Raw genomic sequence first — 222661 nt, forward strand, 5'->3', positions numbered from 1 at the left:
CGTTCAAACTGCGCGTCGCTTAACCAGAACTCCGAAGCCATGTCCGTCCTCCTGCTTCAAACCGCAGGGAATCACACTTCGGCCCAGCGGGGAATCCCGTTTATGGGTCCAGATCCTAGGCCTCCAGCAGCTTGCGATACAGGTTTTCCAGGAACCGCTCGGCCTCGTCGAAGGCATCGTGACCGGGGCCAAGCACGGCGCGGATCTGCACGTCGAAATCGGCGTAATGCTGGGTCAATGCCCAGATGGAAAAGATCAGGTGCCGCGGGTCCATGGGCGTCAGCCGTCCTTGGTCCATCCAGCCTTGCAGCGTTGCGGCGGCGGTATCCACAATGCCGCGCAGGCTGCCCCCCAGGATTTCGGTCAGATGTGGCGCGCCTTGCAGAATCTCATAGGCAAACAGGCGGCTTTCGCGGGGGAAACGGCGCGACATCTCCAGCTTGGCGCGGACATAGCCCAGCACCTCGTCCAGGGGCTCGCCCGCCGGGTCGATCCGCACCATCGGCGCCAGCCACATGTCCAGCAGCGTCGTCAGCAAGGTCTTGTGAATGTCATCCTTGGAGCCGAAGTAGTACAGCACATTGGGCTTGGACAGGCCTGCGGCCCTGGCGATCTGGTCCACCGTGGCGCCGCGAAAACCGCTTTCCGAAAACACCGTCAAGGCGCCTTCCAGGATCAGGTCACGGTTTTTCTGCTGAATACGCGTCAGGATGGGCTGCGCCTGATCTGCCATTGCCGGTTACGCCTTGATCTGATGCAAATTCGGGCAGTTGGGAACAGGGCACCCGTCGCAGCGCTTGACTGGCCCATGCCCCGTGCTAGCCTGATCCTGACCGTTTGGTCAACAACCGAAGGGGCCTGTCGCTGCCCAGCCGATCCAGTCGATCCTGCGCCAGAACAGGACGGCCAGACAGGAAGGATGACCGATGACCGATGATCCAAGGGGGCCATCCCTTGCACCCAACATGCGGGTCGATGGCGAACGGCTGTGGGACAGCCTGATGCAGATGGCCCGCATCGGTCCCGGAATCGCAGGCGGCAATAACCGCCAGACCCTGACCGACGCCGACGCCCAAGGCCGCGCCCTGTTCCGGGAATGGTGCAAGGATGCGGGCATGACCATGGGCCTGGACCGCATGGGCAGCATGTTCATGCGCCACGAAGGGGCGGAACCCGATCTGGACCCCGTCTATATCGGCAGCCATCTGGACACCCAGCCAACGGGCGGCAAATACGACGGCGTCCTGGGCGTGCTGGCCGGGCTGGAGGTGGTCCGGTCGATCCGCGACATGGGCATCGTGACGCGCCGGCCCATCGTGGTCGTGAACTGGACGAACGAGGAAGGCGCCCGCTTTGCCCCCGCGATGCTGGCCTCCGGCGTCTTTACGGGGGTTCATGACGAGGATTACGCCAACAGCCGCACCGATGCCGAGGGCAGGCGCTTCGGCGACGAGTTGGACCGCATCGGCTGGCGCGGCACCGAGGCGCCGGGGGCCCGCCGAATTCATGCCATGTTCGAGTACCATATCGAACAAGGCCCGATCCTCGAGGCCGAAGGCAGGCAGATCGGCGTCGTCACCCATGGGCAGGGCCTGTGGTGGCTGCAGGTCACGCTGACCGGCAAGGACGCGCATACCGGATCGACGCCCATGTCCATGCGCGTGAACGCGGGCCTGGGCATGGCCCGCATCATCGAGGCCGTGCACCGCATCGCCATGGACCATCAGCCCGACGCGGTGGGCGCGGTGGGCCAGGCCAATGTCTTTCCCAACAGCCGCAACGTGATCCCCGGCAAGGCCGTGTTCACCATCGACTTCCGGTCGCCCGATCTGGCGAAGCTGACCTCGATGCGCACCCGGCTGGAGGAGGAAGCCTTCCGCATCGCAGCCGATCTGGGCTTGGGCATCGACATCGAGCCGGTCGGCCATTTCGATCCGGTGGCCTTCGATCCCGGCCTGGTCGAGACGGTGCGCAATGCGGCGCAACGGCTGGGTTACAGCCATATGAACATCGTCTCGGGCGCGGGCCACGACGCCTGCTGGATCAACCGCGTGGCGCCCACGGTGATGATCATGTGCCCCTGCGTGGGCGGGCTGTCGCATAACGAGGCCGAGGAGATCAGCCCCGAATGGGCGGCGGCGGGGGCGGACGTGCTGCTGCACGCGGTGCTGGATGCGGCGGAGGTGGTGCGCTGAACGGACCTCCGGGACTTCGCGTCCCGGACCAACAGGATATTCTTGTGAAAAAGAGGGACCAGGCGATGGGCACGGTTATTCGAGGGGGAACGGTTGTCACCGCCGACCTCACCTACAAAGCCGACATCCTGATCGAACACGGCCGCATCGCCGCCATCGGCCAGGGGCTGACCGGCGACACCGTGCTGGACGCCAGCGGCTGCCTTGTCATGCCCGGCGGGATCGACCCGCACACGCATCTGGAGATGCCCTTCATGGGTACCTATTCCGCCGACGACTTCGACAGCGGCACGCGCGCGGCGCTGGCGGGCGGGACGACCATGGTGGTGGATTTCGCCCTGCCCTCGCCCGGCCAAGGGCTGCTGGACGCCTTGCAGATGTGGGACAACAAGTCGGGCCGGGCGCATTGCGATTATTCGTTCCACATGGCGGTGACGTGGTGGGACCAGCAGGTCTTCGACGAAATGGCGCAGGTGGTGGATCGCGGTATCACCAGCTTCAAGCACTTCATGGCCTACAAGGGCGCGCTGATGGTGAATGACGACGAGTTGTTCAGCAGCTTCCGCCGGGTGGGCGACCTGGGCGGCGTGGCCCTGGTCCATGCCGAGAACGGCGACGTGGTGGCCGAACTGCAGGCCCGCCTGCTGGCCCAAGGCAACACCGGACCCGAGGCCCATGCCTATTCCCGCCCCCCGCAGGTCGAGGGCGAGGCCACCAACCGCGCCATCATGGTGGCCGACATGGCGGGGGTGCCGCTGTATGTGGTCCATGTGTCCTGCGAGGACAGCCACGAGGCGATCCGCCGGGCGCGTTCCCAAGGCAAGCGCGTCTGGGGCGAGCCGCTGATCCAGCACCTGACGCTGGACGAAAGCGAATACTTCAACGCCGACTGGGACCACGCCGCCCGCCGCGTCATGTCGCCGCCCTTCCGCGACAAGCGGCATCAGGACAGCCTGTGGGCCGGGCTGCAGTCGGGCAGCCTGTCGGTGGTGGCGACGGATCATTGCGCCTTCACCACCGATCAGAAACGCACCGGCATCGGTGATTTCACCAAGATCCCGAACGGCACCGGCGGGTTGGAGGATCGGATGCCGATGCTGTGGACGCACGGCGTCGGCACCGGACGCCTGACGCCCAATGAATTCGTGGCCGTCACCTCGACCAACATCGCCAAGATCCTGGGGATGTATCCCCGCAAGGGCGCGGTGCTGGTGGGGTCGGATGCCGATCTGGTCATCTGGGATCCCGAGGCGGAAAAGACCATCACGGCAGACAGCCAGCAATCGGCCATCGACTACAACGTGTTCGAGGGCCAGCGCGTCAAGGGCCTGCCCCGCTATGTGTTGACGCGGGGGCATCTGGCGGTGACAGAGGGCGCGCTGGATAGCCGCGAGGGCCACGGGGAATTCGTTGCCCGAGAGCCGCGCGGCACGGTGAACCGGGCGCTGTCGGCCTGGAAGGAACTGACCGCGCCGCGCCCGGTGGAGCGGTCGGGCATTCCGGCAAGCGGGGTGTGAGTTGACGGCGATCCAAGCCCGCGACGTATCGCTGACCTTCCCCACCGCCGACGGCCCCGTCCATGCGCTCAAGGACGTCAGCCTGACCATCGAGCGCGGCGATTTCGTCAGCTTCATCGGCCCCTCGGGCTGCGGCAAGACCACCCTCCTGCGGGCCATCGCCGCCCTGGAGACCCCGACGGGCGGAACGCTGACCGTCAACGGCATGACGCCCGACGCGGCGCGCAAGGCGCGGGCCTATGGCTATGTCTTCCAGGCGCCGGGGCTTTATCCCTGGCGCACCATCGCCGGCAACATCAGCCTGCCGCTGGAGATCATGGGTTTTTCCCGCGCCGAGCGGGCGCAGCGGATCACACGCGTGCTGGACCTCGTGGATCTGACCGGCTTCGGCGGCAAGTTTCCATGGCAGTTGTCGGGCGGGATGCAGCAGCGCGCCAGCATCGCCCGCGCCTTGGCCTTTGATGCCGACATCCTGCTGATGGACGAACCCTTTGGTGCCCTGGACGAGATCGTCCGCGACCGCCTGAACGAGGCGCTGCTGGATCTGTGGAAGAAGACCGGCAAGACCATCGGTTTCGTCACCCATTCCATCCCCGAGGCGGTGTACCTGTCCACCCGGATCGTCGTGATGTCGCCGCGACCGGGCCGGATCACGCGGGTGATCGACAGCCCCCTGCCCCGCGACCGTCCGCTGGACATCCGCGACACGCCCGAATTCATCGCGCTTGCCCAGCAGGTCCGCGAGGGGCTGCGCGAGGGGCACAGCTATGACTGAAAAGACCGCGCCCTGGAGGCCCGGCGGGATCAGCCTCAGCTTCGGGTGCGTCCTTCCCATCCTGAGCGTGCTGCTGGCGATCATCGTGATCTGGTATCTTGCCGCGGTCTGGATGAACGCCACCTGGGTCCGCGATCAGGCCGCGCGGGCCGATGCGGTCCTGACGGCCGGCGACCTGATCCGGCAGACGCTGACGCTGGACCGGCCCGTCCTGCCCGCGCCGCATCAGGTGGCCGCAGGACTGTGGGACGGGGTTGCGGGCCAGGCCGTCACCTCGCGCCGCAGCCTGGTCTGGCATGGCTGGGTCACGCTGTCGGCGACCCTGGCGGGGTTCGCCATCGGCACGGCGGCGGGTATCCTGCTGGCGGTCGGGATCGTCCATAACCGCGCCATGGACCAGTCGGTGATGCCCTGGGCCGTGGCCAGCCAGACGGTGCCGATCCTGGCCATCGCGCCCATGGTGATCGTGGTCATGGCCAGCGCGGGCATCACCGGGCTGCTGCCCAAGGCCGTCATCGCCGCCTGGCTGTCGTTCTTTCCGGTGCTGGTCGGCATGGTCAAGGGGCTGCGGACGCCCGATGCCCTGCAACTGGACCAGATGCGCAGTTGGAGCGCCAGCCCGGCGCAGGTCTTTTGGCGGCTGCGGCTGCCCAGTTCGCTGCCCTATCTGTTCGCCAGCCTCAAGGTCGCCATCGCCGCCGCCCTTGTCGGCACCATCGTGGGAGAGCTTCCGGCGGGCGCCACGGCGGGCCTTGGCGCGCGGCTGCTGTCGGGCAGCTATTACGGGCAGACCGTGCAGATCTGGGCGGCGCTGTTCGCGGCGGCGATTCTGGCCGCGTGCCTGGTCATGCTGATCGGCTGGATCGAACGTCTGACGCTGACCCGCATGGGGCTGGCGCGATGAGCGCGCTGCCCATCATCGGTGTCTGGCTGGGCGCCCTGGCGCTCAACACCTGGCTGTCGCGTTTCGGCACGCGCGTCACGCGGCTGGCGGTGGCGCTGATCTTTGGCGCGACGATCCTGATCCTGTGGGAAATGATCGTGCGCATCTATGCCGTGCCCCCGGTGATCCTGCCCGCCCCCAGCCAGATCGGCGCCAGCTTTGCGGCAAACACCGCGATCCTGTGGACGGACTTCGTGCAGACCATCATCAAGGGCGCGCTGACCGGCTGGCTGATCGGCGCGGCGGCAGCCATCGCCACGGCCATCGCCATCGACCGCAGCCCCTTTCTGCAACGGGGGCTGCTGCCCATCGGCAACTTCGTGGCCGCCCTGCCCATCGTCGGCATCGCGCCGATCCTGGTGATGTGGTTCGGCTTCGACTGGCAGTCCAAGGCCGCTGTCGTCGTGGTGATGGTGTTCTTTCCGATCCTGGTGAACATGGTGGCTGGACTTGCCGCGACCGATCCGATGCAGCGCGACCTGATGGCCACCTGGGCCGCGCCCTATGGCGCAAGCCTGTGGAAACTGCGCCTGCCCACCGCGATGCCCTTTCTGTTCAACGGGCTGAAGATCACCACCACGCTGGCCCTGATCGGCGCCATCGTCGCGGAATTCTTCGGCAGCCCGACGCGGGGCATGGGATTTCGCATCTCGACCGCCGTGGGGCGGCTGGACCTGCCGCTGGTCTGGGCCGAGATCCTTGTGGCGGCCGTCGCGGGATCGCTGTTCTATGGCATCGTGGCGCTGATCGAAAAGAAGGTGACGTTCTGGCACCCGTCGCAGCGCCCTCAACGGGGATGACACCCCACACACAGGAGAGGGAAGATGAAAAAATTGATGCTGGGCGCCGCCCTGACGCTGGCAGGCGGCGCGGTGCAGGCACAGGAACTGACCCTGCAACTGAAATGGGTCACCCAGGCGCAGTTCGCGGGATATTATGTCGCCAAGGACAAGGGTTTCTACGAGGAGGAAGGCCTGGACGTGACCATCCTGCCCGGCGGCCCTGACATCGCGCCGACGCAGGTGCTGGCGGGCGGCGGGGCCGATGTGATCGTCGAATGGATGCCCGCCGCCCTGGCCGCGCGGGAAAAGGGGCTGCCGCTGGTCAACATCGCCCAGCCCTTCAAGGCGTCGGGGATGATGCTGACCTGCCTCAAGGAAAGCGGCATCACCGACCCCGCCACGGATTTCAGGGGCAAGACCCTGGGCGTCTGGTTCTCGGGCAACGAATATCCGTTCCTGTCTTGGATGAGCCAGCTTGGCCTGTCCACCGAAGGCGGCCCGGACGGCGTGACGGTCCTGAAACAGGGCTTCAACGTCGATCCCCTGCTGCAAAAGCAGGCGGCCTGCATCAGCACCATGACCTATAACGAATACGGTCAGGTTCTGGACGCCGGCATCGCCGAGGATGACCTGGTCACCTTCAAATACGAGGATCAGGGCGTCGCCACGCTGGAGGACGGGCTTTACGTCCTGGAAAGCACGCTTCAGGATCAGGCAAAGGTCGCCGATCTGGTGAAATTCGTGCGCGCCAGCATGAAAGGCTGGAAATACGCCGAGGAAAACCCCCAGGAAGCCGCTGAGATCGTGCTGGAAAACGACGAGACCGGCGCCCAGACCCTGGATCACCAGGTCCGCATGATGACCGAGATCGCCAAGCTGACCGCCGGCAGCAACGGCGCCCTGGACGAGGCCGACTATCAGCGCACGGTGGACACGCTGATGGCGGGCGGGTCGGATCCGGTGATCTCGCAGGCGCCCGAGGGCGCGTTCAGCCACGTCATTACCGAACAGGCCGTGAACTAGGTTTTTTTCTTCCCGATAGTCTTGGGGCAATCGCGCAAAGGATGGGGGGCGGAAAGCCCCCCTTTCCCCTTGCGCGGGCATACGGACATCGGCCTTGGCCCGAGATCAGGCGCCCCCTCAGGCTTTGGGCAGGCTGACAGTCTTTGTGAAACCGCTTGCCTGAAATATGCACAAATCGCCCCTGACAAAGTTTTACCATTTGATAAAAAATCTGTCGTGTGCCAGCCTGATTTCACCAACAGGTGAGCCAGGAGACGCAAATGTCCCAAGCAAGACTGGCGCCGGGGGTCATGCCCGGCCGCCTCACGCCGCAGGAGATCGCGGCGAACTTTGTCGATGTCGCCCCGCCCCTGACCGATCACGAAGCCCGCGTGGCGGCCGACCGCTGCTATTTCTGCCATGATGCGCCCTGCATCGCGGCCTGCCCGACCGGCATCGACATTCCGCTGTTCATCCGCCAGATCGCGACCGGCACGCCCGATGCGGCGGCGATGACCATCTTTCACGCCAATATCTTCGGTGGCATGTGTGCCCGCGTCTGCCCGACCGAGACCCTGTGCGAGGGCGCCTGCGTCCGCATGGAGGCCGAGGGCGACCCGGTAGAGATCGGCGCGTTGCAGCGCTATGCCACCGACGGGCTGATGGCGCAGGGGGACCACCCCTTTCGCCGTGCGGCGCCGACCGGACGGCGCATCGCCGTGGTGGGCGCGGGGCCTGCGGGCCTGTCCTGCGCGCACAGGCTGGCCGCCAAGGGGCATGACGTCGTGATCTATGAGGCGCGCCCCAAGCCCGGCGGGCTGAACGAATACGGTATCGCCAGCTACAAGGCCGTGGACGGGTTCGCCCAGGCCGAGGTGGACTGGCTGCTGGGCATCGGCGGGATCGAGTTGCGCCATGACCACCGCCTTGGCCGCGACATCACACTGGACGCGCTGCGGGCCGAATACGACGCGGTGTTCCTGGGCATGGGCTTGGGCGGAGTCAACGCCCTGCGGACCGAAGGCGAGGATCGCGGCAACGTGCTGGATGCCGTCAGCTTCATCCGCGACCTGCGGCAGGCCAGCGATCTGACGACCCTGCCCGTGGGCCGGGATGTGGTGGTGATCGGCGGCGGCATGACGGCGGTGGACGCCGCCGTGCAGGCGCGTCTGCTGGGCGCGGAAAACGTCACCATCGTCTATCGCCGCGACCGTTCGCAGATGGGAGCGAGCCTTCACGAACAGGATCATGCCACCAGCAGCGGCGTGCGGATCGTCTGCAATGCCGCGCCCGTCGGCCTGCATGGCAACGGCAGCGTGGCCGAGGTCGAATTCGCCTATACCGCCACGGACCCTGACGGTGGCCTGCACCTGACCGGGGACCGTTTCCGCCTCAGGGCCGACCAGGTGTTCCGTGCCATCGGCCAGCGGCTGGACGGGGTGCCCGAAGCCCTTGCGCTCGACGGCGGCAAGATCGGCGTGGCCGGCCCCGGACGCACCAGCATCCCCGGCGTCTGGGCCGGGGGCGACTGCGCCGCGGGGGGCGACGATCTGACCGTGACGGCGGTTGCACAGGGCCGCGACGCGGCAGAGGATATTCATCTGAGATTGTCAAACGACAGAAAGTGATTCGGATGAGCGCCGACCCCATCGTTGTCTATGGTCCCCTTCGGGGCGGGACCACCATGATCCGTCTTATGCTGGACGGACACCCCGACCTTACGGTGCCAGGTGAAACGGACTTTCTTTTCGACCACCTGCATCGTGACGGGGATGGCTGGCGCTATGAAGTCGATGACTTGAAGTCGTCCCGAATCTTTCAGGACAGCGGATTGGCTGTGCCTCATGGCCCCAACGGTCAGGCGGCGTTATTGGATTTGGTCGGACAGATTGCCGAAAGCGGCGGCGGTCGGCCGGTCCTCATGCTGCACCGTCACCTGTCAGAGGCCGCCACGCTTTTGCCCGGGGTTCGGATCATTCGACTGCTGCGCGATCCCCGTGACGTTGCACGATCCGCGATTGGGATGGGATGGGCCGGCAATGTCTATTACGGTTTGGACACATGGCTTGAAACCGAAAAGAACTGGCGCGATTTTATCGCAGCCTCTCCCGATACCCCGGTCCATGTCCTGCGATATGAGGATCTGGTCAGAAATCCCGAGGCGGAACTCAGACGCATATGTGCGTTTCTTGGAATAGGATTCACCGAGGATCTTCTGGCCTATCCGGCCCGGACGACATACGCCGCTCCCGATCCGAAACTTGCCTCTCAATGGAAGCGCAAGCTGAGCGATCGCGAGGTCCGGCTGATCGAGTCGCGACTGGATCCGTTCTGGCAGGACAGCGGGTATGAGCCAAGCGGCCTGCCCGTCCACAGGCCTGACGTCTCGGAACTGATGATGCTGCGGATGCAAAATCGCGCCGCTGTCTGGAAACACATGGTCGGACGCTATGGTCCCATGCTGCCGGTCATTCGCGGCCTTGGCCGGCGGCTGCGGCTGTCCGGGTTGAAGCAGGCAGCCGACAAGAGGATCGCCGACATCGACCGGAGCTATCTGAAGTAACCCGAAGGCCGGCCGGTTGGGCCCGTATTGATAAGGAAAAAGCAATCATGGCCAATTTGCTCAGCACCTTCATCGGGATCAAGTCCCCCAACCCGTTCTGGCTGGCCTCGGCACCGCCCACCGACAAGGAATACAACGTCCGCCGCGCCTTCCAGGCCGGCTGGGGCGGCGTCGTGTGGAAGACGCTGGGGTCCGAAGGCCCGCCCGTGGTCAACGTCAACGGCCCCCGTTACGGCGTGATCCACGGTCCCGACCGGCGCGTGCTGGGCATCAACAACATCGAACTGATCACCGACCGCCCGCTGGAGGTGAACCTGCGGGAAATCAAGTCGGTCAAGCGCGACTATCCCGACCGCGCCATGGTCATTTCCCTGATGGTCCCCTGCGACGAGGATTCGTGGCGCGACATCCTGGCCCGGATCGAGGACACCGGGGCCGACGGGGTCGAACTGAACTTCGGCTGTCCCCACGGCATGTCCGAACGCGGCATGGGGTCCGCCGTGGGCCAGGTGCCCGAATACATCGAGATGGTGACGCGGTGGGTCAAGCAATACTCGCGCATGCCCTGCATCGTGAAGCTGACACCCAACATCGCCGACATCCGCAAGCCCGCCGAGGCCGCGATGAGGGGCGGCGCCGACGCGGTCAGTCTGATCAACACGATCAATTCCATCACCAGCGTCGATCTGGACCTGTTCGCCCCCCAGCCCACCATCGACGGCAAGGGCGCCCATGGCGGATATTGCGGCCCGGCGGTCAAGCCCATCGCCCTGAATATGGTGGCGGAGATCGCCCGCAATCCCGCCACCCGCGGCCTGCCGATCAGTGGCATCGGCGGGGTCACCACTTGGCGCGACGCTGCCGAATTCATGGCGCTTGGCGCGGGCACGGTGCAGGTCTGCACGGCGGCCATGACCTATGGCTTCAAGGTGGTGCAGGAAATGATCACCGGCCTGCATGACTATCTGGACAGCCATGACATGGAAATGTCCGACCTGATCGGGCGCGCGGTGCCCAACGTGACCGACTGGAACCAGTTGAACCTGAACTATGTCACCAAGGCCCGCATCGACCCCGATCTGTGCATCAAGTGCGGCCGCTGCTATGCCGCCTGCGAGGATACATCGCATCAGGCCATCGCCATGAAGCCCGGCCGCGTCTTCGAGGTGATCGAGGAGGAATGCGTCGCCTGCAACCTCTGCGTCGATGTCTGCCCGGTCGAGAACTGCATCGACATGCGCGAGCTGGCGGTGGGCGAGACGGACCTGCGCACCGGCATCCGCCGCGGCCTTTATGCGAACTGGACCACGCATCCAAACAATCCGATGGCGGCCAAGGCGGCGGAATAATCCTGAGCACCGCACCGCCCGCCGCCATGAGAGCGGCGGGCGGAGCCTGTCGTCGTCCCCTGCATTATCCACATTTCGGTCGCAGGGCGTCTGTGACATAGCTACGGGTCATGGCATCCTTCAGGGCGGCGGCATGATTTCAAAGGTCGGTTTCTTCATCATTGGCACCCAGAAAGGCGGCACTACCGCCCTGGATTTCTACTTGCGGCAGCATCCCCGGTTGCAGATGGCGCGCGTTAAGGAGGTGCATCACTTCGACAACGAATCCATTTCATGGTCGCTGCCCGATCACGGGCGGCTGCATGATCAGTTCGACTGGACGGTGGCCGATGTCCTGCGGGGAGAAGCCACGCCGATCTATCTTTAACTGGCCGGATTCCCTTGCGCGGCTGCGGGCCTACAATCCCCATGCCCGGCTGATCGTCAGCCTCCGCCACCCTGTAAGCCGTGCCTATTCGCATTGGCGGATGGAAACACGGCGCAGTCACGAGACACTGTCGTTTGAAGAGGCGGTGTCTGCCAAAGGACGCCGCCGGGTGCAGGACGCACCCGGGGGCGTCCATCGGATCTTTTCCTATATCGAACGCGGCTTTTATGCCGCGCAGATCCGGGTGCTGCTAAGTATGTTTCCCCGTAATCAGATCCTGTTCCTGCAGGTAGACGACCTGTGGTCGGAGCCTGCCCAGACGTTGGCCCGGATCGAACGCTTTCTGGGTGTTCCGGAAATCGTAAGCCGCGGCCCAGAGCGCGACTATATCGAGGCCGTTCCCGGGGCATCGGGTGACGGCAGGATTCTTTCCGCCATCATGCAGAACCGTCTGCAGAAACTGTTTGCGCCGGACATTTGCGAAACCGCCCGACTGACTGGACTGGATCTGGGAAACTGGCTGGCGGAGGACTACGAGGAGGACATAAGGCCAAGCCCGGCCCCTGGAGCGGACTGATAGGACGATCTGCTTCTGGGGTGGCGAAGGTAGATACGGCAGGCTGGTCGGGGCGAGAGGATTCGAACCCCTGGAGCGGACGGATAGGACGATCTGCTTCTGGGGTAGCGAAGGTAGATACGGCAGGCTGGTCGGGGCGAGAGGATTCGAACCTCCGGCCTACGGTACCCAAAACCGTCGCGCTACCAGGCTGCGCCACGCCCCGACGCGATCCCTTTAGCGGATCGAAACGGCGGGGGAAAGCCCTAGCCGCAGGGCAGCGCGGCCCGATCCTGCGGCAGGCGGGGATGGGCCATCGGCTGGCCGACGGCAAGGCCCAGCCGGTCGGCCTCGCCCGCCGCGACCTCGACAACCATCAGCCGTTCAGGCCGGGGGTCGCCTATCGCAGAGCCGGGAATGGGGGTTTCATCCAGCGGACGGGCGTTGCGGTGGATGTAGCGCACGGTGCCGGTGTCGTCCAGAAACACCAGATCCAGCGGGATCAGCGTGTTGCGCATCCAGAAACTGACCGTACGGGGCTGGTCATAGATGAACAGCATTCCCCGATTTTCGGCCAGTTCGCGGCGGAACATCAGGCCCTGCGCACGCTCGGCCTCGTCATCGGCGATTTCGACGGATACGCCGACCGGGCCAGAGGGGGTCTGGAAAACGACACGGTCGGACATGCAGGAAACCGGCTCGGCCCCTGCCGTCCCTGCCAGAAGCCATACCAGCAGGGCCGCGACCGCCTTATTCGGCAACATGTGTTATGAAGTCCTTGATGTCCTGGACCTGCGCGCCCACGCCGGTTTCCACAAGACTGGGCGCCCCCTGTTCGGTACCGCGGTCCCAGCTTGTGATCTGGGCTGCCATCAGGCCACGCGGCCCCTCGACCACGCGGATGCCGATCGCCTCGCCGATGGTCAGGTCGGCAAAGCCGGAATGGCGCAATACCTCGACATGCAGGAAAACGTCGTCGGGATGACCGAAGATATTGGCAAATCCAAATCCCTTGGCCTTGTCGAACCACTTGACCCGCGCAGGCCGCAGCGGCAGTGCGTCAAGATGTTCGATGACGCCGTTGTCCAGATCCGCGATCGGCGCACCCTCTGACAGGGGGGGTTCGATGGACACCACCTCGGTCGCCTGCAAGCCGCGCTGGGTGGGCTGAATCCAGACCGTCACGCGCGACTGGTCGGCGACCGAACTGCGGCCGAAATTGCGCAGGACATTGGCATGCAACAGGATGTCGGGGCCGCCTTCCTCGTTCAGGATGAAGCCATAGCCCTTGGCCGGATCAAACCATTTGACCAGCCCCGATACCAGCTTCAGCCCCTTGTCGTCCGTCATCTTACCACCACATGCGCATCCGCGCCTTTCATTCCAGGTATAACCCAATGCGACCGTTCAATATTCCGTCGTGCAGCGGCAGTCATCCTGAAGGGCAAAGAGCACTAAATCAACTCGGCAAACCAGCAACATGGTCAGCTACTCGGACCGTTCCGTCAAGTCCTAGGGTGATAACCTTGTCACAATCCAGTCACGGCTAGCGTCTTTGTCCCACCGGAACCGATCGTGCAACCGAAAAGCGCCGTCCGCCCAGAATTCGATCTGCATGGGCGCGATCCTGAATCCGCCCCAGAACGGCGGCCTTGGGGGTCGTGTGCCATAGCGCAATCCCAGCCGCGCCACCTCGGCCACCAGTTCGGCGCGGCTGGCCAGCGGCTGGGACTGGCGCGAAGCCCAGGCCCCCAGCCGGCTTTGCAGGGCGCGGCTGTCGTAATAGGCATCGGCCTGCGGCCCTTCGACGCGGGCCACCTCGCCACGGACGCGGATCTGGCGGCGCAGGGATTTCCAGTGCATCACGAAGGCGGCCTTGCCGGTCACCGCGATCTGGCGGCCCTTGGCGCTGTCATAGTTCGTATAGAACACGAATCCCCCCCCGGCGCCATGACCTTCGATCTCTTTCAACAACACCATGCGGACATCCGGCAGGCCGGTTTCGTCCACAGTGGCCAGGGCGATGGCATTGGGATCGTTCGGCTCGCTCGCCTCGGCCTCGGCCAGCCAGCGGCGGGCGATGTCGAAGGGGTCGTCGCCCGCAAACAATCCGTCTTGGTCGGACATGATGGCTTCCTTGCGCTTGATGCTTGCGGACCTTTGGCCTAAGCACCTTTCACAAACGGTTGAAAGCGCGAGAGGCAGCACATGTCAAGCGAGCAGAAGCAGGGCCTGATGGCCGGAAAGCGCGGCCTCGTGATGGGACTGGCCAACGACAAGTCGATTGCCTGGGGCATCGCCCGCGCCCTTGCCGCCGAGGGGGCGGAACTGGCCTTCTCCTATCAGGGCGAGGCACTGAAAAAGCGGGTCGAACCGCTTGCGGCCTCGCTGGGATCGTCCCTGGTGCTGCCTTGCGATGTCGGCGACGAGACGACGATCGACACCCTGTTCCAGTCGCTGCAGGACGAATGGGGCAGCCTGGATTTTGTTGTCCATGCCATCGGCTTTTCCGACAAGGACCAGCTTCGCGGCCGCTATGCCGACACGACGCGCGACAACTTTCTGATGACCATGGACATTTCCGTCTATTCATTCACCGCCGTGGCCCGCCGGGCGGCGGCGATGATGCCCCAGGGCGGCAGCCTGCTGACGCTGACCTATTACGGCGCCGAACGGGTGATGCCCCATTACAACGTCATGGGCGTTGCCAAGGCCGCGCTCGAGGCGTCGGTCCGGTATCTGGCCGAGGATCTGGGTAAGGACAAGATCCGCGTCAATGCGATCAGCGCCGGGCCGATCAAGACGCTGGCCGCCAGCGGCATCGGCGATTTCCGCTATATCATGAAATGGAACGAACTGAACTCGCCCCTGCGACGCAATGTCACCCAGGAAGATGTGGGCAATTCCGCCCTGTATCTGCTGTCGCGTCTGGGTGCGGGCGTGACGGGCGAGACGCATCACGTCGATGCGGGATACCATGTGGTCGGCATGAAGGCCGTGGACGCCCCCGACATCGCGACCGTCAAGAAGGACTGACCGTCGGCGATGACGATCACCGCCGACCAGCTTGTGCTGTTCGTGGCCGCCCTGTCGGCGGCGATCCTGTCGCCCGGCCCAGGGGTCATCGCTGTCAGCCAGGGCGCCTTTGCCTTGGGACGCCGGCGCGCGCTGCCCTATGCCCTGGGTCTGGCGCTTGGCGCATCCGTGTGGTGCCTGTTCGCGCTTCTGGGCATGACGGTGGTCTTTCGCGCGCTGCCCTGGACCTATGTCGCCCTGAAGATCGCGGGCGGGGCCTATCTGGTCTGGATCGCATGGATGATGTGGCGCCACGCGGCCGATCCCCTGCCCGACCCGGCGGAAAGCCCCCGAGGCATGGGATTTGGCAGCGGCATGATGTTGAACCTGTCCAATCCCAAGCCCGCCTTGTTCTATTCGGCGGTGCTGCTGTCGATCTTTCCGGTCGCGCTGACGGTTGCCGACAAGCTGACGATCTATGCGACCGCGGCCACGGTCGAGGTGGCGTTTTATGTGGCGCTTGCGTCGCTGATGGCTTTGCCTTGGCTGCGGGCCGGGTATTATGCCGCGAAATTCTGGATCGACCGCGCGGCGGGGCTGGCCATCGGCCTGCTGGGCCTGTCCCTGATCCTGCGTCATTAACGGAGACGACCATGATCGACCGCCTGCCCCATGAAAAAGGCTTCCACGTAAGCTGGGACCAGTTGCACCGCGACGCCCGTGCCCTTGCCTGGCGCCTGGACGGTACCGAATGGCGGGCCGTCGTGGCCGTGACACGCGGCGGGCTGGTCCCCGCGATGATCGTCGCGCGCGAACTGGACATCCGCACGATCGACACGATCTCCATCCGCTCCTACAAGGGCGTCGGGGCCGAGGCGGGCCAGGGCCAGCTCGAGGTGCTGAACAAGCCCGATCCCGTCCTGATGGGCGATGGCCAAGGCATTCTGGTGATCGACGATCTGGTCGATTCGGGGCGCACCCTTGAACTGATCCGCGAGATGTATCCCAAGGCCCATTTCGGCACCGTCTATGCCAAGCCCAAGGGCAAGCCGATGGTCCAGACCTATGTGACCGAGGTCAGCCAGGACACCTGGATCTTCTTTCCCTGGGACATGGCGCTGCAATATGTCCAGCCCTATCGCGGCGAGGACTGATCCGGGCCTGGCCGATCTTGACGTTGCCTGCGGAACCGGCAGTCCAGTAAGGCATTGTATCCCCAATGGCGCGTCCCGGACGATGCCTGCTAACCATGGAGGATACGACATGCGCAACCTGATGTTGTCCACGGCAATCATGCTGCCCCTGATGATGGTTCCCGCCTTGGGACAGGATACCACAACTCCGCCCGCGGCGGATGCGACCACGGCCCCGGCGGGCACGACAACCGATACGATGGAAACGCCGATGGGGACGGACACGGCCCCCGCAGCCGATCCGGCCATGAATGCCGAAGCCGACATGGATGCGGACGCCGAAGACGCGGAGGCGGCCGCTGTCGCCGCCAGCGGCAAGGTGGAACAGCAGCAGGCCGAGGATGAACAGCGGATCGACTGGATCACCGGAACGACCGTGATGTCCCCCGATGGCGAAACGATCGGCGACATCAATGATGTCATCATTGATATGGACGAAGGAACGCTCAAGGCAGCGGTCATCGGGGTGGGCGGTTTCCTGGGTATTGGTGAAAAGCGGATCGCCGTGCCGTGGGATCAACTCACCTTCGACTATGACGCGCAGCAGATCACCAGCGACCTGTCCCGCGAAGAAGCGGACGCCGCCCCGGAATACGTGTTCCGCGCACAGGCTGACGCCCCTGCCGTGACCGACGGCGCCGCAGGCACCGCGCCCATGGACTCGACCACCACGGCCCCCGGCGCGATGCCCGCCGACACGGCTGCGCCCGCGACGACCACCGATCCGGCCGTGACCCCGGACGCGGCGGCGGCAACCAACGGAGATGCCGCCATGACCGGCGCCCCGACCCCGGCCGAGACGACCGACATGCCGGAAGCCGAGGCGGAAGCAGGGGCTGATGTCGAGGCCGAAGTCGGCACCGACATGGAAATGGGCACTGAAGGCACCGAGATGGAAGCCGGGACAGAAATGGAAACCGACGCCGAGACGGAAACCGAAGCGCCGGAAGGCATCGCCCCCGCGAACTGATCGGTTCGATATCAGCAGAATGGCGGCCCCGGGAACGGGGCCGTTTTCAGTTGCCGCGCACGAAGCGGGCCGCGCCTTCGGCCGCGCGCTGCAAGGCGCGGCTTTTATTCACGGTTTCCATGAATTCGGATTCCGGATCGCTGTCATAGACGACGCCGCCGCCTGCCTGGATGTAAAGGGCGCCGTCCTTCAGAACGCCGGTGCGCAGGGCGATGCACATGTCCATTTCGCCATTGGCCGCGAAATAGCCGACCGCGCCGCCATAGACACCCCGTTTCTCGGGTTCCAGCTCGTCGATGATCTCCATGGCCCGGACCTTGGGGGCACCGGACACGGTGCCTGCGGGCAGGCCCGCCAGCAGTGCGGACAGCGCATCCTCGTCGTCGCGCAACTGGCCCACGACATTGCTGACGATATGCATGACATGGCTGTAGCGTTCGATCACGAACTGTTCGGTCGGATGCACGGTTCCGGGTTTGGCCACCCGGCCCACGTCGTTGCGGCCCAGATCCAGCAGCATCAGGTGTTCGGCCAATTCCTTGTGATCGCCAAGAAGATCGGCCTCGAGCGCCCTGTCCTCGGCCTCGTCCGCGCCACGCGGACGGGTGCCGGCAATCGGACGGATCGTGACCTCGCCGTCGCGCAGGCGCACAAGAATTTCGGGCGACGCGCCGACGATCTGAAAGCCGCCCAGGTTCAGAAAGAACATGAAGGGCGACGGATTGGTGCGTCGCAGGCTGCGATACAGCGCAAAGGGCGGCAGCGGAAAATCCATCCGCCAGCGCTGGCTGGGCACGACCTGAAAGATGTCGCCCGCGCGGATGTAATCCTTGGCCTTTTCGACCGCGGCCAGATAACCGGCCTTGGAAAAGTTCGACACCGGCTCGCCGATGCGGGCGTCGTGGCCCAGGGCCCGCGGCTCGGACGGCTGCCGGTCCAGTGACCGCAGCGCGTCCATGACCCGTTCCGCCGCGCGGGCATAGGCCGCGCGGGCATTGTCGGTCCCGTCGTGCCAGGCGGGCGCGCACAGCGTCACCTCGCCCTTGACCCCATCCAGGACGGCCACAACCGAGGGGCGCATCAGCATGGCGTCGGGCAGGTCCAGCGGGTCGGGGTTCACGTCCGGCAGATGTTCGACCAGCCGGATCATGTCATAGCCAAGATAACCGAACAGGCCTGCCGCGACCGGGGGCACGCTTTCGGGCATGGCCTCGATCCGGCTTTCCGCGATCAGCGCGCGAAGGCTATCCAGCGCGGGACGCTTGTCCGGCTGGAACTCGTCAGAAAACCGCGCCTGCCGGTTGATCCGCGCCTGGCCGTCGCGACAGTCCCAGATCAGGTCGGGCTTCATGCCGACGATGGAATAGCGGCCCCGAACCTCGCCGCCCGTCACCGATTCCAGCATGAATGACATGGGCGCGGCATCGGTCAGCTTCAGCATCAGGCTGACGGGCGTGTCCAGATCGGCGGCCAGCCGAATTGTCACAAGCTGATTCTGTCCAGCCTTCCAGGCGGCCTCGAAGGCGGCGAAGTCGGGTGTCAGATCCATCACTGGACCTGTGCGTTGATGGCATTGACCGCCGACTGGTCCAGGGTGATACCGGCCTCGGCCTGAACCGCGCGGGCATAGAAGTCGAAGATGTCGGATTGCAGCGACCCGCCGATCCGGTCGCGGACGGCATCGACGATGCGTTGCGCATCCGCGTCGGTCAGATCGGCTTCGTTCACCGCAACCAGACGCAGCAGGATCACGCGGTTGTCGGCATCCACCACCTCGATCCCCCCCGGCTCGGGAATGGCAAAACCGCGGGCGACGGTGCCGTCGGGGGTGCCCTCGATCCAGCCGTCGCGGGTCACGTCAGCCGCCTGGGTCCATTCCGGGGCCGGCTGCCCCTCGGGCGCGTCGGGGTTCGACCGCTGGTCCTCGGCCAGGGCAAGCAGTTGGCGCTGCACCTCGGCGCGGCGCCAGTCGGCCTCGACCTCGTCGCGAACCTCCTCGAAGGGGCGCAGGGTCGGGGGCACGATCTCGTCCAGGCGCAAGGCAAAGACGCCGCCGTCGTCAAGCCGGGTCAGTTCCGGGAAATCGGCCTCGGTGATCTCGGCCGCGCGGTCGCGGAATGCCTGATAGCCGGCGATGCTGCCCTCGGCCGGGGCCATGTCGGCCGACCAGTAGATGCTGCCCGGTTCCAGATCGGTTTCTTCGGCCACCTGTTCCAGCGTCGCCCCGCCCGCCAGCAGATCCTCGTAATCCGAGATCCGGTCCTCGATAATGCGGGCGGCCCGGTCCACGGCGGCCTCGGCCCGCAGGTCGGCCTGGGCCTGCTCAAAGGGCACGTTCAGCGGCTCGAGGATGGCATGGACATTGAACAGCGCCGGTCCCAGGTCGGTCTGGACCGGGCCCGCGACGCCCGGCTGCGGCAGGGCAAAAACCGCCTCGCCCGCGGCGCCCAGGTCGGCCTGCGACACCTCGCCAAGTTCGGCATCCTCGGGCTGCAGCCCGCGTTGCAGGACAAAGGCCTCGAACGGGGCCGTGCCCGCGTCGATCTGCGCCCTGGCGGCCGCCGCCTCCTCGGCCGAGGGAAAGACCAGGCGGCTGACCAGACGGCGTTCGGGGCGCTGATAGTCGCCGATATTGGCGTCATAGGCGGCACGCAATGCCGCCTCGTCCAGTTCGACGGTCGGGGCCAGCATCTCGGGGGTGATCCAGGCATAGGTGATGCGCCGGATCTCGGGCGCGGTGAACCGCTCGGCATTGGCGCTGTGCCAGGCACGCAGCGTGTCCTCGTCCGGGGCGGCGATGGGGGCGGGCAGCATGTCTTCGGTCAGTTCGCGCCAGGACAGGTCGCGGCGTTCCAGAATCCAGCGCGCGGTGGCCTGCACCGCCGGATCGGGTGCCGTCACGCCCCCTGCCACGGCACGCTGGATCAGCAGCCGCGCCTCGTCCGTGCGGACCTCGCGCTCGAACTCGGCCTCGGACAGGCCCTCGCGGCGCAGCACGTCGGCATAGGCGGCGCGGTCGAAGCTGCCGGTCGGTCCCTGAAAGGCGGGGGCCTCGGCAATGGTCTGGCGCACGCGGTCGTCGCCCACCGACACGCCGATGCGGCGGGCCTGTTCCTCAAGTGCGGCGGCGGCGATCAGTTGGGATTGCACGGCCTGCGGCAGGCCCATCGCCTGCGCCTGGGCCATGTCGATCGGCTGGCCGGTCTGCTGCTGAAAGGCGGTGATCTGGTTGCGCAGCGCGCGAACATAGTCGTCGGTGGTGATGGTGGTCCCCCCCACCGATCCGATTGCGGTGGACCCGCCCGAAAAGCTGGTCACGCCAAATCCGCCCAGGCCCAGAACCATCAGGCCCATCAGCACCCAGACGATCGTGGACTTGCCATGTGTCCGCAGGTTCTTCATCGCCGGCCTTCCCTTCTGGTCGCATCGCGTTTCCTTAAGCCGCGCGCGGCCCCGCGACAAGCCTGTCGGACCGGCGGTTCAGGCGGACAGGCGGCGCAGCCTGTCGGCCAGCACGGCGATCCGGTTCCGGTCGATATTGGCGAACGCGATCCGCATGTGGCGTTCGCCACCGGGATCGCCCGGCGGCGTGAACATGGTTCCCGGCAGCGCCAGCACGCCGACCTGCCCCACCATGCGCCGCGCCAGATCGGCCGAGGATTCGGCAAAGGGATGTTCGACCCAGGCGAAATAGGCACCGGCGCTTTTCACCTGCCAGCCCGGCAGCGTTGACAGCGCCGCCACCGTCGCCGCGCGCCGGGCGAGGATCTCGGCCCGTTCGCCAGCCAGCCAGTCGCCAAGGTTCTCCATCCCCCATAGCGCGCCGATCTGGCCCAGTTGCGAGGTCGAGATGGCGACCGTGTCCAGAAACTTCTCGATCTGGACCATCAGGCTTTCTGCGGCGACCAGGGCGCCGACCCGGTGGCCGGTCAGCCGATAAGCCTTGGAAAAGCTGTAAAGCTGGATCACCGTGTCGCCCCAGCCGGGCTGCGCCAGCAGGCCGTGGGGCGCCCCCGCGCGGCTGTCGAAATCGCGATAGGTTTCGTCCAGGATCAGCGCTAGCCCATGCGCCCGCGCCAGGTCGAAGAACCGCGCCACAAGGTCCGCCGGATATTCCGCGCCCGTCGGATTGTTCGGCGTCACCAGCACGATGGCCCGGCAACGCGGCCCGATCAGCCGGGCCGCCATGTCGGGGTCGGGCAGCATGTCGCCGCCGCAAGGCAGGGGCACCGTGCCGATGCCCTGCATGTCCAGCCACATCTTGTGGTTGAAATACCAGGGCGTCGGCAGAATGATCTGATCCCCCGCCGTTGCAATGGCCGAAACGGCGGCGCAAAAGGCCTGGTTGCAGCCCTGGGTGATCGCCACCTGCGCAGGCGCCACCCCTCCGCGATAACGGGCCGACACCTCGGACGCGACCGCTGCGCGCAAATCGGCATTGCCCAGGACGGGACCATAGAGATGCGCCTCGGCCCGGTGCAGCGCGGCATCGGCCATGGCCTGCCGCAGGGCCACCGGCGGCGGATCGACCGGCGCGGCCTGGCTGACATTGATCAGCGGCATGTCCAGCGGCAGCAGGACACCCTCCAGCCAGCGCCGTGCCTCCATCACCGGGGGCGACACGGTGGCGGCAATGGCCGGGTTCGGCAAGAATGGTTCAGTCATTCGACAAGCCTTGCAGGTCGGAAAGATCGGGCGGCAGCGACAGGTCGGGCGCAGGCGCAGCCGTCGGGGTTTCTGGCTCGGGCGGGGACGGGTCGCGCGGCGCGGGCAGCAGGTCGGCCGGCAAGGCAGGGGCCGCGTCGGGGGCCTCGGGGGCGGCGCGGCCCGGTGCCGTCAGGGCCGAGGGCCGGGATGGCGCTGCACTGGCGGCAGGCCGTATCTGCGGCAGATCCTCGGCCAGATCGGGGGCGACCTGCACGGGGCCGTTCCCATTCGGGGCGGGGTCGGGGCGGCGGTCAGAGGGGGTTGCGGCCACGGGGGCGGGTTCCGATTCCGGAGCGATCACGGCCGGAGGCTGGGCCGGGTCGGGACGCCCCGAAACCAGGGGCTCCGGCACGACCGGAACCGCGTCCCCGCCCCGCCCGAACTCCGACCCGACCGGCAGGTCCACCGCAGCCGCTGCCGGGGGTTCGGGTTCGGGGCGGGAGGGTGCCGAATCGGAAGGCTGGCGGGCCTCAGCGGCGGGCCGATTCTGGGCAGGGGGAATGGCCTCCCCCCGTGCGGCCCCCCGTGCGGCGGGCCGATCCTCGTCCGGCACGGCGGGCGGCAGGGCCGCCGCCGCGGGGGTGTCCTGTGCCGGCCCTGCCTCGCGGGGCAACGGCACGGCCAGCGACAGCGCCGCCACCGCCAGGACGCTGACGATGCCGCCATGCACAAGACCTGTCCAGAAACCGCGTGCCATCTGTCCCTTCGTGCCCCTGCCGGACTTGCCCCCCGGCGCGCTTTGGCCCATCTATAGCCGACCCGTTCCGGCGGGGAAACCGCCCCCTGCCGGCCCCCCCCGCCGGCCCCAAGTCAAGGCGTGCCCGATGATCCTTTTGATCGACAACTATGACAGCTTCACCTGGAACCTGGTTCATTACCTTGCCGAAGCAGGGGCCGAGGTCATGGTGCGCCGCAACGATGCGATAAGCGTGGACGAGGCCCTGGCCATGGCCCCCGACGGGATCGTGATTTCCCCCGGCCCCTGCGATCCGGCGCAGGCGGGCATCTGCCTGGACCTGATCCGGGCTGCATCGGACCGTGCCATCCCGCTGTTCGGCGTCTGCCTGGGCCATCAGGCGATCGGCGAGGCGTTCGGCGGCAAGGTGGTGCGCGCCAACCGCATCATGCACGGCAAGACCGACGCGATCACCCATGACGGCACCGGGGTGTTTGCCGGGCTGCAATCGCCCCTGACCGCGACGCGCTATCATTCGCTGACGGTGGAACCCGAAAGCCTGCCCAATTGCCTGCGCGTCACCGCAACCTCGGACGACGGCACCATCATGGGCCTGATCCACGAGGCCCTGCCCATCGAGGGCGTGCAGTTCCACCCCGAATCCATCGCCTCGGAATACGGGCACGAGATGATCCGGAATTTCCTGGCCCGCTGCACCCCGCGCGAGGCCGCGGCATGACGGCGGGCGACATCCGCCCGCTGATCGGCATCGCCGCCACCCGCCCCCTAACGGGCTCCGAGGCGGAGGCCGCGTTTTCCGCCCTGTTCGACGGCGCGGCGACGCCGGCGCAGATCGGCGGGCTGTTGATGGCGCTGCGCGTGCGGGGTGAAACGGTGGACGAAATCGCCGCCGCCGCCCGCGCCATGCGTGCGCGCATGAACCGCATTCACGCCCCCGAAGGCGCCATGGACATCGTCGGTACGGGGGGCGACGGCAAGGGCACACTGAACATCTCGACCGCGACGGCCTTCGTGGTGGCGGGCGCGGGCGTGCCGGTCGCCAAGCACGGCAATCGCAACCTGTCGTCCAGATCGGGCGCCGCCGACGCGTTGACTCACATGGGCATCAACGTCATGGCCGGGCCTGCCTTGGCGCAGCGGGCGATCAACGAGGCGGGCATCTGCTTCATGATGGCCCCCATGCATCACCCGGCCATGCGCCATGTCGGCCCGCCGCGCGCGGAACTGGGCACAAGAACGGTTTTCAACCTGCTGGGGCCGATGACGAATCCAGCCTCGGTCCGGCGTCAGTTGACCGGGGCCTTCAGCGCGGCCTGGATCAGGCCCATGGCCGAGGTGCTGCGCGACCTGGGCAGCGATGCCGCCTGGCTGGTGCATGGCGCCGACGGCACGGACGAGATCAGCATCGCGGGCGAAACCCGTGTCGCCGCCCTGAAGGACGGTGCCATCAGCGAATTCACCGTGACGCCCGAGGATGCCGGCCTGCCCCGCCACCCGTTCGAGGCGATCATCGGCGGAGAGCCGCAGGAAAATGCGGCTGCCTTTCGCGCCCTGCTGGACGGTGAACGCGGCGCCTATCGCGATGCGGTGCTGCTGAATGCCGCCGCCGCGCTGCTGATCGCGGGCAAGGTCGCCGATCTGCGCCAAGGCGCGGCGATGGCCGTGGAATCCATCGACAGTGGCGCGGCCAGGGCGCGGCTGGACCGGCTTGCCGTCGTAACCGGGGCGCCCGAGGCATGAAGCCTCCCAAGGCCTGGGACCACCTTGCGTTTTTCCGCCACGATTGGCCCGCGATCCGCAACCGGCTGGAGGGGCTGGACGATTGGCTTCCCGGTCCCGCACTGGTTTTCGCCGCGCTTGACGCGACGCCGCCAGATCGGGTGCGGGTGATCATCCTGGGGCAAGACCCCTATCCGACGCCGGGACATGCCAACGGTCTGGCTTTTTCCGTCGCGCCCGACATCGCCCTGCCCCGGTCGTTGAAAAACATCTTCGCCGAACTTCGGGATGACACAGGCGCAGCCCCCGCCACGGGCGACCTGTCCGGCTGGGCCAAGCAGGGGGTGCTGCTGCTGAACACCTCGCTGTCGGTGCCGCCGGGGGACGCCGGGCGACACGCCGCATGGGGATGGGACCGCTTGGCCCGCGACGCGGTGGCCGAGGCACAGAAGCACGGGCCATTGGCGTTTCTGCTGTGGGGCGCTCAGGCGCAAAAGGCGGTGACGGGACTGCCGCGCCCGCAGGACCTGGTGATCGCCACGGCGCATCCGTCGCCTTTGTCGGCGAAGCGGGGGTTCTTTGGCAGCCGGCCGTTTTCGCGCATCAACGACTGGCTGGTGGCACAGGGGCGACAGCCAGTGGATTGGGCGGCGTAAGGATGGCAGGAAGCCTCAGCCTTATTCAAGCGCCTCGAACCCCGCCTTCTGCCGATCGGTCCATAGCAGATGCAGGGTCAACCCGGCCTCGCCCGATTCCTCGCGCTGCACCACGCCAGCCTCGTGCAGCCAGGCGCGGCGGCGGCCATCGGAAAAGGGCAGCGTCACGATGCCCTCGGACTTCGGTTCGTCCAGAACCTCGGACAGGTGGTCGTCGATGGCGGCGACCAGATCGTCCAGCCCCTCGCCCGTCAGGGCGCTGACGGCCTGGATGCCCTGGGTGCGCGCATCGGTGCGGCGCAGGGCATCGCGGGTGTCCTGCGACAAGGCGTCGATCTTGTTCCACACCTCGATCAGGGCCACATCCTCGTCGACCCCCAGCGATTCCAGGATCTCGGCCACGTCGGCGGCCTGTTCCTCGGTTTCGGGGTGGCTGATGTCGCGGACATGCAGGATCAGGTCGGCCTCCAGCACCTCCTCCAGGGTGGCGCGGAAGGCGGCGACCAATTCGGTGGGCAGGTCGCTGATAAAGCCCACCGTGTCGGACAGGATGATCTTGCGCCCCTGCCCCCCATTCGCACCGGGCAGGCGAACCCCGCGCATGGTCGGATCCAGCGTGGCGAACAGCATGTCCTTGGCCAGCACATCAGCCCCGGTCAGCCGGTTGAACAGCGTGGATTTCCCGGCATTGGTGTAGCCCACAAGCGCCACGATCGGATAGGGCACCTTGGCCCGCGCGGCGCGATGCAGCGTGCGGGTTTTCACGACCCGTTCAAGCTGGCGGCGCAGACGGGTCATCTGTTCGTCGATGGCGCGCCTGTCGGCCTCGATCTGCGTCTCGCCGGGGCCGCCGACAAAGCCAAGCCCGCCCCGCTGCCGTTCCAGGTGGGTCCAGGCGCGAACCAGACGCGTGCGTTGATAGGACAGCGCCGCCAGTTCGACCTGCAACACGCCCTCGCGCGTGCGGGCGCGGTCGGCAAAGATTTCCAGGATCAGCCCGGTCCGGTCCAGAAGCTTTACCCCCCAGTCCTTTTCCATGTTGCGCTGCTGGACAGGGCTGACCGGACCGTCGATCAGCACAAGATCGACCTCGGCATTCTCCAGCCGTTCACCGATTTCGGCCAGCTTGCCCTTGCCGAACAACCGGCCTGGATCGGGCTTGCGCAGGCGCGCGACCTCGTTGCCGACGATCTCGATCCCCGGCAGGGCATGGGCCAGGGCCACGGCCTCGGCCAGGGCATGTTCGGGTTGGCGCCGCTGGGTGCGGCTGTCCAGGTCGGGATGGATCACATAGGCGCGGGTGGGCCGTGCCTCGGTCGCGGTGGGTTCCGCCAATCAGTCCTCGCCTTCGTAAAGCGAAATGGGCTGGCCCGGCATGATGGTGCTGATCGCATGCTTGTAGACCAGTTGCGACTGGCCGTCGCGGCGCAACAGAACGCAGAAATTGTCGAACCAGGTGATGACGCCCTGCAGCTTGACGCCGTTGATCAGGAAAATCGTGACCGGCACCTTGGCCTTGCGGACGTGATTGAGGAACGCGTCCTGCAGGTTCTGCTTGTCGCCAGCCATTCTTTTTTCCGTTGTTGAACTGTCCCGGTCGGAGTTCACATCTAAGCGGTTGCCAAAGCCCTTGCAAGCATCCGCGATTCGTCGTCCCTAACGCTGCCAGAACTGCGGCGAAAACAGCGCAAGCACCGCCAGCGTTTCCATGCGTCCCACGATCATCGCGCCGGCCAGCACCGTCTTGGTGAAGACAGGCAGGCCCGACCATCCCTCCCACGGGGCCGAGGCGATGCCTGCGCTGGCCTCGAAGGTCGGGGTCAGGGAAATGGCGCTGGCCAAGGGTCCGGTGTTGGTCAGCGCGGAAACGGCCAGGATCGTCGCCGTCTCGATCTCGATCTGCTGGATCGAGACAAGCGCCACCGTTGCCGCGATCGAGACGGCGAAGAGCATGAAGAAGATGAAGGCCAGATAGGCGCCCTCGCGGCGCAGACGCCGGGCGATCCGGCCCCCGCCCGCGACCGAGCTGGGGTGGACGATCCGCTCCATCTCGCGCTGGCCGTGTCGGGCCAGGGCATAGATCCGCAACAGCTTGACGCCCCCTGCGGTGGTGGCGACGCCGCCGCCCATGATCGCCAGTCCCGCCAGGATCAGGCCGGGCGAACTGATCCCCGACCAGGCCCGCGCGCCCTGCCAGTCGTTCGAATTCCACCCGGTCGTGGTCAGAAAGCTGAGCGCATTGAACAGTCCGCCCCAAAAGGCCGCTAGCCCGCTGCGCAGGTCGACAAGCAATTCGATGGATCCCTCGGGGGCCTGTTCGACCTCGATGGCGGCGATGAAGTGGCGGGCAAACAGCGACAAGGCGACCAGGGCGACGAACGCTGCCGCCATGCCCAGTTCGGGATCGTCCATCAGTCGGTCGCTGGCGCGCAACTGCCCGCCCCCCGGCCAGAAGCGGCGCGACAGGGCGGGCAGCAGGAACAGGAACACCGCGAATTCCCCGGCAAAGCCCGAATGGCCGCCGGGCGGGCCCACCACGGGGGATACGCCGCTGGTGGAGAGCGTGCCCATCGCCCGGCACAGCGCGACCAGCCCCGGATCCCCCAGCACCAGCAGCACCAGCCACAACGCCAGTGTCAGTCCGGCATAGACCGGAAAGACCAGTTGGACCGACCGCAAAAGACGGTAATGGGGATGGGCCAGCACGGTCAGGAAACTGGGGGCCGACAGGTGCGGATTGCGGTCCAGGGCGTCGGCCGAGCGGGGCAGATGCTCGTATTCCTCGCGGCGGCTGTCAGGCGGGGCCATGATCTCGAACCCGCCAAGGTGCAGGGGGGCCAGGATGGCGGTGGCGGCAGCCAGGACGAACAGCCCACCCATCCAGCCCGCCATGGCCCGCCACAGATGCAGCGGCGCGGGCAGAAGATCGGCCGAGTAGAGCGAGGCCCCCGTGGTCGTCAGCGCCGAGGTCATTTCCCACCAGGCGTTGTACAGACCCGTGTCCGGCAGGCTTTGCGCGAATGGCAGGGCCATCAGCAGGGGCATTCCTGCGAATACCGACAGCATTGCCAGCAGGGTATCGCGCGGGCGCGGCGAACGCGGATCGGCGGCGGTCGCAAGGCCGACCATGCCTGCCCCCACCAGCACCAGAAGCCCCGAATACAGAAAGTTGCGGGCCATCGCGTCGTGATCCGTGACCGAGGCATAGGCCGCGGGCAGCATCATGGACAGCCCCGTCAGGGCGGCCAGCGTGACGAACAGGGGCAGGCGCAGCAGGGCTTGCATGGCGCCTCAGAAGAAGTCGATCGAGACCTGCAGCAGGCGCTCGACTTCGGGAACGTCCTTGGACAGGGCAAAGATCAGAACGATGTCGCCTTCCTCGATCCGGGTGTCGGGGTCGGGCATCACGATCCGGTCGCCCTTCTGCACGGCGCCGATCAGCACGCCCTCGGGAAACTCGATGTCGCGGATCGCCCGCCCCGTGATGGGCGAGGTGGACAGGGCCTGCGCCTCGATCACCTCGGCCTCGGCGTCGCCGATGGAATAGATGTCGCGCACCCGGCCGTGGCGGATGTGGCGCAGGATGGTGGACACGGTGGTGGCGCGCGGGTTGATATAGGCGTCGATGTCCAGGGCATCCATCAGCGGCACCAGGGTGGGGTCGTTGATCAGCGTGATGGCCAGCTTGGCCCCCGCCTGCTTGGCCCGGACCGAGGCCAGAATGTTGGTCTTGTCGTCATCCGTAACGGCCAGCACGGCATCGGCGGTGGGGACCGCCGCTTCCTCCAGCAGTTCGGCGGACAGACCGTCGCCATTCAGCACGATGGTCCGTTCCAGGCGGTCGGCGGCGTATTCGGCCCGTGCCCGATTGCGTTCGATCAGCTTGGCGCGGACCCGCTCGGGCCGCGCTTCCAGCGCCTGCGCCACGGCCAGGCCCACGTTTCCCGCGCCGATGATGGCGATGCGTTCCTGTTTCAGCGGCGGCTTGCCAAAGATCTGCATGGTGCGCGCCACATCGTCGCGATGGGCAAAGACATAGATCTGGTCGCGGGCAAAAAGCTGGTCGCCCGGTTCCGGCGCGAACAGCCGGTCTTGCCGGCGCACGCCCACGACGATGGCGCGCAGGGTGGAAAACAGCTCGCTCAACTGCCGCAAAGGGGTGTTCAGCGCCGGGCAGTCGTTTTCCAGAACGATGCCCAGAAGCTGCACCTTGCCGCCCATGAAGGTTTCCACGTCAAAGGTCGAGGGCGCCGACAACCGTTGCAGGGCGGCATTCGCCACCTCTCGTTCGGGGCTGATGACCACATCGATGGGCAGGTTCGACGTGGTGTAAAGGTCCGAATAGATCGCATCCAGATAGGCGCTGCTGCGCAGCCTTGCGATCTTGCGGGGAACCTGGAAAACCGAATGGGCGACCTGGCAGGTGACCATGTTCACCTCGTCCGAATGGGTGGCGGCGATGATCAGGTCGGCGTCCCGCGCGCCCGCGGCGTCCAGCACATCGGGATGGCTGGCGAAACCGGTGATGCCCTGGACATCAAGCGCCTCGGTCGCGCGGCGAACCAGTTCGGCGTTGTTGTCGATCACGGTCACGTCGTTGCGTTCGCCCGACAGGTGACGCGCGATCTGCCAGCCGACCTGCCCCGCACCGCAGATGATGATCTTCATGGCATGATCCCCTTGCCGCGCCGCATCGCGGACGCATGGCCATGCCTATGCCTGCGGGCAGCGCGGCGCAACCGTGCCGGTGCGTCCCCCGCCCCAGACCCTATTTACCCATCATCATCTCGTCCTCGGACCGCATCCCGCTCATCACGCCCAGGGATTTCAGCTTTCGGTGCAGGGCGCTGCGCTCCATGCCCACGAACTGGGCGGTGCGGCTAATGTTGCCACCAAAGCGGTTGATCTGGGCCACCAGGTATTCGCGCTCGAACATCTCGCGCGCCTCGCGCAGGGCCATGGCGGTGATCTGGGGACCAAGGGCAAGGGCGTCGCTGTTGTCGGGGGTGGCGCCCTGGGGTTCCAGTTCGGCGGGCTGGATCGGGCCGGACCCCTCGGCCAGGATCAGCACGCGTTCGATCACGTTGCGCAACTGGCGGATGTTGCCCGGCCAGCGCATGGACTGCAGCGCGGCCACCGTTTCATCGGGCAGGTCGCGCGGGGTCAGGCCCTGGGTGCGGTGGCAGACCTCGATGAAATGCCGCGCCAGGGGGGCGATGTCGTCGCGCCGGTCGATCAGCGAGGGCACCGCCACGGGCACCACGTTCAGACGGTCGTACAGCTCCTGCCGGAACCGGCCTGCCGCGATTTCCGCCGGCAGGTCGCGATTGGTCGAGGAAATGACCCGCAAATCCACGCGCACGCGGTCCGCGCCGCCTGCGCGCACGAACTGCTGTTCGGTCAGCACGCGCAGGATTTTCGGCTGCGTGCCCAACGGCATGTCGCCCACCTCGTCGAAATAGATCACGCCGCCATGGGCCTGCTCCAGCAGGCCGGGTTCGATCCCCCGTTCGGGGGTTTCCCGGCCGAACAGGACCTCCTCCATCCGCTCGGGCTCGATGGTGGCGCAGGGCACGGTGACGAAGGGCGCCTGCGCGCGCGGGCTGTGGGCGTGGATATAGCGGGCGGCCATTTCCTTGCCGGTGCCCGGCTCGCCAGACAGCATGACGCGGCCGTTCGATTTCGCCACCTTGTCCAGGGCGTCGCGCAGCCGCTTGAAGGCGGCGGAATGGCCCAGCATCTCGGGGGCCTTGTCGCCGCCGCGCCGCAGGGTGCTGTTTTCGCGCCGCAGGCGGCTGGTTTCCATCGCGCGGTTCACCACCACCATCAACTGGTCGATGTTGAAGGGCTTTTCGATAAAGTCATAGGCCCCCTGCTTGATCGCGGCCACCGCGATCTCGATGTTGCCGTGGCCGGAAATGATGATGACCGGCACGTCGGGGTTGTTGCGCTTGACCTGTTTCAGGATGTCGATCCCGTCCATGCGGCTGTCCTTGAGCCAGATGTCCAGAACCATCAGCGCGGGCTGCTGCCGGTTCAGCGCCGCGATGGCTTCGTCCGAATTCGCGGCAAGCCGCGTCTCGAACCCTTCGTCCTTCAAGATATCCGCGACCAGTTCGCGGATATCGCGTTCATCGTCAACGATCAGGATATCGCTCATGTCGGTGCTGCCTCGTCTTCTTTTGTTTTGATTTTTCGTTGGGTGCCGCGCACGGGATGCCTTTCCCGCGGAAGGCGGATTTCGGCGACCGCCCCCTGTCCGTCGGGCCTGTCCGAAAGGGACAGACTGCCGCCGTGTTCCTCGACGATCTTCTTGACAATGGGCAGGCCCAGGCCGGTGCCGCCCGTCTTCATGGTCACATAGGGCTCGAACAGCCGCGACCGGTCGGCGGGCAGGCCGGGGCCGTTGTCGGCGATGCGGATCGTGACCGCATCATGGTCGGCACGAAGGGCGACCGCGATCTGGGGATTCCAGCCGTCGGGCGGGCTTTCTGCCTTTTCCTCGACCGCCTCGCCCGCGTTCTTGACAAGATTTGTCAGGGCCTGGCGCAGCATCCCCCCGTCGCAATCGACGATCACCGGCTGATCCGGGATGTCGGACACCAGGGCACCCTTCAGCGCGTCCTGTTGCAGCAGCACGACCTCGCGCAGCAGGGCGGCAAGATCGGTTTCCGCCCGGTCGGGTTCGGGCATCCGGGCAAAGCGGCTGAATTCGTCCACGATCCGGCGCAGATCGCCGGTCTGGCGGATGATCACATCGGTGTATTGTTCCAGGGACGCCTTGTCCTCGGCACTGGCCAGCTTGCCGAACTTGCGCCGCAGGCGTTCGGCGGACAACTGGATGGGCGTCAACGGATTCTTGATCTCGTGCGCCACGCGGCGCGCCACGTCGCCCCAAGCGGCCATGCGCTGCGCGCTGACCAGTTCGGTCACGTCGTCAAAGGCCACCACATAACCTTCCAGCTCGCCATCGGTGCCGCGCCGGACGGCCATCCGCACCAGCAGGCTTTCCACCCGGCCGTCGCGCATCAGCCGCGCCTCGTCCTGCACGGTCTCGGCCACCGACGCAGACAGGCGATCGAACAGGGGCGCGAATTCGGGCACGGCTTCGGACAGCAGCGCGTCGATGTCGCCTTTCGGATCCAGCCCGAGGAGGCGGCTGGCCGAGCGGTTGACGAAATCGATTTCCCCCGCCGCATCCAGCCCGATCACCCCCGACGTGACCGATGACAGCACATTGTCGAACAACCGCCGCTGATCGTCGCCGATGCGATAGCTGTCGATCAGTTCGGCCCGTTGCGCCTTGAGCTGTCGGGTCATGCGGTTGAAGGACCGGCCCAGCGTCTGGATCTCGTCGCCCGTGTCGGGTTCGGGTACCTGGACGTCCAGATCGCCCCGCCCCACCTGTTCGCTGGCCTTGGCAAGCAGACCGATGGGCCTGGACAGCCGCGAGGCGAACCACAGCCCCAGCAGCACGGCGGCGGCGACCAGCAGCAACGCGAAGGCCAGATAGACCAGCGAGAATTCGAACAGCACCTGGCTGCGGGTCTGTTCCAACTGGCGATAGCTGCCGGCAGTGGCGCGGGTATCGTCCAGAAGGCCCAGAAGCTCGCCGTCGACATCGCGCGTCACGTACAGATAGCGGTCGGCCAGCGGCGGCAGGGCGACAAGGGCGCGGAACTCGTTGTTGCGCCAATCCTCGATCAGAACCACGCTTTCCGTCCGGGCACGGTCCAGATCGGCGCCTTGCGGCGCCTCGTACCAGAACAGATAGGACCGTTCGCCCCGCGCGCGAATCTGGGCATTGCCGTTGATGACATAGGCTTCGCGCAGCCCGCGCTGGATCTGGGCCTGCCCCTGCCCCAGAAGCACCCGCAATTCCCCGTCAGAAATGAGGGGGTTGGCTCTGCCCGCCTGGGTCAGCACGGCGGCAAGCGCCATTGCGTCCTGGGTCAGGTCGCGGCGATGTTCTTCGTGATAGGCTTCGGCCGCCGCCTGCGAGGCGGTGACGACCTGCTGCACCCGCCCGGAAAACCAGCCTTCAAGGCCGATATTGACCAGAAAGCCGGCGAACAGCGCGACCAGCACGGCGGGGACCAGGGCAAGACCGGCAAAGATCAGCACCAGCCGCGCATGCAGCCGCGATCCGGCGGCGGTCTTGCGCCGGGCCGTGATCAGACGCGCCATCCGCAGCACGATGACGCCGATCAGGACGATCAGATAGGCCAGATCCAGAAGCAGGATCATCCGCAGCAGACGGCTTTCGGCGCCTTGGGCCAGGGGGCCCAGCACCATTGTGGTGGCCACCGCAAGGACGATGCCCACCAGAAGTATCCCGGCCATCGTCGCCCCGCGCCAGTGACGCGGCAACCTGACCCCTGCCAGCCTGTCCCAGCTCAGCCCTGATGCGGCCTCTGCCATAGCCCCCACTTGCCGTCTGACGCGGCTTCCTGTGGCATGGCCGATACTATAGCCATGCCCCCTGTGGCGCTTTTACATCAGTTTGCGGCGTCGTGTCACCTCGATATTCAGTTCGGTCAGCTTTTTGCGCAGGGTATTGCGGTTTATTCCCAGCAGGTCGGCACAGCGAAGCTGATTGCCGCCGGTGGCATCCAGGGCGACCTGCAACAGCGGGCGTTCGATCTCGTGCAGGATGCGGTCATAGAGGCCCGGCGGCGGCAGGCTGTCGCCGTGCAGGTCGAAGTAGCGTTGCAGATGCGCCTCGACCGAATCCGACAAGGGACCGGTGCCGCCGCCCAGCGGATAGCCGGCCCCTGGCGCCGCCCTCTGCATGTCGGGTGCCACCGGCAGCGGCAAGGCAGCGACGGGGGCCGGGCGGGCGCTGTTCTGCTGGCTCAGCGCCTCGCGCATCTCCAGGGCGGTGATTGCCGTGCCGCTGGCGGTCAGCGCCAGGCGGCGCATCATGTTTTCCAGTTCGCGCACGTTTCCGGGAAAGGCATGGGCGCGCAAAAGGCCCGCCGCGTCGTCGCCCAGCGTTCGGTCGGGCAGGCCCTGTGCCGCCGCGCGGGCCAGCAGATGGCCCGCCAAGGGCAGGATGTCATCGACCCGCGCGCGCAGGGGCGGCACCGTGACCGTGACGCCCGCCAGCCGGTAATACAGGTCCGACCGCAGCCGTCCGGCGGCCACATCCGCCTGGGGGTCTGGGCCTGTGGTGGCGACGATGCGCGGGGCCATGGCCCGGTCGGGGCCGTTTTCCAGCGATTCGATCAGTCCGATCAGCCGGGCCTGGGCCGCGGGGTCGAAGCCGGCCGGGTTTTCGATGACCACCGTGCCCCCCCGCGCCCTGTCGGCCGCGCGGGTGATTGCCTCCTCGCCCGCATCGGCCGAAGTCAGGATGGCCAGCCCCTGGTCGCGCCGGTCCGACAGGTCGTGGAACGACCGGGCGATGGTGGTCTTGCCCACGCCGGGTTCGCCCGCGATCAGGACCGGCAGGTCGGCGTTCAGCACGCGGGCCACCATGCGGAACAGCGCCTGCATGGCGGGTGCGTGACCGATGAGGGGCATGGCGGGATCGGCGGCGGGACGCGGCGCGGGGATCGGTTCCGGCAGAAGGTCGGATTTCCGCGGGCGGCGCGACAGCGCCTGGTTCGCCTTGGTCATCAGGTCGGGCAGGTCGAAGGGCTTGGGCAGGTATTCAAAGGCCTCGGCTTCGGTCGCGCGGATCGCGGTGACAATGGTGTTCTGGGCCGAGATCACGATCACCGGCAGGTCGGGCCGCGCCTCGCGGATGGCGGGGATGCGGTCGATGCCGTTGCCATCGGGCATCATCACGTCGGTGATGACCAGATCGCCGCGCCCCTCCTCGACCCATTTCGACAGTTGCGCCAGGCTGCCGGTGGCATGGACGCGGCAGCCCGCGCGGGTCAGCGCCTGGGTCAGCACCGTGCGGATGGTGCGGTCGTCGTCGGCGATCAGAACGGTTCCGTCCATGGCGTTCGGTCCTTATGCCTTGGGCAATGATATGCGGAAAACGGTGCGGCCGGGGCGGGAATCCACACGGATCAGCGCCCCGTGGTCGGTGATGATCTTGCTGACCAGGGCCAGCCCCAGGCCGGTGCCGTTCTCGCGCCCCGATACGAAGGGCTCAAAGACCTGGTCGGCAATGGCGGGGGGCAGGCCGGGGCCGTTGTCCTCGATCTCGATCTGCAAGGGCAGCGGGCGGCCGGCGGGATCGGCCTCGTCGGGGGGCAGGCGCAAGGCATGGTCGTAAAAGCTGCGCAACCGGATGGCGGGATGGTCGGTTTCCGTCAGCGCCTGGGCCGCGTTCTTGACCAGGTTCAGGCAGACCTGGGTCAACTGGTCGGCATCGGCCAGGGCATCCGGCAGGGACGGATCGTATTCCGCAACGATGCCGATTTTCTGAGCAAAGCCCACGGCGGCGGACCGGCGGACCTTTTCCAGGACGTCGTGGACATTGATGGGCCGCAGGTTCGGGGCCGAGGTGTCGCCGAACCGTTCCACCTGTTCCAGCAGCGACACGATGCGTTTCGATTCGCTGACGATCATCTCGGCCATCTCGCGGTCCTCGGGGGATGCATTCATGCCGATCAGTTGCGCGGCGCCCCGGATGCCTGCCAGGGGGTTCTTAATTTCGTGCGCCAGCATCTCGGCCATGCCGATGGCGCTGCGGGCGGCGCTGCGCACGGCGCGGTTCTGCGATTGCATCGACCCCTCGTCCAGGGGCACCAGCAGCAGCGTCACCGCCCCGCCGATCGGGCCTGCCGGACCGGCGTGGACCAGGGCGCGGCGATCCTGGTGGCCGCCCGCGCGGTCGCCGATCTCGAACCGGACATTGGGTTGATACAGCGCCTCGTCGCTGTTGATCACGCGCGCGATCAACGGGCACAAGGGCGGCTGGATGCGCAGGCGGGTTATCATCTCGTCGCCGTCCAGGGCCCGGCCCAGGGTGGAATTGCGCGACAGGTTCAGCCACACCTCGGCCGCGTCGTTCATCGCCGCGACCCGGCCCTGCGCGTCCAGCACCAGGGCGGGCAGCGGCAGGGCCTCCCAGCCCGGACCGGGATCAACCTCCTGGAATCCCGCCGGGCTGCGCCGTGTCATGCGGCCACCCGCGCGTCGCCAAAGGCCTGGCGGATCAGGGCCAGCGTGGCGGCGGGGCTGTCCGCGCGCAGCATCAGGTCGCGCAGGGGGGCGTTGTTCGCGTCGGCATACCAGCCCAGATGCTTGCGGGCGACCCGCAGGCCCAGGTCGATGCCATAGAAATCAAGAACATCCTCGTAATGTTGGGCCACGGCATCGGCCAGGGCCTGGCCCTGCGGAACATCCGGCGCCGGGGCGCCCGTCAGATCGTGCGCGATCTGCGCCAGCCGCCAGGGCGCGCCCTGCGCCCCCCGTCCCACCATCACCGCATCCGCCCCCGAAGCGGCCAGCGCCGCACGGGCCGAGACCGCGTCCACCACATCGCCATTGGCGACCAGCGGCGGACGGCCCGGCAGGGTCACGACATCGCGGATGCGCGTCCAGTCGGCACTGCCCTTGTAGAATTGCGCCCGCGTCCGGCCGTGCACGGTCAGCATCCGCACGCCCGCATCCGTGGCACGGCGGGCCAGATCGGCCGCGTTCAGGCAGTCGTCGTCCCAGCCCAGCCGCATCTTCAGCGTCACCGGCACGGCGACCGCACCCACCACGGCGTCGATCAGGCTCAGCGCGTGGTCCAGGTCGCGCATCAGCGCCGCGCCCGACAGACCGCCCGTGACCTTTTTCGCGGGGCAGCCCATGTTGATGTCGATGATCCGGGCGCCCATGGCTTCGACGATGCGGGCGGTTTCGGCCATGGCCCCCGCCTCGCGTCCCGCAATCTGCACGCTGACGGGCAGCGCGCCTTCGGTCAGGGCCTTGGCGCGGACGGCGGCGCGGGTGGACGGGCGCGGCGTCACCATTTCGGTCGAGGCGACCATTTCGCTGACCATCAATCCCGCGCCGTATCGCGCAACGGCGCGGCGAAACGGCAGATCGGTGATTCCCGCCATGGGCGCAAGAAATACCGGCGGTCCAAGCCGCGTGTCGCCAAGGATGATCGGTTCGCCGAACTGCATATGTTGTTCCTTTACCCCGCCTGCTGCTGTCGCAAGATCGCTTTGGCCGGGGTCGCTGCCAGGTCTTTCGTCATGCCGTCCAATGCCCTTAAAACAGGCAATACGCCTTTTTATAGGGCAGCGCACGTGTCTGCGGACATGTCGCGAAGATCCGATGGCCTTGCCGCAATCCCGGTGGCGGTCCCGCCGACAGACGCGTAGACAAGACCAAGTCACAAGGGGGACGGCATGTTCCTGTCGGTTTTCGATCTGTTCAAGGTGGGCGTCGGCCCCTCGTCGTCGCACACGATGGGTCCGATGGTCGCGGGCGCACGCTTTCTGGAGGACCTGCGCCAGCAGCCCTTCCGCGCGCAGGGGTTGAAGGCCAGCCTGCACGGCAGTCTTGCCTTTACCGGCAGGGGCCATGCGACCGACCGGGCGACCATCCTGGGCCTTGCGGGCTTTGTTCCCGCCACCCTGGACAGGGAGGCGGCCGAGGCCGCCTTGGCGAAGAACCGCGAAACCTGTGTGCTGTCGCCCGAGGGGCTGGGCGATCTGGCGTTTGATCCCGACCGCGACCTGCGCTTCGACTTTGACCACGCCCTGCCCGGCCATGCGAACGCCATGACGCTGTCGGCCACCGACGCGCAGGGCGATGTGATCTTTCACCGCATCTATTATTCCATCGGCGGCGGCTTCGTGCTGACGGATGCGGAACTGGCCCGCAAGGGCCATGAGGGGCGCAGCGACGATGCGCCTGCCGTGCCGTTCCCCTTTGCCAGCGCCGCCGAGATGCTGGCCATGGCCGCGTCGTCGGGCAAGTCCATCGCCCAAATGAAGCACGACAACGAACGCGTCTATCGCACCGACGCCGAAATCCGCGACGGGCTGATGCGCCTGTGGCAGGTGATGCGCGACTGCATGGACCGGGGCCTTTCGACCGACGGCATCCTGCCCGGCGGATTGTCGGTCAAGCGCCGCGCCAAGGCAATCCACGAAAAGCTTCTGGCCGAACGCGGCATGAACCTGACCGCGCCCCATGTCATCAACGACTGGATGTCCACCTATGCCATGGCCGTGAACGAGGAGAACGCGGCAGGCGGACAGGTGGTGACGGCGCCCACCAACGGCGCGGCGGGGACCGTGCCTGCGGTCATCCGATACTGGCTGGACCATGTGCCCGGCGCGTCCGAACGCGACATTCCCGAATTCCTGCTGACGGCGGCGGCCATTGGCGGGCTGGTCAAGCACAATGCCAGCATTTCCGGGGCCGAGGCCGGATGCCAGGCCGAGGTCGGCAGCGCATCCGCCATGGCGGCGGCGGGATTGGCCGCGGTCCTGGGCGGCACCCCGGAGCAGGTGGAAAATGCGGCGGAAATCGCCTTGGAACATCACCTTGGCATGACCTGCGACCCGGTGCGTGGGCTGGTGCAGGTGCCCTGCATCGAACGCAATGGCCTGGGCGCGATCAAGGCCGTCAGCGCGGCAAGCCTGTCGCTGCGCGGTGACGGCACCCATTTCGTGCCGCTGGACGCCGCCATCGAGACGATGCGCCAGACCGGCCGCGACATGTCGGACAAGTACAAGGAAACCTCGCTGGGCGGGCTGGCGGTCAACGTGCCGAACTGTTGATGGGGCTTTCCGGCGGGGCATTGCCACCCGGCGCCGGGCCTGCTTGTGCCGCCGCCCGGCGGTTGGTAACGCTGGCGCGACAGTGATCCCGAAAGAAGGTCCAACGATGACACCGCGTCTTGCCCTCATCGCGCTGATGACCCTGCCGCTTGCCGCCTGCGAGGGCGTCACCCTGCCCGGCATGGGCGCCGGGTCGGAAACCGCCGCCGCCGCCCCAGGGCATCGCGGCCCGCCCGGCGTTTCGCCGCTGGAACAGGCCATCGAGACAGGGGACGAAGCAAGGCCGGTTTCCACCGCCGAGGCCAGCACCTATAACACCCCAGCCTTCAGCGCCCGCGGGAACGAGCCTTTCTGGGCCGTGGACGTGGCGGGCAGCACCGCCATCTACAAGACGCCCGACAACCAGTCCGGCCAGCCGATCCGCGTGAACCGGCTTAATTTCGCGCAGGGCGTGGAATATGTCGGGGTGCGCGGGGGACGTCCCTTTGTGCTGAATGTCAGGGCCGCGGAATGCACCGACAGCATGTCTGGCGACCGGTTTCCCTTCACCGCGCGGCTGACCGTATCGGGTCAGACGCAGGCCGGTTGCGCCGCCCCCGCAGCGCCCGAAATCGCCCAGGCTGTCGCTGCAACACGGGCACCTGCCCCCGCAGCGCCCCGGCAGGCGGCACCCCGCCCGGCCGCGGCCCGTCCCGCGCCGGCATCGACGCCTGCCGCCGAAACCGCGCCAGCCGCCCCTGCCGCGCCCGCGGCCGAACCGGCCACGGCACCGGCAGCGGAACCCGCCGCGTCCCCGTCGCAACCATCCACCGCGACCCCGTCCGGCGCGGGCGGCACGCCAGCCTCGGAAGGCACGGCCGAACTGCCGCCGCCCCCCGCGGCCGAGGCCCCGGCATCGGTGGTGCCTCCGATCACCGTCCTGCCGCCCCTGACCACCGGCGGCGCGACCCCGGATACCACCACCGACGAGAGCCAATAGCCCCTTGACCGCCCCGGTTGTGGCGCCACAGATGCAGGGTGCCCGCCATCCTGCGCCGCCGGGGTGGCAACACGACGGTTTGCCCCTATGATCCGGGCCACAGCACGAACCAAGGACACGCCATGCGCCGTTCCCGCCTTTTCCGACGCCTGATGGCAACCACCCTGCCCGTGGCCCTTGTGCTGGGTTCGGCCGGCACGACCGCCGTGGCCGAACCGCTTCGGGGACGCAGCATGTCCAGCTATGGACTGGCGGGCGGGATCGACGCCCCCACCGCCGAAATGCTGCCCGAAGGCACCCTGGGGGCCACCATTTCCTGGTCCGATTACGGCCGCCGCAGCAGCATGGTGTTCCAGGTGTTGCCCCAGGTGACGACCGTGCTGCGCTATTCCCGCGTCGATGGAGTCCGGGAGTTCGAAAACGAGGAAGCCATCACGGACCGGTCGCTGGACGTGCGGGTGCAACTGGTCGAGGAACAGGGCTGGCGCCCGGCGGTCGCGGTCGGGCTTCAGGACTTTCTGGGGACCGGCGTGTATTCGGGCGAATACGTCGTTGCCACCAAGACTGTCACCCCCAGGGTCCGGGTCACGGCGGGCCTGGGCTGGGGCGTTCTGGCCGGCAAGCCCCGCCTTATCGACGCCAGCGACGAGGGCGGCACGCCCAATGCGGATGAATGGTTCCGCGGCAGCGCCAAGCCCTTTGCATCGGTCAGTTGGCAGGTGAACGACCGTCTCGACGTGGTGGCGGAATATTCTGCGAACGACCATATTGCCCGCTACAACACCGGGCAGGTCTTTCAGCAGGGCAAGGCGCCCGACAGCAACCTGAACCTGGCGGCTTTTTATCGCTTTGGCGAAACCTATCAGGCGGGCCTTTACACAATCGGCGGCAACACCTTTGGCGCCCAGTTCTCGATCATGCTGAACCCGCGTCAGTCGCCCTATCCCTCGGGACTGGCCAAGGCGCCGGCCCCCGTGCGCCCGCGCCCGGCCCCCGCGGCCGATCCCGACGGCTGGTCCGGCGTCTGGTCGCAGGATCCGACCGCACAGCCGGCGATCCAGACCGCGCTTGGCGACGCCATGGCCAAGGAAGGGCAGGCGCTGGAAAGCATGGCTCTGAGCCCTGGCCGGGCCGAGGTGCGGGTGAACAACACGCGCTATGTCAGCCACGCCGAGGCGATCGGCCGCACCGCGCGCCTGATGACCCGCGCCTTGCCCCCCTCGGTCGAGACTTTCGTCATCACCTCGACGGCTCAGGGGATACCCACCTCGTCGGTGACGCTTCGCCGGTCCGACATCGAGCGGCTGGAAAATACCGAGGCCGGGCAGATCGCCGCCGTCTCGGCGCTTACGGATGCGCCCGCCACGGCGCCGGGGCTTGTCCAGACCGACGGGATCTATCCCCGATTCCGCTGGTCGGTCCGGCCCTATCTCAGCTTGGGGTTCTTCAGCGCCAAGGACGGACTGACCTACGAGGGCGGCGGACAGGCGCGGGCGACATATACGATCGCGCCCGGCCTGATCCTGACCGGAGCCATCCGCCAGAGGGCATTCGGCAACATCGAACGGCGCGGTCCCGCGATCCCCGGCCAGCGCGGCCGAAACTATACCTTTGACGAATACCGCGACAATCCCGCGCTGGAAACCACGCCCGAAGGCGTGCCTCGGGTGCGGTCCGACACACGCATGTACAGCGGCAACAACAAGCCCACGATCCCGGAACTGACCCTGGCCTGGTATGCCAAGCCCGCGCCCGCCGTCTATACGCGCGTGACGGCCGGCATCCTGGAACGCGCCTACGGCGGTGTTTCGACCGAAGTTCTGTGGAAGCCCGCGAATTCGCCCCTGGCCCTGGGCGCCGAGGTGAACCATGTCCGCAAGCGCGACTTCGACCAGTTGTTCGATTTCCGCGACTATGAAGTGACGATGGGCCATGTCTCGGCCTATTACGAATTCCCGCAAGGCTTTACCGCGCAACTGGACGTCGGCAAGTATCTGGCAGGCGACAAGGGGGCCACGCTGTCCGTGACGCGCGAATTCGCCAACGGCTGGCGCATCGGAGCCTTTGCCACCAAGACCGATCTGTCGGCCGAGGAATTCGGCGAGGGTAGCTTTGACAAGGGTGTCACCCTGTCCATTCCGCTGGGATGGGCCACGGGCCAGCCGACACAGGATCGGGTCAGCACAAGGCTGCGGTCGCTGTCGCGCGACGGCGGCGCGCAACTGAATGTCAACGGACGCCTGTACGACAACGTGCGCGACAGCCATTCCGCCAAACTCTATGAAGGCTGGGGGAGGTTCTGGCGATGATGAACGGCGCCTTGAAGATCGCGTTGGGGGCATCGCTGATGGCGGTTCTTGCCGGTTGCGGGAACGACGACCGGGGCATCGGGCCGCTGGGCGTTCTGGCCCAGACGGCGGCCCAGACGGTTGCACAGCGTCGCGCGGCGGGCGACGAGCCCCCCGCCCCGCCGAAATCGCCCGGGGAGGCCGCGGCCGAGGCCCTGCGCGTCAATTCCGGCCCGCTGATCCAGGTCGGGTTCGAATCGCTGGGCCGCACGCAGGTCATGGCCCTGACCGGCCAGAACGGCGCCCTGCGCACATACATGACCCCCGCCGAGGAGGCGCTGATCCTGCGCGGCGGAATGCTGGTCGGAACACGGGGCCTGGGCAACGACCTGTCCGTGGCCGAGCCGGCGACCGACGCGCTGATCCGCGCAGGCGCGCCGGGCACGGCCCCCCGCATCATGCGCTATTACGCGGGCGACGGGCTTGAACGGCCCTTGCAGTTCAATTGCACGGTCGGGGCGGGCCCGCGCGCCGGCGTTACCGTCGAAACCTGTCAGGGCCATGGGACGAGCTTTCAGAACAGCTATATGGTCCAGGACGGCCAGATCGCCGTTTCGCGTCAATGGGTCGGCCCGGCGCTTGGCTATGTCACGATCCAGACCCTGCGGCCCTGACGGCCAACCGGCCCGAGGGGGCCGGTTTCACGCCCCGCTCAGATAGGCCCGGATGGCCGCGCGCACCCCTTGGTCCTGCACCAGCTTCAGCTTGCGCGCGAAGGCTTCCTGAAACACCGGATTGTCGCCCAGGGTGCCGAATACCGCCCGGTTTTTCAGGAATGCCAGCGGATCGCTGCGCGAGGCGATGGCATGGCCACGCAATGCGTCGCTGTTGTCATCGTTCGGCGCGATCGTGTTTCCCGCCTCGTCCGTGCCTTCGCAATAGCGGCACCAGAAGGCGACCTCTTGCGCAAGCCCGTCCACGGCACGGCCGGCCCTCAGCGCGTCGGCCAGGGTCGGCAGGATGAATTTCGGCTGCCGGTTCGATCCGTCCAGGCACAGGCGCGGGATGGTGTCGCCGATTTCGGGGTTGGCAAAGCGGCTGACGATCAGGTCCAGATAATCGTCATAGTTGACACCGGCAATCGGTTGCAGGGTCGGGATGATCTCCTGCGTTTCAAGGGTCCGCAGCCAGGCCGCGATCTGGTCGTCCGCCATGGCGTCATGGACAAAGTGATGGCCCAGCAGCGCGGACGGATAGGCGATGGCCGCGTGGCCGCCGTTCAGGATGCGCAGCTTCATCAACTCATGGCGGCTGACATCGGCCACAAATTCCGCACCCACCTTTTCCAGCGGAGGACGGCCCTGGGGGAAATTGTCCTCAAGCACCCATTGGCGGAACGGCTCGCACACCACGGGGGCGGCGTCGATGATGCCGAAATGGTCGCGCACAAGGGCGCGTTCTCGGTCTGACGTGGCAGGGGTGATGCAATCGACCATGGAATTGGGAAAGGCCACGGCATGGCGGATCCATTCCGCCAGGGCGGGATCAGACAGTTGCGCCAGTTCGGTGACGGTCCGGGCACAGACATGGCCGTTTTCAGGCAGGTTGTCGCAGGACAGGACGGTAAAGGGTTCGGCCCCGGCATCCCGCCTGCGGCGCAGCGCCGCCAAAATCATGCCGAAGACCGTTTTCGGCGCGTCCGGGCTGGCCGCGTCATGGGCGATGTCGGGATGGGCGGCATCGAACCCGTCGGTCTTGGCATCGACGTAATAGCCGCCCTCGGTGATGGTCAGCGACACGATGCGGATGGCGGGATCGGCCATTGCGCGGATCACCGCCTGCGGATCGACCGGCACGAAATCGACCATCGAGCCGATCACCCGCGCGTTCAGGCCCCTGGGGTCCAGTTCCACGACCGTAGTCAGCCAGTCCTGTGCCGCCAGCTTGTCACGCATCGCCGCATCGCCGGCCCGGACGCCCGCGCCGATCAGCCCCCAGTCATGGCCTTCGCCCATCTCGAACAGTTGGTCCAGGTACCAGGCCATGTGGGCACGGTGGAAATTGCCCACCCCGACATGGACGATGCCGGGGCGCAGGGCCGCGCGGTCGTATCCGGGGCGGCCCACCGTATCGGAAAGGGCCGACAGGGTTGTTTCAGACAGATCAACGGCCATGGCTGGACCTTCTTTTCGTCAGGGGATGGGAAACGGATGACCTCAGCTCATCCACTGGCCGCCGTCCACATTATAGGTCTGGGCGACGATATAGTCGGCCTCGGACGAGGCCAGGAAGATCGCCATGCCGGTCAGGTCGGCGGCGGTGCCCATGCGGCCAAAGGGCACGGCCGCGCCCACTTCCTTCTTCTTCTGGCCGGGGGCCTTGTTTTCGTATTTGGCAAAGAACGCATCCACGCCGTCCCAATGCTCGCCATCGACCACGCCGGGCGCGATGGCGTTCACGTTGATGCCGTGGGCGATCAGGTTCAGCCCCGCCGATTGGGTCAGGCTGATGACGGCGGCCTTGCTGGCGCAATAGACGGCGACCAGGGCCTCGCCCCGCCGGCCCGCCTGAGAGGCCATGTTGATGATCTTGCCACCCTGCCCCCGGTCGATCATGCCGCGCGCCACGGCCTGCATCATGAACAGGGTGCCCGATACGTTGACGGCAAAGATCCGGTCGTAATCGGCGCGGGTGATCTCGACGATGGGCGCGGCGGTGAACAGGGCCGCGTTGTTGATCAGGATGTCGATGCCGCCAAAGGCATCCTCTACCTGCGCCACGCAGGCATCGATCAATGCCTGGTCGGTCACGTCCAACCGGACGGCGATGGCGCCGTCGCCCAGCCCCTGCGCCGCCTTCCGGGCAGCGTCGATGTTGATGTCGCCGATTGCGACCCGGGCGCCTTCGGCCAGATAGGCGCGGGCGAATTCCAGGCCGATGCCCCGCGCCGCGCCGGTGATCAGGGCGCGCTTGCCGTTCAGTCGTTGCATCAGATGCGGTCTCCGTTCGTGTCAAACCGGTGGATCTTGCCTTCGTCCGGGGTCAGCCAGACGGTGTCGCCATGGTGCAGCGTCACCTCTCCGTCGGCGCGCACGGTGATGGTTTCGGCAAGGCCCGTGTCCTCGACATAGAAGAAGCTGTCCGAACCCAGGTGTTCGCTGACCCCCACCCGGCCCTTCCACTTGCCGCCCTGGCCCGAGATACGGATATGTTCGGGACGTACGCCGATGGTCATGGCCCCGTATTCCGCCGCCGCTGCACCGGAAAACAGGTTCATCCTGGGACTGCCGATAAAGCCCGCGACAAAGACGTTCTTCGGACGCAGATAGAGATCCAGCGGCGATCCGACCTGTTCGATCCGGCCGGCCTGCAAGACCACGATCTTGTCGGCCATGGTCATCGCCTCGACCTGATCGTGGGTGACATAGATCATCGTCGTCTTCAGCCGGTTGTGCAGTTCGCTGATCTCGAGCCGCATCCCCACGCGCAGCGCGGCATCCAGGTTCGACAGCGGCTCGTCGAACAGGAACGCGGACGGCTCGCGGACGATGGCCCGGCCGATGGCGACCCGCTGACGCTGACCGCCCGACAACTGGCCGGGGCGGCGGTCCAGATAGCTGGTCAGGTTCAGCGCCTTGGCCGCAGCCTCGATCCGACGGTCCTGTTCGGGTTTGGACACGCCCGCCATCTTGAGGGGAAAGGCGATGTTCTTTCTGACCGACATGTGGGGATACAGCGCATAGGACTGGAACACCATCGCCAGCCCACGCCTGGCCGGCGACGCATCCGTGGCGTTCTTGCCGTCGATCAGGATGTCCCCGGCGCTGACATCCTCGAGGCCCGCGATCAGGCGCAGCAGCGTGGATTTGCCGCAGCCCGACGGGCCGACGAAGACCACGAATTCGCCGTCCTCGATGGTCAGATCCAGCGGCGGGATCACCTCGACCTCGCCGAACCGCTTGGTGACGCCTTGCAGGGTTATCTGTCCCATGTGTTGCTCCCTTATTTCACGGCGCCGAAGGTCAGGCCTCGGACCAGTTGTTTCTGGCTGAACCAGCCCAGCACCAGGATCGGCGCGATCGCCATGACCGATGCCGCCGACAGCTTCGCCCAGAACAGCCCCTGCGGACTGGAGAAGGACGCGATGAAGGCCGACAAGGGCGCGGCATTCGTTGTGGTCAACTGGATCGTCCAGAACGCCTCGTTCCAGGCCAAGATGATGTTCAGCAGCAGCGTGGAGGCGATGCCGGGGATTGCCATGGGCGTCAGGACATACAGGATCTCGTCGCGCAGGGTGGCGCCGTCCATCCGCGCGGCCTCCAGGATTTCGCCCGGAATTTCGCGGAAATAGGTGTACAGCATCCAGACCACGATCGGCAGGTTGATCATCATCAGCAGGACCGTCAGCCCGATTCGGGTGTCCATCAGCCCGGTGCGCAGAAAGATCAGGTAGATCGGCACCAGCACGGCCACGGCGGGCATCATCTTGGTGGACAGCATCCACATCAGGATGTCCTTGGTCCGCTTGGTGGGCGAAAAGGCCATCGCCCAGGCCGCCGGGATCGCCACGATCAGCGCCAGCAGGGTGGACCCGACGGCCAGGATCACGGAATTGGTAAAGGGCCGCCAGTAATTGTTCTGCGACTGGACCGTCTGGTAACTTTCCAGCGTGAAGGACGGGATCAGGTCAAAGCCCGCGATGGCCTCCTGTTCGGACTTCAGGCTGGTGATGATCGTGTACAGGATCGGAAAGAAGATCAGCAGCGCCACGGCCCATGCGGCGATGGTCCAGCCGATCTTGGTGTTGCGGGATACTGCGCGTGCCATGGGGTCCTTCCTTCAATCCAGGTTCCGGCCGACGGCGCGCATCAGAAAGACCGCGACGATATTGGCCAGGATGACGGCGATGATGCCTCCCGCCGCCGCGCCGCCGATGTCGAAGTTCAGACGGGCCGCGCGATAGATGAGGAAGGTCAGGTTGGTCGAAGCCGTGCCCGGACCGCCATTGGTCGTGACAAGGATTTCCGCGTAGATGCCCAACAGGAAGATCGTCTGGATCAGGATCACCACCGTGATCGCGCGCGCCATGTGCGGCAGCACCAGATACAGGAACCGGCTGTAAGCGGGCGCCCCGTCCATCTCGGCCGCTTCCATCTGTTCGGTGTCCAGCGATTGCAGGGATGTCAGCAGGATCAGCGTGGCAAAGGGCAGCCACTGCCAGGCCACGATCAGAATGATCGAGAACAGCGGATACTGGGCGAACCAGTCCACCGGCTGCACGCCCAGGAACCGCGCCACATCGGCCAGCACCCCATAGCTGGGATGCATGATCATGTTCTTCCAGATCAGCGCCGCGACCGGCGGCATGACGAAGAACGGAGAGATCACCAGGATCCGCACGATCCCCTGACCGAAGATCGGCTTGTCGATCAGCATGGCGATGGCGATGCCAAGGACCACGGTAATGAACAGCACGCCCAGAACCAGGATCAGGGTATTCCCGATCGCCTCGAAAAACGCGGGGTCGCTGTAGAAATACTGATAGTTGAACCAACCCGCCCAACTGGTCATGCCGGGGTTCAGCAGGTTGTAGTTCAGGAACGAGTAATACAGCGTCATGCACAGCGGCACGATCATCCAGATGAACAGCAAGATGATGGCGGGCGCGCGCATCAGCCGGGCAAGACCTTGTGTCTGGCGGGTGGCCATCGCGGAAACTCCCTTTGGCAAGGGGGCAAGGGCCCCCGGTGGTCACCGCCCGGAGGAGGGGCCGGGCGGTGCCGTCGCAGGTAACGAAACTGATAATCGTTACTTGATGTAACCCGCGCGCGTCATTTCGCGTGTGGTATTGGCTTGCGCAGCAGCCAGGGCGTCTTCAGCCGACATCTGCCCGGCCAAGGCGGCCGAGAACTGCTGGCCCACGGCGGTGCCGATGCCCTGGAATTCGGGGATCGCAACGAACTGGCCGCCGGTATAGGGGATGTCCTGAACGGATGCCTTTTGAGTATTTGCCGCATTGATCGACGCCAGCGTCATCGCCGCAAAGGGCGCCTCGGCCTGGTAATCCGCGTTTTCATAAAGCGATGCCCGCGTGCCCGGAGGCGCGGCGCGCCAGCCTTCCTTGCCGGCCACCAGTTCGGTATAGCCCCTGGACGTGGCCCAGGCGATAAAGGTCTTGGCGGCGTCCTGTGCGTCCGACGACGCGGGAATGGCCAGTGACCAGGCCCACAGCCAGTTGCCGCGGTTGTCCACGCCTTCCTTGTTGGGGAATTGCGCAAAGCCCACCTTGTCGGCCACGGTCGAATCCTCGGGGTCGGTCACGAAGCTGGCGGCCACCGTGGCGTCGATCCAGATGCCGCATTTGCCCTGCTGGAACAGCGACAGGTTTTCGTTGAAGCCGTTCGACGACGCGCCCGGAGGGCCGTATTCGTTCATCATCGTCAGGTAATCGGTCAGCGTGGCCTGCCATTCGGGACTGTCGAACTGGGGATTCCAGTCGGTGTCGAACCAGCGGGCACCATAGCTGTTGGCCATGGCGGTCAGGAAAGCCATGTTCTCGCCCCAGCCGGGCTTGCCGCGCAGGCAGATACCGTATTGCTCGGCGGACTTGTCGGTCATCGCCTGGGCGGCGGTCATGATGTCCGTCCAGGTCGGCGCCTCGGGAATGGTCACGCCGGCGGCCTCGGCCAGGTCGGTGCGATACATCACCATGGCGGACTCTGCATAGAAGGGCGCCGCATAGAGCTTTCCGTCCATGGACAGGGCGTCGCGCACGGCGGGGATCAGGTCGTCGGTGTCATAGTCATCGCCCAGGTCGTCCAGCGGCACCAGCCAGCCTTGCGCGGCCCAGATCGGAACCTCGTAGGTGCCGATGGTCAGGATGTCGTACTGGCCGCCCTGCGTGGCGATGTCGGTGGTCACCCGCTCGCGCAGGATGTTTTCCTCGAGCGTCACCCATTCCACCTGAATACCCGGATTTGCGGCCGTGAATTCGCTGGTCAGGCCCTGCATCCGGATCATGTCGCCGTTGTTCACGGTGGCGATCGTCAAGGTCACGCTATCCTGCGCCCCGGCAAGTCCGGCAGTGGCGCACAGCGCCGTCGCACCCAGCAGGGCGCGAAATGTGATGGTCATGCTATCCTCCCCATGTCATCTGGGCATTTGCCACACTGACGGGCAAATACTCACAGATATTGCCTGGTCTGTCAATCCTTCAGTGTGACATGCAAATCTGTTCGGCCAAAGCCGTAACATTCTTGCGCAAGTGTCCTAAGCCCTTCAGGGTGCCAGCAGACGCTCGGCTGTTGCCTCTGAGGTGATGAGGCCATTGACCAGCCGACCGATCAGGGCCGCCCGAATCGCGGCCAGCTTTGCGGCCCCCGTGGCGACGGCGATCACCGGCCGTTCGGCGGCATGGGGCAACGGGGCAGAGGCGACCCGGGCCGTCAAGTCACAGTCGATCACCCGCCCGGATTGGTCATAGACCCAGCTTGTGATCTCGCCCACCGCGCCGCTGGCGGCAAGCTGTTCCATCTCGGCCCCGCTGACAAAGCCATCAACGACCAGGGGGGCGTTGCGGTCCATCTGTCCGATGCCGACCAGCGACATATGGGCCTGTTCGCACAGGCTGATGGTGTTGCGCACCGCTTCCTGCTGACGCATGATCGCCAGTTCGGCAGGATCGCGAGCCAGCACCGGCAGAGGATAGGGATAATGCGGCGATCCGATCCTTTCGGCCAGGCTGATCGTCGCGTTATAGGGGGTGGCCGAACCGTCCTGCATCATGTTGCCCAGCCGCGACACGACCACGTGCTGCGGGCAGGCCATGCGGGGAAGCTGTTCGACCGTCGCCTTCAGCGCCCGGCCCGTTCCCAGGCTGATGATCCGGCGTTCGGGCGACTTGAGGGTCTTTTCCAGTTCTGCCGCCGCCGCGATGGCGATGCCGGTCAAAAGCCCCGGCGCGTCGGGATCGGACGGAACGACCTCGCAGGACATCAGGCCGAAACGGTCCGACAGGGACTGGGCCAGATCCATGCAGCGGGCGATCGGGTGATCCACGCGAACCTTGATCAGCCGTTCGCTGACCGCCATCGCCACCAGCCGCTGCGCCGACTGCCGGCTGACGCCCAGCTTGCGGGCGATTTCGTCCTGGGTGTTGCCCGCGACGTAATACAGCCAGCCGGCGCGGGCCGCATCGTCCAGCCGAACCGACTCGGGGGAAGACCGGGTGGTGCTCACGGGACGCGGGCTCCTGCTTGAATATCGCTCAACAGTTGGGGGAATTCCTCCCAAGTGTCAAAGGATTGCACGCCGCCTGCCGATGGCGTGCGGTTCAGGCCGCGCAGATGCGCGCCCCCGGCATAGTGCAGGACGCGCATCCCCGCGGCTTGGGCTGCGGCAATGCCGGGGGTGCTGTCCTCGATCACCAGGGCCTTGTCCGGGGGAAACCCCATCCGGGCGGCTGCAAACAGGAACAGGTCCGGGGCGGGCTTGCCGCGCGGAACCTGGCTGGTGGTAAAGACCGGGAACCGCCCCGACAGGCCCAGAATCTGCAAGGTCCGTTCGACCCGCTGCGGGCTGGACGAGGTGGCGATGCAGGCAGGCAGCGGCAGACCCTCCAGGATCGGCAGAACGCCCGGCGTGGGGCGCAGGTCGGTGGCAAAGCGGTCTAGCAGGCGGCTGCGGTAATCCGCCTCGAACGTGGGCGGCAGGGGATTGCCGAATTGGCGCCGGATCGTGGCGGCGACCGTGGGAAAGCTGCGGCCCAGAAAATCGCGGCGCACGTCCTCGGGCGTCACCGCAATCCCCAGGGCGGCCAACTGGTCGATCAGCACGGTCGCCGACAGGATCTCGCTGTCGGCGATCACGCCGTCGCAATCCAGAATGATCAGCCCGATGCCCATGGCCCGTCCCCCATGGCCCGCCCCCTTGCCCATCCTGACGGAAGCCCGCGCAAAAGCGCAAGTGCAAGCCCCCGGCTTTTATGGCAGGACAGACCCGCCACACCCGCCCGCCCCGAGGATTCATGCGCGCCGTCCTGATCTGCCCGCCCCTGCACAGCCACCTGCGGGCCTTCGAGGCCCTGGCCCGCGCCTGGACGCGCAAGGGGCACGAGGCAATCTTTCTGACCGAACCCGGCGTCGTGCTGGAAGGCGACATGCGCCAAGCCATCCTGCCCGGCCCCGTGCTGCGGCCCCAGTCACGCACCCTGCTGGCCGAGATCCTGGCGGGCGCCCGCCGCACCGACCGGCTGTGCCGCGACGCCCCCGCGCTGCTGCGCGACCTGTCCCCGGACCTGATCCTGGGCGATCAGATGGAGCCTGCATCCGGCCTTTTGGCCCGTGCCCTGGGCCTGCCGCTGGCATCGATCGCCTGCGCCGTTCCCATGGACCCCGAACCGGGCATTCCCCTGCCCTTCCTAGGATGGCCGCACGATACCTCGGCGCAGGGCCTGAAACGCAATGCCGGGGGCGAACGGATCGCCGGCCTGCTGCTGACCCCTCAGAACCGCGTGATCAGGCATTGGGCGCGGCACTGGGGACTGGGCGATCTGGGGCGATTACAGGACTGCCTGTCGTCCGACCTGACCCTGTCGCAGATCGCGCCGGGCTTTGACTATCCCCGTCCCGCGAACGGTGGGCATATCGTCCAGCTTGGCCCGTTCCGGCAGGGCCAGGTGACGCAGGATTTCCCCCCCGACATCCGGCCCGATCCGGCAAGACCCTTTGTCTATGCATCGCTGGGAACGCTGCAAAGCCATCGCGCAGGGCTTCTGGCGCGGATCGCGCGGGCCTGCCGGCAGGCCGGCGTGCAGGTGCTGGTGTCCCATGCCGGCAGCCTAACCGATGGCCAGGCAGGCCGCATCCCGGCCGACTGGGTGCGATCCTTTGTGCCCCAGCAGGCGGTTCTGGCGCGCGCCGCCCTGTGCATCACCCATGCCGGGTTGAACACCGCGCTGGAATGCCTGGCCGCCGGGGTGCCGATGCTGGCCCTGCCGCTGACCCACGACCAGCCCGGCGTGGCCGCGCGGATCGTCCAGTCCGGCACCGGGCTGCGCCTGCACCCCTGGCAGCGGGGCAGCAACCGGATTGCGGATGCGGTGGCCACGCTGCTGGCGGACGAGAACTTTCGCGCCCGCGCGCGTCACTTTGCCGCAGAGGCTGCCTCCTGGGGCGGCGCCGCCGGCGCGGTGGACGCGATCGAGGCGCGGTTCAGCCCGCGACGATCCGCGCAAGCGTCGTGATGAAGCCATCGCCGATCCACGCGGTTGTCCAGATCTCGGCCCCCACCGCCGCAAGGCCCACCACCCAGCCCGCAACCGGCAGGGCCAGCAGCGCGCCCACCACCGCCGCTGCCGTGTCGGCCATGGAATTGGCGATGCTGTCGCCGTCATAGGCCAGGGGGTCGCCCGACGAATAGCCGAACAGCGCGATGCTGGCCGGCAGATTCTCGGCCATTTCCCAGATGCTGCTGCTGGCGACCACCGCCGCCAGCAGCGTCCAGACCGGCCAGTCGGGCCTGATCCGGCGCACCACGGCAATCAGCGCCGCGCCAAAGATCAGGTGCTGGAAACTGTACGGATCCAGCGCCGTGCGCGAGTTCGGCACCACTTGGCCGGGAATCGACCAGATCTGGCCGCAGTCGCATCCCAGCGGCCGGTTCAGGATCATCAGAACCACCAGCTTGGCCGTCAAGGCCAGCAAGATCAGCACGGCGGCCTGCCTGCCCCGACCGTGGGCGCCGGGCAACCGGCGGGCGACCGGCGGCCAGCTTGCGAATCGTTGATCGCGAACCGGGACCGCGATGTGATTTTCGTCTTTCATTGTCTGGAAACTAAGGGCACCGTCCGCCAACACAAGAGCCCGCCGGAACCGAGGGGAATGGATCAAGCTGCCGATATCGTGATTGCCGGGGCCGGACTGTCGGCGCAACTGGTCGCGCTGCGGCTGGCACCGCAGGCGCGCGTGCTGATGATCGACCGTCACCCCGACCCGCTGGCGGGCCATACGTGGTCGTTCCATGACGCCGATATCGACGCCGATGCCCAGGCCTGGCTGGCCCCTGCGATCAGGCGAAGATGGGCCGGGCAGGAGGTCCGCTTTCCGGGTCATGCGCGGCGGCTGGCCTCGGGCTATGCTTCGCTGGACGCAGGCAGCCTGGGTGCCGCCACGGCCGCCCTGCCTGGCGTGTCGATGATCGAGGGACGGGTGCGCGACATCGACGGCCGGTCGGTCACGCTGGACGACGGGCGCCGCATCGCGGCAGGCGTGGCCATCGACGCGCGCGGCTTTCGCCCCCATCCGGCAGCCCAGGTGCGGTTCCAGAAGTTCCTGGGACAAGAGGTCGAGCTGTCGTCCCCCCACGGGCTGACCCGGCCCGTCATCATGGACGCCACGGTGGCGCAGCAGGACGGGTATCGGTTCTTTTACCTTCTCCCTTTCGACGACCGGCGCCTGCTGATCGAGGATACCTATTATTCCGATGCTGCCGCCCTGTCCGCCGACCGCCAGCGCACCGCCATCGCCGATTATGCCGCGGACCGGGGCTGGCAGATCGCCCGCGTCCTGCGCGAGGAACGGGGCGTCCTGCCGATCACCCTGCGGCTGGACGCCGAGGCATTCTGGCGCGACCGCCCGACCGGCCTGCCCGTGATCGGCCTGCGCGCCCTGCGGTTCCATTCGCTGACCGGATACAGCCTGCCCCATGCCGTCCGCAGCGCCGAACTGGTGGCCCGGCACTGGCAGGCGGGGCCGGAAACACTTGCCGGTGCCCTGCGCCGCGATTCGCTGGCCGATGCCGGGCGACAGGGATTTTATCGCCTGCTGGCCCGGATGCTGTTCGAGGCCGCGGCCCCGGACGAACGCCGGCGGGTGATGGAACGGTTCTATCGCCTGCCCGAACCGCTGATCGAACGGTTCTATGCCGGGCAGACCAGCCTGGCCGACAAGGCGCGCATTCTGACCGGGCGGCCCCCCGTGCCGGTGTCCAGGGCCCTGCGCTGCCTGCCCGGAACGTTGAAGGAAAGATCTGCATGAACATGGAATCCGGCAAGACCGCCGCCGTCATCGGGGCAGGCCTGGGTGGCCTTGCCCTGGCCATCCGCCTGCAAAGCGCAGGCGTGCGGACGGTGCTGTGGGAAAAGCGCGACAAGCCCGGCGGGCGGGCCTATGTCTATCAGGACGAGGGGTTCACCTTTGACGCGGGACCGACCGTCATCACCGACCCCGAATGCCTGCGCAAGCTGTGGCGCCTGTCGGGCCGCGACATGGCCGACGATGTCACGCTGCTGCCCGTCGATCCCTTCTACCGGCTGTGCTGGGAGGACGGCACCGTCTTCGACTATGCCGACGACGCCGAGGCGCTTGCCCGCCAGATCCGTGCCATCAATCCGGCCGATGTCGCGGGATACGACCGCTTTCTGGCCTATTCCCGCGACGTCTATCGCGAAGGATACGAAAAGCTGGGGGCGGTGCCCTTTCTGCATTTCAGCGACATGATCCGGGCCGCGCCGCAACTGGCCCGGTTGCAGGCCTGGCGGTCGGTCTATTCCATGGTGGCCCGCCACATCCGGGACGAACGGCTGCGACAGGCATTCAGCTTTCATACGTTGCTGGTCGGGGGAAACCCGTTCTCCACCTCGTCCATCTATGCGCTAATCCACGCGCTGGAACGCAAGGGCGGCGTCTGGTTCGCCAAGGGCGGCACGGGCGCCCTGGTCGCGGGCATGGTCAGGCTGTTCACTGAACTAGGCGGACAGATCCGCCTGAACACCCCCGTGGAACGGATCGAGTCCGAAGGCAACCGCGTCACCGCCCTCCATGCGGGAGGAGAGCGCCACCCCTATGACATGGTGGCCAGCAATGCCGATGTCGTTCACACCTATCGCGCCCTGCTGGGGGACAAGCGGGGCGACCGGCTGGCGTCGCGGCGCCATTCCATGTCGTTGTTCGTGATCTATTTCGGGCTGCGGGGGCTGCGTCCCGAACTGCGCCACCACATGGTCCTGTTCGGCCCGCGCTACAAGGGGTTGATCGACCAGATCTTTTCCGGCCCCGGTCTGGCCGACGACTTTTCGCTGTATCTCCATGCGCCCTCGGTCACGGATGACAGCCTCGCCCCCGAAGGATGCAGCGCCTATTATGTGCTGGCCCCCGTGCCGCATCTGGGCACGGCGGATCCCGACTGGGACCGCATGGCGGTCGCGTATCGAGACCGTATCCTGGATTACCTGGATGCGCGCTATATCCCCGGCCTGCGGCGCGATCTGGTCACGGTGCGGCATTTCTCGCCCTTGGATTTCCGGTCGGAACTGAACGCCCATCTGGGATCGGCCTTTTCCATCGAGCCGATCCTGACCCAGAGCGCGTGGTTCCGCCCCCATAACCGCGACGACCGGTTCGGCAACCTGTATGTCGTGGGCGCCGGAACCCATCCCGGTGCGGGCATCCCCGGCGTGGTCGGATCGGCCGAGGCGACGGCTTCGCTGATGCTGGGCAACCCGGCATGACCGACACGACGCTGGACCAGGCCCGGCATTCCATCGCCGTGGGGTCGAAAAGCTTTGCCATGGCCTCGCGGTTCCTGCCGGGCGGACTGCACGACGACTGCGTGATGCTGTATGCCTGGTGCCGCCATGCCGACGACCTGATCGACGGGCAAGAGGCGGGCTTTGCCGCAGACCGGCCCCACGATCCCGCCGCGCGCCTGGCCGAATTGCGCGATCTGACCCATCGCGCGCTGCGGGGCCACCCCTCTGCGCCGGTCCATGCCGGGCTGGCGCGGGTGGTGGCGGCGCGGGACATTCCGCATCGCCATGTCGATGAACTGCTGGACGGCTTTGCCATGGATGTCACAGGCCGCGTTTATCGGGACATGCCCGACACCCTGGATTATTGCTATCACGTCGCGGGCGTGGTCGGCGTGATGATGGCCCGGATCATGGGCGTGCGCGACGATTCCGTTCTGGATCGGGCCAGTGATCTGGGCCTTGCCTTTCAACTGACCAACATCGCCCGCGACGTGATCGACGATGCCCGCATCGGACGCGTCTATCTGCCGCAGGATCTGCTGGCAGCCCAAGGGATCGACCGGATCGACCCCGATGACATGGATCAGCGCGCGGCCCTGCACCAGATCGCCCTGCGCCTGCTGGACCAGGCCGAACTTTACTATCGCAGCGCAGAATCGGGCATCGCGGCCCTGCCCCGCCGTCCGGCCCTGGCCATTGCCGCGGCCCGCAACATCTACCGCGAGATCGGCGTCAAGCTGCGCCGCATCGGCCCCGCCGCCTGGGACGGGCGGCTGTCCACCACAAAGGCCGAAAAGCTGCGGCTGGCCGGACAGGCACTGGGAACGACGATCCTGAACCCCCGGCGCCGCATCCCGCCGCAGGACAGAGCCGGGCTTTACCTGCGGCCCCGTTAGGAGGCGGCCCCCGACCAGGGAACAGGCCGCGACGCCCGGTCCAGCATCGGATTGAAAATCGCATCGATCATGCCCCGGAACGGGTCAGGGTCCAGGCCCACGCGCACCAGCACCTCGTCCGCCGAGGCCAGCAGCGCGCGACAGCGCCGGAATGCCTCGTCCACGCCGAACACGGCCAGATAGGTTTCCTTGTTCCCGTCCTTGCCGATGTCCTTGCCGATGCTGGCGCTGTCGGCCAGCAGGTCGGCCAGATCGTCGGCGATCTGGAAGGCCTGACCCAGATCCTCGCCGAAGCGGCGCAAAAGGCTGCGCTCCTCGTCGGCGCGTCCGCCCAGGATCGCCCCGGCTTCGACCGCGGCACAGAGCAGCGCACCGGTCTTCAGCGCATTGATCCGGGTGATCCGCTCCAGCGCGCCGCCCTGAACGCCGTCGGCATCCGAAAAGCCGTGCAGGTCCAGTTCCTGCCCAGCGACCAGCCCCTGCCAGCCCATCACGCCCGACAGGATGGCAACCAGCGCATTGCGCTGGACCGCGCCCACATCGGGCAGGCTGTTGGCAAGGGAAATGGCGTGGTTCAAAAGGCCGATGGCCGTCAGGATCGCCGTAGCCTCGCCGAAGGCCGCATGGGTGGTGGGCCTGCCCCGGCGCATCATGGCATTGTCCATGGATGGCAGGTCATCGACGATCAGCGAGGCGGTATGGACCATTTCCAGCGCCACGGCCATATCCAGGACCGCATTGCGGTCGGCGTTGCCACCTGCGACAAGATGAAGCAGGTAGGGCCGCAGCCGCTTGCCGCTGGACATTGCATCGCGCGCGGCCTCGATCAGGCGGGCGGGCGCGGGGGAAAGCTGCGACAGGTGTTCGGCGATCCGCCCGTCGAGCAGACGCACAAAGCCTGCCTGGGCGTCCGAGTGTCGGGCGGCGGCCTGCGGCTTGTCTATCGGCTGCTGGTGCATGAGACTGTCCTTTCATGCTGGCGCTGCGCCGACCGGCACGCTGAATTCATGCAAGGGCTGCCGCAAATGACCCACCCCGATCCGTCACCCGGGACAGACGAAACCAACAGTCTCAAGCTTACCTCGCGCAAAGATCAACATCTGGATGTCGTGCTGGCAGGACAGGCAATGCCGACAGTCACGACCGGGTTGGAAGCGGTTCTGTTCGAACATGTCGCCCTGCCGGAAGTTTCGTGGCACGCCGTCGATTTGTCCACCGCTTTTCTGGGCCGACGGATCGCGGCGCCGGTGATGATCGGGTCGATGACCGGCGGTCCCAGCCGCGCGGGCGCCATCAACCGCACCCTGGCCCAGGTCTGCCAGCACCTTCGCCTGCCCCTGGCGGTGGGATCGCAGCGCGTGATGATCGAGGGCGGCGGCGCGGCCGGTCTGGATACGGGTCTGCGGCGTCTGGCGCCGGACATTCCGATCCTGGCCAATCTCGGGGCGGCGCAGCTCAATCGCGGCTTCGGGCGCGACCAGGCGATGCGCGCCATCGACGCCATCGGCGCATCCGCGCTGATCCTGCACCTGAACCCCCTGCAAGAGGCCGTCCAGCCCGAAGGCGACCGCGACTGGACGGGCCTTGCCGTCCGCATCGGCGCCCTGGCCCGCGACCTGCCGGTGCCGGTCGTCGTGAAAGAGGTCGGCGCGGGTCTGTCGGGCGCGGTGGTGTCCCGCCTGCTGGCCGAGGGGATCACCCATTTCGACGTGGCGGGTGCCGGGGGCACCGACTGGGCACGGGTCGAATCCGCGCGCGCGCCCGACCCCGCCGACGCCCGCGTCGCCGCCTGCTTTGCCGGCTGGGGCATTCCAACCGCCGACGCCATCCGCGCTGCCCGCCGGGCCGCACCGGGGGCCACGGTCATCGGGTCGGGCGGCATCATCACGGGACTTGACGCCGCCCGTGCCCTGCGGCTGGGGGCGGACATGGTGTCGCTGGCGGGGGCCGTGCTGCGGTCCGCACTGGACGGACCCGAGGCCCTGCACGATCAGTTGGACATCGTCCTGCGGCAGTTGCGCACGGCCTGTTTCTGCACCGGCAGCGCCGATCTGGCGGCCCTGCGGCGGGCGCGGCTGCTGCGCGGCGATGGCGCCGCGGACTGACCAGAATGGCCGGACTATGCGCCTGCTGCCTGTTCCAGCGCGGCGATCAGCGCCTGGGCAGGGGGCGCTGGCTCGTCGCCCTCGCGCAGGGAAACCCCGACCGGGCCGCCCAGCAATTCATTGCGGATGGGCAGGATCACCAGGGCGCCCGAATCGATTTCCGGGCGCACGACGCCCTCGGATATGAACCACACGGTATCGGACCGCATCACCACCTCGCGTCCGAAGGCCAGCGAAACGTTTTCATAGGCGGGCTGAGGATCCGTCAGGCCCGCCGAATGCAGCCAGCTTCGCACCGAGGCCGCGATCATCGCACCCGGCGGTGGCAGCATCAGCGGATACAGGCCCAGGTCGCCATGATCCCAGCCGCGCCCCAGCAGCGGATGACCCGGGCGCACCACCGGCACGACACGTTCCCAATACAGGCGGCGGAACCGCAGCCCTTCGATATTGCCGGCAGGGGGCATCCGACCCACCACCAGATCAAGCTGGCCTTCCCGCAGCATGGACAGCAACAGCCAGTTCGGCCCCGTCATCACGTCCAGAATCACATCCGGCCGGGCATCCCGAAACGCCAGGGCAGCGCGCGGCACCAGCCCGGTCGCCGCCGTGGGCAGCACGCCGACATGCAGCCGCACCCGTTCGGGCGGCGGCGACAGCACCAGCCGCTGGGCCCGTTCCAGGTCCATGAGGGCCGTCCCCGCGTGGGTCTGATAGACCCGGCCAGCAGGGGTCAGCGCCAGCCTTCGCCCCGACCTGTCGAACAGCGCCACCCCCAGGATCTGCTCCAGTTCCCGGATGGTCTTGGACGCGGCGGGCTGGCTGACATGCAGCGTTTCGGCCGCCGCCGACAGGCTGCCCAACCGGGCGGTTTCCAGAAAGCAGCGCAGGTGACGCAGACGCAGGTGGGAATGCAACATGAATAACCCCCAGGTTATGGCACTCGTTCAGGATTATAATTTTCATCGCCTGCCCTGTCATGGCAGAAACCGCACAGGAGGACATACAGTGCAAACCATTCCGGCATCCGACATCATCCTGCATATCCGCGACGAAGGACCGCGTGACGGCCGCGTGGTGATGTTCGGCAATTCTCTGGGCACCGACCTGAGGGTCTGGGACGCGCTGCTGCCGCTGCTGCCCGCAGGGTTGCGGATCGTGCGCTATGACAAACGCGGCCATGGCCTGTCGGACGCGACGCCTGCGCCCTATTCCATCGACCGACTGGTTTCCGATGCCGAAGCGGTCTGCGATGGGCTGAGCCTGCGCGACATCACCTTTGTCGGCCTGTCCATCGGCGGGCTGATCGGCCAAGGCTTGGCGGCGACGCGCCCTGAGCTGGTGCGCGCGCTTGTGCTGATGGACACGGCCGCGCAGATCGGGACGGCGCAGATGTGGCAGGACCGGATCGACACGATCAACCGCGACGGCGTGGCGGCCCTGGCGGACCCGATCCTGAAACGCTGGTTCACCCCCCGATTCCGCGACACCAACCCTGAATTTGCCCTGTGGCGCAACATGCTGACCCGAACCTCGGTCGCGGGCTATACGGGCTGCTGCGCGGCGATCGCGGGGGCCGACCTGACCGACAGCACCCGCGCCCTGACCCTGCCGGTGATGGCCATGGCGGGCGATCAGGATGGATCGACCCCGCCCGATCTGGTCCGCGCCACCGCCGCCCTGTGCGGGGCCGATTTCCACCTGATCGCGGATGCGGGCCATATTCCCTGCGTCGAACAGCCCGAAGCGACCGCGAAACTGCTGACCGACTTTCTGAAAAGGACCGCCCCATGATCGACCGTCATGCCCAGGGGATGCTGACCCGCCGCGCGGTCCTGGGCGATGCCCATGTGGACCGGGCCGAAGCCGCGAAATCCGACCTGGACCGGCCGTTCCAGGATCTGATCACCGAAGCGGCCTGGGGCACCGTCTGGTCGTCCGACGCCATCACGAAACGCGAACGCTCGATGCTGACGCTGGCCCTGCTGGCCGCCACCGGCAATTTCGAGGAGATCCCCATGCATATCCGCGCCACCGCCCGCACCGGCGCGACCAGGCGCGACGTGATGGAGGCATTCCAGCACGTCGCCATCTATGCCGGGGTGCCCCGTGCCAACCATGCCATCAAGCTGGCGAAGCAGACCTTTGCCGAGATGGAGGCGGCATCCGAATGACCGATCCTGGCCCGCTGATCCCTCGCAACCGCGAGGCGCACCCGGTTGCGTATTGTCCCGGCTACAAGACATCGGTCGCGCGGTCGCCGAACCTGCCGCTGCTGTCGATGGAATCCGGCCCGTCCGAGGAAACCGGGCCGACCTTCGGCCATTCGACATTCGGCACGCTGGACAACAACCTGATCCTGAACTGGACCAGGGGCGCGGCCCCTGCCGTGGGCGAACGCATCCTGATGCACGGGCGGGTTCTGGATGAAACCGCCCGCCCCGTACCGAACACGCTGGTCGAGATCTGGCAGGCCAATGCGGGCGGGCGATACCGCCACAAGAAGGACAGCTATCTGGCGCCGCTGGATCCGAACTTCGGCGGATGCGGGCGGACGCTGACGGATGACCAGGGCCGGTATCAGTTCCTGACCATTCGTCCCGGCGCCTATCCCTGGCCCAACCGGGGCAACGACTGGCGGCCGATGCACATCCATGTGTCCGTGTTCGGCCACAGCTTCGGGCAGCGCCTCATCACCCAGATGTATTTCGAGGGCGATCCGCTGATCCCGCTGTGTCCCATCGCCGCGACGATCCGCGACCGGTCCCAGCTTGACCGGCTGGTGGCGCCGCTGGACATGGCCCATTCGCGGCCGCTGGATTACCTGGCCTACAAGTTCGACATCGTGCTGCGCGGCCGCCGCCAGTCCATGTTCGAGAACAAGCCCGAGGGGATGTGAGATGGTCCAGCCGCTGAACTGCCTGCCCGAATCCGCGTCGCAGACCGCCGGCCCGTATGTTCATATCGGCCTGATGCCGACCTATGCGGGAAACGCCGGATCTTATGACCACGAGATCGGCGGTTCCCCCATTTCCGACGGCGCGCAGGGCCAGATCATTCGGATCGTAGGATCGGTCTTTGACGGCACCGGCTGGGCGCTGCGCGACGCGCTGATCGAAAGCTGGCAGGCCGACGCGTCGGGCAGGTTTCCCGGACAGGAGGGCGCCGATCCGGCGGTCAGCGGCCATTGCCGCTTTGCCGCCGATGCGGTGACGGGGGAATTCACCCTGCGCACCGTCAAGCCGGGCCGGGTGCCGTCGCGCCACGGGCGGGCCTTCGCGCCACATATCTCGCTGTGGATCGTGGCGCGGGGGATCAACATCGGCCTGCAAACCCGCATCTATTTCGAGGACGAGGACAACGAAGGCGACCCCCTGCTGTCGCGGATCGAACAGCGCCCGCGCGTGGACACGCTGATTGCGAAAAAGACCGACGACGGCACCTACCGCTTTGACATCCGGTTGCAGGGCGACGGAGAGACGGTGTTTCTGGACATCTGACCGCCGGTCGGGATGGTGGCGGCGCGGGGTTCCGCTGCGCCGCTTTCGCAAGGAAAGGGCATCCATGACCGATGTGTTCGACCACCCCTGGCTGGGCGGGCTGTTCGCCGATCCCGACATGGCCGCGCTGTGGTCGCCCGATGCCCAACTGTCGGGGATGCGCGCCTTCGAAGCCGCGTTCAGCCGCGCCCTTGGCCGGGCGGGTCTGGCCGATCACGCCGAAGCCGCCGCGCGGACCATCGAGGGCATGGACGTCGACATGGACGACCTGCGGGCAGGCACCGGACAGGACGGCGTGGTCGTACCGCGGCTGGTCCGGCAAATGAAGGCGCAGGCGGGCAATGTGGCAGGATCGGTCCACAAGGGCGCGACGTCGCAGGACGTCATCGACACGGCCACGGCCATCGCCATGCGGGACACCCTGACACTGATCGACGCGCGCCTTGGGGCGCTGACGGATGCCTTGCAGGCACTGGACGCGCGCTTTGGGACCTGTCCGCTGATGGGACGCACCCGGATGCAGGCGGCGACCGAAATCACCGTGGCCGACCGTGTTGCGCCATGGCTTTTGCCGCTGTCGGACCACCGCGCGCGCCTTGCCGCCGCCCGTCCCCGTGTCGCGCGCCTGCAACTGGGCGGCGCCTCGGGCGACCGCGCGGATCTGGGCGATCGCGCGGATGCTGTGGGGGCGGACATGGCGGCGGCGCTTGGGCTGGAAAACCCGCCCCGCGCCTGGCACGCGATGCGCGACGGGGTGGCGGAATTCGCGGGACTGCTGTCGCTGGTCAGCGGCACCCTGGGCAAGATGGGCCAGGACATCGCCCTGATGGCCCAGCAGGGGATCGGCGAGATTTCCCTGTCGGGCGGCGGCGCGTCGTCGGCCATGGCGCACAAGCAGAACCCGGTTCTGGCCGAACTGCTGGTCACGCTGGCGCGGTTCAACGCCGGGCAGCTTGCCCTGATGCATCAGGCGCTGATCCACGAACAGGAACGGTCCGGCGCGGCCTGGGCGCTGGAATGGATGGTCCTGCCGCAGATGGCGCAGGCCACGGGCCGCGCCCTGACAGCGGCGATCACGCTGGCCGGTCAGGTCCAGCGGATCGGTTCGCCCACAGCCTGATCCTTACGCCGCCTTGGGCATCCGCAGCCCCAGGATCTGCCGCGCCTGCTGCCATGTCGCCACCGGACGGCCATGCCTTTCGGCGATTTCGGCCGTACGGCGCACAAGGGCCGCGTTCGACGGGGCCAGCGTGTTGCGGTCCAGCCGCACGTTGTCCTCGAGCCCCGTGCGGGCATGGCCGCCGGCGCTGACGGCCCATTCGTTCAGCACGATCTGCTTTGGCCCGATCCCTGCCGCGCACCAGGGCGCATCCTCGCCGAACAGCCGCTTGACGGTATAGACATAGTAATCGAACACCTCGCGGTCGGCGGGCATGGCGTTCTTGACCCCCATCACGAACTGCACATAGGGCCGGTCCTTGATCTGGCCCGCCTTCCACATCTCGTGCGCCTTGAGGATATGGGACAGATCGAAGGCCTCGATCTCGGGCTTCACGTCATGGGCCAGCATTTCCGAGGCCAGCCAGTCCACCAGTTCCGGCGGGTTCTCATAGACCCGGTTGGGAAAGTTGTTCGACCCCACCGACAGTGACGCCATGTCGGGCGACAGCGGCAGCATCCCGCCCCGCGCCTGGCCCGCGCCGGACCGCCCGCCGGTGGACAGTTGCACGATCAGGCCGGGGCAGTGCTTTTCCAGCCCCTCCTTCAGCCGGGCAAAGCGGTCCGGGTCGCTGGTGGGCTTTCCCTGGTCATCGCGGACGTGGCAATGGGCGATGCTCGCGCCGGCCTCGAACGCCTCTTGCGTGGATTCGATCTGTTCGGAAATGGTGATCGGCACCGCCGGATTGTTTTCCTTGGTGGGCAAAGACCCGGTGATGGCCACGCAGATGATGCAGGGATTGGTCATGGGATGCCCTCGGCTTGCGAATCTGGCCCGGATCATCGGTGAAAAGCGCCCTAGCTTCCAGAACGGATTGGATATGCTGCGATACCTTTCTTGTCTTTCGGGTCGCAAAAGGGCCAAGAAGGGCGGGCGTCGATCCGCCCTGTTCCACTCTGCCCCCGGAAAGCCCGACCATGACCCCGCTTATCTACATCCTGAACGGCCCCAACCTGAACCTTCTGGGCAAGCGCCAGCCCCAGATCTATGGCCACGAGACGCTGGAGGACGTGGCGCGCGACTGCGCCGCCCTGGCGGCCGATCTGGGGGTCGAGACGCGGTTTCTGCAATCGAACGCCGAGGGCCAGATCATCGACTGGATCCACCAGGCGCGCGAGGACGGGGCCGGCATCGTCATCAATCCGGCGGCCTATACCCATACTTCGGTCGCCATCCTGGATGCGCTGAACGCCTTTGACGGCCCGGTGATCGAGATCCACATCTCGAACGTCCACAAGCGCGAGGCGTTTCGCCACCATTCCTATGTCAGCCTGCGCGCCGACGGTGTCATCGCGGGCTGCGGAACCGAGGGATACCGGCTGGCCCTGCGCCGCGTGGCGACCCTGATCGCGCAGGACTGATCGCGCGGGGCCGGTTACAGGCCCAGCGACAACTGCCGGGGCGGCGGCAGGTCGGACGATTCCAGCGACGACAGCGTCACCCCCAGCAGGCGGATGCCCCTGTCCACCGGAAACAGCGGCTGCAACAGATCCAGTGCGAGGTCACGCAGATCCGCCGCATCGCGGACCGGGCACGACAGGGTGCGGCTGCGGGTGATCTGCCGGAAATCGGCGTATTTCACCTTGAGCGTGACGGTCCGCCCGGTCAGGCGGCGGGCCAGGCAATGCTGCCAGACCTTTTCGGCCAGGGGCAGGATTTCCAGCCGCGCCGCGCAAGGGTCGTGGATGTCGGCGTCAAAGGTATCCTCGGCGCCCACCGACTTGCGGATACGGTGCGGCTCGACCGGGCGGTGGTCGATGCCGCGCGCGATGCGGTGATACCATTCCCCCGACTTGCCGAAATGCTGGCGCAGGAATTCGGGCGGCCGGTCGCGCAGGTCGGCGCCCGTGACGATGCCCAGCCGCTCCATCCTGGTCGCCGTGGCGGGGCCGATGCCATGGAATTTCCTGACCGGCAGCGCCGCCACGAATTCCGCACCCCGCGCCGGGGTGATGACCGCCTGCCCGTTCGGCTTGTTCAGATCGCTGGCCAGTTTCGCCAGAAACTTGTTGTAGGAAATCCCGGCCGAGGCGTTCAGCCCCGTCACCTGCCGGATGCGGTCGCGGATCATCAGGGCGATGGACGTGGCGGCGGGGATGGCCTGCTTGTTTTCGGTCACGTCCAGATAGGCCTCGTCCAGCGACAACGGCTCGATCAGGTCGGTGTGTTCGGCAAATACCGCGCGGATCTGGGCCGACACGGCGCGATACACCTCGAACCGGGGCCTGACGAAGATCAGGTCTGGACAGCGCCGTTTCGCCGTGACCGAAGCCATGGCCGAATGGACGCCGAAGGCGCGTGCTTCATAGCTGGCGGCGGCCACCACGCCGCGCGCGGCCGATCCGCCGACAGCCACCGGCCTGCCCCGCAGCGCCGGATCGTCGCGCTGCTCGACCGAAGCGTAAAAGGCATCCATGTCCACATGGATGATCTTGCGCAGCGGTCGCTCGGGGTCGTGGGGATCGGCCATGGTCTGTCACATGCAACGGGCGGCGGCAGTCTAGCCGCCTGTCGGGCAGAAACAAAGCCGGAACATGGCACGGCGTTGCAGACGGGCCATCTTTCGGACCCTGCAACCAAAACGTCCTGCCGCCGTTTTCGCAAAGAGAGTGACAGGAGACCGTCATGGCACCCTTATCATGGTCCGATGCTCCAAAGGTCAACAAGGGCCTGACTTGGGGTCCGCCGGGCGAACGCTGGGTGCATCTGTGCATCGACATGCAGCGGCTGTTCGACCAAGGCTCGCCCTGGGCCGTTGACTGGATGCGGGCCGTGTTGCCGCAGGTCTGCCGGTTGGTCGAGGCGGCGCCGCGTCGCACCGTCTTCACCCGCTTCATTCCGCCCCGGTCGCTGGACGACGCGCCTGGCGCCTGGCGGCGGTATTACGGGAACTGGCCACAGGTTCTTCAGGACAATCTGGACCCGGACATGCTGCGGCTGCTGCCGGAACTGGAGCTGCACCTTCCCGAGGCCCGCATCCACGACAAGGCCGTCTATTCGCCCTGGCTGGACGGCGGCCTGCACCGGATGCTGCAGGCCGACCGCATCGACACCCTGATCCTGTCGGGCGGGGAAACCGATGTTTGCCTGCTGGCCGCGGTGGTGGGCGCGGTCGATCTGGGATATCGGGTGATCGTGGCATCCGACGCCGTTTGTTCGTCATCGGACGACACGCATGACGCCGCGATGGAAATCTATGCCAAGCGGCTGGGCCAGCAGATCGAGATGGCAGACACCCCCGAAATCATCGCGGCCCTGGCCTAGTCCGCATTCCGGCATTGCAGGCGTTCGGCGAACTGGCGAAAGGTCTCGGCGATTGCCAGTTCTACCTCCAGCCCCTCGACGATGACGGCACCGGGGTCTTCCTGACCGTCATGCAGAACCTGCCGGGCCGTCAGCCAGTCGCAGACGGCTTGAAGACCCTGTGCGTCCAGAAGCCCCGGCAGGGCGTCGATCAGCTTGGTGCAGGCGATCACCTGCGGATCGCTTTCTGACCGCATCATGGCATCAGTAACCGCCCGGCGGATCGCTGGCCGGAAAGGATTCGTCCAGCGCCTCGTCCACCCGGTCCCACTGACGGGGCGGCGCCCTCATCTCGCGCGTGCCGGCGGACCGGACATAGCGATTGTTTTTCTGGTCTGCATCCCGGTCGGACATGGCCTTGGCCACCAATCCGGCCACCAACATCAGCGCGCCGCCCGCAATTAGAATGTCGCAATTTCGCATGGTTCTGCTCCGTTCCAGATGACGGCCAAACGATACGGCGGGCGCTGTTGTTCCACCGCGCAGGCGGTTGATTTTTGATCCAATCCTCCAAACCATGGAAACCCTTTCCCGTGGCGGTGGTTCTGCTTGGGCATTCCGTCACACGGCGGTCATCCATCCGATCCCACGAGGCCCGCAATGCGCGACTATCCCAAGCCCCCGTTTCCCGAACAGCAGCAGGATCTGCCGGGAAGTTTCGCCAGGATGGACCCGGTGCCCGACCACGGCGAGGAAAGCTGGCGCGGCGCGAACCGGCTGGACGGGATGAAGGCGATCATCACCGGCGGCGACAGCGGCATCGGTCGCGCGGTTGCCATCGCCTTTGCACGCGAGGGGGCCGATGTGGCGCTGTCCTATCTGGACGAAACCGAGGATGCGAAATCCACCGCGCAACTGATCCGCGACGCGGGTCGGCAATGCCTGGTCTTTCCGGGCGACATCGCCGATCCCGATCATTGCCGCAGGATCGTGTCGGACACGGCCGAAGCGTTCGGCGGCATCGACATCCTGGTCAACAACGCCGCGCATCAAAGGACATTCGACCGGATCGAGGACATTCCCGATGAGGAATGGCGCAAGACCTTTGCCGTCAACATCGACGCGATGTTCCACCTGACCAAAGCCGCCGTCCCGCACATGAAAAAGGGCGGGTCGATCATCAATACCGCGTCCATCAATGCCGATGACCCCAGCCCCAACCTGCTGGCCTATGCCACGACCAAGGGTGCGATCCAGAATTTCACCATGGGCCTTGCGCAGATGCTGGCCGAACGGGGAATCCGCGCCAATGTCGTCGCGCCCGGCCCGGTCTGGACGCCCCTGATTCCCGCCAGCATGGACCCCGAAAAGGTGTCGAAGTTCGGCGAGAACTATCCCATGAAGCGGCCCGCCCAGCCGGTCGAGCTTGCCTCGGCCTATGTGATGCTGGCCGAACCGATGTCCAGCTATGTCTCGGGGGCGACGATTGCCGTCACCGGCGGCAAGCCGATGATATGACGGCCATGGGGCAGGGCTGGGGCGGTTCGTGGCACGGCGGCGACTGGACGGCGCGGATATGGGCGCCCGATGCCCGAAAGGTCGGGTTGATCCTGGACGACCGCGAAGTTCCAATGACCGGACAACCGGACGGTTTCTGGGCCGCCAGCGTCCCTGCCCGGGTCGGCAGCCGGTATCTGTTCCGGGTCGATGGGCAGGACATCCCCGACCCGGCATCGCGGCTGCAATCAGGGGATGTGCATTCGCCATCGGTCGTGACACGGCCCCGCAGTCCCCGGTCCGGATGGCAGGGCCGCGACTGGTCAGAGGCTGCGATCTACGAGCTGCACCTGGGCACCTTCACGCCCGAGGGGACGCTGGCCGCGGCGGCGGGCCGGCTGGCAGATCTGGCGGGCCTTGGGATCACGGCCATCGAAATCATGCCGGTCGGTCAGTTTCCGGGAACGCGCGGCTGGGGTTATGACGGGGTTCTGCCCTTTGCGCTGCATCCTGCCTATGGCAGCCCCGACGACCTGCACGATTTTGTCGATCATGCCCACTCGCTGGGGCTGATGGTATTCCTTGATCTGGTGATGAACCATTTCGGCCCCGAGGGCGCCTATCTGCATCTGGGCGCGCCCCGGTTCTTTGACGAAACCCGCCACACCCCCTGGGGCGCGGCCATCGACTTTTCGCAACCCGCCGTGCGCGAGTTCTGGACCCAGTGCGGGGAATACTGGGTCGGCGAATACGGTTTGGACGGGCTGCGGCTGGATGCGGTCCATCAGATCACCGGCCCCGGCGCCGACGATTTCCTGCGGCAATTCGCCCCGCGCATCCGCGCCGTGGACCCGTCCCGTCCCATCCATCTGATCGTCGAGGACGAGCGAAACGAACCCCATCTGCGCCAGGCCGGTTTCGACGCCGCCTGGAACGACGATTTCCACCATGCCGTCCACGTGCATCTGACCGGCGAGGCCGATGGCTATTACGCCAGTTTTGCCGACGATCCCTTTGCCGATCTGTGCCTTGCGCTGGAACGCGGCCATGTCGAGGAAGGCCAGGATCGGCCCGGCCGCGACGGACCGCGCGGACAGTCCTGCGGGCACCTGCCCCCCACGGCCTTTGTCAATGCGACGCAGACCCACGACCAGGTCGGCAACCGCGCCTTGGGCGAACGCCTGCTGTCGCTGGCCCATACCGATGCGGTCAGGACGGCCTATGCCCTGCTGCTGGTGGCGCCCTATGTCCCGATGATCTTCATGGGCGAGGAACGGGGCGCGACCACGCCGTTCCTGTTCTGTGCCGACTTTTCCGGCGATCTGGCGGACGCCATCCGCAAGGGCCGCGCCGCCGAATTCGCGGGCATCGCAACCCTGGGGGCCGGGGTGCCCGACCCCCTGTCGCCCGATACCTTTGCCCGGTCGCGCCTGGACTGGTCCGATACATCCGAGGCCCGCGACTGGCAGGACCTGACGCGACGCGCCTTGCGATTCCGGTCGGACCATGTGGTGCCCTTGCTGAAAAGCGGCCGCAGCGGCCCGGCCAGCGTGACCCGGATCGGCCCATCTGCATTGCAGGCAAGCTGGCCGTTCCAGACCGGAACGCTGGATCTGTGGCTGTCGCTGGGGCGGGCCGAACCCGGCCTGAACGCCCCGCCCGACACCGCCTTCGCCCTTGGCCGACCAAGCCAGGATCCCTTTGCCCTTTCCGCCACCACAAGGTCCGCATGATTCCCGACATCCCCTTGGCGACCTATCGTATCCAGTTGCGCGACGGCGTGGATTTTGCACGGGCCAGGGCCCTGCTGCCCTATCTGCAAGGTCTTGGCGTCTCGCACCTGTATCTGTCGCCGGTGTTTCTGGCATCGATGGGATCGACGCACGGATACGACATCATCGACCCGACCCGGATCGACCCGGTGCTGGGCGGGCACGAGGGGTTCGCGGATCTGGCCCGCGCCGCGCAGGCGCAGGGCATTGGCATCATTCTGGACATCGTGCCCAACCACACGGCCTTCACGCTGGAAAACCCATGGCTGCTGGACGTGCTGCGCCATGGCCGGGACAGCCGCTATGCCCGGCATTTCGACATCGACTGGGACGCAGGCCCCCTGGTGCTGCCGTTTCTGCCCGAACCGTTCGAAAAGATGCTGGCCGACAATGCCTTCACGGTCGCCGATGGGGAATGGCGGTTCGGCGATGCCGCTGTGCCGCTGGCCGATGACGACACCGACGCCTCGGACCTGCGCGCCCTGCATGACCGCCAGCACTGGCGGCTGGTCCATTCCGAGATGGAACGCGACGGCATCACCCACCGGCGGTTCTTCAACGTCACCAGCCTGATCGGGATGCGGGTCGAGGATCGGGCCGTGTTCGACGACACCCATGCGCTGATCTTCGATCTGGTCCGGTCCGGTCTGGTCCAGGGGTTGCGGGTCGACCATATCGACGGGCTGGCCGATCCCCAGACTTATCTGCGCTGGCTGGCCGAAGAACTGCCGGACACGCCGGTCTGGGTGGAAAAGATCCTGGTGGGCCACGAAACCCTGCAGCCCGACTGGGCCACGGTCGGCACCACCGGATACGAGGCCGCGCGCCTGATCGCCCGGCTGCTGACCGATCCGGGGGGCATCGAGACCCTTGACGGGCTGTGGCGCCGGGCGACGGGCATCGACACCGATTTCCGGTCGGAACTGCGGCAGGCCAAGCTGGACGTTCTGGACAACGAACTGGCGGCGGAACGGCGGCAGTTGCGCGAGATGGCGGCGGCCGCCACTCAGGGCTCTCCCGTAGCCGAGCCGGGACCCGAATCGCTGCGCGAGGCCATTACCGCGCTGCTGGTCGCGATGCCGCGTTACCGCACCTATGTCACCGACACGGCCCGCCCCGAGGATCGCGACCTGCTGCGCGCCATGGCCGACGAGGCGGCCCAGGGACTGCGCAGCCGGGCGGTCGTGGACCTTCTGGTCGACCTGATGGTCGATCCCTGCACGGATGCGGCCCGTGGGCTGGTCCGGCGGTTCCAGCAGGTATCGGGTGCCCTGCTGGCCAAGGCGCAGGAGGATACGGCAGGCTTTCGCTGGACGCGTTATCTGCCCGCCAACGAGGTTGGCGCCGAACCCGACGAACCATGCGTCGATCCCGTCGAGGCCAACGATTTCCTGGCCCGGCGCCGCCCGTCCGACATGACGCTGGTTTCGACGCACGATACCAAACGATCCGGCGATTCGCGGATGCGCCTTGTCGCCATCAGCCATCTTCCGGACGCCTTCGGGACGCTTTACGACGCGGCCTGTGCCCTGCCCTCGGCCAAGGGGGTCGAGCCGCGCTGGCGGTGGTATGTGGTCCAGTCGGCCCTGGCGATCTGGAACGGGGATGTGGACCATACGGCGGACCGGCTGGGACTGCACATCGAAAAGGCCATGCGCGAGGCCAAGCTGACCAGCTTCTGGTCCAATCCCGACCTTGCGGCCGAGGATGCCACCAAGACCTTTGCCCGCGACCTGCTGGGCCGCTGGGCCGCCGCGCCGGACAGCACCCTTGCGGCGCTGATCGACCGGGGCGAGGCGCTGTCGTTTGCCCAGCTTGCGTTGCAGATGCTGATGCCCGGCTTTCCCGACATCTATCGCGGCGACGAGGGCGGATTGTTGTCCCTGACCGATCCCGACAATCGCCTGCCGGTGGACTGGGACACGCTTTCCGCGCCGCCCGATGCCGGGGGCAAGCTGCACTGGACCCGGCAACTGCTGGCGCTGCGGCGCCAACATGCCGGTTTCCTGGAGCAGGCCGATGCGGTCGTGCAGGCCGATGCGCAAGGACTGCGGCTGGTGCGCCGCCAGGGGGACCGGCGGATCGTTGCCACCTTCGCCCGCAAGGGTCAGGACGATGACCGCGGCCAGATCACCCGTGCCTTTGCCGACGGCAGCCGGGTATCCGTCGCCGTGGAAACCATGTCCGGGACCGTGGATATTCACGACCGGAAGGAACAAAGCCCTGCGGCATCGGTTCCGGGGGCAGACCTGCCCCTGGGGCAGATCGTCCCATGAAAGGAACGCGCCGGTGACATTCCGTTGCACCCACCCTGCCGCCTGTCGATCCCGGGCAGTCCTGCCCTGCCCCATCATCCCTGAGGTTTCCGGATGCGCGACATGAAGGACGCCCCCACCTTTGACCCGAGCGTCATGCGCCCCGACATCCTGGGCGCCGAATTCCTGGGCGAGGGCACGAATTTCGCGCTGTTCTCGGATCACGCCACGCGGGTCGAACTGTGCCTGTTCGACGACAGCGGCCAGAACGAGCTGCACCGGCTGGACCTGCCGGAAATGGAGGGCGGCATCTGGTTCGGCTACTTGCCAGGCATCGCGCCGGGTCAGGTCTATGGCTATCGCGTCCATGGTCCCCATGCCCCCGAACAGGGCCACCGCTTCAACCACAACAAGCTGCTGCTGGACCCCTATGCCCGCGAACTGCGCGGCCAGATTCGCTGGAACGATGCCCTGCACGGTTACGAGGTCGGGCAAGACGACCTCAGCTTCGACACCCGCGACAGCGCGCCCTTCATGCCCAAGGCTGTGGTGGTCGATACCAAGTTCGACTGGGACACCGACCGCGCCATCCGCAAGCCCTGGCAGAACAGCGTCGTCTATGAAGCGCATGTCAAGGGCCTGACGCAGTTGCACCCCGATGTCCCCGAGGCCGATCGGGGAACGTTCCAGGGCCTGGCCTGCGACGCCATGATCGAACACCTGCACCGGATCGGCGTGACGGCGGTCGAACTGCTGCCGATCCATGCCTTTGCCAATGACCGGTTCCTGGTCGAACGGGGGTTGTCGAACTATTGGGGCTATTCGACGCTGTCCTTTTTCGCGCCCCACGCCCCCTATCTGAAATCGGGTCAGATCCGCGAAGTGAAGGAAGCGATCCGGCGTCTGCACAAGGCCGGGATCGAGGTGATCCTGGACGTGGTATACAACCACACCGCCGAGGGGAACGAACTGGGCCAGACCATGTCGTTCCGCGGCATCGACAATGCGTCCTATTACCTGCTGGCGCCCGACAATCCCCGCCACGGGTTCGACACCACCGGCACCGGGAATACGCTGAACGTGGCGCATCCCATGGTGCTGCGCATGGTCATGGACAGCCTGCGCTATTGGGTCGAGGCGATGCATGTGGACGGGTTCCGCTTTGATCTGGCCTCGACGCTGGGACGCGAGACGCAGGGGTTCGAACGCGACGGATCGTTCTTCAACGCCATCCGGCAGGATCCGGTGCTGTCGGGCGTCAAGCTGATCGCGGAACCCTGGGACATCGGCGAAGGCGGCTATCAGGTGGGCGGATACCGCTGGCCGTTCCGCGAATGGAACGACAAGTTCCGCGACGACACGCGCGCCTTCTGGCGCCGCGACCCCGGACTGGTGCCCGCCATGTCAGAGCGGCTTTCGGGATCGCCGGTGCAGTTCAACCACAGCCACCGGCCCGCCACCTCGAGCGTGAATTTCGTGGCCGCCCATGACGGCTTCACCCTGTGGGATACGGTCAGTTTCAACGACAAGCACAACGAGGCGAACGGAGAGGACAACCGCGACGGCCACGACCACAACCTGTCCGACAACATGGGCGCCGAAGGCCCCACCGACGATTCAGGCATCGTCACGGCACGGGTGCGGCGGGTCCGCGCGATGCTGGCCACCGTCGCGCTGAGCCAGGGCGTGCCCATGATCCTGGCGGGTGACGAATTCGGCAACAGCCAGGACGGCAACAACAACGCCTATTGCCAGGACAACGAGATCGCCTGGCTGGACTGGTCCTCGGCGCGCAAGGACCTGATCGACGCCTTTGCCGCGCTGACGGCCTTTCGCCAGGAAGTGTCCCTGTCTCAGTCGCGCTTTGGCGCCGCACCCGCCGATGCGTCCGAACGGCAGGCCGCGATCGAATGGCTGCACCCGCGGGGTGGCGCCATGGAGGAAGGCGACTGGCAGGATGGCGAATTGCGCTGCTTCGGCCTGCGGCAGGTCTTGCCAAACGGAGCGGATGTGCTGATCGTGGTGAATGCGGGCGAGGATGCGGAATTTGCCCTGCCCGAGGGCGAATGGCATCTGCGCATCGACACCTCGGCCGACGAGGTGGCGCAGGACAGTCCTGCCCAGGGGGTCGTGCCGGTGCCGTGGCAGGCCGTTCTGGCGTTGACCCGATGACACATGAAGGGACCATAGCAAGGAGGATGGACATGGACCAGAACCACCCGGATCAGGACCGTCAAGAGCGCATCAGGCAGCGTGCCCATGAAATCTGGGAAAGCGAAGGCCGCCCCGAGGGGCGCGAGGCCGACCATTGGTCCCGCGCCGAACAGGAGCTGCGCAACCGCATGGGCGATGACCGCCCGTCGGGCGACGGCACCGACCAGCCGGAGCTTTCGCAAATCCCTGAGAAACCAAAGCGCAGCCGCAAGGCGGCGGGCGATACGGCCCCGGCCCCCAAATCGCCCCGAGCCAGCAGAACCGCCAAGGGCAAGTCTGACGACAAGGCCCCTCAGGAACAACCGATCGACAGCTTCAACGACGGTCCCTGAACCGCCCGAGGGTCATTCCCCCGCGAGAGCCTTTTCCAGTTCGGGCAGAAAGCGGTTGGTGTAATCCTCGCGGATCAGCGGCCCTGCGTGGCGGTAAAGCACCCGCCCCTCGCCGTCGATGATAAAGGTCTCGGGCGGGGCGGTGACGCCCCAGTCGATGGCCCCACGTCCCTTCGGGTCGGTGGCGATCGCGGCATAGGGATCGCCGCCCTCGGCCAGAAAGGCCAGGGCGTTATCCTCAATATCCCGCAGGTTGACGCCATAAACGGGCATGTCCTGGGCCAGATCCATCAGGGTGGGATGCTCCGCCCGGCAGGGGGGGCACCAACTGGCCCAGAAATTGACCAGTTTGACACCGGGCTGGCGCAACAGTTCGTCGGTCAATGGGGTCTTGCCGGGCAGTGCGGTTTGCGGCAACGCCGGCGCCTCGCGCCCGATCATGGCCGAGGGCAGGCCGCCGGGATCCTCGCGCCCCATGCCCCACAGAAAAACGGCAGCCAGCGCGGCGAATGCCAGCGGCGGCACGGCGACAAGCGGTGAAATCCTAGCCACGGTTTTCCTGCCTTTCCAGATCGCGGCGGGCGCGCAGATTCGCGGCCAGGGTTTGCCAGATCAGCCCCCCCAGCACGGCCAGCGACAGGCCATAGGCGCCCAACACCGCGCCTGCGTATTTGCCAAGTTCGATCATGCGCGCAATTCCCTTGCCTGCAGCGCCGCCAGGCGCCGCCTGCGAATTTCGGTCCGGGTGCGGACCAGCATCAGGGCCAGGAACAGCAGCCCGAACCCCAGCATCGTCAGATACAGGGGATAGCGGTACACCGCGCTCATCCGTTCGCCGGACTGGACCGACAGGCTGGCGCCCTGGTGCAGGCCCTGGTTCCAGAACAGCACCGCATAACGCGACAGCAGCGCAAAGACCGAACCCACCAGGCACAACACGGCGGTCAGATCGGCGGCGCTGTCGGGATCCTCGACGGCAGACCACAGCGCAATATAGCCGATATAGAACAGCAGCAGGATCAGGAAACTGGTCAGCCGCGGATCCCATTCCCACCATGTCCCCCACATCGGCTGACCCCAGACCGCGCCGGTGATCAGCCCGATCAAGGTCATCACCGCGCCGATGGGCGCGGCGGCCTTGGCGGCAAGGGCACTGACATGGTGACGGCGGATCAGCCAGATCAGGCTGGCCGCCAGCATCATCACCCAGATGTTGATCGCCATCATCGCGGCAGGAACGTGCAGGAAGACGATCTTGACGGTGGACCCCTGCCGGTAATCATCGGGCGTCAGGAAGCCCCAGGCCAGACCCGTCACCGTGCAGACGGCCGCCCCCGCCCCGATCCATGGCAGGATCGCGCCCGAAGTGCGCATGAATTTGACGGGGTTGGCGTATTCCCAGATCGACATGACTTTCCCCTAGCGCCCGATTGGCCGCGGCTCAAGGCGCATCACCGCAGATTGACCCGCAGCGCGGCGGCTGCGGCAAAAGGTATCACGGCCAGAACCCCCGCCGTGATGCCCGCCAGAAACAGCAGGGGGGTCGCGGCATCGCCGCCCTGCTGCCCGCGGCGGATCATCTCGGTCCCGAAGATCAGCGTCGGAATATAGAGCGGCAGGACCAGAAGGGACAGCAACAGCCCCCCGCGCCGCAGGCCCACGGTGACGGCCGCCCCAAAGGCCCCCAGCATCGACAGCGCAGGCGTTCCCACCAGCAGCGAGACCAAGAGCGACGGGATCGCACCGGCCGGCAGGTGCAGCAGGATGCCGAACAGGGGCGCGGCCACGATCAGCGGCAGGCCGGTGGTGATCCAGTGCGCAAGCGCCTTGATCGCCACCGCCCCCTCCAGCGGCAGGGGCGATGTCGCCAGCAGATCCAGGCTGCCATCCTCGTGATCCAGGGCAAAGATGCGGTCCAGCGACAACAGGCAGGCCAGAAGCGCGCCCAGCCACAGGATCCCCGGCGCGATGGGTTGCAGGGCGCCGCTGTCGGGTCCGACGCCGAAAGGCACAAGCGAACACAGGATCAGAAAGAACGCCACGCCAAGGCCAAAGCCGCCCCCTGCCCGGACAGCCAGCCGCAGGTCGCGGCGCAACAGGGCGATCATGCGAAAGCCTCGTTGAAGCCGGCGGGCCGGGACGGGGTGATACCCTGGGCGCGAAAGGGTGTCAGGTCCAGGATCCGGGCATCAAGACCCAGGTCGATATGGGTGGCGATCAGCGCCGCCCCCCCTTCAGACAAATGGCCACGCATCATGTCGGCAAAGCGGAGGACCGAGGCCGCGTCCAGCGATACCGTGGGTTCGTCAAGCACCCACAGGGGACGCCGTGCGACCAGCAGCCGCGCCAATCCCAGCCGCCGCTTCTGGCCTGCCGACAGCGCGGCAGCCGGGCGGTCGGCCAGCGGTTCCAGGGCCATGGCCGACAGGGCCGCCTCGATACCGCCGCCGCCAAAGACCTGCGCCCAGAACGCCAGGTTCTCGGCCACGCTCAGCGCGCCCTTCAGGCCATCGGCATGGGCCGCATAGGCCACCGCATCCTCGGCCATCTCGATCCCGCCCCCGACGGGCGGTTGAAGGCCCGCGATCGTCCGCAGCAGGGTGGTCTTGCCAATGCCGTTGGGGCCGCGCAGGATCAGGGCCTGTCCGGGCGCCAGACTGAAAGATACCCCCTCGACCGTCCGCAAGCCGCCGCGCGCGACGACAAGATCGTGGACGGCCAGCAGCGTCACAGCGGCAAAAGCGCGCAGGCGACGCGGCGGCCTTCGGAAAGCGTGACGTTGTATGTCCGCGCCGCCGTAGGCGAGGACATGGATTCGACCGCCACGCCCGCCTCGCGCAGCGCAGCCACCAGTCCGGTGGGGGCATGGGCGACCTCTGCCCCCATGCCGATGAACAGCACGTCGATCTGTCCCGCCAGCGCCAGCAGTGGCGCTTGATCCTCAAGCCCGCCCCAGGCGACGCCGCCCGCCGCCGTGACAAGGACCGGTCCATGAATCACCGTCCGGCCCATGCGGAAAAAGCCGGGACCATAGCCCTCGACTGCCGTGGCCCCGCCGAAATCCGTAGGCTTCATCTTCATCAGGGGCGTTCCGCATTCTCGAACGGGGAAGCGGCCAGCTTGGGATCCTTCTTCGACCAGTCTCGCTTGACGCCCAGCCACAGCACGATGTTCTTGGCGACATACAGGGTCGAGTAGCAGCCGACGACCACCCCGAACAGCATGGCGATGATGAAGTCGCGGATCACGTCGCCGCCAAACACCAGCATCGCAGTCAGCGCAAGGGCGGTGGTCACGGCGGTCATGAGGGTGCGTGACAGCGTCTCGTTGGCGGTCAGGTTCATCAGGTCGATCAGGGGCCGGGTCTTGTATTTCATCAGGTTTTCCCGCAACCGGTCGAAGACAACCACCGTGTCGTTGCAGGAAAAGCCCAGCGTGGTCAGCAGCGCCGCGATGGTGGTCAGGTCGAATTTCAACTGGAACAGCGCGAACAGGCCGACCGTCAGCAATACGTCGTGGATCAGCGACACGACCGCGCCGATCGCGAACTGCCATTCGAAGCGCAGCCAGATATAGGCCATGATCCCCAGGCAGGCCGCGCCCACGGCATAGAAGGCGGTCTTGATCAGCTCGGCCGACACCTTGGGGCCGACCGATTCCACCGCCGCAAAGGTGATCTGCGGGTCCACCTGCCGAAGCGCGTCCTGAATCTGGTTCAACTGCTCGGCGGACACCGATCCGGTTTCGTCGGTGGTGCCGATGCGGATCATGGCGACATGCCGGTCCTGGCCAAAGCCGGGATCGAAGACCTCGGTGATGGCCAGGTCGCTGAAGCCCATGTCGTCCAGGGCGTTGCGGTAATCGCCAACCTCGAAGGCGGTGGGGCTTTCGGTGCGGATGGTGGTGCCGCCCTTGAAATCGATGCCGAAGTTCAATCCCATCGTAAAGATCAGCAAAAGAGAGCCGATCATCGCCGCCATGGACATCCCGAAGGTCAGCCATTGCCAGCGGAAAAAGTCGATGCGGGTGTTGTCGGGGACAAGTTTCAGACGGAATGCCATAGCGGTCCCCTTACAGGATCAGGTCTTTGGGCTTGCGCCATTCCAGCCACCACACAATCATCAGCCGCGTCAGGAACAGCGCGGTAAAGACCGAGGTGACAAGGCCGATGGTGAGCGTCACGGCAAAGCCCTTGACCGGACCTGACCCCAGAAAGAACATCACCGCCGCCGCGATGAATGACGTGACGTTGGCGTCGATGATCGCGCTCATCGCCTCGTTGAAGCCGTCGGCGATGGCCTTGGCCACGCGCTTGCCAGCGCGCAGTTCCTCGCGGATGCGTTCATAGATGATGACATTGGCATCGACCGCCGTGCCGACCGTCAGCACGATCCCGGCAATGCCCGGCAGCGTCAGCGTGGCCCCCATGACCGACATGATCGACAGGATCAGAATCACATTCAGGATCACCGAGACGGACGCAAAGATCCCGAACAGCCCGTAACTGGCGGTCATATAGGCAACCACCGCCAGCGTCGCGATGACGGCCGATACCCGCCCCGCATCGATGCTGTCCTGGCCCAGTTCCGGGCCGATGGTGCGCTCCTCGAGGAATTCCAGTTGGGCAGGCAAGGCGCCTGCGCGCAGCAGCACCGCCAGGCGGTTCGCCTCGTCGAAATCCATCGACCCGGAAATCTGGCCCGATCCCCCCGGAATGGCCGAGCGGATCACCGGGGCCGAGATCACCTCGTTGTCCAGAACGATGGCAAATGGCTGGCCGATATTGTTGGCGGTGTATTCGCCGAACTTGCGGGCCCCGGTCGGATTGAAGCGGAAATCGACCGCCGGCATCCCGTTCTGGTCGGTGGCGGGCATGGCATCGGTCAGTTCCTCGCCGGTGACGACCGGGCTTTCCTCGAGCGTGTAGAACAGGCCGTCGCCCTCGGCCGAGGGCAGCACCACCTGCCCGATGTCCGGGCGGGCGTCCGGATTGGTGCCGGTGGACACGACCGGGTTGAAGGTCAGCTTGGCGGTGGTGCCGATCAGCGCCTTGAGTTCCTCGGCCGAACCGATGCCCGGCACCTGGATCAGGATGCGGTCCGCGCCCTGGCGCACGATGGTCGGCTCGCGCGTGCCCACCTCATCGACGCGGCGGCGGATGATTTCAACGCTTTGCTGGACGGTGCGGTCGTCGGTGGCAGCCTTTTCGGCGTCAGACATCTGGATGGTGATGGCGTTGCCGGCCTGCTGGATCGCCAGGCTTTGCTGGCCCGCACCGGTCAGGGTGGTGACAGGCGTGGAAAAGCCGCGCACGATCTCAAGCGCGCGGGCCATGCCGTCGGCGTTCTCGATCTCGATGCGCAGGGTGCCATCGGGCGAGGGCACGCGTCGGACTGCGCCAAGCGTCGCGCGTTCGTCGGCCAGCGCCCGGCGCAGTTCGGGCCACAGGGCATCCATGCGCGCCTTGTGGACATCGGCCACGCGAACCTCGCCCAGCAGATGCGCACCACCACGCAGGTCAAGGCCAAGCGCCACGACCGAACTGGGCAGCCAATCGGGCCAGGCATCGCGCGCGGCGGCCAGTTCGGGGGTCTCGACGCCGGTGCGCTCGATCTCGGCTACGGCGTCGTTGTGGGATTCGACCTTGCCATAGAACAGGTTCGGCGCGGCAAAGGCCAGGCCGATCAGGCACAGCCCGACGATCAGGATACGTTTCCAGCGGTCGATCTGAAGCATCTGCGCCAAGGCCCTCGGAGTGTTTTGAGTGTCGCCGGATCAGGCGTTCGCGGCGACCGGTTCGGTGCGGCTGACGACCTGGGCCACGGTACCCCGCACCACGCGCACGCGCACGCCGTTCGCGATCTCGACCTCAAGCTCGTCGTCGCGGACAGAAGCAACCTTGCCGATGATGCCGCCCTGGGTGACGATCTGATCGCCCTTCTTCAGCGCCGCAACCATCTCTCGGTGCTGCTTCGCACGCTTCTGCTGGGGACGGATCATGAGGAAATACATGATCGCGAAGATCAGGATCAGGGGAATGAACTGCGCAAAGGCGGCACCTGCGCCCGGAGCGGCAGCAGTGGCCTGGGCATAGGCGGGTGTCACGAACATGGGCTATCCTTTTTCGGCTGTCACGGCGGCGAAGCCCGCCCGAATTGGCGCGCAACCTATCGCCGCCGCCCGGCCTTGGCAAGAAAGCCACGGGCCATGGCGGGACACAGAGGCAAACAGGATCGTGATCGTCCTGATGCACAGTCGGAAGCACCAGCCGCGCAGCCCCCGCTATCCGGGCGGTCTTTTTCAGGATCGCTCCCGGACCACCCGTGCGGTAATGGACGGTCCCCGGGACGAACGCGTGTGGTCGTCAGCGCGTCACCGGCTGCCCGCGTTCGACCAGCCGGGCGAAGAAGCTGGACCCGATGGGCAGAATGGCATCGTTGAAATCATAGGCCGGGTGATGGACGCCCGCCGTATTCCCCTGGCCGATGAACAGATAGCAGCCCGGTCGCGTGTTCAGCATATAGCTGAAATCCTCGGCCCCCATCTCGCGCCCGGCGTCGGCGGACACATGGGCGTCGCCGACAATCTCTCGGGCCACAGTGGCGGCAAAGGCGGCCTGGCCCGGGTCGTTGACCGTGGCCGGATACCCTTCGATGTAATCCAGCCGGATCGTCACGTCATAGGCCGCACCCTGTCCGTCGCAGATCTGGGCCATCCGGCGGCGCACCATCTCGCGGACATGGGGTTCGAAGGTGCGCACCGTGCCGCAGATCCATGCCGTATCGGGAACGATGTTGTCGGCGCTGCCCGCGTGGATCTGCGTGACCGACAGCACCAGATCGTCCAGGGCATAGTGGTTCCGGCTGGAAATCGTCTGGACCGCGTTCACCACCGCCAGGGCAGCCACGATGGGATCGGCGGTCAGGTGCGGCATCGCCGCGTGCCCGCCCCGACCCTGGACATGGATTTCGAAGGTGTCCACCGCGGCCATGATTGGGCCGGGCGTGGTTGACATCTGCCCCACGGGCAGGCCGGGGCTGTTATGCATGGCGAATACCCGGTCGATCCCGAAACGGTCCATCATGCCGTCGCGCACCATCGCCTCGCCCCCGCCGCCGTTTTCCTCGGCCGGCTGGAAGATCAGCGCGACGCGGCCCGCGAAGTTGCGGGTCTCTGCCAGATAGCGGGCGGCGCCCAGCAGCATCGTCGTATGCCCGTCATGCCCGCAGGCGTGCATCCGGCCCGGCACGGTCGAGGCGTAATCCAGCCCGGTCGCCTCATCCATCGGCAGCGCATCCATGTCGGCACGCAACCCGATGGTCGGCCCCGGCCCCTGCCCTTCGATGATGCCGACGATGCCCGACTGGCCGATACCGTCATGGATCTCGTCCACGCCAAGGTCGCGCAGCCGTTCGGCGACAAAGGCAGCCGTCTGGTAGCAATCGAAGCCCAGTTCGGGATGCTGGTGCAGATGCCGCCGCCACCGCGTCAGGTCGTCGGCAAATTCGGCGATACGGTTCAGGACGGGCATGTGGACTCACTTCCTTGAGTGTGGCAATGGCCGATGACGACAAAGCCCGAGGGGAAATCGCAATGACCGACCCGGACCGCCGCGACGCAGCGACCGAGATCGCCCGCCTGATCGACATCATGGCTCAACTGCGCGACCCCGCATCGGGTTGCCCCTGGGACATCGAACAGGACTTCGCCTCCATCGCCCCCTACACGATCGAGGAGGCGCACGAGGTCGCCGACGCCATCGACCGGCAGGCCTGGGACGAATTGCCGGGCGAGCTGGGCGACCTGTTGTTGCAGGTGGTGTTCCACGCCCAGATGGCGGACGAAAAGGGCCTGTTCGATTTCGCCGACTGCGCGGCGGCGATTTCGGGCAAGCTGGTGTTCCGCCATCCCCATGTTTTCGGCACCGAATCCCGCGACAAGTCCGCCGAACAGCAGGTCAGGGACTGGGAGGCGATCAAGGCCGTCGAACGCGCGGGCAAGGCCGAACAGGGCACGCTGGACGGCGTAGCCCTGGGCCTGCCTGCCCTGACCCGCGCGGTCAAGCTGCAGAACAGGGCCGCCCGCGTGGGCTTTGACTGGCCGGGCGCGACCGAGGTTCTGGACAAGATCGCCGAGGAAACCGCCGAACTGGTCGAGGCGCGGGACAGCCTGGGACCTGAGGCATTGGAGGAGGAATTCGGCGATCTTCTGTTCGTCATGGCGAATCTTGCGCGGCACCTGAAGATCGACCCCGAACAGGCGCTGCGCCGCGCCAATGCGAAATTCACCCGGCGCTTCCGGACCATCGAAGCGGCGCTGGCCACCCAGGGCCGCCGCCCCGAGGACAGCGACCTGACCGAGATGGACCGGCTGTGGAACGAGGCGAAGGCCGCCGAGAAGGCGGCGCAGTAAGGGGCGTTGCCCCTCGGCCCCGTACCGGCGCCTCACCCCAGGGTATTTGGGCAAAGAAGAAGCGATCAGGCGGCGAGTCGTGTGACCTGTCGCAGCGCGGCGTCGTAGACCTCGATCCCGCCCTTTGACGCGCCTTCGGACAGGGTGCGCTTCCAGCCCCGCGCGCCGGGCAGTCCGTGGAACAGGCCCAGCATGTGCCGGGTGATCTGGTGCAGCCGTCCGCCGCCCGCCAGATGCGCGGCGATAGAGGGCCGCATCGCCTGGGCTACCTGATCGGGGGCATCGAAGGGCGGCGTATCGCCCCATAGACTGTCGGCCCGGCCCAGCATGTCCCAGGGCTGATGGTACGCCGCGCGTCCAACCATCACCCCGTCCATGACCTGCAAGTGTTCGCGCACGGCGTCCAGACTGGCAATCCCCCCGTTGACCGACAGGTGCAGGTCTGGAAAGGCCTGCTTCATGCCATGGACCAAAGGGTAATCCAGCGGCGGGATCTCGCGGTTCTCGCGCGGGCTCAGACCCTGCATCCAGGCCTTGCGGGCGTGGATGGCAATGCGACGGATGCCCGCGCGGCGCATCCGATCCAGGAAGGCGGGCAGCACATCCCGGGGCATCTGGTCATCGACGCCGATGCGGCATTTCACCGTGACCTCGACCGGGCTTGCATCCATCATCCGGGATACGCATTCGGCGACCAGATCAGGGGTTTTCATCAGCACCGCGCCGAAGCAGCCCGACTGAACCCGATCGCTGGGGCAGCCGACGTTCAAGTTGATCTCGTCATAGCCCCATGCCGCGGCGATCCGCGTGGCCCGGGCCAGTTCCGCCGGGTCCGAGCCGCCCAGTTGCAGGGCGACCGGGTGTTCGGCCGGGTCGAAATCCAGCAGTCGGTGCGGGTCGCCATGAACGATGGCGGGCGCCGTCACCATTTCCGTATAAAGCAGCGCGCGGCGTGACATCAGCCGATGGAACGCCCGGCAATGACGGTCGGTCCAGTCCATCATGGGGGCTATGGACAGTCTTGCTGCGTCTGTGACAGGGGAATTGGGCATCCAGCAGGCGCGGCCAGAAAAAGGAATGGTGGGTGATAACGGATTTGAACCGCTGACATCTTCGATGTGAACGAAGCGCTCTACCGCTGAGCTAATCACCCGTGGGCGCAGCTTCTATCAGCGGGGGCGGGGCGCCGCAAGGGCCAATCTTGCCTGTCAGTCCGGCCGGGGTGCAGGCACAGCGCGCGCGGGGGCGGGACGGCGGCGCAGGCGCAAGGTGATGATTTCGCCCCCCCGCTGGTCGTGTTCAAGGTTCACGCGCGCGCGCCCGAGCGGCGGAACGGCAAGCGTTTCGCCAGCCGACAGGGCCTTGCCAAGCTGGGCAAGCGTCGCCTCGATGATGGGGCGGGCATCGGCCTTGCGGGCTCCGCTGGCAGCCACCACCCGGTCGACGAAATCCTTTTTCTGAACGACACAGGCAGGTTGAGGATTGCGGGCGCCGTCGATGGCGTCCTTGTCGGACGGGAAAACACGTTTGATCATGACGAACAACCTTGGCGAACGGGAATATGGGGGTCAGCGTGGGGCCGATTTGACCCAAGGTCAACATTAATCTTAACCAAGATGAACCGGTGTGGGGCCACAGGCGCCAATGGCCCCGTTTCCGGCTGGCGTCAGCGGTCGGGCCGACGCGGCTTGGTGCCCTTTTTCGGGGTCTCGGCAGTTCCCCGGCCCGCGCCTTTGCCAGAGGTCGGGGCCTGGCCGCGATGCCCCGGCTTGTTTGCTCCGTCGCGCATGGTCCGGGCCTTGGTCCGTTCCTCGGTGGTCCAGCGGGGCTTGCGCTGCTTGGCGGAACTGTCTGCGATCGTTCCATCGCCAGAGCCCTCGGGCCTGGGACGGACGGAACGCTCGGCCGAACGGGGCGCGCGGTCGAGATCGGGCTCGCCGTCGAGACGGCGCATGGTCAGATCGGCTTCCAACGTCATCGACCCGCCGAATTTTCCCGCCTGATCCGCGGCGATCTGCACAAAGGTTTCGTCCTGCCGCACGCGGATCGCCCCGATGGCGTCGCGGTTGATGCCGCCGCCTTCGCAGATCTTGGGCAAAAGCCAGCGCGCCTCGGCCCGTCCGGTATGGCCGACCGACAGCGCGAACCACACCGCCTCGCCAAAGGGCGGGCGTTCGCGGGGGGCGGCGGGCGCGCGGTCGGTCAGAACCGTCAGTTCCTCGGGGGCGGGGCGGCCTTCGCGCCACAGGCGGACAAATGCCTGCGCCAGACGGTCAGGTCCGAATCGCTCCAGCAACTGCCGGGACAGGTCGGCGTCGTCGTCCCCGTCCGCGTGCAGCGCCGGGTGATCCAGCATCCGCAGGTCGTCGCGGGCACGCACATCGTCGGCCGAGGGCGCGGGCCCCCATTCGGCCTCGACCCGCGCGCGCCGCAGCAGCATCTGCGCCTTGCGCAGTTCCGACGGCATCACGATCAGCGCCGATACGCCCTTGGCCCCGGCCCGGCCCGTCCGGCCCGAACGGTGCAGCAGCGTGTCCGCATTGGTCGGCAGGTCGGCATGAATGACCAGTTCCAGCCCCGGCAGATCGATGCCGCGCGCGGCGACATCGGTCGCCACGCAGACCTGTGCCCGGCCGCCCCGCAACGCCTGCAGGGCATGGGTGCGTTCCTGCTGGCTGAGTTCCCCCGACAGCGCGACCGCCTTGAAGCCGCGGTTGCCCATCCGGGCCAGCAGGTGGCTGACATTGGCGCGGGTCTTGCAGAAGATGATGGCAGTGCGCGCCTCGTGCAGGCGCAGGATGTTGAAGATCGCAGGTTCGCGGTCGCGGGCGGCCACGGTAAAGGCGCGATAGTCGATGTCGCCGTGCTGGCGCGATTCGCCCTGGGCCACGATCCGCAGGGCGTCGCGCTGGAAGGTGCCGGCCAGATGCTCGATCGCCGGGGGCACGGTGGCCGAGAACATCAGCGTGCGGCGCGTATCGGGTGCGGATTGCAGGATGAATTCCAGATCCTCGCGGAAACCCAGGTCCAGCATTTCGTCGGCTTCGTCCAGAACCGCGACGCGCAGGGCCGACAGATCCAGAGATCCGCGTTCGATGTGGTCTCGCAGGCGACCGGGGGTGCCGACGACGATATGGGCGCCGCGTTCAAGCGCCCGCCGTTCGCCCCGGTAATCCATGCCTCCGACGCAGGTGGCGATCCGGGCGCCGGCCTGGGCGTAAAGCCAGGTCAGTTCCGCCGCAACCTGAAGCGCCAGTTCGCGCGTGGGCGCAATGACCAGACCCAGCGGAAGGCCCGCGTCGGGCAGCATGTCGCCGTCCAGCATCTGCGGGGCGACGGCAAGGCCGAAGGCGACCGTCTTGCCCGATCCGGTCTGGGCCGAAACCAGCATGTCACGCCCCTGCGCCCCGCTGTCCAGAACCGCCTGCTGAACGGAGGTGAGGCTGGCATAGCCCTTGGCTGCCAGCGCCGCGGCCAAGGGCGCGGCTATCGTGTTGTCTGTCATAAACTTCGCCAGAATGGGGGTGCGGACACCCGTGTGAAGGCACCGCGATCCTTGTGGCAGACAACCCCCCTGGTCTGCCGTCCCGGAAATCCGAAGCCGAAAGGCAGGGTTCTAGAACGGCATTAGGCGAAAGTCAAAGGAAATGGGCATCCGTCAGCCCATCCCCAAAGCCTGCTTGTACATTTCCAGGATCGCCTCCTCCTCGGCGATGTCGTCGCGGTCGCGTTTGCGCAGGGCCACGATCTTCTTCATCACCTTGGTGTCATAGCCGCGGGCCTTGGCTTCGGCCATGACTTCCTTCTGGCGTTCGGCGATATCCTTCTTCTCCGCCTCAAGCTGCTCGAACTGCTCGATGAACTGTCGCAATTCATCGGCGGCGACGCTGTATGCCTGATCGTCCTTCATGGGATGTCCCTTTCGTTCCCGGTCCTGCATGGGGGTTTTGGCGCCTCTGTTAGGCGGTCTTGTTCCTCGGCGCAATCGCCGCTAGGGCTCGGACAAGGGTCTTGGCAGGATGAGGCATGACGCTGTTCGACGGATTGATCTGGGGCGGGGCCGCGTTGACGCTGGCTGGGGTCGGGGCGCTTGTCTGGTGCATCCTGATCGTTGTGCGCGCCCGGCGGGCGGGGCTGGACGACGCCGCCCTGCGCGAACGGATGCAGGGCGTGCTGGCCGTGAACTTGGCTGCCCTGGCCGCGTCCTTTATCGGGCTGATGCTGGTGCTGACCGGCATCCTGCTGGGCTGAGGCAGGCCGATGCGGGCGCTGATCCAGCGGGTCGCCGAAGCCTCGGTCACGGTTGACGGATCGATCGTGGGGCGCTGCGGACCCGGCCTTCTGGTGCTGGTCTGCGCCATGGATGGCGATACCGAGGCCGAGGCCGACAATCTTGCCGGGCGGGTGGCGCGGCTGCGCATCTTTCGCGAGGACGACGGCCGGATGAACCGGTCGCTGCTGGACACGGGCGGCGGTGCCCTGGTGGTCAGCCAGTTCACCCTGGCCGCCGATACCCGGACCGGCAACCGTCCGGGATTTTCCAGCGCGGCCGCCCCGGACCAAGGGCGGCGGATTTATGAACGCTTTGTCTCGGCCCTGGCGGGCCGGGGCATCGCCGTAGAGACCGGTATCTTTGGCGCCGAGATGCAGGTCCGGCTGGTGAACGACGGGCCCGTGACGATCTGGCTGGACACGGCCGACCGCGTCAAAGGATGACGTCGCCCGCCTGCTTGACATACCAGACCGAATGCGCGGCCGCCGCCGCGTCCCAGATGGGCATCCATGGCAGACAGGTCGATGTCATCCTGACCGGGCCGGAACTGGTGGATGCTGTCGCGCTGCGCACCGATTGCGGTTTCATGGCGCGCGCGGGTCGATGACCGGCGGGTGATCGGCGGCATCCTCCCTGTCATCCGCAACGGCTTGCGGTGGCGCGGCATGCCCGCAAGCCGCGGACCGCACAAGACAATCTGCAACCGCCTCATCCGCTGGAGCGCGTCAGGCGCGTTCGGGCGCATCTTCGTCGTGCCTGCCAAGGGCGGCGATACCGGGGAAATCATGGAGGTCCGCCCCCCGCGGCCTGTTTCTGACGGCAGGCCAGATCAGCGATCATACTGGTGCTGCCGCCCTGTTATGTCGCTGCCCCCGGCGAAGGCGCTGCTGGCCGGCAGGGGCCATGATGCCGACGGGCTGCGCAAAGCCCTTGCAGACCGGAAGACCAAAGCCTGCATCCAACCGAAAAAAACAGGAAAATCAAGCTCAAGGACTAGGGGCGCATCGCCACACGCTAGGACCGCTGCCCCACACCTTCATGTCCGCAATCGCTGCCATCATCATCCGCTGGCCAGGATCAGGAAGTCATGAGGTTAGATCTGGCGTTCCGGCATCTGCACGATCAGCCCGTCCAGGGCATCCGTCACCTTGATCTGGCAGGTCAGGCGGGACCGCTCGGGGTCGGGCTGCCAGGCAAAGTCCAGCATGTCCTCCTCCATCGGGTCTTTCGGGGGCAGCCGGTCCAGCCAGGCCGGATCGACATAGACATGACAGGTCGAGCAGGCGCAGGCGCCGCCGCAATCGGCCTCGATACCGGGAATGCCGTTGTCGCGCGCGCCCTCCATCACCGTCATGCCGGGCCTGACGTCCACCTCGTGCCGGGTGCCGTTGTGCTCGATATAGGTGATCCTGGGCATGGCTGATGTCCTTTGCTGCGCCAAGGCGAGATAGGCCATCGGTTCGCCAATGAAAAGGGGCGGCCCCGCACGGGACCGCCCCCTGATTGCGGCAAGGCGCCGATCAGGGTTGTCCGACCGGCAGGGCCACGAAACGCGGCTCGCCATCGCGGCGCACCAGCACCAGAATTGCGGCAAGGCGCCGATCAGGGTTGTCCGACCGGCAGGGCCACGAAACGCGGCTCGCCATCGCGGCGCACCAGCACCAGAACGGACTTGCGTCCCGCCTCGCGCGCCTCGTCGATACGGGCAGTCAGGTCGGCGATGCTGGCGACGGGCTGCTGTCCGGCCTCGGTGATGATGTCGCCGGGGGCAAGACCCTTTTCCGCGGCGTCGCTGGCCGGATCGACCTCCTGCACCAACAGGCCGGTGGTGCCCGAGGGCAGGTCCATCTCCTGCACCATCTGCGGGGTCAGCACCGTCAGCGACATGCCCAGCATGTCCTGACGGGCGGGGCCACCCTGCTGGTCGCTGCGGCTTTCCGCACCTTCGGCCGTCTCGCGTCGGCCCAGCGTCACGCTCAGGGTCACCGGACCCTCCTGACGCTGGACCACAACCTCGACCGGCTCGCCCGCCGGGGCCTCGGCCACGCGGCGGACCAGACTGCGCGTGTCTTCGACGGGGGCGCCGGCAAAGCTGGTGATCACGTCGCCCGCCCGCATCCCCGCCTCGCGTGCGGGGCCTTCGGGAACGTCCGTGACCATCGCGCCGGATTCGGCGGCAAGGCCCAGGGCCTCGGCCATGTCGGGGGTCACGTCCTGGATCTTGACGCCCAGCCAGCCGCGGCGGGTTTCGCCATATTCGCGCAACTGGTCCACGACGCTGGACACGACATTCGAGGCCATCGAAAAGCCGATGCCGATGGACCCGCCGTTGGGCGACAGGATCGCCGTGTTGACGCCGATCACCTCGCCCTCGAGATTGAACAGCGGACCGCCCGAATTGCCCCGGTTGATCGCCGCATCCGTTTGCAGATAGTCGTCATAGGTTCCCGACAGTTCGCGGTTCCGGGCCGAAACGATGCCCGAACTGGCGGAAAATCCCTGGCCCAGCGGGTTGCCCAGCGCCAGCACCCAGTCGCCCACGCGCGCATTGTCCGAATCGCCAAATTCCACGAAGGGAAGCGCATCCGGGGCATCCACCTTCAGCAGCGCGACATCGGTGTTGGGATCGGTGCCGACAACCGTGGCCGGCAGGGTTTCGCCCGAATAGAACTCGACCTCGATCTCGTCGGCGCCATCGATCACGTGGTTGTTGGTGACGATAAAGCCATCGGCCGAAATCACGAAGCCCGAACCCAGCGCGTTCGACCGCTGCGGCATTCGGGGCCCGCCAGGGCCCTGCGGGCCGGGTCCGGGAAAGCCGAAGTCACGGAACAGGTCCGAAAACGGGCTGCCTTCGGGAAAGGCCGGTCCGCCCTCGCCCCCGGTGGGCTGCGCCACCACGGCGGTGGTGGTGATGTTGACCACCGCCGGGGCGACCTGCTGGACCAGATCGGCAAAGGTATCGGGCATCACCCGCCCGGTTTCCTGGGGGGCGCTCAGGGGTTCGTTCTTGTTTGCCGCCTCCTGCGCCTGCTGGCTGGCTTCGGGCGAGATCTCGGGCTGCGCGTCCTGTGCGGCCGCAAACCCCAGGCCGACGGTCACGGCCAGCGCCGAGGCAGTCAGAAGATGCCGAGGAGAAAACGTCGTCATTCGGTTGTCCTCATGTTTCGCGGTGCCAGACCCGACCGGGTCGAAGGCAAGGGGATATGACGATGAAATAGGGCGCCATGACAAATAAACCACAGTGCCGCATGGTGAATAGATCGTGACTTTTATTGCAAGGGCGGATGGTGCCGCATCCGCCCCGGCCCTGCGCGATCAGTTCTGGGCGGGCGCCGGATCGGGCGCCGCGCCCTCTGCCTCGGGGGTGTTGCCGGCGCCTGCTTCGGGTGCCGTATCCTCGGCAGCGGGGGCGGGATCGGCGGCGGCATCCGTCGCGGGGGGCACCGCCACCGAAGATTCCTCCTGCGGCGGTGTGGTCAGGCTTTCGGGCACCGGGGTCAGCGTGACGCCCGCGCTTTCGCCCAGCCGATTGCCCTCGCGGTCGGTGACAGTGGGCGTCACCAGGTCTTCGTCGGCGGCGTCGGGGGCGACGACGGCGGCATTTTCGGCCGAATTGCCAGCTGGAACCGGCGTCGAGGCCGGATTGGCCCGGCTGGACCCGTCATCCTGCAGATAAGAGAAGAACTCACCATCGGGTTGAAGCACCAGGGAGCTGTTCTCGCCCCGCAACGCCCGCTCATACGAGGTCATCGACCGGGTAAAGGCAAAGAACTCGGGATCACGGCCGAAGGCATCGGCATAGATCGCGTTGCGCCGGGCATCCGCCTCGCCGCGGACGATTTCGGCGCGCTTTTGCGCTTCCGAAGTCAGTTCCACAACCGTCCGGTCGGCTGCGGCCCGCACCCGCTGCGCCGCCTCGCCACCGCGCGCGATCTCGTCGGCGGCCTCGCGCTGGCGTTCGGCGCGCATCCGGGCATAGGTGGCATTCAGGTTCTGTTCGGGCAGGTCGGTGCGGGTCAGACGCACATCGATGATCTCGACCCCCAGACCGGCCGAATTCGCCCGCGCCTCGTCGCGGATCTGGTTCATCAGCGCGGTGCGGTCGTCCGACAGCACGCTGGTCGAGGGCACGGTACCCAGCACCTCTCGGATGGCGTTGCGCACGATGGGTTCCAGACGGCCCTGCGCGCCCTGGATACCACCCGCGCCCACGGCCTGACGGAACCGCACGACATCGGTGATGCGCCAGCGGGCAAAGGCATCCACGATCAGGCGGCGGTCATCCAGGGGGGTGACCTCCAGCGGGACGGTGGGCAGGCCCAGGATGCGGCCGTCGTATTTCTCGACATTATCGAGAAACGGCACCTTGAATCCCAGGCCCGGTTCCTCCTTGACGTCGATCACCCGGCCAAGACGCAGCACAAGCGCCTTTTCCCGTTCGTCCACGATGAACAACGACGATCCGGCCAGCACGGCGACCACGATCAAAAGGGGAATGGCCAGCGTTGCCAGCAGGTTTGTGCGCGCGGCCATCAGTTCGCCCCCCCGCCGGTTGTGGTTGTCGCCGCCGCAGCGTCGGGACGGCGCAACTGGTCAAGCGGCAGGAACGGCACGACCCCGGCCCCCTGGCCGTCGGCGCTTTCGCTGATAATCACCTTGTCCACGCTGCCCAGCACGTTTTCCATGGTTTCCAGATACATCCGGCGTCGCGTCACATCGGGGGCCTTCACATATTCCTCGTAGATCGAATTGAAGCGGGCAGCCTCGCCCTGGGCGGTATTGACGGCCTCGGCGCGATAGGCTTCGGCCTGCTCCAGCATGGCCGCAGCGTCGCCGCGGGCCTGAGCCAGGACGCGGTTGGCATAGGCGTCAGCTTCCTTTTCCAGCCGGTCGCGTTCCTGCTGGGCGGCCTGCACCTCGCGGAAGGCGTCGATCACCTCGGCCGGCGGGTCGGCGCGGTCCAGGTTGACCCGGATCACGGTGATCCCGGCTTCATAGGCGTCCAGCGTCTGCTGCACCGATTCCTGCAGATCGTTGGCGATCGTTCCGCGGTCGCGGTTCAGGATGGGGGCCAGTTCGCTGCGCGCAATGATGTCACGCATCGAGGATTCGGCCACCGCCCGCATGGTGTCGGCCGGGTCGGCCAGGTTGAACAGGAATTTCTCGGGGTCCGAGATGTTCCAGACGACCTGGTATTCCATGTCCACGATGTTCTGGTCGCGGGTCAGCATCAGGCCGTTGTCCATCTCGCCCTCGCTCCCGGTACCGATCTCGGTCACGCGTTCGTTGGTCACGGGAATGACTTCGGCGGTGATGATGGGCCAAGGGGCGAAATTCAGGCCTTCCGACCCCACGGCGACCGCGCGTCCGAACAGGAACTCGACGCTCTTTTCGTTGGTCTGCACGCGATAGAAACTGGCGAATGCCCACAAGGCCAGCAGCACCAGGCCGCCGATGGTCAGGGTGGTCCGGTTCAGTTGCAGGCCGGACCCGCCAGGTCCGCGCCGTCCGCCACCGCCGGTCGGGCCGCCGCTGCCGCCGCGCCCGCCCATCAGCACGCGCAAACGCTCCTGGCCCTTTTTCATCAGCTCTTCGATCTCGGGCATCTGCTGCTGTCCGCCGGGACGCTGCGGACCCCGTGGCGGTTGCTGCTGACCCCAGGGTCGGTTTGACGGAGGCTTTCTGCCGCGATCCTCGTCGTCTCCTCCGCCGCTTCCGCCGCCCCAAGGGCCCTGACTTGCCATCCGTGATCCTTCTTTCTTCGTCGGAATTCGTCATCTGGAAAACTGGGGCGGCGGGACCAAATGTCAACCCGAAGCCGCCCGTGCCGTTCTGTCGCGCCCTATCCCGCGGCGGTCCCGCCGGCGGCCTGGACGGCCAGCCGGTGACGGCGCGCGGGCGTGCGCATCGTCACCAGTTCCTCGGCCGCGGTCGGGTGAACTGCCATGGTTGCATCGAAATCGGCCTTGGTCGCGCCCATGCCGATGGGAATTGCGGCAAGCTGGATCATCTCGCCCGCATCGGGGCCGAAGACGTGGCAGCCCAGCACCCGGTCGGTGTCGGGATCGACCAGCAGCTTCATCATCACTTTCGCGTTGCTGCCCGCGAACATCGACCGCATCGGACGGAATTCGGTGGCATAGACATCGACATCGCCCCGTGCGCAGGCCTGTTCCTCGGTCAGGCCGATCTGCGCGACCTCGTGCGGGCGCAGATAAACGGCGCTGGCGATGCCCGCATGGCCGACCTTTCGGGGGCGGGCGCCGAACACCGTATCGGCAAAGGCATGGCCTTCGCGGATCGCCACGGGGGTCAGGTTCACCCGGTCGGTCACGTCCCCCACCGCAAAGATCGAGGGCACGGCCGTTTGCGACCATTCATCGACCACGATCGCGCCGTTCGGGCGCAGATGCACCCCGGTGTTTTCCAGCCCCAGCCCGCCCGTATAGGGATCGCGCCCGGTGGCCCAGAAGACCGCATCCACATCCTCGGTCATGCCGTCGTTCAGCATTACGCGGATCCGGTCGCCGGTCCGTTCCAGCCCTTCGGGGGTGACATTCAGCCGCAGGTCGATGCCGATCTGGCCCAGTTGCAGCGTCGCCAGGTCGCGCGCCTGCCGGTCAAAGCCGCGCAGCACGGCGTCGCCGCGATAGACCTGCACCGTGTCGCAGCCAAGCCCCGCCAGGATGGTGGCGAATTCGCAGGCGATATAGCCGCCGCCAACCACCATCGCCCGACGCGGCAGCCGGTCCAGCAGGAACAGGTCGTCCGAAATCAGGCCCAGATCCTCGCCGGGAATGCCGGGCAGCGCGGGGCGGCCGCCGACAGCGATGAGGATGTGCTTGGCGGTCTGGCGCGTGCCGTCGGCCAGGGCTATCGTGTGGTGATCGACGATGGTGGCCCGCTGGTGAAAAATCCGCACCCCGGCCTTTTCCAGATTGGCGGTATAGGCCCGTTCCAGCCGGGTCAGTTCGGCGTCCAGCTTTGGCCGGAACACCGACCAGTCAAAGCGGCCTGCCTGCGCCCCCTCCCAGCCATAGCCGCGCATCTCCTCGGCCATCAGTCCGGCCTGCGAGGCAAAGACCATCAGCTTCTTGGGCACGCAGCCCCGGATCACGCAGGTGCCGCCCATCCGGCTTTCCTCGGCCAGGGCCACGCGGGCGCCGTATTCGCCCGCTGCGATGCGCGCCGCCCGGACGCCGCCCGAGCCGCCGCCGATCACGAACAGGTCGTAGTCAAAGCTCATGGGCATCCCCCTCGTGGGCCAGCATGTCGGCATCCACGTCGGCATTGCGGTCAAGCCTGACCACCGTGCCGTCGGGCTTGCCGATGATCGCCAGATGGCACATGCCCAGAAACAGCCCGTGTTCCACGACGCCCGGAATGACCGCCAGCGATCGGGCCAGCGCCACCGGGTCGGGAATGCAGCCCAGATGCAGGTCCACGATCCAGTTGCCTTCGTCCGTGACCCATGGATCGCTGCCCCTGAGGCGGTGCAGCACGTCGCAATCGCCCAGATCCAGGTCCTGCAAGGCGCGGCGGATCAGGGCCCGGGTAATCTCGAAACCGAAGCGCACGACCTCGACCGGCAGGGGAAAGGCGCCAAGCTGTTCGACCACCTTGCCCGGATCGGCGATCACCACCATCCGCCGGCTGGCGGCCGCCACGATCTTTTCGCGCAGATGGGCGCCGCCGCCGCCCTTGATCAGGTGCAGGTCGGGATCCACCTCGTCGGCGCCGTCGATGGTCATGTCCAGCCAGCCGATCTCGTCCAGGCTTTCGACGGACAGCCCCAGGCTTTCGGCCAGTTCGCAGGTCGCCCGCGAGGTCGCGGCGCAGCGCAGGCTCAGCCCCTCGGCCCGGACGCGGGCGGCCAGTTCGCGCACCATGATGCTGGCCGTCGAGCCGGTGCCCAGGCCCAGCTTCATCCCGTTCTGGACCAGGGCCACCGCCGCGCGCGCGGCGGCCAGCTTGGCGGGATCGGTCTGGGATTCATGCGCCATGGTCGGCCTCCATCCATCGGGTCTGCAAGGGTTATAGGTCAGGGGACCGGAGCCCGCCAGCAGGAACACCCCCGTCGCGGCCCAGGCCCTCGGGCAGGATCACGGTAAAGACGCTGCCCTGCCCGCGCACGCTGTCGATGCGAAGCCGCCCGCGGTGGCGGTTCACGATATGCTTGACGATCGCCAGGCCCAGGCCGGTCCCCCCCTGCGCGCGCGACCGATGGGTATCGACCCGGTAGAACCGTTCGGTCAGGCGCGGCAGGTGCATCCCCTCGATCCCCTCGCCCTTGTCGCGGATGTCCACGGCCCAGGCCGGTCCGCGCAGCAGCGGTTCGTGCTCGATCCGGCGCAGGGCGACGCCCAGATAGCCGCCGGAGGCGCCGTATTTCAGCGCGTTCTGGATCAGGTTCTGGAATACCTGCACCAACTGGTCCGGATCGCCCGGCACCCGCTGGCTGCCCGACAGGCCCTGGGGTTCGACTGTCACGCCCGCCGCGCGGGCCGCCGGGTCCATCGTGGCCAGAACCCCCCGCAGCAGCATCGGCAGATCGACCATTGTCGTGGGACGGCGGCGCACCTCGGACTGCACGCGGCTGAGCGAAAGGAGGTCGCTGACAAGCCGATTCATCCGGGCGGCCTCGCGCTCCATGATGTCCAGAAAACGGTCGCGGGCCCTGGCGTCGTCGCGGGCGGGGCCGCGCAGGGTTTCGATAAAGCCGATCATCGCGGTCAGCGGGGTTTTCAGTTCGTGGCTGACATTGGCCACGAAATCGCGGCGCATCTGGTCGGCCTCCTCGGCCTCGGACCGGTCCAGGATCGCGATCGACGCCCCCCGGCCAAGGGGCAGGGGCAGACGCGCCACCGTGATGTCGGCGGCCACGTCGCGCCCGTCGGCCAGGATCACGGCCGACAGCGTGGCGATGCCCGGCGGCGGCTTGGGCAGCAGCGGGTCGATCATCGGGGCAGGATGGCGGTCGGGGTCCAGAACCCAGTCTACCGCCGCCACCACCGAAGGGTGCCGCAGGATCGTCACGAAGGGGCGGTCCAGCAGATCCTCTCCGCCGAACAGCGCAACGGCGGCGGGGTTGGCGGCGATCGTGCGGGCACGGCCATCGACGGCCAGCATGGGCACGGGCACCCCGTCCAGCCAGTCGGCGGCCCGGCGGTGGACATTGTCCATCAGCCGCTGTCCCGCATCAGCCGACCGGCCGCAGGCCGGACCGGAACCGGGATGCGTTCGCCCGGTAACGCGCGGCCGACTGGCGCAGCCCGGCCTGCGCGGCATCGTCCAGCATCCGCACGACCTTGCCGGGCGCGCCCATGACCAGGGCACCGGCGGGAATGTCCTTGTTCTCGGCGATCAGGGCGCCGGCCCCGATCAGCGCGCCCGCCCCGATCCGCGCCCCGTTCAGCACCGTGGCGCCCATGCCGATCAGTGCGCCGTCGCCGATGATGCAGCCGTGCAGGATCGCCCGGTGGCCCACGGTCACGTCCGCGCCGATCACCAGCGGGCAGCCCGTATCGGTATGGAGCACGCACAGATCCTGGACGTTGCTGCCCCGGCCCAGGCGGATTTCCTCGGTGTCGCCGCGCAGCACGGCCCCCCACCAGACCGAGGCGTCCTCCTCTAGCACCACCCGGCCCATCAGTTGCGCGTCGGGCGCGACCCAGGCGCTTTCCGCGATCTGCGGGGCGGTCCCGTTCAATTCCCAGATCATGTTTCCTCCTCCATCAGCGCCTTGACAAAGCGGCCCAATTCCCCCTGACGCTCGCGGCGCAACCGTTCTGCGGTCAGGATCGCGCGCAGGCGGTGTTCCGTTTCGTCCAGATCGTCGTTGACCAGCACATAATGGTATTCGGCCCAATGGCTGATCTCGTCACGGCTTTTCCGCATCCGGCCCGCGATCACCGCGTCGCTGTCCTGTCCGCGCGCACGCAGCCGCCGTTCCAGTTCCGGCAGCGAGGGCGGCAGCACGAAGATCGACACCACATGCCCGCCCAGGGCGGATGCGCGGATTTGCTGGCCGCCCTGCCAGTCCACGTCGAACAGCGTGTCGCGCCCGTCGCGCATCGCTGCCTCGACCGGGGCGCGGGGGCTGCCATACAGGTTTCCGAACACCTCGGCGTATTCCAGCATCTGGCCCTGTTCGACCATCTGCAGGAACGCGCCCGGCGTGGTGAAGTGATAATGCTGGCCATCGACCTCGCCGGGGCGCGGGGGTCGGGTGGTGGCCGAGACCGAAAACCGCAAGCTGGCATCCCAGTCCATCAGACGTCGCGCCAGCGTCGATTTGCCCGCCCCCGAGGGCGACGACAGGATGATCAGCAGCCCGGTGCGGTCCATGGGCGTCCCTTCGTGGCAGACTGGGGCGGGATGGCGCAGTCCGGCCAGCCGGTCAAGCCCCGGACGGGAACCAATCGTCGCGTTGGGTTTTAACTATTCATTAGGAAAACGACTCGGCAGAAACCGAACTTATGTTTATCACTGCGTTATAGTGACGAAGCATTCGCGTGGAATGCGTGGCGGTAACGAGGGCTAAGGCAGTGTCCGAATGTCAGGACGAAGGCGTGACGCATCCGCCTGCAACGGATCGGCCCGGCCAGGTCGTGCATCTGGCCGACTTCAATCCCTTGAACCCCGCCCGCATCATGACCGAGATGCAGGCCTATTGGGACGGGCTGCGGCGCAACCGTGCGGTGCCTGCCCGGTCCGACATCCAACCCCAGGGCATCCGCCGCGCGCTGGACTATGCCTTCATTCTTGAACGGATCGCGCCCGGCGCGGCCCGTTTCCGTCTGGCCGGCCAGCATCTGATCGACCTGATGGGAATGGAGGTCCGCGGCATGGCCTTTTGTTCGCTGGCCAATACCTCGTCGCGGGGACGGTTGTCGGACGTGCTGGAATCGGTGTTCAGGACCCCGCAGCTTGCGCAATTGACGCTGCACGCCAAGGCCGACTACGCGCGGCCGGAACTGTCGGCGCAGATGCTGCTGCTGCCGTTGTCGTCCGATCTGGGCGACGTGACAAGGGCCCTGGGATGCATCATCGCCACAGGCCAGATCGGCGTGGCCCCACGCCGTTTCGACCTGACCCATGACGAGGTCATGCCGATCCTGGCCGGGGGCAAGACGGTCGCGCCCTCGCCGTCGAATGTCGAACGGGACCGTCCGGGCATGCGCGACCCGGCGTCGCCCCGGCAGATTTCCGCGACACAAGCCCCAGCAAAGGTCGCCACGACGCCAGAGGCGCGCCGCAGCGGGTTCACCGTGATTTCCTTTCCGCAATCGGCGATGACGACCGGCACCACCAAGACCTGACCGGCGGTCAGGCCGCATCGTCATGCCACAGGAACCACCCGCACGGTACCGTTCCTGGCGGACAGCGCAATCTCGCCTCCGGCAAGACGCAGCGCATCCTGACCGAATACTTCGGCCCTCCAGCCCCGAAGCACGGGCAGATCCCGTTCGCCCGAGGCAAGAGAGTCCAGATCTGCGGCGGATGCGATCAGCTTGGGGGCCACCCCCGCCGCATCGGCCTTGGCCTTCAGCAGCACGCGCAGCAGGTCCGACAGGGCCGCATTGCCGGGCTTGCCGGGCTCTTCGTCCCTCGGCTGGGGCAGGTCGCGCGTCTCGATCCCGGTCTTGACGGCGGACAGGATGCCGTTTGCGATCTCGCCCTTGCGGGCCTCGCGCAAGAGGAGGCGGGACCGGGCCAGATCGGCCTCGGTCAGGGGCTTGGTCGAGGCGACCTCGATCATGGCATCGTCCTTGAACACCCGCGACCGGGGGATGTCGCGTTCCTGGGCATAGGTTTCGCGGAACCGCGCCAGTTCGCGCAGGATGGCCAGAAAGCGGGGCGAACTGGTCCGCGTGCGTATCTTGAGCCAGGCGTCCTCGGGTCGATTGATATAGGTTTCGGGATCTTCCAGAACCGCGACCTCCTCGGCCAGCCAGCTTTCGCGGTTGTTCGTGCGCAGAGACTCGACCAGAAATTCATAGATCACGCGCAGATGGGTCACGTCGGCCAGGGCATAGGCCTTTTGCGCGTCAGACAAGGGCCGGCGCGACCAGTCGGTAAACCGCGAGGACTTGTCCAGATTCGCCCGTGCGATCTTGCGCACCAGGGTTTCATAGCCGACCTGTTCCCCGAAGCCACATACCATCGCAGCAATCTGCGTATCGAACAGAGGCTGGGGAAACAGGCCCGCATCGTGGAAAAAGATTTCCAGATCCTGCCGGGCGGCATGGAACACCTTGACCGTGCCGGGGTGGCGGAACAGGTCATAGAGGGGTTCCAGCGACAGTCCCTCGGCCAGGGGATCCACCAGAACCGCCTCTCCTCCCGGTGTCTTGGCGGTGGACGCGGGCGGCAGGGCAAGCTGGATCAGGCACAGCCGGGACCAATAGGTCCGCTCGCGCAGGAATTCGGTATCGACCGTGACATAGGGGGCGGATTTTGCCGAGTCGCAGAACAGGGCCAGTTCGTCGGTCCGGGTGATGGTCGGGATGTCGTCGCTCATGCAGATCTTTCATAGGGCGGTTCGTCCGCCAACCCGGAACCGATAAGGCGGGCCACACAGGATGGAAAGACTTTTCGTCGCCTTTCCTGCGACCCTTACAGCGGCGGAATGTCGCCCCCGGCGCGTGACGCGTGGAAATCGGCCACGAAATCATCCAGCCCGCCCCGGGCGATCGCGCCGCGCAACCCGGCCATCAGGGTCTGGAAATAATGCAGGTTGTGCCAGGTCAGCAGCATCCCCGAGATCATCTCGCCCGCACGAAAGACATGATGCAGATAGGCACGGCTATAGCCGGTGCAGGCCGGACAGGTGCAATCCTGATCCAGTGGACGCGGATCGTCGGCATGGCGCGCGTTCTTGATGTTGACCTGTCCCCGCCGCGTCCAGGCCTGCCCGGTCCGCCCGGACCGCGAGGGTAGGACGCAATCCATCATGTCAACACCCCGCTGCACCGCGCCCACGATGTCGTCGGGCTTGCCCACGCCCATCAGATAGCGGGGCTTGTCGGCGGGCAGGAAGCCCGGAGCGTAATCAAGGACGCCGAACATCGCCTCCTGCCCCTCGCCCACGGCCAGTCCGCCGATGGCATAGCCGTCAAAGCCGATCGACTTGAGCGCGCTGGCCGATTCCTCGCGCAGTTCGGGGGTGACGCCGCCCTGCATGATGCCGAACAGGGCGTGGCCGGGCCGGTCGCCAAAGGCGTCGCGCGACCGCTGCGCCCAGCGCATCGACAGGCGCATGGATTTCGCCACGTCGTCCGGCGTAGCGGGCAAAGCCGGGCATTCGTCGAAGCACATCACGATGTCGCTGCCCAGAAGACGCTGAATCTCCATGCTGGTTTCAGGCGACAGCATGTGCTTCGATCCGTCGATATGGGACGAAAAGGTCACCCCATCCTCGGTCAGCTTGCGCAGGGCAGCCAGCGACATGACCTGGAAACCGCCGGAATCCGTCAGGATCGGCCGGTCCCAGTTCATGAAGCGGTGCAATCCGCCAAGCCGTGCGATCCGTTCCGCGCCGGGACGCAGCATCAGGTGATAGGTATTGCCCAGCAGGATGTCGGCGCCGGTGGCGCGCACCGATTCGGGCAGCATGGCCTTGACGGTGGCCGCCGTTCCGACCGGCATGAAGGCAGGCGTGCGAATCTCGCCCCTCGGGGTCTGGATGATGCCTGTCCGGGCACGGCCATCGGTCGCGCAAAGGGTGAAACGGAAACGGTCGCTCATGGGATGCCTGCCTGAAAGACCGGCCGTGTCTAGCCAATAGGTCGGCCTTCCGCAATGCGGCCATTCTCTGGACGGGGACCGGTCCGAGGCCTATATTCAGGGCAGCACCGACAGGAAAGAACCATGGCCGACTTGCAGGAAGGCGCGCCGCTGATCGCGCCCTCGTCCACCGATCATCCGCTGTACGACAGCGTCGCCGAGGCCTGCAAAACGGTCTATGACCCGGAAATTCCGGTCAACATCTTCGATCTGGGCCTGATCTATACCATTGCGATCAGCCCCGAGAACGACGTTCGGGTGGTGATGACCCTGACCGCGCCGGGATGTCCCGTGGCGGGCGAGATGCCGGGATGGGTGGCCGATGCGGTCGAGGCCATCCCGGGTGTCCGGCAGGTGGATGTGGAAATGACCTTCCAGCCGCAATGGGGGATGGACATGATGTCCGACGAGGCGCGGCTGGAACTGGGCTTCATGTAGGCGGGCGGCGGCAGGGATCGCCCGCCGTGCCGTTCCGGCCGCTTTGCGGGGATGTTTGTTGCCAAGATGAAGGCCGCCTGTCTTGATGGACCGGCCTTGCGCGATTATCTTTTTGTCAAACCGAAAGGATCATTGTGATGTTCGCCATTCCCGGATCGGCCCCGGTCACCATCACCCCCGCCGCCGAACGCCAGATCGCCCGGCTGATGGCGGGACGCAACGCCTTTGGACTGCGCATCGGGCTGAAGAAAGGCGGCTGCGCAGGAATGGAATATACCATGGATCTGGTCGATGCAGCCGAACCGCACGAGGAAGTGGTCAACCAGGGCGATGCCCGCGTGGTGATTGCCCCCAAGGCGCAGATGTTTCTGTTCGGCACGCAGATCGATTACGAAACCGGTCTGCTAGAGGCGGGCTTTCGTTTCCGCAACCCGAACGTGACCGACGCCTGCGGTTGCGGCGAATCGGTGCGGTTCGAGCCCCTGGAGGGCAGCCGCGCGGCCGAGTGATCGTGGCGCGGGTGTTGCGCGGGTTCGGGCGCTATCATCATTGCACAGCGCGGCGTCTGCCCCTAAGCCTTTGCCAGCACAAAGGAGGGGGGCATGGCCTTGCGCAAACTGGCAGCCGGAAACTGGAAGATGAACGGTGATTTGGCCAGCCTTGGCGAAATTGAATCGCTGATGGCAGCCCATCCTGCGCCGCGGTGCGAGGTTCTGGTTTGTCCTCCGGCGGTGCTGCTTTACCCGATGAAGGCGCGGATCGGCCAGGGACCGGTGGCCCTGGGCGGTCAGGACTGCCATCACAAGGCATCCGGCGCGCATACCGGCGATATTTCTGCGCCCCAACTGGCGGATGCGGGGGCGGGATATGTTATCCTGGGCCATTCCGAGCGTCGCGCCGATCATGGCGAAACAGATGCGATGGTGGCGGCCAAGGCAGCGGCCGCGCATGCGGCCGGCCTGACGGCGATCATTTGCGTGGGCGAAACCGAGGCGCAGCGTGACGCCGGGGAAACGCTGGCGGTCATCGCCGCGCAGCTTGAGGGGTCGATCCCCGTTGGCTCCGATGCGGCAAACACCGTGATCGCCTACGAGCCGGTCTGGGCCATTGGCACAGGCCGTACCCCCACGATCGACCAGATCGCCGAAGTTCATGCCCTGATGCGCGAGCGGCTGTCCGGCATGGTCGCCGCGGGGGCGCCGGTGAGGCTGCTCTATGGCGGCAGCGTTAAGCCGGGCAACGCCGGGGAAATTTTTGCCGTGCCCCACGTCGATGGCGCCCTGGTCGGCGGCGCCAGCCTGAAGGCCGCCGATTTCGGTGCGATCATCACGGCCCTTGATGCGGCCTGACAGCACAATCGACAGGCTGGGGTGCCACCGACACCCGACCCTTGCCGCCGCGCTTGGAGGCATAGAGCGCCACGTCGGAATCGGCCAGCAGCCGGTCGATGTCGTTGGGTCCGTATCCGGCGGACAGCACGATTCCCAGGCTGGCCGATACCTTGCAGTCGCCGGGGGATAACTGCTCGATTCCCCGGATGATGCGCATCCCCATGCCGTCAAGCGTCTGACAGGACCAGTTTCCGCCCAGCACCAGCACGAATTCGTCGCCGCCCAGGCGGGCGGCATGATCGTGGCTGCGGGTCATGCGGCCCAGAATGCGTGCGACCTCTTTCAACAACTGGTCCCCGACCGGATGTCCCAGCCGGTCGTTCACCTGCTTGAAGTTGTCCAGATCCAGATGCACCACCGCAAAGGGCTGGCCATCGCGCGGATCGAGCATCTGCCGCAGGGCGGCCAGCAGACCCCGGCGGTTCAGGATACCGGTCAGCGGATCGGTATGCGCCTCGCGTTCGGCATCCTGCCGGGCCAGCATCAGATGGCGGTTGAACCGGGCCAGTTCGCCCTGGATCGCGCGATTGGCCTCTTGCAGGAACATCAGTTCCAGGGCCAGTCCGGTCGGCGCGAAGTCGTTTTCCGTCAGGCCCAGAACGGCGACGGCATCCGAAAGCGTCACCCCAAAGCCCAGATCCAGCAACAGCGTCCCGAAACCGGGCGCCACCACATGGCCGCGCAGCACCAGTTGCGGATGATGCCGCAGGCGCAGCGACAGCCGCTGGCCCGCCACTGCGGCCCGGATGAGCGACATGACGCAGCCCTGGGCATGGCTGGATGTCCCAACGAACACATCCCCCGCCTGTTGCGCCCCCTGCGGGATCAGCTTGCGCATCGTGGGCCCCGCGAACCGGATGGTCCCGTCGTCGGACAGGCACAGATGCATGGGCATCAGGCGGTCGAGGGCATCCCGGCACAGGGTCAGCGCATGGGTCATGGCGCAGCCGTCCTGGCCGACAGGCGAAAAGTCCGCGCCTCGGCGAAGTCCAGGTCGGACACGTCGATGCGTATCCCGTCATCGCCGCGGGTTATGACGCATAATGCACCATAGTCGTCGGCCATGGCGCGCAGCAATCCGCTGAGCAGCGCCGACCACCGCGGCGAGCCGCTCTCGAGCGTGACCCAGACCAGACCATCCTTGCCCCGCGTCAGGGCGATCTCGGGAAAGGCGATATCGTCGGTGACAAGCCGCATCCGTTCGGGCAGTTCGTCCAGGCGCAGCAGAAAATCCAGAAAATCGCTGCCGCAAAAGCGCAGCAGCCGCCAGATCTCGTTCTGCCGGACCAGCCAGGCCCCCAGATCCTCGACCAGTTCGTCAAGGGGCTTTTGCAGATCGCGCGCGGCCGTGCGCAGCATCACATCAGGCGGCAGCAGGTCCGATTCGACCAGATAGGACGATTCGGATTGAAGAAACCGTTCGATTGCCCGGCTGACCAGTTCGCGCATCCTGCACCTCCGGCTTCCGTTCTAGGACCGAAAGGTAAAGAATAAGGAAAAGTCAGATATCCCACCCGTGGCTGCCCGGCCCGGCCAGGGCCGTCCGCGCCTGCATCAGATCGCCGGGCGCGACCTGCAGGGCCGCAGCGGCCTCGAGAACCCGGCGGTCATCCTCAAGCAGATAGTCCAGCACATGCAGGGCGATATCGCCGCCTTGGGCCGCGTGGCGCAGATCATGGGGGGCCAGACCGGTGGCGGCCAGAAACCCCTCGATAAGATCGGGCTGTCCGGCCAGATGGATCAGGCCCGCCATGGCCAGCTCATGCGCGGATTCTCGCGTATATGTCATTGATTCGTTCCGCTCTGTGATCTGTCCGGCTCCCGCAGAAACCCTTTGTTAAGGAATAAATGTCATTCTTGCAAAAGGTCGCCGGACGGGGGGCGTTAATCATGACTGCGCGTATCCTCATTGCGGAAAGCAGCGCAACAAGCCGGATCAGCCTCAAGGTCCGGCTCTCGGGCGCATGTTACGATGTCCTGACCGCCGCCACGCTGGACGAGCTGCAGTGGCAGTTGCAGAGCGGGCGTCCCGACCTCGTGTTGCTTGGTCCGGGCTTTGCGGGGATGCATCTGTTCGATTTCTTCCGGCTGATATCGGTGGAACGACCCCTGACGCCGGTGCTGGCACTGGCCGCCGAACAGGGCCGGGTCGAGGCGTTGAAGGCAGGGGCTTCGGCGGTTCTCGACCCCAGGGTCGAGGAACAGATGCTGTTGGCCCGCGTGCGCGGCCTGTTGCGCGATTCGGAAACCGACGACGCATCGCGCTTTTTCCTGGCCGAGCCGGCGTCGGAATTCACCCCCGCGCCTTCGGGCAACGTCGTCCTGGTGGCGGACCAGCCTGCGCGCGCGCAACGCTGGCGCCATATCCTGCAACCTCGGCTGAACTGTCATTTCGCCATCGCCAGCCCTGATGAGACGCTGAGCGCGGCATCGCACGGGGACGGCGCGGACCTTTATATCATTGCGGCCGATATCGACCGCAAGGGCGACGGGCTGCGGCTCTTGTCGGAACTGCGGTCGCGCAACAGCAGCAAGGAAGCGGGTTTCGCCGTGCTTGTCGCGCCCGAGCGCGAGGAGCTTTGCGCCATTGCGCTGGACCTGGGTGCTGGCGAGGTTCTGCCCCTGGATCCGGCCGAAAACAACAACGCCGAGATCGCGGCCCTGGCGCTGCGCAACCAGCTTGACCGCAAGCGCCGCGCCGATACCCGCCGCGAGGAATTGCGCAGGAACATGGCCTGGGCCATGACCGACCCGCTGACCGGGCTGCACAACCGCCGCTATGCCCTGCCGCAATTGTCCGAAATGGCGCGCGAAGCGATGCGCAACCATTCCTCGTTTGCGGTCATGGCGCTGGATCTGGACCGGTTCAAGGCCATCAACGACAGCTTCGGCCATGCCGCGGGCGATGCCGTCCTGTGCGAGATCGCCCGGCGGATCGAACAGGTCGTCGCCAGCCGCGGCATGACGGCCCGTCTGGGCGGCGAGGAATTCCTGGTGGCCCTGCCCGATACCACCGAGAGCGAGGCTCATGCCATGGCCGAGGACATCCGCCAGGCTGTCGCTGCGCAACCGGTCGATCTGCCGCGCATCTCGGGCGGCGGATATGTGCAGGTCACGCTGTCCATCGGCGTCGCGCATGAACAGATGCCGTTCCATATCAGCCGCCCAGAACTTCTGGCCGAAATCGCGCAGGAACGGGCCGATCGGGCCATGATTGCCGCCAAATCGCTGGGCCGGAACCGCGTGCTGATGGCGCAGATGCACCACCTTCTCTAGCATCGTCCGTCCAAAGGGACTGGCAAGGCCATCGCGGCATCGTTAACATGCGCCCCTGACGGAGGCAGCCATGTCATCACCACACCACCATCCGGGCACGGCCCACCGCCCGACAGGGCAGGCGATGCTGCGCGGCGCGCTGGGCCGATGCCCGGCTTGCGGCGAAGGCAAGCTGTTCCGATCCTTTCTGAAGGTCGCCGACCATTGCCCGGCCTGCGACGAGGCGATGCATCACCAGCGCGCCGACGATGGCCCGGCCTATCTGACGATCCTGCTGGTCTCGCATCTGGGGGCGCCGCTGCTGTTGGCCTCTTTTGTGGCATGGCGTCCATCGGCCATGACGATGATCTGGACCTTTGGTCTGGGGGCGGTGGCCCTGTCGCTGCTGCTGTTGCCGCGGATCAAGGGGGCCATGGTCGGCCTGCAATGGGCGCGAAGAATGCACGGGTTCGACACGGCAACGCCCGCACGGGAAACGTGACGCACGATCCCCCCATCCGCGATGCGGCCACGATCATCCTGCTGCGTCGGCAGGCGTCGGGCACGTCGGTCCTGATGGGAATGCGGGGGGCAGGCGCAGCCTTCATGCCCTCGAAATACGTCTTTCCCGGCGGCGCGGTTGACCCGGCGGATGGAACGGTCCGGCTGGCGGCCCCCCTGGCCGAGCCGCATCAGAACCGTATGGCCCGGGATCCGCGCCCCGGCAGCCAGGCTGATCCTCATGCACTTGCCGCTGCCGCCCTGCGCGAGCTGGCCGAGGAAACCGGACAACTGCTGGGCCGCCCCGGCGCAAGCGACCTGCCCGGTTTTGCCGAAGCGGGGCTTTGCCCGGATGCGTCGCAACTGGTGTATGTGTTTCGCGCCATTACCCCGCCGGCCCGGCCGCGCCGGTTCGACGCGCGCTTTCTGGCGGCCGATGCCGCCGGCCTGGCAACCGACCCCGACGATTTCAGCCGCGCCTGCGACGAGCTTTCGCATCTGCACTGGGTGCCGCTGGATCAGGCCCGCGCGCTGGACCTGCCCTTCATCACCGAAGTGGTCTTGGCAGAACTGGCCGATCTGATCGCGGCGGTGCACCATGACGCGCCCCTGCCCGTTCCGGACACGGTGCCGTTCTTCGACAACCGCACGGCCGAGCCGCGCTTCGTGCAGATCACCTGATTACCGTCCCGTGAACCGCGCCGGGCGCTTTTCCAGGAAGGCCGTCACACCCTCGACGAAATCGGCGCTACGGCCTGCGGCGCCCTGCAGCCGCGCCTCCAGCCCAAGCTGCGTGTCCAGGTCATTCCCGAACGAGGCTTCGACTGCCGCGCGGATGGCACGAAAGGCGGATGTCGGCCCTTGGGCCAACTGGCGGGCACGGGCCTCGACCCCGGCAGCAAAGGCATCGTCGGGCAGGGCCTCCCAGATCAGGCCCCAGTCGGCCGCCTGCCGTGCGCTGACGGGTTCCGCGAACAGCATCATCCCCATGGCCCGCGCCATTCCCACGGCGCGGGGAATGACAAAGGTGCCCCCCGCGTCCGGGATCAGCCCGATCCGCGCGAATGCCTGAATGAAACTGGCGCTTTCGGTAGCGATCACCACATCGGCCGCCAGCGCCAGGTTGGCCCCCGCCCCCGCAGCCACGCCGTTCACGGCGGCGATCACCGGCGCGGGGCATGCGCGGATCGCGCGCAGCATCGGCTCGTATTCGTCACGCAGCGTCCCTTCCAGATCGGCGGCAGCGGCACGGTCGGTCAGATCCTGCCCCGAACAGAACCCCCGCCCCGCCCCGGTCATCACCACGCAGCGGATATCGGCCGACAAGCCTGACAGGACATCGGTGATTTCATGCCGCATCCGGCTGTTCAGGGCGTTCATCACCTGCGGTCGGTTCAGGGTGATCGTGGCCACTCCGTCTGCTGCGCCGAACTGGATGGCTTCATAGGTCATGTGCGTCCCCTCTTTGCAAAACATCATGCCTGAAAAGCAAAAGGGGGAAAGCGCGACCCAGCGTCAGGACCGGATCAGTCCTGCATGATCCGGTCCAGGCGGTCGCGCTCATCCTGCGACAGGGCTTCGGCCGTCTCGGGGCGGGCCTGTGCCCGACCGCGCAGGAAACGCCATGCCATCAGCAGGGCCACCAGTGCCATGACCGGCCCGGCCAGCCACAGGACCAGATTGCCGCCCTGGGCACGGGGTTCGAACAGCACGAATTCTCCGTAACGGTCCACCACCGCGTCGATGACCTGGTCGTTGCTGTCGCCCGCCACGATCCTTTCGCGCACATACAGCCGCAGGTCGCGGCTGATGGGGGCGTTGGATTCATCGATGTTTTCCCCCTGGCACACCGGGCATCGCAGACGCTGCGAGATGTCGCGGGCGCGGGCCTCCTGACCCGGATCGGGCAGCACCTCGTCGGGCTGCACGGCCAGGGCCATCACGGGCAGGCAGAAGGCCAGCAGGATCAAAAGCCGTCTCATTCCGCGGCCACCGGTCGGACAGGGGCACGTCGCGCCCCTGCCGCCACGCGATAGCGGCGGTCGGTCAGGCTGATGATGCCGCCGATGGCCATCAGCAGGGAACCCGCCCAGATCCAGTTTGCGAAGGGCTTTATATAGGTCCGCACCGCCCATCCCCCGTCGGCCTGCGCGTCACCGATCACCAGATACACGTCGCGCAGGAAACCGTTGTCGATGGCGGCTTCGGTCGTGGGCATGGCCTGGACGGGATAGACGCGCTTTTCGGGCTGCAATGTCGCCACGACGCGGCCATTCCGCGCGACCTCCAGGGTGGCCACGGTCGAGACATAGTTCGGCCCCTCGATCTCGTCCACGTCGGTCAGGGTGATCTGGTAATCGGCCACCGGGAACGGCTCGCCGATGCGGGCCACGCGGATATCCTCGACCTGCCAGGCGGTCAGCAGGGCGATGCCAATAAAGGTGACGCCCAGCCCCCCATGGGCCATGGCCTTGCCCCAGTCGGCCCGCGGCAGGCGCCACAGCCGGGACAGCCCGGCCGATCCGGTCCGGTGGATCAGTTCGGCCACCGCGCCGAAGACGATCCACGCGCCAAGCCCCGCGCCGATCACGGCGATGGCCGACCGGCCCGTGGACACCGCCCAGACCAGCATCATGACCGCGCCCGTCACCATAAGCGCACCCCGCAAGGGATGCAGGACACGACCCAGTGCCGCCCGTTTCCAGGGCATGATGGCCCCCAGGGGCAGCGCGATCGCCAGCACGATCATGAAGGGCGTGAAGGCCTTGTTGAAAAAGGGCGCGCCGACCGACAGCTTGCGGTCCCACAGCATTTCCGCGATCAGGGGCCACATCGTGCCGATGAACACCACGAACGCCGAAACCGCCAGCAGCACGTTGTTCAGCACCAGCGCGCCCTCGCGCGACACCGGCGTAAAGACGCCCTTGGCCGTCATCTGGGGCGCGCGGACGGCATAAAGCGTCAGCGCCCCGCCGGTAAAGACCACCAGGATGCCCAGGATGAAGAGCCCCCGCGCCGGGTCGCTGGCAAAGCTGTGGACCGAGGTGATGACGCCCGAGCGCACGATGAAGGTGCCGATCATCGAGAACCCGAAGGCCATGATCGCCAAAAGGATCGTCCAGCTTTTCAGCGCCTCGCGCTTTTCGACGACGATGGCGGAATGCAGCAGGGCCGCGGCCAGCAGCCAGGGCATGAAGCTGGCGTTCTCGACCGGATCCCAGAACCAGAAGCCGCCCCAGCCCAGTTCGTAATAGGCCCACCACGACCCCAGGGCGATCCCCAGGGTCAGGAACATCCAGGCGGCCAGCGTCCAGGGCCGCACCCAGCGGGCCCAGGCGGCGTCCACCCGCCCCTCGATCAGGGCGGCGACAGCAAAGCTGAAGGCCATCGAAAGCCCCACATAGCCCAGGTAGAGGAACGGCGGATGGAACGCGAGGCCAGGGTCCTGCAACAGCGGGTTCAGGTCGCGCCCGTCGAAGGGCGGCACATCAAGCCGCAGGAACGGGTTCGAGGTGAAGATGATGAAGGCATAGAAGGCCGCGCCGATGGACGCCTGCACCGCCAGCACCCGCGCCCGCAGCGCCGGCGGGATGTTGTCGCCGAATACCGCCGCCGCTGCCCCGAACAGGGCCAGGATCAGTACCCACAGCAGCATCGAACCCTCGTGGTTGCCCCACACGCCGCTGATCTTGTAGATCATCGGCTTGGCGGTATGCGAATTCTCGTAGACCAACCGCAGCGAAAAATCCGAGGTGACAAAGGCCACGGTCAGCGCCGCGAAGGACAACCCCACCAGCAGGAACTGCGCCAGGGCGGCGGGCCGGGCGCTGTCCATCCAGCCCTGCCAGCCGCGCGAGGCCCCGACCATCGGCACCACCGTCTGATACAGCGACACCGCAAAGGCCAGGATCAGGGCGAAATGGCCGAATTCTGCAATCATGGCGGAAATCCTCTGGAGGTCCGCCAAGCATAAGGCGGCGGCAAGCAGGGGGAAAGACCCCTGTTTGCCGCCGCCTTTCAGTTTCCCGTGTCGAAGATTGGGCCTATCCCCGCAGGCCCGCCGCCCAGTCCCGCAGGGCGGCGTTGTCGGCGAAGTCCTCTGTGGGGGCCATCACCGGCGTGGCCGCAGCCTGGCCTGTCGTGGTCGTGACACTGGCTTGCACCTGGGCCGCGGGCCAGACCCGGCGGCGAAAGTAATGCGCCTCGCGCGCGCCGAAGTAGAACCCGACAATGGCGCCCAGAAGCCACCACAGGGGCTCGGGCACCTGTTGCAGCCCGACCATGCGCAGGCTGAAGCCCTGCGGCTCGGCCATGGCATAGACGAACAGCCCCATCGTTCCCAGCGCCAGAAGCGGCCTGGGCAGCCGGTTCAGGCCGTTCACGAAGCTGTCGAAGAAGCCGGGCCGGACCGTCTCGAACTCCTTCCCCATCTGGTCGATGGCGCGGGCATAGGCTTCCTCGTTCAGCTCCATCTTGCGGGTGGCGTTCTGGGTAAAGACCTCGGCCATGCCGGTGGCGGCGCTGCCCAGCGCGGTGACGCCCTGGCCCAGGCCGATGAAGCGGTCGATCATGCCCATTTGGCAGTCCTTTCACGATGCTGGGTTTCGGTCAGGTGATAGCGGGGCGAGATGAACTCTTCGGCCCGGGTGATCCAGCCACCCTTGCCCCCTGCCCTGGTGCGGGCGTATTTGCGGCTGGCGGGGCGCTGATCGGCCAGAGAATAGTAATAGTTCCGGCGCGCGATCCCATAGGCATCGGCAAAATGAACCGGGGCGGCCTCGGCGGCGGCCCGTGCGGCGGCAAGGGTCTGCGGGCCGATCACACCGTCGGCAGTGGCGGAAAAGCCCATCCGGGCGATCAGCCGCTGCAGGATCTTGACCGCGTTCGCCCCGGCATTCACATACATGTCGAACACGCTGGCCTGCACGGCATCGGGCAGGTCGGACAGACGCGGACGGCGGAAATAGTGTTCGACAAAGATCTGCTGTGCCTGGTCACGGCTCAGCGCCTTGACATCATTGGCATCGATGCGCCCGTCCCCATTCAGATCCAGGCCCAGCGACCGCATCGTTCCGATCGTGACGCCGTAATTCGTGGCCCCGCCCGGATCGTCGGGATCGTTCACATAACCGCCTTCGCGCGCGACGATCTCCGCCGCGATTTCCTCGACGCTTGGCATGGGCTTCTCCGGCTTTGGTAAATCAGGCCGAAAGGGTGCGCCGGGAGCGTTAATTGACTGTTAATCAATCGCGCGTTGCTGGCCGCGCAAGCCGTCCAGCAGCATCCGCAACGCATGATCCACGGTCGCCGCACGAACCCGGCTGCGGCCGATGGCACCGAATTCCACTGTTTCGGTGCGGGTTCCCATGGGCTGGGCAATGCCGAAACAGACACGCCCCTCGGGCTTGTGTCCGGATCCGCCCGGCCCGGCGATGCCGGTGACGGCGACCGCAATGCCCGCGTCCGAACGATGCAGCGCGCCTGCGGCCATTTCGGCGGCGACCTGTTCGCTGACCGCGCCATGGGTTTCCAGCGTTTCGGCGCGAACGCCCAGCATCTGCTGCTTGGCGGCGTTGGAATAGGTGACAAACCCCCTGTCCACGGCGTCGGACGAACCCGGAACCTCGGTCAGAGCGCCGGCGATCAGCCCGCCGGTACAGCTTTCGGCGGTGGCGATCATCACGCTGCGGGCGCGGGCGGCGTCCAGCACGTCCGAAGCCAGGGTCACAGCATCGGCTCCAGCACGGCATGGTACAGCCCGGCCAGCGCGACCGACCCCAGGCCCGCGAACAGCCCCGCCCACAGGTCGTCCATCATCACCCCCACGGCCCCGCCCTGCCGGTCGGCGCGGCCCACCAGCCACGGCTTCCAGATGTCGAACAGGCGGAACAGCGCAAACGGCACCACAAAGGCGGGCCAGGCATCCAGGATGGAAATCCCGTGCCGCCACAAGGGGATGACGGTGAAGGACATGGCCAGCCACTGGCCCGCGACCTCGTCGATGACGATTTCCGAAGGGTCTTCGTCGCTGGTCATGCGCAGCGCCTGCGGCACGGCCCAGAAGCCGATCAGCGCGGCCAGAACCGCCCCCAGGGGGATCAGCAGCGCCCCCCCGGCCTGATACGCCAGAACCGCCAGCAGGACGGCGGCAGCCGAGCCCCAGGTGCCGGGGCCGGGACGCAGCCTGCCGATGCCGAAAAAGGTGGTGATCATCGCGATCATGGCTCAGGCCTTCATCAGCGCGGCGGTAGCGATGGCCGCGATCCCCTCACGCCGGCCGGTAAAGCCCAGACGCTCCGATGTGGTTGCCTTGACGCTGATGCGGTCGGGATCGACCCTCATCACCTCGGCCAGACGGGCCTGCATGGCGGCGGCGTGGGGACCGATCTTCGGAGCCTCGCAGATCAGGGTCACGTCGGCGTTGCCAAGGGCGAAGCCCCGTCCCCGCGCCAGATCGGCAGCATGGCGCAGAAAGATGGTGCTGTCGGCACCCTTCCATTGCGGATCGCCGGGCGGGAAATGGCGGCCGATATCGCCCTCGGCCAGGGCGCCATAGATGGCGTCGGTCAGCGCGTGCATCCCGACATCGGCATCGGAATGGCCGACCAGTCCCGCATCATGGGCAATCTGGACGCCGCACAGCCAGACGTGATCGCCGGGCCCGAAGGCATGAACGTCGTAGCCGTTGCCAAGGCGAATATCCATCGCGCCCCCCAGAATGCGTTCGGCCCGCGCGAAATCGGCGGGAAAGGTGATCTTCAGATTGTCTTCGGACCCCGATGTGATCGCAACAGGTATTCCGGCCTTCAGTGCCAGTTCCACATCATCGGCGGCATTGTCCGGGTGCAGGCGATGCGCCTTGGATATGTGGTCCAGCGCAAAACCCTGCGGCGTCTGTGCCCGGAACAATCCGTCACGGGGGGTCGAGGAAACGACAGCGCCGTCCATCCCTTTCCACAGCGCATCGCTGACAGGCAGCGCCGGGGCTGCGGCAAGCGCACCCGACAGCAGCGCGTCGATCACACCCTGGATCACCGCATCGCTGACCAGCGGGCGGGCGCCGTCGTGGATCAGCACATGGGTCGCCTGCCCTTCCAGCGCCCGCAGTCCGGCGCTGACGCTGGCGGCGCGGGTCTCGCCCCCCGTGACGATGGTGAAGCCCGCAAAATCGGCCTGCGCGCGGCCCAGGTCGTCGGGATGGACGACCAGCACCACCCGGTCAAAGCCCGCGAATGCCGCCAGCGACCGCGCCAGAACGCTGCGCCCGGCCAGACCGCGCCATTGCTTGGGTTCTCCCGCGCCGGCCCGGACACCCCGCCCGGCAGCGGTGACGATGGCGGCATAGCCCGGCGGGGCCTTGATCGTCATGCGTGATCGGGCATATCGCCCCCGATGGCACGCGCGAAGGCGGTGCGATACAGGTGCGACAGATCCGCCAGATCGCCCGCGTCCTCGCCCAGGTGCACAGCCATGCCGCCAAAGACACCGACCTGCGCGGCCGGGACGCCGGCCTTTTCTGCGGCCGACAGCAAAGCCTCGGCACCCGTCGCGGCGCAGGCGACCAGATAGCGGGCCTGGTCCTCTCCGAACAGCCGGGCGATGTCGCCCGAATCCAGCCGCACGCCGATGCCGGCAGCCTCGGCCATCTCGAAGGCGGCAAGGGCAAGGCCGCCATCGGACAGGTCGGTGGCGGATATCACATGCGCCCGGTTGGCGCGCAGGAATTCGCCGTGCCTGCGTTCGGCTGCAAGGTCCACAGGGGGCGCGTCGCCGTCCTCGATCCCGAAGGCTTCGGCAGCCAGCGCCGACTGGCCCAGATGGCCATGGGTTTCGCCGATGACAATCGCCACGTCGCCATCGGATGGCAGGCCCGCGATCAGGTTCGACAGGTCGTCGATCAGACCGACGCCGCCGATGGTGGGGGTGGGCAGGATGCCCTTGCCGTCGGTTTCGTTATACAGCGACACGTTGCCCGACACGATGGGAAAGTCCAGCGCCGTGCAGGCCGCCCCGATACCCTTGATGGCGCCCACGAACTGACCCATGATCTCGGGCTTCTCGGGGTTGCCGAAATTCAGGTTGTCGGTCGCGGCCAGCGGCAGCGCGCCCACCGCGCACAGGTTGCGCCAGGCCTCGGCCACCGCCTGCTTGCCGCCCTCGACAGGGTTCGCCTTGACATAGCGGGGGGTCACGTCGCTGGTGAAGGCCAGCGCCTTGCTGGTGCCGTGCACGCGCACGACGCCCCCGCCCATGCCGGGGCGGCGGATGGTATCGGCGCCGACCTGGGTGTCGTACTGTTCCCAGACCCAGCCCTTGTGGGCATAGCTGGGACTGCCGATCAGCGCCCGCAACGCCTTGATCGGCGTGATCGCGGGCAGGTCGCGCATCGGCTCGGCGGGTGGCGTTTCCACCCAGGGGCGGTCGTATTCCGGCGCGCTCGACGACAGCCTGGACAGCGGCAGGTCGGCCTTGACCGCGTTGCCGTGCAGGATCAGGAAGCGATCCTCGGCGATGGTCTCGCCCACGATGGCGAAATCCAGATCCCATTTCTCGAAGATGGCGCGGGCCTCGGCCTCCTTTTCGGGCTTGAGGACCATCAGCATCCGTTCCTGGGATTCCGACAGCATCATCTCATAGGCCGTCATGCCCGTCTCGCGCTGCGGCACATGATCCAGGATCAGCTTGATGCCCAAGCCGCCCTTGTCGCCCATTTCCACGGCCGAACAGGTCAGCCCCGCCGCGCCCATGTCCTGGATGGAAATCACGGAATCCGTCTGCATCAGTTCGAGGCAGGCTTCCAGCAGGCATTTTTCGGTGAAGGGATCGCCGACCTGCACGGTCGGACGCTTGTCCTCGATGCTGTCGTCGAATTCCGCGCTCGCCATGGTCGCGCCGCCGACGCCGTCGCGGCCGGTCTTGGCACCCAGATAGACCACCGGCATCCCGATGCCCGAGGCGGCGGAATAGAAGATCCTGTCCGCATCCGCGAGGCCCGCGGCAAAGGCGTTGACCAGGCAGTTGCCGTCATAGCTGCGATGAAAACGAACCTCTCCGCCCACGTTGGGCACGCCGAAGGCATTGCCATAGGCGCCGATCCCCTCGACCACGCCCTTGACCAGATGCGCGGTCTTGGGATGTTCCGGCCTGCCGAAGGACAGCGCGTCCATGGCTGCGATGGGACGGGCGCCCATGGTGAAGACATCGCGCAGGATGCCGCCTACGCCGGTCGCGGCGCCTTGGTGCGGTTCGATATAACTGGGGTGGTTGTGGCTTTCCATCTTGAAGACCACGGCCTGCCCGTCGCCGATATCGACCACGCCCGCGTTCTCTCCGGGGCCGCAGATTACCTGCGGGCCGGTGGTTGGCAAGGTGCGCAGCCATTTCTTGGACGATTTATAAGAACAATGCTCGTTCCACATGGCCGAAAAGATGCCCAGTTCGGTAAAGGTCGGCTCGCGTCCGATGATGCCCAGGATCCGGTCGTATTCGTCGGGCTTCAACCCGTGCGCAGCGATCAGGTCGGGGGTGATCGTCGGTTCCTGCATCATGTCTGCCTTCCTGCGCGGGGATCAGGGCCTTTTATGGCCAGATGCACGCCATGGAAAGGCCACGACAGGGGCCAGGCAGAAGCGGCGCAAAAAAAAGCCGGGCACAAGGCCCGGCCTAAGTCCAACAGGGAGGTAGAAGGTGATGAGCAATTGTGCTGGACATCGCCTTCACAGCCGGATTTATGGGCAGGTTGTGAAGGGTTCAAGACTTTTCACGGAATGCAACTGCATGGCCGTCATGCAGTTGCGGAATAGCTGCACCGGGAACCCGGCAATCTTACGGGTCTTTTCAAACCCCTTTATAGAATGACCGGGATCAGCGCCTCGCTCTGCCGCCTGCGGAAGGCCTGGATCTCGTCCAGCATGAAATCGCGGAACACGGCCACGCGGCGGGTCTGGCGCAATTCCTCGGGATAGGCCAGGAAAACCGGGACTTCGCCGGATTCGATCTGCGGCAGGACGCGCACGAGGCGGTGGTGGTCGGCGGTCAGGTAATCGGGCAGAACGCCGATGCCCAGATTGGCCAGAACCGCCTGAAGCACGCCGAAATAGTTGTTCACCGTCAGGGTCGATTCGATGTTCTGGGCCATGATGTCCTGAACAAGCCGCGCTCCTGCCGCAACCTGCGGCTGGTCGATCTTTTGCGATACCAGCCGATGGGGCGACAGATCGGCGATGGTGTCGGGCGTGCCTGCCTTGTCGAGATATTCCTGTGTCGCATAAAGCCGCATCCGCACGGAAAGCAGGCGCCGCCGGATCAGGTCGGACTGGCTGGGCTCCTTCATGCGGATGGCCACGTCGGCCTCGCGCATGGGCAGGTCCAGAAGCCGCTCTTCGAGCATCAGGTCGATCTTGAGGTCGGGATACTTCTCGTAGAGCTTGACCAGCCGGGGGGCTAGCCACAGGGTTCCGAACCCCACGGTGGCCGTGACGCGCAACTCGCCAAAGACATGCTGTTCGCTGTCGCGGATGCGCGCCGATGCGGTGTCCAGCTTGCGGGCCATGGCCGAAGTCGCCTCGAACAGCAGTTCGCCCTGTTCGGTCAGGATCAGCCCCCGGGCATGGCGGTGGAACAGGGTGGTTCCCAAGGATTCCTCCAGCGCGCGGATCTGGCGGCTGACGGCGGATTGGGACAGGTGCAGCGTATCGCCGGCATGGGTCAGGCTGCCCGCCGCTGCCACGGCGTGAAAGATTCTGAGCTTGTCCCAGTCCATGCCGTTACAATCCTGCGGAGTCTTCCATGCCTTCATCGTAGCCCTTAACCGGAAAGCACTTTTCCGGCAAGGGAAAGCGGCTGCGGCCTTTTTTCCTTTGTCGGTCAACCAAGCTGACCTATATTGACCCCAACAGTCGTCGCGCGTGGGAGGAGACACAACGATGAGCAGGCAGGAATTCTCGCTGGCCGACCGCTTCGACCTGACAAAGCCGCAGGTATTGCTGAACGGCACCCAGGCCCTGGTGCGGCTGATGCTGATGCAATCGGCCCGCGACCGGGCGGCGGGGCTGAACACGGCGGGGCTTGTCACCGGGTATCGCGGATCGCCGCTGGGGGCCGTCGATCTGCAAATGGTGCGCGAAGGCAGGCGCCTGACGGAATCGAACATCCTGTTCCAGCCCGGCCTGAACGAGGATCTGGCCGCCACCGCCATCTGGGGCAGCCAGCAGGCCGAACTGCGCGGCGAGGGGAAATATGACGGCGTCTTCGCGCTGTGGTATGGCAAGGGACCGGGGGTCGACCGCTCGGGCGACGTGATGCGGCATGGCAACATGGCCGGGTCATCGCGCCATGGCGGCGTGGTCATGGCGATGGGCGACGATCACACGGGCGAAAGCTCGACCGTGCTGCACCAGTCGGACTGGGCGATGATCGACGCCTATATCCCCGTGCTGTCGCCCGCGGGCGTGCAGGAGATCCTGGATTATGGCCTCTATGGCTTTGCGCTGTCGCGCTATGCGGGGGTCTGGACCGGTCTCAAGACGATGAAGGACACGGTCGAGGCCACCTCGGTCGTGGATGGCAATCCCTTTCGCCTGGCCTTCGTGACCCCCGACCGCGCCCTGCCCGAGGGCGGGCTGAACATCCGCCTGGGCGACACCCCCATCGCACAAGAGGCGCGGATGATCGACCACAAGCGCTGGGCGGCCGAGGCGTTTTCGCGCGCCAACCGCATCGACCGCAAGGTCTGGGGCAAGACGGGTGCGCGGATCGGCTTTGTCGCGGCGGGCAAGAACTGGCTGGATCTGGTCCATGCCCTGTCGCTTCTGGGCATCGACGAGGCCGAGGCGGAGCGGCTGGGCCTGACCACCTACAAGGTCGGACAGACCTGGCCCCTGGACATGAAATCCTTTCAGGAATGGTCCGAAACGCTGGAACTGATCGTTTGCGTCGAGGAAAAGCGCAAGCTGATCGAGGTGCAACTGAAAGAGGCGATCTTCGACAACCGCCATGGCCGTCGGGTCCACGGCTGGAAACACGACCGCACCGGGGCCGAACTGTTCCCCACCCGCTATGCTCTGGACCCGGTGATGATCGCCCAGAAGATCGGCGAGATTCTGATCGAGGAGGGCCGCGGCACCGATCACATCAAGGCCGGCCTGACCCGCCTGGCCCAGGTGCGCCGCGCGGACAACGCCCCCGAAATCGCGACCCGCACGCCCTGGTTCTGTTCGGGCTGCCCGCACAACACCTCGACCAAGGTCCCGGACGGCAGCCGTGCCTATGCGGGCATCGGCTGTCATTACATGGTGCAGTGGATGGACCGCGAGACCACCGGTTTCACCCATATGGGCGGCGAGGGCGTCAACTGGGTGGGCGAGGCCCCGTTCAGCAAGCGAAAGCATGTGTTCCAGAACCTGGGCGACGGCACCTACAACCATTCGGGATCGCTGGCGATCCGCGCGGCGATCGCGGCGGGCACCAACATCACCTACAAGATTCTGTTCAACGACGCCGTGGCCATGACCGGCGGCCAGCCGAACGAGGGTGGGCTGTCCGCCCAAAGGATCGCCGCCGAACTGGTGGCGATGGGCGTCAGGCCGCTGGTCGTCGTCCATGACGAAAAGGAGGATATCGACCCCAAGCAGTTTCCGGCGGGACTGCGCTTCGAGGAACGGGCCGCGTTGATGACGGTGCAGCGCGAGCTGTCAGAAACGCCGGGCGTCAGCGCGATCCTCTATATCCAGACCTGTGCGGCCGAGAAACGCCGTCGCCGCAAGCGCGGCAAGTTCCCCGATCCCGACCGCCGCGTCTGGATCAACCCCGAGGTCTGCGAGGGATGCGGCGATTGCGGCGTGCAGTCGAACTGCGTGTCGATCGTGCCGCTGGACACCGAACTGGGCCGCAAGCGCCAGATCGACCAGTCGTCGTGCAACAAGGACTATTCCTGCCTGAAAGGCTTCTGCCCCAGCTTCGTCACGGTCGAGGGCGGCACGCTGCGCAAGCCCCAGGCCGAGGCCTTCGACATTCCCGACCTGCCCATCCCCGACCTGCCCGCGATCGGCGGCACGCATAACGTCGTCATCACCGGCGTCGGCGGCACCGGGGTCGTGACCATCGGCGCGGTCCTGGCGCAGGCCGCCCATATCGACGGCAAGGGCGCCGGCATGATGGAGATGGCGGGCCTGGCGCAAAAGGGCGGCGCCGTCCATATCCACCTGCGCCTGGCCAACCGACCCGAGGACATCAGCGCCATCCGCGTCGCCGTGGGCGAGGCCGACTGCATCATCGGCGGCGATCTGGTCGTGACGGCGGGGGCCAAGACCATCGGCCTGATGACCAGCGGCCGCACCGGCGCGGTGGTGAACGATCACGAGATCATTACCGGCGACTTTACCCGGCTGCGCGATTTCCGGGTGCCGTCCGACCAGTTGAAGCTGTCGCTGGAAGCGCGTCTGCGCGACCGGGTGGCATTTTTCGACGCCAACGATCTGGCGCTGCGGCTGCTGGGCGATTCGATCTATTCGAACATGCTGGTGCTGGGCGCGGCCTGGCAGCAGGGCCTGCTGCCGCTGAGCCTTGAGGCGATCGAACAGGCGATCCGCCTGAACGGCGCCAAGGTCGATGAAAACCTGCGCGCCTTTCAGATCGGCCGATGGGCGATGGCGTTCCCGGAACAGACCCGCAAGCCGGTCCCCGTCACGCACCTGCCGCCCGACCCCATCGCCTATCGCGAGGCGCGGCTGACCGGATACCAGGGCAAGCGGCTGGCCCGGCGGTTCCGCAGGCTGGTCGATGCAGCCCCTGCCCCGCTGCGCGAAAGCGTCGCGCGCGGGTATTACAAGCTGCTGGCCTACAAGGACGAATACGAGGTTGCGCGCCTGCATCTGACCACCGCGCGGCAGGTGGCGGAACAGTGGGACGGCGATCCGAAACTGACGCTGCATCTGGCTCCGCCGATCCTGTCGGGCAAGACGGCGGACGGTCGGCCCAAGAAACGCGAATTCGGTTCGTGGATGCTGACGGCCTTCAAGGTCCTGGCCCGGATGAAAGGCCTGCGCGGAACCCCGTTCGATCCTTTCGGCTATTCCGCCGAACGCCGCCACGAACGCGCCGCGATCCGCGAATACGAACACGACATGCGCGAGGTTCTGGCCCAGGTCACGGACGCCACCATGCCCGTCGCCATCGAACTTGCGGAACTGCCGCTGACGGTGCCGGGCTATGGCCCTGTCAAGGAACAGGCCGCAGCCCTTGCCGCCGCGCGCCGAACCGAGCTGCTGGCGCAGTTCCGCAGCGGCCGGGCGCCCCTGCAACAGGCCGCCGAATGACCACCTTTCGGTGACCGACTGATCTAGGTCATTTGCAAAACCCGCGATGCGCCCTAGAAAGGCGCCTCGCGGGGCAAGCAGGGGTGGGGCCATGGCGGTAGGCGTCTTCGATTCGGGACTGGGCGGGCTGACGGTCCATCAGGCCATCGCCGCGCGTCTGCCCGATCTGCCGCTGGTCTATCTGGGCGACAACAAGCACACCCCCTATGGCACCCGCACCGCCGAGGACATTTTCGACCTGACCTGCGCGGGCGTGGAACGGCTGTGGGCCGAGGGGTGCGATCTGGTGATCCTGGCCTGCAATACGGCATCGGCGGCGGCCCTGAAGCGGATGCAGGAAAGCTGGCTGCCCCAGGACAAGCGCGTGCTGGGCGTCTTTGTGCCCATGATCGAGGCGCTGACCGAACGCCGCTGGGGCGACAATTCCCCCCCGCGCGAGGTCGCGGTCAAGCATGTGGCCCTGTTCGCGACCCCGGCGACCGTCGCCAGCCGCGCCTTTCAGCGGGAACTGGCCTTCCGCGCCGTGGGCGTCGATGTCGAGGCGCAGCCCTGCGGCGGCGTCGTCGATGCCATCGAGATGGGCGACGAGATCCTGGCCGAGGCGCTTGTGGCCTCGCATGTCGAGGCCCTGCTGCGCCGGATGCCATACCCCGAGGCCGCGGTGCTGGGCTGCACCCACTATCCGCTGGTTCAGGATGCTTTCCAGCGGGCGCTTGGCCCGAAGGTCAAGGTGTTCAGCCAGGCGGGACTGGTCGCGGAAAGCCTGGCCGACTATCTGCAGCGCAGGCCGGAATTCCTGGGATCGGGCACCGAATCCAAGAACCTGACGACCGGCAATCCGGTCCGCGTGTCGGGCAAGGCCACGCAATTCCTGCGCCGCCCGATCCGTTTCGAGGCAGCATGAGGACGAAACCCATGGCAGGCATGAAATCCCTCAAGAAACGTCGCCGCGTCCAGGTGATCGCGGCGGCGGCCGTCGCCCTGGTCATCGCCGTGGGTCTGATCGGCTATGGCTTCCGCGACGGGATCAACCTGTATCGCTCGCCCACGCAGGTGGCCGAACTGGCCCCCGCGCCGGACGAATATTTCCAGCTTGGCGGGCTGGTCAAGGAAGGCACCGTCGTCAACCGCGACGGGGTGGAATTCGACTTCGTCATCACCGACGGCGCGGCGGAAATCCCCGTCAGCTATGTCGGGCGCGACCCGCGGCCCGACCTGTTCACCGAAGGCCAGGGCACCATCGCCAAGGGATACTATCGCAACGGCCGGTTCGAGGCGAGCGACCTGCTGGCAAAGCACGACGAAACCTATATGCCGCGAGAGGTCATGGACACGCTCAAGGAAACGGGCGTCTATCAGGACCCCAACAGCTAGGGCGGCGGTTCCAGCAGTCTGGCGATGTCGGCAAAGACGCCCTGCCATTCGGCATCCTGCTGCGGTATGAAGCGCAGGAAATGCAGGAAATGCAGCAGGAACGCCCCCTCGCCGGCGAAAAAGGCCAATCGGGCCTGCCGCCCTTCGGGGCTGCCGGCGTCCAGTCCCGCCAGTCTTTCCCGATACCAGCCTTGGGTCGAGGCCAGATGCCCGGGCGTCTGCATCAGCCCGGCCATCAGCCTGGCGGCCTTGGACATCGACACCTCGTCGGCCTCGGCAACGGCGCATCGGCCGGACGGGGCGGATGATCGGGCAGGACGCTTGACGCCCGCCGGGGCGCGGGGCAAGCAGGCGCGATGATCGACCTGCGCCCCGTTGTCCATCCGATCGGCAAGATCATCGTCACCTTCGGGGTCGCGATGATGGCGCCGCTGCTTGTGGACTGGTGGCACGGCAATCCGCATTGGAGGGTATTCCTGCAAAGCGGCGCGCTGACCGTTGTTGCGGGTCTGCTGCTGTCGGTGGCCACCTGGGGCGATTACCGCAGCCTGACGATCCAGCAGGCGTTCCTGCTGACCTCGGGGCTGTGGGCGGTGCTGCCGGTCTTTGGCGCGCTGCCGTTCCTGCTGGGCCAGCCGGACGCCGCTTTCGTGGACGCCTATTTCGAGGCGATGTCGGGCCTGACGACCACGGGAACAACCGCCTTTGCGGAACTGGACGTCCTGCCGCACGGGACGCATCTGTGGCGGGCGATCCTGCACTGGACGGGCGGCCTGGGCATTGTCGTGGTGGCCATGGTGTTCCTGCCGGTCATGAAGGTCGGGGGGATGCAGTTCTTCCGGTCCGAGGGATTCGACACCCTGGGCAAGATGCTGCCCCGCGCGGGCCAGATCGCGGCCGAGATGACGCGCATCTACATGATGCTGACCGCCGCCTGCGTCGTGACCTTTCTGCTGCTGGGCATGACCGGTTTCGATGCCATCGTGCAGGCTTTCGGCACGGTGTCCACCGGCGGATTTTCGAATTACGACGCCAGTTTCGGGGCCTTCCTGGGTCCGCCCGAATGGGCCGCGTCGGTGTTCATGATCCTGGCCTCGATCCCGTTCATCCGCATGGTCCAGGCCACGCGCGGACAGTTCACCCCGATCTGGAGGGACATCCAGATCCGCGCCTATCTGCGATGGATCGGGTATGCCTGCGCGATCATCGTGGTGTATCGCATCGTGTTCCTGCAACATCAGGGCACGTTTGTGGAAATCCTCCGCGAAACCGTGTTCAACGTCGTCTCGATCTTTTCGGGCACCGGGTTCGCCTCGACCAACGTGCTGGAATGGGGGCATCTGCCACTGGCGGTGCTGATCATCTGCGGGCTGATCGGCGGCTGCACCGGATCGACCGGCTGTTCGGTCAAGGTGTTCCGCTATCTGGTGCTGTTCCAGGCCGTGCGGGCGCAGTTGCGGCGGATGCATTCGCCCCACCGCGTCTATGCCCTGCGCTACGAAGGCCGCCCGCTAAGCCAGGACGTGACCGATTCGGTCATGGCTTTCTTCACGCTGTTCATGCTGACCTTTGGCCTGCTGATCGTGGGCCTGTCGCTGACCGGGCTGCACCCGCGCACCGCCCTGACGGGCGCCTGGACCGCCATTGCCAATATCGGGGTGGTCTGGGGGCCGGAAATCACTGCCAACGGGTCCATCGCGCAGTTTCCCGACAGTGCCAAGTGGATGATGACCCTGGGCATGTACCTGGGCCGGCTGGAACTGGTGTCCGTGCTGGTCCTGCTGCTGCCGCGGTTCTGGCGGGGTTAGGGGGGCGCTACAAGCGTTTCTCGAAGAACCTGTCCGGATAGGGATCGTCGTTGAAACGGTCGATCTCGGTCCAGCCGGTGTTGCGGTAAAGGGCCAGGGCCTCGGTCAGCGCGCTGTTGGTGTCCAGCATCAGCCGGTGGATGCCCAGGCCCGCGGCACGCGCCTCGATCTCGTCCATCAGGCGGCGGGCAAGGCCCTGGCCGCGGGCAGCCGGCGCCACCCAGACGCGCTTGACCTCGGCCTCGCCCCTGCCAAATCCCTTCAGTCCGGCGCAGCCGACCGGCTGACCGCCCGACCAGGCGACCAGAAAGACCCCGCGCGGGGGCAGCATGTCCTCGGCCTCGGGGTCGCGCGACAACGACACGTCAAAGCCCTGCCGGAACCGCCGGGCCAGTTCGCCGTAATAGTGATCCAGGCACTCGCGCGCCGTGGTGTCCCGAGGATCGGCCGCCATGATCCTGACATCCGCAAGGGGGACGCGCCCGCCGTCGTTCCCTGGACGGTTCATGGCCGGGCCGGCAGGGCGGCCCCCGCCGTGCCGTTCGTTCCGGCCCCCGGCATGGCCGGGCCGGTCGCTGCATCGTTCGCCGCCGGTCCCTTGCGCGCAAGACTGTCCGACATTTCCGCCGCGATCCGTGCCTGCCCATCCGCATCCGCCGCAGGCCAGATCAGCACGAAGCCCTCGGCCCGGCCGTCGCGGACCCAGCCCTCGGCGCGGCCGATATGGGCCTCGTTCGCGCCCTCCAGCAGCACATGGCCGGGCTGGATCGTGCGGCTGGGCTGGGGCACCCAGCCAAGCGCCGTCACCAGCCCCGACAGATCCAGCAGTTCCTGCTGCCCGCCGGGCTGGCTGAACAGGATCAGCGCCGCGCCCGAGCCATCCTTCGGGCCATAGATCGACAGCGCGCGTTCCGTCCGGTCGAACTCCAGCCGGTCCATCGGCGCCAGCAACGACAGGCCGGTGGCCGGATCGTCCAGCCTGTCCAGACCCATCTCGGCCCGCCAGGCGTCGCGGCGGGCGATCAGGTCGCGCATGGCGGTGCCCGGGTCGGTCGATGTCCGGCTGGCCAGAATCTGGGCCGTGATGGCGTCGCGGGTGCGGGGGCCGGACTGGCCGTCGATCTCTCCGTCATAGACGCCCGCCCAGCGCAAAGCGCGCTGCACCTGATCCATGGGCGGCATCTGGGCAGCAGTTGTGGGCGGCGGCGGCAGGTCTGGCGTCTCGCCGGGCCGAACCACAGCGGCCAAGTCGGCCGCATCCGACACGAAGGCGTCGTTCGGGACCAGATCGCCGTCCTTGAACACCCGCAGCCAGGCCTCGGCGGTGGCGCGGTCCATCGGACCCAAGGCCACCCCGAACCAGCCGTTCGGCAGTTCCGCCAGCCCCGCCTCGGGAAAGGTGCGGCGCCAGTCGGCCAGCGCGGCATCGCCATCCGCGCGCGCCTGCACGGATTGCAGACGGATATAGGCGCCCGGCGCGGGCAGGTCGGCCTGCGGCGCGGCAGGTGGGGCAGCCTCGGGCACGGTTTCTGCCACAGTGCCCGCGCCCACCGGGGTCAGCACCACATCCGCGCCCGGCACGGCCACGAAACTGTCCGAGGGGATCTGCCGCGCCTGTTTCAGCGCGTCGATCCGTTCGCCCGCCTCTTCGGGCGACAGCGGGCCGATGGCGATGGCGGTCCAGCCGCGCGGCAGCGGAAACGTCACCACGTCGTCGAACCGTTCGGCCCAGCGGGCCGCCGCCTCGGCCACGTCGCCTTCGCGCTTGGCCTCGATCCGGATCACGGCATCCTGCGCCCATGCCGCCATCGGCAGCGCCGCCGCCATCACCAAGCCTGCTGCCAAGCGCCGCATTCCCGTCCCCCTTCGATCCCGTGGCCTTTATTGACCCTGTTCCCCGCCCCGCCTAGAAGGCCGCAAGCATTGCTGATCTATGCAAAAGGACGGCCCCGATGACCAGCCCCAACCGCCCCCGCAGCTTTCAGGAGATCATCCTGCGCCTGCAGACCTATTGGGCTGCCCAGGGCTGCGCCGTCCTGCAACCCTATGACATGGAGGTGGGCGCGGGCACCTTTCACCCCGCCACCACCCTGCGCGCCCTGGGGTCGCGCGCCTGGGCCGCGGCCTATGTCCAGCCGTCGCGCCGCCCGACCGACGGCCGCTATGGCGAGAACCCGAACCGCCTGCAGCATTATTACCAGTTCCAGGTCATCATCAAACCCTCGCCCCCGGACCTGCAGGATCTGTATCTGGGCAGCCTGCGGGCCATCGGACTGGACCCGATGGTCCACGACGTCCGCTTTGTCGAGGACGACTGGGAATCCCCCACCCTGGGCGCCTGGGGCCTGGGATGGGAGGTGTGGTGCGACGGGATGGAGGTCAGCCAGTTCACCTATTTCCAGCAGGTCGGCGGTCATGACTGCCGCCCCGTATCGGGCGAATTGACCTATGGACTGGAACGGCTGGCGATGTATGTGCTGGGCGTCGAACACGTCATGGACATGCCCTTCAACGATCCCGGCGCGGCCCACCCTCTGAGCTATGGCGACATCTTCCGCCAGACCGAGCGCGAATATTCCCGCTGGAACTTCGAGATCGCCGATACCGACACGCTGTTCCAGCACTTCAAGGACGCCGAGGCCGAGTGCGCCCGGATCCTGTCCGCCGATCCGGCGGACGGCGCGGGCCGCACCATTCCGATGGCGCACCCGGCCTATGACCAGGCGATCAAGGCCAGCCACATCTTCAACCTGCTGGATGCGCGGGGGGTCATCAGTGTGACCGAACGGCAGGCCTATATCGGACGGGTCCGGGCGCTTGCGAAAGCCTGCGCCGACCTGTTCCTGACCACCGAAGCCGCCCAGGGTCCGGTCGCGTCATGAACGGCAAGATCGTCGGCATCGGCCTGCTGGCCATCGGCGTGATCGCGGGCGCCGGCATGTGGTATTTTCAGGAATACCATTTCTATGACCGGATGCCCCCCGCCGACGCGCTGACCGTGCAAACCGCCAACGGTCCCGCCACGCTGGCAGTCACCGATTTCCAGGGTATCGACGCCGACAGCTCTCCGCTTCGCTGGCGGGTCTGCGCCGTGCTGGCCGAACAGCCCGCCGACCCCGTTCCGTTCGAGGGCGCAACGCCCCTGGGTGCCCCGGGATGGTTCGACTGCTTCGACAACGGCCAGTTGACCGCCGACCTGGACTCGGGCGCGGCCCGCGCGGTGCTGGGTCAGGCCGAGATTCGCCCCGACGTGGACCGCGTGCTGGCCATCTATCCCGACGGCCGCGTCTATGGCTGGCACCAATACAACGACAAGACCCCGGAACGCGGAGTGATGGACTGATGCCCGACCTGCTGATCGAACTGCTGTCCGAGGAAATCCCCGCCCGGATGCAGGCCCGCGCCCGCGACGACCTGAAAAAGCTGGTGACCGACGGGCTGGTGAATGCGGGCCTGACCTATGCCAGCGCCGGGGCGTTCAGCACGCCGCGACGCCTGACGGTGACGGTCGAGGGCCTGACCGCCCACAGTCCCACCACGCGCGAGGAACGCAAGGGCCCCCGCCTTGATGCCCCCGACGCCGCGCTGGAGGGCTTTTTGCGCTCGACCGGCCTGACCCGCGATCAACTGGTGGCGCGCGACGACAAGAAGGGTCAGGTCTGGTTCGCCACAATGGAAAAGCCCGGCCGCCCCGCCGCCGAAATCGTGGCCGAGGTGCTGGACGCGACCATCCGCAATTTCCCCTGGCCCAAGTCGATGCGGTGGGGGAACGGCGCGCTGCGCTGGGTGCGCCCGCTGCATTCGATCCTCTGCCTGCTGTCCGACGAAGCGGGCAGCACGGTCGTGCCCCTGACCGTGGACGGCATCGGTGCCGGCAACACCACCCGCGGCCACCGCTTCCTGTCGCCCGACGCCTTTGCCGTTTCGGGCTTTGACGACTATGCCGCCAAACTGCGCCGCGCCCATGTGATCCTGGACGCCGCCGAACGCGAGGCCGCGATCCGCCAGCACGCCGCCAACCTCGCCTTCGCGCGCGGCTGGGAAATCGTGCCCGACGAGGCCCTGCTCTCCGAGGTGGCGGGCCTTGTCGAATGGCCCGTCCCCCTGATGGGCGTGATCGAGGAGCGGTTCCTGGACCTGCCGCCCGAGGTGCTGCAAACCTCGATGAAGGAGCATCAGAAGTTCTTCTCGGCCAGGAATCCCAGGACCGGCCGGATCGAGGGCTTCGTCACCGTCGCCAATATCGACACGCCCGACGACGGCGCGACGATCCTGGCCGGCAACCAGCGCGTGCTGGCCGCCCGCCTGTCGGACGCCGCGTTCTTCTGGCAGAACGACCTGCGCGAGGCGAAGGCCGGGATGGGAGCTTGGGCCGAGGGGCTGAAGTCCGTCACCTTCCACAACAAGCTGGGCAGCCAGGCCGACCGCATCGCCCGCATCGCAGCGCTGGCCCGCGAGATCGCCCCGCTGGTCGGCGCCGATCCCTACCAGGCCGAACGCGCCGCCCGCCTCGCCAAGCTGGACCTGCGCAGCGCCATGGTCGGCGAGTTCCCCGAACTGCAAGGCACGATGGGCCGCTACTACGCCCTTGCCGCAGGTGAGCCCGACGCCGTAGCAGATGCCGCCCGCGACCACTATTCGCCGCTTGGGCCGTCAGATGCAGTGCCGACCGCGCCGGTCTCGGTAGCGGTGGCGCTGGCAGACAAGATCGACACGCTGACCGGGTTCTGGGCAATTGATGAGAAGCCCACCGGATCGAAGGATCCTTTTGCGCTGCGGCGGGCGGCGTTGGGCCAATTGAGGTTGCTAATTACAAGCCGCTCGCGTGCCTCCTTCGAAAATATCTATAATTGGAGCGTTGACACTTATCGCAGGCAGTTCATCGGAGGTTATGGTGAGTATCTCCGCGATAACGTTTATGACCTATTTAATAGCTACCGAAATCTCGAAGATACACTCAACCATCTTGAAGATGAAGAAACAGAGTTCAGTTTCTTACCTTCGCTTCTTAAAGAAGATGACCTCAAGGGCGTAGTATCGGCGGAACGCTTGATGCAGACCTTGGCGGACAGAGCAGTGATTTATAAGGCTGATGAATACTTAGCTGATCTTAAGGACAAGTTCCCCGACCTCCTCTCCTTCCTCCATGACCGCCTCAAGATCTATCTCCGCGACCAGGGCATCCGCCACGACATCATCGACGCCGTGCTGGCGCAGCCCGGCAATGACGACCTCGTGCTGGTGGTCAACCGAGCCACCGCGCTGAACGCCATGCTGCAAACGGATGATGGCCGGAACCTGACCCAGGGCCTCAAACGCGCAGGCAACATCCTGGCGCAGGCCGAGGACAAGGACGGTGTCGAATACAGCTTCGGCGCCGACGTGAAATTCGCCGAAACCGATCAGGAGCGCGCCCTCTTCGCCGCGCTCGACACCGCCGAACCGGCGATCACGGCAGCGATCAAGGCGGAGGATTTTCCCGCCGCCATGAGTGCCATCGCGGCCCTGCGGGCGCCCATCGACGCCTTCTTCGATACCGTGCAGGTCAATACCGACAACCAGATCGTCCGCCGCAACCGCCTGAACCTGCTGCACCGCATCCGCGCCGCCGGCCAGCAGATCGCGGATTTCACCAGGATCGAGGGCTGACGCCACCACGGTCACACCGCAAAAGGGCCGGAGGACAAACCCTCCGGCCCTTCTTCATGCGCATATCCCGCGGGGCCCTGGGACGTGAAGTCCCCCAGCGGCACAGATCACACCATCCGGTCAACCATCATGTGCTTGATCGACGCGATCGCCTTGGCGGGGTTCAGCCCCTTGGGGCAGGTGTTGGTGCAGTTCATGATCGTGTGGCAGCGATACAGCTTGAAGGGATCCTCCAGCTCGTCCAGACGCTCGCCCGTCGCCTCGTCGCGCGAATCGATGATCCAGCGATAGGCGTGCAGCAGCGCGGCCGGGCCCAGATAGCGGTCGCCGTTCCACCAATAGGACGGGCAGGCGGTCGAACAGGACGCGCACAGGATGCATTCGTACAGGCCGTCCAGCTTCTTGCGGTCCTCGATCGACTGCTTCCATTCCTTGCCGGGCGTGGGCGACTTGGTGATCAGATAGGGGTTCACGCTGGCGTGCTGGGCATAGAAATGCGTCAGGTCGGGGATCAGGTCCTTGACCACCGGCATGTGCGGCAGCGGATAGATGGAAATGTCGCCCTTCACCTCGTCGATGCCATAGATGCAGGCCAGATGGTTGCCGCCGTCGATGGTCATCGCACAGGACCCGCAGATCCCCTCGCGGCAGGACCGGCGGAATGACAGCGTCGGGTCGATCTCGTTCTTGATCTTGATCAGCGCGTCCAGGATCATCGGGCCGCACTTGTCGGTGTCCACGAAATAGGTATCCAGCCGCGGGTTTTCCCCGGTATGCGGATCCCAGCGATAGATCGTGAACTTGCGGACGTTGGTCGCGCCATCGGGCCTGGGCCAGGTCTTGCCGACCCGGATCTGGCTGTTCTTGGGCAGGGTGAACTGGACCATGGGTGCTCCTTCAGGAAGTGCCTTCGGACGGCGCGTTTGCCGTGAAAAGATGTTCGGCGCGGGCGACCAGATCGACGATCCGGCCATGCGCATGGGGGTTCAGCGACAGGCCGTTCAGCCTGCGCAGGAATTCGGTGGCGCCGCCGTTCAGCCGGCGGTTGGTCGGCCCGTCCAGGGGCTGCAATGTGTCGATCTGCGCGTCCTCCAGCCCGGCATGGCGCAAAAGCTGGCGGCCGGGGCGCCGAGGATCATCCTCATCCTCCAGCCTGAAGCGGGTGACGCCGGGGCCTGACGCCATGCGCCCGACCAGATCGTCCCAATCGGCAAGCCCCGCCGTCTCGGCCTCGAACTCGGCAAGGCTGCGGCGATAGCCGTCGGTCCGCACGGCCTGGGCCCAGACCGAGGAACGCCAGTCCCCCTGATTGCGGGTATAGATCACGAAATCCACGGCAAAATCTGTCGCTTCCTGCCGCAAAAGCGCGGCAATTTGTGGCAGGGCCGGGTAAAGCCGCGTCTCGCCGCCGTTGCCGGGCATGGCCCCTGCCAGATTCTCATGGCTGATCAGAACCGGCAGGCCGTTCGGGGGCAGCGTGTCCAGCACCGCACGAAAGGCCCCCCGCACCGTCCGCGCCCCGTCCCCGGACGGCGACAGGCTGAAGGCGATGGCCGCACGTCCCAGCGGCCGCATGGGCGAGCCTTCTTCCGGCGTGCGCACCACAAGGTACCCCGACAGCATGGTCTCGTTCCGGCGCAGATGCCGCTGGATCGCGGTGCTGCCGGTCTTCTGCACGCCCAGATGGACGATCAGACGCCGCGCCCCCGGTTCTTTCGCCCTGCCCGCCATGGCCTAGCCTGTCCAGCCCGGCTGGTCATAAAGGGGGCGGCGGGGCATCTGCCCCGACCGTCGCTGCACGCAGCGATCATAAACCTGCGAGGGATCGCGGCCCATCAGATAGTCGCCCGACAGGTCCACGGACACGCTGCCGAAACCGCGCGTGCCGCCCCCGCCGATGCCCGTGCCGACGCCCAGCGACACATTGGTTTGCGGGCGTTCGGCCAGTCGGGCGTCGCGCAGGCAGGTCAGTTCGGCCTGTTCGACAGGCACCGGCCCGCAGGCCGACAGGGCCGCCAGCAGCCCCATCAGAACCAGCGATCCTGCCCGCGCGCCCCTCATGTCAGGCGGTGCGCGCCGCAGCAGCGATGCACTGCGTCGTCGCGGGCCGCGAGACGATGGCCGCCACGCTGTCCGCCGTGCCCGTCACGCCCGCACGGGACGCCTGGGCGATGTCGATCAGTTCGGCGGTGGTGGCGTTGTTGACGACACAGTCGGTATAGGGCGCGACATTGGCGCCCGGCAGGCGCTTCTCCATTTCCGTGTTGATGACCGCGCGGGCCACCTGCCTGGTGGCCGCGTCAAGAACGGTGGGCGCGGGGGCGATCACGACCGGGGGGGTCGTCACCGTGGTCGCGGGCGGCATCGGCGCGGCGCAGGCCGCCAGAACGGCGGCGGCAAGACCCAGGCCGGCAAAAGATTGGAAGCGCATCAGTAAACCCTTTTCTTGGGAGCAATCTTCTTCAGGTCGATCCCGCCATCCTCTTCCTTGGTCAAAGGGTCCAGATGGACGGGGCGGTAGTCCAGTTTAACCGCGTTTCCATCCACCCATGCAAGCGAGTGCTTGCGCCAGTTGGCATCGTCCCGCTCGGGCCAGTCCTCGTGGGCGTGGGCGCCCCGGCTTTCCTTGCGCGCCTCGGCCGCGACGATGGTCGTCAGCGCGTTCGGCATCAGGTTGGTCAGTTCCAGCGTTTCCATCAGGTCGGTGTTCCAGATCAGGCCCCGGTCGGTGACGCGGATGTCGTCCATCCTGGTGGCGATGGCGGTCATCTTCTGCACGCCCTCGGCTAGGGTTCTGTCGGTGCGGAACACCGCCGCGTCAGACTGCATGGCGCGCTGCATGTCCAGCCGCAGGTCGGCGGTCGGCGTGGCGCCGTTCGCGTGGCGCAGCCCGTCGAAGCGGCCGAGCGCCTTGTCAACCTCGGCCTGGTTGGTCGATGGAACATGCCCTTCGCGGTCGATCACCTGCCCGGCGCGGATCGCGGCGGCGCGGCCGAACACCACAAGGTCGATCAGGCTGTTCGATCCCAGCCGGTTCGCCCCGTGGACCGAGGCGCAGCCCGCCTCGCCCACGGCCATCAGGCCCGGAAAGATCGCGTCCGGATTGTCCGCCGTCGGCGCCAGGACTTCGCCCCAGTAATTCGTGGGGATGCCGCCCATGTTGTAATGCACGGTCGGCAGCACCGGAATGGGCTCGCGGGTGACATCGACGCCCGCAAAGATCTTGGCGCTTTCGCTGATCCCCGGCAGGCGTTCGTGCAGCGTTTCCGGCGGCAGGTGCATCAGGTTGAGGAAGATATGGTCCTTGTCGTCGCCCACCCCCCGGCCTTCGCGGATTTCCAGCGTCATGCAGCGCGACACCACATCGCGCGAGGCCAGATCCTTGTAGGTGGGGGCATAGCGTTCCATGAACCGCTCGCCTTCGCTATTGGTCAGGTAGCCCCCTTCGCCCCGCGCGCCCTCGGTGATCAGGCAGCCCGAGCCATAGATGCCGGTCGGGTGGAACTGCACGAATTCCATGTCCTGCAAGGGCAGGCCCGCGCGGGCCACCATGCCGCCGCCATCGCCGGTGCAGGTATGGGCCGACGTGGCGCTGAAATAGGCGCGGCCGTATCCGCCCGTGGCCAGCACCACCATCTTGGCGTTGAAGACGTGGATAGTGCCGTCGTCCAGCTTCCAGCAGACCACGCCGGTGCAGGCGCCGTCGGTGACGATCAGGTCGATGGCGAAATATTCGATGAAGAATTCCGCATTGTTCTTAAGCGACTGGCCGTAAAGTGTGTGCAGGATCGCGTGGCCGGTGCGGTCGGCGGCGGCGCAGGTGCGCTGCACCGGGGGGCCTTCGCCATATTCGGTCGTATGGCCGCCGAAGGGACGTTGGTAAATCTTGCCTTCCTCGGTCCGGCTGAAGGGCACGCCGTAATGTTCCAGTTCATAAACGGCCTTGGGCGCCTCGCGCGCGAGGTATTCCATCGCGTCGGTGTCGCCCAGCCAGTCCGACCCCTTCACGGTGTCGTACATGTGCCATTGCCAGTTGTCCGGACCCATGTTCGACAATGACGCGGCAATGCCGCCCTGGGCCGCGACGGTGTGGGACCGCGTGGGAAACACCTTGGTCACGCAGGCCGTGCGCAGGCCCTGTTCGGCCATGCCCAGCGTCGCGCGCAGGCCCGCGCCGCCCGCGCCCACCACCACCACGTCGTAATCATGCGTATGAATGTCGTATGCTGCCATGATGTCCTCAGATCGCCAAGGGGACCAGCGTCATGCGGGCCAACGCGAACAGCGCCGCCGCGATGACCGCCCAGCCGAAGACCACCGAGACGATGATCGCCACCTTGCGCGCCGTATTCTGGAAATAGTCGTCGATCATGATGCGCGTGCCCTTGATGAAGTGCATCATGCCGACCACGATGAACAGCGCCGTGATCAGCGCCGGATAGGGCCTGCCGAAATAGCCCAGCAGATCGGCCTGCGACAGCCCGATGGCCCGGCCGATCACCAGAAAGAACGCCGGCGTCAGCAGCACCAGCGCGCAGGAAGTGACGGTCAGGAACCAGTGGTCCTGGGTGCCGCTGCGGGCCGATCCCAGGCCCTGGGCGGCCTTGCGGGGGGTGATGTAGCGCATGTTGACCCTGCCTCAACCAAAGAAGAACAGAACGACCGAGATCAGCGTCAGCACCACCGACCCGATGATGATGGCCCAGCTTGCCCGCTCGGCCTCCTCGATGCGCAGCAACTGGCCCGCGTCGTAGAACAGGTGGCGGATGCCGGCCAGGGTATGGAACCACAGCGCCCATGCCGATCCGGTCAAGACAATAAAACCAATCCACGACCGCACCACCCAGTCAGCCGCGGCGAATCCGCGCGGCCCGCTGACCGCCGCCACCAGCCACCAGACCAGCAGCAGGATGCCTGCTACCAGCGCCTGGCCGGTAATGCGCGTCAGGATCGAGGTGACGGCCGCCATGGGCAGTCGATAGACTTGCAGATGGGGGGAAAGCGGCCGGTTCCCGCGGTTCACATCGGCCATGATGCGGCGCTCCTTTGATCGGTTGGGCTGGCCCGGTCCGGTCGGGCTGGCCCGGCAGGCTGGCAATTTGGCAAGGTTTTGGCGTTCTTTCTATCGACTGTCACGCCTGGATTTCCGTCATCACCCCGATTTCGGATAATGCGTGCCGTTTCGTGATCACAAGCTGCAAAGCCGTGATCACAGCATGGAAATTGCAATGCATCGACCCTTGACGCCCCTATTGCTGCCCCAGGGCCATATCGGGATGATAATCCGCCTCGATCTCCTTTGTTACCGACTGTCCCAGCCGCATGACACGTTTTTCCGGATCAAAGGCCATGGTCGGCCCGCCATGCAGAGACCAGCCTTTCGCCAGGGCCTCGCTGACGCGGTGGCAGAAACGCGAGGTGTCGTCCTCGGTGATGCAACGATACAGGGTGGTCATCTCAGCCTCCGAACGGCCAGGGTCCGATCCAGCCATGGATCAGGCCCACGACCAGCATGACAACCACGGCGCCCGCGGCCGCCATGATCTCCTTGCGGACGGGAAACGGGCCGGTGCGGCGTTTCCAGGCGCCGGCGCGGTTCAAAAGGGCGATCTCTACCAGCGCCCAGGCCAGCAGGCCGCCGAACAGGATCATCGAGGGCAGATCGCCATTCGTCAGGATATGGGCCACCGCCCACAGCGAAAAGCCGGTCAGTTGGGGGTGGCGCACCGACGCCGTGATGCGGGTGCCCATCCCGTCGGCGGCATACAGATAAAAGGCCACCAGCATCAGCAGGTTGTTGATGCCGACCAGGGCGGGGGACGGCCCCCACCAGAACGGATCGGCCGGCGCGCGCTGATAGCCCTGCGCCATCAATACGACAGCAAGGACCAGCAGGATCGCGATCAGGCCCTTGCCCTTGTCGCCCATGGCCGCGCGGCGCTCTGGCGCGATACGCTTGAACAGATGCGCGCCCCACCACAACGCAAGGCCAAGGATCAGCAGGACCATCGGGCTTCCTTTCGCAAAACGGTTCGGCATACAGAATGCCCCGATCCCGGCGCGGCTGCAATCGCGCCGATATCTCCGGCCTCAGGCCAGCCCCTGCCAGACCAGCCGCAGCGACACGGCCAGCAGGCCCCAGGTGATGAGTTGATAGAACAGCCGCTGCGGAATGATCCGGATCAGACGCAGTCCCAGCCAGACCCCGACCAGCGACACGGGCGTCAGAACCGCCGCCGTCTTGAGGACGGGCAGGTTCAACTGGCCCAGCAGCGCATAAGGCAGCAGCTTGATCCAGTTGGTGACGGCAAAGAACCAGGTCGTCGTGCCGGCATAGACCATGGCCGGCAGGCGCAGCGGCTGGACATAGACCTGCCACAGCGGCGCGCCTGCGTGACTGACAAAGCTGGTATATCCGGCCAGCGTGCCCCACAGACTGCCGCGCCTCAGCGATGGCTGGCGGGCCTGCCCCGCCAACGCCGGGCGAATCAGGGCGTTCAGGGCAAAGACCAGGCCGATCAGCCCGACGATCAGCGTCACGCCTTCGACCGGCACCAGATGCGCCGTGGCCCAGCCGATGCCGATGCCGATAACCGCGCCGGGCAGCGACGTGGCCAGCACCGGGGCGCTGAAGTGGCGGCGGAACGCAATCAGTCCGGCTGCATCCGACACCACATAGACGGGCAGCAGCAGTCCCGCCGCCTGGACCGGCGACATGACCAGCGACAACAGCGGCACGGCGATCAGGCCGACCATCGCAAGGCCCCCCTTGGCCAGTCCCACGGCCATGGCAGCGATGACGGCCAGAACCCAGCCTGTGAGTGTCAGTTCAAGCATTGCATTTCCCCTGCCGCCCCTTCCCGCCCGCGCCTGGATGTGCGCCCGCACCCCGATTGGCAAGTGTCAGCGTTAACAGCCTGCCACCCGACCGCCTTTGTCTTGCGATTTCGGGCACGACCCCGTAACCACCCAGCAACATCATTCCATTGATCGGAGGTTTATCCATGGCCCGACCCAAAATCGCACTGATCGGTGCGGGGCAGATCGGCGGCACGCTGGCGCATCTGGCCGCGATGAAGGAACTGGGTGACATTATCCTGTTCGACATCGCCGAAGGCACGCCGCAGGGCAAGGCCCTGGACATCGCGCAATCGGGTCCGTCCGAAGGCTTCGATGCCGTGATGAAGGGTGCCAACGATTACGCCGACATCGCGGGCGCCGATGTCTGCATCGTCACCGCGGGCGTGCCGCGCAAGCCGGGAATGAGCCGCGACGACCTGCTGGGCATCAACCTCAAGGTCATGAAATCCGTGGGCGAAGGCATCGCCAGGCACGCGCCCGACGCCTTTGTCATCTGCATCACCAATCCGCTGGACGCGATGGTCTGGGCGCTGCGGGAATTTTCCGGTCTGCCCCATGAAAAGGTCTGCGGCATGGCGGGCGTGCTGGATTCGGCGCGCTTCCGGCATTTCCTGTCGCTGGAGTTCGGCGTGTCCATGCGCGACGTGACGGCCTTCGTTCTGGGCGGGCATGGCGATACGATGGTGCCGCTGACGCGCTATTCGACGGTCGCGGGCATTCCTCTGCCCGATCTGGTCAAGATGGGCTGGACCACGCAGGAAAACCTGGACGCCATCGTCCAGCGGACCCGCGACGGCGGCGCGGAAATCGTCGGCCTGCTGAAAACCGGCAGCGCCTTCTATGCGCCCGCGACTTCGGCCATCGAGATGGCCGAGGCCTATCTCAAGGATCAGAAGCGGGTTCTGCCCTGCGCGGCTTATGTGGACGGCGCCTATGGCCTGAACGGCATGTATGTGGGCGTTCCCACCGTGATCGGCGCGGGCGGCGTGGAAAAGGTCATCGACATTGCGCTGGACGATGACGAACAGGCGATGTTCACCAAGTCGGTCGATGCGGTGAAGGGCTTGGTCGCGGCCTGCAAGGGCATCGACGGCACGCTGGCCTGACCGGCAAGCCCCAAAGCCCACAGCAGGGCGCGTCCCCTGCGGGCGCGCCTTGGCATTTGACGATGTTCATTTTTCCGGTTCCATCATAGCATCGCCGTGTTCCATCGAACCGGAGGCGACCATGAAACTGCACATCCTGCCCGCTGCCCTGTTTCCCGTCCTGCTGCTGACCGCCTGTCAGGCACCCCCCACGTCGCCCAGACCCACGGGTCAACTGCCGTTCATGGGCAGTTGGGATTGCGGGGCCACGACCATGACCTTTACCCCCGACAGCTATCAGCCGTCGGTTGATGCACAGCCAATGACGATCCGCAGCTTTTCCACCCAGAATCGGGTGACGACGATGACATTGGACGATGGAGCGGTGATCGAGGTCCAGTCGCAGAACGACAACCAGATAAACTGGATGTCGCAAAGCACCGGCGACAGCTTCGTGTGCACCCGCATCGCAGGCTGAACGCCCGCCAAGGCCAAACCGGATGCGCTTTGTGATCACGGCATTTCTTGCTGTGATCACAATCATTCCGACTGCATCATTTTATGCAGTTCGCTACGGAATTCGTTTCCCGGACGCCCGGTTTCTGTGGCAAGAGGCCGCAACTCTGTCGAACCGGAAAAGGGGGTCGGGATGAACATCCACGAATACCAGGCCAAGGCGCTGCTGCGTCAGTACGGCGCACCCGTCAGCGACGGCCGCGTGGTCATGAAGGCCGACGAAGCCAAGTCGGCGGCAGGCGAGATGGACGGCCCGCTGTGGGTCGTCAAGGCGCAGATCCACGCAGGCGGCCGCGGCAAGGGCAGCTTCAAGGAAGCCGCCGCCGGGGAAAAGGGCGGCGTCCGCCTGGCCAAATCCGTGGCCGAGGCCGAGGAACTGACCCGCCAGATGCTGGGCCGCACCCTGGTCACGCACCAGACCGGCCCGTCGGGCAAGCAGGTCAACCGCATCTATATCGAGGACGGCTCGGACATCGCGCGCGAGCTGTATCTGGCGCTGCTGGTCGATCGCGGCTCGTCGCGCGTCAGCTTCGTCGCCTCGACCGAGGGCGGCATGGACATCGAGGAGGTGGCCGCCCACACGCCCGAAAAGATCGTCAGCTTCAGCGTCGATCCGGCGTCCGGCCTGTCCGATTTCCACGGCCGCCGCGTGGCCTTCGCCCTGGGCCTGACCGGCCATCAGGTCAAGCAGTGCGTCCAGTTGGTCAAGAACCTGTATCGCCTGTTCATCGAGCGCGACATGGAGATGCTGGAGATCAATCCCCTGATCGTCACCCCCGAAGGCCAGATCAAGTGCCTGGACGCCAAGATGGGCTTCGACAACAACGCGCTCTATCGTCAGCCCGACATCATGGCGCTGAGGGATGAGACCGAGGAAGACCCCAAGGAACTGGCAGCAAGCAAGTTCGACCTGAACTACATCGCGCTGGACGGCGAGATCGGCTGCATGGTGAACGGCGCCGGTCTGGCGATGGCCACGATGGACATCATCAAGCTGTATGGCGCCGAACCCGCGAACTTCCTGGACGTGGGCGGCGGCGCCACCAAGGAAAAGGTGACCGAGGCCTTCAAGATCATCACCAGCGATCCGAACGTCAAAGGCATCCTGGTCAACATCTTCGGCGGCATCATGCGCTGCGACATCATCGCGGAAGGCATCATCGCCGCCGTGAAGGAGGTGGGCTTGCAGGTCCCGCTGGTCGTGCGGCTTGAGGGGACGAACGTCGATCTGGGCAAGCAGATCATCCGCGATTCGGGGCTGAACGTGATCCCGGCGGATGATCTGTCGGATGCTGCGGAGAAGATCGTGAAGGCGGTGAAGAGGTGATGGCGTTCCGCAGTCATCACCCAATACGACGCGAAACGGCTAAAATGGAAATTATTGAAGTTCTTCGTAAAGCTGGTGGCATAGCAACTTTTGAGCATCTGGATTCCGCAATTCAAGGATTTAGCGGGTCACTCTGGTTTCATCACGAGCACCTGAACTGTGTGCTATGGAAAATTGACCATAATCATGCAGTTGCTTTAAGCGGACTTCTTACTACCGGGATTATCAGAATCGAACCTGCGGCCACTACTGATTATTCGTCAGATAAGATGGCCACATACGTCGAGAATGGCTCTCCGGTTGCTATGCCGATCGCTGATGCAGCGGGTGTTTACAGTGAGCCACACTGGCTTCCTTCAAAACTAATCCTCGAGATCAAGGAACTCTGATCTATGGCCGTTCTCGTCAACAAAGACACCAAAGTCATCTGCCAGGGGATCACCGGGTCCCAGGGCACCTTCCACACCGAACAGGCGATCGCCTATGGCACGCGGATGGTCGGCGGCGTGACCCCCGGCAAGGGCGGCAGCGAACACCTGGGTCTGCCGGTCTTCAACTCGGTCCACGAGGCCGTGGCGAAAACCGGCGCCACTGCGTCAGCGATCTATGTCCCGCCCCCCTTCGCGGCGGATTCGATCCTGGAGGCCATCGACGCGGAAATTCCGCTGATCGTCTGCATCACCGAAGGCATCCCGGTGCTGGACATGATGCGCGTGAAGCGCGCCCTGCAAGGGTCGCAGTCGCGCCTGATCGGGCCGAACTGCCCCGGCATCATGACGCCGGACGAATGCAAGATCGGCATCATGCCGGGCAGCATCTTCCGCCGCGGCAGCGTCGGCGTCGTGTCGCGGTCGGGCACGCTCACTTATGAGGCCGTGAAGCAGACCTCGGACGTGGGTCTGGGCCAGTCCAGCGCGGTCGGCATCGGCGGCGACCCGATCAAGGGGATGGAGCATATCGACGTGCTGCGCCTGTTCCTGGACGATCCCGAAACGGAATCCATCATCATGATCGGCGAGATCGGCGGTTCCGCCGAGGAAGAAGCGGCTGAGTTCCTGGCCGAGCAGAAGGCCAAGGGCAACTGGAAGCCGACGGCCGGTTTCATCGCCGGGCGCACCGCGCCTCCGGGCCGGCGCATGGGCCATGCGGGCGCCATCGTGTCGGGCGGCAAGGGCGACGCCGAATCCAAGATCGAGGCGATGAAGCGCGCGGGCATCGTGGTGGCCGACAGCCCGGCGGGCCTGGGCGAGGCCGTGGTGAAGGCCATCAAGGGGGGAAACTGAACCCTGCCCGCCGCGCGGGCGTTTCCAGGCCTGAGCACCTGCTCTGCTTGCAACAATAGGAGACTGACGATGAAGATGCTTTCCGCCGCCCTCCTTGCCTCGGCTGCTGTACTGGGGGCCTGCGCGCCCGAGCCGATCACCCGTGTCGAAACCACCATCACCACCAGCGCGGTCGATACCGAGGCGCTGGGTACGGCCACCGGCCTGCCCGCCGATGCGGTCGTGGGCGTGACCCGGACCGGCAGCCAGTACACGGTATTCTATCGCGGCGACGCCGTGACGGCCGAACAGGTCGCTGCCGCCCCCGCGACGATCTGCGCCAATACCGCGTCTACCGTGTTCACGGCCGATCCGGTCGATACGACCGCGCCGCAATATGCCGGCGGCGGCGTGCAACGGATGACCGTGACCTGTTCGTGATCTGCATGACCTGCCGTGCCCCCGGCCAAAGGTCCGGGGCACGGATACCGACCAGGGGGACAAGGGTGAAGAATTGGTCTCAGCGCCAAACAGCGGGCCGGACAGGACGGGATCGCAGCCCGGCCCGCAGGCGTCTTGCCGCCGCCTCGATGGCGGTGCTGGTCCTGCTGGGCGCCTGCGGCCGGGGGCCCACGACCGACATCCTGCCCGGCGGCATTCCTGCCATGACCGATCTGCACAGGGCCAGCACCCTGCCCCCCGACTCCGTGCGCACCGTGGCGCGGCGCGGTTTCGGCTGGCGGCTGATCTATCGTCCGGCCCGTGCCCCTGCCGGGGCCGACCAGGGCGCGGCCCGTGCGCTGTGCGGGCTGGAACGGCGCGCGGTTGCCCGGATCGAACGGGTGCCGCGTCTCGACCCCTACGCCGATCCCGGCGCCGCCATCATCGACATCTATTGTGCCTGAGGTTGCCATGACACCGTCCCGTCCCCGAATTTCCGGCCTTGCTTCGCGACCGATGCATGGCCGGCTGCTGATGATCGTCACCGCCGGCGCGATCCTGTCGGGATGCGTCCAGCCCATGCCTGTCGTCCAGCCGGCCCCGGCGGCGGCGCCCGTTCCCTCGGTATCGACGGTTCCGCCCCGCCCGGTGCCGGTCGTTCCGCCTGTCGCGCCGCCCCCCGCCCCGCCCGCGCCTTCGGGTCCGACCGAGGCGCGCAGCGGGTTGCATCAGGCCGCCGTGATCTCGATCACCGGGGATGCCGACAGCCGCTTTACCCTGCTGTTCCGCCCGGCGCTGACCGATCCCGGCCGGATCGCCGCCGCCCCCGCGCAGCTTTGCCGTCAGGCGGGCCGCGATTTGGCGGACAGCCGGTCGAACACCCCCGGAGCGGGCAGCGCTATGCCCGGCGTCCAGATGATGATCGTCACCTGCACCGCCGCCTGAGGCGGCCTTTCCCTCTCCCCATGCGTCGAGGACGCGACATCCGATGACCGAACAGCCAGACAACGCCGATTTCCACGATTCGTCCTTTCTCCAGGGCCACAATGCCGCCTATATCGAACAGCTCTACGGCCGGTGGGCCCAGAACCCGCAGGCCTTCGACGCGGGCTGGGACGCCTTTTTCCGCAGCCTGGGCGACAGCGGAGAGGACGCCGCCCGCGAGGCCAGCGGCGCAAGCTGGAAGCGCGCCGACTGGCCGCCGATGCCGACCGATGAGAACACGGCCGCGCTGACCGGCGAATGGCCGATGGCTTCCAAGGTCGAGGCCACCGCCGCGATGAAGAAGATCGCCGCCAAGGCCGAGGAAAAGGGCGTCAGCCTGACCGAGGAAAAGATGCGCCAGGCGGTGCTGGATTCGATCCGCGCGCTGATGCTGATCCGTGCGTTCCGCATCCGGGGGCACCTGCACGCGAACCTGGATCCGCTGGGCCTGCGCGACGTGCCCGACCATGGCGAACTGAAACCGGAAACCTATGGCTTCGGCCCCGGCGATCTGGACCGTCCGATCTTCATCGACAACGTGCTGGGGCTGGAGATCGCGTCGATCCGTCAGATCACCGACCTGATGCAGCGGACCTATTGCGGCACCTTCGCGATCCAGTTCATGCACATCTCGAACCCCGAGGAGGCTGGCTGGCTGAAGGAACGGATCGAGGGATACGGCAAGGAAATCCAGTTCACCCAGGAAGGCCGCCGCGCCATCCTGAACAAGCTGGTCGAGGCCGAGGGTTTCGAGAAGTTCCTGCATGTGAAATACATGGGCACCAAGCGGTTCGGCCTGGACGGCGGCGAAGCGCTGATCCCGGCGATGGAACAGATCATCAAGCGCGGCGGCGCCCTGGGCGTGAAGGAAATCGTCATCGGGATGCCGCATCGGGGCCGCCTGTCGGTGCTTGCGAACGTCATGTCGAAACCCTATCGGGCGATCTTTCACGAATTCCAGGGCGGCAGCTTCAAGCCCGAGGACGTGGACGGGTCGGGCGACGTGAAATACCATCTGGGCGCGTCAAGCGACCGCGAATTCGACGGCAACACCGTCCATCTGTCGCTGACCGCCAACCCCAGCCATCTGGAAGCCGTGAACCCGGTCGTGCTGGGCAAGGCGCGGGCCAAGAGCGATCAGTTGAGCGACACCCACGACCGCACCTCGGTCCTGCCGATCCTGCTGCACGGGGACGCGGCTTTCGCGGGCCAGGGCGTCGTGGCCGAGTGCCTGCAACTGTCGGGCATCCGCGGCCATCGCACCGGCGGCTGCATCCACATCGTCGTGAACAACCAGATCGGCTTTACCACCGCGCCGCATTTCAGCCGCACCTCGCCCTATCCGACCGACATTGCGCTGATGGTCGAGGCGCCGATCTTTCACGTGAACGGCGACGACCCCGAGGCGGTGGTCCATGCCGCCAAGGTCGCGACCGAGTTCCGGCAGAAGTTCCACAAGGACGTGGTCATCGACATCTTCTGCTATCGCCGCTTCGGTCACAACGAAGGCGACGAGCCGATGTTCACCAATCCCGCGATGTACATGCAGATCAAGGGCCACAAGACCACGCTGCAACTGTACACCGAACGCCTTGTCGCCGATGGGCTGATCCCCGAGGGCGAGATCGAGGATATGAAGGCCGCCTTTCAGAACCACCTGAACGAGGAGTTCGAGGTGGGCAAAGCCTTCAAGCCCAACAAGGCCGACTGGCTGGACGGCAAGTGGTCGGGCCTTGATCGCGAAGGTGCAGAATACGTGTCGGGCGAAACCGGCATCGACCCTTCGGTCATGACGCAGATCGGCCGGGCGCTGACCACCGTGCCGGACGGGCACAGCCTGCACAAGACCGTCGGCCGCCTGCTCGAGGCCAAGCGCCAGATGTTCGAGACGGGCGAGGGGTTCGACTGGGCCACAGCCGAGGCCCTGGCCTTCGGATCGCTGCTTGTCGAAGGCAAGCCGGTGCGTCTGGCCGGCCAGGACAGCACCCGGGGCACCTTCAGCCAGCGCCATTCGGCCTATATCGACCAGAAGACCGAGGACCGCTATTACCCGCTGAACCACATCGCCGAGGGCCAGGCCCGCTACGAGGTCATCGACTCGATGCTTTCGGAATACGCGGTGCTGGGCTTTGAATACGGCTATTCGCTGGCCGAGCCCAATGCCCTGGTGATGTGGGAGGCGCAGTTCGGCGATTTTGCCAACGGCGCGCAGATCATGTTCGACCAGTTCATTTCGTCGGGCGAAAAGAAATGGCTGCGCATGTCAGGACTGGTCATGCTGCTGCCCCACGGGTTCGAGGGTCAGGGGCCGGAACACAGCTCGGCTCGGCTGGAACGGTTCCTGCAAATGTGCGCCGAGGACAACTGGATCGTTGCCAACTGCACCACGCCGGCGAACTATTTCCACATCCTGCGCCGCCAGATGCACCGCCGGTTCCGCAAGCCCCTGGTGCTGATGACGCCCAAGTCGCTGCTGCGCCACCCCAAGGCCGTCAGCCGGGCCGAGGATTTCCAGACCGGCAGCTATTTCCACCGGGTGCTGTGGGATGACGCCCAGCAGGGCAGCTCGGACGTCACGCTGGTGCCCGACAACCGCATCCGCCGTGTCGTGATCTGTTCGGGCAAGGTCTATTACGATCTGCTGAAGGCACGCGACGAGGCGGGGATCGACGACATCTATCTGCTGCGGCTGGAACAGTTCTATCCGTTCCCCGCGCAATCGATGGTTAAGGAACTGGCCCGCTTCAAGGATGCCGAGGTGATCTGGTGCCAGGAAGAACCCAAGAACCAGGGCGGGTGGAGCTTTGTCGACCCCTATCTGGAATGGTGTCTGGACCGGCTGGGCGCGCGCCACAACCGCGCCCGCTATGTCGGCCGCAACGCCGCCGCCTCGGTCGCCACGGGCCTCGGATCGCGCCACAAGGCCGAACAGGAAGCCCTGGTGAACGAAGCCTTGTCGATCGAAGGATGACGTGATGCCCACCGAAGTCCGCGTGCCCGCCCTGGGCGAATCCGTCACCGAGGCGACCATCGCCACCTGGTTCAAGAAACCGGGCGACGCCGTGGCGGTGGACGAGATGCTGTGCGAACTGGAAACCGACAAGGTGACGGTCGAGGTGCCCAGCCCTGCCGCCGGCATCCTGGCCCAGATCGTCGCGGCCGAAGGGGAAACCGTCGGTCCTGACGCGCTGCTGGCCCAGATTACGGAAGCCGGCAGCGACACCGCCAAAGAACAACCGCAGGCCGCACCGCAGACGGCCCAGAAGACCCCGGAAGGACAACAGACGATGAGCGGCAAATCCGTGGATGTGATGGTGCCCGCGCTTGGCGAAAGCGTGACCGAGGCAACCGTGGCCACCTGGTTCAAGAAAGCGGGCGACACGGTTGCCGCCGACGAGATGCTGTGCGAACTGGAAACCGACAAGGTTTCGGTCGAGGTTCCGGCCCCGGCGGCGGGCGTGCTGGCTGAAATCCTGGCCGAGGAAGGCGCCACCGTGGATGCCAAGGCCCGGCTGGCGATCATCGTCGAGGGTGCGGCGGGCGCCGCATCCGCCGGGCCTACCGGCCGGATCTCTGACAGCAAGGGCGCTCATGGCAATGCGGTGCCGGTCGGTTCGGCCTCGGGCGGCGAGGATGGGACCACAGCCGGCCAGGTGGCAAGCCCCGGCGCCGGTCCCGAACAGATGATACCCCGCAGCGATGTCGAGGACGCACCCTCGGCCAGGAAGGCGATGGCGGAACAGGGCATCGGCCGCGATCAGGTGACGGGGTCGGGCCGCGATGGCCGCGTGATGAAGGAAGACGTGGCCAAGGCCCAGCCCGCCGCTAGGCCCGCCGCCCCTGCTCCTGCCCCTGCCGCCCCCCGCCCGGCCGAGGATGCGGCGCGCGAGGAGCGCGTCAAGATGACCCGCCTGCGCCAGACCATCGCGCGGCGCCTGAAGGACGCGCAGAACACGGCGGCGATGCTGACGACCTATAACGAAGCCGACATGTCCGGCATCATGGGTCTGCGCACCGAATACAAGGACGCCTTCGAGAAAAAGCACAAGGTCAAGCTGGGCTTCATGTCGTTCTTCGTGAAGGCCTGCTGCCACGCCCTGAAAGAGGTCCCCGAGGTCAACGCCGAGATCGACGGCACCGACGTGGTCTACAAGAACTATGTCAACATGGGCGTGGCCGTCGGAACCCCGAACGGGCTGGTCGTCCCGGTCGTGCGCGACGCCGACCACAAGGGCTTTGCCGCGATCGAAAAGGAAATCGCCGAACTGGGCGCCAAGGGCCGCGACGGCAAGCTGACCATGCAGGAAATGCAGGGCGGCACCTTCACCATCTCGAACGGCGGGGTCTATGGCAGCCTCATGTCCTCGCCGATTCTGAACCCGCCGCAATCGGGCATCCTCGGCATGCACAAGATCCAGGACCGGCCGGTCGTCGTCGGCGGCGAGATCGTGATCCGCCCGATGATGTATCTGGCACTGTCCTACGATCACCGGATCGTGGACGGCAAAGGCGCGGTGACGTTCCTCGTGCGCGTGAAAGAGGCGCTGGAGGATCCCAGAAGGTTGTTGATGGATTTGTGAGGTAGGGGGCTACTAGCGCGTTGAGATTGGAGACTTGCCTGTGGAAATGACTGACATTATCGCACCCTCCCTCATCGCGCTATTGATCCTGTACCTTGTCATAAGGATCGACCACCGAGTGAAACTGATGAAGATGACCCAAGATCGTCGATCACTTGAGTATATGAAGCTCGAAGTCGACTTGGAGGCCATACAAAACAGTTTGATAGTCATTAGCCGAGAACTTGGCGATGCGAGTGAGGCAGTCGTTCGTCAGCGAGATCTAAAGCCAGGTCTTCTCAAATTTTTGATCGAAGAAGGTAACCAGTCTCCAAATTTACTTCGTGGGCTACAACTGCCTGACCCGGAAGTCGATAAGGTTTTCGGTAAAGACGATATTATCAGAAGACTGGGGCTTGAAACTGCTGACCCATTGGGACCGAATGGCAAATGATCGGTTTCGGGGGAAATTGTGGGGCGCGGATGCGACCCGGATCCGCGCCGCCATGACAAAGGACTGAAAAGATGCAGATGCTCGCCCACTACACCATCGCCGATTTTGCCGCCTTCAAGAGAGCCTTCGACAGCGACGCCGAGGATCGCGGTAACAACAGCCTGAATTTGCTGCAGCTTTGGCGCGAAGGGGCCACCTCGGCCTGGGCACTCTACGAGGTCGCCGACCCGGCCCGCGCCCGCGCCTATCTCGACGGCGCCGCGGGGGTGTTCAACAGTCAGGCCGGGGTCAGCGCCACCGATTTCCATTTTCTCGAAAACGCCTGACGCTGCATGACCCCCGAACTCACCGCCCTCGCGCTGGCGGGCCTGTTGCAGGCCTTGCAGTTTGCTGCCTTTTCCGTTGCCGCCAACCGTCAGGTCGGCCCGCGGGTCGCGATGGGGCCGCGCGACAATGCCCCCTTGCTCAGGGGCACGGCCGGCCGGTTGCAGCGCGCGCTGAACAACCATTTCGAAGGCCTGATCCTGTTCACCATGGCCGTGGTCGTGGTAACGCTGGGCGGACAGGCCAGCGGCGTGACCGCCGCCTGCGCATGGATTTATCTCGCCGCGCGGATCCTTTATGTCCCGGCCTATGTCCTGGGCTGGGTGCCCTGGCGTTCGGTCATCTGGGGCGTGGGATTCGGCGCAACGATGTTGATGATACTGGCCGCGCTGTTCTAGGCCGCAGCCACCGACGGACAAGAAGGAGCAATCATGTCCACCTATGATCTGATCGTGATCGGCGCCGGGCCGGGCGGTTATGTCTGCGCCATCCGCGCGGCCCAACTGGGGATGAAGGTCGCCTGCGTCGAAGGCCGCGACACCCTGGGCGGCACCTGCCTGAACGTGGGCTGCATCCCCTCCAAGGCGCTGCTGCACGCCAGCCACATGGCGCACGAGGCGCACGAGAATTTCGAGAAGATGGGCCTCATGAACGCCCATGTCGACATCGACTGGCAGAAGATGCAGGGCTACAAGGCCGACACCGTCGCCGGCAATACCAAGGGCATCGAATTCCTGTTCAAGAAGAACAAGATCGACTGGCTGAAAGGCTGGGCCGTGATCGAGGCGCCGGGCAAGGTCAGGGTCGGGGACACGATCCACGACGCCAAAAACATCGTCATCGCCAGCGGCTCGGTCCCTGCGACGCTCAGGGGCGTGACGGTGGATAACGACGCGGGCGTGGTGGTGGATTCGACCGGCGCCCTGGCCCTGCCGAAGATCCCGAAATCCATGGTCGTGATCGGGGCGGGCATCATCGGGCTGGAACTCGGGTCGGTCTATGCGCGCCTGGGAACCGAGGTAACGGTGGTCGAATACCTGGATGCCATCACCCCCGGCATGGACGGCGAGGTGCAGAAGCAGTTCCAGAAGATCCTGACCAGGCAGGGTCTGAACTTCATCCTGGGCGCGGCCGTGTCGGGGGTCGAGGCCCGGTCCGATGGCGCGACCGTCAGCTATGCGCTGCGCAAGGACGACAGCGCCCATACCCTCGACGCCGAAGTCGTGCTGGTCTCGACCGGACGCCGCCCCTATGCCGAGGGTCTTGGCCTTGACGCCCTGGATGTGCAGATGACCGATCGCGGTTTCATCCAGGTGGACGGCCACTGGCAGACCAGCGTCGAGGGCATCTACGCCATCGGCGACGCGGCGCCCGGCCCGATGCTGGCCCACAAGGCCGAGGACGAGGGCATGGCCGTGGCCGAGGTGATCGCCGGAAAGCATGGTCATGTGAACCACGACCTGATCCCCGGCGTCATCTACACCATGCCCGAGGTCGCCAGCGTCGGCATGACCGAGGAGGCCGCCAAGGCCGACGGACGCAAGATAAAGGTCGGCAAGTTCCCGTTCATGGGCAATGCGCGGGCCAAGGCGGTTCTTCAGGCCGACGGCTTCGTCAAGCTGATCGCGGATGCGGAAACCGATCGCATCCTGGGCTGCCACATCATCGGGCCGAATGCGGGCGAGATGATCCACGAGGTCTGCGTGGCCATGGAATTTGGCGCCGCTGCGCAGGATCTGGCGCTGACCAGCCATGCGCATCCCACCACATCAGAGGCCGTGCGCGAGGCCGCCTTGGCCTGCGGCGACGGGGCCATTCATGTCTGACCTGGGCAGGCGCGCCCTGATCCTGGCAACCCTTGCCCTTGCCGCCTGTGGCGGCGGGGGCAACCGGCAGATGCCCGGCGGCCTTGGCCCGAACGGGCTTTACCCGAACGAGACGCCGCACCTGCGGTCGCGCATCAACTTCTGGGCCGATCACTATGACGTACCCCCCGCCATCGTGCAGCGCATCATCCTGCGCGAATCCCAGCACCGCCCCGGCGCGCGCAACGGCCCCTATTACGGGCTGATGCAGCTCAATCCGCAGACCGCACGGACCATGGGCCACCGCGGATCGCCCGCCGCCCTGCTGGATGCCGATACCAATTTGCGCTATGGGGTCAGATACCTGCGGGGGGCCTGGATGGTGGCGGACGGGGATCCCGATGAAACGGTCATGTGGTATTCGCGCGGCTATTATTACGAGGCCAAGCGCCGGGGCCTGCTGAAGCGCACCGGCCTGCGCGGCTAGCGCTTCTTCGTTGTCCAATACCCTCGGGGGGTGAATTGCGGTCGTCAGGCCGCAAGAGGGGGCGCGAGCGCCCCCTTTCTTTTTCAATGATGCCTTGCGTCCTTCAGCGCCGCGACGCCGGGCAGTTCCTTGCCCTCCATCCATTCGAGAAAGGCGCCACCGGCGGTCGAGATGAAGGTGAAATCCCCTGCCACGCCCGCCTTGTTCAGCGCCGCGACGGTATCCCCGCCCCCGGCGACCGAAATCAGCTTGCCGTCGCGCGTCAGGCCGGCCGCCGCGCGCGCCGCCGCATTGGTGGCGCGGTCGAACGGCTCGATCTCGAAGGCGCCCAGCGGGCCGTTCCAGATCAGCGTCTTGCACCCGGCCATCGCGTCATGCAGCGCATCGACGGTCGCGGGGCCTGCGTCCAGGATCATCGCATCCGCCGGGCACTGATCGGCCGGCAGCACCTGGGATTCGGCGCCCGCCCTGAATTCGCGCGCCACCACGATGTCCAGCGGCAGGTGGATCACGCAACCGCCCTGGTCGGCCTTTTCCAGGATCTGCCGCGCCGTATCGGCCATGTCGCGTTCGGCCAGCGACTTGCCGACCTCGATCCCCTTGGCGACCAGAAAGGTGTTGGCCATGCCGCCGCCGATTACCAGGTGATCGACCCTGTCCACCAGGTTCATCAGCAGATCCAGCTTGGTGGACACCTTGGCCCCGCCCACCACGGCCATCACCGGCCTTTGCGGTGTGCCAAGCGCCGCGTCAAGCGCCTTGAGTTCCGCCTCCATCAGCCGCCCTGCCCCGGACGGCAGCAGGCGCGCCAGCCCCTCGGTCGAGCCATGCGCCCGATGGGCGGCAGAAAAGGCGTCGTTGATGTAAACCCCACCAAGCGCGGCGATGGAGGCGGCAAATGTCGGGTCGTTCTTTTCCTCGCCCTCGTGGAAGCGGGTGTTTTCCAGCAGCGCGACATCACCCGGCTTCAGGCCGGCCACCACGCGCTTGGCCGGGCCGCCGATGCAGTCGTCGGCAAAGACGACCGGCTGCCCCAACGCGGCCTCCAGTGCCGGGACGATCTGCTTCAGGCTCATGGCATCCACGCGCTTGCCCTTGGGCCGGTCGAAATGCGCCAGCAGGACCGGGATTCCGCCCCTGGCCTGAATGGCCTTGATCGTTGGCACGATCTTTTCGATCCGCGTGGCATCCGTCACGCGACCGTCCTCGACCGGAACGTTCACGTCCACGCGCGTCAGGACGACCTTGCCGTCCATGTCCAGATCATCGATCGTCTTGAAATCGGCCATCGCATCGTCCTTTCGGGCATTTGGGCTTGTGTCGGCTTGTCCCGCATGGGGGCATCCGCGTCAACAGTCGCATAACGGTGATGGGCGCGTGAGGGGGTTTGCGCGTTGCCCTTGGGGCGGCAAAGCCCTAGACCAAGACCCGAACGTGGCAAAGGAGGGCCGCATGGCCGAGATCAAGGATCCCGAAAACACCATCGTCATCGAACTGAAGGATGGCCCCGTGGTCATCGAGCTGCTGTCGGATGTGGCGCCGAAACATGCCGAACGCATGAAGGAACTGGCCCGTGCCGGAAAATACGACAACGTGGCGTTCCACCGCGTGATCGACGGCTTCATGGCCCAGACCGGCGATGTGGAACATGCCAACATGGAAAACAACTACAACCCCGGCCGTTCCGGCACGGGCGGTTCGGACCTGCCGGATCTGCCGGCGGAATTTTCCAAGCTGCCCCATGACCGCGGCACGCTGGGCGCCGCCCGGTCGCAGAACCCGAACAGCGCCAACAGCCAGTTCTTCATCAACTTCAAGGACAACCATTTCCTGAACGGCCAGTACACCGTTTATGGCCGGGTGATTTCGGGGATGGAGCATGTGGACAAGATCGCGCGGGGCGAACCGCCGGCGAATCCGGATCGGATGATCTCGGTCAAGGTGGCTGCCGATGCGTAACCTGCTGATCCCCGCCTTCATCCTGGCCGCGTCCGCAGCCCATGCCCAGACCCCTGCCCGGGCCCCTGCCCACGAGGACGGCCCCGGCCCGAACATGGTGATCGAGGTGGCGGGCGCCGACGGCACGGCCAAGGGCACCATCACTCTGGATCTCCTGGCCGACAAGGCGCCCAATCACGTCGCCCGTCTGGTCGAACTGGCGAAATCGGGGGCTTATGACGGCGTGGTCTTTCACCGCGTGATCGCGGACTTCATGGCCCAGACCGGCGATGTGGAACACGGCAAGCAGGACGGCCAGACCACTGCCATGGCCGGCACCGGCGGTTCGGACCTTCCCGATCTCGAGGCCGAGTTCAACGACGTCTCGTTCCAGGCCGGCACCGTCGGCATGGCGCGCGCCCAAGACCCCAACAGCGCCAACAGCCAGTTCTTCATCGACCTGGCCCCGGCGACCTTTCTGGACGGGCAATACACTGTCGTCGGCCAGTTGATCGACGGCTGGGACGTGCTGAACGACATCAAGAAGGGCGACGCGGCCGCCAATGGCGCGGTCGAACAGCCTGACTACATGGCGCGGGTCACGATCGTCGAATGACCTTGCTGAAAGGGGGCCGCGGCCCCTTTTCGCGCTTGCGGCATGGGCGGGGCGGCGACTAGATTGCCGCCGATATGGAAACGCGCCATCTTCCCGATGTCACGGAGATCACCCCGTCGGCGGGGGTCGAGCGTGCGTGCCATGGCTGGCGGGCCAAATGCCTGCAACGGCTGATCCGGATGCGCCTGCCGGTACCGCGTTCCTTTGCGATCCCCGCCGAATCGGTGCAATCCATCGCCACCGGAGGCCAGGTCGATCTGGGCGTGCTGTCTGACCTGTTTTCGCAGGGCGACGGTCTGGTCAGCGTCCGGCCTTCGGCCCTGATGCCCGAATGGGGGGGGCCGGGCACGGTTCTGAACGTCGGCCTGAACGACAGAACCCACGAACGGCTGGCGCGGCGCATCGGCAAGGCGAATGCCGACGGGCTCTATCGTCGCTTTGTCCAGGGCTATGCCATCCATATTGCCCGTCTGGACCCCGACATCTTCGCGCAGGAAGGCGAGGATGCGCTGGCCCAGGCCTTGCGCTGCTATCGCGAGGAAACGGACGAGGATTTTCCCCAGGACCCCGCCATTCAACTGGCCCAGGTCCTGCGATCCATGGCCCGCGCCTGGGAAGGACCGACCGCCCGTCTGCTGCGCCAGGCCAAGGGCGCGCCCCCCGATGCGCCGCTGGGCCTGGTCGTGCAACAGATGGCCCTGGGCCTGGGGCCGGGGCTGTGCGGATCGGGCACCATCCAGTTCGTGGATTCGGTGACGGGTGCGCCCCGCGTGACCGGCCGGTTCCAGCGGCAGCACCATGGCGGCACCGACGGTGCCGGGGCCGGAACGCTGTTCCTGACCCATGACGAACGCGGTCCCTCGCTTCAGGATACCGCACCCGAGGTGTTTGCCGAACTGATCCGCTTCGGCGTGGCCGCCCGCGAACGCCTGCGCGAGGAAATGCAGATCGAATTCGTGGTGATCGACGGACATATCGCCATCATCGACGCCACGCGGGTGCAGCGCACCTCGCGCGCCAGCGTGCGGATCGCCGTGTCGCTGGCCCGCGACGGCATCATCCCGGAATCCGAGGCGGTGATGCGTGTCGAACCCCGCGCCCTGGCCGACCTCCTGCATCGTCAGGTCGATCCCTCTGCGGTCTGCGACGTGATCGCGCGGGGCATCAACGCCAGCCCCGGCGCGGCCACCGGTCGGATCACCTTTACCGCCGCCGCGGCCCAGGCGGCAGCGGCTCGGGACGAAGCGTGCATCCTGGTGCGCCGCGAAACCGTGCCCGAGGATATTCGCGGGATGCACGCATCGGTGGGCGTGCTGACCGAACGGGGCGGCACCACCAGCCATGCGGCGGTGATCGCGCGGGGCATGGGCCTGCCCTGCATCGTCGGCGCGTCCGGAATCAGCATCGACGCCCGCCAGCGCATCCTGCGCGCCGGTGCCATCACGCTGCGCGAGGGCGACGAGATCACCATCAACGGATCGACCGGAGAGGTTCTGGCGGGCCGCGTGCCATTGCTGGAACCGGCGCTTGACGACAACTTCACGCAGCTTCTGGATTGGGCCGATGCCGCGGGCGGGATCGGGGTCCGCGCCAATGCGGACACGCCCGAGGATGCCCGCACCGCGCGGCGCTTCAAGGCGCAGGGCATCGGGTTATGCCGGACCGAACACATGTTCTTCGACGCGGACCGCCTGCCGGCCATGCGCGAGATGATCTTTGCCGACAAGCCCGAGGATCGGCGGCTGGCGCTGGATCGCATCCTGCCCATGCAGCGCCAGGATTTCACCGACCTGTTCGAGATCATGGCCGGCCTGCCCGTCACCATCCGCCTGTTCGACCCGCCCCTGCACGAATTTCTGCCCAACGACCGCGAGGGGTTGCGCGAACTGGCCGATTCCCTGGACCTGCCCTTGTCCGATGTGACCCGCCGGGTCGAGGCGCTGTCGGAGTTCAACCCGATGCTGGGGATGCGCGGGGTCCGGCTGGGCATCACCATCCCGGAAATCTACGACATGCAGGCCCGCGCCATCTTCGAGGCCACGATCGAGGCGAGCCGCAGGGGCGACCCCGTGGTCCCAGAGATCATGATCCCCCTGGTCAGCGCCATGCGCGAGGTGGAACTGGTCAAGAACCGCATCGACGCGGTGGCGGCGGCGGTCAGGAATGACCGGCGCACGGATTTCACCTATCGTCTGGGCGTCATGGTCGAAACCCCGCGCGCCTGTCTGCGGGCGGGCGACATCGCCGCCCATTCCGCATTCCTGTCGTTCGGCACGAACGACCTGACGCAGATGACCTATGGCCTGTCTCGCGACGACGCCGGCCGCTTCATGGGCACCTATGTCGGCCAGCGCGTTTATGACGAGGACCCGTTCCACTGCCTCGACCAGGACGGCGTGGGCGAGTTGCTGCTGACCGGCGCCACGCGCGCCCGTCAGGAACGGCCAGAGATCACCATTTCGGTCTGCGGCGAACATGGCGGCAATCCGGAATCGATCGGCTTCTGCCACGAAGCGGGCTTCGATTACGTGTCGTGTTCCCCTTTCCGCGTGCCTGTGGCCCGTCTGGCGGCGGCCCAGTCGGCCCTGCGGATGCGCCATCGGATCGACGAAAACTGATCCGATTCGAATCAAATTCACGGAAAATATTCCGTTGCATCAGAATATTACCACACGCGCAAAAGTTGATAACTTACCATTTCCCGCCAAACAGGTGGGTCGGTGTCGGCAATTTGCTGCCGAAATCAAGCGGCTTCCACCGTTTCAGCCATCTCACGGCAAAGTTCCATAGCGTGCTGAATTCATAAAACCGTAATCATTCCGCTGATCGCTGCGACCGCCACTTGCTCTGGCCCGCGGCGGTCTTAACGGCCTGTCCACCCACGACGGTTATAGGAATGATTATGAGAACGCTGCTTCAGCGGATGGCGCCCCTTTGCCTGTGCGCCTCTGCCCTGACCTTCATGTCCACAGCCGCCATTGCAGGCAATGGATCGCTGTTTTCGTCTGACGCCGGACTGTTCGGCGGCGCCCCTGCCAGGGCGCAGCCGTCGGATTCGATGTCGCTTCTTCAGGCAGGCAGCGGGCCGTCGCGGGCGCGTGCGGCGGCGGTCCGGAACGACCCCCAGCCCGAGGTGGTGCCCGCCAGCACCGGCACCCGGCGCGACCAATTCACCGAACGCGACCTGAACTGCCTGGCCGAGGCCATCTATCACGAGGCCCGCGGCGAAAGCGTCAAGGGGCAGGCCGCCGTGGCCGAGGTGGTGTTGAACCGTGTGGACAGCAACAGGTTCGCATCCTCGGTCTGCGGCGTGGTGAACCAGCCCAAGCAGTTCAGCTATACCATCGGCGGGCGCAAGCCGATCCGGAACAAGTCAGCCTATCTGCGCGCACGCGAGATCGCCCGAGAGGCTTTGGCGGGCGCACCCCGTATGCTGACCGGCGGAGCGACCTATTTCCACACGCCGGCCGTCAGCCCGTCCTGGGCGCATCGCTTCCAGCGCACGGTGCGGATCGGCCAGCACATCTTTTACCGTCCGGGCGGGCAGCGCGTCGCCTCGAACTAGGGGCGACGCGTTCCTGCGGGCTTGCCAGCCGCCCGGATTTGCGGTGAATGGCAGGCATGATCCAGCCAGACCGCATCCATCTGCGCGACCATGTCGTCCAGGCCGAAATCGGCGCCTTCCAATCCGAGCGCGGCCGCACCCAGCGGCTGCGCTTCGAGCTTTCGGTGGACCTGCGCGACCCGGTCGGGGCCGAGGATGACGACGTTGACCGCATCCTGTCCTATGACGTGCTAGTCCAGGCCGTGGATGCGGCCCTGGCCGACGGGCGCTGCAATCTGGTGGAAACGCTGGCCGAACGCATCGCGGCCGAGGTTCTGGCCGATCCCCGCGCCGCCCGGATCACCGTGACGGTGGAAAAGCTGGACCGCGGCCCGGGCGCCCTGGGCATCACCATCGCGCGCGATGCGGCGCGGATGGCGGTCAGCGGACAGCGCCCCGCGGTGCAGATCGTCGTGGGCCAGCCCGACCGTCTGCCCGACGATCTGTCCGGTGGGACCGTGGTCGTGATGCCCGACGGTCCCGCGCGGCCCCTGCCGTGCGGGGGCGATCCAAGGCGCATCGCGCTGCTGGGGTTCGATCAGGCCGCCTGGATTCTGGCCGAAGCCCTGGGGATCGAGGTGGCGGAAACCCGCACCGAACTGGATGCGGCGGTCCGGGCCGGAACTCCGGTCGTCTGGGCGCCCCTGCGCCTGGCGGTCGATGCCCCGGACCTTTCCGCCGAGGCCGCCCCCATGGCCCTGTGGCTGGCGGGGCGCCTGTCGGCCACCCATATCCGTTTCGCAGGCGCAGGCCCCCTGCCCGATATGCCCGACGGATTATCCGTCAAAATCGGCCGCATGGACGAGACCGCCCCGTGACCCTGTATCACAGGCCCCTGCCCACCCCCCACGGCCATCATCCCCTGGCGGGTGGCTGGACACGATTTTCCCAAGTCGAGGTTCTCGAGCGCGGCAAGCCGCCCCGCATTTCGTCCGATATTCCCGCTGACGTGCTGGCGGCACTGACGGCGCCGCGCGTCCCTGTCGCCGGGCTGTCGATGGACCGGCCCCGCGTCATGGGCATCGTCAACGCCACCCCCGACAGCTTTTCCGACGGCGGGCGCTATGACCCCGCGGAGCAGGGCGAGCGGCTGATTGCAAGCGGCGCCGACATGCTGGATATCGGCGGCGAATCCACCCGCCCCGGCGCGGCCGAGGTTCCCGTGCCCGAGGAAACCGCCCGCGTCCTGGCCCCGGTCCGCGCGCTGGCGGGCCGCGTGCCCGTTTCCGTCGATACCCGCAAGGCCGCCGTGGCCCGTGCCGCGCTGGCGGCGGGTGCGGCGATGGTCAACGACGTATCGGGCCTTGATTTCGATCCGGCCCTTGGCGATGTGGTCGCACAGGGGGGCGTGCCCTTGTGCCTGATGCACGCCCAGGGCCTGCCTGAGACGATGCAGGACGATCCGCGCTATGACGACGTGCTGCTGGATGTCTATGATGCGCTGGCGGACCGAATCCGCCGGGCCGAGGCGGCGGGCATCCCCCGCCATCGCATCGTCATCGATCCGGGCATCGGTTTCGGCAAGACCGAGGCGCATAACCTGGCCATCCTGCAGCGGATTTCGCTGTATCATGGGCTTGGCTGCCCGATCCTGCTGGGCGTGTCGCGCAAGCGGTTCATCGGCGCCATCGGCGGGGCGGACGATCCGCTGGACCGCGGGCCGGGAACGCTTGCCGTGACGCTGGCGGTGATCGCGCAGGGGGTCCAGATCCACCGCGTCCACGATGTCGCGGCTCTGGTCCAGGGAATTCGGCTGTGGCAGGCTGTGGAAAACGACAAAAGGGCAAAACCATGAGCAGAGGCTTGTTCGGGACAGACGGCGTGCGCGGGCGCGCCAACACCCACCCCATGACGGCGGAAATGGCCCTGCGCCTGGGGGCGGCGGCGGGACGGTATTTCCGCCGCTCGGGCGCCAACAGCGCGCATCGCGTGGTCATCGGCAAGGACACGCGCTTGTCGGGATACATGCTGGAAAACGCCCTGACCGCAGGGTTGACCAGCACCGGCATGAACGTGCTGCTGCTGGGCCCCGTGCCGACGCCGGCCGTCGGGTTCCTGACCCGGTCGATGCGGGCGGATGTGGGCATCATGATCTCGGCCAGCCACAACCCGGCCGAGGACAACGGCATCAAGTTCTTTGGCCCCGACGGCTTCAAGCTGTCCGACGAGGCCGAGGCCGAGATCGAAAGCATCGTCGCGGGCGAGATCGTTCCCGCCGATCCCGCCCGGATCGGCCGCGCCAAGCGGATCGACGACGGGCGCGGCCGCTATGTCGAATATGCCAAGACCACCTTTCCGGCGGGACAGCGGCTGGACGGGCTGAAGGTCGTCATCGACTGTGCCAACGGGGCTGCCTATCGCGCGGCGCCCGACGTGTTGTGGGAACTGGGCGCCGAGGTGATCCCCCTGGGCGTCAAGCCCGACGGATCGAACATCAACGCGGGCGTGGGATCGACCCATCCGGAAGCCTGCGCGCAGGCGGTCCTGGATCACGGCGCGCATCTGGGCATCAGCCTGGACGGCGATGCCGACCGGGTCATCATCATCGACGAACAGGGCCGGGTGGCCGATGGCGACCAGATCATGGCGCTGATGGCGGCCCGCTGGGCCGAGCAGGGGCGGTTGCGGGGCGGCGCCCTGGTCGCCACCGTGATGTCGAACCTGGGACTGGAACATTTCCTTTCGGCCAGGGGCCTGCGGCTGGAGCGCACCAGGGTCGGCGACCGCTATGTCGTCGAACGGATGCGCGAAGGCGGCTTCAACCTGGGGGGCGAGCAGTCCGGCCATATCGTGATGACCGACTATGCCACCACGGGCGACGGGCTGATCGCGGCCATGCAGGTTCTGGCCGCCATGGCCGACACGGGCCACAGCGCCAGCACCCTGGCCGCGCAGTTCGACCCCGTTCCGCAGCTGCTGCGGAACGTGCGCTATGCCGCCGGGGCCGATCCGCTGTCGGCGGCCGAGGTGCGCGCCGTGATCGCCCAGGCCGAGGCCCGGCTGGCGGGCACCGGCCGCGTCCTGATCCGCAAGTCGGGGACCGAACCGCTGATCCGCGTCATGGCCGAGGCCGAGAACGAAGCCATCCTGCGCGAGGTCGTGGACGGCATCGTGGCGGCGGTTGAAAAGGCAGCCTAAGGCGCAACGGCGTCCCGCAGCAGCCGGGGGCGCTTCGCCCCCCGGACCCCCCGAGGATATTTGGACCAAGGCAAAGGGTTCAGGGCGTTTCCGCAACCGGATCGAAATCATAGATCCAGTCGAACCGCGACAGGATCGCGCCCGGCGCGACCCGGCCGCCCAGACGCAGGGCGGTATGGGCGAGCAGGCGTTTCGGCCCGGTCAGGTGATAGTTGCGCGCATTGTCGTTCGCTGCCGCGACGATGCGGGCCGTGCGCGGCCTGCGCAGCGATTCGTATCGGGCAAGGGCAGTGCCCTGGTCGGGACCAGTGTCCAGGCAGGCGGCCAGGGTCCAGGCATCCTCGACCGCCATGCAGGCGCCCTGGGCCATGAAGGGCAGGGTCGGGTGGGCCGCGTCGCCCAGGATCGCGATGCGGCCGTCCTGCCAACGATGCGCAACCTCGTGGCGGAACAGGCCCCAGACATGGCATTCGCCGACCCGCGCCAGCCAGTCGGGCACCGGGCCGCGGAAATCGGCAAAGGCCGCGCGCAGATTGGCCGGATCATCGGGACGCGACCAGTCCTCGTCCTGCCAGTCGCGGGTTTCCAGGACGGCCACGATGTTGCGCAGGCCCCCCGCAAGGGGATAGCTGACCAGATGACGGCCCGGCCCCATAAAGACATGCGCCTCGGGCGTTTGATCGTCATCCGCAATGACGGCTCGCCAGGCGCTCTGGCCGGTGAAGAACGGCACCTCGCGCCCGTTCAGGGCCATGCGGATGCGGCTGTGCAGACCATCGGCGCCGATCAGCAGCGGCCCATCGGGCGGGCTTTCGACCTCGCGCCCAAGCTCGATCCGCACCCCGGCCATTCGGGCGGCCTGCACCAGAACCTCGATCAGGCGGGCCCGGTGGATCAGGCGAAACCGGGCTTCGGGATAATGCCGCGCCAGATCGAGGCGGACCACCTCGGCCCCGCTGGGGTCACGCAGGCGCACCCCGCGGCCGGGCAGCGACATGGCGTCGATGGCGGCGCCCAGTCCCAGGGCATCCAGAACCCGCATGGCGTTGGGGGAAAGCTGCAAACCCGCCCCGACCTCGGCAATGACGGGCGCGCGTTCCAGCACGGTGACATCGGCGCCCCGCCGACGCAGGGCCAGTGCCGCCGTCAGGCCCGCGACGCCGCCCCCGACAATGCCGACAGGGCGCGACTGCAAGGCCCCGGTCATCGGTTCAGTCGTCGCGATGGACCCGTTCGCGGCGTTCGTGGCGTTCCTGCGCCTCGAGCGTCATGGTGGCGATGGGGCGCGCATCCAGGCGGCGCAGGCTGATCGGTTCGCCCGTCATCTCGCAATAGCCGTATTCGCCCGTCTCGATCCGGCGCAGGGCCGCGTCGATCTTGCTGACCAGCTTGCGCTGGCGGTCGCGGGTGCGCAGTTCCAGCGCCCGGTCGGTTTCCTCGCTGGCGCGGTCGGCCAGGTCGGGAACGGACCGGGCGCTGTCTTGCAGGCCTTCCAGCGTTTCGGCGGACTGATCCAGCAGTTCCTGCTTCCAGGCTTCCAGCTTGCGGCGAAAGTATTCACGCTGCCGGTCGTTCATGAAGGGCTCATCCTCGGCGGGACGATAGTCCTGGGGCAGGAAGGTCTGGGCTTTCATTAATCCTCTCCGGCGGCACCGGGATGGAACGACACCGGCACCCTTGCGCGCCCCCTTAAAGTATGACGTGCTGCTTGTCACTAGGCGAAACGCCAAGCATCCAACGCATCGGGCTATCGCATGGCCTTGTGGCCAAGCCTTTCACGCCAAAGGAGAGTTTCATGCAATTCACCGGCACCGGCCGATATGTCGCCCCGCCCGACCTGGCGATCGCGGTCAATGCGGCCGTGACGCTGGAACGCCCGCTGCTGGTCAAGGGAGAGCCGGGCACCGGCAAGACCGAACTGGCCCGGCAGGTGGCAGAAAGCCTGGGCCTGCCGATCATCGAATGGCATGTCAAATCAACGACCAAGGCACAGCAGGGCCTTTACGAATACGACGCCGTATCCCGCCTGCGCGACAGCCAGTTGGGCGATGCGCGGGTCCATGACGTGGCAAACTACATTCGCAAGGGCAAGCTGTGGCAGGCCTTCGAGGCGCCGCAAAAGGTCGTTCTGCTGATCGACGAGATCGACAAGGCCGATATCGAGTTTCCGAACGATCTGCTGCAAGAACTCGACCGGATGGAGTTTCACGTTTACGAGACGGGCGAAACGATCCCGGCCTTGCATCGGCCGGTTGTGATCATCACCTCGAACAACGAAAAGGAACTGCCGGACGCCTTCCTGCGTCGGTGTTTCTTTCACTATATCCGCTTTCCCGACGCCGAGACGCTGCGCGCCATCGTCGATGTCCATTACCCCGGCCTGAAGCGCGGACTGCTGGATCAGGCGCTGACGCAGTTCTTTGATCTGCGCGACACGCCGGGGCTGAAAAAGAAACCGTCCACAAGCGAGCTTCTGGACTGGTTGAAGCTGATCCTGGCCGAGGATCTGACAGCCGAGGATTTGCGGCGCGATCCCCACACCCTGCTGCCCCGGCTGCATGGCGCGCTGCTGAAGAACGAACAGGACGTGGCACTGTTCGAAAAGCTGGCCTTCATGGCGCGGCGGCCGCGATAAGAGAGCCCTCTGGTCCGCCGCGCCGGACCCCACGCCAAGGCGGATTCTACGTCCGCCCTGGCGCCAATTCCACCCGGAGCTGCGGGTGTCAATCCGACGGCGGCTGAACCCCGTCCGGGCTTTCTTCCATCGGCACCAACGGCTCGTCCGGACCCGGTGTGCCGGTAGCGGTTCCCAGCGGCGGGGGCAGATCGCCCGGCACGGGGGCGACCGACTCGCTGTCAGGGACAGCTTCAAGAGACGCATCGCCGGTGTCGTCGGATGCCGGACCGCCGTCAGGGGCGGGCGGGTTGCCGGGGGACATGCGCCCGTGGCCCTGGCCGTGTCCGTAACCGGGATAGCCGTGACCGTGCCGCCGCCCCTGACCATCCCCCATCCGCCGGCAATCCCCGCCCGTCAGGGCGAACTGCATCTCGACCGTGGCGGTGGTCGCGATCTCGCCCGCCGCGATCGGAACCGAGGCCGAATCCTCTGCCGCGCGTGCTTCCATCATCATCGGGCGCGGACCCTCGACCGAAGGCGTGTCGCGCAGGACCAGCACCGGACCCAGGGTCAGACCGGCGGCCTCGGCCAGAACCTCGGCCTTGTGGCGGGCATCGGCGACGGCAGCGCGGCGGGCATCATCCTGGGCGCCGGCATCGTCGTCGCGCAGAAAGGCGATGCCATTGATCTCGTTGGCGCCTGCCGCGACGATCGTGTCCAGGATCTCGCCCAGACGGGGAACGTCGCGGACCCGGACCGTCACCATGTTGCTGGCCTGATAGCCCGTCACGGTGGGCGCGCGTCCTTCGCCGTAATCCATGACGGGGTTCAGGTTCAGACCCGAGGTCTGGATGTCCCCCTGCTCGATTCCTGCGCCGGTCAGCGCCGCGATCACGGCGGCCTGCCGGGTCGAATTCTGGCGCATCGCCTCGGCCGCGCTGGCGGCCTGGGTGGTCACCCCCAACTGGATGGAGGCCATGTCGGGGGCCACGCGGGATTCGCCTGTGCCGGCCACGGTCAGGCGGGACATCCCGGGCGGGCAGAAGGGGCGGTCGTCCCCTTGGGGCTGGGCCATGGAAGGGCCGGCCAGGGCCAGCGCGGTCGAGGCCGCCAGGGCGATCCGTGCAATCCTGCGCGAAACCTGTGTCATGTCCGTTCATCCTTCGTTAACGCCTTCTGGCGCAGAACAGCAGGCACGGCGCGAAAGTTCAAAGGAAATGCGGTCACGGATTCGCCAGTTGCGCTTTCCACAGGGGGGGAACTGGGGTAAATCTGGACCAATCACCCAAATCGCGGCCCCAAAGAACACGCGATGGTCATCGAGCAGACAGTGAACCATGAACAAACATATCGCGCCTCCTGACTTTGCCATGAGCTTCACGCCCGAGGCCGTGCTGCTTGAACAGCGCGACGGCCTGGACTGGCGACCCCTGGGCGAGGCCCGTTTCGCCGGGCGCGAGATGACCGAACGGCTGGCTGCGCTGCGCGCCCAGACGGGCACCCGGCCTGGGTCGCTGGATACCGTTCTGGTCATTCCCGACGACCAGATCCTGTACACCACGCTGACGGTTCCGGTGGGGGCCGACACGCCCACGGCCATCGCCCGCGCGCTGGAGGCCATGACCCCCTATGAGGCCGCCGACCTGGCCTTCGACTGGTGCCCGTCCGAGAATGGCGACATCGAGACGCTGCGCGTCGCCGCCGTTGCCCGCCGCACCCTGGACGAGGCCGAGGATTTCGCCTGCGCACAGGGGTTTCGCCCTCAGGGTTTCGTGGCGCGCCCCCAGGACGGGCGATTCGACGGCCAGCCCGATTTCGGTCCCAGCCGGCTGGCCAGCGAACGCTTTGCCCGGACCCCCTTCAGCGAACCCGACCTGACCCAGGCGCGCGTGACCGATCCCGCAGTTCCCGTGGTGGCCGATCCCGCGCCGCAGCCGAATCAGCCGTCACCGGCCCTCGCGGCGCCGATGGTGTCGCGAATCGTTCCGCATGTGGCGCCGGCCGTCGTCCCGGCGCAGGTCACGCCGCAGCCACAGCCCGTGGCGACGCCCTTGATCCAGACAGCCGAGGCTGCGCCCACCGTGCCGGGTGTCATCCGGCATGGCGATGCCCGGCAGGACGAGGCAAGGGGACCGGTTGCCCCGCGCGTCTTGCCGCCCCGCGCCCAGGCGGTCCATGACCGCGCCCGCCAGGCACGCGCCGACCGCGAGCGTGGCGGCGATGCGCCCAAGCCTGCCGTTGCGTCCTCGCTGCTGGCCGGGCTGCGCCGGCTGGACCCGGGACGTCTGCCCGTTTTGATGGGCGTGCTGGTCTTGGGACTGGCAATCGTCTGGATCGCTTTCGGCCAGCCTTCCGATACGCCGGATGCCGCGGCCGAGGTGGCGGCAATCGCACCCGAAACCGCTTCGGACACGGCGCCGCGGACCGGGACCGTTCCGGCCCCCGATACCCAGTCGCCTTCTGGCGCGGCTTCCCTTGGCGAGGACGCGCCGGTTCAGCCGGCCGCCGCGATACCGGCGCCTGCCCGGTCCGAACAGGCTTTGGAAGCGGCAGCCCCTGAGGCCGGGACCGTATCCGATCCCGCAGCAGCGCAATCCGCTGCCGTGCCGCAGACGACAGCGCCGCTGCCCGCGGCAGAGGCCACGGCCCAAACGCCCCTTTCGCAGCCTGCACCACCGTCGGCTGCAACCGCCGAAGTTCCGGCCCCGGTGCCGGCCCCCACACCTCAGGCCTTGGCAACGGCGCCTGCCCCCACCACCACGACGGCCCGCCCGGCACCCGATGCGCAGCCGGAACCGGACAGCGACGCGCTGAGCCAGGCCCTTGCCCAGGCCATGACCGTCCCGCAGGGGGCGGAACCGCAGGCCCCGGTCAGCAGCGCCGCAAGCGTCGCGGACGATGCGGCCGCGGCCTTTCCTCCGGCAACCCGCCGTCCCGCAGCGCCCGAGGCGGCACCAGTCACTGGCGCGCCGCAGGCATCGCGATCCGCTGATCCTGCGGCGCCGGTCGCCAGCCCGGCGCCTGCTGGCGCGCGGCTTGCCAGTTCCGCCCGGCCGCCGCGTGTGGCCCCGGTGCGTGCGGCCCCCCCGGCCCAGACGGATGCTCGGCCGACGGTTCCCGCCAATCCCCAACCCCCGACCCCCCGCCAGACGGCTACCCCCCAGACGGCCGCCCCCCAGACAGCCACACCGGCGGCCGACGTTCCTGCCATAGCTGCCTCGCGCCCGCCCCGTCCCCCGGCAAGCCGCCCGGATACCGCAAGCCAGCCAGCCCTGCCCCCTGCGCCTGCTGCCGCGCCCCAGCGCGCGTCGTCACCGGCAAGCGACGCGCCTCGGCCGCCCTCGCGTCCAGAGCGGCTGGGCCTGATCGAGGAGGGCAGCCGTGCCGAGGATCGCGATCTGGTCCAACTGACCCAGGCCGAACGGCGGACCCTGATCGAACTGCTGCGCGATCTGCGCACCGCCCAGTCGGGCAATCCGGGGCTGACCCGGACAGAACGCGATGCCGTTGTGCGGCTGGCCGAGGCGCGGCCCCTCCGCAAGCCTGTTTCGGTGGGCGGACCCTCTCAGCGGGCGGTGCAGGACGCCGTGGCCGCGGCGGCCGCCGGATCAGAGCAACCGGCATCGCGCAGTTCGGCGCTGCGCGCCTCGACCGCGGGGCTGGATCAGTCGGCCCGCCCCTCGGCCCGGCCCGCCGGGGCGCGGACGGTTGCGCGCGGCGATCCCGGACCAGGCCCCGGTCCGGGCAATGCCAGCCTGTCGGGCGCCGCCATCGACCAGGCAGTCGCCGCAGCCATATCCGAGAATGAATCCCTGCCAGGCGCCGTCGCATTGACGGCGCTTCGTTCATCTGCACTGCCGCCACGCCGGGCTGCCGGGGCTGCCGTCGATGCGGCCGCAGCTATTGCCACAGCCGTTGCAGCCGCCCCCCTTGCCCCGACATCCGAGGATCTGCGCGCCGCGGCCCAGGCCCAGAACGAGGAAGCGGCGCTTGCCGAACAGCGTCGCCAGGACGCCGAACTGCAAGCCCAGGCCGAGGCCCGCGCCCGCGCCCGCGCCGCCCAGGACGCCCAGGCCGAGTCGCAGGCCCGGGCCCAAGCCGAAGCCCGCGCCCGCGCTCAGGCCGAGGCCGAGGCCCGCGCCGCCGCCGCCCGCCAGCAGCGCTATGCCCCGCCCGAGGCCGAGAACGAACCCGAGGTTGCGGCCGCCATTCCCGACGGCCGCACCCCCACCACGGCGGGCAATGCCGCCACCGTCAAGGACGGCATCCGCATCAACCGGACCCAGATCATCGGCACCATCGGCGCGGGCAAGGCCAGCCGCGCGCTTGTGCGCCTGTCGAACGGACGGGTGCTGACCCTGCGGCTGGGCGACAGGATCAACGGCGGCACGATCACCGACATCGGCGACAGCCGGATCACCTTTGTCAAGGGCGGCCAGGCACAGGCGCTGTCGGTGCTGGGCGGGCAATAGTGTCAGCCGTCCAAGGTGCGCCTAGCCGTCCAGCCGGGCAATGGTCCAGCCGTCGCGCTCCAGCAGGCGCAGCACGCCCTGTTCCCCCGGCAGGTGCAGCGCGCCAAAGCCGACGACGATGCCCCGGTCCTGTCGGGCCGCCTCGCGGGCGCCATCCGTCAGGGGGGCGATCCAGGCCCGGTTGCGTGTCTCCATCAGCCGGTCCTGCGCCAGATCCATCTGCGCATCCACCTGTTCGCGGCTCAGCCCCGAATTGCGATACGCGTCGAAGCGGCCGAATTCCCATATCGCCCACACATCGCCCGCGAAATAGGCGTCGGTCAGCGTCACGGCGTAATCGTCGGCATGGGCAGCGGTGGGCAGGGCTGCGCGGATCATCTCGATCTCCTGTCCGGGCGTCAGGTCGCGAAACAGGGTGAACACCGTGTCCCAAGGCTCCAGCGCCCGCACCGGGATATCCAGATCCGTCGCCAGGGCGACGATCTGACGATCCAGTCCCTGTGCGCCGTCCCCGGCCATCTGCCGCATCATGCAGGGGCTGATGCCCAGCATCATCGCGACATACCAGGGCCGCAGTTTGGCCGTCGCGACGGCCGGCAGTCCCCTGTCGGCCATGGCCTTGGACAGCAGCGACCAGTCGCGGTCGCTCAGACGCTCTGGCAGGGTCGGCCCGGTGGGATCGACCATCAGCGTCGGGTCGGCTGCCAGGGCCTCGGTCAGGCGGCGCTCCTCCTCGGGGCCGGCCTCGACGAACAGCGCGGCGGCGTCCGCCAGAAACGGCTCTAGCCGGGACAGCATCGCGTCATGGCGGGGATCGTCGAAATGGTAGGTGCCCACCAGGATCATGCGTTGCCCACCCTTGCTGGCCTGCCACAGCAGCCCCTGGCCGAAAGGAGTCTCGGCAACCGCCGCGTCGATCTGGGCCCGCTGGACAGGCGACAGGGCAGCCAGCAGGTTCGTGCCGACACAGCCAGACGCCTCGGCCGCAAATCCCCAAACCGCAAGCATCCCCGCCAGAAACAATCGCATCGTCACGCCTTCCTGTGTCGTCCATCGCAGGCTGGCACAATGGCAGGGGTCTGGCCAGCCGAACGACCGAACTTTCCGTGACAGCGACGTTGACAGCCCCGCGGCCATGGCCTAGATCACCGCCATTGGCACTCGATCAAGGTGAGTGCCAACACTGCAACACTGCAACCTGAAACACGGAGTGTTCACCCATGGCATTCAAACCGCTGCATGACCGCGTTCTGGTCCGCCGCGTCCAATCGGACGAAAAGACCAAAGGCGGCCTGATCATCCCCGACAGCGCCAAGGAAAAGCCCGCCGAAGGCGAGATCATCTCGGTCGGCGAAGGCGCGCGCAAGGATTCGGGCGAACTGATCGCGCCGTCGGTCAAGGCGGGCGACCGCGTGCTGTTCGGCAAATGGTCGGGCACCGAAGTCACGATCGACGGCGAAGAGCTGCTGATCATGAAGGAAAGCGACATTCTGGGCGTCATCGCCTGATCCGCATCCTTCACCCATAAATTCAGGAGATTCAAATGGCTGCGAAAGAAGTCAAGTTCAATACCGACGCTCGCGACCGGATGCTGAAGGGCGTCAACATCCTGGCCGATGCGGTCAAGGTGACGCTGGGCCCCAAGGGCCGCAACGTTGTGATCGACAAGTCCTTTGGCGCCCCGCGCATCACCAAGGACGGCGTGACGGTCGCCAAGGAGATCGAGCTGTCCGACAAGTTCGAGAACATGGGCGCCCAGATGGTCCGCGAAGTCGCCTCGCGCACCAACGACGAGGCCGGTGACGGCACTACCACCGCCACCGTTCTGGCCCAGGCCATCGTCAAGGAAGGCATGAAGGCGGTCGCCGCCGGCATGAACCCGATGGATCTGAAGCGCGGCATCGACCTGGCCACCACCAAGGTCGTCGAGGCCATCAAGGCCGCCTCGCGCCCTGTCACCGACAGCGACGAAGTGGCCCAAGTCGGCACCATCTCGGCCAACGGCGAAGCCAATATCGGCCGATTCATCGCCGACGCGATGCAGAAGGTCGGCAACGAGGGTGTCATCACCGTCGAAGAGAACAAGGGGATGGAGACTGAGGTCGAAGTCGTCGAAGGGATGCAGTTCGACCGCGGCTATCTGTCGCCCTACTTCGTCACCAATCCCGACAAGATGATCGCGGACCTGGAAGACGCCTATATCCTGCTGCACGAAAAGAAACTGTCGTCGCTGCAGCCGATGGTTCCGCTGCTGGAAGCCGTCATCCAGTCGGGCAAGCCCCTGGTCATCGTAGCCGAGGATGTCGAAGGCGAGGCCCTGGCCACGCTGGTCGTCAACAAGCTGCGCGGCGGCCTGAAGATCGCGGCCGTCAAGGCGCCGGGCTTCGGCGATCGTCGCAAGGCGATGCTGCAGGACATCGCGATCCTGACCGGCGGCCAGGTCATCAGCGAAGATCTGGGCATGAAGCTGGAGAATGTCGGCATCGACATGCTGGGCCGCGCCAAGAAGGTCACGATCAACAAGGACACCACCACCATTGTCGATGGCAACGGTGAAAAGTCCGAGATCGAAGCCCGCGTCAGCCAGATCCGCCAGCAGATCGAGGAAACCACCTCGGACTATGACAAGGAAAAGCTTCAGGAGCGCGTGGCCAAGCTGGCCGGTGGCGTTGCCGTCATCCGCGTCGGCGGCATGACCGAAGTCGAAGTGAAAGAGCGCAAGGACCGCGTTGATGACGCGCTGAACGCGACCCGCGCGGCCGTGCAAGAAGGCGTGGTCGTCGGCGGCGGCGTGGCCCTGGTCCAGGCCGGGAAAACGCTGGAAGGCCTGACGGCCGCCAACAGCGACCAGGAGGCGGGCATCGCCATCGTGCGTCGCGCGCTGGAGGCTCCGATGCGCCAGATCGCCGAAAACGCCGGTGTCGACGGTGCCGTGGTTGCCGGCAAGGTGCGCGAATCGAACGACAAGACGTTCGGCTTCAACGCCCAGACCGAAGAATATGGCGACATGTTCAAGTTCGGCGTCATCGACCCGGCCAAGGTCGTGCGCACCGCGCTGGAGGATGCGGCCTCGGTCGCGGGCCTGCTGATCACCACCGAAGCCATGATCGCCGAAAAGCCCGAGCCGAAGGGCCAGGGCGGCGGAATGCCCGACATGGGCGGCATGGGCGGGATGATGTAATCATCCCCGGCCCTGCCAGCCGGACCGGAAAGGGCGCCTTTAGGCGCCCTTTTCCATATGATGTGATTAAAAGGCTATTTACCAGTTAGCCCAACTTTTCTTGAGAAATGCGGATTAGCTGGGTATCTTGAGGTCTATCGCTTTGACCGAGACAGTTAATGACGGAAGACCATTTCACCATACGCCGCCGACTCAGAGAAGCTCGTGCTGCCGTGCGCAACAACAAAGTATTACGTTCGCCAGCCAAACAAGCCGACCCTCTTTTTAGCTTTTTTGAGGATCTAGCTCTCGCCTTTGAGGTTCGTGACGTCGAGGAGGATGAAGTGTTTCATCACGTCATCCGGTGCATGGCATCTGTCGCGAGGCATTACGCTGAAGACGCTTACCAACCCTATGGGCTGACGAACCCTTTCAAACCCGCAATGCTTCCACCACCACAGCCGACACAGGAAAGCAAGCGTAGCTTCATTTGGCCTGTCATAAATCCAAATCCCCCGAAAGGTGCCATCGGTCCGGGGGGAATTATCTTTGATCACAAGTATTCCGCACTAAAGATGTTTGGCTACACTGTCGGAACCACAAAAGGCTGGGATCTTGACAAGCGCAAACATTTCTTAAGCGATTTTATAGAGCTGGAACTGCCCACTATCGTCGAGAAGACTTTCGGTATCAGTTACGGCGCGCCATCGACGATGCAGCGTCTTTTGAAGGTCGCAAATGTCATCGCCAGCAACGCCAACCTCAAAGCGCGCCACGACGCACATTTGTACCGGCGTGCGATTCGAGACTGGCAGGATGATCTGAATTTTCTCAAAGGCCGATATTACGACGACAAGCACCGAATCGTTTTGGCATGGCCCAAACTTGAAGGACGAGATAGCGCTGCCTGATCCTAACGCTGGCTTTGTCAAAGTAATATAATTGCCTTGCCTTGTGACACGAAAAGGTATCCCAAAGGAGACCTTTTTGTTTGGCACACATTCACTGCGCGTGAGGTGCTAACCTTATGTTGAGGATATTGATCTAACTGATGCTCAACGTGCCATAAGGGAATCTCCATGATTCGTATCGTCGTAGGTCTGATCCTGGCTATCCTTTGTATGGCCGGTCCGTCCCAGGCGTGCGGCCCCAATGCTAGCAGCACCTTTTGCGCTGATGGCTGGGTGGCGCAGCCAGTGAGCCGGACACGTGCCCAGGACGAACGCCCTGCATCCGAACAGGCCGAGGACTGGACCGACGATGGCACTGGGCCTGATCCATCCTTTAGCGGCGGCGGCGGCATCTATGTCGAAGGGGCCGTTACGATCGGTGAGGCGCCCGTCCCCGTCGAGGAACCATTGTGACGGCAGGGCAAATCACGCGTCGATCGTGCCCTCGACCCCCAAGGCAGTGCAAAGCGCCTTGAACCGCGATTCAGCCACCTCGCCCATCAGCTTGCGGCCGGTGGGGGTCAGCTTCAGGCGCAACTGCTTTTTGTCCAGGATCAGCCTGCCTGCCTCGGACGGATCGTCCAGCGTGAACATGGCCCCGAAACGCATGGCCTTGCCCAGAACCTCGGCGTCGTTGATCTCGGCCTCGGACAGCAGCCTGAACAAGGGGGCCATCGGGGAATTGGCCCGGCTGTTCTTGTAGCGGTGCAGCAGGGCAAGGCCCAGGAACACCCGTTCGGGATGCGACAGCGCGGCCATGTTGGCGCGGGTCACGTTGTCGAAGCAGGCATCGGCGCGATAGTCGGGATGGGCGCGCCAACTGGTATCGTGCAACAGACAGGCGGCGCGGATCAGGCGGTCGCGTTCGGGGGGAGCATCGGCAAAGACCGGGTGCAGGAACTGATACAGCTTCTTGCCCGACCCCGGCATCCGGGCCATCTGGCGTTCGGTGAACCGCGCGGCCTCGATCAGCGGATCGCGCTTGCGGAGGCTTTCGGACATCTGTTCATACAGCAGCCCTTCGCGGATGCCATAGCTGGACACGGCCAGTTCGGCGGGCGCAAAGGTTTCGACCAACTGGGACAGAACCTGCGAGGCCAGCGGCACCAGTTCCATCCGGGATGACGAGATGTCCACCTGCCCGCGCAGGTCGTTCAGATCGCCCGCGGCGATCCAGGCCACGGTCTCGGACACGGCCTGCGGCGTCATGCGGTATTCATGCAGGACCGTCATGGGATATGAGACACGCTCCATGTCCAGACGGGCGATGGCGCGCCACGATCCGCCGACCAGATAGATGCGCTCGTGATGGGTGCCCATGACCTTGGCCAGCCCGGCCATGACCTTCTTGATGTGCTTGCGCAATCCGTCCTTGCCGCCGGATATCTGCTGCAACCGGAACGGCCCCAGTTGCGACGACACCCGCCTGCCGATCTGACCATCCGCGACCTCGGCCAGTTCCATCGAGTTGCCGCCGATGTCGCAGACCAGTCCCCTCGCATCGGGCCACCCCAGAAGCACCCCCTGGGCCGACAGGCGCGCCTCTTCCTCGCCGTCGATGACATGCATGTGGATGCCGGTTTCGCGTTCGACGCGGGCCTGAAAGGCGGGGCCGTCCTCGGCCTCGCGCACGGCGGCGGTGGCCACGCAGGTCAGAGGCTCGATCCCCATGCCCTTGGCCAGGGTGGAAAACCGCTGCAAGGCCGCAAAGCCCCGCTCTACCCCTTCGGGGTTCAGGCGTCCGGTCTGGGCCATGCGGGCGCCAAGCCCGGCCATGACCTTTTCGTTGTAGAAATAGGCGGGGGATCGCGCCGCGCCATCGAACACCACCATCCGGATCGAGTTCGAGCCGACATCAACCACGCCCACGCGCGACAGGGCCCGTTTCGGCAGCTTGTCGAACGTCTTGCCGAAAGGCTCGACCTTCTGGCCGGTCGTGGTGCGCAGGCCGTTCATCGCCGCCCCCTGTGCTGCCCTGTCGCCGCCGTTAATGAACCGCCCTGACGGACAGGTCAATCGGTCGAATGGGTGAGCGCCGGAACGTCGCCCGCTCCCGCCGTGCCCCGGCCCGAGAGTGACGGATTATCCATGAAGAAGCGATGACAGTTGAACAGGTCATCCCGCCCTTCGGGCAGATAGCGCACGAAACGCCCATCGGGCTGCAACAGCCAGCTTTGCGCCTCGTCCGCCATGTTGGCAGCCATGACCTGGCTGACGATCTGCGCCTTGACGGTGTCGTTCATGCACTCGACCAGGGTTTCGACGCGGCGGTTCAGGTTGCGGTCCATCCAGTCGGCCGAGCTGATGAACACACGCGCCCGTTTCGACGGCAGGCCATGGCCATTGCCGAAACACACGATCCGCGAATGTTCCAGGTATCGCCCGACGATGGATTTCACGCGGATGTTTTCCGACAGACCCCGGATGCCAGGGCGGATGCCGCAGATGCCGCGCACCACCAGGCTGATCCTTACCCCCGCCGCGCTGGCCGCATAAAGCGCGTCGATCACGTCCTTTTCGATCAGCGAGTTCATCTTGGCCCAGATCGCGGCGGGACGACCCTGGCGGGCCAGTTCCGCCTCGCGTCCGATCAGGGAAATCAGACGCTCTTTAAGGTCGATGGGCGAAATGGAAAGGTTTTCCAGTCCGGCCGGCTGCACATAGCCCGACAGATAGTTGAATACCTTTGTCGCATCGCGCCCCAGGGCCGGATCGCAGGTGAACAGCGACAGGTCGGTATAGATGCGCGCGGTGATCGGATGATAGTTGCCGGTTCCGTAATGGGTATAGGTGACAAGGTTGTCACCCTCGCGCCGCACGACCGTGCTGATCTTGGCATGGGTCTTGTAGTTCATGAAGCCGTACACGACATGCGCGCCCGACCGTTCCAGGCGGCGGGACTGGCGGATGTTCGCAGCCTCGTCGAAGCGGGCCTTGAGTTCGACAAGCGCGGTGACCGACTTGCCGGATTCGGCGGCCTCGCACAGGGCGTCCACGATGGGGCTGTCGCGGCTGGTGCGATACAGCGTCTGCTTGACCGCCAGCACATCGGGATCGCGCGCTGCCTGGGCCAGGAAGCGCACCACCATGTCGAAGGTTTCATAGGGATGGTGCAGCAGCATGTCCTTGTGCCGGATCGCCGCGAACATGTCGCCGTCATGGTCCTGCACGCGTTCGGGGACGCGGGGGATGAAGCTGGGCCACATCAGGTCGCGGCGCTGGTCCAGCACCAGTTCGCGCAGGTCGGCCATGCCCAGCAGCCCCTCGACCTCGATCACCTCGTCGGGGCCGACCTCAAGCTCTTCCATGATCAGGCGGCGCAGACGGTCGGGTGCGCCCCGCGTGATCTTGAGCCGGATGACACTGCCCCGGCGGCGGCGTTTCAACGCGGTTTCGAACTCGCGGACCAGATCCTCGGCCTCCTCCTCGACCTCCAGGTCGCTGTCGCGCAGGACGCGAAAGGCGCAATGGCCCGTGTCGCGATAGCCGGGAAACAGCGAGGACAAGTGCATCAGCAACAAGTCCTCCAGCTTGAAGAACCGCTCGCCCCCCGGCAGAGGGATGAAGCGGTTCAATTGCGCGGGGATCGGCAGCAGCGCCTGCATCTGCCGCCCATCGGTTTCCCGCGCCAGTTCAAGGGCCAGCGAGAATCCGGCATTCGGGATGAAGGGGAACGGATGCGCGGGATCAATGGCCAGCGGCGACAGGACCGGAAAGACCTTGCGTTCGAAATAGTCGTGCAGGAATTCCTCCTCGGCCCGCGTCAGGCGTGACCGGGACAGGATCACGATGCCCGCGTCCTCCATCTCGCGGCGGATGCGGTTCCAGACGCCCTGCTGGGCGCCCATCAGGCGGCGGGCGTCGGTGTTGATGACCGCCAGTTGCTCGGCAGGGGTCATGCCGTCGTCGGAGGGGGTGGCATTGCCCTCGCGCACCAGCTCGCGCAGGCCCGCCACCCGCACGGTATAGAATTCGTCCAGGTTGGTCGCGCTGATCGACACGAAGCGCAGCCGCTCCAGCAGGGGCACGCGCGGGTTTCGCGCCTCGTCCAGGACGCGCCAGTTGAAGGACAGCCAACTGATTTCCCGGTTGAAGAACCGCGCGCCGTCCTGCGGCACCCCGCCGGGCAGGTCGAGGGGTTCGGGAAAGGGGCTGCGAAGGAAATCGGCTTGCGTCATGGTCCTGACCTTGAAGGGCTGGTTCACGTCTCGGGTTCGGACAGGCCTTGCAGCAGATCGGCGGCAAGGCGGCGGGTGATGGGGCGCTTGTCGGCCATGGCGGCGCGGTCGAGGGCCGCGACCAGGCGGCGGGCAAGCCCCAGGTCGCGGGGCATGTGCAGGGCAAGCCAGCCGATCAGATCGGCCGACACGGCCTGCTGGCGGTCGGCGAACAGCTTGACCAGAACCGCGGCCAGCAGGGATTCGTCCGGCGGACCCAGCCGAACCTGCGGCATGGCATCCATCCGCGACCGCAAGTCGGGCAGCACCAGGCCCCAGTCGCGCGGTGGCCTGCGCGCGGTCAGCAGCAGCAGGCAGTCGCGCGGCGGGCACAGGTTCCACAGGTGAAACAGCGCCTGTTCGGCCCCCGCCGCCCGGCCGGCACGGTCGGCATCCTCGATCACCAGGGCACCGCCATCCGTGGCAAGATGGTCGGCGGCATCCGGTCGCAGGGCCGCGGCCCTGAGCCGCCGGGCGCCGTTCTCGGCCGCCCAGAAGGCCGCCAGATGCGACTTGCCAGACCCTTCCGGCCCGATCAGCAGCATCCGCCCCTGCGGCCAGTCCTGCGGCGCATCCAGGGCGGCAAGGGCCGCGCGGTTCGCCGGGGCGGGCAGGAAATCGCTTCGCGAATGGGCCGGGGCGGTGGTCAGATCCAGCGTCAACTGCCGAGAGGTCATGGCGGTCTAGTCGGTTTCGGGATGCTTGCGGGTCAGTTCCTCGCGCATCATCTCGATCCGCCCATGGGCGCGGTTCATGTCGGCCCGGATGCGTGCTTCGCGGATGGCACTGGCGACGGTGCCGCGGGGCACGATCTCGACCAGGGTGGGCTGGCCCGGATCGGGCGGCAGGGCCTGTCCGGTGAACAGCGCGCTGTCCTGATAGCGCTGTGTCAGGAACCGCGCGATCACGCCCAGCGCGGCCGCCAGGGGCACCGCCATGACCAGCCCCACGAAGCCGAACAAGGCGCCAAAGACCGACAGGGCCAGAAGCAGCCAGACCGGGTGCAGGCCGACATGCTGGCCCACGATCTTGGGCTGAAGATAGTTGCCCTCGACGATCTGGCCGATGGCAAAGATGCCGACCACCAGCCCGATCCACAGCGGCTCGCCCCAAAAGCTGAACAGGGCCACCCCGATGGCCGTGGCCCCGCCGATCAAGACGCCCACATAGGGAATAAAGGACAGCAGGGCGGCCATGACCCCGATCAGGAACCCGAAGGGCAGGCCCACGATCATCAGGCCAAAGGCATACCAGGTGCCCAGGATCAGCATCACCAGCCCCTGCCCGCGCACGAACCCCGACAGCGCCTCGTCGATCTCGCGCGACAGGCGGCGCAGGGTGGGGGCATGTTCGCGCGGCAGCAGTGTATCCACCCGCGCCACCATGTGATCCCAGTCCAGCAGCAGATAGAAGGCCACGACCGGCACGATCACCAGGATCGCGATGGCGCTGATGAGGCCCCCCACCGAGGACAGCACCTGGGATGCCAGCGTGCCCATCTGCTCGCCCATGGTCGTCCCGAGGTCGGTCAGCGTCGTGCCGATGTCGGTATTGGCGGACACGAACTGGGGAAAGCGGCTGATCAGGAACATCCGCGCCTGCTGGATCATCTCGGGCGCGGTTTCGATCAGGGCGGCGGCCTGGCGCAGCATCAGCGGCACCACCAGCACGATGATGCCCGCCGCCACCAGGACCACGCCCACGGTGATGACCGTCACCGCCATGACCCGCGACAGGCCCAGACGCTCCAGCCGGTCGGCCACCGGGTCCAGAAGATAGGCCACACCCGCCCCCAGGATGAAGGGCAGGATGGCATTGCCCAGAAGCCACATCGCCAGCAGCAGGATGGCCGTTGTCACGCCCCACCACATCAGTTGCTTGTGTATCGGTATGCGCATGGCGGGGTTCCCGAAAGGATTGTTGGCGTGGAATGTGGCCGGGCCGACCGGCGGTTGCAAGGTGTCGTCGCGGGGCCGGACCGCCGGTTCTTGGCAAGGCTGGACCGATCCGCTAACGCTATGCGCCGAATGCTGTCAAAGGACCACCCCATGCGTCTGTCGCGCTATTTCCTGCCGGTGCTGAAGGAAGACCCGAAAGAGGCGCAGATCGTCAGCCACCGGTTGATGCTGCGGGCCGGGATGATCAAGCAGCAGGCGGCGGGGATCTATTCCTGGCTGCCGCTGGGATACAAGGTGCTGCGGCGGATCGAGCAGATCGTCCACGAGGAACAGGCCCGCGCGGGCCATATCCCCCTGCTGATGCCCACGCTGCAACCGGCCGACCTGTGGCGCGAAAGCGGCCGCTATGACGACTATGGCGAGGAAATGCTGCGCGTCCAGGACCGCCACAAGCGCGATCTGCTGTACGGGCCCACGAACGAGGAGATGATCACCGACATCTTCCGCAGCCATGTGAACAGCTACAAGGACCTGCCGCTGACGCTGTATCACATCCAGTGGAAGTTCCGCGACGAGATCCGCCCCCGTTTCGGCGTCATGCGGGGCCGCGAGTTCCTGATGAAGGACGGCTATACGTTCGACCTGACGCGGGATGCCGCGCTGCACGCCTATAACCGCCATCTGGTCAGCTATCTGCGAACCTATGAGCGCATGGGCCTGCAGGCGATCCCGATGCGCGCCGATGGCGGACCGATCGGCGGCGACTACACCCACGAATTCCTGGTGCTGGCCGAGACCGGCGAGTCCGAGGTGTTCTATGACAGCCAGATCACCGACCTGACCTTTGGCGACCGCCAGATCGACTATGACAGCGTCGAGCAGTGTCAAGCCGTGCTGGAGGAGTTCACCAGCCGCTATGCCCGCACGGACGAAACCCATGACGAGGCGATCTTTGCCCAGGTGCCCGAGGAACGCCGCCGCACCGCGCGCGGCATCGAGGTGGGCCAGATCTTCTATTTCGGCACCAAGTATTCCCAAGCCATGGGTGCCACCGTCGTCGGTCCCGACGGCGCCCGTGTTCCGGTCGAGATGGGCAGCCACGGGATCGGCGTCAGCCGCCTGCTGGGCGCCATCATCGAGGCCAACCACGACGCCCGCGGAATCATCTGGCCCGAGGGCGTGACCCCCTTTCATGTCGGCATCGTCAACCTGAAACAGGGCGACAATTCCACCGACAGCGCCTGCGACGCGATCTATGCCGAATTGCAGGCGCGCGGCCTGGACCCGCTTTATGATGACCGCGACGATCGGGCGGGGGCGAAATTCGCCACCATGGACCTGATCGGCCTGCCCTGGCGGATCACCGTCGGGCCGCGCGGGCTGGCCGCCAACAAGGTCGAACTGACCAGCCGCCGCACCGGCGAAACCGAGGAAATGTCGCCCAAGGATGCCATCGCCCGGCTGGAACAGGTCTATGCCCCCGTGCTGGGCCTGAAGGTGCAGGACAAATGATCGGAATGCTGCGGCTGGCGGTGGCGGTCTGCGTCGCCATCGCCCTGTCGCAGTTCCCGGCGTTTTCGGACCAGTATGTCCAGCGGCTGGGCGGGCAGGTCGATGCCCTGTCCCGCGTCGCCGCGGAATTCGATGCCAGCGCGCAAGGGGCTGGCCTGACGCGCGATCAGGCCCTGACCGATCTGTCGGGCAGCGCGTTCCGCGATGCCCATCAAGCCAACATGCGCGATGTGTTCGCGCGCCTGGACCGGGCGCGCACGGATTTGCAGATGCTGCGCATCGCCGGGCCGCTGGAACGGATGCTGCTGCCCCACCGGCTGCGCGACGCTGAAACGCTGGCCGCGACCTGGGACGACTTTCGCCCCGCCGTTCCCGTGACGGGTGCGGGCCTGTGGGCGGCGGGGATCGGCCTTGCCCTGGGCTGGTGGCTCACCGCCCTGCCCGGTCTGGTCCTGGGGCGGCGTCATGACCGCCTCGGCTGGCGCTGACCACGCGTCACCAGCCCGAAAAGGCAGGGTTTTCCCGCTTCATCCGGCTTTCTTTTTGTCTGAGGCACTTCTAACCTGCCCCCCAGGACATCGTTCCAACTGGGAGACAATCATATGAAAAGACTTCTTCTGGCCACCGCCGCCGGGGCGTTGCTGGCCGGTGCCGCCGGCGCCGAGGAAATCAAGATGGGCATGTCGCTGGGCTTTACTGGCCCGCTGGAATCCATGGCGCCGGGCATGGCAGCCGGGGCCGAACTGGCCATGAAAGAGGTCAGCGAGTCCGGCCTGTTGCTGGACGGCTCGACCGTCGTACCGGTCCAGGGCGACTCGACCTGTACCGACGCCGCCGCGGCGACCGCAACCGTGGAGCGTCTGATCACCGCCGAGGGCGTGCGGGGCATCGTCGGCGGCATGTGCTCGGGCGAAACCATCGCCTCGTTGCAGAACGTGGCCGTGCCGAACGGGGTGGTGATGATCTCGCCCTCGGCCACCTCGCCGGCGCTGTCCACGATCGACGACAACGGGCTGTTCTTTCGCACCTCGCCGTCGGATGCCCGCCAGGGCGAGATCATGGCCGAGATCATGATGGAAAAGGGCGTCCAGAACGCGGCCGTCACCTATACCAACAACGACTATGGCAAGGGCCTGGCCGACGCCTTTGCGGCGGCATTCCAGGAAAAGGGCGGCACCGTGACGGTGAACGCCGCCCATGACGACGGCAAGGCCGACTATTCGGCCGAGGTCGCGGCCCTGGCGGCGGCGGGCGGCGACGCCCTGGTGGTTGCAGGCTATGTCGATCAGGGCGGTTCGGGCATCGTGCGCGCGGCGCTGGATACCGGTGCCTTCGACCGCTTCGTGTTCCCCGACGGCATGGTGGGCCAGGCCCTGGTCGATAACTTCGGTTCGGAAATCGACGGCAGCTTTGGCCAGAACCCGGCAGCCGAGGGCGAGGGCCGCGACAAGTTCCTGGCCATGGCCGAGGAAGCCGGCTTTGACGGCACCAGCGCCTATTCGGCCGAGGCCTATGACGCCGCGGCCCTGATGCTGCTGTCGATGGCCGCCGCCAAGTCCAGCGATCCGAACGTCTGGAAGAACAGCGTGATGGACGTGGCCAATGCCCCCGGCGAACAGATCCTGCCCGGTGACCTGGCAAAGGCGCTGGAAATCATCAACGGCGGCGGCGATGTCGATTATGTCGGCGCTTCGGCGGTCGAGATGGTCGAGCCCGGCGAAAGCGCCGGCACCTTCCGCGAGGTTTCGTTCGAGAACGGCGAAATGACGGTTGTCGGATATCGCTGAGGTCGGTTAAAGGCCTTGGCCCGGCAGCCCCCGCGGTTGCCGGGCCATTTTCATGAAAAAGCCGCGAAAATGCGGATGCGCGTCGCCTGGGGCGTGAAGACGGGGTAAGCGAATGATCAGGGTCGAAGACCTTCATCGGCATTTCGGCGGCTTTCGCGCCGTGGACGGCGCCAGCCTGACGATCGAGACGGGTTCGATCACCGGGCTGATCGGCCCGAACGGCGCGGGCAAGTCCACGCTGTTCAATGTCATCGCGGGCGTGCTGCCCCCCACATCGGGCCGGGTCTTCATGGATGGTCAGGACATCACCGGCCTGCCCCCGCACGAATTGTTCCACAAGGGCCTGCTGCGCACCTTTCAACTGGCCCACGAGTTTTCGTCGATGACCGTGCGCGAGAACCTGATGATGGTGCCGGGCACGCAATCGGGCGAAACGATCTGGAAGACCTGGTTCCAGCGCGGCCGGATCGACCGGGAAGAGGCCGAGATCCGCCGCCGCGCCGACGAGGTTCTGGATTTCCTGACCATCCGCCACCTGACCCACGAAAAGGCCGGAAACCTGTCCGGCGGGCAGAAGAAACTGCTGGAACTGGGCCGCACGATGATGGTCGATGCCAAGATCGTCTTTCTGGACGAGGTGGGCGCCGGGGTGAACCGCACCCTTCTGGGCACCATCGGCGATGCCATTGTCCGGCTGAACCGGGAACGGGGTTATACCTTCTGCGTGATCGAACACGACATGGATTTCATCGGCCGGCTGTGCGACCCGGTGATCGTGATGGCCGCCGGAAAGGTTCTGGCCCAAGGGCCGGCCGATCACATCATGCAGAACGACGATGTGATCGAGGCCTATCTGGGCACCGGCCTGAAGAACAAGGTCAAGGCCGCGGGGGGTGCGCTGTGATGCAATCCCCGTCGCAACCGCAGCCCTTTCTGTCGGCACAGGGAATGCGCGGCGGATACGGCAAGGCCGACATCCTGCACGGCTGCACGCTGACCGTGGACAGGGGCCAGATCGCCGTCATCGTCGGCCCCAACGGTGCGGGCAAGTCAACCGCCATGAAGGCCGTCTTCGGGATGCTGCCCCTGCGCGAGGGCCGGGTGGTCCTGGGCGGAGAGGACATCACCCCCCTGTCCCCGCAGGATCGCGTCCGCAAGGGCATGGGCTTCGTGCCCCAGACCCACAACATCTTTCCGACCATGACGGTCGAGGAAAACCTGGAGATGGGCGCCTTCATCCGCGACGACGACGTGCGCCAGACGATGGCCCAGGTCTATGACCTGTTCCCGGCCGTGGCCGAAAAGCGCAAGCAGGCCGCGGGCGAGTTGTCGGGCGGACAGCGCCAGCAGGTCGCCGTGGGCCGCGCGCTGATGACCCGGCCCCAGCTTCTGATGCTGGACGAACCGACCGCCGGTGTCAGCCCCATCGTCATGGATGAGTTGTTCGACCGTATCATCGAGGTGGCGCGGACCGGCATCTCGATCCTGATGGTGGAACAGAACGCCCGCCAGGCGCTGGAAATCGCCGACATCGGTTATGTCCTTGTGCAGGGCGCCAACCGATACACCGACACCGGAGAGGCCCTTCTGGCCGACCCGGAAGTCCGCCGCACCTTTCTGGGGGGCTGAGCCTGTGGATATCCTGAATGCCCTTGTGGCCTTCCTGAACTTCGTCTTCATCCCCGCCGCCGCCTATGGCGCGCAACTGGCGCTTGGCGCGCTGGGGGTGACGCTGATCTATGCGATCCTGCGGTTTTCGAACTTCGCCCATGGCGACACCATGGCCTTTGGCACCGCCATCACGATCCTGGTGACTTGGGGGCTGCAATCGCTGGGGGTGTCGCTGGGACCGCTGCCGACCGCCCTGCTGGCCCTGCCGGTCGGGATCGCGGCGACAGCGGTGCTGGTGCTGGGCACCGACCGGGCGGTTTATCGGTTCTATCGCGCGCAGCGGGCGGCGCCGATCATCTTCGTCATGGCTTCGGTCGGGGTGATGTTCGTGATGAACGGGCTGACGCGCCTGCTGATCGGCGTGGATGAACAGCGATTCGACGACGGCGCGCGGTTCATCATCGCGGTGCGCGATTTCCGGGAATGGTCCGGCCTGGCCGAGGGGTTGGCGCTGCGGTCCACCCAGGCCTTGACGGTGGTGGTGACCGCGATCGTCTGCGCGGCGCTGTTCTGGTTCCTGAACCGCACCAAGTCCGGCAAGGCCATGCGCGCCTATTCCGACAACGAGGATCTGGCCCTGCTGTCAGGCATCGACCCTGAACGCGTGGTCCGCCTGACCTGGATCATCGCCGCTGCGCTGATGACCATTGCCGGGGTCCTGTATGGCCTGGACAAGTCCTTCCGGCCCTTCAACTATTTCCAGATCCTGCTGCCGATCTTCGCCGCCGCCATCGTGGGGGGCCTGGGCAACCCGGTGGGCGCCATCGCGGGCGGCTTCCTGGTCGCCTTTTCCGAGGTCGCCGTGACCTACCCCTGGGTCAAGGTCGCGGGCTATCTGTTTCCCGGCTGGCAGCCGGGCGGACTGCTGCAACTGCTGGGAACGGAATACAAGTTCGCCGTCAGCTTCGTTATCCTGATCGTGGTGCTGCTGTTCCGCCCGACCGGGCTGTTCAGCGGCAAGTCGGTGTAAGGGGGTCCGATCATGTCAGCCAACCGTCAAGCCGCTGCCGTCAGCCCCTGGCGCGCGCCCATCCTGTTCGCGATCCTTGCCGTCCTGTTCCTGCTGGAGGGCACGGTCCGGAACGGCCTGTTCTCGGGGTCGTGGAACACCGCGCTGGCGATCCTGAACATGGGCCTGATCTCGGCCATCACCGCGCTTGGGGTGAACATGCAATGGGGCTATGCCGGGCTGTTCAACACCGGGGTCGTGGGATTTCTGGCCATCGGCGGCCTGGCCCCGGTGCTGGTGTCCCTGCCCCCGGTCGACGGCGCCTGGGCCGCAGGCGGGCCGCGCCTGATCCTGGCGCTGCTGGCGGGCATCGGCACGCTGGCCATGGCCAGGATCGTCCACGTCCGCACCCGCCGCGGATGGGCCGTGGCCCTGGTGCTCATCGGCGGCTTTGTCGCCTATCGCTGGCTGTTCGACCCCGCCGTCACAGCGATCGAGGCCAACAACGCCGCCCGTGCCGGCAATATCGGCGGGCTGGGCCTGCCGGTCCTGATGTCCTGGATCGTGGGCGGTCTTTTCGCCGCCGCCGCCGCCTGGGCGGTGGGCAAGGTCGCGCTGGGACTGCGCTCGGACTATCTCGCCATCGCCACCCTGGGCATCGGCGAGATCATCGTGGCCGTGTTGCGCAACGAGGACTGGCTGGCCCGGGGCGTCAAGAACATCGCCTCGATTCCCCGGCCGGTCCCCTACGAGATCGAGTTGCAGCAGAACCCGGAATTCGTGGACTTTGCCGCCCGCTGGGGGTTCAGCGTGGCCGAGGCGTCGGGGATCTGGGTCAAGCTGTGCTACATGCTGCTGTTTCTGGTGGTGCTTCTGGCGATCATCCTGCTGGCCGAACTGGCGCTGAAATCGCCCTGGGGCCGGATGATGCGCGCCATCCGCGACAACGAGACCGCCGCCGAGGCGATGGGCAAGGACGTGACTGCGCGCCATCTGCAGGTCTTCGTGCTGGGCTCGGCGGTGATCGGCATCGCGGGGGCGATGATGATCACCCTGGACGGGCTGATGGCGCCCACCAGCTATAACCCGTTGCGCTATACGTTCCTGATCTGGGTGATGGTGATCGTTGGCGGATCGGGCAACAACTGGGGATCGGTTCTGGGCGCGGTGCTGATCTGGTTCGTCTGGATCAAGGTCGAGGTCTGGGGACCGAACCTGATCGGCGTCCTGGTCGGGCCCCTGCCCGACGGCGACCTCAAGGCGCATCTGCTGGGCAGCGCGCCGCACATGCGCTTCATCGCCATGGGGCTGGTCTTGCTGCTGGTGCTGCGTTTCGCCCCGCGGGGTCTGGTGCCCGAGAAATAGAACAAGGGACCACCCGGTCCCTGTCTAGCGACAATCGTCGCCCAGAACCACGCTGTAATAGGCCGATCCACCGACCCCCGCGGCATAGCCTACGCCGATCTGGCGGCTGGGCTGGCCCAGAAGCTCGGCCCGCTGGGCGTCGCGTGCCAGCCAGTCCGCCACCGCATCGGCCGGACTGCCGCCCCGTCCCACCAGTTGCACGACCCCGCAGACCGGATAGCCGACTGCCCGCGCCCGATCCACGACGCTGGAGCCGTTCGACCCCTCGACATCGACGCGGCCCTGCCCCGCCATGTCGCAGGCATGGCCTTGCGCGATCTGCGCCAGCGCCGGGGCGGGGTCCAGGACCGTCTTGCCCTCGGCCAAGCGCGCGGCATTGACGGCAGCCTCCAGTTGCGCCGCGATGCCCGGATCGCCTGCGCAACGGGCAGCCAGGGCCTGCTCTGCCGGGTCGGCGGGACGGTTGTCGGGCGTCGTCGGGCCCACCCCCTGCTGGCAGGCCGCCAGTCCCGGCAGGACCAGACACAGGGCAAGGATGCGTGACCGGGGCATGAGGAAACCTTCACAAGCGGCTGTCGCGGAACGCCTCGCCGATGACCGCAGTTCCGGCGTCCAAATCCCTTGCGCGGCGTCATGGCCGCGCTTAAAGCGCACCCATGACCCAGCATCAGCGCCTTCTTATCATCGACTTCGGTTCCCAGGTCACGCAACTGATCGCGCGGCGCCTGCGAGAGCTGAACGTTTACTGCGAGATCCATCCCTACAACCTGTTGACCGACGACATCCTGCGCGGGCTTTCCCCGCGGGCGGTGATCCTCTCGGGCGGGCCGGACAGCGTGACGCGCGCGGGCAGCCCCCGTGCCCCGCAGGCGGTGTTCGATCTGGGCGTGCCGGTGTTCGGCATCTGCTATGGCCAGCAGGTGATGATGGAGCAACTGGGTGGCCGGGTCGAGGCGGGCCACCATGCCGAATACGGCCGCGCCTTTATTTCCCCCGCGCCCGGCCACAAGAGCGACGGCATCTTCGCGGGCCTGTTCGATACGGGCCCCGAGGAAGTCTGGATGAGCCATGGCGACCGCGTGACCGCGCTTGCGCCGGGATTCGAGGTGATCGGCACATCCCCCAACGCCCCCTTCGCCATGATCGCGGACGAGGCGCGCCGTTTTTACGCCGTGCAGTTCCACCCCGAGGTGCATCACACCCCGAACGGGCGCACCATGCTGGAAAACTTCGTCCGCATGGCCGGTTTCACCGGCGACTGGACCATGGCGGGATACCGCGACGAGGCGATCCGCAAGATCCGCGAGCAGGTCGGCGACCGCAAGGTCATCTGCGGCCTGTCCGGCGGTGTGGATTCGTCGGTTGCGGCGGTGCTGATCCACGAGGCGGTCGGCGACCAGTTGACCTGCGTCTTTGTGGATCACGGGCTTCTGCGCCTGAACGAGGCCGAGGAAGTCGTGACCATGTTCCGCGACACCTACAACATCCCCCTGATCCATGCCGACGAGAGCGAGCTGTTCCTGGGCTCGCTGGAGGGCGTTTCCGACCCCGAGGTCAAGCGCAAGACCATCGGCCGGCTGTTCATCGACGTCTTCCAGAAATACGCCAGCCAGATCGAGGGCGCCGATTTCCTGGCACAGGGCACGCTCTATCCCGATGTGATCGAAAGCGTCAGTTTCAGCGGCGGGCCGTCGGTCACGATCAAGTCGCACCACAATGTCGGCGGCCTGCCCGAGAAGATGGGCCTGAAGCTGGTCGAGCCGCTGCGCGAGCTGTTCAAGGACGAGGTCCGCGCCCTGGGCCGCGAGCTGGGCCTGCCGGAAAAATTCATCGGCCGCCATCCCTTTCCCGGCCCCGGGCTTGCCATCCGCTGTCCCGGAGAAATCACCCGCGAAAAACTGGACATCCTTCGCAAGGCCGATGCGGTTTTCATCGACCAGATCCGCCGGCACGGTCTTTACGACGACATCTGGCAGGCCTTCGTGGCGATCCTTCCGGTGCGCACCGTGGGCGTGATGGGGGATGGGCGCACCTACGACTATGCCTGCGCCCTGCGCGCGGTCACGTCCGTGGACGGCATGACGGCGGACTATTACCCTTTCACCCACGATTTCCTGGGCGAAACCGCCACGCGCATCATCAACGAGGTCAAGGGCATCAACCGCTGCACCTACGACATCACCTCGAAGCCGCCAGGAACGATCGAGTGGGAATAATTTTTGCCCATCCGACGGTATCCAAAACTACGCTAGAATACAGCATAAAAACCTGAAAAATATAAATAATCCAGCAAAGTCTTGTCGAGCTGAGTGTGGTCTGCGGTCATGCCCGCTCCTTTTCTGGTTTTTTTGACGGCGCTGTTCTGCCCGGTCGATGGCAGGCCCGCAGTCAGGCAGGGGGGGCCAGGATGACGGTCTGTCCGTCGCTGCGCCGACGCCGCAGTCCAGAAAGCCCGAGATCCGGAACCGCCGGGGAGGAGACATCCTGCGCCGACGGAAAGACGAGGATCTTTCCGGTGCGGCGAATGATCTCGGTCTCGGCGCCGCCCAGAAGGACCGGGTTTGCGGTATCGGGACCCGCAACCTGCATCGCGGACCGCCACAGTCGCAGGACGTCACGGCTTTGGCCATCCGGGGCCACGCGGATCATCGTGAGAACAGGCAGTTGGCCATCCTGCAGACGCGGAAGGACAGGCAGTTGGCTGTCCGGGACGGTCGGATCGAGATAGCGGGTCAGCACCCCGAGCGAGAAGTCGGTAGCCCGCACCCATCCCGCCGCACCCGCCGCCGTTTCGAACCCTGAAATCGGCCCGGCCCATTGCAGCACGATCGCCTCTTCGGCTTCTCCTCCCAGGTCGATCCTTCGGGCGGGCAGCGTCGCCCATCCGGTCGTCTGCCAGTCAACGCGGCTGAGGGTCTGGACGGGAACCGGAAGGGGGGCATACAGGGCAAGGGCCTGCGGAAGGGAACGGGCGGAATGCCACGCGCCGAAGGCCAGGAACACCGCCAGCGACAGGCTGACGGTGACACCCGGGCGGGCCGCCTGCACGTCGGCGCGACGGAAGGCCAGCGCGAAACACAGGGTGAGGCCGATCCCCAGAAGCAGGCCGCCTGCAACATCTGACGGCCAGTGCGCCGAGAGGTAGAGCCGCGACGCGACGATGGCCCCGACGATTCCGGCCAGCGCCAACGGGATGGCCCTGCGCCAGGGAGCGCCCAACCCGGTCCAGGCGAACCAGACAAGCAGGCCCATCAGAGTCGCGGCTCCGGTGGCGTGGCCGCTGGGAAAGCCGTAGACCTGCACGCCGTCGTAAAGGGCGGTCGGGCGAGGGATCGCCATGGCCCCCTTGAGCAGCGTGGCAAGGCCTGACGAAATCATCACGGTCACCGCGACGCCGATGGCGAGATGCAGTTGTCTGCGCCAGAGAAGCCAGACCACTGCCGCGGCTGTGGCGGCGATGATGACGGGTGCATCGCCGAAACCGGTGATGAAGGCGACCAGCCGGTCACCCGGCTCGGTCCGCAGATGACCAAGCGCCAGACTGATCGAACGGTCGGCGGCCGCAAGCCCGCTCCGCTCGGCGACTTCCTGCGCCAGCGTCGCCATTGTGGCGGCGACGATGGTCAGCGGCACCCCCAACACGATGAGAGGTCTGAGATCATCGGACGGCGCAAGGACCGAGAGCGCGAGGACACTGGCACGACTGCCGGGATCTTCGCGCAGGCGCCCGACGATCCGGTGCCGCTGCGCGGCCAGCACGGGCACAACGCGTCTGAGCAGCAGACGGGTCAGCATCACGACAGCGACCACTGCGCCAAGCAGCACGGCGGCAAGAACGACGAGGCGCAGGCTGGCATGGCCCGCAAGCCCGACGCCGAAACCGGCCGCTGCGCCCGGAAGGATATGCGCCGGGGCCCAGATCAGGGCGGAAACCACGTTCGCCGTGAAGAAGCGGGCCGGGGACATGCCGGAAACCCCTGCCATGACCGGGACGATGGCCCGGACACCGGGCGTGAACCGGGCGATCAGGATGCTCTTGCCGCCATGACGGGCAAAGAAACTGTTGCTTCTGGCAATGAGATCGGGGTGACTGCGCAGCGGCCATACCGTCAGGATGCCGTCGCGCCAGCGATTGCCGATCCAGAAGGACAGTCCGTCGCCTGCGATCGCCCCGAGTGTTGCGGCGGCAAGAACCGGCCAGAGGGCCAGATGCCCCAGTCCGACGGCTGCGCTCAACCCCAGAATGATCGCCGTCCGGAATAAAGGCACCGATCACCACGATCGATTCCGATGCTGCAAGAACGAAAACCAACAGAACGGCAAGCCATTGGTGTTGTGAAAGAAATTGTGTCAGGGCGGTGATCGTCTGTGCCAATGTCTCACGCTCTTCCGGATGGTGTCTGCGACCGGGTCGGGCGGAACCGGCCTGGCAGAGGCTTCACTTCGGGCCAATGCGCCGGGTGCACCCGGCAAAGGTCGCGGCCCTTGTTCCCGGCCACCCGCCGGAAGACCTGCGGAGCCGGCCGATGGATTGTCCGCAGCACCGGCACTGTCGAAACCAGACGATCCCCCAGGGCAACGAAGCCTTTTTTGGCGCGACCATGCGTGACCCTCCCCTACCCCGGGAACGAACAATCCGAGTCCGAGACGATAGCCGATCACGCCGTGGTTGGCCACGAGGCCCGGGCCGATGCGTGCCAGAAGATCGCCCCTTGCAGGGCCCGGCTCAAAAGCTGCCAGATGCGCCATCAGCCCTTGCGGGATCTGGATCATGAAAGATGCAAGACGGCCGGACCCGCAAGAAAAAGCCGACAACGCCGCCGCGCCACAACCGCGAGAGAAGGCCCAATCGACATGTTCCTTCTCCAAGTTCCGCAGTTGTATCCGGTGCGGTAACTCTGATGGTAAGGCTCTGCAGCCAAGAAGGAAAGAATCAGAAATGGCAACTGAAACCGCCGAGGCCCACGGCAATGGCCACTCGGGCCTGCGGGCACGGTTTCGCGCCGCACTTCCCGTCTTGCTCGCCGCGGCCCTTTTTGCGCTCGGGCTCTACGCCCTGTATCGGCTGCTTGCGCCAGTGAACCTTGCCGATGTCACCGCCCAGATACGGACAACACCCTGGTCGACGATGGCACTGGCGCTGCTGGCGACGCTTTGCGGCTATCTTGCACTGACCGGCTACGACTGGTCGGCCCTGCGCTACATCGGCAAGCCGCTGCCGATGCCGGTGGTGCTGACCGGCGGGCTGATGGCCTATGCCTTCGGCAACACCATCGGGCTGTCAGCCGTGTCGGGCGGGGCCGTGCGGTGGCGCGTCTATTCGGGCTTGGGACTGGACGGCTACGACGTCGCCGCGGTCTCGACCTTCGCGGCCGTGTCGTTCGGGGTGGCGGCGACCGTCGTCGGCCTCGGCGCGCTGGCCGTGCATCCCGGCGCGCTCGCCGCCATACTTCCGTTCTCGGCGCCTGCGATCCGCCTTGGCGCGCTGGGGATCGTCGCCGCAATCGTTCTGCCCCTGGTCTGGGCCTCGGTGACGCAGGCGCGGGTCAGGATCCGCCGTTTCCAGGTGCAGGCCCCCAGCTTGTCGATCCTTTTCGGCCAGATCCTGTTCAGTCTGGCGGATATCGGGTTTTCGGCGCTGACGCTGTATGTCCTGCTGCCTGTCGGAGATATCGGTTTCCTGACCTTTCTCGCGGTCTTCGCTGCGGCGACGATGGCGGGCATCCTGAGCCATGTGCCGGGCGGCATCGGCGTGTTCGAGACGGTCGTTATCGCGGCCATGCCCGCAGGCGCCCCGGTCGATCAGGTGGCGGCGGCGTTGCTGCTGTACCGGCTGACCTACTACCTGGTGCCCTTCGTCCTCGCCCTGACGGCCCTGTCGCTCTACGAGGCCTGGCGCGTTGTCGGCGGCAGGATTCCCGGTGGCGCGGCAGGGCGTATGGTCACGGCGGTCGAGCCTGCCTTGCGGGCCGTGGCCCCCCTGGCGCCTTTCGTGCTTGCCGCCACGGTCTTCGGCGCCGGTCTCTGGATGAGCTTTGCAGCCCTGGTCCCGGCGACATCCGAATCCGCCGAGGTGGCCGAGGCGCTGTTCCCGCTGGCCTTCGTCGAAGGCTCGGCACTTCTGTCCAGTGCGCTCGGCGCGGCGCTGATCCTGATCGCCTACGGTCTGGTACGACGCAACCGGGGCGCATACTGGATGGCCTGCACGGCAATGGCGGGTTCGGCTGTCGTCGCGCTCTTCCACGGGGTCGACATCGAACGCGCAGTGGCGCTTGGCATCCTTCTGCTGATCTTCCTGCCCTTCCGGCAGGAGTTCAATCGGCGGACCCGGCTCAGCCACGCGGCACTGACGCCGGCCTGGGCCGTTCTTGTGGTTTCGGTGATTGTCGCCTTCGGCTTCGTGCTGTTCTTCGCTCACAAGAGCACGCCTTATGCGAATGATCTCTGGTGGCAGTTCGCGGTGGACGAGCGCGCGCCACGCGCGCTTCGCGCCGGACTGCTTGCAAGCCTCGTCATCGGTCTTTCCACGCTTGTGCTGCTCTTGCGGGCTCCCCGATTCCGACCCGCCCCACCCGACGCCGACAGCCTGGCGCAGGCGGCAGAGATTGCAGAAGCCGCTGACCATCCCGATGCGAACTTCGCGCTCACCGGAGACAAGTCGCTGATCTTTTCCGACGATGGGGCTGCCTTCGTGATGTTCGGCGTTGCGGGCCGAAGCTGGATCGCCTTCGGCGGCCCGATCGGCCCAGCCGATGCCGCCGGGGAAGCCGCGCTTGTCTTCGTCGAGGCGGCGCGGCGCGAAGGCGCGCGTCCCGCATTCTACGAGATCGGACACCAGGATGTGCCCTTGATGCTTGAGTTCGGCTTCTCGCTGTTCAAGATGGGCGAGGAAGCGGTCGTCGATCTTTCCGCCTTTTCGCTCGACGGGCCCGCCCGCAAGAAACTTCGTGCCGCGCACGCCCGCGCCAAGCGAGACGGCCTGACCCTCGAGATCTCGGCTCCGCCGCACAGCGCGGATCTGATGGACGAACTGAAGGGCATTTCAGATGCCTGGCTTGAGGAAAAACACGCGAAGGAGAAGAGCTTTTCGGTCGGACGTTTCACCCCGGACTGGCTGAACCGCTGGCCCATCGCCCTGATCCGCCATGGTGGCCGAACTGTCGCCTTTGCCAACGTCCTGCGCACGGCACGCGGCGGCATCGCGACCATCGACCTGATGCGTCATGCCCCAGACGCACCCGCTGGTACGATGGAGTTTCTTTTTACCGAACTCATGCTGGCTCTCAAGGCCGAGGGTGTCAGCGCCTTCTCGCTCGGGATGGCCCCGCTTTCGGGCCTGGCCCCCGATCGTAGCCATCGGGTCTGGGACCGTTTCGGCGCGCTCATATACAAGCACGGAGGCAACTTCTATAATTTTCAGGGGCTTCGGGCATTCAAGGAAAAGTTTGATCCTGACTGGCGACCGCGCTATCTGGCGGTCCCCTCGGCTGCGGCGCCCTTTCTGACGCTGTCGGACGCGGCCCGACTGATTGGGGGCGGGTCTGCATCGCGCCCGTCTCGCCTTTCCGGCGATGCCGGATAGCCAGAAACCAGCCCTCAAAGCCGATTGACCCCGAGAGATACCGAAACCCCGAAAATATTGTCCCAAGGGTTCCACAGCAAAACCATGAATTTGGAATTTTGAGGCGCTGCAGTCCGAAACGGACTGCCGGAAATACTGATTATTCTTCAGCGGCCTATAGATAAATCAAACACCCAATGGCAAGGATTGCCCAAGAACCGAACGCATAGCTGGTCCATGCGCGTGTATTCTAAACAAGATCAGGCAAGGTTCCATCTTGACGATGTCAAGCAGACCGGCTGCAATCAGGGAACGGAAAGGCCGTCTATCAGACGCCGCGAATCCCTGACGGAAAGACCATCATGACCTGCACCTGCGGCCACGATCACGCCCCCCCTATTCGCCGCCAGGCGACCGGCAGCCCCGTCGACCTGCGCAGGCCGATGGTCGGATTGACGGGGCGTCTGGTCTGTTCGGACGTGGCGCAGGTGATGACGGCCCTGTCGCTTTTGCCCGATCACGCCCGGCTCAGTCGCGAGGAGCCGGGCTGCCTGCATTTCGATCTGTGGCAGGACAAGGACGATCCGTCGATCTGGCACCTGTCCGAACTGTTCGCCGATGCCGATGCCTTGGCCGCCCATGTCGCCCGCACCCGGAACAGCCCGTGGGGACAGGAAAGCACCGCGATCGGTCGCGACATCCAGCAGCATGAGGTGGCGCCGGTCATCCGTCCTGAGACACGCCACGATTCCGCGGCCCTGGATGCCCTGCTGCGCGACGCATTCGGCGGCGACGACGAAAGGCGCCTGCTTGATCGCCTGCGCGAGGATGGCGACCTGTCGCTGTCTCTGGTGGCGGATGCGGGGGGCGTTCTTGTGGGTCACGTCGCCATGTCGCCGCTGCAGGCCGACGGTCCGGCCTATCTGATGGCCCCGGTGTCGGTCGCGAGCAAGGCGCAAAGACGCGGCATCGGAACAGCCCTTGTGCGTCATGCCCTGTCTTGGGCCGATCCGGCGGCGGTCGTGGTGGTGGGTCATCCCCGCTATTACACGGATCTGGGATTTCGTCCCAGCCAACTGGATTCCCCCTATGCCGGGCTGTCCTTGCAGATGATCGGCGATCTGGCCCCGGGCAGTGCCATCCGGCCCGCAGCGGCCTTTATCGGCATTTGACGCCAAAACGCCCCGCGCGGCCTTGCACGCCTGTTCCGGCCGGTTACATCTGGGACAGGCAGGAAAGGATTTCCCATGGCAGGACTATCGACCCCTGATGCCGCCGAGGCGGTTTCGGGACATGATCTGGGCGCGCTTCCGGCATGGGATCTTACGGATCTGTATGCGGCGCCGGACGCAGCGGAACTGACGGCCGACATCGCAAGTCTGGAAACCGACGTGCAGCGGTTCGCCGCCCGTTATCAGGACAAGCTGGCCGACCTGTCCCCGGCCGAGATGCTTGCCTGCATCGAGACCTATCAGCGTATCGACATCATCGCCGGTCGCATCATGTCCTATGCCGGCCTGCGCTATTACCAGAACACCACGGATGCCGCGCGGGCCAAGATGCTGGGCGACCTGCAGGGCCGGATCACCGACATCACCACGCCGCTGGTCTTTTTCAGCCTGGAATTCAACCGCATTCCCGACGCGACCTATGAGGCGGTCTTTGCCGCCGCCGATGGTCCCGCCCGCTACAAGCCGGTGTTCGACCGGATGCGCGCCATGCGGCCGCACCAGTTGTCGGACGAGCTGGAACAGTTCCTGCACGACAATTCGGTCGTCGGTGCCGCCGCCTGGAACCGGCTGTTCGACGAAACCACCGCGGCGCTGGAATTCCAGGTCGATGGCGAAACGCTGGGGCTGGAGGCCACGCTGAACCTGCTGACCGACCACGACCGCGCGCGGCGCGAGGCTGCGGCCCGCGCCCTGGCTGTCGTGTTCGACAGGAACGTCAAGCTGTTCGCCCGCATTCACAACACCCTCACCAAGGAAAAGGCCATCGAGGACAAGTGGCGCAAGATGCCCACGCCGCAGTATGGCCGCCACCTGTCGAACCATGTCGAACCCGAGGTGGTCGAGGCCCTGCGCAACGCCGTCACCGCCGCCTATCCGCGCCTGTCGCATCGGTATTATGCCCTGAAGGCCAAGTGGCTGGGGCTGGACAGGCTGCAGGTCTGGGACCGCAACGCGCCCCTGCCCACGGCCTCGGCCAGGGTGATCGGCTGGGACGAGGCGCGGGCCACGGTTCTGGACGCCTATGCCGGCTTTTCGCCGCGTCTGGCCGAACTGGCCGAACCCTTCTTCGACAGGGGCTGGATCGACGCCGCCGTGACGCCCGGCAAAGCGCCCGGCGCCTTTGCCCATCCGACCGTGACCACCGTTCATCCCTATGTGATGCTGAATTACAAGGGCAAGCCGCGCGACGTGATGACGCTGGCCCACGAGCTGGGTCACGGGGTCCATCAGCGCCTGGCGGCGGGACAGGGCGAACTGCTGTCATCGACCCCCCTGACCCTGGCCGAGACGGCATCGGTGTTCGGAGAGATGCTGACCTTTCGCGCGCTGCTGGCCAGAACCTCGGACCCCGAGCAGAAAAAGGCGCTGCTGGCCGGCAAGGTCGAGGATATGATCAACACGGTCGTCCGGCAGATCGCCTTCTATGATTTCGAATGCAAGCTGCATGCGGCCCGTGCCCAGGGCGAACTGACCCCCGACGACATCAATGCATTGTGGATGTCGGTTCAGGCCGAAAGCCTTGGGCCGGTGTTCGAGTTCATGCCGGGATACGAGACCTTCTGGACCTATGTGCCGCATTTCGTGCATTCGCCTTTCTACGTCTATGCCTATGCCTTTGGCGACGGGCTGGTGAACGCGCTGTATGCGGCCTATGAGGGCGGGCTGCCGGATTTCGAGGGAAAGTATTTCGACCTGCTGGCAGCCGGGGGCTCCAAGCATCACAAGGACCTGCTGGCACCTTTCGGGCTGGATGCGTCCGATCCGGAGTTCTGGGACAAGGGTCTGTCGATGATCGAGGGCCTTATCGACGAATTGGAGACGCTGGATGGCTGAGTCCCCCAGGCCCGCATCCGGACCAGAGGTGCGGACAGGGGGGTGCGCCCCATGATCCCCGGGCGAACCGAAATCCGCCCGGAGGCCGGGCGATGAAACGGACCGCGCTGCTGCATTCCGAACTGTCGGGCGTGATCGCCGCAATGGGTCATGGCGATCTGCTGGTGATCGGGGACGCCGGGCTGCCGGTGCCGCCAAGGGTCCGCTGCATCGACCTGGCCGTCACGCGCGGCGTGCCTGCGTTTCTTGACGTCCTGGACGCGGTCCTGTCGGAACTGGTGGTGGAACGGTCGGCCTGGGCCGCCGAGGCGGGCCCGGCTGTGAATCAGGCCCTGCGGGCGCGCAACCTGGGCGATTGTGGCCTCATGCCGCACGACGCCATCAAGGCGCTGACCCGCGACGCACGCGCGATTGTGCGGACCGGCGAATTCACCCCTTATGCCAATGTGGCCCTGTGGTCGGGGGTGGCGTTCTGACGCGGCGGAACCGGCTGCCCCGGTTCGCGTTCGGTGGCAGATCAGCAAAAGGAGACGGGGAATGCAAATGCACAGGATCACGATGGGTATCGGGGCGCTTTTGGCCATGCTGACCCTGGCCGGCTGCCAGACGACCCAGGGACTGGGGCAGGATATTTCCACCGCCGGCGAGGTGATCCAGCAGGAAGGCGCCGAGGCCATGTAGAACGGATCAGGGGCCGCCCGAACAGGCAGCCCCTGATCGTTCCAGTTTCGCGGCCCAGGGCTGGGTGACGGCCGGCATGCCGAATATGCTCGGCAGTCTGCCAGATCCAGCCGATCTGGCGCAGACGGGTCCGGTTCAAAAATGCGGCTGGAATGCCGAAGGCCGGTCCGATGATCGCGACCCAGACAGGGGTAAGGATCATTCGAACCGGCTTTTCCGTTTCCTTCATATCGCACGTGTTTCTGGAACAATCCGGCAGGGCTGGCAGTTCCATTGGCATACAAGGATGATCCGATGCGTTCGGCCTGGATTGTTCCCTTTCTGATGCCCCTGCCCGTCATGGCCTTTACCGCCGAGAATGGCATGACCGCCGTTCGGACCGGGCCGGCGGAAATCACTGTTCTCCACGACGCTCGAAGCGACGATGCTGATTACTGGTGTGCGGCCGGCGATTTCGTGCAGCGCGCCTTTGGCCTGCCGGGAAGCACCCCCCTGTGGCGGGCTTCGCCCAAGCCGCGCGGCGCGGGCCAAGGTCTTGTCTTCACGCTCGACCCTGCGCAGCAGGCCAAGGGGGCCGGGCTGTCGCAGTTCGGCCGCGGAACCCGCGACGGCTCTGTTTCGGCCGCCATGGCGACCGGCAGCTTTTGCCGCAGGGTCATCCCCTTGTTCGACTGAAACCAGAAGCAAAGGATACCCGATGAAAAACCCCTGGATGAGTGCATGGCTGTCCGCCGCCAACAGTGCGACCGGCGCGGCAAAAGGCCAGATGATGGCCGAGATGAGCAAGGCCCAGACCCAGATGATGCAGCAATGGCAGCAGACCTGGATGGATGCCTGGTTCAAGCTCTGGTTGCCGGGAAACCGCCGCGACAGGTGAAAAGCCCGGGGCCTGCAGAGATGCTGGCCCCTGGAGCTGTCCGGGATTGCCTCGGCCACCGGATCGTCCGGGCTGCCGGTCGTCAGGCAGGCTTGCCCCAGCCTTCGATCACCGTCACCGCCTCCTTGGCGGTTTCGACATAGCGAATCAGATCCAGATCCTCCTCGTGGATCGTTCCCGCCTCTGCCAGGCCCTTCCAGTTAATGATTCCGTCCCAGAACTCGGCGCCGAACAGCAGCAGGGGCACGCGGGCCATGCGGCCGGTCTGGATCAGGGTCAGGGCCTCGAACAGTTCGTCCAGGGTGCCAAAGCCGCCGGGAAAGACCGTGATCGCGCGGGCGCGCATCAGGAAATGCATCTTGCGGATCGCGAAATAATGAAAGTTGAAGCACAGTTCCGGGGTCACGTGGATGTTGGGCGCCTGTTCGTGCGGCAGAACGATGCCCAGGCCGATGGATTTGCCGCCGGCCTGCGCGGCGCCCAGATTGCCCGCCTCCATCACGCCGGGGCCGCCGCCGGTGGTGATGACGAACTCGCGGCCCCCGGTTTCAAGGCTGCGGCGGGTCATTTCCTGCGCAAAGATGCGCGCTTCCTCGTAATAGGCGGACAGCTTTGCCAGGGCCGGGGTACGGGCCTGCGCAGCGTTCTGGGGCGACGGGATGCGCGCGCCTCCGAACATCACCACCGTCGATTCCACTCCGGCCTCGTCCAGCAGCATCTGCGGCTTCAGCAGTTCCAGTTGCAGACGAACCGGGCGCAATTCTTCCCGCAGCAGGAAATCGCGGTCGGTGAAGGCAAGCCGGTAGGACGGCGAGCGGGTCTGCGGCGTGTCGGGGATCTGCTCGGCGCGGACCGCATCCTCGTCGCTGTGCGGAAAGGGGTGGGCGCGGTCCTCGGTGCGGTCCTGGGTGGTCTTGGTCGCGTCGTTCATCGGATCCTCGGATTGCACGGGCCTTTTGCCAGGCTTATAGCCCCAGGGTGACAGTTTCCACCCGCCGCAGCCCCAAGGAGATAACGATGACCCAAGCACTTGAAACCGCCATCGAGGCCGCGTGGGAAGCCCGCGCCGACATCGACAGCGCCACCGACGGTTTCGTGCGCGAGGCGGTTGAGGAAACCCTGGCCCAGTTGGACAGCGGCGCGCTGCGGGTGGCGGAAAGGCGCGGCACCGACTGGCATGTGAACCAGTGGGCCAAAAAGGCGGTCCTGCTGTCGTTCCGCCTGAACGACATGGAGCCGATGTCGGGGGGACCGCAAGGCGCAAGCTGGTGGGACAAGGTGCCCACCAAGTTCAAGGGCTGGGGCGACAACCAGTGGCGCGCGGCCGGATTCCGGGCGGTCCCCGGCGCCATCGTCCGGCGCAGCGCCTTTATCGGCAAGGGCGCGGTGCTGATGCCGTCCTTTGTGAACCTGGGCGCCCATGTGGGCGAGGGCACGATGGTGGATACCTGGGCCACGGTCGGATCCTGCGCGCAGATCGGCAGGAACGTCCACCTGTCGGGCGGCGTCGGCATCGGCGGCGTGCTGGAGCCCTTGCAGGCAGGCCCCACCATCATCGAGGACGACTGTTTCATCGGCGCCCGTTCGGAGGTGGTCGAGGGCTGCATCGTCCGCGAAGGCTCGGTGCTGGGCATGGGCGTCTTCATCGGCCAGTCCACCAAGATCGTCGACCGCGAGACGGGCGCGGTGATGTATGGCGAGGTTCCGGCCGGCTCGGTGGTCGTCGCGGGGTCCATGCCCTCGAAGAACGGCGTGCACCTGTATTGCGCTGTGATCGTCAAGCGGGTCGACGCGCAGACGCGCTCCAAGACCTCGATCAACGAATTGCTGCGCGACTAGGCCGCGGCGCGTGACGACCCTGTACATCGACGCCGACGCCTGCCCCGTCAAGGCCGAGGCCGAGCGCGTGGCGACCCGGCTGCACGTGCCGATGGTGCTGGTCTGCAACGGCGGGCTGCGGATGCCCGCCAATCCGCTGGTCAGCCTGAAGATCGTCGCCGAAGGCCCGGACGAGGCCGACAAGTGGATCGCCGACCAATGCGGGCCGGGCGACGTGGTGGTGACGGGCGACCTGCCGCTGGCCGACCGCTGCCTCAAGGCGGGCGCCCAGGTTCTGCGCCATGACGGCGAGGCGCTGACCCTGGCCAATATCGGCCCACGCCTAGCCACGCGCGACCTGATGGCCGATATCCGCGCCGCCGATCCCTTTCACCAGGGCGGCGGCGCGGCGTTCGGCAAGGCCGACCGGGCGCGGTTTCTGCAATCGCTGGACCGGGCGCTGACGGCGGCCCTGCGCGCAGGGCATTGAGGGTCAAATCGCCCGCAACCGCCCGTGCCACCTTGCGCCCCCACCGCGCACGGCTATAACCCCGGACGATTTGTCAGCCGCCAGCCGCCCAAGGACCAAGCCCATGCCCAAGCGTACCGATATCAAGTCGATCCTGATCATCGGCGCAGGCCCCATCGTCATCGGCCAGGCCTGCGAGTTCGACTATTCGGGCGCCCAGGCCTGCAAGGCGCTGCGCGAGGAAGGCTATCGGGTCATCCTGGTCAACTCGAACCCCGCGACGATCATGACCGATCCGGAAATGGCCGACGCGACCTATATCGAGCCGATCACCCCCGAGATCGTCGAAAAGATCATCGCCAAGGAACGCCCAGACGCGCTGCTGCCCACGATGGGCGGGCAGACCGGCCTGAACACCGCGCTGGCCCTGGCGGACATGGGCGTGCTGAACCGCTATGGCGTGGAACTGATCGGCGCGCAGCGGTCCGCCATCGAGATGGCCGAGGACCGCAAGCTGTTCCGCGAGGCGATGGACCGGATCGGGCTGGAAAACCCGAAAGCGACCATCGTCGCCGCGCCCAAGCTGTCCAGCGGGAAATATGACATCAACGCGGGCGTGGCCCAGGCCATGAACGCCCTGGAGGAGATCGGCCTGCCTGCCATCATCCGCCCGGCCTTTACCCTGGGCGGCACCGGCGGCGGCGTCGCCTATAACCGCGACGATTACGAACGCATCGTACGGTCCGGACTGGACGCATCGCCGGTGGCGCAGGTTCTGGTCGATGAAAGCCTGCTGGGCTGGAAGGAATACGAGATGGAGGTCGTGCGGGATCGCAACGACAATGCCATCATCGTCTGCGCCATCGAAAACGTCGATCCGATGGGCGTGCATACCGGCGATTCCATCACCGTGGCCCCGGCCCTGACCCTGACCGACCGCGAATACCAGATCATGCGCAACGGCTCGATCGCCGTGCTGCGCGAGATCGGCGTGGAAACCGGCGGGTCCAACGTGCAATGGGCCGTGAACCCCGCGGATGGCCGCATGGTCGTGATCGAGATGAATCCACGCGTGTCGCGGTCCTCGGCCCTGGCGTCCAAGGCCACCGGCTTTCCCATCGCCAAGATCGCCGCGAAACTGGCCGTGGGCTATACGCTGGACGAACTGGACAATGACATCACCAAGGTCACGCCCGCGTCGTTCGAGCCGTCCATCGACTATGTCGTGACGAAGATTCCGCGTTTCGCCTTTGAGAAATTCCCCGGCGCCAAGCCCGAGCTGACCACCGCGATGAAATCCGTGGGCGAGGTCATGGCCATCGGACGCAGCTTTCACGAATCGCTGCAAAAGGCCCTCGCCTCGATGGAGAACGGCCTGACCGGCCTGGACGAAATTCCCATCGAAGGCGCCAGCGAACAAGGCAAGCCCGCCGTCATCGCCGCGCTGTCCAAGGCCACCCCCGACCGCATCCGCGTCATCGCCGAGGCGATGCGCTTTGGCCTGTCGGATGACGAAATCCACCGCGTCACCCGCTTTGATCCCTGGTTCCTGGCCCGCATCCGGGAAATCGTGGACGCCGAACACGTCATCCGCCATCAGGGCCTGCCCGCTGACGCGGACGGGTTGCGCCGCATCAAGATGATGGGCTTTACCGATGCCCGTCTGGCTCATCTGACCAGGCGCGACGAATCCGACATCCGCCGCATCCGCCGGAACGCCGGCGTCCTGCCGGTGTTCAAGCGCATCGACACCTGCGCGGCCGAGTTCGAGGCCCAGACCCCCTACATGTATTCCACCTACGAGGCCCCGGCGATGGGCGACGTGGAATGCGAATCCCGACCCACGGACGCGAAAAAGGTCGTCATCCTGGGCGGCGGCCCCAACCGGATCGGCCAGGGGATCGAGTTCGATTACTGCTGCTGCCACGCCTGTTTCGCGCTGACCGATGCGGGTTATGAAACCATCATGATCAACTGCAACCCGGAAACGGTCAGCACCGATTATGACACCAGCGACCGGCTGTATTTCGAACCGCTGACACTGGAGCATGTTCTGGAAATCCTGCGGGTGGAACGGGAAAACGGCACCCTGCACGGCGTCATCGTGCAGTTCGGCGGCCAGACGCCCCTGAAGCTGGCCAATGCGCTGGAATCCGAGGGCATCCCGATCCTGGGCACCACGCCGGACGCCATCGACCTGGCCGAGGATCGCGAGCGGTTCCAGCACCTGCTGAACGACCTGGGCCTGAAACAGCCGGTCAACGGCATTGCCCATTCCGATGCCGAGGCGATCGGGATCGCCGAACGCATCGGCTTTCCGCTGGTGATCCGTCCGTCCTATGTCCTGGGCGGCCGGGCGATGGAGATCGTGCGCGACATGGACCACCTGAAGCGCTACATCACCGAGGCGGTCATCGTGTCCGGTAAGAACCCGGTGCTGCTGGACAGCTATCTGTCCGGCGCCATCGAGGTCGATGTGGACGCGCTGTCGGACGGCGAGGCCGTCCATGTCGCGGGCATCATGGAACATATCGAGGAAGCGGGCGTCCATTCGGGCGACAGCGCCTGCTGCCTGCCTCCGCACACGCTGGACGCGGCCACCATCGCCGAATTGAAGGCGCAGACCACCGCCATGGCCCGCGCGCTGAAGGTCAGGGGCCTGATGAACGTACAGTTCGCGCTGAAGGACGGCGAAATCTATGTGCTCGAGGTGAACCCGCGCGCGTCCCGCACCGTGCCCTTTGTCGCCAAGGCGACCGACAGCGCCATCGCCTCGATCGCCGCGCGGCTGATGGCCGGGGAACCCATGGCGAACTTTCCCCTGCGCGCGCCCTATCCCGAAGGCGTCGGCCCCGAGGACGACCTGCCCTTTGCCGACCCGATGACGCTGGCCGACCCGATCACGCCGTGGTTTTCCGTCAAGGAGGCCGTGCTGCCCTTTGCCCGCTTTCCTGGCGTCGATACGCTGCTGGGCCCGGAAATGCGCTCCACCGGAGAGGTGATGGGCTGGGACCGAAACTTTGCGCGCGCCTTTCTCAAGGCGCAGATGGGCGCGGGCACCCACCTGCCGTCCGAGGGGCGGGTGTTCCTGTCGGTCAAGGACGCCGACAAGACGCCCGCGCTGGCGGGGGCGGCGCGCGACCTGGTGGCGATGGGCTTTTCGCTGGTCGCCACGGCGGGCACGGCGGATTTCCTGGACGCAAACGGGGTTGCGTCAACCCGCGTGAACAAGGTCTATGAAGGCCGCCCGAACATCGTGGACCGCCTGAAGAACGACGAGATCGCGATGGTCCTGAACACGACCGAGGGTACCCAGGCCATTGCCGACAGCCGCGACATCCGCGCCGTCGCGCTGTATGACAAAATCCCTTATTTCACCACGGCGGCGGGCAGCATCGCCGCCGTGGCCGCGATCAAGTCGCGCGGCGAGGGGGAAGTGGGGGTGAGGTCGCTGCAGGCGTGAGGGGGCGGGGCGTGTCCCAAAGTATGTCGCGACTACTTTACACCCTGATATATTACTGAATAACCGAAACGAGAGAGGTCCGATATGCCGATAACCATTGGGCGGAACTCTCCGGGGTAGGCCCGGGTCGATCCGTCAGGAAATATCAAAGTTTCCTTAAGGCTTATCCGATACTCTCGCTCAAATGCGAACCTACGTCTCTTTGTAAAGGGGTATTGCTCAATAATATCTTCGAGATGAGTTCTGTTAAAATCTGCCTCTGTCTTTATAACAACAAACGGGCTTAAATAATTTACAGGACCATGCCTTACCAAAAATTTCATATCGAAATTCCCATGTTCGGCTGCCTCGCGTTGTAGTTGATTGAAATTGGGAGGCACCCTCAGACGTCGCTCGGGAACTGAAAATCCATTATGAAACTTTTGCATTACGTCCCTTAGATATTCCGCAAAAGTTTGCATTCCATGCTGCGGAATGGACCATAGCGAGTCGTTGCCTTCTTTGAAGGTTGGGACCTCGGCTGCGGTCGACATGCTGAAGATCAGCCCATCAGTTTGCTGAAAGCCAATGGTAATGGTTCCAATAATTGAAAACCTGCCACCTTGGCTAGCTGTTATGGAAAATTTCTCGGACGTTTGCACACTTATTAAATAAGACTGACTGTCTATGTCCACATAATATGATGTTTTATATTGCGCACCAGTATTGCCCAACCTAAGGTAATCAACATCACGCTTATTTACGCCTATCTTTAAAAGATCGGCGTACCATTCTTTCGATACGTTTGCATTATCAAAATTCAGGATTACTTCCAGCATCCCTTCTTGAGGATCTGCGCGTAAATTATCGTCAATCTTTCGATAATCCGACAAGGTTCCTAATCTTATATTATTTGATATATGGGGGAGATGTTCTTGGCTGCAATATTTGAAATACATTCACCCATCCATTTTCAACGCCTGAATGAACGCCGTCTGCGGGATCTCTACCTTGCCAAACTGGCGCATCTTCTTCTTGCCGGCCTTCTGCTTTTCCAGCAACTTCTTTTTCCGCGTCGCGTCCCCGCCATAGCACTTGGCCGTCACGTCCTTGCGCATCGCCGACAGCGTCTCTCGCGCGATCACCCGGGCGCCAATGGCCGCCTGGATCGGGATCTTGAACATGTGCCGGGGGATCAGTTCCTTGAGCTTTTCGACCATCACCCGGCCCCGCGCCTCGGCCCGGTCGCGGTGGACCATGATCGACAGCGCGTCCACCGGTTCGTCGTTCACCAGGATCGACATCTTGACCAGGAAATCCTCTCGGTATTCCGAAATCTGGTAGTCGAAGCTGGCATAGCCCTTGGTCACCGATTTCAGCCGGTCATAGAAATCGAACACCACCTCGGCCAGCGGCAGGTCATAGACGACCATCGCGCGGCTGCCGGCATAGGTCAGGTCCAACTGGATGCCGCGACGGTCCTGGCACAGCTTCAGCACGTCGCCCAGGTATTCGTCGGGCACCATGATCGTGGCCTTGATGCGCGGCTCCTCGATATGGTCCACATGGGTCAGGTCGGGCATGTCGGCGGGGTTGTGCAGGTCGCGCACCTCGCCGTCGCGCATGTGCAGTTTGAACACCACGCTGGGCGCGGTGGTGATCAGGTCCAGGTCGTATTCGCGTTCCAGCCGGTCGCGGATCACCTCCAGGTGCAGCAGCCCCAGAAAGCCGCAGCGAAAGCCAAAGCCCAGCGCGGCCGAGGTTTCCATCTCGTAGCTGAAGGACGCGTCGTTCAGGGCCAGCTTTTCGATGGCGTCGCGCAGCGCCTCGAAATCGTTGGCGTCCACGGGGAACAACCCGCAGAACACCACCGGCTGCGCGGGCTTGAAGCCCGGCAGCGCGACCGTGGCGCCGCGCTTTTCGTGCGTGATGGTGTCGCCCACGCGGGTATCGCGGACCTGCTTGATCGACGCGGTGAACACGCCGATCTCGCCCGGGCCCAGTTCGGCGATGTCCACCATCTGCGGGGTCAGAACGGCCAGCTTGTCGATGCCATAGACCGCGCCGGTCTGCATCATCTTCACCCGCTCGCCCTTGCGGATCACGCCGTCCATGACCCGGATCATCACTACCACGCCCAGATAGGAATCGTACCAGCTATCGACCAGCATCGCCTTGAGCGGCGCATCGCGGTCGCCCTTGGGGGCCGGCAGGCGCGTCACGATCGCCTCGAGCACGTCGGGAATGCCAAGGCCGGTCTTGGCGCTGATCGGGATGGCGTCAGAGGCGTCGATGCCGATCACGTCCTCGATCTGCGCCTTGACACGCTCGGGCTCGGCGGCGGGAAGGTCGATCTTGTTCAGCACCGGGACGATGTCGTGGTCGGCGTCGATGGCCTGATAGACATTGGCCAGCGTCTGCGCCTCGACCCCCTGGGTTGCGTCCACGACCAGCAGCGATCCCTCGACCGCGCGCATGGACCGGCTGACCTCATAGGCGAAATCGACATGGCCCGGTGTGTCGATCAGGTTCAGCACATAGGTCCGTCCGTCGCGCGCCGGATAGCTGATGCGGACGGTGTTGGCCTTGATGGTGATGCCGCGTTCCCGCTCGATGTCCATGCTGTCCAGCATCTGGGCCTTCATGTCGCGTTCGGCGACAGTGCCCGTCAACTGGATCAGCCGGTCGGCCAGGGTGGATTTGCCGTGGTCGATATGGGCCACGATCGAGAAATTGCGGATCAGGGAAAGTTCGGTCATGGGCGGGCTATACAAGGGCTTCGACACTGCGGGAAGGGGATTTTGCGGGCCTGCGACCTTGGGTCAGGGGGCCAGCCGCGCCCGCCGCAGCCGCGCCTCGCGCCACATGGAATAGATGCCCGCCCCGGCGATCAGCGCAGCCCCGATCAGGGTGGCCGCGTCAGGCCGTTCGGCAAACACAAGCACCGCCAGCAGCATCGCGAACAGCAGCCGGGAATAGCGGAAGGGCGCGATCACCGCGATCTCGGCCAGGCGGGTGGCGACGACCATGGTGATATATCCCAGCAGCCCGAATCCCAGGGTCGCGCCCATCAGCGCCGCCTGCACGGGCGTCGGCATGACCGCGCCCTGCCCGCCCAGCAGCATCAGCCCCAGGCCAGCCAGCCCCATCGAGCCAAACGCCCCCGCAGACAGCAGGCCCGACCCCACCTCGGGCGGCAGGCGGCGGGTGATCAGGTCGCGCACCGCAAGCGCCAGAACGGCGATCACGGCCAGGACCGAACTGAACTCGAATGCCTCGGTGCCCGGCTTGACGATCAGCAGCACGCCGCAGAACCCGACGGCGATGGACAGCCAGCGCCGCCAGCCGACCTGTTCGCCCAGAAACAGCGCCGCCCCCAGCGTCATCAGCAAGGGCTGCGCCTGAAGGATGGCCGAGGCGATGGCCAGATCGCCGGTGGCAAGCGCGGTGACAAAGGTGACGGCGCAGATCGCCTCGCACAGGTTGCGCAGGGCGACCGGGGGCCGCAGCAGGTCGCGCAGCCGCAACCCCTCGGGTCCAAGCGCGATCCACAGGGCAAAGACGACCATTCCGGCCAGTCCCACCACCGCCAGCAACTGCCCGGTGGGGATCTGCACCGACAGCCCCTTCAGCAAGGCGTCCTCGACCGCAAAGGCCGCCATGGCCAGCACCATCAGCAGGGCGGCGCGCAGGTTATGCATCGGCAGAGTCCAGACGCGCGACAAGGGCCGGCAGGCCGTCGATGCCGTCCAGCCGGTGCGCGCGGGGATGGTCGGGCGCACAGGCATGTTCGATGGCCCAGGTCAGGTCATGGGGGATGAAAACGCCGTGCCCGCCCAGTTCCACGACCGGCAGAACGTCGCTTTTCATCGAATTGCCGGCCATGAGGAAGCGCTCGGGGGCAATGTTTGCGCGAAACAGCACGCGGGCATAGGATTCGGGGGACTTGTCGGCCAGGATTTCCACTGCCTCGAACCGCTCGGCCAGGCCGGATGCGGCGATCTTGCGTTCCTGGTCGATCAGGTCGCCCTTGGTGATCAGGATCAGACGCCGCCCCTCCAGGGCCTCCAGGGCCTGCTGCACGCCGGGCAGCAGATGGACCGGATGGGCCAGCATGTCCTGTCCCAGTTCCAGAATGCGGCCGATGGCGCGGCCGTCGATGCGTCCGTCGGTCAGTTCGATCGCGGTCTGGACCATCGGCAGCATGAAGCCCTTGATGCCGAAACCGTAGCGGACAAGGTTCGCGCGTTCCACATCCAGCAGGCGGCCGGCAATGTCGGCGCCGTCCGCGTGATCGGCCAGCAGGGCCGCGAATTCGCCTTCGGTCATGCGAAAGAAGGTTTCGTTTTCCCAAAGGGTGTCGTCGGCATCCAGCCCGATCGCGTCGATCATCGCATTCCCCGTCTTGCCCTTGCCCCCTTGCAGGATCATGCTGGCATCGGCTTGTAAACCCCCAGAGGATCCCGATGACCTTTACCGTTCCCGACATGACCTGCGGCCATTGCAAGGCCGCCATCGAATCCGCGATCGCCCAGGCCGGGGGCCGGGCCATCGTCGATCTGGCCGCAAAGACCGTGGCGGTCGAAGGCCTGGATCAGACCCGCGCGACGGATGCGATTCGCGCCGCAGGATACGAGGTGGCCCCCGCCTGATATCCCAAGACCCTGATCCCGCAGGCTGACTGCCGGCACACCAAATGATTGAGCGGATGCGTCCTTGCTGCTAGCATTGATGACGGACGGGAACTGCAGACCGGGACAACCGGCGCCCGCCGTGACCACAAGAAACCCGAGGAGACAGTTCATGCTCAACCGCATCGTCATTGCGGCCGCTGCGATCATGATGACCGCGCCGCTGGCCGTGGCAGGCCCCATCGACAGCGCCTGCGTCCGATCCGACCGCGCGCGGGGCAACGCCCCCCTGTGCGGCTGCATCCAGCAGGTCGCGAACCAGACCCTGTCGCGGTCCGACCAGCGCCGCGCCGCCGCATTCTTCCGCGACCCCCATCAGGCACAAGAGGTCCGCATGTCGAAAAGCGACCGCGACAACGCCTTCTGGGCACGCTACAAGCGTTTCGCCGGGGCGGCCGAGGCCTATTGCCGGTAAGCCGGGCTTGCGCATCACCGTTCTGACCGGCGCGGGTATTTCTGCAGAAAGCGGCCTTGCGACCTTTCGCGCGGTCGATGGTCTGTGGGAAAACCACCGTATCGAGGATGTCGCGACGCCCCAGGGCTTTGCCGCCGATCCGGCCCTCGTGCATCGCTTCTATAACATGCGCCGTGCCACAGCCGCAGGGGCCCGGCCCAATGCGGCGCATCATGCGCTGGTCGATCTGGCGCGGCATCACGACCTGACGCTTGTGACGCAGAACGTGGACAGCCTGCACGAACAGGCGGGCAGCACTGACGTGATCCACATGCATGGCGCCCTGACCGGTGCGCTGTGCGCCGCCTGCGGGCACCGCTGGCCTGCGCCCCTGGAAATGCGGCCGGACGACCCCTGCCCCGCCTGCGCCCGTCCCGCCACCCGTCCCGACATCGTGTGGTTCGGCGAGACGCCCTTTCATCTGGACCGGATCTGGGACGCCCTGGACCGGACAGAGCTTTTCGCGGCCATCGGCACGTCGGGCAATGTCCATCCCGCGGCGGGATTTGCCCGGCATGCCCGCCGGCGCGGTGCCGAATGCCTGGAACTGAACCTGGAAAACAGTGCCAACGCGCGCGATTTTCACCGCCGGATCGTGGGACCGGCCAGCCGTACCGTGCCGGAATGGGTGGCCTCGCTGAAGCGCGGCTGACCCCTGTCAGGCGATCGCCGCCAGAACCTCGTCGGTCAGTCCGGAAATCTCGTCCCGTGCGGGACCGGTGCGCGCGCGTTCGACCGCGCCGGCCCCCTCGCCCAGCGTTTCGGCATAGATCACCCGGTTGGCCAGTTGCGTAACCGCCACCTCGGCCCCCAGGTCGGCCGCCTTTCCGGCAACCTCGATCGACAGGCGGGTATGGGACCGCACCCGGTTCATCACCACCAGCACACGGGCCTTTTCGCGCCGTGCCAGATCCAGCACGCCCTCGGTCGCCCAAAGGTCCACATGGCTGGTCGCCACCGGCACCAGGACCAGATCGGCCACCCGCAACGCGGGACGCAGGTCGCTGTCGATCTTGGGCGGCGTGTCGATAATGACGAAGTCGAACCGTTTCTTCAGCTTTTCGGATTCGTAGCTGGCCCCCCAGGCCGACGAGGTCGAGAAATCCATCGCCTCGTCCTCGCCCTGGCTCTTTATCCGCTCGATGAACCAGCGGCCCAGACTGCCCTGCGGATCGGTATCGACCAGGGCGACGGAATGGCCGCGTTCATGCAGGCTGACGGCAAGATTGACGGCCAGCGTGGTCTTGCCCGAGCCGCCCTTCTGCTGCGCGATGGTGATGATCCTGCCTGCCATCGCCTCTCCTGCCGCTGACGCATCGGCAGGTTAGCGAGGGACAGGGGTGATTGCACGGGCTTTTTGCAGGCGCAGCATCAATCGTCGAAAACCGCCTGCACCTCGTACATCACCGGCTCGAAGCTCTTGCACATGCCGTTGATCTCGCGGTTGCGGCGGCGCATGTCGGGATCACGCAGCATCGCCTGGTAATCCTTGCGGTCGCGCCATTGCGAATAGGTGGCAATGCGGGTCTGCGCGTCGTTCAGGTGGACTGCGCCGGATACGAAGCCTGGCTGACGGCGGATCACCTGATCCCAGGCATCGGTCAGCAGGTCCAGCACGTCATGGGCACTGCCCGGCGTCACCTCGAATGTGGTGATGACGGTCTGGCCGTCGAAATCGCGGCGGATATGGGGCATGGCGGGCGTCCTTTGCAGTGCAGGCGGAAAGACCAGCCTATGACAGAATCGTGTCCAACGCCAAGCATGGCATTGCCGGGCGGCGCCGGATGTGCATGGTCCCCCCTGACCGATACGAGGAGAAGCGGATGATCCCGGTATTCGACGGCCACAACGACTTTCTGCAACGCGTCGTGGCCTTCGGCCCCAAGGTCTGGACCCAGGGCGATGGCACCGGTCATCTGGATGTGGCCCGCGCGCGGGCCGGCGGACTGGTGGGGGGCTTTTTCGCGATCTGGATTCCCGCGCCCCTTGGCCCGAACGATGCCGCCGTCGTGGCGCAGATGGAAGACCCGCCGTTTTCCCTGCCCCTGCCCGCCCAGGTTCCCTTTGCCGAGGCGCTGCCCCATGCCTTTGCCCAGGCCACCGCGCTGAAGGCCCTGGAACGGACCGGAACGCTGGACATCGTCACCTCGGCGCGCGGCATCCGCGACAGCATGACCGCAGGCCGGATCGCCGCCGTCATGCACATGGAAGGGGCCGAGGCGATCCCCGACATGGACGCCCTGCATCTGTGGCACGCGGCGGGGCTGCGTTCGCTGGGGCCGGTCTGGTCGCGGCCGACGGCCTATGGCCATGGCGTGCCCTTTGCCTTTCCATCCTCACCCGACACAGGCCCCGGCCTGACCGATGCCGGCATCACCCTGGTGCGGGAATGCAACCGCCTGCGGATCATGCTGGATCTGTCGCACCTGAACAGCCGCGGATTCGACGACGTGGCCCGCCTGACCGACGCCCCGCTGGTCGCCAGCCACAGTTGCGTCCATGCCATCAGCCCCAGCAGCCGCAACCTGACGGACCGGCAGTTGCACCAGATCGCCGAAAGCCGCGGGCTCGTGGGGCTGAACTTCGCATCAAGCTTTCTGCGCGAGGACGGCAGGCGACTGCCGGTGGAAGGGTTCGACACGATCCTGCGCCACCTCGACCATCTTCTGTCCCTTCTGGGCGAGGATGGGGTGGCGCTGGGGTCCGACTTCGACGGCGCCCTTATGCCGCGCGACCTGCCCGATGCCGCCGCCCTGCCAGCCCTGATCCGGGCCATGGTCGGCCATGGATATGACGACGCCCTGATCCGCAAGATCGCCTGCGACAACTGGATCGGCCTGCTGGAACGAACCTGGGGCCAATAGCGGTCTAGCCGCCCTTTGCCTTGTTCACATATCCTGCCGGAAGCCGGGGGCCGAAAGTCGCCCGGTCGGGCGCGGGGCCGCCACTACTCGGTGACGGTCGCCCCCTCGGGGGCCGGCATGGCCTGAGCCACCGCGACCATTTGCGCCAGTTCAGGATCAGCATTCAGATCGGCCAACGCAAAGCCAGTCGTCACCTCGGTCGGTGACAGCTTGATGTTCTTCACGACCTGCGGACCCGGCGCCGCGGGTCCATAGGTCTGGCCGTTGACCGCGAAATAGACCGCCCCCGAATTGCCTGTCCGCAAAAGCGGCGGTTCTTCAAGGCTGGGCAGCGCGAAGCGTTCGCCCGCGTCCATGATCTTTTCCAGGATCACGGTTCCATCGGCCGCATTGACCCGCACCCAGGCGGGGCGCGCCGCCAGCAGTTCCAGCGCCGGCGCCTCGGGGGCCACGGTGATCGCCGTCGCCGGTTGACTGGGCATCGGCGGTCCGAAAGCGGGCTCGGCCGCCTCGGTCAGAGCCTGCCGGATCGCCTCGTCCGGATCGGGCGTTGCCGCCGCCACGGCCGTGTCATCGGCCTCCAAGCCGTTCCCAAGGCCCGGATCGATCGCCGCGATCGGGCCATCGCGGGCCGTCAGAACCGGCGCCTCCAGCACCTGCGGGCGGTACAGGCGGTCCAGCCCGTCGGGCTGCGGCAGATTTTCGGCCAGATCGACCGTATCGGTAAGATCCAGATCCGGCTCGATCACCTCTGCCCCTTCGACCGGGTCAAGGGCGCCGATCACGCCGGGGGCGTTTTCCCCGGGGGTCAGGGTGACGCGCTGCACCTCTTGCAGAACGGCCCAGCCGCCATAGCCCAGTCCGCAGACCAGCGCGATCAGCACCAGCAGCGCGCCGATGGCACGCGGCTCGATGTCGGACCACAAGCTTTGTTTCTGGGGGATGAACAGCGCCTTGGGATTGGCCAGCCCCTCGACAGGCTCGGACGGGCGCCGGGACGGCTTGGGACCGGCGGCCATGGGTGCCATGCCATGCGTGGGCTGAAACCCCGATTCCACGCAGAAACGGCGAAAGGTCCAGTCGGGGTCCATTCCCAGATAGCGGGCATAGGACCGCACATACCCCGCCACGAAGCTGGGCGTGTCAAAGGCCGTGATGTCGCAATTCTCGATTGCCGCAACATAGGATGCACGGATGCGCAGTTCGCGCTGCACATCTAGAAGCGACTTTCCAAGCGTGGCACGTTCGCCCCGCATGATGTCACCAAGCCGCGTGTCATCTTCGAGGAAATACTGCATTTCCTCCACCTGCGCGTGTTCTTCTGCCGGGTTGTCGGCCCGCAGCCTGCTCATGTTTCGTTTGCCCCATCGCCCGATGTCGAAACCGCCCGAATCGGACGATATTCGCTTTTGTTTAACGTGAGCTTATCACGCAGGCGAGAGCAGTTCATCCACCGATTTTATCAGGCGCTCATTTCCTGCCGGTTGAGTGCACAATGTGACCACAACCGGTCCATTGCCTTGACCAGATGGTCGATCTGACGGGGCTCGTGGACCGGAGAGGGGGTGAAGCGCAACCGCTCCGTGCCACGGGGAACGGTCGGAAAGTTGATCGGCTGGACATAGATGCCATGGTCGCGCAGCAGCATGTCGGACAACTGCTTGCAATGGACCGGGTGCCCTACATGGACCGGCACGATATGGCTGCCATGATCAATGATGGGCATCCCCAGCGATTTCAGCCGCATCTTGAGGATGCGGGCGTGCAGTTGCTGGGCATCGCGCAGATGCTGGCCACCCTCGCCCTTCAGGAAGCGGATCGAGGCTGCGGCGCCTGCCGCGACTGCCGGCGGCAGCGAGGTGGTGAAGATGAAGCCCGGTGCATAGGATCGGATCGCGTCGCACATCCGGGCCGTGCCCGCAATATAACCGCCAAAGACGCCAAACGCCTTGCCCAATGTGCCGTTGAGGATGTCGATGCGGTCCAGAAGGGCGTCGCGTTCGGCCACCCCGCCGCCGCGGGGACCGTACATTCCGACCGCATGAACCTCGTCCAGATAGGTCAGCGCATTGAATTCGCGGGCAAGGTCGCAGACCGCCCCCACCGGTCCGAAGTCACCGTCCATGGAATAGATCGATTCAAAGGCGATCAGCTTGGGCGTGGCGGGGTCGTCGCCCTCCAGCAACTGGCGCAGATGCGCCAGATCGTTGTGCCGGAAGATCCGCCGGGCGCCGCCATTGCGCTTGATCCCCTCGATCATGGACGCATGGTTCAGTTCGTCGGAATAGATGATCAGGCCGGGAAACAGCTTGGGCAGCGTCGAAAGCGTCGCGTCATTGGCGATATAGGCGCTGGAAAAGACCAGAGCGGCCTCTTTGCCGTGAAGGTCGGCCAGTTCGGATTCCAGTTGCTTGTGATAAACCGTCGTGCCGCTGATGTTGCGTGTCCCGCCGGATCCGGCGCCGACCGCCTCCAGCGCCTCGTGCATGGCTTCCAGGACCACCGGATGCTGGCCCATGCCCAGATAATCATTGCCGCACCAGACGGTGATATCCTGCCTTTCGCCGTCCGGACGGGTCCAAACCGCCTGAGGGAATCGGCCCTTCACCCGTTCGATGTCGATAAAGGTGCGGTAACGCCCTTCTTCATGCAGCCGGCCGATGGCCTGGTCCAGAGCGGCATCATAGTTCATTGCGGGCGTCCCTTGCATAGCTGGCTAGGTGCAATCATTGTCAGATCGCGCGCGGTCCGACGTTGATACATGTCAAACCCCGCATATGACAGATCAAAAATGCCGCAGATCGACCAACGGGCCATTTTGAAAACCTACAAAAGCACTCGGAAAACAGGCGGAAACATGGTGAATGATACCACATTGGATGCGATTCTGAACAGGCTCGACCAGGGACTCGAGGCGGCGCTGAACCGGCTGGTGGCGTTCCTGCGCATCCCGTCGATCTCGACCGATCCGGCCCATGCGGGCGATGTGCGCCGGGCAGCCGAATGGCTGCGGGACGAACTGGCGGGCATCGGGTTCGACGCAACGGTTCGCGACACGCCGGGCCATCCGATGGTGATCGCGCGGTCGCAGCCGGGGGGGGCACGCCCGCTGCTGTTTTATGGCCATTACGATGTCCAGCCGGTCGATCCGCTGTCCCTGTGGGACCGCCCGCCCTTTGAGCCGGTGATCGAGGACACGCCGGCCGGCCGGGTGATCCGCGCGCGCGGCGCATCCGACGACAAGGGACAACTGATGACCTTTGTCGAGGCGTTCCGGGCCTGGCGCGACATCCATGGCGAACTGCCCCCGGACCTGATCCTGCTGCTGGAGGGCGAGGAGGAATCCGGTTCGCCGTCGCTGCAACCGTTCCTGCGCGAGAATGCAGCCGAGTTGCGCGCCTCGCTGGCGATGATCTGCGACACCGAACTGTTTGCCAATGCGCGCCCGGCCATCGTCACCCAGTTGCGCGGCCTGGTGGGCGAGGAGGTGATCATCCGCGCCGCCGACCGCGACCTGCATTCGGGCATGTTCGGCGGGCTTGCCGCCAACCCGATCACGGTTCTGGCCCAGGCACTGGCCGCCCTGAAGGACGATGCGGGGCGCGTGACCTTGCCCGGATTCTATGACGGGGTGGACGAACCCCCGGCAGACCTGCGCCGCGACTGGGAATCGCTGGGCTTCGAGGCGGCCGAGGTTCTGGGACGTGTCGGCCTGTCGCACCCTGTCGGCGAACGGGGCCGGATGCCGCTGGAAATGGTCTGGAACCGCCCCACGGCCGAGATCAACGGCATCAGCGGGGGATATACGGGCGATGGCTTCAAGACCGTGCTGCCCGCCGAGGCACGGGCCAAGGTCAGCTTCCGTCTGACCGGCCGGCAGGAACCCGACAGCATCCGGGCGGCATTCCGCGACCATGTGCGGGGCTTTCTGCCCCCCGACTGCACGGTCGAGTTCCACGAGCACGGCGGCAGCCCGGCCAGCGTCATGGACACGTCCGATCCGGCATTCGCAGCGGTGCGTAAGGCACTCGGCGACGAATGGGGACAGGAGGCAGCGTTTATCGGAAGCGGCGGTTCGATCCCCATCGCGGGGGATTTCAAGACGATCCTGGGAATGGATTCGGTTCTGGTGGGATTTGCCCGCGACGACGACCGTATCCATTCGCCGAACGAAAAATACGACGTGGACAGCTTTGCAAAGGGCGCGCGGTCCTGGGCCCGCATTCTGGCCGCCTTGCGATGAACGAAAAAGGGCGGGGACAGTCCCCGCCCCGTCATGGGTCTGCTGTGGCCGTCATGCCTGCGGTTTGCAATAGCTCTGGCTGCTGGTCCAGGCGGCGATGTCCGCGCGCTTCGAGGAGTTGCGCAAGGGCGCCCAGTCGCGCGCCACGCCACGCCATCCCTTGCCGTCATGGGCCACGGCATTGTCGCGGCCGACCTGGCGGGACATGATGCGGACCGCACAGGACATGTTGTCGGCGCCGTTCTTGATATCGCCCGAACAGTCGTAGTTCCGCCAGGTTGCGGGGGCGATCTGCATCAGCCCCAGCCACCGGCCGCCGCCGCCGCTGGCCCTGGGGTTATAGGTGCTTTCATGCTTGGCCACCGCCGACAGGAGCCCTGCCCAGAAGGCCTTGCGGCCGGCTTGGTTCAGTTCGGCATAATTGGGGCAGAACGCGTCGATATCGCCCGGCACCCGCGACAGGATCGTGACCCCTTCGCGATCCAGAGCCGTCAGCGTCGCCTGTGTCCACTGGTCCGACCCGGCAGCCTGCCCCCAGCGCATCGGCGGCTGGCTTGCCAGTTGCATCTGCTGCGCCTCGACCTGGGTCTTGCTTTCGGATTGCGGGGTGGTGGTGGATTGGCACGCCGAGAGAAATGCCATGGCGGCAAGGGGCACAAGCGCAGAGCGCATCCGATCCTCGTGGGATTATTTCGTCGTCCTTCCATATCCCGGATGGCAATCGGCGCAAGCCAGCGCGGGAACCATCGGCGGCAAGACGCCAAAACGCCTTCCCGCTGTGATCGGAAATCCGCCGAAGAATGCGAAATCCTTCAGGATTTAACGACTTGAGCAGAATCTTGAGGCAGCCGGCCGATTCGCTGATGCGCTGTCGGAGGCCATTGCGCCTGCCGCCTCGTGACATCATCCCCCGGCTGCCCTAAAAGATCGGCATTTCCCCTATCTGCCCGAGGTTCCCGATGCTTGACCACCTGTCCTTTACCGATCCCCAGCCCAAGACAATCGCCGGGGCCAGGGGGGACTGGGAACTGGTCATCGGGCTGGAGGTCCATGCCCAGGTCGCCTCGAACGCCAAGCTGTTTTCGGGCGCATCGACCGCCTTCGGGGCGGAACCCAACAGTCACGTGGCCTTTGTCGATGCGGGAATGCCGGGAATGCTGCCGGTCATCAACGAATTCTGCGTGGCCCAGGCGGTACGCACCGGCCTTGGCCTGAGGGCCGTGATCAACCTGCGGTCGGCCTTCGACCGCAAGAACTATTTTTATCCCGACCTGCCGCAGGGCTATCAGATCAGCCAGCTTTACCACCCCATCGTGGGCGAGGGAGAGGTGATCGTGGACATGGCCCCCGGCATCGCCCGCCGCGTGCGCATCGAGCGCATCCATCTGGAACAGGATGCCGGCAAGTCGATCCATGACATGGACCCGACCATGTCCTTCGTGGACCTGAACCGCACCGGCGTCGCCCTGATGGAAATCGTTTCCCGTCCCGACATCCGCGGCCCCGAGGAGGCCGCCGCCTATGTCGCCAAGCTGCGCCAGATCATGCGGTATCTGGGCACCTGCGACGGCAACATGCAGAACGGCAACCTGCGCGCCGACGTGAACGTCTCGGTCTGCCCGCCCGGCGCCTATGAACGGTATCAGGCAACCGGCGATTTCAGCTACCTGGGCACGCGCTGCGAGATCAAGAACATGAACTCGCTGCGGTTCATCCAGCAGGCGATCGACTTTGAGGCCCGCCGCCAGATCGCCATCATCGAGGATGGCGGCAGCGTCGTGCAGGAAACCCGCCTTTACGATCCCGACAAGGGGGAAACCCGGTCGATGCGGTCCAAGGAGGAAGCGCATGATTATCGCTATTTCCCCGACCCCGACCTTTTGCCCCTGGACATCGAGCAGGCCTGGGTGGACGACATCGCGGCGTCCATGCCCGAACTGCCGGACGAAAAGAAGGCCCGCTTCGTGCGTGACCTGGGCCTGTCGGAATATGACGCGGGCGTTCTGACCGCCGAAGTCGAGAATGCCGATTACTTCGAGGCGGTCGCCAGGGGCCGGGACGGCAAGCAGGCCGCGAACTGGGTCATCAATGAACTGTTCGGGCGGCTGAACAAGGAAGGGCTGAGCGTCGAGACCTCGCCCGTCTCGGCGGCGCAACTGGGTGGCGTAATCGACCTGATCGCCAATGGCGACATCTCGGGCAAGATCGCCAAGGATCTGTTCGAGATCCTGTGGACCGAGGGCGGCGATCCCGCGCGGATCGTGGAGTCGCGCGGGATGCGGCAGGTCACGGATCTGGGCGCCATCGAAAAGGCCGTGGACGAGATCATCGCGGCCAATCCCGCGCAGGTCGAAAAGGCCCGCGCCAATCCCAAGCTGGCGGGATGGTTCGTGGGACAGGTGCTGAAGGCCACCGGCGGCAAGGCCAACCCGGCGGCGGTCCAGGAACTGGTGGCGCGGAAACTGGGCTGACCGACCCTTGACCGTCCAGAGCGGCTCGGGTTCCCCTTTGCCTGTCGGAAAAGGCGGATGCCCTCCGTGCCTGCGTCGGTGATCGACGCCTGGCACCATGGCGGCAAGGGCTCCACAAGGGCTGTGGATCATGCCTGTCCTGGCTCTCGCAGACGGCACCCGGATCTTCGCGCCGCGGCCCGTGTTCGAGGGATTTATCGGGGGGCGCACCCGATGCCGGATGGGTCCCGGCCCGCATGGCACCCGGGATGGCAGCGATCTGGCATTGCCGGCAGGGGTTTCATGCGGATCGGGTCTGGCCCTCGGGTTGATCGCCGCTTCGGGTCAGCCATCCATCCGTTTCCGCAACTCCTCTACCTGGTTGGCCAGCGACGCGACCTGGCGCGTCAGTTGCGCCATGGATTGGATGACGCTCTCGAACCGCGGATCGGGGCCCGGAGGGAACTCTCGGCCGGGGTCGAACACACCATCGGCTTCGATCTTCTCGAGCTTTAGTTCCTTGATCTCGATCTTCTCCCGCTTCTCGGGTTTTTCGATTTTTTCGATCTTCTCGTGTTTTTCGAGCTTCTCCAGCTTTTCGGGCTTTTCGGGTTTCTCGAATTTCTCGATCTTGACCTCTTTCAGGAAGTCCTTTGCTTCCTCGGGAAACGGCTTGTCGAAGAAGTCCTTGATCGGGGTCTTGCCCGCCTCGAAGGGGGATTTCTGTCCAAGATGCCCCAGGATCGCCGCAAGATCCCGGACCCGCAGCTCTGTGACGGGCATGTCCAGATCCAGTTTCACCTCGGGTCGGTCAGCCGAACCGATGAACGCTTCCTTTCTGTCGTCATTATTGTCTTCGCTCATGATCGCCTCCTTCAGGCGGGTCCGGGTGCGGCATGCTCGCGCCGACCCGAAGATGGTGCGGGTGTTTGACACGGGCGGGGTTGAACAGCCCCGCCCGTGTGAAGAAGTTCGGCAATGGCCAGCGAGATCGGTTGTCCGGTATGCCGCTCGTAGTAGATGAAGCCGGGGCAGGGATTGACCTCGAAGCAGTACCACTGCCCGTCCGGCGTTTCCTTGAGATCGATGCCGACATGCAGAAGCCCAAGATCGCGACCAATGCGCCGGCAGGCTTCGGCAATCGTCGGGGGCAGGTCAGCGGGTTCCATGTCCACTGCCATGCCGTCGCGGCCGGCATAGCGATAGTCGATTGCCTCTGACCTGATCCGGGTCGCAAAAAGCCGGTCGCCAACGGTGTGAACCCGAACATTGTCGCCCGGGACAAAGGCTTGGAACTGCGCGGGTCCGTTCCGAAGCAGGGTCAGACGCGCCATCTGGTCGTCGCCCATGGGCCGGACCACGGAACGGATGCCGCTTGTCGATTTATAGATGACCTTGCCATGCCGGGCGATGAATGCCCGCGCCGCCTGTGGATCGTTGGTGACAAGCGATGGGGGCACCAGCAGGCCGGCCTTGGCGATCAGCAGCAGTTGATAGGGCTTGCTGTTGTTCGACATGCCGCCGCCCAGGCGGTTGATGACCGCACAGGGCAGGTCGTCGAGCACGAACATGAGGGCGGTATCGGCCTCGAGCTGGAGTTCCCGGACCTGGGCCTCTGGCAGATCGGGTGGGGCGATCCGTCCCTCCTGCCCCAGGAAGCGGATGTAAGCTCCGCTGATGCCCTGCATATCTAAGCGCCAGTCGGGGCCTGAGAAATATCCCGACAGGGCACCATGGTTCCACTGCGCGCTCATGCCATAGCCAAAGGGATATCTCCCAAGGTCAAGGTGACAATAGGGATAGCCGCATGCGTCCAGCCTGGAACAGACGAGTTCCGTCACCTTGTCCGCGATACCGCCGGCGACAAGGATCATGACACCATCTCCTTGCGGCGCTCATGCGCCTGGCCGGCAAGCAGGTCGGTCAGCGCGTCGACAATGCGAATGCTTGCCGCACTGCTGAAATGTTCAAGCATCGGCACCGGGTCGACATGGACAACGGCCAGGCCCGTGCGCACCTCTGCCACGGCTATTTCCACAAATCCCAGGTTCGCGCATCTGGCAAACTGCACAAGCTTTTCCGACAGGGCAGACGCAGCCGGCAGGGGCTCTGCATCCCAGATCACGGTATTGCCGACAATGCAAAGCAGCGTGACGGTCGCATGGGGTTCGGCCAGGCAAACCGGGGCATATCGCTGAAGCGCGGCGACACCGGTCCAGTCATCCAAGCCGACAAGCCAATCCTCGTGACGGGCCAATGAACGACAGATCGCACCGGGCACCCCGGCCGCTTCGAGCTTTGCGCGGAACCGTTGAAGATCTGCGGCATTGCTGGTGATGAGGATATCCGGAACTCTGATGCCGCAGGCGTTCAGCAACGAACGCCAGTAAAGCAACGGCTTTCTGGGTCGGTACCAAAGTTCGGCGTTTGCGCCATTCACGACGGGACAATCGAGAGCCGCCAACCAGGCCAAGGCCGCCGCCTGGGTTTCGGCTTGCATATAGGCATGGTCGGCCGCATCCCAACCCGCGGGATCAATCGCGCCACTGGATCGCACCAAGACGCTTTCGACCTGCTCGACACGATCCTCGGCAAGGGCCAGCGTTGCCGTTGCGCGGCCTGTGGCGTCGATGTCCAGACTGAACCGGGCGGGTTCGGCGAAAGCCGCGTCCAGCCGGCATACGGACAGCCCGAGCGCCTCGAACCTGGCCGCTACGGCCGTGCAACAGGAATCGTTCGGGTATCCGAGAACCAAATGCATGACCGACATAGCCTTGCAACTGCAACGGAACCACTGGACGACCCAGCAGTCTCTGCATCCTGCGCAACCTTCCTGTCGACATGGCGGGCGGCAGCAATATCACGCCGCAGGAAAAGAATATCTGCGATATGCAAACACGCCAACCATTCAGGAAATACCATCCCACATCACAATGATTCGGTCAATAATCAAATTGCTTATCAATTATAAAATATCGTGCCTCACATAAATTAGATCATCTGGATTTATTTAGAGATTGCTTATTATAAAAATATTATCTCCCTGGTGAGTATCGCGATCCTGACCTTGATGTCAGACCTTCCATAGCCATCCGCCCGCATCCGGCAGGCAAGCCAGGCCACAAGACGGGCCTATGGCGCCCGGTGCCGGGTGCCACACCCACAGACATGCGGAAATGCTGCATGAAGCAAACGGGGAACCAATGCCGTTCAAGGGCCGGTTGTCTCAAGGGAAAACATGCTGCTATGGTTGCCCTGCCTGGTGGAACAGCCCTCAGTCAACAGCCCGGAGACCGACATGGAACTTATCGCAAAGGCAACCGCGGCGGTGGGCGGCGCCGTCGCGCTTTTGCGTCGGGTCGGAACACCTGCGCATCAGGCCCTCGGGCCCAGCCCGCAGATCCCGGATGCAAAAGCCCAGGGGATCATGACCTTGAAGATGCCCGTTGCCAAGGGCTGGACAACCGGGCACCTCCCCACCTGTGCGCCTGGCCTGAGGGTGAATGCCTTTGCATCCGGTCTCGACCACCCCCGCTGGATCGAGGTTCTGCCGAATGGCGACGTCCTGGTGGCGGAATCGAAGGAACGGCCTGCCCCGCCCAGGTCGCTGATGGATCATGCGGCCCAGGCGACGATGCGCCGGGCCAAGGCGATCGGGGACAGCGCGAACCGCGTGATCCTGCTGCGGGATGCCAATGGCGACGGAACCGCCGAAACGCGCAAGGTCTTTGTCGAAAACCAGAACCAGCCCTTCGGCATGGCGCTGATCGGAGACAGGTTCTACCTGGGCAACACCGACGGCATCGTGGTCTTTGACTATGCCGCTGATGCGACCTCCCTGGCAGGAACGGGCAAAAAGCTGGTCAGCTTCAAGCCGCATGGACACTGGACGCGCAGCCTGATCGCCTCTCCGGATGGCAGCAAGCTCTATGCCGGTGTCGGGTCGCTGACGAACATCGCCGATCGGGGGATGGAACCCGAACAGGGACGTGCCGCAATCTGGGAACTGGATATCGCGACAGGAACCGCCCGCATCTTTGCCTCGGGGCTGCGCAATGCCGTCGGCATGGCGTGGGAGCCCAGGACCGGGACATTGTGGACCGTGGTCAACGAGCGGGACGGCCTGGGGGACGAGACGCCCCCGGATTACCTGACCTCGGTGAAAGAGGGCGGGTTCTATGGCTGGCCCTATTCGTACTGGGGAGGCATCGTCGATCAGCGGGTTCCGCAGGACGCCGCCCTGGTCGCCCGCGCGATCACCCCGGATTATGCATTGGGCGGGCATACCGCATCGCTTGGGCTTTGCTGGATGCCTGCCGGAACCTTGCCGGGCTTTGGCGACGGCATGGTGATCGGCCAGCACGGATCGTGGAACCGCGCCAAGCTGAGCGGTTACAAGCTGATTTTCGTACCCTTCTCGAATGGTGTGCCCGACGGCTCTCCGCGTGACATCCTGACGGGCTTTCTGTCCGCGGACGAACGGATCGCCTATGGCCGCCCCGTCGGCGTGGCGATCGGGCCAGACAAAAAATCCCTGCTGATGGCGGATGACGTGGGGGACGTGATCTGGCGCGTCACGGGTGCCTCGTGACAGCGCGGATCGAAGCCGGGGTCAGTGGCCTCAGACGGCCCCACGGAAATACAGTCTGCTGATATGTCTGGGCCTTTTGCGCCGGAAAAGCCACGCGACCTGCCTCGGGCAAGACCAGGAATGAACCGGCATCGTTGACCTGAGGGGACATCTTGGTCCGAATGCCGCCGCCGCTCGGCAAGGCCGGGGGGTATCAATCGCCTCTAGGACGCGCGCGCCGCGGACACGGCGCCCTGGCTGGAAATCCCCGCGTCAGGCCTTTCCCTTGGGGCCCCCATACGTTAAAGCCACGCGACCGCCAGAATTAGGGAGTCCCTCTCAGATGGGCTACAGAGTCGTCGTCGCCGGCGCCACCGGGAATGTGGGCCGCGAAATGCTGAACATCCTGGACGAACGCATGTTCCCGGTGGACGAGATTGCCGTGCTGGCCTCGCGCCGGTCGCAGGGCACCGAGGTCAGCTTTGGCGACAGGACTCTCAAGATCAGGGACATCGAGCAGTTCGACTTTGCCGGCTGGGACATCGCGCTGTTTGCCATCGGGTCCGAGGCGACCAAGGTCCATGCCCCCCGCGCCGCCGCGGCGGGCTGCGTGGTGATCGACAACTCCTCGCTCTATCGCTACGATCCCGAGATCCCGCTGATCGTGCCCGAGGTGAACCCCGAGGCGATCCACGGCTACAAGAACAAGAACATCATCGCCAATCCCAACTGTTCGACCGCGCAGATGGTGGTGGCGTTGAAACCGCTGCATGACCGTGCGCGGATCAAGCGGGTGGTGGTCAGCACCTATCAGTCCGTGTCCGGCGCCGGAAAAGAAGGCATGGACGAATTGTGGGACCAGACCAAGGGCATGTATGTGCCGGGCCAAGAGGTCGCCGCCAAGAAGTTCCAGAAGCAGATCGCCTTCAACGTGATCCCGCAGATCGACGTTTTCCTGGACAGCGGCGACACCAAGGAAGAATGGAAGATGACGGCCGAGACCAAGAAGATCCTCGACCCGTCCATCAAGGTCACCGCGACCTGCGTGCGGGTGCCGGTCTTTGTCGGCCATTCCGAAGCCATCAACATCGAGTTCGAGGATTTCCTGGACGAAGACGAGGCCCGCGACATCCTGCGCGAGGCGCCGGGCATCCTGGTCGTGGACAAGCGCGAACCCGGCGGATACACCACCCCGGTCGAATGCGTGGGCGATTTCGCGACCTTTGTCAGCCGCATCCGCCAGGACGTGACGGTCGAGAACGGCCTGAACCTGTGGTGCGTCAGCGACAACCTGCGCAAGGGCGCGGCGCTGAACGCCGTGCAGATCGCCGAACTGCTGGGCAACCGTGTCCTGAAAAAGGGCTGAAGCCGTGTTCGACTGGATCACGGCCTTTCTGGACAGCGGCGGGGTCTGGGCCATCGCGGCCCTGATGTTTCTGGAAAACGTCTTTCCGCCGATCCCGTCCGAACTGATCATGCCGCTTGCGGGCTTCAACGCGGCCCGCGGCGGCACCCCCCTGTGGCTGGCCGTTCTGGCGGGGGGGCTGGGGTCAGTGGCGGGCGCGTATTTCTGGTATCTGGCGGGCCGCGCCTTCGGGGCACACCGGCTGCGCCGCCTGATTGCCCGCCACGGTCGCTGGCTGACCCTGACCCTGTCCGAATTCGAGGCGGCAGAGCGGTGGTTCCATCGCCATGGCCGCGCCGTGATCTTTTTCGGCCGCTTCATTCCCACCGTGCGCACCCTGATC

220 protein-coding genes and 2 tRNA genes (1 of these 222 cut by a window edge) are annotated in these 222661 nt (G+C 66.1%); 113 read left to right on the plus strand and 109 right to left on the minus strand.

All coding sequences use genetic code 11. From position 1 onward, the window contains the following. Window positions 1-115 precede the first annotated feature (115 nt). Window positions 116-733 carry a TetR family transcriptional regulator C-terminal domain-containing protein gene (locus tag EYE42_RS05080; RefSeq protein ID WP_130990243.1) on the minus strand — a complete coding sequence of 206 codons (618 nt, stop codon included), beginning with the start codon at window positions 731-733 and terminating at the stop codon, window positions 116-118. Between the two features lie 193 nt (window positions 734-926). Between EYE42_RS05080 and EYE42_RS05085 the strand changes: the two genes are divergently transcribed. The 11 genes from EYE42_RS05085 (at window position 927) to EYE42_RS05130 (ending at window position 12070) form a co-directional block, all read left to right on the plus strand. Then, on the plus strand, window positions 927-2195 hold the full coding sequence (locus tag EYE42_RS05085; RefSeq protein WP_130990244.1) for a Zn-dependent hydrolase: 1269 nt from the start codon (window positions 927-929) through the stop codon (window positions 2193-2195). A gap of 65 nt (window positions 2196-2260) precedes the next feature. Then, window positions 2261-3712, plus strand: a complete 1452-nt coding sequence (gene hydA, locus EYE42_RS05090; RefSeq protein ID WP_130990245.1) for a dihydropyrimidinase — start codon at window positions 2261-2263, stop codon at window positions 3710-3712. Between the two features lies 1 nt (window position 3713). Beyond that, the gene (locus tag EYE42_RS05095; protein WP_130990246.1) at window positions 3714-4487 is read left to right on the plus strand and encodes an ABC transporter ATP-binding protein; all 774 of its coding nucleotides are present in this window, start codon (window positions 3714-3716) and stop codon (window positions 4485-4487) included. Further along, window positions 4480-5391 (plus strand): ABC transporter permease, encoded by a 912-nt coding sequence (locus tag EYE42_RS05100; protein ID WP_130990247.1) that lies wholly within the window; start codon window positions 4480-4482, stop codon window positions 5389-5391. Before EYE42_RS05095 ends, EYE42_RS05100 begins: the two co-directional genes overlap by 8 nt. Next, on the plus strand, window positions 5388-6230 hold the full coding sequence (locus tag EYE42_RS05105) for an ABC transporter permease (RefSeq protein WP_130990248.1): 843 nt from the start codon (window positions 5388-5390) through the stop codon (window positions 6228-6230). Before EYE42_RS05100 ends, EYE42_RS05105 begins: the two co-directional genes overlap by 4 nt. 24 nt (window positions 6231-6254) lie before the next feature. Continuing rightward, window positions 6255-7235, plus strand: a complete 981-nt coding sequence (locus EYE42_RS05110) for an ABC transporter substrate-binding protein (protein WP_130990249.1) — start codon at window positions 6255-6257, stop codon at window positions 7233-7235. Between the two features lie 260 nt (window positions 7236-7495). After that, window positions 7496-8842: an NAD(P)-dependent oxidoreductase gene (locus tag EYE42_RS05115; RefSeq protein WP_130990250.1), complete on the plus strand. Its 1347-nt coding sequence runs from the start codon at window positions 7496-7498 to the stop codon at window positions 8840-8842. A 5-nt stretch (window positions 8843-8847) separates the two neighbouring features. Then, complete coding sequence (locus EYE42_RS05120) at window positions 8848-9777, plus strand: sulfotransferase family protein (protein ID WP_130990251.1); 930 nt, start codon at window positions 8848-8850, stop codon at window positions 9775-9777. Window positions 9778-9824: 47 nt separating this feature from the next. Beyond that, window positions 9825-11126 carry an NAD-dependent dihydropyrimidine dehydrogenase subunit PreA gene (gene preA / locus EYE42_RS05125; RefSeq protein WP_130990252.1) on the plus strand — a complete coding sequence of 434 codons (1302 nt, stop codon included), beginning with the start codon at window positions 9825-9827 and terminating at the stop codon, window positions 11124-11126. 133 nt (window positions 11127-11259) lie between these two features. Beyond that, on the plus strand, window positions 11260-11493 hold the full coding sequence (locus tag EYE42_RS16295) for a hypothetical protein (protein WP_246020591.1): 234 nt from the start codon (window positions 11260-11262) through the stop codon (window positions 11491-11493). Beyond that, window positions 11456-12070 carry a sulfotransferase gene (locus EYE42_RS05130; RefSeq protein ID WP_246020592.1) on the plus strand — a complete coding sequence of 205 codons (615 nt, stop codon included), beginning with the start codon at window positions 11456-11458 and terminating at the stop codon, window positions 12068-12070. Before EYE42_RS16295 ends, EYE42_RS05130 begins: the two co-directional genes overlap by 38 nt. Window positions 12071-12198: 128 nt before the next feature. Here the strand turns inward: EYE42_RS05130 and EYE42_RS05135 are convergent. The 4 genes from EYE42_RS05135 to pdxH all read right to left on the minus strand — a co-directional run bounded on the left by EYE42_RS05135 (window position 12199) and on the right by pdxH (window position 14176). Further along, window positions 12199-12275 (minus strand) — tRNA-Pro (locus tag EYE42_RS05135). A 40-nt stretch (window positions 12276-12315) separates the two neighbouring features. Then, window positions 12316-12813, minus strand: a complete 498-nt coding sequence (locus tag EYE42_RS05140; protein ID WP_246020593.1) for a DUF192 domain-containing protein — start codon at window positions 12811-12813, stop codon at window positions 12316-12318. Beyond that, a complete protein-coding gene (locus EYE42_RS05145; protein WP_130990253.1) occupies window positions 12800-13399 on the minus strand; it encodes a cold-shock protein in 600 nt (199 codons plus the stop codon). The genes EYE42_RS05140 and EYE42_RS05145 overlap by 14 nt, the downstream gene beginning before the upstream one ends. Before the next feature lie 162 nt (window positions 13400-13561). Beyond that, window positions 13562-14176 carry a pyridoxamine 5'-phosphate oxidase gene (gene pdxH / locus EYE42_RS05150; protein ID WP_130990254.1) on the minus strand — a complete coding sequence of 205 codons (615 nt, stop codon included), beginning with the start codon at window positions 14174-14176 and terminating at the stop codon, window positions 13562-13564. An 81-nt stretch (window positions 14177-14257) separates the two neighbouring features. On the opposite strand from pdxH, the gene fabI reads away from it, so the two are divergent. The 4 genes from fabI to EYE42_RS05170 all read left to right on the plus strand — a co-directional run bounded on the left by fabI (window position 14258) and on the right by EYE42_RS05170 (window position 17227). Continuing rightward, complete coding sequence (fabI, locus tag EYE42_RS05155) at window positions 14258-15085, plus strand: enoyl-ACP reductase FabI (protein WP_130990255.1); 828 nt, start codon at window positions 14258-14260, stop codon at window positions 15083-15085. 9 nt (window positions 15086-15094) lie between these two features. Then, on the plus strand, window positions 15095-15706 hold the full coding sequence (locus EYE42_RS05160) for a LysE family translocator (RefSeq protein WP_246020594.1): 612 nt from the start codon (window positions 15095-15097) through the stop codon (window positions 15704-15706). A gap of 11 nt (window positions 15707-15717) precedes the next feature. Next, window positions 15718-16218: a xanthine phosphoribosyltransferase gene (gene gpt / locus EYE42_RS05165; protein ID WP_130990256.1), complete on the plus strand. Its 501-nt coding sequence runs from the start codon at window positions 15718-15720 to the stop codon at window positions 16216-16218. A gap of 109 nt (window positions 16219-16327) precedes the next feature. After that, window positions 16328-17227, plus strand: coding sequence for a PRC-barrel domain-containing protein (locus EYE42_RS05170; RefSeq protein ID WP_165455713.1), 900 nt, complete (start codon window positions 16328-16330; stop codon window positions 17225-17227). A gap of 46 nt (window positions 17228-17273) precedes the next feature. On the opposite strand, the gene trpE is transcribed toward EYE42_RS05170, so the two are convergent. The 4 genes from trpE to EYE42_RS05190 all read right to left on the minus strand — a co-directional run bounded on the left by trpE (window position 17274) and on the right by EYE42_RS05190 (window position 22631). Beyond that, a complete protein-coding gene (trpE, locus tag EYE42_RS05175; protein WP_130990258.1) occupies window positions 17274-18776 on the minus strand; it encodes an anthranilate synthase component I in 1503 nt (500 codons plus the stop codon). Then, complete coding sequence (locus EYE42_RS05180) at window positions 18776-20629, minus strand: peptidylprolyl isomerase (protein WP_246020595.1); 1854 nt, start codon at window positions 20627-20629, stop codon at window positions 18776-18778. Before EYE42_RS05180 ends, trpE begins: the two co-directional genes overlap by 1 nt. 78 nt (window positions 20630-20707) lie before the next feature. Then, the gene (locus EYE42_RS05185; RefSeq protein ID WP_130990259.1) at window positions 20708-21892 is read right to left on the minus strand and encodes an aminotransferase; all 1185 of its coding nucleotides are present in this window, start codon (window positions 21890-21892) and stop codon (window positions 20708-20710) included. Beyond that, complete coding sequence (locus EYE42_RS05190) at window positions 21885-22631, minus strand: hypothetical protein (RefSeq protein WP_130990260.1); 747 nt, start codon at window positions 22629-22631, stop codon at window positions 21885-21887. Before EYE42_RS05190 ends, EYE42_RS05185 begins: the two co-directional genes overlap by 8 nt. Before the next feature lie 127 nt (window positions 22632-22758). Between EYE42_RS05190 and EYE42_RS05195 the strand changes: the two genes are divergently transcribed. Genes EYE42_RS05195 through EYE42_RS05205 form a run of 3 tightly spaced genes read left to right on the plus strand, consistent with a single transcriptional unit; the run spans window position 22759 to window position 25006 of the window. Further along, window positions 22759-23349 carry an anthranilate synthase component II gene (locus tag EYE42_RS05195; RefSeq protein ID WP_130990261.1) on the plus strand — a complete coding sequence of 197 codons (591 nt, stop codon included), beginning with the start codon at window positions 22759-22761 and terminating at the stop codon, window positions 23347-23349. Beyond that, window positions 23346-24371, plus strand: coding sequence for an anthranilate phosphoribosyltransferase (trpD, locus tag EYE42_RS05200; protein WP_130990262.1), 1026 nt, complete (start codon window positions 23346-23348; stop codon window positions 24369-24371). The genes EYE42_RS05195 and trpD overlap by 4 nt, the downstream gene beginning before the upstream one ends. Beyond that, window positions 24368-25006 (plus strand): uracil-DNA glycosylase, encoded by a 639-nt coding sequence (locus tag EYE42_RS05205; protein WP_130990263.1) that lies wholly within the window; start codon window positions 24368-24370, stop codon window positions 25004-25006. The genes trpD and EYE42_RS05205 overlap by 4 nt, the downstream gene beginning before the upstream one ends. A 21-nt stretch (window positions 25007-25027) precedes the next feature. On the opposite strand, the gene hflX is transcribed toward EYE42_RS05205, so the two are convergent. The 9 genes from hflX to dusB form a co-directional block, all read right to left on the minus strand. After that, the gene (hflX, locus tag EYE42_RS05210) at window positions 25028-26341 is read right to left on the minus strand and encodes a GTPase HflX (protein WP_130990264.1); all 1314 of its coding nucleotides are present in this window, start codon (window positions 26339-26341) and stop codon (window positions 25028-25030) included. Then, window positions 26342-26575, minus strand: coding sequence for an RNA chaperone Hfq (hfq, locus tag EYE42_RS05215; protein ID WP_020949330.1), 234 nt, complete (start codon window positions 26573-26575; stop codon window positions 26342-26344). An 87-nt stretch (window positions 26576-26662) separates the two neighbouring features. Further along, window positions 26663-28291 (minus strand): potassium transporter TrkG, encoded by a 1629-nt coding sequence (locus tag EYE42_RS05220; RefSeq protein ID WP_130990265.1) that lies wholly within the window; start codon window positions 28289-28291, stop codon window positions 26663-26665. 6 nt (window positions 28292-28297) lie between these two features. After that, a complete protein-coding gene (gene trkA / locus EYE42_RS05225) occupies window positions 28298-29674 on the minus strand; it encodes a Trk system potassium transporter TrkA (protein WP_130990266.1) in 1377 nt (458 codons plus the stop codon). Between the two features lie 100 nt (window positions 29675-29774). Then, complete coding sequence (ntrX, locus tag EYE42_RS05230; protein ID WP_130990267.1) at window positions 29775-31166, minus strand: nitrogen assimilation response regulator NtrX; 1392 nt, start codon at window positions 31164-31166, stop codon at window positions 29775-29777. Beyond that, window positions 31163-33427 carry a sensor histidine kinase NtrY-like gene (locus EYE42_RS05235; protein ID WP_130990268.1) on the minus strand — a complete coding sequence of 755 codons (2265 nt, stop codon included), beginning with the start codon at window positions 33425-33427 and terminating at the stop codon, window positions 31163-31165. Before EYE42_RS05235 ends, ntrX begins: the two co-directional genes overlap by 4 nt. Before the next feature lie 72 nt (window positions 33428-33499). After that, a complete protein-coding gene (locus EYE42_RS05240; RefSeq protein WP_130990269.1) occupies window positions 33500-34957 on the minus strand; it encodes a response regulator in 1458 nt (485 codons plus the stop codon). 12 nt (window positions 34958-34969) lie between these two features. After that, entirely contained in the window at window positions 34970-36088 is a 1119-nt protein-coding gene (locus EYE42_RS05245) for a two-component system sensor histidine kinase NtrB (protein WP_130990270.1), read from the minus strand. Beyond that, the gene (dusB, locus tag EYE42_RS05250; RefSeq protein WP_130990271.1) at window positions 36085-37083 is read right to left on the minus strand and encodes a tRNA dihydrouridine synthase DusB; all 999 of its coding nucleotides are present in this window, start codon (window positions 37081-37083) and stop codon (window positions 36085-36087) included. Before dusB ends, EYE42_RS05245 begins: the two co-directional genes overlap by 4 nt. Before the next feature lie 228 nt (window positions 37084-37311). Here dusB and EYE42_RS05255 point away from each other — a divergent pair, with 228 nt between their 5' ends. From EYE42_RS05255 to EYE42_RS05270, 4 genes are all read left to right on the plus strand, one after another. Continuing rightward, the gene (locus EYE42_RS05255; protein WP_130990272.1) at window positions 37312-38694 is read left to right on the plus strand and encodes an L-serine ammonia-lyase; all 1383 of its coding nucleotides are present in this window, start codon (window positions 37312-37314) and stop codon (window positions 38692-38694) included. A gap of 106 nt (window positions 38695-38800) precedes the next feature. After that, the gene (locus EYE42_RS05260) at window positions 38801-39673 is read left to right on the plus strand and encodes a COG3650 family protein (RefSeq protein WP_130990273.1); all 873 of its coding nucleotides are present in this window, start codon (window positions 38801-38803) and stop codon (window positions 39671-39673) included. A gap of 122 nt (window positions 39674-39795) precedes the next feature. Then, window positions 39796-41982: a YjbH domain-containing protein gene (locus EYE42_RS05265; RefSeq protein ID WP_130990274.1), complete on the plus strand. Its 2187-nt coding sequence runs from the start codon at window positions 39796-39798 to the stop codon at window positions 41980-41982. Next, the gene (locus tag EYE42_RS05270) at window positions 41979-42635 is read left to right on the plus strand and encodes a YjbF family lipoprotein (protein WP_130990275.1); all 657 of its coding nucleotides are present in this window, start codon (window positions 41979-41981) and stop codon (window positions 42633-42635) included. Before EYE42_RS05265 ends, EYE42_RS05270 begins: the two co-directional genes overlap by 4 nt. Window positions 42636-42662: 27 nt before the next feature. On the opposite strand, the gene EYE42_RS05275 is transcribed toward EYE42_RS05270, so the two are convergent. The 8 genes from EYE42_RS05275 to EYE42_RS05310 all read right to left on the minus strand — a co-directional run bounded on the left by EYE42_RS05275 (window position 42663) and on the right by EYE42_RS05310 (window position 50864). Beyond that, complete coding sequence (locus EYE42_RS05275; protein ID WP_130990276.1) at window positions 42663-44135, minus strand: mannitol dehydrogenase family protein; 1473 nt, start codon at window positions 44133-44135, stop codon at window positions 42663-42665. A 42-nt stretch (window positions 44136-44177) separates the two neighbouring features. Beyond that, window positions 44178-44951 carry an L-iditol 2-dehydrogenase gene (locus tag EYE42_RS05280; protein WP_130990277.1) on the minus strand — a complete coding sequence of 258 codons (774 nt, stop codon included), beginning with the start codon at window positions 44949-44951 and terminating at the stop codon, window positions 44178-44180. After that, window positions 44951-45952, minus strand: a complete 1002-nt coding sequence (locus tag EYE42_RS05285; protein WP_130990278.1) for an ABC transporter ATP-binding protein — start codon at window positions 45950-45952, stop codon at window positions 44951-44953. The genes EYE42_RS05280 and EYE42_RS05285 overlap by 1 nt, the downstream gene beginning before the upstream one ends. An 11-nt stretch (window positions 45953-45963) precedes the next feature. Next, a complete protein-coding gene (locus EYE42_RS05290; protein WP_130990279.1) occupies window positions 45964-46788 on the minus strand; it encodes a carbohydrate ABC transporter permease in 825 nt (274 codons plus the stop codon). 12 nt (window positions 46789-46800) lie between these two features. Continuing rightward, window positions 46801-47670, minus strand: a complete 870-nt coding sequence (locus EYE42_RS05295) for a carbohydrate ABC transporter permease (RefSeq protein ID WP_130990280.1) — start codon at window positions 47668-47670, stop codon at window positions 46801-46803. 99 nt (window positions 47671-47769) lie between these two features. Continuing rightward, window positions 47770-49095 (minus strand): ABC transporter substrate-binding protein, encoded by a 1326-nt coding sequence (locus tag EYE42_RS05300; RefSeq protein ID WP_130990281.1) that lies wholly within the window; start codon window positions 49093-49095, stop codon window positions 47770-47772. Window positions 49096-49239: 144 nt separating this feature from the next. Beyond that, on the minus strand, window positions 49240-50199 hold the full coding sequence (locus EYE42_RS05305; protein ID WP_130990282.1) for a sugar-binding transcriptional regulator: 960 nt from the start codon (window positions 50197-50199) through the stop codon (window positions 49240-49242). Then, a complete protein-coding gene (locus EYE42_RS05310; RefSeq protein ID WP_130990283.1) occupies window positions 50196-50864 on the minus strand; it encodes an HAD family hydrolase in 669 nt (222 codons plus the stop codon). The genes EYE42_RS05305 and EYE42_RS05310 overlap by 4 nt, the downstream gene beginning before the upstream one ends. Before the next feature lie 122 nt (window positions 50865-50986). On the opposite strand from EYE42_RS05310, the gene EYE42_RS05315 reads away from it, so the two are divergent. Continuing rightward, window positions 50987-52204: a glycosyltransferase gene (locus tag EYE42_RS05315; RefSeq protein ID WP_165455714.1), complete on the plus strand. Its 1218-nt coding sequence runs from the start codon at window positions 50987-50989 to the stop codon at window positions 52202-52204. Here EYE42_RS05315 and EYE42_RS15945 read toward each other — a convergent pair. Continuing rightward, window positions 52173-52673 (minus strand): DUF2585 family protein, encoded by a 501-nt coding sequence (locus tag EYE42_RS15945; protein ID WP_165455715.1) that lies wholly within the window; start codon window positions 52671-52673, stop codon window positions 52173-52175. The two genes, EYE42_RS05315 and EYE42_RS15945, sit on opposite strands and share 32 nt — an antisense overlap. A gap of 168 nt (window positions 52674-52841) precedes the next feature. Between EYE42_RS15945 and crtY the strand changes: the two genes are divergently transcribed. Genes crtY through EYE42_RS05335 form a run of 3 tightly spaced genes read left to right on the plus strand, consistent with a single transcriptional unit; the run spans window position 52842 to window position 56385 of the window. Then, window positions 52842-53996 carry a lycopene beta-cyclase CrtY gene (gene crtY / locus EYE42_RS05325; protein ID WP_130990286.1) on the plus strand — a complete coding sequence of 385 codons (1155 nt, stop codon included), beginning with the start codon at window positions 52842-52844 and terminating at the stop codon, window positions 53994-53996. After that, window positions 53993-55468 carry a phytoene desaturase gene (locus EYE42_RS05330; protein WP_130990287.1) on the plus strand — a complete coding sequence of 492 codons (1476 nt, stop codon included), beginning with the start codon at window positions 53993-53995 and terminating at the stop codon, window positions 55466-55468. Before crtY ends, EYE42_RS05330 begins: the two co-directional genes overlap by 4 nt. Beyond that, window positions 55465-56385, plus strand: coding sequence for a phytoene/squalene synthase family protein (locus tag EYE42_RS05335; RefSeq protein WP_130990288.1), 921 nt, complete (start codon window positions 55465-55467; stop codon window positions 56383-56385). The genes EYE42_RS05330 and EYE42_RS05335 overlap by 4 nt, the downstream gene beginning before the upstream one ends. Here EYE42_RS05335 and EYE42_RS05340 read toward each other — a convergent pair. Then, the gene (locus EYE42_RS05340) at window positions 56382-57344 is read right to left on the minus strand and encodes a polyprenyl synthetase family protein (RefSeq protein WP_130990289.1); all 963 of its coding nucleotides are present in this window, start codon (window positions 57342-57344) and stop codon (window positions 56382-56384) included. The two genes, EYE42_RS05335 and EYE42_RS05340, sit on opposite strands and share 4 nt — an antisense overlap. A 66-nt stretch (window positions 57345-57410) precedes the next feature. On the opposite strand from EYE42_RS05340, the gene fni reads away from it, so the two are divergent. After that, complete coding sequence (gene fni, locus EYE42_RS05345) at window positions 57411-58490, plus strand: type 2 isopentenyl-diphosphate Delta-isomerase (RefSeq protein WP_130990290.1); 1080 nt, start codon at window positions 57411-57413, stop codon at window positions 58488-58490. Between the two features lie 14 nt (window positions 58491-58504). On the opposite strand, the gene EYE42_RS05350 is transcribed toward fni, so the two are convergent. Continuing rightward, window positions 58505-59410, minus strand: coding sequence for a LysR substrate-binding domain-containing protein (locus EYE42_RS05350; protein ID WP_130990291.1), 906 nt, complete (start codon window positions 59408-59410; stop codon window positions 58505-58507). A gap of 88 nt (window positions 59411-59498) precedes the next feature. On the opposite strand from EYE42_RS05350, the gene pcaD reads away from it, so the two are divergent. The 5 genes from pcaD to EYE42_RS05375 all read left to right on the plus strand — a co-directional run bounded on the left by pcaD (window position 59499) and on the right by EYE42_RS05375 (window position 63110). Continuing rightward, window positions 59499-60284, plus strand: coding sequence for a 3-oxoadipate enol-lactonase (gene pcaD, locus EYE42_RS05355; RefSeq protein WP_246020597.1), 786 nt, complete (start codon window positions 59499-59501; stop codon window positions 60282-60284). Next, window positions 60281-60664 carry a 4-carboxymuconolactone decarboxylase gene (gene pcaC, locus EYE42_RS05360; protein WP_130990292.1) on the plus strand — a complete coding sequence of 128 codons (384 nt, stop codon included), beginning with the start codon at window positions 60281-60283 and terminating at the stop codon, window positions 60662-60664. The genes pcaD and pcaC overlap by 4 nt, the downstream gene beginning before the upstream one ends. After that, window positions 60661-61389, plus strand: coding sequence for a protocatechuate 3,4-dioxygenase subunit beta (gene pcaH / locus EYE42_RS05365; protein WP_130990293.1), 729 nt, complete (start codon window positions 60661-60663; stop codon window positions 61387-61389). The genes pcaC and pcaH overlap by 4 nt, the downstream gene beginning before the upstream one ends. Before the next feature lies 1 nt (window position 61390). After that, on the plus strand, window positions 61391-61990 hold the full coding sequence (pcaG, locus tag EYE42_RS05370; RefSeq protein WP_130990294.1) for a protocatechuate 3,4-dioxygenase subunit alpha: 600 nt from the start codon (window positions 61391-61393) through the stop codon (window positions 61988-61990). 64 nt (window positions 61991-62054) lie between these two features. Then, a complete protein-coding gene (locus tag EYE42_RS05375) occupies window positions 62055-63110 on the plus strand; it encodes a 3-carboxy-cis,cis-muconate cycloisomerase (protein WP_130990295.1) in 1056 nt (351 codons plus the stop codon). Window positions 63111-63113: 3 nt separating this feature from the next. Here EYE42_RS05375 and EYE42_RS05380 read toward each other — a convergent pair whose 3' ends face one another. Beyond that, window positions 63114-63956: a 3-oxoadipate:acetyl-CoA acetyltransferase gene (locus EYE42_RS05380; protein WP_130990296.1), complete on the minus strand. Its 843-nt coding sequence runs from the start codon at window positions 63954-63956 to the stop codon at window positions 63114-63116. Window positions 63957-64126: 170 nt separating this feature from the next. Here EYE42_RS05380 and aroQ point away from each other — a divergent pair, with 170 nt between their 5' ends. Beyond that, window positions 64127-64570: a type II 3-dehydroquinate dehydratase gene (gene aroQ / locus EYE42_RS05385; protein WP_130990297.1), complete on the plus strand. Its 444-nt coding sequence runs from the start codon at window positions 64127-64129 to the stop codon at window positions 64568-64570. A gap of 14 nt (window positions 64571-64584) precedes the next feature. Here the strand turns inward: aroQ and dinB are convergent, their stop codons facing one another. After that, window positions 64585-65679, minus strand: coding sequence for a DNA polymerase IV (dinB, locus tag EYE42_RS05390; protein ID WP_130990298.1), 1095 nt, complete (start codon window positions 65677-65679; stop codon window positions 64585-64587). A gap of 155 nt (window positions 65680-65834) precedes the next feature. Here dinB and EYE42_RS05395 point away from each other — a divergent pair, with 155 nt between their 5' ends. Then, entirely contained in the window at window positions 65835-66473 is a 639-nt protein-coding gene (locus tag EYE42_RS05395) for a cysteine hydrolase family protein (RefSeq protein WP_130990299.1), read from the plus strand. Here EYE42_RS05395 and EYE42_RS05400 read toward each other — a convergent pair. Continuing rightward, window positions 66470-66712, minus strand: a complete 243-nt coding sequence (locus EYE42_RS05400) for a hypothetical protein (RefSeq protein WP_130990300.1) — start codon at window positions 66710-66712, stop codon at window positions 66470-66472. The two genes, EYE42_RS05395 and EYE42_RS05400, sit on opposite strands and share 4 nt — an antisense overlap. Window positions 66713-66716: 4 nt before the next feature. After that, window positions 66717-66935 (minus strand): hypothetical protein, encoded by a 219-nt coding sequence (locus EYE42_RS05405; protein ID WP_130990301.1) that lies wholly within the window; start codon window positions 66933-66935, stop codon window positions 66717-66719. Window positions 66936-67112: 177 nt separating this feature from the next. Here EYE42_RS05405 and EYE42_RS05410 point away from each other — a divergent pair, with 177 nt between their 5' ends. The 5 genes from EYE42_RS05410 (at window position 67113) to EYE42_RS05430 (ending at window position 74522) form a co-directional block, all read left to right on the plus strand. Next, window positions 67113-67970 (plus strand): glucose 1-dehydrogenase, encoded by an 858-nt coding sequence (locus EYE42_RS05410; RefSeq protein ID WP_130990302.1) that lies wholly within the window; start codon window positions 67113-67115, stop codon window positions 67968-67970. Then, entirely contained in the window at window positions 67967-69682 is a 1716-nt protein-coding gene (gene treZ, locus EYE42_RS05415; RefSeq protein ID WP_130990303.1) for a malto-oligosyltrehalose trehalohydrolase, read from the plus strand. Before EYE42_RS05410 ends, treZ begins: the two co-directional genes overlap by 4 nt. Continuing rightward, window positions 69679-71997 (plus strand): malto-oligosyltrehalose synthase, encoded by a 2319-nt coding sequence (gene treY / locus EYE42_RS05420; RefSeq protein ID WP_130990304.1) that lies wholly within the window; start codon window positions 69679-69681, stop codon window positions 71995-71997. The genes treZ and treY overlap by 4 nt, the downstream gene beginning before the upstream one ends. 93 nt (window positions 71998-72090) lie before the next feature. Next, entirely contained in the window at window positions 72091-74148 is a 2058-nt protein-coding gene (glgX, locus tag EYE42_RS05425) for a glycogen debranching protein GlgX (protein WP_130990305.1), read from the plus strand. Window positions 74149-74180: 32 nt separating this feature from the next. Then, on the plus strand, window positions 74181-74522 hold the full coding sequence (locus tag EYE42_RS05430; RefSeq protein ID WP_130990306.1) for a DUF2934 domain-containing protein: 342 nt from the start codon (window positions 74181-74183) through the stop codon (window positions 74520-74522). A gap of 12 nt (window positions 74523-74534) precedes the next feature. Here EYE42_RS05430 and EYE42_RS05435 read toward each other — a convergent pair whose 3' ends face one another. From EYE42_RS05435 to EYE42_RS05480, 10 genes are all read right to left on the minus strand, one after another. Further along, window positions 74535-75074 (minus strand): DsbE family thiol:disulfide interchange protein, encoded by a 540-nt coding sequence (locus EYE42_RS05435; RefSeq protein ID WP_130990307.1) that lies wholly within the window; start codon window positions 75072-75074, stop codon window positions 74535-74537. After that, window positions 75067-75210 carry a heme exporter protein CcmD gene (ccmD, locus tag EYE42_RS05440; RefSeq protein ID WP_130990308.1) on the minus strand — a complete coding sequence of 48 codons (144 nt, stop codon included), beginning with the start codon at window positions 75208-75210 and terminating at the stop codon, window positions 75067-75069. The genes EYE42_RS05435 and ccmD overlap by 8 nt, the downstream gene beginning before the upstream one ends. Next, on the minus strand, window positions 75207-75932 hold the full coding sequence (ccmC, locus tag EYE42_RS05445; protein ID WP_130990309.1) for a heme ABC transporter permease CcmC: 726 nt from the start codon (window positions 75930-75932) through the stop codon (window positions 75207-75209). Before ccmC ends, ccmD begins: the two co-directional genes overlap by 4 nt. A 41-nt stretch (window positions 75933-75973) precedes the next feature. Further along, window positions 75974-76630, minus strand: coding sequence for a heme exporter protein CcmB (gene ccmB / locus EYE42_RS05450; RefSeq protein WP_130990310.1), 657 nt, complete (start codon window positions 76628-76630; stop codon window positions 75974-75976). Beyond that, window positions 76627-77253: a heme ABC exporter ATP-binding protein CcmA gene (gene ccmA, locus EYE42_RS05455; RefSeq protein ID WP_130990311.1), complete on the minus strand. Its 627-nt coding sequence runs from the start codon at window positions 77251-77253 to the stop codon at window positions 76627-76629. The genes ccmB and ccmA overlap by 4 nt, the downstream gene beginning before the upstream one ends. Continuing rightward, complete coding sequence (locus EYE42_RS05460; protein WP_130990312.1) at window positions 77250-77603, minus strand: Mth938-like domain-containing protein; 354 nt, start codon at window positions 77601-77603, stop codon at window positions 77250-77252. Before EYE42_RS05460 ends, ccmA begins: the two co-directional genes overlap by 4 nt. After that, window positions 77603-78583, minus strand: coding sequence for a protein translocase subunit SecF (secF, locus tag EYE42_RS05465; RefSeq protein ID WP_130990313.1), 981 nt, complete (start codon window positions 78581-78583; stop codon window positions 77603-77605). The genes EYE42_RS05460 and secF overlap by 1 nt, the downstream gene beginning before the upstream one ends. Before the next feature lie 10 nt (window positions 78584-78593). Further along, entirely contained in the window at window positions 78594-80258 is a 1665-nt protein-coding gene (secD, locus tag EYE42_RS05470; RefSeq protein ID WP_130990314.1) for a protein translocase subunit SecD, read from the minus strand. 39 nt (window positions 80259-80297) lie between these two features. After that, on the minus strand, window positions 80298-80633 hold the full coding sequence (gene yajC, locus EYE42_RS05475) for a preprotein translocase subunit YajC (protein ID WP_130990315.1): 336 nt from the start codon (window positions 80631-80633) through the stop codon (window positions 80298-80300). Between the two features lie 253 nt (window positions 80634-80886). Further along, window positions 80887-82053, minus strand: coding sequence for a M20 aminoacylase family protein (locus tag EYE42_RS05480; RefSeq protein ID WP_130990316.1), 1167 nt, complete (start codon window positions 82051-82053; stop codon window positions 80887-80889). 62 nt (window positions 82054-82115) lie between these two features. On the opposite strand from EYE42_RS05480, the gene mazG reads away from it, so the two are divergent. After that, window positions 82116-82934 carry a nucleoside triphosphate pyrophosphohydrolase gene (gene mazG / locus EYE42_RS05485; protein ID WP_130990317.1) on the plus strand — a complete coding sequence of 273 codons (819 nt, stop codon included), beginning with the start codon at window positions 82116-82118 and terminating at the stop codon, window positions 82932-82934. A gap of 65 nt (window positions 82935-82999) precedes the next feature. Here the strand turns inward: mazG and dusA are convergent, their stop codons facing one another. The 5 genes from dusA to EYE42_RS05510 form a co-directional block, all read right to left on the minus strand. Further along, window positions 83000-83986, minus strand: coding sequence for a tRNA dihydrouridine(20/20a) synthase DusA (gene dusA / locus EYE42_RS05490; RefSeq protein ID WP_130990318.1), 987 nt, complete (start codon window positions 83984-83986; stop codon window positions 83000-83002). A 26-nt stretch (window positions 83987-84012) separates the two neighbouring features. After that, window positions 84013-84087: transfer RNA gene (locus EYE42_RS05495), tRNA-Val, on the minus strand. Between the two features lie 55 nt (window positions 84088-84142). Next, window positions 84143-84469, minus strand: a complete 327-nt coding sequence (locus tag EYE42_RS05500) for an HU family DNA-binding protein (RefSeq protein ID WP_130990319.1) — start codon at window positions 84467-84469, stop codon at window positions 84143-84145. Between the two features lie 131 nt (window positions 84470-84600). Then, window positions 84601-86439 carry a DEAD/DEAH box helicase gene (locus tag EYE42_RS05505; protein ID WP_130990320.1) on the minus strand — a complete coding sequence of 613 codons (1839 nt, stop codon included), beginning with the start codon at window positions 86437-86439 and terminating at the stop codon, window positions 84601-84603. Between the two features lie 153 nt (window positions 86440-86592). After that, window positions 86593-86844, minus strand: coding sequence for a DUF2312 domain-containing protein (locus EYE42_RS05510; protein WP_130990321.1), 252 nt, complete (start codon window positions 86842-86844; stop codon window positions 86593-86595). Window positions 86845-86960: 116 nt separating this feature from the next. Between EYE42_RS05510 and EYE42_RS05515 the strand changes: the two genes are divergently transcribed. The 4 genes from EYE42_RS05515 to EYE42_RS16565 are packed head-to-tail and all read left to right on the plus strand — an operon-like array spanning window position 86961 to window position 88298. Beyond that, entirely contained in the window at window positions 86961-87185 is a 225-nt protein-coding gene (locus EYE42_RS05515) for a hypothetical protein (RefSeq protein ID WP_130990322.1), read from the plus strand. Window positions 87186-87194: 9 nt separating this feature from the next. Beyond that, entirely contained in the window at window positions 87195-87650 is a 456-nt protein-coding gene (dtd, locus tag EYE42_RS05520) for a D-aminoacyl-tRNA deacylase (RefSeq protein WP_130990323.1), read from the plus strand. Between the two features lie 14 nt (window positions 87651-87664). Beyond that, a complete protein-coding gene (locus EYE42_RS15950; protein WP_165455716.1) occupies window positions 87665-87814 on the plus strand; it encodes a hypothetical protein in 150 nt (49 codons plus the stop codon). Beyond that, window positions 87762-88298: a transposase gene (locus tag EYE42_RS16565; protein ID WP_130990324.1), complete on the plus strand. Its 537-nt coding sequence runs from the start codon at window positions 87762-87764 to the stop codon at window positions 88296-88298. The genes EYE42_RS15950 and EYE42_RS16565 overlap by 53 nt, the downstream gene beginning before the upstream one ends. A 2-nt stretch (window positions 88299-88300) precedes the next feature. Here EYE42_RS16565 and EYE42_RS05530 read toward each other — a convergent pair whose 3' ends face one another. The 9 genes from EYE42_RS05530 to gmk form a co-directional block, all read right to left on the minus strand. Continuing rightward, a complete protein-coding gene (locus EYE42_RS05530) occupies window positions 88301-88624 on the minus strand; it encodes a 2Fe-2S iron-sulfur cluster-binding protein (protein ID WP_130990325.1) in 324 nt (107 codons plus the stop codon). A 185-nt stretch (window positions 88625-88809) separates the two neighbouring features. Further along, window positions 88810-90357, minus strand: coding sequence for a Do family serine endopeptidase (locus tag EYE42_RS05535; RefSeq protein WP_130990326.1), 1548 nt, complete (start codon window positions 90355-90357; stop codon window positions 88810-88812). Window positions 90358-90525: 168 nt separating this feature from the next. Next, window positions 90526-91743, minus strand: coding sequence for a protease modulator HflC (gene hflC, locus EYE42_RS05540; RefSeq protein WP_130990327.1), 1218 nt, complete (start codon window positions 91741-91743; stop codon window positions 90526-90528). After that, window positions 91743-92954 (minus strand): FtsH protease activity modulator HflK, encoded by a 1212-nt coding sequence (gene hflK, locus EYE42_RS05545; protein ID WP_130990328.1) that lies wholly within the window; start codon window positions 92952-92954, stop codon window positions 91743-91745. The genes hflC and hflK overlap by 1 nt, the downstream gene beginning before the upstream one ends. A 98-nt stretch (window positions 92955-93052) precedes the next feature. Then, window positions 93053-94456, minus strand: coding sequence for a glutathione-disulfide reductase (gene gorA / locus EYE42_RS05550; protein ID WP_130990329.1), 1404 nt, complete (start codon window positions 94454-94456; stop codon window positions 93053-93055). Next, window positions 94446-95213 carry a ribose-5-phosphate isomerase RpiA gene (gene rpiA, locus EYE42_RS05555; RefSeq protein ID WP_130990330.1) on the minus strand — a complete coding sequence of 256 codons (768 nt, stop codon included), beginning with the start codon at window positions 95211-95213 and terminating at the stop codon, window positions 94446-94448. The genes gorA and rpiA overlap by 11 nt, the downstream gene beginning before the upstream one ends. A gap of 31 nt (window positions 95214-95244) precedes the next feature. After that, window positions 95245-96393 (minus strand): sensor histidine kinase, encoded by a 1149-nt coding sequence (locus EYE42_RS05560; RefSeq protein ID WP_130990331.1) that lies wholly within the window; start codon window positions 96391-96393, stop codon window positions 95245-95247. 16 nt (window positions 96394-96409) lie between these two features. Next, a complete protein-coding gene (locus EYE42_RS05565; RefSeq protein WP_130990332.1) occupies window positions 96410-96931 on the minus strand; it encodes a gamma carbonic anhydrase family protein in 522 nt (173 codons plus the stop codon). Continuing rightward, entirely contained in the window at window positions 96928-97557 is a 630-nt protein-coding gene (gmk, locus tag EYE42_RS05570) for a guanylate kinase (RefSeq protein WP_130990333.1), read from the minus strand. Before gmk ends, EYE42_RS05565 begins: the two co-directional genes overlap by 4 nt. Window positions 97558-97781: 224 nt before the next feature. On the opposite strand from gmk, the gene EYE42_RS05575 reads away from it, so the two are divergent. Continuing rightward, complete coding sequence (locus tag EYE42_RS05575; RefSeq protein ID WP_246020598.1) at window positions 97782-98531, plus strand: PAS domain-containing protein; 750 nt, start codon at window positions 97782-97784, stop codon at window positions 98529-98531. A gap of 20 nt (window positions 98532-98551) precedes the next feature. Here the strand turns inward: EYE42_RS05575 and rnd are convergent, their stop codons facing one another. Both rnd and tgt read right to left on the minus strand, forming a co-directional pair. Further along, complete coding sequence (rnd, locus tag EYE42_RS05580) at window positions 98552-99721, minus strand: ribonuclease D (RefSeq protein ID WP_130990511.1); 1170 nt, start codon at window positions 99719-99721, stop codon at window positions 98552-98554. 107 nt (window positions 99722-99828) lie between these two features. Further along, a complete protein-coding gene (gene tgt, locus EYE42_RS05585; protein WP_130990334.1) occupies window positions 99829-100959 on the minus strand; it encodes a tRNA guanosine(34) transglycosylase Tgt in 1131 nt (376 codons plus the stop codon). Window positions 100960-101082: 123 nt separating this feature from the next. Here tgt and EYE42_RS05590 point away from each other — a divergent pair, with 123 nt between their 5' ends. From EYE42_RS05590 to tpiA, 3 genes are all read left to right on the plus strand, one after another. Further along, window positions 101083-101436, plus strand: a complete 354-nt coding sequence (locus EYE42_RS05590) for an SUF system Fe-S cluster assembly protein (protein WP_130990335.1) — start codon at window positions 101083-101085, stop codon at window positions 101434-101436. A gap of 137 nt (window positions 101437-101573) precedes the next feature. Next, entirely contained in the window at window positions 101574-101945 is a 372-nt protein-coding gene (locus EYE42_RS05595) for a HesB/IscA family protein (protein ID WP_130990336.1), read from the plus strand. Window positions 101946-102038: 93 nt separating this feature from the next. Next, window positions 102039-102785, plus strand: coding sequence for a triose-phosphate isomerase (tpiA, locus tag EYE42_RS05600; RefSeq protein ID WP_130990337.1), 747 nt, complete (start codon window positions 102039-102041; stop codon window positions 102783-102785). Here the strand turns inward: tpiA and EYE42_RS05605 are convergent. The 3 genes from EYE42_RS05605 to EYE42_RS05615 are packed head-to-tail and all read right to left on the minus strand — an operon-like array spanning window position 102763 to window position 104616. Next, window positions 102763-103767 carry a GGDEF domain-containing protein gene (locus tag EYE42_RS05605; protein ID WP_130990338.1) on the minus strand — a complete coding sequence of 335 codons (1005 nt, stop codon included), beginning with the start codon at window positions 103765-103767 and terminating at the stop codon, window positions 102763-102765. The two genes, tpiA and EYE42_RS05605, sit on opposite strands and share 23 nt — an antisense overlap. Continuing rightward, entirely contained in the window at window positions 103764-104276 is a 513-nt protein-coding gene (locus EYE42_RS05610; protein ID WP_130990339.1) for a heme NO-binding domain-containing protein, read from the minus strand. The genes EYE42_RS05605 and EYE42_RS05610 overlap by 4 nt, the downstream gene beginning before the upstream one ends. Before the next feature lie 52 nt (window positions 104277-104328). Further along, window positions 104329-104616, minus strand: coding sequence for a DUF3572 family protein (locus EYE42_RS05615; RefSeq protein WP_130990340.1), 288 nt, complete (start codon window positions 104614-104616; stop codon window positions 104329-104331). 101 nt (window positions 104617-104717) lie between these two features. On the opposite strand from EYE42_RS05615, the gene EYE42_RS05620 reads away from it, so the two are divergent. The 3 genes from EYE42_RS05620 (at window position 104718) to EYE42_RS05630 (ending at window position 107264) form a co-directional block, all read left to right on the plus strand. Further along, on the plus strand, window positions 104718-106103 hold the full coding sequence (locus EYE42_RS05620) for a diguanylate cyclase domain-containing protein (RefSeq protein WP_130990341.1): 1386 nt from the start codon (window positions 104718-104720) through the stop codon (window positions 106101-106103). A 70-nt stretch (window positions 106104-106173) separates the two neighbouring features. Further along, window positions 106174-106584, plus strand: a complete 411-nt coding sequence (locus tag EYE42_RS05625; protein WP_130990342.1) for a DUF983 domain-containing protein — start codon at window positions 106174-106176, stop codon at window positions 106582-106584. Continuing rightward, a complete protein-coding gene (locus tag EYE42_RS05630) occupies window positions 106530-107264 on the plus strand; it encodes an NUDIX hydrolase (RefSeq protein ID WP_130990343.1) in 735 nt (244 codons plus the stop codon). Before EYE42_RS05625 ends, EYE42_RS05630 begins: the two co-directional genes overlap by 55 nt. Here EYE42_RS05630 and EYE42_RS05635 read toward each other — a convergent pair whose 3' ends face one another. The 10 genes from EYE42_RS05635 to EYE42_RS05680 all read right to left on the minus strand — a co-directional run bounded on the left by EYE42_RS05635 (window position 107265) and on the right by EYE42_RS05680 (window position 117345). After that, window positions 107265-108035 (minus strand): enoyl-CoA hydratase-related protein, encoded by a 771-nt coding sequence (locus EYE42_RS05635; RefSeq protein ID WP_130990344.1) that lies wholly within the window; start codon window positions 108033-108035, stop codon window positions 107265-107267. It lies immediately after the preceding gene. A 74-nt stretch (window positions 108036-108109) separates the two neighbouring features. Next, window positions 108110-108565 carry a cytochrome c-type biogenesis protein gene (locus EYE42_RS05640; protein ID WP_130990345.1) on the minus strand — a complete coding sequence of 152 codons (456 nt, stop codon included), beginning with the start codon at window positions 108563-108565 and terminating at the stop codon, window positions 108110-108112. Then, window positions 108562-110523: a heme lyase CcmF/NrfE family subunit gene (locus EYE42_RS05645; protein ID WP_130990346.1), complete on the minus strand. Its 1962-nt coding sequence runs from the start codon at window positions 110521-110523 to the stop codon at window positions 108562-108564. The genes EYE42_RS05640 and EYE42_RS05645 overlap by 4 nt, the downstream gene beginning before the upstream one ends. A gap of 103 nt (window positions 110524-110626) precedes the next feature. Continuing rightward, complete coding sequence (locus EYE42_RS05650; protein WP_130990347.1) at window positions 110627-111160, minus strand: holin family protein; 534 nt, start codon at window positions 111158-111160, stop codon at window positions 110627-110629. Continuing rightward, the gene (locus EYE42_RS05655; RefSeq protein ID WP_130990348.1) at window positions 111151-111762 is read right to left on the minus strand and encodes a holin-associated N-acetylmuramidase; all 612 of its coding nucleotides are present in this window, start codon (window positions 111760-111762) and stop codon (window positions 111151-111153) included. The genes EYE42_RS05650 and EYE42_RS05655 overlap by 10 nt, the downstream gene beginning before the upstream one ends. A 60-nt stretch (window positions 111763-111822) precedes the next feature. Continuing rightward, on the minus strand, window positions 111823-112311 hold the full coding sequence (locus EYE42_RS05660; protein WP_130990349.1) for a CinA family protein: 489 nt from the start codon (window positions 112309-112311) through the stop codon (window positions 111823-111825). Next, a complete protein-coding gene (locus EYE42_RS16100) occupies window positions 112308-112805 on the minus strand; it encodes a phosphatidylglycerophosphatase A family protein (RefSeq protein WP_130990350.1) in 498 nt (165 codons plus the stop codon). Before EYE42_RS16100 ends, EYE42_RS05660 begins: the two co-directional genes overlap by 4 nt. A gap of 3 nt (window positions 112806-112808) precedes the next feature. Next, window positions 112809-113951 carry a bifunctional 2-C-methyl-D-erythritol 4-phosphate cytidylyltransferase/2-C-methyl-D-erythritol 2,4-cyclodiphosphate synthase gene (locus tag EYE42_RS05670; RefSeq protein WP_130990351.1) on the minus strand — a complete coding sequence of 381 codons (1143 nt, stop codon included), beginning with the start codon at window positions 113949-113951 and terminating at the stop codon, window positions 112809-112811. Beyond that, window positions 113948-116128, minus strand: coding sequence for a phosphoribosylformylglycinamidine synthase subunit PurL (gene purL, locus EYE42_RS05675; RefSeq protein WP_130990512.1), 2181 nt, complete (start codon window positions 116126-116128; stop codon window positions 113948-113950). The genes EYE42_RS05670 and purL overlap by 4 nt, the downstream gene beginning before the upstream one ends. Window positions 116129-116430: 302 nt before the next feature. Next, the gene (locus EYE42_RS05680) at window positions 116431-117345 is read right to left on the minus strand and encodes a LysR family transcriptional regulator (protein WP_130990513.1); all 915 of its coding nucleotides are present in this window, start codon (window positions 117343-117345) and stop codon (window positions 116431-116433) included. A gap of 163 nt (window positions 117346-117508) precedes the next feature. Here EYE42_RS05680 and EYE42_RS05685 point away from each other — a divergent pair, with 163 nt between their 5' ends. The 3 genes from EYE42_RS05685 to ccmE all read left to right on the plus strand — a co-directional run bounded on the left by EYE42_RS05685 (window position 117509) and on the right by ccmE (window position 122272). Further along, a complete protein-coding gene (locus tag EYE42_RS05685) occupies window positions 117509-120898 on the plus strand; it encodes an indolepyruvate ferredoxin oxidoreductase family protein (RefSeq protein WP_130990352.1) in 3390 nt (1129 codons plus the stop codon). Window positions 120899-120989: 91 nt separating this feature from the next. Continuing rightward, window positions 120990-121802 (plus strand): glutamate racemase, encoded by an 813-nt coding sequence (locus tag EYE42_RS05690; RefSeq protein WP_130990353.1) that lies wholly within the window; start codon window positions 120990-120992, stop codon window positions 121800-121802. 20 nt (window positions 121803-121822) lie between these two features. Next, a complete protein-coding gene (gene ccmE / locus EYE42_RS05695; RefSeq protein ID WP_130990514.1) occupies window positions 121823-122272 on the plus strand; it encodes a cytochrome c maturation protein CcmE in 450 nt (149 codons plus the stop codon). Here the strand turns inward: ccmE and EYE42_RS05700 are convergent. Next, entirely contained in the window at window positions 122269-122529 is a 261-nt protein-coding gene (locus EYE42_RS05700; protein WP_246020607.1) for a hypothetical protein, read from the minus strand. The two genes, ccmE and EYE42_RS05700, sit on opposite strands and share 4 nt — an antisense overlap. Before the next feature lie 99 nt (window positions 122530-122628). Here EYE42_RS05700 and EYE42_RS05705 point away from each other — a divergent pair, with 99 nt between their 5' ends. Next, entirely contained in the window at window positions 122629-124080 is a 1452-nt protein-coding gene (locus EYE42_RS05705; RefSeq protein ID WP_130990355.1) for a TrkH family potassium uptake protein, read from the plus strand. Window positions 124081-124087: 7 nt separating this feature from the next. Here the strand turns inward: EYE42_RS05705 and EYE42_RS05710 are convergent, their stop codons facing one another. Next, complete coding sequence (locus EYE42_RS05710) at window positions 124088-124588, minus strand: GNAT family N-acetyltransferase (protein ID WP_130990356.1); 501 nt, start codon at window positions 124586-124588, stop codon at window positions 124088-124090. Next, window positions 124585-125934: a peptidoglycan-binding domain-containing protein gene (locus tag EYE42_RS05715; RefSeq protein ID WP_211657900.1), complete on the minus strand. Its 1350-nt coding sequence runs from the start codon at window positions 125932-125934 to the stop codon at window positions 124585-124587. The genes EYE42_RS05710 and EYE42_RS05715 overlap by 4 nt, the downstream gene beginning before the upstream one ends. Before the next feature lie 98 nt (window positions 125935-126032). Between EYE42_RS05715 and EYE42_RS05720 the strand changes: the two genes are divergently transcribed. Genes EYE42_RS05720 through glyS form a run of 3 tightly spaced genes read left to right on the plus strand, consistent with a single transcriptional unit; the run spans window position 126033 to window position 129729 of the window. After that, on the plus strand, window positions 126033-126962 hold the full coding sequence (locus EYE42_RS05720) for a glycine--tRNA ligase subunit alpha (RefSeq protein ID WP_130990357.1): 930 nt from the start codon (window positions 126033-126035) through the stop codon (window positions 126960-126962). Beyond that, a complete protein-coding gene (locus EYE42_RS05725; protein WP_130990358.1) occupies window positions 126959-127423 on the plus strand; it encodes a DUF6446 family protein in 465 nt (154 codons plus the stop codon). The genes EYE42_RS05720 and EYE42_RS05725 overlap by 4 nt, the downstream gene beginning before the upstream one ends. After that, on the plus strand, window positions 127423-129729 hold the full coding sequence (gene glyS, locus EYE42_RS05730) for a glycine--tRNA ligase subunit beta (protein WP_130990359.1): 2307 nt from the start codon (window positions 127423-127425) through the stop codon (window positions 129727-129729). The genes EYE42_RS05725 and glyS overlap by 1 nt, the downstream gene beginning before the upstream one ends. 107 nt (window positions 129730-129836) lie before the next feature. Here glyS and EYE42_RS05735 read toward each other — a convergent pair whose 3' ends face one another. The 10 genes from EYE42_RS05735 to EYE42_RS05780 all read right to left on the minus strand — a co-directional run bounded on the left by EYE42_RS05735 (window position 129837) and on the right by EYE42_RS05780 (window position 136566). After that, a complete protein-coding gene (locus tag EYE42_RS05735; RefSeq protein WP_130990360.1) occupies window positions 129837-130616 on the minus strand; it encodes a succinate dehydrogenase iron-sulfur subunit in 780 nt (259 codons plus the stop codon). Between the two features lie 10 nt (window positions 130617-130626). Continuing rightward, window positions 130627-131460, minus strand: a complete 834-nt coding sequence (locus EYE42_RS05740; protein ID WP_130990361.1) for a hypothetical protein — start codon at window positions 131458-131460, stop codon at window positions 130627-130629. Between the two features lie 3 nt (window positions 131461-131463). Next, entirely contained in the window at window positions 131464-131790 is a 327-nt protein-coding gene (locus EYE42_RS05745) for a hypothetical protein (RefSeq protein WP_130990362.1), read from the minus strand. A gap of 1 nt (window position 131791) precedes the next feature. Then, complete coding sequence (locus EYE42_RS16150; RefSeq protein ID WP_211657901.1) at window positions 131792-132160, minus strand: hypothetical protein; 369 nt, start codon at window positions 132158-132160, stop codon at window positions 131792-131794. Continuing rightward, window positions 132160-133962: a succinate dehydrogenase flavoprotein subunit gene (sdhA, locus tag EYE42_RS05755; RefSeq protein ID WP_130990363.1), complete on the minus strand. Its 1803-nt coding sequence runs from the start codon at window positions 133960-133962 to the stop codon at window positions 132160-132162. The genes EYE42_RS16150 and sdhA overlap by 1 nt, the downstream gene beginning before the upstream one ends. A 7-nt stretch (window positions 133963-133969) precedes the next feature. Further along, window positions 133970-134356: a succinate dehydrogenase, hydrophobic membrane anchor protein gene (locus EYE42_RS05760; protein WP_130990364.1), complete on the minus strand. Its 387-nt coding sequence runs from the start codon at window positions 134354-134356 to the stop codon at window positions 133970-133972. Window positions 134357-134368: 12 nt separating this feature from the next. Then, window positions 134369-134761 carry a succinate dehydrogenase, cytochrome b556 subunit gene (gene sdhC / locus EYE42_RS05765; RefSeq protein ID WP_130990365.1) on the minus strand — a complete coding sequence of 131 codons (393 nt, stop codon included), beginning with the start codon at window positions 134759-134761 and terminating at the stop codon, window positions 134369-134371. A 217-nt stretch (window positions 134762-134978) separates the two neighbouring features. Further along, window positions 134979-135185, minus strand: a complete 207-nt coding sequence (locus EYE42_RS05770) for a DUF1737 domain-containing protein (protein WP_130990366.1) — start codon at window positions 135183-135185, stop codon at window positions 134979-134981. 1 nt (window position 135186) lies between these two features. Beyond that, window positions 135187-135738 (minus strand): NnrU family protein, encoded by a 552-nt coding sequence (locus tag EYE42_RS05775; protein ID WP_130990367.1) that lies wholly within the window; start codon window positions 135736-135738, stop codon window positions 135187-135189. 81 nt (window positions 135739-135819) lie between these two features. Continuing rightward, window positions 135820-136566: a sulfite exporter TauE/SafE family protein gene (locus EYE42_RS05780; protein WP_165455719.1), complete on the minus strand. Its 747-nt coding sequence runs from the start codon at window positions 136564-136566 to the stop codon at window positions 135820-135822. A 167-nt stretch (window positions 136567-136733) separates the two neighbouring features. Here EYE42_RS05780 and mdh point away from each other — a divergent pair, with 167 nt between their 5' ends. The 15 genes from mdh (at window position 136734) to EYE42_RS05855 (ending at window position 149834) form a co-directional block, all read left to right on the plus strand. Then, window positions 136734-137696 (plus strand): malate dehydrogenase, encoded by a 963-nt coding sequence (gene mdh / locus EYE42_RS05785; RefSeq protein ID WP_130990368.1) that lies wholly within the window; start codon window positions 136734-136736, stop codon window positions 137694-137696. Between the two features lie 121 nt (window positions 137697-137817). Beyond that, window positions 137818-138153, plus strand: coding sequence for a hypothetical protein (locus EYE42_RS05790; RefSeq protein WP_130990369.1), 336 nt, complete (start codon window positions 137818-137820; stop codon window positions 138151-138153). 171 nt (window positions 138154-138324) lie between these two features. Continuing rightward, window positions 138325-139518: an ADP-forming succinate--CoA ligase subunit beta gene (gene sucC / locus EYE42_RS05795; RefSeq protein WP_130990370.1), complete on the plus strand. Its 1194-nt coding sequence runs from the start codon at window positions 138325-138327 to the stop codon at window positions 139516-139518. Further along, entirely contained in the window at window positions 139518-139907 is a 390-nt protein-coding gene (locus tag EYE42_RS05800; protein WP_130990371.1) for a hypothetical protein, read from the plus strand. Before sucC ends, EYE42_RS05800 begins: the two co-directional genes overlap by 1 nt. Before the next feature lie 3 nt (window positions 139908-139910). Further along, window positions 139911-140801 carry a succinate--CoA ligase subunit alpha gene (gene sucD, locus EYE42_RS05805; protein ID WP_130990372.1) on the plus strand — a complete coding sequence of 297 codons (891 nt, stop codon included), beginning with the start codon at window positions 139911-139913 and terminating at the stop codon, window positions 140799-140801. A gap of 69 nt (window positions 140802-140870) precedes the next feature. Continuing rightward, entirely contained in the window at window positions 140871-141221 is a 351-nt protein-coding gene (locus EYE42_RS05810) for a hypothetical protein (RefSeq protein ID WP_130990373.1), read from the plus strand. A 65-nt stretch (window positions 141222-141286) separates the two neighbouring features. Next, window positions 141287-141685 (plus strand): hypothetical protein, encoded by a 399-nt coding sequence (locus EYE42_RS05815; protein ID WP_130990374.1) that lies wholly within the window; start codon window positions 141287-141289, stop codon window positions 141683-141685. Window positions 141686-141755: 70 nt separating this feature from the next. Further along, complete coding sequence (locus tag EYE42_RS05820; protein WP_165455720.1) at window positions 141756-142166, plus strand: hypothetical protein; 411 nt, start codon at window positions 141756-141758, stop codon at window positions 142164-142166. A 43-nt stretch (window positions 142167-142209) separates the two neighbouring features. After that, entirely contained in the window at window positions 142210-145176 is a 2967-nt protein-coding gene (locus EYE42_RS05825; RefSeq protein ID WP_130990376.1) for a 2-oxoglutarate dehydrogenase E1 component, read from the plus strand. 4 nt (window positions 145177-145180) lie between these two features. After that, entirely contained in the window at window positions 145181-146785 is a 1605-nt protein-coding gene (gene odhB / locus EYE42_RS05830; protein WP_130990377.1) for a 2-oxoglutarate dehydrogenase complex dihydrolipoyllysine-residue succinyltransferase, read from the plus strand. Between the two features lie 118 nt (window positions 146786-146903). Then, window positions 146904-147218, plus strand: a complete 315-nt coding sequence (locus tag EYE42_RS05835) for a hypothetical protein (RefSeq protein ID WP_130990378.1) — start codon at window positions 146904-146906, stop codon at window positions 147216-147218. A gap of 71 nt (window positions 147219-147289) precedes the next feature. Then, window positions 147290-147544 carry a hypothetical protein gene (locus EYE42_RS05840; protein WP_130990379.1) on the plus strand — a complete coding sequence of 85 codons (255 nt, stop codon included), beginning with the start codon at window positions 147290-147292 and terminating at the stop codon, window positions 147542-147544. Window positions 147545-147550: 6 nt separating this feature from the next. Then, a complete protein-coding gene (locus EYE42_RS05845) occupies window positions 147551-147940 on the plus strand; it encodes an MAPEG family protein (RefSeq protein WP_130990380.1) in 390 nt (129 codons plus the stop codon). Between the two features lie 33 nt (window positions 147941-147973). Next, the gene (gene lpdA, locus EYE42_RS05850) at window positions 147974-149368 is read left to right on the plus strand and encodes a dihydrolipoyl dehydrogenase (RefSeq protein WP_130990381.1); all 1395 of its coding nucleotides are present in this window, start codon (window positions 147974-147976) and stop codon (window positions 149366-149368) included. After that, window positions 149361-149834, plus strand: coding sequence for a transglycosylase SLT domain-containing protein (locus EYE42_RS05855; RefSeq protein ID WP_130990382.1), 474 nt, complete (start codon window positions 149361-149363; stop codon window positions 149832-149834). The genes lpdA and EYE42_RS05855 overlap by 8 nt, the downstream gene beginning before the upstream one ends. 83 nt (window positions 149835-149917) lie before the next feature. Here EYE42_RS05855 and EYE42_RS05860 read toward each other — a convergent pair whose 3' ends face one another. Then, complete coding sequence (locus EYE42_RS05860) at window positions 149918-151123, minus strand: phosphoglycerate kinase (protein WP_130990383.1); 1206 nt, start codon at window positions 151121-151123, stop codon at window positions 149918-149920. A gap of 163 nt (window positions 151124-151286) precedes the next feature. Between EYE42_RS05860 and EYE42_RS05865 the strand changes: the two genes are divergently transcribed. From EYE42_RS05865 to glmM, 7 genes are all read left to right on the plus strand, one after another. Then, window positions 151287-151793, plus strand: coding sequence for a peptidylprolyl isomerase (locus tag EYE42_RS05865; RefSeq protein WP_130990384.1), 507 nt, complete (start codon window positions 151287-151289; stop codon window positions 151791-151793). Beyond that, entirely contained in the window at window positions 151786-152388 is a 603-nt protein-coding gene (locus tag EYE42_RS05870) for a peptidylprolyl isomerase (RefSeq protein WP_130990385.1), read from the plus strand. The genes EYE42_RS05865 and EYE42_RS05870 overlap by 8 nt, the downstream gene beginning before the upstream one ends. A 74-nt stretch (window positions 152389-152462) precedes the next feature. Continuing rightward, the gene (locus EYE42_RS05875; protein ID WP_130990386.1) at window positions 152463-155006 is read left to right on the plus strand and encodes a putative PEP-binding protein; all 2544 of its coding nucleotides are present in this window, start codon (window positions 152463-152465) and stop codon (window positions 155004-155006) included. 284 nt (window positions 155007-155290) lie between these two features. Continuing rightward, window positions 155291-155953 (plus strand): cell wall hydrolase, encoded by a 663-nt coding sequence (locus EYE42_RS05880; protein ID WP_246020600.1) that lies wholly within the window; start codon window positions 155291-155293, stop codon window positions 155951-155953. 56 nt (window positions 155954-156009) lie between these two features. After that, on the plus strand, window positions 156010-156810 hold the full coding sequence (locus tag EYE42_RS05885; RefSeq protein ID WP_130990387.1) for a dihydroneopterin aldolase: 801 nt from the start codon (window positions 156010-156012) through the stop codon (window positions 156808-156810). Further along, a complete protein-coding gene (gene folP, locus EYE42_RS05890; RefSeq protein WP_130990388.1) occupies window positions 156807-157787 on the plus strand; it encodes a dihydropteroate synthase in 981 nt (326 codons plus the stop codon). Before EYE42_RS05885 ends, folP begins: the two co-directional genes overlap by 4 nt. Then, window positions 157784-159130: a phosphoglucosamine mutase gene (gene glmM / locus EYE42_RS05895; protein WP_130990389.1), complete on the plus strand. Its 1347-nt coding sequence runs from the start codon at window positions 157784-157786 to the stop codon at window positions 159128-159130. The genes folP and glmM overlap by 4 nt, the downstream gene beginning before the upstream one ends. A gap of 79 nt (window positions 159131-159209) precedes the next feature. Here glmM and EYE42_RS05900 read toward each other — a convergent pair whose 3' ends face one another. Together EYE42_RS05900 and dksA are read right to left on the minus strand one after the other, a co-directional pair. Further along, entirely contained in the window at window positions 159210-160337 is a 1128-nt protein-coding gene (locus tag EYE42_RS05900; RefSeq protein ID WP_130990390.1) for an FAD-dependent oxidoreductase, read from the minus strand. A 4-nt stretch (window positions 160338-160341) separates the two neighbouring features. Beyond that, window positions 160342-160764 (minus strand): RNA polymerase-binding protein DksA, encoded by a 423-nt coding sequence (gene dksA / locus EYE42_RS05905; RefSeq protein WP_130990391.1) that lies wholly within the window; start codon window positions 160762-160764, stop codon window positions 160342-160344. Window positions 160765-160925: 161 nt separating this feature from the next. Here dksA and EYE42_RS05910 point away from each other — a divergent pair, with 161 nt between their 5' ends. Continuing rightward, entirely contained in the window at window positions 160926-161765 is an 840-nt protein-coding gene (locus tag EYE42_RS05910) for an AAA family ATPase (RefSeq protein ID WP_130990392.1), read from the plus strand. A gap of 88 nt (window positions 161766-161853) precedes the next feature. On the opposite strand, the gene EYE42_RS05915 is transcribed toward EYE42_RS05910, so the two are convergent. Next, on the minus strand, window positions 161854-162897 hold the full coding sequence (locus EYE42_RS05915) for an SIMPL domain-containing protein (RefSeq protein ID WP_130990393.1): 1044 nt from the start codon (window positions 162895-162897) through the stop codon (window positions 161854-161856). Window positions 162898-163084: 187 nt separating this feature from the next. Between EYE42_RS05915 and EYE42_RS05920 the strand changes: the two genes are divergently transcribed. After that, window positions 163085-166219, plus strand: coding sequence for a hypothetical protein (locus EYE42_RS05920; RefSeq protein WP_130990394.1), 3135 nt, complete (start codon window positions 163085-163087; stop codon window positions 166217-166219). 21 nt (window positions 166220-166240) lie between these two features. Here EYE42_RS05920 and EYE42_RS05925 read toward each other — a convergent pair whose 3' ends face one another. Then, window positions 166241-167248 (minus strand): TraB/GumN family protein, encoded by a 1008-nt coding sequence (locus tag EYE42_RS05925; protein WP_130990517.1) that lies wholly within the window; start codon window positions 167246-167248, stop codon window positions 166241-166243. 191 nt (window positions 167249-167439) lie between these two features. On the opposite strand from EYE42_RS05925, the gene EYE42_RS05930 reads away from it, so the two are divergent. The 4 genes from EYE42_RS05930 (at window position 167440) to EYE42_RS05945 (ending at window position 170743) form a co-directional block, all read left to right on the plus strand. Next, window positions 167440-167727, plus strand: a complete 288-nt coding sequence (locus EYE42_RS05930) for a co-chaperone GroES (protein WP_130990395.1) — start codon at window positions 167440-167442, stop codon at window positions 167725-167727. Window positions 167728-167762: 35 nt separating this feature from the next. Then, the gene (gene groL / locus EYE42_RS05935) at window positions 167763-169400 is read left to right on the plus strand and encodes a chaperonin GroEL (protein WP_130990396.1); all 1638 of its coding nucleotides are present in this window, start codon (window positions 167763-167765) and stop codon (window positions 169398-169400) included. A gap of 158 nt (window positions 169401-169558) precedes the next feature. Beyond that, window positions 169559-170290, plus strand: a complete 732-nt coding sequence (locus EYE42_RS05940) for a hypothetical protein (RefSeq protein WP_130990397.1) — start codon at window positions 169559-169561, stop codon at window positions 170288-170290. Window positions 170291-170458: 168 nt separating this feature from the next. Further along, on the plus strand, window positions 170459-170743 hold the full coding sequence (locus EYE42_RS05945) for a hypothetical protein (RefSeq protein WP_130990398.1): 285 nt from the start codon (window positions 170459-170461) through the stop codon (window positions 170741-170743). A gap of 12 nt (window positions 170744-170755) precedes the next feature. Here EYE42_RS05945 and EYE42_RS05950 read toward each other — a convergent pair whose 3' ends face one another. The 4 genes from EYE42_RS05950 to EYE42_RS05965 are packed head-to-tail and all read right to left on the minus strand — an operon-like array spanning window position 170756 to window position 176444. Continuing rightward, the gene (locus tag EYE42_RS05950; RefSeq protein ID WP_130990399.1) at window positions 170756-172285 is read right to left on the minus strand and encodes a Ppx/GppA family phosphatase; all 1530 of its coding nucleotides are present in this window, start codon (window positions 172283-172285) and stop codon (window positions 170756-170758) included. Between the two features lie 56 nt (window positions 172286-172341). Continuing rightward, window positions 172342-174507, minus strand: a complete 2166-nt coding sequence (locus EYE42_RS05955) for an RNA degradosome polyphosphate kinase (protein WP_130990400.1) — start codon at window positions 174505-174507, stop codon at window positions 172342-172344. A 23-nt stretch (window positions 174508-174530) separates the two neighbouring features. Continuing rightward, a complete protein-coding gene (locus EYE42_RS05960) occupies window positions 174531-175223 on the minus strand; it encodes a P-loop NTPase family protein (protein ID WP_130990401.1) in 693 nt (230 codons plus the stop codon). 6 nt (window positions 175224-175229) lie between these two features. Further along, on the minus strand, window positions 175230-176444 hold the full coding sequence (locus tag EYE42_RS05965) for an AI-2E family transporter (protein WP_130990402.1): 1215 nt from the start codon (window positions 176442-176444) through the stop codon (window positions 175230-175232). Window positions 176445-176594: 150 nt separating this feature from the next. On the opposite strand from EYE42_RS05965, the gene proS reads away from it, so the two are divergent. The 7 genes from proS to EYE42_RS06000 all read left to right on the plus strand — a co-directional run bounded on the left by proS (window position 176595) and on the right by EYE42_RS06000 (window position 183728). Next, window positions 176595-177956, plus strand: coding sequence for a proline--tRNA ligase (gene proS, locus EYE42_RS05970; RefSeq protein ID WP_130990403.1), 1362 nt, complete (start codon window positions 176595-176597; stop codon window positions 177954-177956). Continuing rightward, a complete protein-coding gene (locus tag EYE42_RS05975) occupies window positions 177953-178444 on the plus strand; it encodes a DUF2937 family protein (protein ID WP_130990404.1) in 492 nt (163 codons plus the stop codon). The genes proS and EYE42_RS05975 overlap by 4 nt, the downstream gene beginning before the upstream one ends. Window positions 178445-178558: 114 nt before the next feature. Then, window positions 178559-179743, plus strand: a complete 1185-nt coding sequence (locus EYE42_RS05980; protein ID WP_130990405.1) for an ABC transporter substrate-binding protein — start codon at window positions 178559-178561, stop codon at window positions 179741-179743. A 112-nt stretch (window positions 179744-179855) separates the two neighbouring features. Continuing rightward, window positions 179856-180647 (plus strand): ABC transporter ATP-binding protein, encoded by a 792-nt coding sequence (locus tag EYE42_RS05985; protein ID WP_130990406.1) that lies wholly within the window; start codon window positions 179856-179858, stop codon window positions 180645-180647. After that, entirely contained in the window at window positions 180647-181372 is a 726-nt protein-coding gene (locus EYE42_RS05990; RefSeq protein ID WP_130990407.1) for an ABC transporter ATP-binding protein, read from the plus strand. The genes EYE42_RS05985 and EYE42_RS05990 overlap by 1 nt, the downstream gene beginning before the upstream one ends. Window positions 181373-181376: 4 nt before the next feature. Continuing rightward, complete coding sequence (locus EYE42_RS05995) at window positions 181377-182384, plus strand: branched-chain amino acid ABC transporter permease (RefSeq protein ID WP_130990408.1); 1008 nt, start codon at window positions 181377-181379, stop codon at window positions 182382-182384. A 12-nt stretch (window positions 182385-182396) separates the two neighbouring features. Further along, window positions 182397-183728 (plus strand): branched-chain amino acid ABC transporter permease, encoded by a 1332-nt coding sequence (locus tag EYE42_RS06000; RefSeq protein ID WP_130990409.1) that lies wholly within the window; start codon window positions 182397-182399, stop codon window positions 183726-183728. A 24-nt stretch (window positions 183729-183752) separates the two neighbouring features. On the opposite strand, the gene EYE42_RS06005 is transcribed toward EYE42_RS06000, so the two are convergent. Then, window positions 183753-184280 carry a CAP domain-containing protein gene (locus EYE42_RS06005; protein WP_130990410.1) on the minus strand — a complete coding sequence of 176 codons (528 nt, stop codon included), beginning with the start codon at window positions 184278-184280 and terminating at the stop codon, window positions 183753-183755. 104 nt (window positions 184281-184384) lie between these two features. Between EYE42_RS06005 and guaA the strand changes: the two genes are divergently transcribed. Next, window positions 184385-185944, plus strand: a complete 1560-nt coding sequence (gene guaA / locus EYE42_RS06010; protein WP_130990411.1) for a glutamine-hydrolyzing GMP synthase — start codon at window positions 184385-184387, stop codon at window positions 185942-185944. 172 nt (window positions 185945-186116) lie between these two features. Here the strand turns inward: guaA and EYE42_RS06015 are convergent, their stop codons facing one another. Continuing rightward, window positions 186117-187964 carry a bifunctional DedA family/phosphatase PAP2 family protein gene (locus EYE42_RS06015; protein WP_165455721.1) on the minus strand — a complete coding sequence of 616 codons (1848 nt, stop codon included), beginning with the start codon at window positions 187962-187964 and terminating at the stop codon, window positions 186117-186119. A gap of 433 nt (window positions 187965-188397) precedes the next feature. Here EYE42_RS06015 and mprF point away from each other — a divergent pair, with 433 nt between their 5' ends. From mprF to EYE42_RS06050, 7 genes are all read left to right on the plus strand, one after another. Then, entirely contained in the window at window positions 188398-191310 is a 2913-nt protein-coding gene (mprF, locus tag EYE42_RS06020) for a bifunctional lysylphosphatidylglycerol flippase/synthetase MprF (protein ID WP_246020601.1), read from the plus strand. Between the two features lie 341 nt (window positions 191311-191651). Continuing rightward, complete coding sequence (locus tag EYE42_RS06025) at window positions 191652-192461, plus strand: GNAT family N-acetyltransferase (protein WP_130990414.1); 810 nt, start codon at window positions 191652-191654, stop codon at window positions 192459-192461. Between the two features lie 75 nt (window positions 192462-192536). Next, window positions 192537-194354: a M3 family oligoendopeptidase gene (locus EYE42_RS06030; protein ID WP_130990415.1), complete on the plus strand. Its 1818-nt coding sequence runs from the start codon at window positions 192537-192539 to the stop codon at window positions 194352-194354. Between the two features lie 92 nt (window positions 194355-194446). Then, complete coding sequence (rbsD, locus tag EYE42_RS06035) at window positions 194447-194830, plus strand: D-ribose pyranase (protein WP_130990416.1); 384 nt, start codon at window positions 194447-194449, stop codon at window positions 194828-194830. A 61-nt stretch (window positions 194831-194891) separates the two neighbouring features. Then, a complete protein-coding gene (locus EYE42_RS06040; protein ID WP_165455712.1) occupies window positions 194892-195035 on the plus strand; it encodes an entericidin, EcnA/B family in 144 nt (47 codons plus the stop codon). Between the two features lie 294 nt (window positions 195036-195329). Beyond that, window positions 195330-195710, plus strand: coding sequence for a hypothetical protein (locus EYE42_RS06045; protein WP_130990417.1), 381 nt, complete (start codon window positions 195330-195332; stop codon window positions 195708-195710). 22 nt (window positions 195711-195732) lie between these two features. After that, window positions 195733-195912, plus strand: a complete 180-nt coding sequence (locus EYE42_RS06050) for a hypothetical protein (protein WP_130990418.1) — start codon at window positions 195733-195735, stop codon at window positions 195910-195912. A gap of 82 nt (window positions 195913-195994) precedes the next feature. Here the strand turns inward: EYE42_RS06050 and EYE42_RS06055 are convergent, their stop codons facing one another. Further along, window positions 195995-196843: an LOG family protein gene (locus EYE42_RS06055; protein WP_130990419.1), complete on the minus strand. Its 849-nt coding sequence runs from the start codon at window positions 196841-196843 to the stop codon at window positions 195995-195997. A gap of 86 nt (window positions 196844-196929) precedes the next feature. Between EYE42_RS06055 and dapD the strand changes: the two genes are divergently transcribed. The 3 genes from dapD (at window position 196930) to carB (ending at window position 201662) form a co-directional block, all read left to right on the plus strand. Continuing rightward, entirely contained in the window at window positions 196930-197751 is an 822-nt protein-coding gene (gene dapD, locus EYE42_RS06060; RefSeq protein WP_130990420.1) for a 2,3,4,5-tetrahydropyridine-2,6-dicarboxylate N-succinyltransferase, read from the plus strand. A gap of 10 nt (window positions 197752-197761) precedes the next feature. Beyond that, on the plus strand, window positions 197762-198220 hold the full coding sequence (locus tag EYE42_RS06065; RefSeq protein WP_130990421.1) for a YaiI/YqxD family protein: 459 nt from the start codon (window positions 197762-197764) through the stop codon (window positions 198218-198220). A gap of 103 nt (window positions 198221-198323) precedes the next feature. Continuing rightward, window positions 198324-201662 carry a carbamoyl-phosphate synthase large subunit gene (carB, locus tag EYE42_RS06070; RefSeq protein WP_130990422.1) on the plus strand — a complete coding sequence of 1113 codons (3339 nt, stop codon included), beginning with the start codon at window positions 198324-198326 and terminating at the stop codon, window positions 201660-201662. Between the two features lie 32 nt (window positions 201663-201694). On the opposite strand, the gene EYE42_RS06075 is transcribed toward carB, so the two are convergent. From EYE42_RS06075 to EYE42_RS06090, 4 genes are all read right to left on the minus strand, one after another. Further along, the gene (locus tag EYE42_RS06075) at window positions 201695-202600 is read right to left on the minus strand and encodes a hypothetical protein (protein WP_130990423.1); all 906 of its coding nucleotides are present in this window, start codon (window positions 202598-202600) and stop codon (window positions 201695-201697) included. Next, the gene (gene lepA, locus EYE42_RS06080; protein ID WP_130990424.1) at window positions 202601-204400 is read right to left on the minus strand and encodes a translation elongation factor 4; all 1800 of its coding nucleotides are present in this window, start codon (window positions 204398-204400) and stop codon (window positions 202601-202603) included. A gap of 63 nt (window positions 204401-204463) precedes the next feature. After that, window positions 204464-205342: a DMT family transporter gene (locus EYE42_RS06085; protein ID WP_130990425.1), complete on the minus strand. Its 879-nt coding sequence runs from the start codon at window positions 205340-205342 to the stop codon at window positions 204464-204466. Then, on the minus strand, window positions 205335-206072 hold the full coding sequence (locus EYE42_RS06090) for an HAD family hydrolase (RefSeq protein WP_246020602.1): 738 nt from the start codon (window positions 206070-206072) through the stop codon (window positions 205335-205337). Before EYE42_RS06090 ends, EYE42_RS06085 begins: the two co-directional genes overlap by 8 nt. Before the next feature lie 35 nt (window positions 206073-206107). Between EYE42_RS06090 and EYE42_RS06095 the strand changes: the two genes are divergently transcribed. The 3 genes from EYE42_RS06095 to EYE42_RS06105 all read left to right on the plus strand — a co-directional run bounded on the left by EYE42_RS06095 (window position 206108) and on the right by EYE42_RS06105 (window position 207438). Then, window positions 206108-206293 (plus strand): heavy-metal-associated domain-containing protein, encoded by a 186-nt coding sequence (locus EYE42_RS06095; protein ID WP_130990426.1) that lies wholly within the window; start codon window positions 206108-206110, stop codon window positions 206291-206293. A 151-nt stretch (window positions 206294-206444) separates the two neighbouring features. Further along, window positions 206445-206747 carry a hypothetical protein gene (locus EYE42_RS06100; protein WP_130990427.1) on the plus strand — a complete coding sequence of 101 codons (303 nt, stop codon included), beginning with the start codon at window positions 206445-206447 and terminating at the stop codon, window positions 206745-206747. Between the two features lie 7 nt (window positions 206748-206754). After that, window positions 206755-207438 carry an NAD-dependent deacylase gene (locus EYE42_RS06105; protein WP_130990428.1) on the plus strand — a complete coding sequence of 228 codons (684 nt, stop codon included), beginning with the start codon at window positions 206755-206757 and terminating at the stop codon, window positions 207436-207438. A 6-nt stretch (window positions 207439-207444) separates the two neighbouring features. On the opposite strand, the gene parA is transcribed toward EYE42_RS06105, so the two are convergent. Together parA and EYE42_RS06115 are read right to left on the minus strand one after the other, a co-directional pair. Beyond that, window positions 207445-208080, minus strand: a complete 636-nt coding sequence (gene parA, locus EYE42_RS06110; protein WP_130990429.1) for a ParA family partition ATPase — start codon at window positions 208078-208080, stop codon at window positions 207445-207447. Between the two features lie 77 nt (window positions 208081-208157). Beyond that, on the minus strand, window positions 208158-208481 hold the full coding sequence (locus tag EYE42_RS06115; protein WP_130990430.1) for an antibiotic biosynthesis monooxygenase family protein: 324 nt from the start codon (window positions 208479-208481) through the stop codon (window positions 208158-208160). Between the two features lie 128 nt (window positions 208482-208609). On the opposite strand from EYE42_RS06115, the gene EYE42_RS06120 reads away from it, so the two are divergent. After that, window positions 208610-209650 (plus strand): dipeptidase, encoded by a 1041-nt coding sequence (locus tag EYE42_RS06120; RefSeq protein ID WP_130990431.1) that lies wholly within the window; start codon window positions 208610-208612, stop codon window positions 209648-209650. A gap of 83 nt (window positions 209651-209733) precedes the next feature. Here the strand turns inward: EYE42_RS06120 and EYE42_RS06125 are convergent, their stop codons facing one another. Further along, on the minus strand, window positions 209734-211002 hold the full coding sequence (locus EYE42_RS06125; RefSeq protein ID WP_246020603.1) for a helix-turn-helix domain-containing protein: 1269 nt from the start codon (window positions 211000-211002) through the stop codon (window positions 209734-209736). A gap of 110 nt (window positions 211003-211112) precedes the next feature. Next, the gene (hemA, locus tag EYE42_RS06130) at window positions 211113-212342 is read right to left on the minus strand and encodes a 5-aminolevulinate synthase (protein ID WP_130990432.1); all 1230 of its coding nucleotides are present in this window, start codon (window positions 212340-212342) and stop codon (window positions 211113-211115) included. Window positions 212343-212507: 165 nt separating this feature from the next. Between hemA and EYE42_RS06135 the strand changes: the two genes are divergently transcribed. Beyond that, a complete protein-coding gene (locus tag EYE42_RS06135) occupies window positions 212508-213893 on the plus strand; it encodes a M20/M25/M40 family metallo-hydrolase (protein WP_130990433.1) in 1386 nt (461 codons plus the stop codon). Window positions 213894-213944: 51 nt separating this feature from the next. Here EYE42_RS06135 and EYE42_RS06140 read toward each other — a convergent pair whose 3' ends face one another. Next, window positions 213945-214565 (minus strand): lytic transglycosylase domain-containing protein, encoded by a 621-nt coding sequence (locus EYE42_RS06140; protein WP_130990434.1) that lies wholly within the window; start codon window positions 214563-214565, stop codon window positions 213945-213947. Between the two features lie 287 nt (window positions 214566-214852). Here EYE42_RS06140 and gatB point away from each other — a divergent pair, with 287 nt between their 5' ends. Continuing rightward, window positions 214853-216364, plus strand: coding sequence for an Asp-tRNA(Asn)/Glu-tRNA(Gln) amidotransferase subunit GatB (gene gatB / locus EYE42_RS06145; RefSeq protein ID WP_130990435.1), 1512 nt, complete (start codon window positions 214853-214855; stop codon window positions 216362-216364). 324 nt (window positions 216365-216688) lie between these two features. Here gatB and EYE42_RS06150 read toward each other — a convergent pair whose 3' ends face one another. The 3 genes from EYE42_RS06150 to EYE42_RS06160 are packed head-to-tail and all read right to left on the minus strand — an operon-like array spanning window position 216689 to window position 219113. Continuing rightward, window positions 216689-217207 (minus strand): hypothetical protein, encoded by a 519-nt coding sequence (locus EYE42_RS06150; RefSeq protein ID WP_130990436.1) that lies wholly within the window; start codon window positions 217205-217207, stop codon window positions 216689-216691. Window positions 217208-217218: 11 nt separating this feature from the next. After that, window positions 217219-218217, minus strand: coding sequence for an ATP-grasp domain-containing protein (locus tag EYE42_RS06155; protein WP_130990437.1), 999 nt, complete (start codon window positions 218215-218217; stop codon window positions 217219-217221). Further along, window positions 218214-219113 carry an ATP-grasp domain-containing protein gene (locus tag EYE42_RS06160; protein WP_130990438.1) on the minus strand — a complete coding sequence of 300 codons (900 nt, stop codon included), beginning with the start codon at window positions 219111-219113 and terminating at the stop codon, window positions 218214-218216. The genes EYE42_RS06155 and EYE42_RS06160 overlap by 4 nt, the downstream gene beginning before the upstream one ends. A 528-nt stretch (window positions 219114-219641) precedes the next feature. Here EYE42_RS06160 and EYE42_RS06165 point away from each other — a divergent pair. From EYE42_RS06165 to EYE42_RS06175, 3 genes are all read left to right on the plus strand, one after another. Then, window positions 219642-220934, plus strand: a complete 1293-nt coding sequence (locus EYE42_RS06165; protein ID WP_130990439.1) for a PQQ-dependent sugar dehydrogenase — start codon at window positions 219642-219644, stop codon at window positions 220932-220934. 322 nt (window positions 220935-221256) lie between these two features. Then, window positions 221257-222279, plus strand: a complete 1023-nt coding sequence (locus tag EYE42_RS06170) for an aspartate-semialdehyde dehydrogenase (protein WP_130990440.1) — start codon at window positions 221257-221259, stop codon at window positions 222277-222279. Window positions 222280-222283: 4 nt separating this feature from the next. Continuing rightward, window positions 222284-222661: the 5' portion of a DedA family protein gene (locus EYE42_RS06175; RefSeq protein WP_130990441.1), read on the plus strand. It continues 222 nt past the right edge of the window; only the first 378 of its 600 coding nucleotides appear in the window; its start codon is at window positions 222284-222286; its stop codon lies off the right edge, out of view.

The organism is Paracoccus subflavus, from assembly GCF_004310345.1.
Classification (GTDB): domain Bacteria; phylum Pseudomonadota; class Alphaproteobacteria; order Rhodobacterales; family Rhodobacteraceae; genus Paracoccus; species Paracoccus subflavus.

Excerpts from the sequence above, each read along its gene's own strand:
- EYE42_RS05080 (WP_130990243.1), bottom strand. The coding sequence starts at position 733 with ATGGCAGATCAGGCGCAGCCCATCCTGACGCGTATTCAGCAGAAAAAC.
- EYE42_RS05085 (WP_130990244.1), top strand. The coding sequence starts at position 927 with ATGACCGATGATCCAAGGGGGCCATCCCTTGCACCCAACATGCGGGTC.
- hydA (WP_130990245.1), top strand. The coding sequence starts at position 2,261 with ATGGGCACGGTTATTCGAGGGGGAACGGTTGTCACCGCCGACCTCACC.
- EYE42_RS05100 (WP_130990247.1), top strand. The coding sequence starts at position 4,480 with ATGACTGAAAAGACCGCGCCCTGGAGGCCCGGCGGGATCAGCCTCAGC.
- EYE42_RS05105 (WP_130990248.1), top strand. The coding sequence starts at position 5,388 with ATGAGCGCGCTGCCCATCATCGGTGTCTGGCTGGGCGCCCTGGCGCTC.
- EYE42_RS05110 (WP_130990249.1), top strand. The coding sequence starts at position 6,255 with ATGAAAAAATTGATGCTGGGCGCCGCCCTGACGCTGGCAGGCGGCGCG.
- EYE42_RS05115 (WP_130990250.1), top strand. The coding sequence starts at position 7,496 with ATGTCCCAAGCAAGACTGGCGCCGGGGGTCATGCCCGGCCGCCTCACG.
- EYE42_RS05120 (WP_130990251.1), top strand. The coding sequence starts at position 8,848 with ATGAGCGCCGACCCCATCGTTGTCTATGGTCCCCTTCGGGGCGGGACC.
- preA (WP_130990252.1), top strand. The coding sequence starts at position 9,825 with ATGGCCAATTTGCTCAGCACCTTCATCGGGATCAAGTCCCCCAACCCG.
- EYE42_RS16295 (WP_246020591.1), top strand. The coding sequence starts at position 11,260 with ATGATTTCAAAGGTCGGTTTCTTCATCATTGGCACCCAGAAAGGCGGC.
- EYE42_RS05130 (WP_246020592.1), top strand. The coding sequence starts at position 11,456 with ATGTCCTGCGGGGAGAAGCCACGCCGATCTATCTTTAACTGGCCGGAT.
- EYE42_RS05140 (WP_246020593.1), bottom strand. The coding sequence starts at position 12,813 with ATGTTGCCGAATAAGGCGGTCGCGGCCCTGCTGGTATGGCTTCTGGCA.
- EYE42_RS05145 (WP_130990253.1), bottom strand. The coding sequence starts at position 13,399 with ATGACGGACGACAAGGGGCTGAAGCTGGTATCGGGGCTGGTCAAATGG.
- pdxH (WP_130990254.1), bottom strand. The coding sequence starts at position 14,176 with ATGTCCGACCAAGACGGATTGTTTGCGGGCGACGACCCCTTCGACATC.
- fabI (WP_130990255.1), top strand. The coding sequence starts at position 14,258 with ATGTCAAGCGAGCAGAAGCAGGGCCTGATGGCCGGAAAGCGCGGCCTC.
- EYE42_RS05160 (WP_246020594.1), top strand. The coding sequence starts at position 15,095 with ATGACGATCACCGCCGACCAGCTTGTGCTGTTCGTGGCCGCCCTGTCG.
- gpt (WP_130990256.1), top strand. The coding sequence starts at position 15,718 with ATGATCGACCGCCTGCCCCATGAAAAAGGCTTCCACGTAAGCTGGGAC.
- EYE42_RS05170 (WP_165455713.1), top strand. The coding sequence starts at position 16,328 with ATGCGCAACCTGATGTTGTCCACGGCAATCATGCTGCCCCTGATGATG.
- trpE (WP_130990258.1), bottom strand. The coding sequence starts at position 18,776 with ATGGATCTGACACCCGACTTCGCCGCCTTCGAGGCCGCCTGGAAGGCT.
- EYE42_RS05180 (WP_246020595.1), bottom strand. The coding sequence starts at position 20,629 with ATGAAGAACCTGCGGACACATGGCAAGTCCACGATCGTCTGGGTGCTG.
- EYE42_RS05185 (WP_130990259.1), bottom strand. The coding sequence starts at position 21,892 with ATGACTGAACCATTCTTGCCGAACCCGGCCATTGCCGCCACCGTGTCG.
- EYE42_RS05190 (WP_130990260.1), bottom strand. The coding sequence starts at position 22,631 with ATGGCACGCGGTTTCTGGACAGGTCTTGTGCATGGCGGCATCGTCAGC.
- EYE42_RS05195 (WP_130990261.1), top strand. The coding sequence starts at position 22,759 with ATGATCCTTTTGATCGACAACTATGACAGCTTCACCTGGAACCTGGTT.
- trpD (WP_130990262.1), top strand. The coding sequence starts at position 23,346 with ATGACGGCGGGCGACATCCGCCCGCTGATCGGCATCGCCGCCACCCGC.
- EYE42_RS05205 (WP_130990263.1), top strand. The coding sequence starts at position 24,368 with ATGAAGCCTCCCAAGGCCTGGGACCACCTTGCGTTTTTCCGCCACGAT.
- hfq (WP_020949330.1), bottom strand. The coding sequence starts at position 26,575 with ATGGCTGGCGACAAGCAGAACCTGCAGGACGCGTTCCTCAATCACGTC.
- EYE42_RS05220 (WP_130990265.1), bottom strand. The coding sequence starts at position 28,291 with ATGCAAGCCCTGCTGCGCCTGCCCCTGTTCGTCACGCTGGCCGCCCTG.
- trkA (WP_130990266.1), bottom strand. The coding sequence starts at position 29,674 with ATGAAGATCATCATCTGCGGTGCGGGGCAGGTCGGCTGGCAGATCGCG.
- ntrX (WP_130990267.1), bottom strand. The coding sequence starts at position 31,166 with ATGAGCGATATCCTGATCGTTGACGATGAACGCGATATCCGCGAACTG.
- EYE42_RS05235 (WP_130990268.1), bottom strand. The coding sequence starts at position 33,427 with ATGGCAGAGGCCGCATCAGGGCTGAGCTGGGACAGGCTGGCAGGGGTC.
- EYE42_RS05240 (WP_130990269.1), bottom strand. The coding sequence starts at position 34,957 with ATGGACGGAACCGTTCTGATCGCCGACGACGACCGCACCATCCGCACG.
- EYE42_RS05245 (WP_130990270.1), bottom strand. The coding sequence starts at position 36,088 with ATGACACGGCGCAGCCCGGCGGGATTCCAGGAGGTTGATCCCGGTCCG.
- dusB (WP_130990271.1), bottom strand. The coding sequence starts at position 37,083 with ATGCAGTTCGGCGAACCGATCATCCTTGGCGACACGCGGCTTGGACCG.
- EYE42_RS05255 (WP_130990272.1), top strand. The coding sequence starts at position 37,312 with ATGTTCCTGTCGGTTTTCGATCTGTTCAAGGTGGGCGTCGGCCCCTCG.
- EYE42_RS05260 (WP_130990273.1), top strand. The coding sequence starts at position 38,801 with ATGACACCGCGTCTTGCCCTCATCGCGCTGATGACCCTGCCGCTTGCC.
- EYE42_RS05265 (WP_130990274.1), top strand. The coding sequence starts at position 39,796 with ATGCGCCGTTCCCGCCTTTTCCGACGCCTGATGGCAACCACCCTGCCC.
- EYE42_RS05270 (WP_130990275.1), top strand. The coding sequence starts at position 41,979 with ATGATGAACGGCGCCTTGAAGATCGCGTTGGGGGCATCGCTGATGGCG.
- EYE42_RS05275 (WP_130990276.1), bottom strand. The coding sequence starts at position 44,135 with ATGGCCGTTGATCTGTCTGAAACAACCCTGTCGGCCCTTTCCGATACG.
- EYE42_RS05280 (WP_130990277.1), bottom strand. The coding sequence starts at position 44,951 with ATGCAACGACTGAACGGCAAGCGCGCCCTGATCACCGGCGCGGCGCGG.
- EYE42_RS05285 (WP_130990278.1), bottom strand. The coding sequence starts at position 45,952 with ATGGGACAGATAACCCTGCAAGGCGTCACCAAGCGGTTCGGCGAGGTC.
- EYE42_RS05290 (WP_130990279.1), bottom strand. The coding sequence starts at position 46,788 with ATGGCACGCGCAGTATCCCGCAACACCAAGATCGGCTGGACCATCGCC.
- EYE42_RS05295 (WP_130990280.1), bottom strand. The coding sequence starts at position 47,670 with ATGGCCACCCGCCAGACACAAGGTCTTGCCCGGCTGATGCGCGCGCCC.
- EYE42_RS05300 (WP_130990281.1), bottom strand. The coding sequence starts at position 49,095 with ATGACCATCACATTTCGCGCCCTGCTGGGTGCGACGGCGCTGTGCGCC.
- EYE42_RS05310 (WP_130990283.1), bottom strand. The coding sequence starts at position 50,864 with ATGGGCATCGGGCTGATCATTCTGGATTGCGACGGCGTGATCGCCGAC.
- EYE42_RS05315 (WP_165455714.1), top strand. The coding sequence starts at position 50,987 with ATGCGCGCCGTCCTGATCTGCCCGCCCCTGCACAGCCACCTGCGGGCC.
- crtY (WP_130990286.1), top strand. The coding sequence starts at position 52,842 with ATGGATCAAGCTGCCGATATCGTGATTGCCGGGGCCGGACTGTCGGCG.
- EYE42_RS05330 (WP_130990287.1), top strand. The coding sequence starts at position 53,993 with ATGAACATGGAATCCGGCAAGACCGCCGCCGTCATCGGGGCAGGCCTG.
- EYE42_RS05335 (WP_130990288.1), top strand. The coding sequence starts at position 55,465 with ATGACCGACACGACGCTGGACCAGGCCCGGCATTCCATCGCCGTGGGG.
- EYE42_RS05340 (WP_130990289.1), bottom strand. The coding sequence starts at position 57,344 with ATGCACCAGCAGCCGATAGACAAGCCGCAGGCCGCCGCCCGACACTCG.
- fni (WP_130990290.1), top strand. The coding sequence starts at position 57,411 with ATGACCCACCCCGATCCGTCACCCGGGACAGACGAAACCAACAGTCTC.
- EYE42_RS05350 (WP_130990291.1), bottom strand. The coding sequence starts at position 59,410 with ATGTTGCATTCCCACCTGCGTCTGCGTCACCTGCGCTGCTTTCTGGAA.
- pcaC (WP_130990292.1), top strand. The coding sequence starts at position 60,281 with ATGATCGACCGTCATGCCCAGGGGATGCTGACCCGCCGCGCGGTCCTG.
- pcaH (WP_130990293.1), top strand. The coding sequence starts at position 60,661 with ATGACCGATCCTGGCCCGCTGATCCCTCGCAACCGCGAGGCGCACCCG.
- pcaG (WP_130990294.1), top strand. The coding sequence starts at position 61,391 with ATGGTCCAGCCGCTGAACTGCCTGCCCGAATCCGCGTCGCAGACCGCC.
- EYE42_RS05375 (WP_130990295.1), top strand. The coding sequence starts at position 62,055 with ATGACCGATGTGTTCGACCACCCCTGGCTGGGCGGGCTGTTCGCCGAT.
- EYE42_RS05380 (WP_130990296.1), bottom strand. The coding sequence starts at position 63,956 with ATGACCAATCCCTGCATCATCTGCGTGGCCATCACCGGGTCTTTGCCC.
- aroQ (WP_130990297.1), top strand. The coding sequence starts at position 64,127 with ATGACCCCGCTTATCTACATCCTGAACGGCCCCAACCTGAACCTTCTG.
- dinB (WP_130990298.1), bottom strand. The coding sequence starts at position 65,679 with ATGGCCGATCCCCACGACCCCGAGCGACCGCTGCGCAAGATCATCCAT.
- EYE42_RS05395 (WP_130990299.1), top strand. The coding sequence starts at position 65,835 with ATGGCACCCTTATCATGGTCCGATGCTCCAAAGGTCAACAAGGGCCTG.
- EYE42_RS05400 (WP_130990300.1), bottom strand. The coding sequence starts at position 66,712 with ATGATGCGGTCAGAAAGCGATCCGCAGGTGATCGCCTGCACCAAGCTG.
- EYE42_RS05405 (WP_130990301.1), bottom strand. The coding sequence starts at position 66,935 with ATGCGAAATTGCGACATTCTAATTGCGGGCGGCGCGCTGATGTTGGTG.
- EYE42_RS05410 (WP_130990302.1), top strand. The coding sequence starts at position 67,113 with ATGCGCGACTATCCCAAGCCCCCGTTTCCCGAACAGCAGCAGGATCTG.
- treZ (WP_130990303.1), top strand. The coding sequence starts at position 67,967 with ATGACGGCCATGGGGCAGGGCTGGGGCGGTTCGTGGCACGGCGGCGAC.
- treY (WP_130990304.1), top strand. The coding sequence starts at position 69,679 with ATGATTCCCGACATCCCCTTGGCGACCTATCGTATCCAGTTGCGCGAC.
- glgX (WP_130990305.1), top strand. The coding sequence starts at position 72,091 with ATGCGCGACATGAAGGACGCCCCCACCTTTGACCCGAGCGTCATGCGC.
- EYE42_RS05430 (WP_130990306.1), top strand. The coding sequence starts at position 74,181 with ATGGACCAGAACCACCCGGATCAGGACCGTCAAGAGCGCATCAGGCAG.
- ccmD (WP_130990308.1), bottom strand. The coding sequence starts at position 75,210 with ATGATCGAACTTGGCAAATACGCAGGCGCGGTGTTGGGCGCCTATGGC.
- ccmC (WP_130990309.1), bottom strand. The coding sequence starts at position 75,932 with ATGTCGATCTGGGAATACGCCAACCCCGTCAAATTCATGCGCACTTCG.
- ccmB (WP_130990310.1), bottom strand. The coding sequence starts at position 76,630 with ATGATCGCCCTGTTGCGCCGCGACCTGCGGCTGGCTGTCCGGGCAGGG.
- EYE42_RS05460 (WP_130990312.1), bottom strand. The coding sequence starts at position 77,603 with ATGAAGATGAAGCCTACGGATTTCGGCGGGGCCACGGCAGTCGAGGGC.
- secF (WP_130990313.1), bottom strand. The coding sequence starts at position 78,583 with ATGGCATTCCGTCTGAAACTTGTCCCCGACAACACCCGCATCGACTTT.
- secD (WP_130990314.1), bottom strand. The coding sequence starts at position 80,258 with ATGCTTCAGATCGACCGCTGGAAACGTATCCTGATCGTCGGGCTGTGC.
- yajC (WP_130990315.1), bottom strand. The coding sequence starts at position 80,633 with ATGTTCGTGACACCCGCCTATGCCCAGGCCACTGCTGCCGCTCCGGGC.
- EYE42_RS05480 (WP_130990316.1), bottom strand. The coding sequence starts at position 82,053 with ATGCCCGTCCTGAACCGTATCGCCGAATTTGCCGACGACCTGACGCGG.
- mazG (WP_130990317.1), top strand. The coding sequence starts at position 82,116 with ATGACCGACCCGGACCGCCGCGACGCAGCGACCGAGATCGCCCGCCTG.
- dusA (WP_130990318.1), bottom strand. The coding sequence starts at position 83,986 with ATGCCCAATTCCCCTGTCACAGACGCAGCAAGACTGTCCATAGCCCCC.
- EYE42_RS05500 (WP_130990319.1), bottom strand. The coding sequence starts at position 84,469 with ATGATCAAACGTGTTTTCCCGTCCGACAAGGACGCCATCGACGGCGCC.
- EYE42_RS05505 (WP_130990320.1), bottom strand. The coding sequence starts at position 86,439 with ATGACAGACAACACGATAGCCGCGCCCTTGGCCGCGGCGCTGGCAGCC.
- EYE42_RS05510 (WP_130990321.1), bottom strand. The coding sequence starts at position 86,844 with ATGAAGGACGATCAGGCATACAGCGTCGCCGCCGATGAATTGCGACAG.
- EYE42_RS05515 (WP_130990322.1), top strand. The coding sequence starts at position 86,961 with ATGACGCTGTTCGACGGATTGATCTGGGGCGGGGCCGCGTTGACGCTG.
- dtd (WP_130990323.1), top strand. The coding sequence starts at position 87,195 with ATGCGGGCGCTGATCCAGCGGGTCGCCGAAGCCTCGGTCACGGTTGAC.
- EYE42_RS16565 (WP_130990324.1), top strand. The coding sequence starts at position 87,762 with ATGCTGTCGCGCTGCGCACCGATTGCGGTTTCATGGCGCGCGCGGGTC.
- EYE42_RS05530 (WP_130990325.1), bottom strand. The coding sequence starts at position 88,624 with ATGCCCAGGATCACCTATATCGAGCACAACGGCACCCGGCACGAGGTG.
- EYE42_RS05535 (WP_130990326.1), bottom strand. The coding sequence starts at position 90,357 with ATGACGACGTTTTCTCCTCGGCATCTTCTGACTGCCTCGGCGCTGGCC.
- hflC (WP_130990327.1), bottom strand. The coding sequence starts at position 91,743 with ATGGCCGCGCGCACAAACCTGCTGGCAACGCTGGCCATTCCCCTTTTG.
- hflK (WP_130990328.1), bottom strand. The coding sequence starts at position 92,954 with ATGGCAAGTCAGGGCCCTTGGGGCGGCGGAAGCGGCGGAGGAGACGAC.
- gorA (WP_130990329.1), bottom strand. The coding sequence starts at position 94,456 with ATGAGCTTTGACTACGACCTGTTCGTGATCGGCGGCGGCTCGGGCGGC.
- rpiA (WP_130990330.1), bottom strand. The coding sequence starts at position 95,213 with ATGGCGCATGAATCCCAGACCGATCCCGCCAAGCTGGCCGCCGCGCGC.
- EYE42_RS05560 (WP_130990331.1), bottom strand. The coding sequence starts at position 96,393 with ATGGACAATGTCCACCGCCGGGCCGCCGACTGGCTGGACGGGGTGCCC.
- EYE42_RS05565 (WP_130990332.1), bottom strand. The coding sequence starts at position 96,931 with ATGATCTGGGAATTGAACGGGACCGCCCCGCAGATCGCGGAAAGCGCC.
- gmk (WP_130990333.1), bottom strand. The coding sequence starts at position 97,557 with ATGGACCGCACCGGGCTGCTGATCATCCTGTCGTCGCCCTCGGGGGCG.
- tgt (WP_130990334.1), bottom strand. The coding sequence starts at position 100,959 with ATGAGCGACCGTTTCCGTTTCACCCTTTGCGCGACCGATGGCCGTGCC.
- EYE42_RS05590 (WP_130990335.1), top strand. The coding sequence starts at position 101,083 with ATGGCCGACTTGCAGGAAGGCGCGCCGCTGATCGCGCCCTCGTCCACC.
- EYE42_RS05595 (WP_130990336.1), top strand. The coding sequence starts at position 101,574 with ATGTTCGCCATTCCCGGATCGGCCCCGGTCACCATCACCCCCGCCGCC.
- tpiA (WP_130990337.1), top strand. The coding sequence starts at position 102,039 with ATGGCCTTGCGCAAACTGGCAGCCGGAAACTGGAAGATGAACGGTGAT.
- EYE42_RS05605 (WP_130990338.1), bottom strand. The coding sequence starts at position 103,767 with ATGACCCATGCGCTGACCCTGTGCCGGGATGCCCTCGACCGCCTGATG.
- EYE42_RS05610 (WP_130990339.1), bottom strand. The coding sequence starts at position 104,276 with ATGCGCGAACTGGTCAGCCGGGCAATCGAACGGTTTCTTCAATCCGAA.
- EYE42_RS05615 (WP_130990340.1), bottom strand. The coding sequence starts at position 104,616 with ATGACATATACGCGAGAATCCGCGCATGAGCTGGCCATGGCGGGCCTG.
- EYE42_RS05620 (WP_130990341.1), top strand. The coding sequence starts at position 104,718 with ATGACTGCGCGTATCCTCATTGCGGAAAGCAGCGCAACAAGCCGGATC.
- EYE42_RS05625 (WP_130990342.1), top strand. The coding sequence starts at position 106,174 with ATGTCATCACCACACCACCATCCGGGCACGGCCCACCGCCCGACAGGG.
- EYE42_RS05630 (WP_130990343.1), top strand. The coding sequence starts at position 106,530 with ATGGGCGCGAAGAATGCACGGGTTCGACACGGCAACGCCCGCACGGGA.
- EYE42_RS05635 (WP_130990344.1), bottom strand. The coding sequence starts at position 108,035 with ATGACCTATGAAGCCATCCAGTTCGGCGCAGCAGACGGAGTGGCCACG.
- EYE42_RS05640 (WP_130990345.1), bottom strand. The coding sequence starts at position 108,565 with ATGAGACGGCTTTTGATCCTGCTGGCCTTCTGCCTGCCCGTGATGGCC.
- EYE42_RS05645 (WP_130990346.1), bottom strand. The coding sequence starts at position 110,523 with ATGATTGCAGAATTCGGCCATTTCGCCCTGATCCTGGCCTTTGCGGTG.
- EYE42_RS05650 (WP_130990347.1), bottom strand. The coding sequence starts at position 111,160 with ATGGGCATGATCGACCGCTTCATCGGCCTGGGCCAGGGCGTCACCGCG.
- EYE42_RS05655 (WP_130990348.1), bottom strand. The coding sequence starts at position 111,762 with ATGCCAAGCGTCGAGGAAATCGCGGCGGAGATCGTCGCGCGCGAAGGC.
- EYE42_RS16100 (WP_130990350.1), bottom strand. The coding sequence starts at position 112,805 with ATGATCGCGATGATCACCACCTTTTTCGGCATCGGCAGGCTGCGTCCC.
- EYE42_RS05670 (WP_130990351.1), bottom strand. The coding sequence starts at position 113,951 with ATGACGATCAAGGCCCCGCCGGGCTATGCCGCCATCGTCACCGCTGCC.
- purL (WP_130990512.1), bottom strand. The coding sequence starts at position 116,128 with ATGCAGGAACCGACGATCACCCCCGACCTGATCGCTGCGCACGGGTTG.
- EYE42_RS05680 (WP_130990513.1), bottom strand. The coding sequence starts at position 117,345 with ATGGACTGGGACAAGCTCAGAATCTTTCACGCCGTGGCAGCGGCGGGC.
- EYE42_RS05685 (WP_130990352.1), top strand. The coding sequence starts at position 117,509 with ATGAGCAGGCAGGAATTCTCGCTGGCCGACCGCTTCGACCTGACAAAG.
- EYE42_RS05690 (WP_130990353.1), top strand. The coding sequence starts at position 120,990 with ATGGCGGTAGGCGTCTTCGATTCGGGACTGGGCGGGCTGACGGTCCAT.
- ccmE (WP_130990514.1), top strand. The coding sequence starts at position 121,823 with ATGAAATCCCTCAAGAAACGTCGCCGCGTCCAGGTGATCGCGGCGGCG.
- EYE42_RS05700 (WP_246020607.1), bottom strand. The coding sequence starts at position 122,529 with ATGTCCAAGGCCGCCAGGCTGATGGCCGGGCTGATGCAGACGCCCGGG.
- EYE42_RS05705 (WP_130990355.1), top strand. The coding sequence starts at position 122,629 with ATGATCGACCTGCGCCCCGTTGTCCATCCGATCGGCAAGATCATCGTC.
- EYE42_RS05710 (WP_130990356.1), bottom strand. The coding sequence starts at position 124,588 with ATGAACCGTCCAGGGAACGACGGCGGGCGCGTCCCCCTTGCGGATGTC.
- EYE42_RS05715 (WP_211657900.1), bottom strand. The coding sequence starts at position 125,934 with ATGCGGCGCTTGGCAGCAGGCTTGGTGATGGCGGCGGCGCTGCCGATG.
- EYE42_RS05720 (WP_130990357.1), top strand. The coding sequence starts at position 126,033 with ATGACCAGCCCCAACCGCCCCCGCAGCTTTCAGGAGATCATCCTGCGC.
- EYE42_RS05725 (WP_130990358.1), top strand. The coding sequence starts at position 126,959 with ATGAACGGCAAGATCGTCGGCATCGGCCTGCTGGCCATCGGCGTGATC.
- glyS (WP_130990359.1), top strand. The coding sequence starts at position 127,423 with ATGCCCGACCTGCTGATCGAACTGCTGTCCGAGGAAATCCCCGCCCGG.
- EYE42_RS05735 (WP_130990360.1), bottom strand. The coding sequence starts at position 130,616 with ATGGTCCAGTTCACCCTGCCCAAGAACAGCCAGATCCGGGTCGGCAAG.
- EYE42_RS05740 (WP_130990361.1), bottom strand. The coding sequence starts at position 131,460 with ATGGCGGGCAGGGCGAAAGAACCGGGGGCGCGGCGTCTGATCGTCCAT.
- EYE42_RS05745 (WP_130990362.1), bottom strand. The coding sequence starts at position 131,790 with ATGAGGGGCGCGCGGGCAGGATCGCTGGTTCTGATGGGGCTGCTGGCG.
- EYE42_RS16150 (WP_211657901.1), bottom strand. The coding sequence starts at position 132,160 with ATGCGCTTCCAATCTTTTGCCGGCCTGGGTCTTGCCGCCGCCGTTCTG.
- sdhA (WP_130990363.1), bottom strand. The coding sequence starts at position 133,962 with ATGGCAGCATACGACATTCATACGCATGATTACGACGTGGTGGTGGTG.
- EYE42_RS05760 (WP_130990364.1), bottom strand. The coding sequence starts at position 134,356 with ATGCGCTACATCACCCCCCGCAAGGCCGCCCAGGGCCTGGGATCGGCC.
- sdhC (WP_130990365.1), bottom strand. The coding sequence starts at position 134,761 with ATGGCCGATGTGAACCGCGGGAACCGGCCGCTTTCCCCCCATCTGCAA.
- EYE42_RS05770 (WP_130990366.1), bottom strand. The coding sequence starts at position 135,185 with ATGACCACCCTGTATCGTTGCATCACCGAGGACGACACCTCGCGTTTC.
- EYE42_RS05775 (WP_130990367.1), bottom strand. The coding sequence starts at position 135,738 with ATGGTCCTGCTGATCCTTGGCCTTGCGTTGTGGTGGGGCGCGCATCTG.
- EYE42_RS05780 (WP_165455719.1), bottom strand. The coding sequence starts at position 136,566 with ATGCTTGAACTGACACTCACAGGCTGGGTTCTGGCCGTCATCGCTGCC.
- mdh (WP_130990368.1), top strand. The coding sequence starts at position 136,734 with ATGGCCCGACCCAAAATCGCACTGATCGGTGCGGGGCAGATCGGCGGC.
- EYE42_RS05790 (WP_130990369.1), top strand. The coding sequence starts at position 137,818 with ATGAAACTGCACATCCTGCCCGCTGCCCTGTTTCCCGTCCTGCTGCTG.
- sucC (WP_130990370.1), top strand. The coding sequence starts at position 138,325 with ATGAACATCCACGAATACCAGGCCAAGGCGCTGCTGCGTCAGTACGGC.
- EYE42_RS05800 (WP_130990371.1), top strand. The coding sequence starts at position 139,518 with ATGGCGTTCCGCAGTCATCACCCAATACGACGCGAAACGGCTAAAATG.
- sucD (WP_130990372.1), top strand. The coding sequence starts at position 139,911 with ATGGCCGTTCTCGTCAACAAAGACACCAAAGTCATCTGCCAGGGGATC.
- EYE42_RS05810 (WP_130990373.1), top strand. The coding sequence starts at position 140,871 with ATGAAGATGCTTTCCGCCGCCCTCCTTGCCTCGGCTGCTGTACTGGGG.
- EYE42_RS05820 (WP_165455720.1), top strand. The coding sequence starts at position 141,756 with ATGATCGTCACCGCCGGCGCGATCCTGTCGGGATGCGTCCAGCCCATG.
- EYE42_RS05825 (WP_130990376.1), top strand. The coding sequence starts at position 142,210 with ATGACCGAACAGCCAGACAACGCCGATTTCCACGATTCGTCCTTTCTC.
- odhB (WP_130990377.1), top strand. The coding sequence starts at position 145,181 with ATGCCCACCGAAGTCCGCGTGCCCGCCCTGGGCGAATCCGTCACCGAG.
- EYE42_RS05840 (WP_130990379.1), top strand. The coding sequence starts at position 147,290 with ATGCAGATGCTCGCCCACTACACCATCGCCGATTTTGCCGCCTTCAAG.
- EYE42_RS05845 (WP_130990380.1), top strand. The coding sequence starts at position 147,551 with ATGACCCCCGAACTCACCGCCCTCGCGCTGGCGGGCCTGTTGCAGGCC.
- lpdA (WP_130990381.1), top strand. The coding sequence starts at position 147,974 with ATGTCCACCTATGATCTGATCGTGATCGGCGCCGGGCCGGGCGGTTAT.
- EYE42_RS05855 (WP_130990382.1), top strand. The coding sequence starts at position 149,361 with ATGTCTGACCTGGGCAGGCGCGCCCTGATCCTGGCAACCCTTGCCCTT.
- EYE42_RS05860 (WP_130990383.1), bottom strand. The coding sequence starts at position 151,123 with ATGGCCGATTTCAAGACGATCGATGATCTGGACATGGACGGCAAGGTC.
- EYE42_RS05865 (WP_130990384.1), top strand. The coding sequence starts at position 151,287 with ATGGCCGAGATCAAGGATCCCGAAAACACCATCGTCATCGAACTGAAG.
- EYE42_RS05870 (WP_130990385.1), top strand. The coding sequence starts at position 151,786 with ATGCGTAACCTGCTGATCCCCGCCTTCATCCTGGCCGCGTCCGCAGCC.
- EYE42_RS05875 (WP_130990386.1), top strand. The coding sequence starts at position 152,463 with ATGGAAACGCGCCATCTTCCCGATGTCACGGAGATCACCCCGTCGGCG.
- EYE42_RS05880 (WP_246020600.1), top strand. The coding sequence starts at position 155,291 with ATGAGAACGCTGCTTCAGCGGATGGCGCCCCTTTGCCTGTGCGCCTCT.
- EYE42_RS05885 (WP_130990387.1), top strand. The coding sequence starts at position 156,010 with ATGATCCAGCCAGACCGCATCCATCTGCGCGACCATGTCGTCCAGGCC.
- glmM (WP_130990389.1), top strand. The coding sequence starts at position 157,784 with ATGAGCAGAGGCTTGTTCGGGACAGACGGCGTGCGCGGGCGCGCCAAC.
- EYE42_RS05900 (WP_130990390.1), bottom strand. The coding sequence starts at position 160,337 with ATGACCGGGGCCTTGCAGTCGCGCCCTGTCGGCATTGTCGGGGGCGGC.
- dksA (WP_130990391.1), bottom strand. The coding sequence starts at position 160,764 with ATGAAAGCCCAGACCTTCCTGCCCCAGGACTATCGTCCCGCCGAGGAT.
- EYE42_RS05910 (WP_130990392.1), top strand. The coding sequence starts at position 160,926 with ATGCAATTCACCGGCACCGGCCGATATGTCGCCCCGCCCGACCTGGCG.
- EYE42_RS05915 (WP_130990393.1), bottom strand. The coding sequence starts at position 162,897 with ATGACACAGGTTTCGCGCAGGATTGCACGGATCGCCCTGGCGGCCTCG.
- EYE42_RS05920 (WP_130990394.1), top strand. The coding sequence starts at position 163,085 with ATGAACAAACATATCGCGCCTCCTGACTTTGCCATGAGCTTCACGCCC.
- EYE42_RS05925 (WP_130990517.1), bottom strand. The coding sequence starts at position 167,248 with ATGCGATTGTTTCTGGCGGGGATGCTTGCGGTTTGGGGATTTGCGGCC.
- EYE42_RS05930 (WP_130990395.1), top strand. The coding sequence starts at position 167,440 with ATGGCATTCAAACCGCTGCATGACCGCGTTCTGGTCCGCCGCGTCCAA.
- groL (WP_130990396.1), top strand. The coding sequence starts at position 167,763 with ATGGCTGCGAAAGAAGTCAAGTTCAATACCGACGCTCGCGACCGGATG.
- EYE42_RS05940 (WP_130990397.1), top strand. The coding sequence starts at position 169,559 with ATGACGGAAGACCATTTCACCATACGCCGCCGACTCAGAGAAGCTCGT.
- EYE42_RS05945 (WP_130990398.1), top strand. The coding sequence starts at position 170,459 with ATGATTCGTATCGTCGTAGGTCTGATCCTGGCTATCCTTTGTATGGCC.
- EYE42_RS05950 (WP_130990399.1), bottom strand. The coding sequence starts at position 172,285 with ATGAACGGCCTGCGCACCACGACCGGCCAGAAGGTCGAGCCTTTCGGC.
- EYE42_RS05955 (WP_130990400.1), bottom strand. The coding sequence starts at position 174,507 with ATGACGCAAGCCGATTTCCTTCGCAGCCCCTTTCCCGAACCCCTCGAC.
- EYE42_RS05960 (WP_130990401.1), bottom strand. The coding sequence starts at position 175,223 with ATGACCTCTCGGCAGTTGACGCTGGATCTGACCACCGCCCCGGCCCAT.
- EYE42_RS05965 (WP_130990402.1), bottom strand. The coding sequence starts at position 176,444 with ATGCGCATACCGATACACAAGCAACTGATGTGGTGGGGCGTGACAACG.
- proS (WP_130990403.1), top strand. The coding sequence starts at position 176,595 with ATGCGTCTGTCGCGCTATTTCCTGCCGGTGCTGAAGGAAGACCCGAAA.
- EYE42_RS05975 (WP_130990404.1), top strand. The coding sequence starts at position 177,953 with ATGATCGGAATGCTGCGGCTGGCGGTGGCGGTCTGCGTCGCCATCGCC.
- EYE42_RS05980 (WP_130990405.1), top strand. The coding sequence starts at position 178,559 with ATGAAAAGACTTCTTCTGGCCACCGCCGCCGGGGCGTTGCTGGCCGGT.
- EYE42_RS05985 (WP_130990406.1), top strand. The coding sequence starts at position 179,856 with ATGATCAGGGTCGAAGACCTTCATCGGCATTTCGGCGGCTTTCGCGCC.
- EYE42_RS05990 (WP_130990407.1), top strand. The coding sequence starts at position 180,647 with ATGCAATCCCCGTCGCAACCGCAGCCCTTTCTGTCGGCACAGGGAATG.
- EYE42_RS06000 (WP_130990409.1), top strand. The coding sequence starts at position 182,397 with ATGTCAGCCAACCGTCAAGCCGCTGCCGTCAGCCCCTGGCGCGCGCCC.
- EYE42_RS06005 (WP_130990410.1), bottom strand. The coding sequence starts at position 184,280 with ATGCCCCGGTCACGCATCCTTGCCCTGTGTCTGGTCCTGCCGGGACTG.
- guaA (WP_130990411.1), top strand. The coding sequence starts at position 184,385 with ATGACCCAGCATCAGCGCCTTCTTATCATCGACTTCGGTTCCCAGGTC.
- EYE42_RS06025 (WP_130990414.1), top strand. The coding sequence starts at position 191,652 with ATGACCTGCACCTGCGGCCACGATCACGCCCCCCCTATTCGCCGCCAG.
- EYE42_RS06030 (WP_130990415.1), top strand. The coding sequence starts at position 192,537 with ATGGCAGGACTATCGACCCCTGATGCCGCCGAGGCGGTTTCGGGACAT.
- rbsD (WP_130990416.1), top strand. The coding sequence starts at position 194,447 with ATGAAACGGACCGCGCTGCTGCATTCCGAACTGTCGGGCGTGATCGCC.
- EYE42_RS06040 (WP_165455712.1), top strand. The coding sequence starts at position 194,892 with ATGCAAATGCACAGGATCACGATGGGTATCGGGGCGCTTTTGGCCATG.
- EYE42_RS06045 (WP_130990417.1), top strand. The coding sequence starts at position 195,330 with ATGCGTTCGGCCTGGATTGTTCCCTTTCTGATGCCCCTGCCCGTCATG.
- EYE42_RS06050 (WP_130990418.1), top strand. The coding sequence starts at position 195,733 with ATGAAAAACCCCTGGATGAGTGCATGGCTGTCCGCCGCCAACAGTGCG.
- EYE42_RS06055 (WP_130990419.1), bottom strand. The coding sequence starts at position 196,843 with ATGAACGACGCGACCAAGACCACCCAGGACCGCACCGAGGACCGCGCC.
- dapD (WP_130990420.1), top strand. The coding sequence starts at position 196,930 with ATGACCCAAGCACTTGAAACCGCCATCGAGGCCGCGTGGGAAGCCCGC.
- carB (WP_130990422.1), top strand. The coding sequence starts at position 198,324 with ATGCCCAAGCGTACCGATATCAAGTCGATCCTGATCATCGGCGCAGGC.
- EYE42_RS06075 (WP_130990423.1), bottom strand. The coding sequence starts at position 202,600 with ATGTATTTCAAATATTGCAGCCAAGAACATCTCCCCCATATATCAAAT.
- lepA (WP_130990424.1), bottom strand. The coding sequence starts at position 204,400 with ATGACCGAACTTTCCCTGATCCGCAATTTCTCGATCGTGGCCCATATC.
- EYE42_RS06085 (WP_130990425.1), bottom strand. The coding sequence starts at position 205,342 with ATGCATAACCTGCGCGCCGCCCTGCTGATGGTGCTGGCCATGGCGGCC.
- EYE42_RS06090 (WP_246020602.1), bottom strand. The coding sequence starts at position 206,072 with ATGATCCTGCAAGGGGGCAAGGGCAAGACGGGGAATGCGATGATCGAC.
- EYE42_RS06095 (WP_130990426.1), top strand. The coding sequence starts at position 206,108 with ATGACCTTTACCGTTCCCGACATGACCTGCGGCCATTGCAAGGCCGCC.
- EYE42_RS06100 (WP_130990427.1), top strand. The coding sequence starts at position 206,445 with ATGCTCAACCGCATCGTCATTGCGGCCGCTGCGATCATGATGACCGCG.
- parA (WP_130990429.1), bottom strand. The coding sequence starts at position 208,080 with ATGGCAGGCAGGATCATCACCATCGCGCAGCAGAAGGGCGGCTCGGGC.
- EYE42_RS06115 (WP_130990430.1), bottom strand. The coding sequence starts at position 208,481 with ATGCCCCATATCCGCCGCGATTTCGACGGCCAGACCGTCATCACCACA.
- EYE42_RS06120 (WP_130990431.1), top strand. The coding sequence starts at position 208,610 with ATGATCCCGGTATTCGACGGCCACAACGACTTTCTGCAACGCGTCGTG.
- EYE42_RS06125 (WP_246020603.1), bottom strand. The coding sequence starts at position 211,002 with ATGAGCAGGCTGCGGGCCGACAACCCGGCAGAAGAACACGCGCAGGTG.
- hemA (WP_130990432.1), bottom strand. The coding sequence starts at position 212,342 with ATGAACTATGATGCCGCTCTGGACCAGGCCATCGGCCGGCTGCATGAA.
- EYE42_RS06135 (WP_130990433.1), top strand. The coding sequence starts at position 212,508 with ATGGTGAATGATACCACATTGGATGCGATTCTGAACAGGCTCGACCAG.
- EYE42_RS06140 (WP_130990434.1), bottom strand. The coding sequence starts at position 214,565 with ATGCGCTCTGCGCTTGTGCCCCTTGCCGCCATGGCATTTCTCTCGGCG.
- gatB (WP_130990435.1), top strand. The coding sequence starts at position 214,853 with ATGCTTGACCACCTGTCCTTTACCGATCCCCAGCCCAAGACAATCGCC.
- EYE42_RS06150 (WP_130990436.1), bottom strand. The coding sequence starts at position 217,207 with ATGAGCGAAGACAATAATGACGACAGAAAGGAAGCGTTCATCGGTTCG.
- EYE42_RS06155 (WP_130990437.1), bottom strand. The coding sequence starts at position 218,217 with ATGATCCTTGTCGCCGGCGGTATCGCGGACAAGGTGACGGAACTCGTC.
- EYE42_RS06160 (WP_130990438.1), bottom strand. The coding sequence starts at position 219,113 with ATGTCGGTCATGCATTTGGTTCTCGGATACCCGAACGATTCCTGTTGC.
- EYE42_RS06165 (WP_130990439.1), top strand. The coding sequence starts at position 219,642 with ATGGAACTTATCGCAAAGGCAACCGCGGCGGTGGGCGGCGCCGTCGCG.
- EYE42_RS06170 (WP_130990440.1), top strand. The coding sequence starts at position 221,257 with ATGGGCTACAGAGTCGTCGTCGCCGGCGCCACCGGGAATGTGGGCCGC.